196 protein-coding genes, 2 pseudogenes and 2 riboswitches (2 of these 200 running past the window's edge) are annotated in these 230686 nt (G+C 71.4%); of the genes and pseudogenes, 115 read left to right on the top strand and 83 right to left on the bottom strand.

Annotated elements, in window-relative coordinates:
* The 22 genes from thrC to ACSU6L_RS12065 all read left to right on the top strand — a co-directional run.
* Nucleotides 1-434, top strand: the end of a protein-coding gene (gene thrC / locus ACSU6L_RS12170) for a threonine synthase (protein WP_437056269.1). It extends 625 nt beyond the left edge of the window; 434 of the gene's 1059 nt are visible here — the last part of the coding sequence; its start codon lies off the left edge, out of view; its stop codon occupies nt 432-434.
* A 277-nt stretch (nt 435-711) separates the two neighbouring features.
* A complete protein-coding gene (gene thrB / locus ACSU6L_RS12165; protein WP_437056267.1) occupies nt 712-1650 on the top strand; it encodes a homoserine kinase in 939 nt (312 codons plus the stop codon).
* Between the two features lie 407 nt (nt 1651-2057).
* Entirely contained in the window at nt 2058-4043 is a 1986-nt protein-coding gene (gene rho / locus ACSU6L_RS12160; RefSeq protein ID WP_437056265.1) for a transcription termination factor Rho, read from the top strand.
* Between the two features lie 181 nt (nt 4044-4224).
* Complete coding sequence (locus ACSU6L_RS12155; RefSeq protein ID WP_437056263.1) at nt 4225-6039, top strand: trypsin-like serine protease; 1815 nt, start codon at nt 4225-4227, stop codon at nt 6037-6039.
* Between the two features lie 222 nt (nt 6040-6261).
* Nucleotides 6262-7395: an LCP family protein gene (locus tag ACSU6L_RS12150; RefSeq protein WP_437056261.1), complete on the top strand. Its 1134-nt coding sequence runs from the start codon at nt 6262-6264 to the stop codon at nt 7393-7395.
* A 163-nt stretch (nt 7396-7558) separates the two neighbouring features.
* The gene (rpmE, locus tag ACSU6L_RS12145; protein ID WP_030944953.1) at nt 7559-7783 is read left to right on the top strand and encodes a 50S ribosomal protein L31; all 225 of its coding nucleotides are present in this window, start codon (nt 7559-7561) and stop codon (nt 7781-7783) included.
* A gap of 108 nt (nt 7784-7891) precedes the next feature.
* Nucleotides 7892-8959: a peptide chain release factor 1 gene (gene prfA, locus ACSU6L_RS12140; protein WP_437056259.1), complete on the top strand. Its 1068-nt coding sequence runs from the start codon at nt 7892-7894 to the stop codon at nt 8957-8959.
* A 32-nt stretch (nt 8960-8991) separates the two neighbouring features.
* Complete coding sequence (gene prmC, locus ACSU6L_RS12135; RefSeq protein WP_365508272.1) at nt 8992-9837, top strand: peptide chain release factor N(5)-glutamine methyltransferase; 846 nt, start codon at nt 8992-8994, stop codon at nt 9835-9837.
* A 52-nt stretch (nt 9838-9889) separates the two neighbouring features.
* Nucleotides 9890-10537: an L-threonylcarbamoyladenylate synthase gene (locus ACSU6L_RS12130; protein ID WP_073940943.1), complete on the top strand. Its 648-nt coding sequence runs from the start codon at nt 9890-9892 to the stop codon at nt 10535-10537.
* 52 nt (nt 10538-10589) lie between these two features.
* The gene (locus ACSU6L_RS12125) at nt 10590-11237 is read left to right on the top strand and encodes a protein-tyrosine-phosphatase (protein WP_073940944.1); all 648 of its coding nucleotides are present in this window, start codon (nt 10590-10592) and stop codon (nt 11235-11237) included.
* Between the two features lie 131 nt (nt 11238-11368).
* A complete protein-coding gene (gene glyA, locus ACSU6L_RS12120) occupies nt 11369-12607 on the top strand; it encodes a serine hydroxymethyltransferase (protein WP_437056256.1) in 1239 nt (412 codons plus the stop codon).
* A gap of 129 nt (nt 12608-12736) precedes the next feature.
* Nucleotides 12737-14041, top strand: a complete 1305-nt coding sequence (locus ACSU6L_RS12115) for an MraY family glycosyltransferase (protein WP_437056254.1) — start codon at nt 12737-12739, stop codon at nt 14039-14041.
* 286 nt (nt 14042-14327) lie between these two features.
* A complete protein-coding gene (locus ACSU6L_RS12110; RefSeq protein WP_437056252.1) occupies nt 14328-14765 on the top strand; it encodes a hypothetical protein in 438 nt (145 codons plus the stop codon).
* A 225-nt stretch (nt 14766-14990) separates the two neighbouring features.
* On the top strand, nt 14991-15818 hold the full coding sequence (gene atpB, locus ACSU6L_RS12105) for a F0F1 ATP synthase subunit A (RefSeq protein ID WP_073940948.1): 828 nt from the start codon (nt 14991-14993) through the stop codon (nt 15816-15818).
* Nucleotides 15819-15893: 75 nt separating this feature from the next.
* Nucleotides 15894-16124: an ATP synthase F0 subunit C gene (gene atpE, locus ACSU6L_RS12100; RefSeq protein WP_009321656.1), complete on the top strand. Its 231-nt coding sequence runs from the start codon at nt 15894-15896 to the stop codon at nt 16122-16124.
* Between the two features lie 41 nt (nt 16125-16165).
* Nucleotides 16166-16708, top strand: coding sequence for a F0F1 ATP synthase subunit B (locus tag ACSU6L_RS12095; RefSeq protein ID WP_073940949.1), 543 nt, complete (start codon nt 16166-16168; stop codon nt 16706-16708).
* Nucleotides 16705-17520, top strand: a complete 816-nt coding sequence (locus ACSU6L_RS12090) for a F0F1 ATP synthase subunit delta (protein WP_437056249.1) — start codon at nt 16705-16707, stop codon at nt 17518-17520. Before ACSU6L_RS12095 ends, ACSU6L_RS12090 begins: the two co-directional genes overlap by 4 nt.
* A 138-nt stretch (nt 17521-17658) precedes the next feature.
* The gene (gene atpA, locus ACSU6L_RS12085; RefSeq protein ID WP_437056248.1) at nt 17659-19266 is read left to right on the top strand and encodes a F0F1 ATP synthase subunit alpha; all 1608 of its coding nucleotides are present in this window, start codon (nt 17659-17661) and stop codon (nt 19264-19266) included.
* Between the two features lie 21 nt (nt 19267-19287).
* Entirely contained in the window at nt 19288-20205 is a 918-nt protein-coding gene (locus tag ACSU6L_RS12080) for a F0F1 ATP synthase subunit gamma (protein ID WP_437056246.1), read from the top strand.
* Nucleotides 20205-21641, top strand: a complete 1437-nt coding sequence (gene atpD / locus ACSU6L_RS12075) for a F0F1 ATP synthase subunit beta (RefSeq protein ID WP_437056244.1) — start codon at nt 20205-20207, stop codon at nt 21639-21641. The genes ACSU6L_RS12080 and atpD overlap by 1 nt, the downstream gene beginning before the upstream one ends.
* 112 nt (nt 21642-21753) lie before the next feature.
* Complete coding sequence (locus tag ACSU6L_RS12070) at nt 21754-22128, top strand: F0F1 ATP synthase subunit epsilon (RefSeq protein ID WP_073940954.1); 375 nt, start codon at nt 21754-21756, stop codon at nt 22126-22128.
* Between the two features lie 162 nt (nt 22129-22290).
* Nucleotides 22291-22737 carry a DUF2550 domain-containing protein gene (locus tag ACSU6L_RS12065; RefSeq protein ID WP_437056242.1) on the top strand — a complete coding sequence of 149 codons (447 nt, stop codon included), beginning with the start codon at nt 22291-22293 and terminating at the stop codon, nt 22735-22737.
* An 80-nt stretch (nt 22738-22817) separates the two neighbouring features.
* On the opposite strand, the gene ACSU6L_RS12060 is transcribed toward ACSU6L_RS12065, so the two are convergent.
* The 3 genes from ACSU6L_RS12060 to ACSU6L_RS12050 all read right to left on the bottom strand — a co-directional run bounded on the left by ACSU6L_RS12060 (nt 22818) and on the right by ACSU6L_RS12050 (nt 26610).
* Nucleotides 22818-24650, bottom strand: coding sequence for a glycosyl hydrolase family 18 protein (locus ACSU6L_RS12060; RefSeq protein WP_437056240.1), 1833 nt, complete (start codon nt 24648-24650; stop codon nt 22818-22820).
* A gap of 131 nt (nt 24651-24781) precedes the next feature.
* Nucleotides 24782-25423 carry a response regulator gene (locus ACSU6L_RS12055; RefSeq protein ID WP_437056238.1) on the bottom strand — a complete coding sequence of 214 codons (642 nt, stop codon included), beginning with the start codon at nt 25421-25423 and terminating at the stop codon, nt 24782-24784.
* Nucleotides 25420-26610, bottom strand: coding sequence for a sensor histidine kinase (locus ACSU6L_RS12050; protein WP_437056236.1), 1191 nt, complete (start codon nt 26608-26610; stop codon nt 25420-25422). The genes ACSU6L_RS12055 and ACSU6L_RS12050 overlap by 4 nt, the downstream gene beginning before the upstream one ends.
* 152 nt (nt 26611-26762) lie before the next feature.
* Here ACSU6L_RS12050 and ACSU6L_RS12045 point away from each other — a divergent pair, with 152 nt between their 5' ends.
* Nucleotides 26763-27392 (top strand): hypothetical protein, encoded by a 630-nt coding sequence (locus ACSU6L_RS12045; RefSeq protein ID WP_437056234.1) that lies wholly within the window; start codon nt 26763-26765, stop codon nt 27390-27392.
* Here ACSU6L_RS12045 and ACSU6L_RS12040 read toward each other — a convergent pair.
* From ACSU6L_RS12040 to ACSU6L_RS12030, 3 genes are read right to left on the bottom strand one after another with little or no spacing between them, the layout of a single operon-like run.
* The gene (locus tag ACSU6L_RS12040; protein ID WP_073940960.1) at nt 27309-27881 is read right to left on the bottom strand and encodes a cob(I)yrinic acid a,c-diamide adenosyltransferase; all 573 of its coding nucleotides are present in this window, start codon (nt 27879-27881) and stop codon (nt 27309-27311) included. The two genes, ACSU6L_RS12045 and ACSU6L_RS12040, sit on opposite strands and share 84 nt — an antisense overlap.
* A 20-nt stretch (nt 27882-27901) precedes the next feature.
* The gene (locus tag ACSU6L_RS12035) at nt 27902-28651 is read right to left on the bottom strand and encodes an ABC transporter permease (protein WP_437056232.1); all 750 of its coding nucleotides are present in this window, start codon (nt 28649-28651) and stop codon (nt 27902-27904) included.
* Between the two features lie 10 nt (nt 28652-28661).
* Complete coding sequence (locus ACSU6L_RS12030) at nt 28662-29444, bottom strand: ABC transporter ATP-binding protein (RefSeq protein ID WP_437056230.1); 783 nt, start codon at nt 29442-29444, stop codon at nt 28662-28664.
* A gap of 82 nt (nt 29445-29526) precedes the next feature.
* Here ACSU6L_RS12030 and ACSU6L_RS12025 point away from each other — a divergent pair, with 82 nt between their 5' ends.
* The 4 genes from ACSU6L_RS12025 to ACSU6L_RS12010 all read left to right on the top strand — a co-directional run bounded on the left by ACSU6L_RS12025 (nt 29527) and on the right by ACSU6L_RS12010 (nt 34443).
* A complete protein-coding gene (locus ACSU6L_RS12025) occupies nt 29527-30168 on the top strand; it encodes a TetR/AcrR family transcriptional regulator (RefSeq protein ID WP_437056228.1) in 642 nt (213 codons plus the stop codon).
* 126 nt (nt 30169-30294) lie between these two features.
* Nucleotides 30295-31143, top strand: coding sequence for a 3-hydroxyacyl-CoA dehydrogenase family protein (locus ACSU6L_RS12020; RefSeq protein ID WP_073940964.1), 849 nt, complete (start codon nt 30295-30297; stop codon nt 31141-31143).
* A 168-nt stretch (nt 31144-31311) separates the two neighbouring features.
* On the top strand, nt 31312-31635 hold the full coding sequence (locus ACSU6L_RS12015) for an STAS domain-containing protein (RefSeq protein WP_437056226.1): 324 nt from the start codon (nt 31312-31314) through the stop codon (nt 31633-31635).
* Nucleotides 31636-31884: 249 nt separating this feature from the next.
* Complete coding sequence (locus ACSU6L_RS12010; RefSeq protein ID WP_437056224.1) at nt 31885-34443, top strand: ATP-binding protein; 2559 nt, start codon at nt 31885-31887, stop codon at nt 34441-34443.
* Between the two features lie 77 nt (nt 34444-34520).
* Here the strand turns inward: ACSU6L_RS12010 and nucS are convergent, their stop codons facing one another.
* Nucleotides 34521-35192: an endonuclease NucS gene (nucS, locus tag ACSU6L_RS12005; protein WP_073940967.1), complete on the bottom strand. Its 672-nt coding sequence runs from the start codon at nt 35190-35192 to the stop codon at nt 34521-34523.
* Between the two features lie 254 nt (nt 35193-35446).
* Here nucS and ACSU6L_RS12000 point away from each other — a divergent pair, with 254 nt between their 5' ends.
* The gene (locus ACSU6L_RS12000) at nt 35447-35839 is read left to right on the top strand and encodes an SCO5389 family protein (protein ID WP_073940968.1); all 393 of its coding nucleotides are present in this window, start codon (nt 35447-35449) and stop codon (nt 35837-35839) included.
* A 100-nt stretch (nt 35840-35939) separates the two neighbouring features.
* Here ACSU6L_RS12000 and ACSU6L_RS11995 read toward each other — a convergent pair whose 3' ends face one another.
* Entirely contained in the window at nt 35940-36968 is a 1029-nt protein-coding gene (locus tag ACSU6L_RS11995) for an LLM class flavin-dependent oxidoreductase (RefSeq protein WP_437056222.1), read from the bottom strand.
* 218 nt (nt 36969-37186) lie between these two features.
* Between ACSU6L_RS11995 and ACSU6L_RS11990 the strand changes: the two genes are divergently transcribed.
* Complete coding sequence (locus tag ACSU6L_RS11990) at nt 37187-37528, top strand: ATP/GTP-binding protein (RefSeq protein WP_437056220.1); 342 nt, start codon at nt 37187-37189, stop codon at nt 37526-37528.
* A gap of 17 nt (nt 37529-37545) precedes the next feature.
* On the opposite strand, the gene ACSU6L_RS11985 is transcribed toward ACSU6L_RS11990, so the two are convergent.
* From ACSU6L_RS11985 to mce, 7 genes are all read right to left on the bottom strand, one after another.
* Nucleotides 37546-38394 (bottom strand): ABC transporter permease, encoded by an 849-nt coding sequence (locus tag ACSU6L_RS11985; protein WP_437056218.1) that lies wholly within the window; start codon nt 38392-38394, stop codon nt 37546-37548.
* Entirely contained in the window at nt 38391-39758 is a 1368-nt protein-coding gene (locus ACSU6L_RS11980; protein ID WP_437056216.1) for an ABC transporter ATP-binding protein, read from the bottom strand. The genes ACSU6L_RS11985 and ACSU6L_RS11980 overlap by 4 nt, the downstream gene beginning before the upstream one ends.
* Before the next feature lie 112 nt (nt 39759-39870).
* Nucleotides 39871-40641 carry an ABC transporter permease gene (locus ACSU6L_RS11975; RefSeq protein WP_437056214.1) on the bottom strand — a complete coding sequence of 257 codons (771 nt, stop codon included), beginning with the start codon at nt 40639-40641 and terminating at the stop codon, nt 39871-39873.
* Nucleotides 40642-40646: 5 nt separating this feature from the next.
* Nucleotides 40647-41597: an ABC transporter ATP-binding protein gene (locus ACSU6L_RS11970; RefSeq protein WP_437056212.1), complete on the bottom strand. Its 951-nt coding sequence runs from the start codon at nt 41595-41597 to the stop codon at nt 40647-40649.
* An 85-nt stretch (nt 41598-41682) separates the two neighbouring features.
* A complete protein-coding gene (locus ACSU6L_RS11965; RefSeq protein ID WP_073940975.1) occupies nt 41683-42618 on the bottom strand; it encodes a cellulose-binding protein in 936 nt (311 codons plus the stop codon).
* Nucleotides 42619-42837: 219 nt separating this feature from the next.
* On the bottom strand, nt 42838-46818 hold the full coding sequence (scy, locus tag ACSU6L_RS11960; RefSeq protein WP_437056210.1) for a polarized growth protein Scy: 3981 nt from the start codon (nt 46816-46818) through the stop codon (nt 42838-42840).
* Between the two features lie 210 nt (nt 46819-47028).
* Entirely contained in the window at nt 47029-47469 is a 441-nt protein-coding gene (gene mce, locus ACSU6L_RS11955; protein ID WP_073940977.1) for a methylmalonyl-CoA epimerase, read from the bottom strand.
* A 147-nt stretch (nt 47470-47616) separates the two neighbouring features.
* Here mce and ACSU6L_RS11950 point away from each other — a divergent pair, with 147 nt between their 5' ends.
* A complete protein-coding gene (locus ACSU6L_RS11950; RefSeq protein WP_073940978.1) occupies nt 47617-48822 on the top strand; it encodes an acetyl-CoA C-acetyltransferase in 1206 nt (401 codons plus the stop codon).
* Nucleotides 48823-48860: 38 nt separating this feature from the next.
* Nucleotides 48861-49817: a methylmalonyl Co-A mutase-associated GTPase MeaB gene (gene meaB, locus ACSU6L_RS11945; protein WP_073940979.1), complete on the top strand. Its 957-nt coding sequence runs from the start codon at nt 48861-48863 to the stop codon at nt 49815-49817.
* A 197-nt stretch (nt 49818-50014) separates the two neighbouring features.
* Here meaB and ACSU6L_RS11940 read toward each other — a convergent pair whose 3' ends face one another.
* The gene (locus ACSU6L_RS11940) at nt 50015-50638 is read right to left on the bottom strand and encodes a PepSY domain-containing protein (protein ID WP_437056207.1); all 624 of its coding nucleotides are present in this window, start codon (nt 50636-50638) and stop codon (nt 50015-50017) included.
* Nucleotides 50639-50762: 124 nt separating this feature from the next.
* Here ACSU6L_RS11940 and ACSU6L_RS11935 point away from each other — a divergent pair, with 124 nt between their 5' ends.
* A complete protein-coding gene (locus tag ACSU6L_RS11935; protein ID WP_437056205.1) occupies nt 50763-51482 on the top strand; it encodes a response regulator transcription factor in 720 nt (239 codons plus the stop codon).
* Nucleotides 51479-52900 (top strand): sensor histidine kinase, encoded by a 1422-nt coding sequence (locus ACSU6L_RS11930; protein WP_437056203.1) that lies wholly within the window; start codon nt 51479-51481, stop codon nt 52898-52900. Before ACSU6L_RS11935 ends, ACSU6L_RS11930 begins: the two co-directional genes overlap by 4 nt.
* Nucleotides 52901-52918: 18 nt before the next feature.
* Here the strand turns inward: ACSU6L_RS11930 and ACSU6L_RS11925 are convergent, their stop codons facing one another.
* From ACSU6L_RS11925 to ACSU6L_RS11910, 4 genes are all read right to left on the bottom strand, one after another.
* Nucleotides 52919-53395 carry a MarR family winged helix-turn-helix transcriptional regulator gene (locus ACSU6L_RS11925; protein WP_073940983.1) on the bottom strand — a complete coding sequence of 159 codons (477 nt, stop codon included), beginning with the start codon at nt 53393-53395 and terminating at the stop codon, nt 52919-52921.
* Nucleotides 53396-53488: 93 nt separating this feature from the next.
* The gene (locus ACSU6L_RS11920) at nt 53489-54295 is read right to left on the bottom strand and encodes an AIM24 family protein (protein ID WP_437056200.1); all 807 of its coding nucleotides are present in this window, start codon (nt 54293-54295) and stop codon (nt 53489-53491) included.
* Nucleotides 54292-54942, bottom strand: coding sequence for an AIM24 family protein (locus ACSU6L_RS11915; protein ID WP_073940985.1), 651 nt, complete (start codon nt 54940-54942; stop codon nt 54292-54294). The genes ACSU6L_RS11920 and ACSU6L_RS11915 overlap by 4 nt, the downstream gene beginning before the upstream one ends.
* 1 nt (nt 54943) lies before the next feature.
* Nucleotides 54944-55576, bottom strand: a complete 633-nt coding sequence (locus ACSU6L_RS11910; RefSeq protein ID WP_437064854.1) for an AIM24 family protein — start codon at nt 55574-55576, stop codon at nt 54944-54946.
* Nucleotides 55577-55764: 188 nt separating this feature from the next.
* Here ACSU6L_RS11910 and ACSU6L_RS11905 point away from each other — a divergent pair, with 188 nt between their 5' ends.
* A complete protein-coding gene (locus ACSU6L_RS11905; RefSeq protein ID WP_437056198.1) occupies nt 55765-56109 on the top strand; it encodes a DUF3817 domain-containing protein in 345 nt (114 codons plus the stop codon).
* Nucleotides 56106-56396: an MTH1187 family thiamine-binding protein gene (locus ACSU6L_RS11900; protein ID WP_437056196.1), complete on the top strand. Its 291-nt coding sequence runs from the start codon at nt 56106-56108 to the stop codon at nt 56394-56396. Before ACSU6L_RS11905 ends, ACSU6L_RS11900 begins: the two co-directional genes overlap by 4 nt.
* Before the next feature lie 208 nt (nt 56397-56604).
* Here the strand turns inward: ACSU6L_RS11900 and ACSU6L_RS11895 are convergent, their stop codons facing one another.
* The 3 genes from ACSU6L_RS11895 to ACSU6L_RS11885 are packed head-to-tail and all read right to left on the bottom strand — an operon-like array spanning nt 56605 to nt 58690.
* Complete coding sequence (locus tag ACSU6L_RS11895) at nt 56605-57255, bottom strand: TetR/AcrR family transcriptional regulator (protein WP_437056194.1); 651 nt, start codon at nt 57253-57255, stop codon at nt 56605-56607.
* Nucleotides 57252-57932, bottom strand: a complete 681-nt coding sequence (locus ACSU6L_RS11890) for a DUF4166 domain-containing protein (protein ID WP_437056192.1) — start codon at nt 57930-57932, stop codon at nt 57252-57254. The genes ACSU6L_RS11895 and ACSU6L_RS11890 overlap by 4 nt, the downstream gene beginning before the upstream one ends.
* Complete coding sequence (locus ACSU6L_RS11885; RefSeq protein ID WP_437056190.1) at nt 57929-58690, bottom strand: hypothetical protein; 762 nt, start codon at nt 58688-58690, stop codon at nt 57929-57931. Before ACSU6L_RS11885 ends, ACSU6L_RS11890 begins: the two co-directional genes overlap by 4 nt.
* A gap of 188 nt (nt 58691-58878) precedes the next feature.
* Here ACSU6L_RS11885 and ACSU6L_RS11880 point away from each other — a divergent pair, with 188 nt between their 5' ends.
* Nucleotides 58879-59388: a MarR family winged helix-turn-helix transcriptional regulator gene (locus tag ACSU6L_RS11880; protein WP_073940991.1), complete on the top strand. Its 510-nt coding sequence runs from the start codon at nt 58879-58881 to the stop codon at nt 59386-59388.
* A gap of 159 nt (nt 59389-59547) precedes the next feature.
* Entirely contained in the window at nt 59548-60027 is a 480-nt protein-coding gene (locus ACSU6L_RS11875) for a hypothetical protein (RefSeq protein WP_437056188.1), read from the top strand.
* Between the two features lie 43 nt (nt 60028-60070).
* Here the strand turns inward: ACSU6L_RS11875 and ACSU6L_RS11870 are convergent, their stop codons facing one another.
* Nucleotides 60071-60412 (bottom strand): DUF3817 domain-containing protein, encoded by a 342-nt coding sequence (locus ACSU6L_RS11870; RefSeq protein ID WP_437056186.1) that lies wholly within the window; start codon nt 60410-60412, stop codon nt 60071-60073.
* A 138-nt stretch (nt 60413-60550) separates the two neighbouring features.
* Between ACSU6L_RS11870 and ACSU6L_RS11865 the strand changes: the two genes are divergently transcribed.
* Nucleotides 60551-62251, top strand: a complete 1701-nt coding sequence (locus ACSU6L_RS11865) for an acyl-CoA mutase large subunit family protein (protein ID WP_437056184.1) — start codon at nt 60551-60553, stop codon at nt 62249-62251.
* A gap of 28 nt (nt 62252-62279) precedes the next feature.
* Here the strand turns inward: ACSU6L_RS11865 and ACSU6L_RS11860 are convergent, their stop codons facing one another.
* Nucleotides 62280-62894 carry a TetR/AcrR family transcriptional regulator gene (locus ACSU6L_RS11860; protein WP_437056182.1) on the bottom strand — a complete coding sequence of 205 codons (615 nt, stop codon included), beginning with the start codon at nt 62892-62894 and terminating at the stop codon, nt 62280-62282.
* Nucleotides 62895-63123: 229 nt separating this feature from the next.
* Here ACSU6L_RS11860 and ACSU6L_RS11855 point away from each other — a divergent pair, with 229 nt between their 5' ends.
* The 4 genes from ACSU6L_RS11855 (at nt 63124) to ACSU6L_RS11840 (ending at nt 67360) form a co-directional block, all read left to right on the top strand.
* The gene (locus ACSU6L_RS11855; protein WP_437056180.1) at nt 63124-64095 is read left to right on the top strand and encodes a tetratricopeptide repeat protein; all 972 of its coding nucleotides are present in this window, start codon (nt 63124-63126) and stop codon (nt 64093-64095) included.
* A gap of 590 nt (nt 64096-64685) precedes the next feature.
* On the top strand, nt 64686-65321 hold the full coding sequence (locus ACSU6L_RS11850) for a DUF6230 family protein (RefSeq protein WP_073940995.1): 636 nt from the start codon (nt 64686-64688) through the stop codon (nt 65319-65321).
* A 109-nt stretch (nt 65322-65430) separates the two neighbouring features.
* Nucleotides 65431-66009: a DUF6114 domain-containing protein gene (locus ACSU6L_RS11845; RefSeq protein WP_437056178.1), complete on the top strand. Its 579-nt coding sequence runs from the start codon at nt 65431-65433 to the stop codon at nt 66007-66009.
* Entirely contained in the window at nt 65999-67360 is a 1362-nt protein-coding gene (locus ACSU6L_RS11840) for a hypothetical protein (protein ID WP_437056176.1), read from the top strand. Before ACSU6L_RS11845 ends, ACSU6L_RS11840 begins: the two co-directional genes overlap by 11 nt.
* Nucleotides 67361-67450: 90 nt before the next feature.
* Here the strand turns inward: ACSU6L_RS11840 and pyk are convergent, their stop codons facing one another.
* The 3 genes from pyk to pta form a co-directional block, all read right to left on the bottom strand.
* Complete coding sequence (gene pyk / locus ACSU6L_RS11835; RefSeq protein ID WP_437056174.1) at nt 67451-68881, bottom strand: pyruvate kinase; 1431 nt, start codon at nt 68879-68881, stop codon at nt 67451-67453.
* Between the two features lie 73 nt (nt 68882-68954).
* Nucleotides 68955-70175, bottom strand: a complete 1221-nt coding sequence (locus tag ACSU6L_RS11830; RefSeq protein WP_437056172.1) for an acetate kinase — start codon at nt 70173-70175, stop codon at nt 68955-68957.
* On the bottom strand, nt 70172-72262 hold the full coding sequence (pta, locus tag ACSU6L_RS11825) for a phosphate acetyltransferase (protein ID WP_437056170.1): 2091 nt from the start codon (nt 72260-72262) through the stop codon (nt 70172-70174). Before pta ends, ACSU6L_RS11830 begins: the two co-directional genes overlap by 4 nt.
* A gap of 203 nt (nt 72263-72465) precedes the next feature.
* Between pta and ACSU6L_RS11820 the strand changes: the two genes are divergently transcribed.
* Nucleotides 72466-73491, top strand: coding sequence for an ATP-dependent 6-phosphofructokinase (locus tag ACSU6L_RS11820; protein ID WP_073941001.1), 1026 nt, complete (start codon nt 72466-72468; stop codon nt 73489-73491).
* Between the two features lie 26 nt (nt 73492-73517).
* Here ACSU6L_RS11820 and ACSU6L_RS11815 read toward each other — a convergent pair whose 3' ends face one another.
* The 3 genes from ACSU6L_RS11815 to ACSU6L_RS11805 form a co-directional block, all read right to left on the bottom strand.
* Nucleotides 73518-74225, bottom strand: a complete 708-nt coding sequence (locus tag ACSU6L_RS11815) for an XRE family transcriptional regulator (RefSeq protein ID WP_437056168.1) — start codon at nt 74223-74225, stop codon at nt 73518-73520.
* A 301-nt stretch (nt 74226-74526) separates the two neighbouring features.
* The gene (locus ACSU6L_RS11810) at nt 74527-75219 is read right to left on the bottom strand and encodes a response regulator (protein WP_437056166.1); all 693 of its coding nucleotides are present in this window, start codon (nt 75217-75219) and stop codon (nt 74527-74529) included.
* A complete protein-coding gene (locus ACSU6L_RS11805) occupies nt 75216-76847 on the bottom strand; it encodes a sensor histidine kinase (protein ID WP_437056164.1) in 1632 nt (543 codons plus the stop codon). Before ACSU6L_RS11805 ends, ACSU6L_RS11810 begins: the two co-directional genes overlap by 4 nt.
* A gap of 189 nt (nt 76848-77036) precedes the next feature.
* On the opposite strand from ACSU6L_RS11805, the gene ACSU6L_RS11800 reads away from it, so the two are divergent.
* Nucleotides 77037-78425, top strand: coding sequence for a cation:dicarboxylate symporter family transporter (locus ACSU6L_RS11800; RefSeq protein WP_437056162.1), 1389 nt, complete (start codon nt 77037-77039; stop codon nt 78423-78425).
* A gap of 92 nt (nt 78426-78517) precedes the next feature.
* On the opposite strand, the gene ACSU6L_RS11795 is transcribed toward ACSU6L_RS11800, so the two are convergent.
* Nucleotides 78518-79396 (bottom strand): aldo/keto reductase, encoded by an 879-nt coding sequence (locus tag ACSU6L_RS11795; protein ID WP_437056160.1) that lies wholly within the window; start codon nt 79394-79396, stop codon nt 78518-78520.
* 1 nt (nt 79397) lies between these two features.
* Nucleotides 79398-80309: an NAD-dependent epimerase/dehydratase family protein gene (locus tag ACSU6L_RS11790; RefSeq protein WP_437056158.1), complete on the bottom strand. Its 912-nt coding sequence runs from the start codon at nt 80307-80309 to the stop codon at nt 79398-79400.
* Between the two features lie 45 nt (nt 80310-80354).
* On the opposite strand from ACSU6L_RS11790, the gene ACSU6L_RS11785 reads away from it, so the two are divergent.
* The 4 genes from ACSU6L_RS11785 to ACSU6L_RS11770 all read left to right on the top strand — a co-directional run bounded on the left by ACSU6L_RS11785 (nt 80355) and on the right by ACSU6L_RS11770 (nt 84033).
* Complete coding sequence (locus tag ACSU6L_RS11785) at nt 80355-80870, top strand: Lrp/AsnC family transcriptional regulator (RefSeq protein WP_437056156.1); 516 nt, start codon at nt 80355-80357, stop codon at nt 80868-80870.
* A 29-nt stretch (nt 80871-80899) separates the two neighbouring features.
* Nucleotides 80900-81280, top strand: a complete 381-nt coding sequence (locus ACSU6L_RS11780) for a MerR family transcriptional regulator (protein ID WP_073941011.1) — start codon at nt 80900-80902, stop codon at nt 81278-81280.
* Nucleotides 81277-81609 (top strand): thioredoxin family protein, encoded by a 333-nt coding sequence (locus ACSU6L_RS11775; protein WP_437056154.1) that lies wholly within the window; start codon nt 81277-81279, stop codon nt 81607-81609. The genes ACSU6L_RS11780 and ACSU6L_RS11775 overlap by 4 nt, the downstream gene beginning before the upstream one ends.
* Before the next feature lie 186 nt (nt 81610-81795).
* Nucleotides 81796-84033 carry a HelD family protein gene (locus tag ACSU6L_RS11770; RefSeq protein WP_437056152.1) on the top strand — a complete coding sequence of 746 codons (2238 nt, stop codon included), beginning with the start codon at nt 81796-81798 and terminating at the stop codon, nt 84031-84033.
* Here the strand turns inward: ACSU6L_RS11770 and glgB are convergent.
* The 5 genes from glgB to ACSU6L_RS11745 form a co-directional block, all read right to left on the bottom strand.
* Nucleotides 84008-86686: a 1,4-alpha-glucan branching enzyme gene (glgB, locus tag ACSU6L_RS11765; protein ID WP_437056150.1), complete on the bottom strand. Its 2679-nt coding sequence runs from the start codon at nt 86684-86686 to the stop codon at nt 84008-84010. The two genes, ACSU6L_RS11770 and glgB, sit on opposite strands and share 26 nt — an antisense overlap.
* Nucleotides 86687-86719: 33 nt before the next feature.
* Nucleotides 86720-88117: a maltokinase N-terminal cap-like domain-containing protein gene (locus tag ACSU6L_RS11760; protein WP_437056148.1), complete on the bottom strand. Its 1398-nt coding sequence runs from the start codon at nt 88115-88117 to the stop codon at nt 86720-86722.
* Between the two features lie 105 nt (nt 88118-88222).
* Nucleotides 88223-89926 (bottom strand): maltose alpha-D-glucosyltransferase, encoded by a 1704-nt coding sequence (gene treS, locus ACSU6L_RS11755; RefSeq protein ID WP_437056146.1) that lies wholly within the window; start codon nt 89924-89926, stop codon nt 88223-88225.
* Nucleotides 89923-92004 (bottom strand): alpha-1,4-glucan--maltose-1-phosphate maltosyltransferase, encoded by a 2082-nt coding sequence (locus ACSU6L_RS11750; RefSeq protein WP_437056144.1) that lies wholly within the window; start codon nt 92002-92004, stop codon nt 89923-89925. Before ACSU6L_RS11750 ends, treS begins: the two co-directional genes overlap by 4 nt.
* A 204-nt stretch (nt 92005-92208) precedes the next feature.
* Nucleotides 92209-93411, bottom strand: coding sequence for a S8 family peptidase (locus tag ACSU6L_RS11745; protein ID WP_437056142.1), 1203 nt, complete (start codon nt 93409-93411; stop codon nt 92209-92211).
* 281 nt (nt 93412-93692) lie between these two features.
* On the opposite strand from ACSU6L_RS11745, the gene ACSU6L_RS11740 reads away from it, so the two are divergent.
* The gene (locus tag ACSU6L_RS11740) at nt 93693-96311 is read left to right on the top strand and encodes a glycosyltransferase family 1 protein (protein WP_437056140.1); all 2619 of its coding nucleotides are present in this window, start codon (nt 93693-93695) and stop codon (nt 96309-96311) included.
* Between the two features lie 18 nt (nt 96312-96329).
* Here ACSU6L_RS11740 and ACSU6L_RS11735 read toward each other — a convergent pair whose 3' ends face one another.
* From ACSU6L_RS11735 to glgX, 10 genes and pseudogenes are all read right to left on the bottom strand, one after another.
* A complete protein-coding gene (locus tag ACSU6L_RS11735) occupies nt 96330-96842 on the bottom strand; it encodes a DUF1990 family protein (RefSeq protein ID WP_437056138.1) in 513 nt (170 codons plus the stop codon).
* 68 nt (nt 96843-96910) lie between these two features.
* Nucleotides 96911-98581, bottom strand: a complete 1671-nt coding sequence (locus ACSU6L_RS11730; RefSeq protein WP_437056136.1) for a M4 family metallopeptidase — start codon at nt 98579-98581, stop codon at nt 96911-96913.
* Between the two features lie 214 nt (nt 98582-98795).
* Nucleotides 98796-100841 (bottom strand): M4 family metallopeptidase, encoded by a 2046-nt coding sequence (locus tag ACSU6L_RS11725; protein WP_437056134.1) that lies wholly within the window; start codon nt 100839-100841, stop codon nt 98796-98798.
* Between the two features lie 436 nt (nt 100842-101277).
* A pseudogene (locus ACSU6L_RS11720) lies at nt 101278-101589 on the bottom strand (ABC transporter ATP-binding protein); the annotation flags it as partial.
* A gap of 52 nt (nt 101590-101641) precedes the next feature.
* Nucleotides 101642-104617 (bottom strand): carbohydrate binding domain-containing protein, encoded by a 2976-nt coding sequence (locus tag ACSU6L_RS11715; protein WP_437056132.1) that lies wholly within the window; start codon nt 104615-104617, stop codon nt 101642-101644.
* 172 nt (nt 104618-104789) lie between these two features.
* Nucleotides 104790-106643 carry an ABC transporter ATP-binding protein gene (locus ACSU6L_RS11710; protein WP_437056130.1) on the bottom strand — a complete coding sequence of 618 codons (1854 nt, stop codon included), beginning with the start codon at nt 106641-106643 and terminating at the stop codon, nt 104790-104792.
* Nucleotides 106640-108438: pseudogene (locus ACSU6L_RS11705) on the bottom strand (ABC transporter ATP-binding protein). Before ACSU6L_RS11705 ends, ACSU6L_RS11710 begins: the two are co-directional and overlap by 4 nt.
* 60 nt (nt 108439-108498) lie before the next feature.
* Nucleotides 108499-109899 (bottom strand): sulfatase family protein, encoded by a 1401-nt coding sequence (locus tag ACSU6L_RS11700; RefSeq protein WP_437056128.1) that lies wholly within the window; start codon nt 109897-109899, stop codon nt 108499-108501.
* Nucleotides 109900-109972: 73 nt separating this feature from the next.
* Complete coding sequence (locus tag ACSU6L_RS11695; protein WP_437056126.1) at nt 109973-110074, bottom strand: putative leader peptide; 102 nt, start codon at nt 110072-110074, stop codon at nt 109973-109975.
* A gap of 77 nt (nt 110075-110151) precedes the next feature.
* Nucleotides 110152-112386: a glycogen debranching protein GlgX gene (gene glgX, locus ACSU6L_RS11690; RefSeq protein ID WP_437056124.1), complete on the bottom strand. Its 2235-nt coding sequence runs from the start codon at nt 112384-112386 to the stop codon at nt 110152-110154.
* A gap of 153 nt (nt 112387-112539) precedes the next feature.
* Between glgX and ACSU6L_RS11685 the strand changes: the two genes are divergently transcribed.
* The 6 genes from ACSU6L_RS11685 (at nt 112540) to ACSU6L_RS11660 (ending at nt 118829) form a co-directional block, all read left to right on the top strand.
* Nucleotides 112540-113787 (top strand): Ig-like domain-containing protein, encoded by a 1248-nt coding sequence (locus tag ACSU6L_RS11685; protein WP_437056123.1) that lies wholly within the window; start codon nt 112540-112542, stop codon nt 113785-113787.
* 160 nt (nt 113788-113947) lie between these two features.
* Nucleotides 113948-115198, top strand: a complete 1251-nt coding sequence (locus ACSU6L_RS11680; RefSeq protein ID WP_437056121.1) for a L,D-transpeptidase — start codon at nt 113948-113950, stop codon at nt 115196-115198.
* Nucleotides 115199-115274: 76 nt separating this feature from the next.
* Complete coding sequence (locus tag ACSU6L_RS11675) at nt 115275-116042, top strand: enoyl-CoA hydratase/isomerase family protein (RefSeq protein ID WP_437056119.1); 768 nt, start codon at nt 115275-115277, stop codon at nt 116040-116042.
* Nucleotides 116043-116327: 285 nt separating this feature from the next.
* Nucleotides 116328-116831, top strand: a complete 504-nt coding sequence (locus ACSU6L_RS11670; RefSeq protein WP_437056117.1) for an ATP-binding protein — start codon at nt 116328-116330, stop codon at nt 116829-116831.
* A gap of 71 nt (nt 116832-116902) precedes the next feature.
* Nucleotides 116903-118120: a YncE family protein gene (locus tag ACSU6L_RS11665; RefSeq protein ID WP_437056115.1), complete on the top strand. Its 1218-nt coding sequence runs from the start codon at nt 116903-116905 to the stop codon at nt 118118-118120.
* Nucleotides 118121-118196: 76 nt separating this feature from the next.
* Nucleotides 118197-118829, top strand: a complete 633-nt coding sequence (locus tag ACSU6L_RS11660; RefSeq protein WP_437056113.1) for an ADP-ribosyltransferase — start codon at nt 118197-118199, stop codon at nt 118827-118829.
* Here ACSU6L_RS11660 and ACSU6L_RS11655 read toward each other — a convergent pair.
* Nucleotides 118783-119451, bottom strand: coding sequence for an N-acetyltransferase family protein (locus tag ACSU6L_RS11655; protein ID WP_437056111.1), 669 nt, complete (start codon nt 119449-119451; stop codon nt 118783-118785). The genes ACSU6L_RS11660 and ACSU6L_RS11655 overlap by 47 nt on opposite strands.
* 160 nt (nt 119452-119611) lie before the next feature.
* Here ACSU6L_RS11655 and ACSU6L_RS11650 point away from each other — a divergent pair, with 160 nt between their 5' ends.
* Nucleotides 119612-119824 (top strand): EF-hand domain-containing protein, encoded by a 213-nt coding sequence (locus ACSU6L_RS11650; RefSeq protein WP_073941035.1) that lies wholly within the window; start codon nt 119612-119614, stop codon nt 119822-119824.
* 207 nt (nt 119825-120031) lie between these two features.
* On the top strand, nt 120032-120478 hold the full coding sequence (locus tag ACSU6L_RS11645) for a hypothetical protein (RefSeq protein ID WP_437056109.1): 447 nt from the start codon (nt 120032-120034) through the stop codon (nt 120476-120478).
* A gap of 7 nt (nt 120479-120485) precedes the next feature.
* Here the strand turns inward: ACSU6L_RS11645 and ACSU6L_RS11640 are convergent, their stop codons facing one another.
* Nucleotides 120486-121415 carry an AraC family transcriptional regulator gene (locus ACSU6L_RS11640; RefSeq protein ID WP_437056107.1) on the bottom strand — a complete coding sequence of 310 codons (930 nt, stop codon included), beginning with the start codon at nt 121413-121415 and terminating at the stop codon, nt 120486-120488.
* Nucleotides 121416-121516: 101 nt separating this feature from the next.
* On the opposite strand from ACSU6L_RS11640, the gene ACSU6L_RS11635 reads away from it, so the two are divergent.
* Entirely contained in the window at nt 121517-122509 is a 993-nt protein-coding gene (locus tag ACSU6L_RS11635; protein WP_437056105.1) for a zinc-dependent alcohol dehydrogenase family protein, read from the top strand.
* A gap of 21 nt (nt 122510-122530) precedes the next feature.
* Here the strand turns inward: ACSU6L_RS11635 and ACSU6L_RS11630 are convergent, their stop codons facing one another.
* From ACSU6L_RS11630 to gcvT, 5 genes are all read right to left on the bottom strand, one after another.
* On the bottom strand, nt 122531-123073 hold the full coding sequence (locus ACSU6L_RS11630; RefSeq protein ID WP_437056103.1) for an MOSC domain-containing protein: 543 nt from the start codon (nt 123071-123073) through the stop codon (nt 122531-122533).
* A 20-nt stretch (nt 123074-123093) separates the two neighbouring features.
* A complete protein-coding gene (locus tag ACSU6L_RS11625; protein ID WP_437056101.1) occupies nt 123094-124461 on the bottom strand; it encodes an L-serine ammonia-lyase in 1368 nt (455 codons plus the stop codon).
* Nucleotides 124462-124524: 63 nt separating this feature from the next.
* On the bottom strand, nt 124525-125787 hold the full coding sequence (gene glyA / locus ACSU6L_RS11620; RefSeq protein ID WP_437056099.1) for a serine hydroxymethyltransferase: 1263 nt from the start codon (nt 125785-125787) through the stop codon (nt 124525-124527).
* 14 nt (nt 125788-125801) lie between these two features.
* Nucleotides 125802-126179, bottom strand: coding sequence for a glycine cleavage system protein GcvH (gene gcvH, locus ACSU6L_RS11615; protein ID WP_437056097.1), 378 nt, complete (start codon nt 126177-126179; stop codon nt 125802-125804).
* 109 nt (nt 126180-126288) lie between these two features.
* The gene (gcvT, locus tag ACSU6L_RS11610; protein ID WP_437056095.1) at nt 126289-127416 is read right to left on the bottom strand and encodes a glycine cleavage system aminomethyltransferase GcvT; all 1128 of its coding nucleotides are present in this window, start codon (nt 127414-127416) and stop codon (nt 126289-126291) included.
* 47 nt (nt 127417-127463) lie between these two features.
* Nucleotides 127464-127576, bottom strand: a riboswitch (glycine riboswitch).
* A riboswitch (glycine riboswitch) is annotated at nt 127577-127676 on the bottom strand.
* Nucleotides 127677-127855: 179 nt separating this feature from the next.
* Here gcvT and ACSU6L_RS11605 point away from each other — a divergent pair.
* The 11 genes from ACSU6L_RS11605 to ACSU6L_RS11555 all read left to right on the top strand — a co-directional run bounded on the left by ACSU6L_RS11605 (nt 127856) and on the right by ACSU6L_RS11555 (nt 139538).
* Nucleotides 127856-128527, top strand: coding sequence for an AAA family ATPase (locus tag ACSU6L_RS11605; protein ID WP_437056094.1), 672 nt, complete (start codon nt 127856-127858; stop codon nt 128525-128527).
* A 103-nt stretch (nt 128528-128630) separates the two neighbouring features.
* The gene (locus ACSU6L_RS11600; protein WP_437056092.1) at nt 128631-129425 is read left to right on the top strand and encodes an enhanced serine sensitivity protein SseB; all 795 of its coding nucleotides are present in this window, start codon (nt 128631-128633) and stop codon (nt 129423-129425) included.
* Between the two features lie 129 nt (nt 129426-129554).
* The gene (locus ACSU6L_RS11595) at nt 129555-130319 is read left to right on the top strand and encodes an enhanced serine sensitivity protein SseB C-terminal domain-containing protein (protein WP_437064853.1); all 765 of its coding nucleotides are present in this window, start codon (nt 129555-129557) and stop codon (nt 130317-130319) included.
* Nucleotides 130320-130679: 360 nt separating this feature from the next.
* Nucleotides 130680-131684 (top strand): ABC transporter permease, encoded by a 1005-nt coding sequence (locus tag ACSU6L_RS11590; protein WP_073941050.1) that lies wholly within the window; start codon nt 130680-130682, stop codon nt 131682-131684.
* A gap of 70 nt (nt 131685-131754) precedes the next feature.
* The gene (locus ACSU6L_RS11585) at nt 131755-133551 is read left to right on the top strand and encodes an ABC transporter substrate-binding protein (RefSeq protein WP_437056090.1); all 1797 of its coding nucleotides are present in this window, start codon (nt 131755-131757) and stop codon (nt 133549-133551) included.
* A gap of 108 nt (nt 133552-133659) precedes the next feature.
* The gene (locus ACSU6L_RS11580) at nt 133660-134658 is read left to right on the top strand and encodes an ABC transporter permease (protein ID WP_073941052.1); all 999 of its coding nucleotides are present in this window, start codon (nt 133660-133662) and stop codon (nt 134656-134658) included.
* Nucleotides 134655-135752 (top strand): ABC transporter ATP-binding protein, encoded by a 1098-nt coding sequence (locus ACSU6L_RS11575; protein ID WP_073941053.1) that lies wholly within the window; start codon nt 134655-134657, stop codon nt 135750-135752. The genes ACSU6L_RS11580 and ACSU6L_RS11575 overlap by 4 nt, the downstream gene beginning before the upstream one ends.
* Nucleotides 135749-136927 (top strand): ABC transporter ATP-binding protein, encoded by a 1179-nt coding sequence (locus tag ACSU6L_RS11570; protein ID WP_437056087.1) that lies wholly within the window; start codon nt 135749-135751, stop codon nt 136925-136927. Before ACSU6L_RS11575 ends, ACSU6L_RS11570 begins: the two co-directional genes overlap by 4 nt.
* Nucleotides 136928-137002: 75 nt before the next feature.
* A complete protein-coding gene (locus tag ACSU6L_RS11565) occupies nt 137003-137680 on the top strand; it encodes a trimeric intracellular cation channel family protein (RefSeq protein ID WP_437056085.1) in 678 nt (225 codons plus the stop codon).
* Between the two features lie 25 nt (nt 137681-137705).
* Nucleotides 137706-138548 carry a thioesterase family protein gene (locus ACSU6L_RS11560; protein ID WP_437056083.1) on the top strand — a complete coding sequence of 281 codons (843 nt, stop codon included), beginning with the start codon at nt 137706-137708 and terminating at the stop codon, nt 138546-138548.
* 21 nt (nt 138549-138569) lie between these two features.
* Nucleotides 138570-139538, top strand: coding sequence for a helix-turn-helix transcriptional regulator (locus ACSU6L_RS11555; protein WP_437056081.1), 969 nt, complete (start codon nt 138570-138572; stop codon nt 139536-139538).
* 21 nt (nt 139539-139559) lie between these two features.
* Here ACSU6L_RS11555 and ACSU6L_RS11550 read toward each other — a convergent pair whose 3' ends face one another.
* Nucleotides 139560-140186: a TetR family transcriptional regulator gene (locus tag ACSU6L_RS11550; protein ID WP_437056079.1), complete on the bottom strand. Its 627-nt coding sequence runs from the start codon at nt 140184-140186 to the stop codon at nt 139560-139562.
* Between the two features lie 111 nt (nt 140187-140297).
* Between ACSU6L_RS11550 and ACSU6L_RS11545 the strand changes: the two genes are divergently transcribed.
* The 3 genes from ACSU6L_RS11545 to ACSU6L_RS11535 all read left to right on the top strand — a co-directional run bounded on the left by ACSU6L_RS11545 (nt 140298) and on the right by ACSU6L_RS11535 (nt 142009).
* Nucleotides 140298-140465: a hypothetical protein gene (locus ACSU6L_RS11545; protein ID WP_107468613.1), complete on the top strand. Its 168-nt coding sequence runs from the start codon at nt 140298-140300 to the stop codon at nt 140463-140465.
* Between the two features lie 28 nt (nt 140466-140493).
* Nucleotides 140494-140760 (top strand): DUF4190 domain-containing protein, encoded by a 267-nt coding sequence (locus tag ACSU6L_RS11540; RefSeq protein ID WP_073941057.1) that lies wholly within the window; start codon nt 140494-140496, stop codon nt 140758-140760.
* An 85-nt stretch (nt 140761-140845) separates the two neighbouring features.
* The gene (locus tag ACSU6L_RS11535; RefSeq protein ID WP_437056077.1) at nt 140846-142009 is read left to right on the top strand and encodes a cysteine desulfurase family protein; all 1164 of its coding nucleotides are present in this window, start codon (nt 140846-140848) and stop codon (nt 142007-142009) included.
* 295 nt (nt 142010-142304) lie between these two features.
* On the opposite strand, the gene ACSU6L_RS11530 is transcribed toward ACSU6L_RS11535, so the two are convergent.
* Nucleotides 142305-142970, bottom strand: coding sequence for an N-acetylmuramoyl-L-alanine amidase (locus ACSU6L_RS11530; protein ID WP_437056075.1), 666 nt, complete (start codon nt 142968-142970; stop codon nt 142305-142307).
* A 60-nt stretch (nt 142971-143030) separates the two neighbouring features.
* Between ACSU6L_RS11530 and mnmA the strand changes: the two genes are divergently transcribed.
* Nucleotides 143031-144161 carry a tRNA 2-thiouridine(34) synthase MnmA gene (mnmA, locus tag ACSU6L_RS11525; protein ID WP_437056073.1) on the top strand — a complete coding sequence of 377 codons (1131 nt, stop codon included), beginning with the start codon at nt 143031-143033 and terminating at the stop codon, nt 144159-144161.
* Between the two features lie 27 nt (nt 144162-144188).
* Here the strand turns inward: mnmA and ACSU6L_RS11520 are convergent, their stop codons facing one another.
* Both ACSU6L_RS11520 and ACSU6L_RS11515 read right to left on the bottom strand, forming a co-directional pair.
* Nucleotides 144189-144971: an alpha/beta fold hydrolase gene (locus ACSU6L_RS11520; protein ID WP_437056071.1), complete on the bottom strand. Its 783-nt coding sequence runs from the start codon at nt 144969-144971 to the stop codon at nt 144189-144191.
* Nucleotides 144972-145009: 38 nt separating this feature from the next.
* Nucleotides 145010-145333, bottom strand: a complete 324-nt coding sequence (locus ACSU6L_RS11515; RefSeq protein WP_437056069.1) for a DUF427 domain-containing protein — start codon at nt 145331-145333, stop codon at nt 145010-145012.
* Nucleotides 145334-145384: 51 nt separating this feature from the next.
* On the opposite strand from ACSU6L_RS11515, the gene ACSU6L_RS11510 reads away from it, so the two are divergent.
* The 10 genes from ACSU6L_RS11510 (at nt 145385) to gatB (ending at nt 156797) form a co-directional block, all read left to right on the top strand.
* On the top strand, nt 145385-145924 hold the full coding sequence (locus ACSU6L_RS11510; RefSeq protein WP_437056067.1) for a TIGR00730 family Rossman fold protein: 540 nt from the start codon (nt 145385-145387) through the stop codon (nt 145922-145924).
* Between the two features lie 27 nt (nt 145925-145951).
* Complete coding sequence (locus ACSU6L_RS11505; RefSeq protein WP_437056065.1) at nt 145952-146641, top strand: SDR family oxidoreductase; 690 nt, start codon at nt 145952-145954, stop codon at nt 146639-146641.
* 56 nt (nt 146642-146697) lie between these two features.
* Nucleotides 146698-147705 (top strand): methionine synthase, encoded by a 1008-nt coding sequence (locus tag ACSU6L_RS11500; RefSeq protein ID WP_437056063.1) that lies wholly within the window; start codon nt 146698-146700, stop codon nt 147703-147705.
* Between the two features lie 15 nt (nt 147706-147720).
* Nucleotides 147721-149913, top strand: a complete 2193-nt coding sequence (gene ligA / locus ACSU6L_RS11495; RefSeq protein ID WP_437056061.1) for an NAD-dependent DNA ligase LigA — start codon at nt 147721-147723, stop codon at nt 149911-149913.
* Between the two features lie 259 nt (nt 149914-150172).
* Nucleotides 150173-152398: a putative bifunctional diguanylate cyclase/phosphodiesterase gene (locus ACSU6L_RS11490; protein ID WP_437056059.1), complete on the top strand. Its 2226-nt coding sequence runs from the start codon at nt 150173-150175 to the stop codon at nt 152396-152398.
* Nucleotides 152399-152466: 68 nt separating this feature from the next.
* Nucleotides 152467-152961 (top strand): cupin domain-containing protein, encoded by a 495-nt coding sequence (locus tag ACSU6L_RS11485; RefSeq protein WP_437056057.1) that lies wholly within the window; start codon nt 152467-152469, stop codon nt 152959-152961.
* A gap of 273 nt (nt 152962-153234) precedes the next feature.
* Complete coding sequence (gene gatC, locus ACSU6L_RS11480; protein ID WP_004925108.1) at nt 153235-153531, top strand: Asp-tRNA(Asn)/Glu-tRNA(Gln) amidotransferase subunit GatC; 297 nt, start codon at nt 153235-153237, stop codon at nt 153529-153531.
* A gap of 6 nt (nt 153532-153537) precedes the next feature.
* Complete coding sequence (gene gatA / locus ACSU6L_RS11475; protein ID WP_437056055.1) at nt 153538-155031, top strand: Asp-tRNA(Asn)/Glu-tRNA(Gln) amidotransferase subunit GatA; 1494 nt, start codon at nt 153538-153540, stop codon at nt 155029-155031.
* Nucleotides 155028-155267, top strand: a complete 240-nt coding sequence (locus tag ACSU6L_RS11470) for a hypothetical protein (protein WP_073941070.1) — start codon at nt 155028-155030, stop codon at nt 155265-155267. Before gatA ends, ACSU6L_RS11470 begins: the two co-directional genes overlap by 4 nt.
* A gap of 15 nt (nt 155268-155282) precedes the next feature.
* Entirely contained in the window at nt 155283-156797 is a 1515-nt protein-coding gene (gene gatB, locus ACSU6L_RS11465; RefSeq protein ID WP_437056053.1) for an Asp-tRNA(Asn)/Glu-tRNA(Gln) amidotransferase subunit GatB, read from the top strand.
* 68 nt (nt 156798-156865) lie between these two features.
* Here the strand turns inward: gatB and ACSU6L_RS11460 are convergent, their stop codons facing one another.
* Nucleotides 156866-157690, bottom strand: a complete 825-nt coding sequence (locus ACSU6L_RS11460) for an SAM-dependent methyltransferase (RefSeq protein WP_437056051.1) — start codon at nt 157688-157690, stop codon at nt 156866-156868.
* A gap of 189 nt (nt 157691-157879) precedes the next feature.
* On the opposite strand from ACSU6L_RS11460, the gene ACSU6L_RS11455 reads away from it, so the two are divergent.
* The 7 genes from ACSU6L_RS11455 to ACSU6L_RS11425 all read left to right on the top strand — a co-directional run bounded on the left by ACSU6L_RS11455 (nt 157880) and on the right by ACSU6L_RS11425 (nt 165582).
* A complete protein-coding gene (locus ACSU6L_RS11455; RefSeq protein ID WP_437056049.1) occupies nt 157880-158152 on the top strand; it encodes a hypothetical protein in 273 nt (90 codons plus the stop codon).
* A gap of 203 nt (nt 158153-158355) precedes the next feature.
* Entirely contained in the window at nt 158356-160614 is a 2259-nt protein-coding gene (locus ACSU6L_RS11450) for an MMPL family transporter (protein WP_437056047.1), read from the top strand.
* Nucleotides 160592-161167 carry a GNAT family N-acetyltransferase gene (locus ACSU6L_RS11445; protein WP_437056045.1) on the top strand — a complete coding sequence of 192 codons (576 nt, stop codon included), beginning with the start codon at nt 160592-160594 and terminating at the stop codon, nt 161165-161167. Before ACSU6L_RS11450 ends, ACSU6L_RS11445 begins: the two co-directional genes overlap by 23 nt.
* 35 nt (nt 161168-161202) lie before the next feature.
* A complete protein-coding gene (locus ACSU6L_RS11440; RefSeq protein ID WP_437056043.1) occupies nt 161203-161751 on the top strand; it encodes a hypothetical protein in 549 nt (182 codons plus the stop codon).
* A 184-nt stretch (nt 161752-161935) separates the two neighbouring features.
* Nucleotides 161936-162121, top strand: coding sequence for a hypothetical protein (locus ACSU6L_RS11435; RefSeq protein ID WP_365507986.1), 186 nt, complete (start codon nt 161936-161938; stop codon nt 162119-162121).
* A 176-nt stretch (nt 162122-162297) separates the two neighbouring features.
* The gene (locus ACSU6L_RS11430; protein ID WP_437056040.1) at nt 162298-165345 is read left to right on the top strand and encodes a helix-turn-helix transcriptional regulator; all 3048 of its coding nucleotides are present in this window, start codon (nt 162298-162300) and stop codon (nt 165343-165345) included.
* Nucleotides 165346-165381: 36 nt separating this feature from the next.
* Nucleotides 165382-165582, top strand: a complete 201-nt coding sequence (locus ACSU6L_RS11425) for a DUF6191 domain-containing protein (protein ID WP_437056039.1) — start codon at nt 165382-165384, stop codon at nt 165580-165582.
* A 33-nt stretch (nt 165583-165615) separates the two neighbouring features.
* Here ACSU6L_RS11425 and ACSU6L_RS11420 read toward each other — a convergent pair whose 3' ends face one another.
* Both ACSU6L_RS11420 and ACSU6L_RS11415 read right to left on the bottom strand, forming a co-directional pair.
* Entirely contained in the window at nt 165616-166830 is a 1215-nt protein-coding gene (locus ACSU6L_RS11420; RefSeq protein ID WP_437056037.1) for a PQQ-dependent sugar dehydrogenase, read from the bottom strand.
* Between the two features lie 57 nt (nt 166831-166887).
* The gene (locus ACSU6L_RS11415) at nt 166888-167886 is read right to left on the bottom strand and encodes an aldo/keto reductase (RefSeq protein WP_437056035.1); all 999 of its coding nucleotides are present in this window, start codon (nt 167884-167886) and stop codon (nt 166888-166890) included.
* Nucleotides 167887-167961: 75 nt separating this feature from the next.
* Between ACSU6L_RS11415 and ACSU6L_RS11410 the strand changes: the two genes are divergently transcribed.
* The 6 genes from ACSU6L_RS11410 (at nt 167962) to serA (ending at nt 177937) form a co-directional block, all read left to right on the top strand.
* Complete coding sequence (locus ACSU6L_RS11410) at nt 167962-168936, top strand: 2-hydroxyacid dehydrogenase (protein WP_437056033.1); 975 nt, start codon at nt 167962-167964, stop codon at nt 168934-168936.
* A 197-nt stretch (nt 168937-169133) separates the two neighbouring features.
* Nucleotides 169134-172328 (top strand): putative bifunctional diguanylate cyclase/phosphodiesterase, encoded by a 3195-nt coding sequence (locus ACSU6L_RS11405; RefSeq protein ID WP_437056031.1) that lies wholly within the window; start codon nt 169134-169136, stop codon nt 172326-172328.
* Nucleotides 172329-172564: 236 nt separating this feature from the next.
* On the top strand, nt 172565-174418 hold the full coding sequence (locus ACSU6L_RS11400) for an acetolactate synthase large subunit (protein ID WP_073941083.1): 1854 nt from the start codon (nt 172565-172567) through the stop codon (nt 174416-174418).
* Between the two features lie 25 nt (nt 174419-174443).
* Nucleotides 174444-174968, top strand: a complete 525-nt coding sequence (gene ilvN, locus ACSU6L_RS11395; RefSeq protein ID WP_003997672.1) for an acetolactate synthase small subunit — start codon at nt 174444-174446, stop codon at nt 174966-174968.
* Between the two features lie 112 nt (nt 174969-175080).
* The gene (ilvC, locus tag ACSU6L_RS11390; RefSeq protein ID WP_073941084.1) at nt 175081-176079 is read left to right on the top strand and encodes a ketol-acid reductoisomerase; all 999 of its coding nucleotides are present in this window, start codon (nt 175081-175083) and stop codon (nt 176077-176079) included.
* 268 nt (nt 176080-176347) lie between these two features.
* Nucleotides 176348-177937: a phosphoglycerate dehydrogenase gene (gene serA / locus ACSU6L_RS11385; RefSeq protein WP_073941085.1), complete on the top strand. Its 1590-nt coding sequence runs from the start codon at nt 176348-176350 to the stop codon at nt 177935-177937.
* A 76-nt stretch (nt 177938-178013) separates the two neighbouring features.
* Here serA and ACSU6L_RS11380 read toward each other — a convergent pair whose 3' ends face one another.
* Nucleotides 178014-179558: an MFS transporter gene (locus tag ACSU6L_RS11380; RefSeq protein WP_437056027.1), complete on the bottom strand. Its 1545-nt coding sequence runs from the start codon at nt 179556-179558 to the stop codon at nt 178014-178016.
* 71 nt (nt 179559-179629) lie between these two features.
* On the opposite strand from ACSU6L_RS11380, the gene ACSU6L_RS11375 reads away from it, so the two are divergent.
* Entirely contained in the window at nt 179630-180211 is a 582-nt protein-coding gene (locus tag ACSU6L_RS11375; RefSeq protein WP_437056025.1) for a TetR/AcrR family transcriptional regulator, read from the top strand.
* 7 nt (nt 180212-180218) lie between these two features.
* Here the strand turns inward: ACSU6L_RS11375 and ACSU6L_RS11370 are convergent, their stop codons facing one another.
* The 3 genes from ACSU6L_RS11370 to ACSU6L_RS11360 form a co-directional block, all read right to left on the bottom strand.
* Nucleotides 180219-181604 carry an esterase/lipase family protein gene (locus ACSU6L_RS11370; protein WP_437056023.1) on the bottom strand — a complete coding sequence of 462 codons (1386 nt, stop codon included), beginning with the start codon at nt 181602-181604 and terminating at the stop codon, nt 180219-180221.
* Nucleotides 181591-186423, bottom strand: a complete 4833-nt coding sequence (locus tag ACSU6L_RS11365; RefSeq protein WP_437056021.1) for a tetratricopeptide repeat protein — start codon at nt 186421-186423, stop codon at nt 181591-181593. The genes ACSU6L_RS11370 and ACSU6L_RS11365 overlap by 14 nt, the downstream gene beginning before the upstream one ends.
* A gap of 175 nt (nt 186424-186598) precedes the next feature.
* Complete coding sequence (locus tag ACSU6L_RS11360) at nt 186599-187801, bottom strand: PucR family transcriptional regulator (RefSeq protein WP_437056019.1); 1203 nt, start codon at nt 187799-187801, stop codon at nt 186599-186601.
* Nucleotides 187802-187943: 142 nt separating this feature from the next.
* Between ACSU6L_RS11360 and ACSU6L_RS11355 the strand changes: the two genes are divergently transcribed.
* Complete coding sequence (locus ACSU6L_RS11355; protein ID WP_437056017.1) at nt 187944-188870, top strand: proline dehydrogenase family protein; 927 nt, start codon at nt 187944-187946, stop codon at nt 188868-188870.
* Between the two features lie 38 nt (nt 188871-188908).
* Complete coding sequence (pruA, locus tag ACSU6L_RS11350) at nt 188909-190540, top strand: L-glutamate gamma-semialdehyde dehydrogenase (protein WP_437056015.1); 1632 nt, start codon at nt 188909-188911, stop codon at nt 190538-190540.
* A gap of 67 nt (nt 190541-190607) precedes the next feature.
* Here pruA and ACSU6L_RS11345 read toward each other — a convergent pair whose 3' ends face one another.
* The gene (locus ACSU6L_RS11345) at nt 190608-191138 is read right to left on the bottom strand and encodes a GNAT family N-acetyltransferase (protein WP_437056013.1); all 531 of its coding nucleotides are present in this window, start codon (nt 191136-191138) and stop codon (nt 190608-190610) included.
* Nucleotides 191139-191224: 86 nt separating this feature from the next.
* Here ACSU6L_RS11345 and ACSU6L_RS11340 point away from each other — a divergent pair, with 86 nt between their 5' ends.
* Together ACSU6L_RS11340 and ACSU6L_RS11335 are read left to right on the top strand one after the other, a co-directional pair.
* Nucleotides 191225-191761: a GNAT family N-acetyltransferase gene (locus tag ACSU6L_RS11340; RefSeq protein ID WP_437056011.1), complete on the top strand. Its 537-nt coding sequence runs from the start codon at nt 191225-191227 to the stop codon at nt 191759-191761.
* Between the two features lie 241 nt (nt 191762-192002).
* A complete protein-coding gene (locus tag ACSU6L_RS11335) occupies nt 192003-192134 on the top strand; it encodes a hypothetical protein (RefSeq protein WP_437056009.1) in 132 nt (43 codons plus the stop codon).
* Nucleotides 192135-192149: 15 nt separating this feature from the next.
* Here ACSU6L_RS11335 and ACSU6L_RS11330 read toward each other — a convergent pair whose 3' ends face one another.
* Complete coding sequence (locus ACSU6L_RS11330) at nt 192150-193712, bottom strand: purple acid phosphatase family protein (protein WP_437056007.1); 1563 nt, start codon at nt 193710-193712, stop codon at nt 192150-192152.
* Nucleotides 193713-193843: 131 nt separating this feature from the next.
* Between ACSU6L_RS11330 and ACSU6L_RS11325 the strand changes: the two genes are divergently transcribed.
* Entirely contained in the window at nt 193844-194887 is a 1044-nt protein-coding gene (locus tag ACSU6L_RS11325; RefSeq protein WP_437056005.1) for a 3-isopropylmalate dehydrogenase, read from the top strand.
* Between the two features lie 256 nt (nt 194888-195143).
* Complete coding sequence (locus ACSU6L_RS11320) at nt 195144-196232, top strand: branched-chain amino acid aminotransferase (protein ID WP_437056003.1); 1089 nt, start codon at nt 195144-195146, stop codon at nt 196230-196232.
* Here ACSU6L_RS11320 and ACSU6L_RS11315 read toward each other — a convergent pair.
* The gene (locus ACSU6L_RS11315) at nt 196229-197692 is read right to left on the bottom strand and encodes a cytosine permease (RefSeq protein WP_437056000.1); all 1464 of its coding nucleotides are present in this window, start codon (nt 197690-197692) and stop codon (nt 196229-196231) included. The two genes, ACSU6L_RS11320 and ACSU6L_RS11315, sit on opposite strands and share 4 nt — an antisense overlap.
* Before the next feature lie 145 nt (nt 197693-197837).
* On the opposite strand from ACSU6L_RS11315, the gene ureA reads away from it, so the two are divergent.
* From ureA to cimA, 6 genes are all read left to right on the top strand, one after another.
* Nucleotides 197838-198542: an urease subunit gamma gene (ureA, locus tag ACSU6L_RS11310; RefSeq protein WP_073941098.1), complete on the top strand. Its 705-nt coding sequence runs from the start codon at nt 197838-197840 to the stop codon at nt 198540-198542.
* Complete coding sequence (locus tag ACSU6L_RS11305) at nt 198539-200251, top strand: urease subunit alpha (RefSeq protein ID WP_437055998.1); 1713 nt, start codon at nt 198539-198541, stop codon at nt 200249-200251. The genes ureA and ACSU6L_RS11305 overlap by 4 nt, the downstream gene beginning before the upstream one ends.
* A gap of 62 nt (nt 200252-200313) precedes the next feature.
* The gene (locus ACSU6L_RS11300; protein WP_437055995.1) at nt 200314-201333 is read left to right on the top strand and encodes an agmatine deiminase family protein; all 1020 of its coding nucleotides are present in this window, start codon (nt 200314-200316) and stop codon (nt 201331-201333) included.
* An 11-nt stretch (nt 201334-201344) separates the two neighbouring features.
* On the top strand, nt 201345-201953 hold the full coding sequence (locus ACSU6L_RS11295; protein WP_437055993.1) for a TetR/AcrR family transcriptional regulator: 609 nt from the start codon (nt 201345-201347) through the stop codon (nt 201951-201953).
* A gap of 127 nt (nt 201954-202080) precedes the next feature.
* On the top strand, nt 202081-203331 hold the full coding sequence (locus tag ACSU6L_RS11290) for a TolB family protein (protein WP_437055991.1): 1251 nt from the start codon (nt 202081-202083) through the stop codon (nt 203329-203331).
* Between the two features lie 306 nt (nt 203332-203637).
* Nucleotides 203638-205242 (top strand): citramalate synthase, encoded by a 1605-nt coding sequence (gene cimA / locus ACSU6L_RS11285; RefSeq protein ID WP_437055989.1) that lies wholly within the window; start codon nt 203638-203640, stop codon nt 205240-205242.
* 54 nt (nt 205243-205296) lie between these two features.
* On the opposite strand, the gene ACSU6L_RS11280 is transcribed toward cimA, so the two are convergent.
* Nucleotides 205297-207180: a ricin-type beta-trefoil lectin domain protein gene (locus tag ACSU6L_RS11280; RefSeq protein WP_437055987.1), complete on the bottom strand. Its 1884-nt coding sequence runs from the start codon at nt 207178-207180 to the stop codon at nt 205297-205299.
* A 216-nt stretch (nt 207181-207396) separates the two neighbouring features.
* Here ACSU6L_RS11280 and ACSU6L_RS11275 point away from each other — a divergent pair, with 216 nt between their 5' ends.
* Nucleotides 207397-208755 carry a hypothetical protein gene (locus ACSU6L_RS11275; protein ID WP_437055985.1) on the top strand — a complete coding sequence of 453 codons (1359 nt, stop codon included), beginning with the start codon at nt 207397-207399 and terminating at the stop codon, nt 208753-208755.
* Nucleotides 208756-208788: 33 nt separating this feature from the next.
* Here the strand turns inward: ACSU6L_RS11275 and ACSU6L_RS11270 are convergent, their stop codons facing one another.
* The 3 genes from ACSU6L_RS11270 to ACSU6L_RS11260 all read right to left on the bottom strand — a co-directional run bounded on the left by ACSU6L_RS11270 (nt 208789) and on the right by ACSU6L_RS11260 (nt 210413).
* A complete protein-coding gene (locus ACSU6L_RS11270) occupies nt 208789-209289 on the bottom strand; it encodes a GNAT family N-acetyltransferase (protein WP_437055983.1) in 501 nt (166 codons plus the stop codon).
* A 54-nt stretch (nt 209290-209343) separates the two neighbouring features.
* Nucleotides 209344-209571 carry a hypothetical protein gene (locus ACSU6L_RS11265; RefSeq protein WP_437055982.1) on the bottom strand — a complete coding sequence of 76 codons (228 nt, stop codon included), beginning with the start codon at nt 209569-209571 and terminating at the stop codon, nt 209344-209346.
* Nucleotides 209572-209861: 290 nt separating this feature from the next.
* A complete protein-coding gene (locus tag ACSU6L_RS11260; RefSeq protein WP_437055980.1) occupies nt 209862-210413 on the bottom strand; it encodes a YceI family protein in 552 nt (183 codons plus the stop codon).
* Nucleotides 210414-210612: 199 nt separating this feature from the next.
* Between ACSU6L_RS11260 and ACSU6L_RS11255 the strand changes: the two genes are divergently transcribed.
* On the top strand, nt 210613-211893 hold the full coding sequence (locus ACSU6L_RS11255; RefSeq protein ID WP_437055978.1) for a glycosyltransferase: 1281 nt from the start codon (nt 210613-210615) through the stop codon (nt 211891-211893).
* Nucleotides 211894-211955: 62 nt separating this feature from the next.
* Here the strand turns inward: ACSU6L_RS11255 and ACSU6L_RS11250 are convergent, their stop codons facing one another.
* Nucleotides 211956-212834, bottom strand: coding sequence for a DMT family transporter (locus tag ACSU6L_RS11250; protein ID WP_437055976.1), 879 nt, complete (start codon nt 212832-212834; stop codon nt 211956-211958).
* A 29-nt stretch (nt 212835-212863) separates the two neighbouring features.
* Nucleotides 212864-214342 (bottom strand): hopanoid C-3 methylase HpnR, encoded by a 1479-nt coding sequence (gene hpnR / locus ACSU6L_RS11245; RefSeq protein WP_437064852.1) that lies wholly within the window; start codon nt 214340-214342, stop codon nt 212864-212866.
* A 231-nt stretch (nt 214343-214573) separates the two neighbouring features.
* Here hpnR and ACSU6L_RS11240 point away from each other — a divergent pair, with 231 nt between their 5' ends.
* The 4 genes from ACSU6L_RS11240 (at nt 214574) to ACSU6L_RS11225 (ending at nt 220628) form a co-directional block, all read left to right on the top strand.
* On the top strand, nt 214574-215404 hold the full coding sequence (locus ACSU6L_RS11240) for an SDR family NAD(P)-dependent oxidoreductase (protein ID WP_437055974.1): 831 nt from the start codon (nt 214574-214576) through the stop codon (nt 215402-215404).
* Nucleotides 215405-216322: 918 nt separating this feature from the next.
* Nucleotides 216323-218680 (top strand): polysaccharide lyase 8 family protein, encoded by a 2358-nt coding sequence (locus ACSU6L_RS11235; protein ID WP_437055972.1) that lies wholly within the window; start codon nt 216323-216325, stop codon nt 218678-218680.
* Nucleotides 218681-218834: 154 nt separating this feature from the next.
* Nucleotides 218835-220418, top strand: coding sequence for an acyl-CoA carboxylase subunit beta (locus ACSU6L_RS11230; RefSeq protein WP_365507910.1), 1584 nt, complete (start codon nt 218835-218837; stop codon nt 220416-220418).
* Between the two features lie 18 nt (nt 220419-220436).
* Complete coding sequence (locus ACSU6L_RS11225) at nt 220437-220628, top strand: acyl-CoA carboxylase epsilon subunit (RefSeq protein WP_437055969.1); 192 nt, start codon at nt 220437-220439, stop codon at nt 220626-220628.
* A gap of 165 nt (nt 220629-220793) precedes the next feature.
* On the opposite strand, the gene ACSU6L_RS11220 is transcribed toward ACSU6L_RS11225, so the two are convergent.
* The 8 genes from ACSU6L_RS11220 to ACSU6L_RS11185 form a co-directional block, all read right to left on the bottom strand.
* Complete coding sequence (locus ACSU6L_RS11220; protein WP_046729246.1) at nt 220794-221375, bottom strand: GTP-binding protein; 582 nt, start codon at nt 221373-221375, stop codon at nt 220794-220796.
* The gene (locus tag ACSU6L_RS11215) at nt 221356-221928 is read right to left on the bottom strand and encodes a DUF742 domain-containing protein (protein ID WP_437055967.1); all 573 of its coding nucleotides are present in this window, start codon (nt 221926-221928) and stop codon (nt 221356-221358) included. Before ACSU6L_RS11215 ends, ACSU6L_RS11220 begins: the two co-directional genes overlap by 20 nt.
* Before the next feature lie 94 nt (nt 221929-222022).
* Nucleotides 222023-222436, bottom strand: coding sequence for a roadblock/LC7 domain-containing protein (locus tag ACSU6L_RS11210; protein ID WP_004983065.1), 414 nt, complete (start codon nt 222434-222436; stop codon nt 222023-222025).
* Between the two features lie 10 nt (nt 222437-222446).
* Entirely contained in the window at nt 222447-225656 is a 3210-nt protein-coding gene (locus ACSU6L_RS11205; protein WP_437055965.1) for a nitrate- and nitrite sensing domain-containing protein, read from the bottom strand.
* A gap of 390 nt (nt 225657-226046) precedes the next feature.
* Complete coding sequence (locus tag ACSU6L_RS11200; protein WP_437055963.1) at nt 226047-226634, bottom strand: GTP-binding protein; 588 nt, start codon at nt 226632-226634, stop codon at nt 226047-226049.
* Nucleotides 226615-227013, bottom strand: coding sequence for a DUF742 domain-containing protein (locus ACSU6L_RS11195; RefSeq protein ID WP_073941118.1), 399 nt, complete (start codon nt 227011-227013; stop codon nt 226615-226617). The genes ACSU6L_RS11200 and ACSU6L_RS11195 overlap by 20 nt, the downstream gene beginning before the upstream one ends.
* A gap of 111 nt (nt 227014-227124) precedes the next feature.
* A complete protein-coding gene (locus ACSU6L_RS11190) occupies nt 227125-227538 on the bottom strand; it encodes a roadblock/LC7 domain-containing protein (protein ID WP_030752978.1) in 414 nt (137 codons plus the stop codon).
* Nucleotides 227539-227547: 9 nt separating this feature from the next.
* Nucleotides 227548-230686 carry the 3' portion of a nitrate- and nitrite sensing domain-containing protein gene (locus tag ACSU6L_RS11185; protein ID WP_437055961.1) on the bottom strand. 659 nt of this gene lie beyond the right edge of the window, so 3139 of the gene's 3798 nt are visible here — the last part of the coding sequence; its start codon lies beyond the right edge, outside the window; the stop codon is at nt 227548-227550.

The raw sequence follows: 230686 nt of genomic DNA, 5'->3' as shown, positions 1-230686 counted from the left end.
CCGCCAAGACGCCCCGCATGTGGGGCTTCCAGGCCTCCGGCTCCGCGCCCATCGTGCGCGGCGAGGTGGTCAAGGACCCGTCGACCATCGCCACCGCGATCCGGATCGGCAACCCCGCCTCCTGGCAGCACGCGCTGAACGCCCGCGACGAGTCCGGCGGTTTCATCGACGAGGTGACGGACCGTGAAATCCTGCGCGCCTACCGCCTGTTGGCCGCACAGGAGGGCGTCTTCGTGGAGCCCGCCTCCGCGGCGTCGGTGGCCGGTCTGCTGAAGGCCGCCGAGCTGGGCAAGGTCGACCCGGGCCAGCGGATCGTCTGCACCGTCACCGGCAACGGCCTGAAGGACCCGGACTGGGCCGTCGCCGGCGCCCCGCAGCCGGTCACCGTCCCGGTCGACGCGGTGACGGCGGCCGAGCGGCTCGGCCTGGTGTAACGAGCGCCACGTCAGGCGTAAGACGGCGCTTGCCTGGGGAACTTCCCTCACGGGGGTGCACAGGGGGCTTACGACACGCATCGTGCGCCTCCTGTGCGCCCTATGTCGCCACAGAACCTTCCTTCGATAGGCTGTACTGAACCCGCCCGCCGCATATGCCGCGGTGCCGCGCGGTCTTCGTGATCAGCGGCCCTCAGCGGCCCCTGGGTTCTCGTACGTCATCGAATGTCATCGAATGTCTTCGACAATCACGCAGCTCAAGGAGAGTCATCGAGCGATGGCCGGTCCAGCCTTCCGCGCCGCCGCCGTCCGGGTGCGCGTCCCCGCCACCAGCGCCAACCTCGGCCCGGGCTTCGACGCCCTCGGCCTCGCGCTGGGGCTGTACGACGACGTGGTCGTCCGGGTGGCCGACTCCGGGCTGCACATCGACATCGCGGGTGAGGGAAGCGAGACGCTTCCCCGCGACGAGAAGCACCTCCTCGTCCGCTCCCTGCGCACCGCCTTCGATCTGCTGGGCGGACAGCCGCGCGGCCTGGAGATCGTCTGCGCGAACCGGATTCCGCACGGCCGCGGCCTGGGCTCCTCCTCCGCCGCCATCTGCGCCGGCATCGTCGCGGCGCGCGCCGTGACCATAGGCGGCGAGGCCAGGCTCGACGACGCGGCCCTGCTGGAACTCGCCACCGAGATCGAGGGTCACCCGGACAACGTCGCGGCCTGCCTGCTGGGCGGCTTCACCCTCTCCTGGATGGAGAACGGCGCCGCGCGGGCGATCAGGATGGACCCCGCAGATTCCATCGTTCCGGTGGTTTTCGTGCCCGGAAAGCCGGTCCTGACCGAGACCGCGCGCGGCCTGCTCCCGCGCACCGTTCCGCACGTCGACGCCGCCGTCAACGCGGGCCGTGCCGCCCTGCTCGTCGAGGCCCTGACCAGGCGCCCCGAGCTGCTGCTGCCCGCCACCGAGGACCGCCTCCACCAGGAGTACCGCGCCCCCGCCATGCCGGAGAGCGCGGCGCTGGTGGAGCGGCTGCGCGCCGACGGGATCCCCGCGGTGATCTCCGGCGCGGGCCCCACGGTGATGGCCCTGGCCGACGCCGACACCGCCGACAAGGTGGAGGCGCTGGCCGGATCGGACTGGGCCGCGAACCGGCTGGCCCTGGACGCGCAGGGAGCGAGCGTTCTGCCGCTCGCGACCGGCGCCGCGCCCGGCGCGGACTAAAAGAGCGGGCGATTGCCGGATGTGGAGAGGGGGAATGTTTGTTGGATCCGGTAGTGTTAATCTCAAGTCTGCACCCGACCCCACCATGGCGAGGTGCCTCGTGTCCCCGTCCGGGACAGACATTCTTCCGGGAGCCCCCCAAGTCGCACTGTGTCTCGTACCTCGTATGCGGGCAGTACGTCGTACGCCGACACTGAGCGGCCCGCCGGGCACGCTCCGGAACCGGTGCGACCACGCCACGTGACACCAGGTGCCACGGCTCGAGGAAGCGCCATCACCAGATATCTCTCCCGCCGATTAGGCGGACCACCGCCCCGGCACGGTTCACACAGCAAGGACCGAAGCCGGACAGCACAACCGGTCGCCGAGCCAGACAGGCCGACGTCCGCTCCAGGGAAGGACCCTTCGTGAGCGACACCACCGATCTGATGGGCGCACGTGTCGAGGAGACCGCTGCCGCGCCCGCCACGGACGCCTCCGCGCCTGCCACCGGTGCCGGCTCCCGGCGGCGCCGCGGTACCGGCCTCGAGGGCATGGTGCTGGCCGAGCTGCAGCAGGTCGCATCCGGCCTCGGCATCAGGGGCACCGCGCGGATGCGCAAGAGCCAGCTGATCGAGGTCATCAAGGAGGCGCAGGCCGCCGGGGGAGCCCCCGCCAAGGCCGAGACCGCCACCGAGACCAAGCCCAAGCGCCGCGCCACCTCCAAGGCCCGTACGGGTGAGGAATCCGCCGCCGCGAAGAAGGCGGACAAGTCCGAGGCCCCGGCCGAGAAGGCCGTGGCCCAGCAGCAGATCGAGATTCCCGGTCAGCCTGCGAGCGAGGACGCTCCCGCCGAGCGCCGTCGCCGCCGTGCCACCGCCGAGGCCGGCGCGCCCGCGGCCGCCGCGCCCGAGACGGTCGCCGCCGAGGCGAAGAGCGAGCCGAAGGCCGAGACGCCCGCGCAGCAGCAGCCGCAGCAGGGCGAGGCCAAGGGTGACGCCGGTGACGGCGCCGAGGGCCGCCGTCGCGACCGCCGTGAGCGCGGCCGGGACCGTGACCGTGACCGCCGCAAGGGCGACGACCAGCAGGGCCAGGGCGGCCAGCGGCAGCAGCAGAGCCAGCAGCAGGGCCGCCAGGACCGCGACCGGCAGCAGCGGGCCGATGAGGACGGGGACGACTTCGACGGCGGCCGCCGTGGCCGTCGCGGCCGCTACCGCGACCGCCGTGGCCGTCGCGGGCGCGACGACGTGCAGGAGCCGCAGATCGCCGAGGACGACGTCCTGATCCCGGTCGCGGGCATCCTGGACATCCTCGACAACTACGCCTTCATCCGTACGTCGGGCTACCTGCCGGGTCCGAACGACGTGTACGTCTCCCTCGCCCAGGTCCGCAAGAACGGCCTGCGCAAGGGTGACCACATCACCGGCGCGGTCCGCCAGCCGAAGGAAGGCGAGCGGCGCGAGAAGTTCAACGCGCTGGTCCGCCTGGACTCCGTCAACGGCATGGCGCCCGAACACGGCCGTGGGCGGCCGGAGTTCAACAAGCTGACGCCGCTGTACCCGCAGGACCGGCTCCGTCTGGAGACCGACCCGGGCGTGCTGACCACGCGGATCATCGACCTCGTGTCGCCGATCGGCAAGGGCCAGCGCGGTCTGATCGTGGCCCCGCCGAAGACCGGCAAGACCATGATCATGCAGGCGATCGCCAACGCGATCACCCACAACAACCCCGAGTGCCACCTGATGGTCGTCCTCGTCGACGAGCGTCCGGAAGAGGTCACCGACATGCAGCGGTCGGTCAAGGGCGAGGTCATCTCCTCGACCTTCGACCGTCCGGCCGAGGACCACACCACGGTCGCCGAGCTGGCCATCGAGCGCGCCAAGCGCCTGGTGGAGCTGGGTCACGACGTGGTCGTGCTGCTCGACTCGATCACGCGTCTGGGCCGTGCGTACAACCTCGCCGCGCCCGCCTCCGGCCGCATCCTGTCCGGTGGTGTCGACTCGACCGCCCTGTACCCGCCGAAGCGCTTCTTCGGTGCGGCCCGCAACATCGAGGACGGCGGTTCGCTGACCATCCTCGCCACCGCCCTGGTGGACACCGGGTCCCGCATGGACGAGGTGATCTTCGAGGAGTTCAAGGGCACCGGCAACATGGAGCTCAAGCTCGACCGCAAGCTCGCGGACAAGCGGATCTTCCCGGCGGTGGACGTGGACGCGTCCGGTACCCGTAAGGAGGAGATCCTGCTCGGGGCCGAGGAGCTGGGCATCGTCTGGAAGCTGCGGCGGGTGCTGCACGCGCTCGACCAGCAGCAGGCGATCGAGCTGCTGCTCGACAAGATGAAGCAGACGAAGTCGAACGTCGAGTTCCTGATGCAGATCCAGAAGACGACGCCCGCGCCGGGGAACGGCGACTAGTCGCCGTTGACCGTACAGGTCGTTCTCGGCTGCGGGTGAGCTGTGGCTTGTCGCGCAGTTCCCCGCGCCCCTCAGAGGCCGGTCCTCGTCACGTCAGTGACGAGGACCGGCCTTTTGGCGCTGAGGAGAACGGGCGTATCCGCTCGCCCCTTCTCACTCCTGCACCTCTGGGGGGACTCTCTTGTCCACGACCTCGTCCCGGTCCGGCCGTCACAGACGCCGCATACGTATCGCCCTGCCCGTCTCCGCGGCCGGTGTCGCCGCCGCTGTCGCCGCGGCGCTGCTGACCGGGTCCGCGGACGCGGCCACGCCGTTGCCGCAGCCCGCCTTCAAGCCCGCCGTGAGTTCGGCTTCCGCCGCGGAGCTGGAGCGGCGGCTCGTCACCGCGATCGCCGGGGACGAAGCGGCCGGCGAGGCGCCGCGAAGGTCGTCGTACAGCGCCGGGACCGGTGAGGCGACCGTCGACGCGAAGATCATCGGCGGTACCACCACGACCATCACCTCGGCCCCGTGGATGGCCCAGCTCTGGTACGGCGACGACAAGGGCACCGCCGACAAGAGCGACGACGTCGGCTTCTTCTGCGGTGGCGCGGTCGTCGCGCCGACGAAGATCCTCACCGCCGCGCACTGCGTCGCCGGATACGACTGGAACGGCCACGGCTCGGTCATCACGGGCACCGCGCAGCTGCCGGCCGTCGACGACCAGGGCTACATCACCGACCTGCACGGCGGCAGCCTCAGCGGCGTCTGGCGGCAGTGGCACCTGCCGTCGTACGACTCGACGACCATCGACGGCGACATCGCGGTCCTGACCCTGCCCTACGCGGTCAAGGCGACGCCGATCCGGATGACGACGTCCGGGGACACCGCCTCGTACGCGGCCGGGACCAGCGCCAAGGTCTACGGCTGGGGCCGGACCAGCTCCACCAGCGACGACCTCTCCGAGACGCTGAAGACGGCCACGCTGCCCGTGCAGTCCGACACCACCTGCGCGGCCGCCTACGGCACGGACTTCGTCAAGGGCCACATGGTCTGCGCGGGCCAGCCCGCCTCCGGCAGCGACAGCGGCACCACCAGCGCCTGCAACGGCGACTCCGGCGGCCCGCTGGTCGTGAACAACCGGATCGTCGGCATCGTCTCGTGGGGCGTGCAGGACTGCGTCGCCCAGGGCGCGTACAGCGTCTTCACCAAGGTCAGCTCCTACGTCGGCGCCGCCTACCCGCGCCTCGACGACACCAACATCAGCGGCGACCACAAGGCCGACCTGTGGGTGCGCAACGCGTCCACCGCGACCGGCTACTCCAAGGACTCCAAGGGGAGTTCCTTCGCGGCCCGCGAGTCGTGGGGCGACTGGTCCGGTGTGAACCTCGTCCTGCAGACGGACCTGGACCGTGACGGCTACCAGGACCTCGTGTACCGCCGCAGCAGCGACGGCGACGTCTTCTGGTCCCACTACGTGCGCAGCAGCAACTCCTGGACGACCACGCGGCTCGCCGACAACTGGAAGACCCGCACCCGCATCGTCACCCCGGGCGACGTCACCGGCGACTACGTCCCCGATCTGCTCTCGGTCGACTCGGCCGGCGTGCTGTGGATCTACCCCGGCAAGGGCGACGGCTCCTTCGCGACCCGCGTGCAGGTCGGATCGGGCTGGAACCAGTACAACTCCGTGCGCGGCCACGGCGACTTCACCGGCGACGGCAAGACCGACCTGATCGCCCGCAGCAAGACCGGCAGCTACGTGTACCTCTACAAGGGCACCGGCAAGGCCGGCACCGGCGCCTTCGCCGGCCGGATCAAGGTGCGCACCTGGAGCGACTACAACGCCTTCGACGCGGTCGGCGACATCAGCGGCGACGGCAGGGCCGACTTCCTGGCCCGTACGCCCGGCGGCACGCTCTACCTCTACAAGGGCACCGGAAAGGCCACGAGCGAGATCTTCGCCACAAGGATCTCCGTCGGGACCGACTTCAAGCAGTACGACATCTTCGGCTGAGTCACCCCGAAACCGCAGGTGAGCGCGGTGACCCGCCGCTCACGACCGCTACGCACCGTGCCCGTCCGCGCCCCGGGCGGGCACAGTGCGTCATGCAACCCTGTGCCGACTTCCCCCGTCTGACCCCACGGGACGACGATGGAGCGGTGCCGGGACGTCGGGCACGACCGCGTCCGACCGCCACCGCAGGGGGTAACCGACCGGACGAGAGCCGAGGAGCCCATGTCTGCCGAGAGCACGCCGGAGCCCGGCATACCGGGCGAGCCCGGCACGAACGGCCCGAGCCGACGAGGCAAGGGCCGGCGCCGCAAGCCCCGGGCCGCACACCGCAAGGGGCTGATGATCACGGCCTGGACCGCGGCGGGCATCGTCGTCCTCGGCGGCACCGGCGTCGGGTACGTCTACTTCAAGCTCAACGGCGACCTCAAGAGCGTCGACATCGACCAGGCCCTCGGCACCGACCGCCCCGAGAAGGCCGACAACGGCTCGCAGAACATCCTGGTCCTCGGCTCGGACACCCGCTCCGGCAGCAACAAGGAGCTCGGCGGCGGCGCCGACGACGGCACCGCCCGCTCCGACACCGCGATGATCGTGCACGTCTACGAGGGCCATCGGAAGGCGAGCGTGGTCTCCGTCCCGCGCGACACCCTCATCGACCGCCCCGCCTGCACCGACACCGACGGCGGCAGCCACCCCGCCGCCTCCGGCGTGATGTTCAACTCCGCCTACTCCACCGGCGGCGCGGCCTGCGCGGTGAAGACCGTGGAATCGCTGACCGGCATCCGCATGGACCACTACCTGGAGGTCGACTTCAGCGGCTTCCAGGAGCTCATCGACGAGCTGGGCGGCGTCGAGGTCACCACCACCCAGGACATCGAGGACCCCGACAGCCACCTCGACCTGACGGCCGGCACCCACCGGCTCACCGGCGAGCAGGCCCTCGGCCTGGTCCGCACCCGGCACGGCGTCGGCGACGGCTCCGACCTCGGCCGCATCCAGCTCCAGCAGGCGTTCCTCAAGGCCCTGCTCGACCAGGTCAAGGACATCGACCTCTTCGGCAACCCGAAGAGGCTCTACGACCTCGCCGACACCGCGACCGACACCGTGACCACCGACTCCGACCTGGGCTCGGTGAACTCCCTGCTGTCCTTCGCGAACGGCCTCAAGGGCATCGGCGCCTCCGACATGACCATGATCACCATGCCGGTCGTCTACGACCCCGCCGATCCCAACCGGGTCCTGCTGGAGGAGGCCAAGGCCCAGCAGGTCTGGACGGCCCTGAAGAACGACAGACCGATCCCGAAGTCGGCCACGAAGGGCACGGCGACAGGCGAAGCCAAGGGCGTGGTGAGCTAGCCGGGGGGCGCGGCGACCCGCGGGCGGCCCGCGGGGAATAGACGACCGGTACCCCCGGTTTTGGGAGAAGGCGCCAGTCCTGGCAAACTGGTACGTCGGCCCCGGTTCACGCTTCCGCATCCCGCGGCGGCGACCCGGTGCCCTCCCGAAACTAGGAGACACCTTGAAGCGCGACATCCACCCCGAGTACGTCGAGACGCAGGTCAGCTGCACCTGCGGCGCGTCGTTCACCACCCGTAGCACCATCGCGTCCGGCACCATCCGGGCCGAGGTCTGCTCCGAGTGCCACCCGTTCTACACGGGCAAGCAGAAGATCCTCGACACCGGTGGCCGTGTGGCCCGCTTCGAGGCCCGCTTCGGCAAGGCTGCCGCCGGCTCCAAGAAGTAGCGAGCCCCTTTTCGCCGGTCCACGGTCACGCCCCTTCCCCGGGCGTGCCGGGACCGGCGTTTTTGGTCGCCGCCCACTTCACCCCCGTTCAGCACACAGGAGCCAGAGATGTTCGAGGCCGTCGAGGAGCTCGTCGTCGAGCACGCCGACCTGGAGAAGAAGCTCGCGGACCCGTCGGTCCACGCCGACCAGGCCAACGCGCGCAAGCTCAACAAGCGGTACGCCGAGCTGACCCCGATCGTCGCCACGTACCGCTCCTGGAAGCAGTCCGGCGACGACATCGAGACCGCCCGTGAGCTCGCCGCCGACGATCCCGACTTCGCCGCCGAGGTCAAGGAGCTGGAGCAGCAGCGCGAGGAGCTGACCGAGAAGCTCCGCTTCCTGCTCATCCCGCGCGACCCCAGCGACGACAAGGACGTGATCCTGGAGATCAAGGCGGGCGCGGGCGGCGACGAGTCCGCCCTGTTCGCCGGCGATCTGCTGCGCATGTACCTGCGCTACGCCGAGCGTGTCGGCTGGAAGACCGAGATCATCGACGCCACCGAGTCCGAGCTGGGCGGCTACAAGGACGTCCAGGTCGCCGTGAAGGCCCGTGGTCAGATCGAGCCCGGCCAGGGCGTCTGGGCCCGGCTGAAGTACGAGGGCGGCGTGCACCGCGTGCAGCGCGTGCCGGCGACCGAGTCGCAGGGCCGCATCCACACCTCCGCGGCCGGTGTGCTGGTCACGCCCGAGGCCGAGGAGGTCGACGTCGAGATCAACCCGAACGACCTGCGGATCGACGTCTACCGGTCCTCCGGCCCCGGCGGCCAGTCCGTCAACACCACCGACTCCGCGGTGCGCATCACGCACATTCCGACCGGAGTCGTCGCCTCCTGCCAGAACGAGAAGAGCCAGCTGCAGAACAAGGAGCAGGCACTGCGTATCCTGCGCTCCAGGCTGCTCGCCATGGCGCAGGAGGAGGCGGAGAGGGAGGCCGCCGACGCCCGCCGCAGCCAGGTCCGCACCGTCGACCGCTCCGAGAAGATCCGTACGTACAACTTCCCGGAGAATCGGATCTCGGACCACCGCGTCGGCTTCAAGGCGTACAACCTTGACCAGGTCCTGGACGGCGAACTGGACGCGGTGATCCAGGCCTGCGTCGACGCGGACTCGGCCGCCAAGCTCGCAGCCGCGTAAGGCACGTACGAGTACCCACACGGAGGACGAGCGTGAACCTGCTGCTCGCGGAGGTGGCCCAGGCCACCCAGCGGCTGGCCGACGCCGGCGTGCCCTCGCCGCGCACCGACGCGGAGGAACTCGCCGCGTTCGTGCACGGCGTGAAGCGGGGCGAGTTGCACTCCGTGAAGGACGCCGACTTCGACGCCCGCTACTGGGAGGTCGTCGCGCGCCGGGAACAGCGTGAGCCGCTCCAGCACATCACCGGCCGCGCCTTCTTCCGCTACCTGGAACTCCAGGTCGGGCCCGGCGTGTTCGTGCCGCGGCCCGAGACCGAGTCGGTCGTCGGGTGGGCCATAGACGCGGTGCGCGCCATGGACGTCGTGGAGCCCTGCATCGTCGACCTGTGCACCGGCTCCGGCGCGATCGCGCTCGCCCTCGCCCAGGAGGTGCCGCGCTCCAGGGTGCACGCCGTGGAGCTGTCCGAGGACGCCCTGGTGTGGACCCGCAAGAACATGGAGGGCTCCCGCGTCGACCTGCGGCAGGGCGACGCGCTGACCGCCTTCCCCGACCTGGACGGCCAGGTCGACCTGGTCATCTCCAACCCGCCGTACATCCCGCTCACCGAGTGGGAGTACGTCGCCCCGGAGGCCCGCGACTACGACCCGGAACTCGCCCTGTTCTCCGGCGAGGACGGCCTCGACCTGATCCGCGGCCTGGAACGCACCGCGCACCGGCTGCTGCGCCCCGGCGGTGTCGTCGTGATCGAGCACGCCGACACCCAGGGCGGCCAGGTGCCGTGGATCTTCACCGAGGAACGCGGGTGGGCCGACGCGGCCGACCACCCCGACCTCAACAAACGCCCACGCTTCGCCACCGCCCGCAAGGCGCTGCCGTGAGCACCACCCCCACTCTTTCTCTCAGGCACGTGTACGAGGAGGCCCGCTAGATATGGCACGGCGATACGACACCAACGACGCGACCGACCGCGTGACCGGTCTGCGTGAGGCCGCGTCCGCCGTCCGCCGTGGCGAGCTGGTGGTCCTCCCCACCGACACCGTGTACGGCATCGGCGCCGACGCCTTCGCCAAGGAGGCGGTCGGCGACCTGCTGGAGGCCAAGGGCCGGGGCCGCAACATGCCCACCCCCGTGCTCATCGGCTCCCCGAACACCCTGCACGGCCTCGTCACGGACTTCTCCGAGCTGGCCTGGGAGCTGGTCGACGCGTTCTGGCCGGGCGCGCTCACTCTGGTCGCCAAGCACCAGCCGTCCCTGCAGTGGGACCTGGGCGACACCCGCGGCACCGTCGCCGTGCGCATGCCGCTGCACCCGGTCGCCATCGAGCTGCTGACCGAGGTCGGCCCGATGGCCGTGTCGTCGGCGAACCTCACCGGCCACCCGGCGCCGGAGGACTGCGACGCCGCCCAGCAGATGCTCGGCGACTCCGTCTCCGTCTACCTGGACGGCGGTCCGACGCCCGGCAACGTGCCGTCCTCGATCGTCGACGTCACCCGCGAGGTGCCGCTGCTGCTGCGCGAGGGAGCGCTGTCGGCGGACGAGCTGCGGAAGGTCGTACCCGACCTCGAGGTGGCGAATTGACAGCCCCCGAATCCCCCGGGCTCCCGGCGGCGCTCGCGCAGGGGGGACCCCCATGCGTGGCATAGGCAGCGCGGAGGAGACGACGACCTTCGGCTTCCCGAGGGACACCTTCCGCATCCTCCACGTCAGCACCGGCAATGTCTGCCGCTCGCCGATCACCGAGCGGCTGACCCGGCATTTCGTGTCGCAGCGGCTCGGTGTGCTGGGCGGCGGGCTGATCGTGGAGAGCGCGGGCACCTGGGGCCACGAGGGCGCGCCGATGGAGGCGAACGCGGAGACCGTGCTGGCCGACTTCGGCGCGGACGCCTCCGGCTTCGTCGGCCGGGAGCTGCTGGACGAGCACGTCATCCGGGCCGACCTGGTGCTGACGGCCACCCGTGACCACCGCGCCCAGGTCATCTCCATGGGCCACTCGGCGGGTCTGCGCACCTTCACCCTCAAGGAGTTCACCCGCCTGGTCCGCGCCATAGACCCCGCGACCCTGCCGCCGCTGGAGGACGGTGTGGTCATGCGGGCCCGTGCCCTGGTCCGGGCGGCCGCCGCCCTGCGGGGCTGGCTGCTGGCGCCGACGGCGGAGGCGGACGAGGTGTACGACCCGTACGGGGCACCCCTGACGTTCTTCCGTTCGATCGGGGACGAGATACACGAGGCACTCGATCCGGTGGTGACGGCGCTGACCGGCGTACCCGCGCGGATGTAGTCGCGGGGCGGCGCAGGGGCCCCGGGCCTACATTGGACGTACGTCAGCACGGCGAGTGAGCCGAAGGGGCGCGCACCGGCTACGGCGCCCCGGAGGCGGACCGAGCCGAAATCGCGTCCCCGGAGCCCACCATGACGGTCGCCCACGCCCCCGAGACCGATGTCCTGCGCGCTCAGGACCCCGAGCTGGCCGAACTGCTGCTGGGGGAGCTGGAGAGGCAGTCGACGACCCTCCAGCTGATCGCCGCCGAGAACTTCACCTCGCCCGCCGTGCTGGCCGCCCTCGGCTCACCGCTCGCCAACAAGTACGCGGAGGGGTATCCGGGAGCCCGCCACCACGGCGGCTGCGAGATCGTCGACGTCGCCGAGCGGATCGCGGTGGACCGGGCCAAGGCCCTGTTCGGGGCCGAGCACGCCAACGTGCAGCCGCATTCCGGTTCCTCCGCCGTGCTCGCCGCGTACGCGGCCCTGCTGCGGCCCGGCGACACCGTGCTCGCCCTCGGCCTGCCGTACGGCGGCCACCTCACGCACGGCTCGCCCGCGAACTTCTCCGGCCGCTGGTTCGACTTCGTCGGGTACGGCGTCGACGGGGAGACAGGGCTCGTCGACTACGAGCAGGTGCGGGCACTGGCCCGCAGCCATCGCCCCAAGGCGATCGTGTGCGGCTCCATCGCGTACCCGCGCCACCTCGACTACGCGCTCTTCCGCGAGATCGCCGACGAGGTCGGCGCCTACCTCATCGCCGACGCCGCGCACCCCATCGGGCTGGTCGCCGGGGGAGCGGCGCCGAATCCGGTGCCGTACGCCGACGTCGTGTGCGCCACCACCCACAAGGTGCTGCGCGGTCCGCGCGGCGGGATGATCCTGTGCGGCGCCGAGCTGGCGGAGCGCGTCGACCGGGCCGTCTTCCCGTTCACCCAGGGCGGCGCCCAGATGCACACCATCGCCGCGAAGGCGGTCGCGTTCGGCGAGGCGGCAACCGACGCGTTCACCTTGTACGCCCATCAGGTGGTCGCCAACGCGAGGGTGCTCGCGGACGTGCTGGCCGCCGAGGGCCTGGCGGTCACCACCGGCGGCACCGACACCCATCTGATCACCGCCGACCCGTCCCCGCTCGGCGTCGACGGCCGCGCCGCCCGGGGCCTGCTCGCCGCCGCCGGGCTGATCCTGGACTGCTGCGCCCTGCCGCACGGCGATGTGCGCGGGCTGCGCCTGGGCACGGCCGCGGTGACCACGCAGGGGATGGGGCAGGCGGAGATGCGGCGGATCGGCGTCCTGCTCGCGACCGTGCTGCGGGAGCCGGCGCGGACGAAGGCGGTGCGTGCCGAGGTGCGGGAGCTGACCGGCGGATTTCCGCCGTATCCCGGCTGAGCGGGGGTAGGCGCACTTCGGTGCACAGCCACTCGTGCAACCATCGTCGCTACCCGTAAGTCCCCACACATATGCGTGCCTCGCTAGGGTGTGGGGCTGTGATGGCCAGCGAGACCTGTGGGGAAGCCCGTGCGTGAATACCTGCTGACGCTCTGCATCACGGCCGCGGTGACGTATCTGCTGACAGGGCCGGTACGCAAGTTCGCGATCGTGGCGGGGGCGATGCCGGAGATCCGGGCCCGGGACGTGCACCGGGAACCGACTCCGCGGCTCGGCGGTATCGCGATGTTCTTCGGGCTGTGCGCGGGTCTGCTGGTCGCCGACCACCTGACGAACCTCAACCAGGTCTTCGAGAAGTCCAACGAGCCCCGCGCGCTGCTCTCCGGCGCCGCGCTGATCTGGCTGATCGGCGTGCTCGACGACAAGTTCGAGATCGACGCCCTGATCAAGCTGGGCGGCCAGATGATCGCCGCCGGCGTGATGGTCATGCAGGGTCTGACCATCCTGTGGCTGCCGGTGCCGGGCGTCGGCACGGTCGCGCTCACCCAGTGGCAGGGCACGCTCCTGACCGTCGCCCTGGTCGTCATCACCATCAACGCGGTCAACTTCGTCGACGGTCTGGACGGCCTCGCGGCCGGCATGGTGTGCATCGCGTCCGCCGCGTTCTTCATGTACGCCTACCGCATCTGGTACTCGTACGGCATCGAGGCCGCCGCCCCGGCCACCCTGTTCTCGGCGATCCTGATGGGCATGTGCCTGGGCTTCCTGCCGCACAACATGCACCCCGCGCGGATCTTCATGGGCGACTCCGGCTCGATGCTGATCGGCCTGGTGCTGGCGGCCGGCGCGATCTCCGTCACCGGGCAGGTCGACCCGGACGTGATGAACCTGTTCTCCGGGTCCGAGCGCAACACCGTGCACCAGACGGTGCCCGTCTACATCCCGCTGCTGCTGCCGCTGACCATCATCGCGATCCCGGCCGCCGACCTGATCCTGGCGATCGTGCGCCGCACCTGGCGCGGCCAGTCGCCGTTCGCCGCGGACCGCGGGCATCTGCACCACCGGCTGCTGGAGATCGGGCACTCGCACAGCCGCGCGGTGCTGATCATGTACTTCTGGTCGGCGCTGATCGCCTTCGGCGCGCTGACGTACTCCGTGAACAGTGCGTCCATGTGGATCGTGCTGGGTGTCGTGGTACTGAGCGCGATCGGCCTCGTGCTGCTGTTGCTGCCGCGCTTCACGCCGCGTGCCCCGGTCTGGGCCGAGCGGTTCGTGCCGCCGCGCTACCGGCGCCGCAAGGCCGTGCCGGACGCCGCGCAGCCGGCCGTCGAGGAGGTCCCGGCGCACGAGGAGCCGCGCACTCCGGTGGCCGCCGGGGTGTCCGGTGTCAACGGGGCGACCGCCGTAGGCCCCCGTTCGCGGCTCTCAAGGTAAGAATCTGACTAAAGCATTGCCAAGCCGTGGGGGAACGAAGCACCCCAATACCAGACAAGTGGGCGCGGTTTTTGCACAGACGTGCAGCGTCACTCTCATGTGTGACAGCCAGCACACCCACCAGGTAAAGACCTCATCAAATAGTTTGTGATACCGTTCACGAGAACCCCGGATGGAGCCGAAGGACCGTAGTGCGACGGTTCATTGGCGTGAGGTTCTCTCTCACCCCGGGACTACGCTCGTCCATGACGACACCCCTGCCCCCTTTGAAAGCGGAGTTGCCGCCATGCCGTCCAACGACGTCCGGATCCTGGCCCAGGCCGCTGTGCCCACAGCCGCCGTCGGCGCTGCAGCCGCCGTCGTCAGCGGAGTGGTTGCCGGCGGCAAGGGGGCTGTCGGCTCCGTCGTGGCCGCCCTGGTGACGATCCTCTTCATGGGCCTCGGCCTGTACGTGCTCCAGCGCACTGCCAAATCGCTTCCGCACCTGTTCCAGGCGATGGGCCTGATGCTCTACGCGGCTCAAATTCTGCTGCTTTTCATCTTCCTCGCCGCATTCAGGCACACATCGCTGTTCCACCCGCGGGCATTCGCGTTCACGCTCATCGCGACCACCCTCGTGTGGATCGGCTCGCAGACGGTCGCGCACATGAAGTCCAAGATCCTTTACGTCGAACCCGAGTCCTCCGAGGGCGGCAAGCCCACGAAGACGGGCCCGTCGTCGTGAGGGGTAGGGCCGGGATAAAGACGCGTTCGACAAGCTGCTATCGTCCGGTGCCAACTGCGGCACTGCGGGCGCGGGCATCCGAGCTGACGCCTGTTCCATCGCGAGGCTCGAAGCCGAACCGCCGCCCCCACATCAGAAACACCAGTCCAGTGCCGAACAGCGGCTGCGCGCCGCGCCGACACAACGAGGTTGCCGTACCTATGCGCCACGCTGAAGGAGCCCGCGGTGAGTGCTGACCCGACGCAGGTGCTCGCTTTCGAGACCGACTGCCACATCTTCGACGGTTGTGGCTTCGCCGAGGTATCTCCCGGCCTGCACTCGTTCCTGTTCCAGCCTCTCTGGGGCGATGGCGACAGCAATCTGTACTTCAACAAGACGATGCTGCTCGCGCTGCTCGGCTCGGTCATCATCATCGGCTTCTTCTGGGCCGCATTCCGTCGCCCGAAGGTCGTCCCCGGCAAGCTCCAGATGGTCGCCGAGGCGGGCTACGACTTCATCCGGCGCGGCGTCGTCTACGAGACGATCGGCAAGAAGGAGGGCGAGAAGTACGTCCCGCTCGTCGTCTCGCTGTTCTTCTTCATCTGGATGATGAACCTCTGGTCGATCATCCCGGTCGCCCAGTTCCCGGTCACGTCGATCATCGCGTACCCGGCAGTGCTGGCGCTGATCGTCTACATCACGTGGGTGTCCCTCACCTTCAAGCGGCACGGCTTCGTCGGCTTCTTCAAGAACGTCACCGGCTACGACAAGTCGCTCGGCCCGGTGCTGCCGCTGTCGATGGCCATCGAGTTCTTCTCGAACATCCTGATCCGGCCGTTCACCCACGCGGTGCGACTCTTCGCGAACATGTTCGCCGGTCACACCCTGCTGCTGCTCTTCACGATCGCCAGCTGGTACCTGCTGAACGGCGTCGGCATCGCCTACGCGGGCGTCTCGTTCGTCATGGTCCTCGTCATGACCGCCTTCGAGCTGTTCGTCCAGGCCCTGCAGGCGTACGTCTTCGTCCTGCTGACCTGCACCTACATTCAGGGCGCTCTCGCCGAGCACCACTGATCAGACGCTTTCCCGACCCCCCAATTCGTCCGGTGGCCAACCCCCACCGGTCCGTAAAGAAAAGGAAGAACTGGCATGTCCCAGACCCTTGCTGCTGTCGAAGGCTCCCTCGGCTCCATCGGTTACGGCCTCGCCGCGATCGGCCCGGGCGTCGGCGTCGGCATCATCTTCGGTAACGGCACCCAGGCTCTCGCCCGCCAGCCCGAGGCGGCCGGCCTGATCCGCGCCAACCAGATCCTCGGCTTCGCCTTCTGTGAGGCGCTGGCCCTGATCGGTCTGGTCATGCCGTTCGTCTACGGCTACTGATCAGCGACACCAGTCCAGCCGACTAGACGAAAGGCACTCACATGAGCCAGCTGCTCATCGCGGCGAGCGAGGGAGAGAACCCCCTCGTCCCGCCGATCCCTGAGCTTGTCATCGGCCTGCTCGCCTTCGTCATCGTCTTCGGCTTCCTCGCCAAGAAGCTCCTCCCGAACATCAACAAGGTTCTGGAAGAGCGCCGCGAGGCCATCGAGGGCGGTATCGAGAAGGCCGAGGCCGCGCAGACCGAGGCCCAGAGCGTCCTCGAGCAGTACAAGGCCCAGCTCGCCGAGGCCCGGCACGAGGCCGCGCGCCTGCGCCAGGAGGCGCAGGAGCAGGGTGCCACGCTCATCGCCGAGATGCGGGCCGAGGGCCAGCGGCAGCGCGAGGAGATCGTCGCCGCCGGTCACGCCCAGATCGAGGCCGACCGCAAGGCCGCCGCGTCCGCGCTGCGCCAGGACGTCGGCAAGCTGGCCACCGAGCTGGCCGGCAAGCTCGTCGGCGAGTCCCTCGAGGACCACGCCCGCCAGAGCCGTGTCATCGACCGGTTCCTCGACGAGCTCGAGGAGAAGGCCGAGGCCGGGCGATGAACGGAGCGAGCCGCGAGGCCCTGGCAGCCACCCGAGAGCGTCTCGACGCGCTGACGGACGCCACGTCCGTCGACGCGGCGCGGCTCGCCGACGAGCTGGCCGCCGTCACCGCGCTGCTCGACCGCGAGGTGTCGCTGCGTCGGGTCTTCACCGACCCGGCGCAGGCCGGTGAGGCCAAGGCCGATCTGGTCCAGCGGCTGCTCGGCGGCCAGGTCGGCGGCGAGACCGCGGACCTGCTGTCCGGCATGGTGCGCTCCCGCTGGTCGCAGTCCCGCGACCTGGTGGACGCCCTGGAGGAGCTGGCGGACACCGCCGACCTCACCGCCGCTCAGAAGGCGGGCACGCTCGACAACGTCGAGGACGAGCTGTTCCGGTTCGCCCGGATCGTCTCCTCGAACACCGAGCTGCGCGCCGCGCTGACCGACCGCAAGGCCACCGTCTCGGCCAAGGGCGAGCTGCTGCGCAGCCTGCTCGGCGGCCGTGCCGACGCCACCACCGTGCGTCTGGTGACGCGCCTTGTGACCGCGCCGCGGGGACGTAGCCTGGAAGCGGGACTGGAGTCCCTGTCCAAGCTCGCCGCCGACCGCCGGGACCGCATGGTCGCCGTCGTCACCTCGGCGGTGCCGCTGAGCGACCCGCAGAAGCAGCGCCTGGGCGCCGCCCTCGCGAAGCTCTACGGCCGCAAGATGCACCTCAACCTCGACGTGGACCCCGAGGTCCTCGGCGGGATCCGGGTGCAGGTCGGCGACGAGGTCATCAACGGCTCCGTCGCGGACCGCATCGGCGACGCGGAGCGCCGGCTCGCCGGCTGACGCGACGCGACGGCCGCGGCAACTGAACACGCAGTACGTACTTACGGCCCTGGTTGGGCCGTGCAGAGGATTCCTGGGGGTCGCCCCCAGACCCCCAAAGTGAAACTTCGGGCCCAACAAGGAGAGCAGGGAACCCAGATGGCGGAGCTCACGATCCGGCCGGAGGAGATCCGGGACGCGCTGGAGAACTTCGTCCAGTCGTACAAGCCGGACGCGGCCTCGCGCGAGGAGGTCGGTACGGTCACCCTTGCCGGCGACGGCATCGCGAAGGTCGAGGGTCTGCCCTCGGCCATGGCCAACGAACTGCTGAAGTTCGAGGACGGCACCCTCGGCCTCGCCCTCAACCTCGAGGAGCGCGAGATCGGTGCCATCGTCCTCGGTGAGTTCAGCGGCATCGAGGAGGGTCAGCCGGTCACCCGCACCGGTGAGGTCCTCTCCGTCGCGGTGGGCGAGGGCTACCTCGGCCGCGTCGTCGACCCGCTCGGCAACCCGATCGACGGCCTCGGCGAGATCGAGACGTCCGGCCGCCGCGCCCTCGAGCTGCAGGCCCCCACGGTCATGCAGCGCAAGTCGGTGCACGAGCCGATGGAGACCGGCTACAAGGCCGTCGACGCCATGACCCCGATCGGCCGTGGTCAGCGTCAGCTGATCATCGGTGACCGTCAGACCGGCAAGACCGCCCTGGCCGTCGACACGATCATCAACCAGCGTGACAACTGGCGCTCCGGCGACCCGAAGAAGCAGGTCCGCTGCATCTACGTCGCCATCGGCCAGAAGGGCTCCACCATCGCGTCGGTCCGCCGCGCGCTGGAGGAGAACGGTGCGCTGGAGTACACGACCATCGTCGCCGCCCCGGCGTCCGACCCGGCCGGCTTCAAGTACCTCGCCCCCTACACCGGCTCGGCCATCGGCCAGCAGTGGATGTACGAGGGCAAGCACGTCCTGATCATCTTCGACGACCTGTCGAAGCAGGCCGACGCCTACCGCGCCGTGTCGCTGCTGCTGCGCCGCCCGCCGGGCCGTGAGGCCTACCCGGGTGACGTCTTCTACCTGCACTCCCGCCTGCTGGAGCGCTGCGCGAAGCTCTCCGACGACATGGGTGCCGGCTCGATGACCGGTCTGCCGATCGTCGAGACCAAGGCGAACGACGTCTCGGCGTTCATCCCGACCAACGTCATCTCCATCACCGACGGCCAGTGCTTCCTGGAGTCGGACCTGTTCAACGCCGGTCAGCGCCCCGCGCTGAACGTCGGTATCTCCGTCTCCCGAGTCGGTGGTTCCGCGCAGCACAAGGCGATGCGTCAGGTCTCCGGCCGTCTGCGCGTGGACCTCGCCCAGTTCCGTGAGCTGGAGGCGTTCGCCGCCTTCGGTTCCGACCTGGACGCCGCGTCCAAGGCGCAGCTGGAGCGCGGTCAGCGCATGGTCGAGCTGCTGAAGCAGAACCAGTACGAGCCGATGGCCACCGAGGACCAGGTCGTCTCGATCTGGGCCGGCACCACCGGTCGTATGGACGACGTCCCGGTCGCCGACATCCGCCGCTTCGAGAAGGAGCTCATCGACTACCTGCACCGCCAGGAGCAGGGCCTGATGACCTCCATCAAGGAGGGCGCCAAGATGTCCGACGACACGATCCAGGCGATCTCCGACGCCGTCGCGGCCTTCAAGAAGCAGTTCGAGACCTCGGACGGCAAGCTGCTCGGCGAGGAAGCTCCGGCCGCCCCGAAGGCGACCAGCGCCTCCAAGTGACGTAAGGAAGGGACCTGACTCATGGGAGCCCAGCTCCGGGTCTACAAGCGTCGCATCCGATCCGTCACCGCGACCAAGAAGATCACGAAGGCGATGGAGATGATCGCCGCCTCGCGCGTCGTCAAGGCGCAGCGCAAGGTGGCGGCCTCCACGCCGTACGCGCAGGAACTGACGCGCGCGGTCACCGCGGTCGGCACCGGCTCGAACACCAGGCACCCGCTGACCACGGCCGCCGAGACGGTCACCCGGTCCGCGGTGCTGCTGCTGACCAGCGACCGTGGTCTGGCCGGCGCGTTCAACTCCAACGCCATCAAGGCGGCGGAACAGCTGACCGCACGGCTGGAAGGCGAGGGCAAGCAGGTCGACGTGTACATCGTCGGCCGGCGCGGTGTCGCCCACTACAACTTCCGTGAGCGCACCATCGCGGAGTCGTGGACCGGATTCACCGACGAGCCGTCGTACGCGGACGCCAAGAAGATCGCGGCGCCGCTGATCGAGGCCATCGAGAAGGACACGGCGGACGGCGGCGTGGACGAGCTCCACATCGTCTACACCGAGTTCGTGTCGATGATGACGCAGACCGCGCTCGACGCGCGCATGCTGCCGCTCAGCCTCGACGAGGTCGCGCAGGAGACCGCCACCAAGGGCGAGATCCTCCCGCTGTACGACTTCGAGCCGTCGGCCGAGGACGTCCTCGACGCGCTGCTGCCGCGGTACGTCGAGAGCCGGATCTACAACGCGCTGCTCCAGTCGGCCGCTTCGAAGCACGCCGCCACGCGGCGCGCGATGAAGTCGGCCACCGACAACGCGGGCGAGCTGATCAACACGCTCTCCCGTCTTGCCAACGCGGCCCGCCAGGCCGAAATCACCCAGGAAATCAGCGAGATCGTCGGTGGCGCGAGCGCCCTGGCCGACGCGACCGCGGGGAGTGACAAGTAATGACCACCACTGCTCAGACGGCCACGGCGACGGGCCGCGTCGCGCGGGTCATCGGCCCGGTCGTCGACGTGGAGTTCCCCGTCGACGCGATGCCGGACATCTACAACGCCCTTCACGTCGAGGTGGCCGACCCGGCCAACGCCGGCGAGAAGAAGACGCTGACCCTGGAGGTCGCCCAGCACCTGGGTGACGGCCTGGTCCGCACCATCTCCATGCAGCCGACCGACGGTCTGGTCCGCCAGGCCCCGGTCACCGACACCGGCGACGGCATCACCGTCCCGGTCGGCGACTTCACCAAGGGCAAGGTGTTCAACACCCTGGGTGAGGTCCTGAACGTCGACGAGCAGTACTCGGGCGAGCGCTGGTCCATCCACCGCAAGGCCCCGAACTTCGACGAGCTCGAGTCGAAGACCGAGATGTTCGAGACCGGCGTCAAGGTCATCGACCTTCTCACCCCGTACGTCAAGGGTGGAAAGATCGGTCTGTTCGGTGGTGCCGGCGTCGGCAAGACGGTGCTCATCCAGGAGATGATCTACCGCGTCGCCAACAACCACGACGGTGTGTCGGTGTTCGCCGGTGTCGGTGAGCGCACCCGTGAGGGCAACGACCTCATCGACGAGATGAGCGACTCGGGCGTCATCGACAAGACCGCGCTGGTCTTCGGCCAGATGGACGAGCCCCCGGGCACCCGTCTGCGCGTGGCCCTGGCCGGTCTGACCATGGCGGAGTACTTCCGCGATGTGCAGAAGCAGGACGTGCTGTTCTTCATCGACAACATCTTCCGCTTCACCCAGGCCGGTTCCGAGGTTTCGACCCTGCTCGGCCGTATGCCCTCCGCGGTGGGTTACCAGCCGAACCTGGCCGACGAGATGGGTCTCCTCCAGGAGCGCATCACCTCGACCCGTGGTCACTCGATCACCTCGATGCAGGCGATCTACGTCCCCGCGGACGACCTGACCGACCCGGCCCCGGCCACCACCTTCGCCCACCTCGACGCGACGACGGTTCTCTCCCGTCCGATCTCCGAGAAGGGCATCTACCCGGCCGTGGACCCGCTGGACTCGACGTCCCGCATCCTGGACCCGCGGTACATCGCGCAGGACCACTACAACGCGGCCATGCGCGTGAAGAACATCCTGCAGAAGTACAAGGACCTCCAGGACATCATCGCGATCCTCGGTATCGACGAGCTGGGCGAGGAGGACAAGCTCGTCGTCCACCGTGCCCGTCGCGTGGAGCGCTTCCTGTCCCAGAACACCCACGTCGCCAAGCAGTTCACCGGCGTGGACGGTTCGGACGTGCCGCTGGACGAGTCGATCGTCGCGTTCAACGCGATCTGCGACGGTGAGTTCGACCACTTCCCGGAGCAGGCGTTCTTCATGTGCGGTGGTCTCGAGGACCTGAAGAACAACGCCAAGGAGCTGGGCGTCTCCTGAGCCTCGTGCTCTGGCCGGAGGGGGCGGGTCCGTCCCGCCCCCTCCGGCACGCCTACTAGACTTGTAACCAACACCCGGCAGAACCGCCGGGTGGTGACCCGAGGAGCCAACCTTGGCTGCTGAGCTGCACGTCGCGCTGGTCGCGGCCGACCGAGAGGTCTGGTCCGGCGAGGCCACCCTGGTCGTCGCGCGCACCACGTCCGGCGACATCGGCGTCATGCCCGGTCACCAGCCGCTGCTCGGTGTGCTGGAGTCGGGCCCGGTGACCATCCGTACGAGTGATGGTGGAACGGTCGTCGCCGCGGTGCACGGCGGTTTCGTCTCGTTCGCGGACAACAAGCTGTCGCTGCTGGCCGAGATCGCCGAGCTGTCGGACGAGATCGACGTCCAGCGCGCGGAGCGGGAGCTCGAGCGCGCGAAGGCGGAGGGCGACGCCACCGCCGAGCGCCGCGCGGACGTCCGACTGCGTGCGGCGGCGGCGCGCTGACCCCGAGGGTCCCTCCCGGGCCGATTAGGCTCTGGGGGAGCGCCGAGTACTGACGTCACTCAGCCGCGGTCGGCACCGGAGCAATCCGGAGCCGGCCGCGGCTGAGGCAGATATAGAGGTTTTTTCCGTTCCGTTACCTAGGAGACGAGGAGGTCGGTGTCGATGGTCCTCGCTCTGACTGTGTGCGGAATCGTCGTCGCCCTCGTGGTGCTGGGGCTGTTCGTCTTCGGTCTGCGCCGCAGACTCATCCAGCGTTCCGGCGGCACCTTCGACTGTTCCCTGCGTTGGGACGCCCCGGAGCAGGACGACACCAGCGGCAAGGGCTGGGCCTACGGAGTGGCCCGTTACAACGGCGACCGCGTCGAGTGGTTCCGGGTCTTCTCCTACGCCCCGCGCCCGCGCCGGGTCCTGGAGCGCTCGGCGATCGAGGTGGCCGGCCGGCGTCTGCCCGAGGGCGAGGAGGAGCTGGCGCTGCTCTCCGACGCGGTGATCCTCGCCTGTCTGCACCGGGGCACGCGGCTGGAGCTCGCCATGAGCGAAGACGCGCTGACCGGTTTCCTCGCGTGGCTTGAGGCAGCCCCGCCCGGACAGCGGGTGAACGTGGCGTAGCCTCGTTCACCCGCTGGGTGGGGGTGTCCCCGGACGAAGTCTGGGGGAGCGTCAATGTCGCCTGGGGGATTTCCCCGGGTTTACTTCAGGCCGTTGGCCATGGCGTTCACCAGCTCACCGTTGCCGGTGTCGCCGCTGAACTCCCAGAAGAAGGCACCGCCCAGGCCCTGGTTCTTGGCCCAGGTCATCTTGCTGCCGATGGTCGCCGGGGTGTCGTACGACCACCAGTTGGTGCCGCAGTGCGCGTACGCGGTGCCGGCGATGGTGCCGGTGGCCGGGCAGCTGTTCTTCAGGACCTTGTAGTCCTCGATGCCGGCCTCGTAGGTGCCGGCCGCCGGGCCGGTCGCGGTGCCGCCCGGGGTGGACTGGGTGACGCCGGTCCAGCCGCGCCCGTAGAAGCCGATGCCCAGCAGCAGCTTGGTCGCGGGCACGCCGGTGGCCTTGAACTTGGCGATGGCCTCCGCGGAGTTGAAGCCCTGCTGCGGGATGCCGGAGTACGAGGTCAGCGGCGAGTGCGGGGCGGTGGGCCCGTTCTTCGCCCAGGCGCCGAAGAAGTCGTACGTCATCACGTTGTACCAGTCGATGTACTGGGCGGCGGTGCCGTAGTCGGCGGCCTCGATCTTGCCGCCGGCGCTGGCGTCGGCGGTGACGGCCGCGGTGACCAGGGCGTCGTTGCCGAACTCGGCGCGCATGGCCTTCATCATGCTGCTGAAGGCGTTCTTGGCGCTGGTGGTGTCGCAGCTGAGGCCGCAGGCGTTCGGGTACTCCCAGTCCAGGTCGATGCCGTCGAAGACGTCGGCCCAGCGCGGGTCCTCGACCAGGTCGTGGCAGGACTTGGCGAAGGCGGCCGGGTTCTTCACGGCGTCGGGGAAGCCGCCGGACCAGGTCCAGCCGCCGAACGACCACAGCACCTTGATGTGCGGGTACTTGGCCTTCAGCTTGCGCAGCTGGTTGAAGTTGCCGCGCAGCGGCTGGTCCCAGGTGTCGGCGACGCCGTCGACGGACTGGTCGGCGGTGTAGGCCTTGTCGTAGTCGGCGTAGGCGTCACCGATGGTGCACTTGCCGCCCTGGACGTTGCCGAAGGCGTAGTTGATGTGCGTGATCTTCTCCGCGGAGCCGGAGGTGACCAGGTTCTTCACGTGGTAGTTGCGCCCGTAGACGCCCCAGTTGGTGAAGTAGCCGAGGTTCACCTTGGCACCGGGCTGCGGGCCGGGGCCGCCGTCGTCGCCGGTGGTGCGGACCGCGACCGCGCCGCTGACCGGGCCGGTCTGGTCGGCGGTGTCCCGGGCCTGGACGGTGTACGAGTAGTCGGTGCCCTTGGTCAGGCCGGTGTCCGTGTAGCTCGTTCCGGCGACGGTGGCGACCTTGGCGCCGCCGCGCAGGACGTCGTAGTTCTTGACGCCCTTGTCGTCGGTGGCCGCGCTCCAGCTGAGCTTCACCGAGGTGTCGGTGATGCCGGAGGCGGTCGGGGTGCCGGGGGCGCTCGGCGGGTTGTCGCCGGGGACGGTCGGGCCGCCGTCACAACTGCCGCCGTTGAGCTTGCAGTTGGCGGGAGCGCCGGTGCCGGTGCCGTTGAAGCCGAAGGTGACCGAGGCGCCGGGGGCGAGTGAGCCGTTCCAGGACTTGTTCTTGGCGGTCCAGTGGTTGCCGGAGGAGGTGATGTCGGCGTCCCAGCCGGAGGTGACGGACGTTCCGGAGGGGAAGTCCCACTCGACCGTCCAGGAGCTGATGGCCGTGGTGCCGGTGTTCTTGACGGTCCACTTGCCCTCGAAGCCGTTGCCCCAGTCCTGGGACTTGACGTAGGTGGCGGTGGCCTCGGTGGCGGCCTGCGCGGGGCTGGCGAGTCCGACCAGTCCGGCGAAGGGGAGCAACAGGGTCGCGAACCCTGCCGCGGCTCTGTGTCTGAAGCGCATTCCGCGCCTCCTTATGGGGATGTTGGGGGCGTGACTGAGCCTTCACGCCCACGGTGCCGCGAGAATAGAAAGGTCTGGACCATAGGTCAATAGGTCTGGACCACTCCCCAGGTCGCCGCGGGTGACCCCCCTCAGATCCCCAACTCCTGTGCCAGCACGGCCGCTTGCACCCGGCTGCGCAGCCCGAGCTTCCCCAGCAGCCGGCTGACGTGCGTCTTCACCGTCGCCTCCGCCATGTCCAGCCGCCCCGCGATCTCCGCGTTCGACAGCCCCTCCCCGAGACACGACAGCACCTCGCGCTCGCGCCGCGTCAACTGCTCCAGCACCGCCGGCTCCGCCTTCGGCTCCCGCGCCGGCCCGGCCGCGAACTCGGCGATGAGCCGCCGCGTCACGGCTGGCGCGATCAGTCCCTCCCCGCCCGCCACCGTCCGCACCGCCGCCAGCAGATCCCTCGCCTCGGTGTTCTTCAGCAGGAACCCGGACGCGCCCGCGCGCAGCGCTCCGAACACGTACTCGTCGAGGTCGAACGTGGTCAGCACCAGCACGTCCGCGAGCCCCTCCGCGACCACCTGCCCGGTCGCCGACACCCCGTCGAGCCGGGGCATCTGAACGTCCATCAGCACCAGGTCCGGCCGCAGCTCGCGGGCCAGCGCCACCGCCTGCTCGCCGTCCGCCGCCTCGCCGACCACCTCGATGTCGGGCGCGCTGCCGAGGATGAGCACCAGCCCGGCGCGGACGGCGGACTGGTCCTCGGCGACGAGGACGCGGATCATGCGGGGTCTCCTTCGACGGTGGGAAGTGTCGCGCGTACGGCCCAGATCTTGCCGTCCGCCGAGTCCTCGGGCCCGGCCTCCAGGGTGCCGTGCAGCAGGGTGGCCCGCTCCCGCATCCCGACCAGTCCCGCCCCGGAGCCGGGCGCGCGCGGGGCGTCCCGGTCGCCGTACGGGCTGGTCACGGCGATGGTGAGGGAGCCGTCGAGCTGGGCGAGGGTCACGCCGACGGGGCCGGGCCCGGCGTGCTTGAGGGCGTTGGTCAGGCACTCCTGGACGATCCGGTAGGCGGCCAGTTCCACCGGCGCGGGCAGGCCGCGGTCGTACTCGGCGCGCAGGGTGACGTCGAGGCCGTTGGCGCGGGCGGTGTCGACCAGCGTGCCCAGGCCGTCGAGGGTGGGTGCGGCGGACGGCTCGGTGCCGGCGCCCGCGTCCCGGAGGATGCCGATGAGGCGGCGCATCTCGGCCAGGCCCTCCACGCTGTTCTCCCGGATGACGCCGAGGGCCCTGCGGGTGGTGTCCGGGTCGTCGAGGGACAGCGCGGCCGTGGAGTGGATGGCGATCGCCGAGAGGTGGTTGGCGACCAGGTCGTGCAACTCCCGTGCCATCCGCGCCCGCTCGGCCCCGACCGCCTGCACCCGGTCCATCTCGGCCAGCAGGGCGGTCTGCTCGGCACGCAGCCGCGCGGCCTCGGCGGCCTCGCGGTGGTTGCGCACGATCAGGCCGGTGGAGGCGGGCGCGAACGCGACGATGGCGACGCCCGCGCCGATCAGCAGCGCCTCGGGGACGCGCCACGCCGCGAACGACACCCCTGTCGCCGCCACCGACATCAGACCGGTGATCCAGGGGATGCGCCGGGCCGAGGCCGGGGTGCCGTACAGCACGGCCGCGTACATCACGTCGGTGAACATCACCAGGGTGGCCAGGTTGCCCTGGGTCATGGTGTCCAGGGTCAGCGCGGCCGTGGCCGTCAGCAGGGCGGTGCGCGGGGCGGCCCGGCGCATCAGCTCGCAGCCCGCCATCACCACCAGCGGGACCAGCAGCGGCCAGGGCCCCGGGAAGAGCACGATGGGCTCACCGGCCGGGCGGGTGGCCAGGCCGATGCCCCACAGCAGCAGCCCGCCGAGCAGTCCGGCCAGCGCGACGTACGCGTCGAAGCGGTGCGGGCGGGGGAGTCGCGGAGCGGCCATGAACCCATCCAACACGGCGCGCGCCGCGCTCGCCTGATCCCCGCGGACGGTCCTCGACTGCATCTTTCGATGTACCGCGAGTTCGTCACCGCCGACGACGATCTCCGCCGCTTTCGCCGGGAGCCTGGAAGGGTGACCGAAGGGAGCATGTCGTGATCGTCACGTTGATCATCGCCTGCGAGGTCGGCTTCTGGGTGCTGCTGGCGCTGGGCCTCGCCGTCCGCTATCTGCTGAAGTGGCGCCGCACCAGCGTCGTCGTGCTGTTGTGCGAGCCGGTCCTGGAGCTGGTGCTGTTCGTGGCGACGGCGATCGACCTGAAGAACGGGGCCGAGCCGAGCTGGGAGCACGGCGTCGCGGCGCTGTACATCGGCTACACGGTGGCGTTCGGCCACTACACCATCCGCTGGCTCGACGGCCACGCCGCGCACCGCCTGGCCGGCGCCCCGCCCCCGCCGAAGCCCCCGCGCTACGGCCGCGGCCGCGCCGTGCACGAGGCGAAACTGTGGCTGCGCGCGGTGTTCGGCGGCGCGGTCGCGCTGGGGCTGCTCCAGCTGGCGGTCTGGTACGTCGGCGACTCCGGGGACGTCAGTTCGCTGCGTTCGTTCCAGTGGGTGGCGCTGCGGGTGGTCGGCATCTACGGCCTGATCGCGCTGTCGTACACCGTCTGGCCGCGCAAGGCGCCGCCGGGGGAGACGGACTCAGCGCTCGCCGCCCGGGACCCAGAGCACGTCCCCGACGTCCTTGTTCGCGATCCGCGCAAGGATGAAGAGCAGGTCCGATAGGCGGTTGAGGTAGGTGGCCGTCAGGGGGTTCATGGTCTCGCCGTGAACCTCCATCGCCGCCCACGTGGACCGCTCCGCCCGGCGGACGACCGTGCAGGCCTGGTGCAGCAGGGCCGCGCCGGGGGTGCCGCCGGGCAGGATGAAGGAGCGCAGCTTCTCCAGCAGCTCGTTGAAGCGGTCGCAGTCCTCCTCCAGCCGGTCGATGTAGAACTGCTCCACCCGCAGCGGCGGGTACTCGGGGTTCTCCACGACCGGCGTCGACAGGTCCGCGCCCACGTCGAACAGGTCGTTCTGCACGCGGGTGAGGACCTTGACGACCTCCTCGTCCAGACCGCCCAGCGCGATCGCCGTGCCGATCACCGCGTTGGCCTCGTTGGCGTCGGCGTAGGCGGAGATCCGCAGGTCCGTCTTGGCGACCCGGCTCATGTCGCCGAGGGCGGTGGTGCCCTGGTCACCGGTCCTGGTGTAGATGCGCGTCAGATTGACCATGTGGCCAGCGTAGTGACCGGCTAGGCCCCGGCGGTACGGAAGACCCGTGTGCCCGCCGTCACGGAGAGCACGGCGAGGCCGACGGCGACCAGGGTGCCGTAGAGCATGTCCGCGGTCGTGTAGTGGCCGACGTACGCGTCCCGCATGGCGTCCACCAGGTAGCGGAACGGCACGCAGTGGGAGAGGACGTCCAGCCAGGCCGGTCCGAGGCTCATCGGCAGCATGAGGCCGGACAGCAGCATCGACGGCATGCTGACGGCGTTGATCAGCGGCCCGAACTCCTGCGGAGCGCGCATCCGCATCGCCAGCGCGTACGACAGCGAGGCGAGCGAGACGGTCAGCAGGGCGACGAAGCCGAAGCCGATCAGCACGCCGGCCAGCGGTGCCCGCAGCCCCATCAGCAGCGCGGCCAGCACCAGCAGCACCGCCTGGAAGACGAACACGGTGGCGTCCCGCAGCACCCGGCCCAGCAGCAGCGCCAGCCGGTTGACGGGGGTCACGCGCATCCGCTCGACGACGCCCTCGCCCTTCTCGACGAGGATCATGAACCCGGCGAACAGGGCTCCGAAGAGTCCGAGTTGCATCAGCAGCCCCGGCACCAGCACCTGCCAGGAACTGCCCTGCCCGCCCAGTGGCAGACCGGTGAGCAGCGGACCGAAGAACAGCAGATACAGCAGCGGCATGAAGGCGCCGAAGAGCATCGCGAAGCGGGAGCGCAGGGTCTGGCGGGCGTACCGCCCGTAGATCAGCGCGGTGTCGTGCAGCAGCATCCGGTGGCTCCTATACGGCGACGGGGGCGGCGTCGGCCGGGACCGTCCCGCGGCCGGTGATGGCGAGGAACGTCTCCTGGAGGGTCGCGTCGACGGAGCCGCCGTACCGGAGCTTCAGCGCGGTCGGGGTGCCCTCGGCCGCGACCGTCCCCCGGTCGACGACGACCAGGCGGTCGGAGAGGGCGTCGGCCTCGTCGAGGTAGTGGGTGGTCAGGAGGACGGTCGTGCCGTGCTCGTCGCGCAGCCGGCGGACCAGGTCCCACAGGTCGGCGCGGGCGGCGGGGTCGAGGCCGGTCGTCGGCTCGTCGAGGAAGAGCACCCGGGGGCGGTGGGTGAGCGCCATCGCGATGTCGAGGCGGCGGCGCTGGCCGCCGGACAGCTCCGCGGTCCTGCGGTCGAGGAGGCCGGTGAGGTCCAGCTCGTGCGCCAGCTCCTCGGCGCGCTCGCGGGCCCGGGCCTTCGGCAGGCGGTACATGCGGCCCTGGGTGACCAGTTCCTCGCGCACCCCGATCTGTCCGTCGACGCCGCCCGACTGGGCCACGTAACCGCACGCGCGGCGCACTCCGACGGGGTCGGTCGCCAGGTCGCAGCCCGCGACGGTGGCGGCTCCGCCGGTGGGTTTGAGCAGTGTGGTGAGCATCCGCAGGGTGGTGGTCTTGCCCGCCCCGTTCGGGCCGAGGAGGCCGAGGATCTCGCCCGGCTGGACGGTGAGGTCGATGCCGCGGACGGCCTCCACGGGGCCCTGCTTCGTCTGGAAGGTACGGGCCAGTCCGGCCGTACTGATGATTGCCATGGCACGAGAAAAACAGAGTCTCTGAAATTTTGCAATGACCCCAAGTTTTCACCGGCTCCAGTGAAGCCGGTAGCATGCGGGCATGGCCGAGGGACTCAGAGAGCGGAAGAAGCGGCAGACCCGGCAGTACATCTCCGATGTCGCCACGGGCCTGTTCCTGGAGCGCGGCTTCGACGCCGTCACCGTCGCGGAGATCGCCGAGGCCTCGAACGTCTCCGTCAACACGGTCTACAACTACTTCCCGGCCAAGGAGGACCTGTTCCTCGACCGCTCCAGGGAGGTCGTCGACCGGCTCTCGCGCTGGGTGCGCGGCCGGCGCGACGGCGAGTCGGCCGCCGCGGCGGTGCTGCGCGAACTGCGCGACGAGGTCGAGGCGGTATCACCCCGCATGGGGCTGATGGACGGCTATGCCCGGTTCATGACGGTGATTCACGACTCGCCCGCCCTGCGCTCCCGGCTCTGGGCCATCAGCCAGGAAGTCGTCGACGACCTCGAACGCACCCTCGCCGAGGAGACCGGCGCCGAGCCCGGCGACCCCATGCCGGCCCTGATCGCCGGTCAGGTCAACTGGCTCCACCAGACGGTGATGGCGGTCATCGGCCGGCGCATGATGGAGGGCGGCCGGCCCGCCGAGGTCTCCCGCGAGGCACTGGTGCTGCTCGAGGAGATGGAGGGGCTGTTGAGCGAGAGGGTGCTCAACTACGCCGTACGTGGCGCGGAATGACCCCTGGCGGTGTGATGTCCGTCATGTGAGACGTGACGCGCATTACTTACCGGTCACACAGCCCCTCACGAGCGCTAGTGTCCGCCCGAGAGGAACAACGACAGCGCGTATCAGGGGAGTCGCACAGTGGCACGGAAGCTCGCCGTCATCGGGGCCGGTCTCATGGGATCCGGTATCGCCCAGGTCTCCGCCCAGGCGGGCTGGGACGTCGTCCTGCGCGACGTCACCGACGAGGCGCTCAAGCGCGGCACCGACGGCATCAAGGCGTCGTACGACAAGTTCGTGAGCAAGGGCAAGCTGGACGCCGCCGACGCCGAGGCCGCGCTCGGCCGCATCACCGCGACCACCGACCTGGACGCCGCCGGCGACGCCGACGTCGTCGTCGAGGCCGTCTTCGAGAAGCTGGAGGTCAAGCACGAGATCTTCCGCGCGCTCGACAAGATCGTGCGTCCGGAGACCGTGCTCGCCTCCAACACCTCGGCCATTCCGATCACCAAGATCGCGGCCGCCACCGAGCGCCCCGAGCGCGTCGTCGGCGTGCACTTCTTCTCGCCGGTGCCGATGATGCAGCTCGTCGAGCTGGTACGCGGCTACAAGACCAGCGACGAGGCCCTCGCCACCGCGCGGGAGTTCGCCGAGTCCGTCGGCAAGACCTGCATCGTCGTGAACCGGGACGTGGCCGGCTTCGTCACCACCCGGCTCATCTCCGCCCTCGTCGTCGAGGCGACCAAGCTCTACGAGTCGGGCGTCGCCAGCGCCGAGGACATCGACCTCGCCTGCAAGCTGGGCTTCGGTCACGCCATGGGCCCGCTCGCCACCGCCGACCTGACGGGCGTCGACATCCTGCTGCACGCCACGAGCAACATCTACACCGAGACCCAGGACGAGAAGTTCGCCCCGCCGGAGCTGATGCGCCGGATGGTTGACGCCGGTGACATCGGCCGCAAGAGCGGGCAGGGCTTCTACAAGCACTGAAACAGCACTCGCCCCAGAGACATCACACCTCGGGGTGAATTCGGTATCGGTTCGCTTACAAGCAGCAACCGCACCGCCACGGAAGCAGTCAGACGGTGCAAGCCACCGTCCTACCGACGTTGCTAGCCACCGTCATGGAGTACGCACCGACACGCACGGGGAGCGCATATGCACATCAGGGGCGACCACGCCGAGGTGGTCGTCGAGGGCCGCCTCGACGTCCGCACCGCGGCGGACGCCCGTGCGGTTCTGCACTCGGCCGTCGACGACGGAGTCGGCGATCTCGTCCTCGACCTGTCCGGACTGGCCTCCTGGGACGCCACCGGGCTCGGGGTGATCATGGGTGCCCACCGGCGGGCCGGCCGCTGCGGCCGCCGGCTGGTGCTGCGCGGCGTACCACTGCAGATGCAGCGCCTGCTGGTGGCCACCCGGCTGCACCGGATCCTGGCGATCGAGGGCGGTATCGGCGTGGAGTCCCTGCCGCGCGTGTGACGCCGGCCCGGACGTCCGGAGTCGGGCGTTCCGGTATCGAAGCGCACGTCGCAGGCAATCCTCATGAGACTGTGACGTCTCGGACGGCGCGGCACCCCGGGCTGTCGTAGATACTGAGCGAAGGTTTAGGGTTCGGTCGCCCGCTGTCCGATCCACCCTTGAGCGGGCCCGGACCAGAAGCGACAGCGCGGTGTGCGACACGGCCGGGAGGGGCCGCACGCACTCGACGCTTTTGGGGGGCTTGAACCTATGGACCCGAACAACCGGGGACCCGAGGAGCACGGCCATGACGGCGACGCTCACGCGCCGCGGCAGCGTCCGCCCAGGGACCCGCTCACACCGGATTTCGGCCAGCACACACCGGCACTCGCCCGCACGGTCCAGCTCGTCTCCGGCGACCACCTGCTCACCGTCAACCCCGTCGACGGCAGCGAGATCGAACTCTGCCCGCCGGCCGAGCGGCCCGGACGGCCGCGGAAGCTGACCGCGGCCGAACGCGCCGAGGTCGCCCGCGCCGCCCGCCCGCCCGCGCCGCCCGGCCCCGCCCGGCCCGAACTGCCCCTGCTCGGCCGCCAGGAAGACCGCGAACGCCTCGTCCGGCTGCTCGCCCGCGGTCGCTCGGTACGCCTCACCGGCCCCGGCGGCTCCGGCCGCACCGCCCTGCTCGACATCGTCGCCCAGGACTGCGCGGACCTGGCCCCCGACGGCGTCATCCGCCTCAGCGGCTTCCACCGCACCGCCGACGAGCTGCTGCACGACCTGTTCTACGCCGTCCACAACGCACCCTTGCACCGGCCGGAACGGGACGAACTGCGCGAAGCGGTCCGAGAGATCGGTGCCGTCGTCGTCCTCGACGACATCGAGTTCGGCGGCGCCGCCCTCGACGAGCTGCTGGACGCCACCCCCGAGTGCGCCTTCCTGATCAGCGCCACCCCCGACGTGCCCGCGCCGTCCGCCGAGTCCGCCCTGGAAGAGGTCTCCCTCGAAGGCCTCGACCGGGCCGGCGGCCTGGAGCTGCTCGGACACGCCGTCGGCCGCCCCCTCACCGAGGACGAGTCCAACTGGGCCGGCGACCTGTGGTTCGAGTCCGAGGGCCTGCCGCTGCGGTTCGTCCAGGCCGGCGCCCTGCTCAGGCAGCGCGACCGGCTGCGCGCCGGGGCGGACGCCTTCGACGAGTTCGGCGTCTTCCAGGAGCCGCCCGTCGACGCCCCCGTCCCCGCCGCCCTCGGCGACGACACACCGCTGCCCTCCCTCGCCGAGGGAGCCGCGCCCGTCGCCCTGCTCGCCTCCCGGCTGAGCGAGTCGGCGCGCGCCACCCTGCGGTTCGCCGTCGCCCTCGGCGGCGAGGTGCCGCACCAGGCCCACCTGCCCGCCCTGGTCGGCGACACCCATGCGGACGCCGCCCTCGGCGAACTGGTCGACTGCGCCCTGGTCACCCCGGTCGGCGCCCGCTACCGGCTCGCCGCCGGAGTGCGGACCCAGCTGGAGGCCGCCGGATACGCCGACGACCTCCAGGACCACGCCCACACCGCCGCCCGGCACTACGCCTGGTGGGCCGGGCACCCCTCGGTCACTCCCGAGCGGGTCAGCGCCGAGGCCGACGCGCTGCTCGCCGCGCTCGCCGTCCTCGTCCCGGTCACCACGCCGCCCGCCGAGGACGAGGAGAGCGCCGCCGTCCAGCTGGCCCGCACCGCGGCGCCCGCCTTCGCCGCCGGGCTGCACTGGGGCGCCTGGGAGCGCACCCTGCGGGCCGGAGCGGAGGCATCCCGGCTCGCCGGCGCGGTCGCCGACCAGGCCTACTTCCACCACGAACTCGGCATCCACGCCCTGTGCGAGGGCCGCCTGGAGCGGGCCCGCGCCGAATTGGAGGCCTCCATCGGCCTGCGCGGCGCCCTCGCCGACAAGCGCGGCACCGTCGCGGGCCGCCGCGCCCTGGCCCTGGTCGACGACCGCTCCGGGAACACCCCAGGCGTCGGCGCGGTGAGCGCCGGGCCCGTGCTCGGCGCCGCCGTCGGCGACGAGGTGCCCGCCGCCCGGCACGAGGAGTCCGCGTCCCCGCCCGGCGGTGTCCCGGCGTCCCGCCCGGAGTTCCCGCACCTGGCCCGCCCCGCCGACGTCCCCGCCACGCTCGTCACCCACCATTCGACGCCGGGCGGTACGCCGTCCAGGGCCGCCCGGGGCGGTCTGCGCGGCCTCGCCCGGCGCAACCTGGCCGCGGCCGGCGCGGGCGCGCTGCTCGTGGCCGTGCTCGGCACGGTGGTGACGCTCGGCGCCACCTCCGGCAACGACGCCGACAGCCCCTCCGACCGGGTCGGCGTCAACCCGTCGGCCAGCCAGGACGGCGGCGACGGCAGCCTGGGCGCCGACGAGGCGGACAGCGGCGAGGACAGCGGCACCGGCAGCGCGACCAGCCGCCCGACCGACCCGGGCCCCGACGGCACGTTCGGCACGTCCGACGACCCGACGCCGACGGGCTCCGCCACCGAGCCGGAGGAGCCCTCGGACGACCCCAGCGGCACCCGCGACCCCGATGACGACGACGACCCGTCCGGCTCGCCGTCCCAGTCCCCGCCGAAGCCGCCGACGTCTCCCAGGCCCTCGACGTCTCCCAAGCCCCCGACGGAGACCCCCACCGAGTCGCCGACCGACACGCCCACGCAGACTCCGACGGAGACGCCGACCAACAGCCCGACGGACACCCCGTCCACCTCGGACTCCGCCAGCGCCCCGACCGAGACCAGCAGCTCGGCGAGCGCCCCGGAGACCGGCGACGCCGGCTCGCCCGGCAGCACCGAGTCGGTTATCTGAGGCCGTGAACGCGAGAGGGCCGGATCCTCGTCCAGGACCCGGCCCTCACCGTCGTACGGCACCCTGTGGGGCGTACCTCAGAACAGCCGCAGCTTGTCGTCCTCGATGCCCCGCAGCGCGTCGTAGTCCAGCACCTGGCAGCCGATGCCCCGGTCCGTGGCGAGGACGCGGGCCTGCGGCTTGATCTCCTGTGCGGCGAAGATGCCCCGCACCGGCGCCAGATGGGGATCGCGGTTCAACAGCTCCAGATAGCGCGTCAGTTGCTCCACGCCGTCGATCTCGCCGCGCCGCTTGATCTCGACCGCGACGGTCTGCCCGTCGGCGTCCCGGCAGAGGATGTCGACCGGGCCGATCGCCGTCATGTACTCGCGGCGGATCAGCGTGTAGCCCTCGCCGAGGGTCTCGATGCGGTCGGCGAGGAGTTCCTGGAGGTGCGCTTCCACGCCGTCCTTGATCAGGCCGGGGTCGACGCCCAGCTCGTGCGAGGAGTCGTGGAGGACTTCCTCCATGGTGATGATGAGCTTCTCGCCCGCCTTGTTGACGACGGTCCAGACGCCCTCCTCCTCGCCGGTGCCCTCCTTCAGCGTGCAGGGCGGCGACATCCAGTTGAGGGGCTTGTAGGCGCGGTCGTCCGCGTGGATGGAGACACTGCCGTCCGCCTTCACCAGGATCAGACGGGGTGCCGAGGGGAGATGGGCGGTGAGCCGGCCGGCGTAGTCGACCGAGCATCGGGCAATGACGAGACGCATGGTCGGCAACGCTACTCGACACCCCGGGCCGTACGCGATTCGCGTCCTGTTTATCCAGAAGGCGCCTGTTCGGTCGTGGCCGATTGTGTGCTCACCGGGATCCGCCTGTATCCGCATTCTCCTGGTGCGGTCACGGCCTGTTGCCTACCGTAGTAAACGGGAGGTCGCGACGCGTGTACTCAGGGTGTCCGGTATCGCGAGCTCCCACATCTGTCCGGCAACCCCTGCTGTTCGGGGGTGCGAGAGGAGTACCCATGTCGCTCGACGTCTCACCGGCCCTACTCGAACAGGCCGAGCGAGGCGAGGTCGACGAAGCTGAATTCGTCGACTGCGTCCGGACCTCCCTGCCCTACGCGTGGGAGATGATCAGCTCCCTGGTGGCCCAGCTGAAGGTGGACGGCGGCCAGTTCGCCGACAACCAGACGCCCCCGCCGGACGAGCAGGCACGCGGTCAGCTCCTGCGCGCGCTCGCGAGTGACGCCATCCGCGGTGCGCTGCAGCGGCACTTCGGTGTACGGCTGGCCTTCCAGAACTGCCACCGGGTGGCGGTGTTCCCGCTGGACGCTTCGGTGGACGACACGCTGGCCCGCTTCACGTCGGTGCGCAGCCAGCTGCTCAACCAGTCCCCGGAACTCCGGGACTGCTGACGCAGCGAGCCGCACGCTTGCCGCTCCCGTACACGGGAGGTGCGATGTCTGTACCGGGGCGGCAAGCACCCCGCACCACCGGGCCGCCCGGGGCCGGGAGTCAGCGCAGCTGAGGCAGTACGTCCGCGCCCAGCCGCCGTACGTTCTCCTCCGTCGCCGCGAGGTCTCCCGAGCCCTCGACCAGCAGGGCGAAACGGCTGACCCCGGTCCGCTCGCTGGTCGCCGCGAGCCGGTCGGCGCACAGCCGCGGCGTGCCCACCGGGTGCAGCCCGCAGAGCAGTTCGGTGTAGGCCATCGGGTCGCGCATCCGGCGCTCCCGGCCGTCCACGGTGACATGCGCGTCGAGTCCCTGTTTCAGCCAGCCCGGCATCGCCTTGGTCAGGGTCTCGGCCGCGTCGACCCGCCGGTCCGCGATCTGGCACACGCCGGCCGACACATGGCCCGGGTCGGCGATCCGCTCGGCAGGCCGCCCGGCGGCCCGCGCACAGCTCCGCCACAGGGAGACCATCTCGGCCTTTTCCTCGTCCCCGATGTGCATGCCGAGGAGCATCGGCAGGCCGCGTTCGGCTGCCATCCGCACACTGTCCGGGGAGGTGCAGGCGACCAGCACCTCCGGACCCTCGGTCTCCGTCAGGGACTCCGACGGCCGGGGGACGACGGGCACCTCGCGGAAGCTGTACCGCTCCCCGGTGGCCGCGACCCGGGGTTCGCGCAGCCAGCGCACCAGCAGATCGAGTGATTCCGGGAACCCCTTCTCGTACGCCTCCAGGCCCGCCCCGAACACCTCCAGGTCCACCCAGGGGCCGCCCCGGCCCACGCCCACGGAGAGGCGGCCGCCGCTGGTCACATGGAGCAGCGCGGCCTGTTCGCCGAGGGTCACCGGGTGGGCGGTGGGCAGCACGCTGACCGCTGTGCCGACCCGGATGCGGTGGGTGCGGCCGAGCAGGTAGGCGGCCAGGGTGATCGCCGACGGGCAGGTGCCGTACGGCACGAAGTGGTGCTCGGCCAGCCAGACCGAGTCCAGACCCGCCTCCTCGGACACCTGCGCCGAGCGGACCGCGCGGTGCAGCGCCTCCCCCTGGCCCTGACCCGGGAACTGGGCCGCCAACACAAAACTTCCTACGCGCATCGCTCTTCCTGCTTCCTTGGCCCCGACACGGAGCTCCCCCACCCGGCATAACCGTCTGACACGTGCCGAGGACACGGCCTGGCGGACGAATTTGCCGATTGTCTGCAGAATGGCCGGTCCGGAGGGGGACTTGTGACGTTCGCCGCTTCCGCGTACCCCCCACGACGGCGCGTAGGCTGGACACGACCCGCTTCCTGTATAGCCCCGTGAGGTGTTCCGTGTCCCCGCGTCATAACCGACCCAAGGGCCCGAAGGATGCCGTCTCCTCCGGCCGGAGTGCCGAGGACGACCGGCCGGGCCGCTACGGCGGATGGCAGTCCAGCGAGGACTGGCAGGGCGAGGAGTGGAACGTGCGCCATGTCGCGGGGGCGAGCGCGCAGGGCAAGGCCTATCGCTGTCCCGGCTGCGACCAGTTGATCCCCGACGGCGTCCCGCACGTCGTCGCCTGGCCCGAGCACGCGGGCGTCGACGACCGCCGGCACTGGCACAAGTCCTGCTGGAACGCGCGAGACCGCCGCACCACGCGGGTGCAGCGGTCCCGTAACGCGCCCAGATTCTGAGCGATCCGCCCGCGGTCCTACACGTCCCGCCGCTCCAGCAGCGCGTAGGCGCCGGCGAAGGCGACGGCGGTGATGCCCAGCATGATCCACAGCGGGTCCCAGCCCGAAGGGCCGGTGTCGCTGAGGGAGTTGGCGTAGAAGACGCCGAGCTGGTTCGGGATCGAGTACTCCAGCAGGAAGGTCCGCACGTCCTCCAGTGACGAGGAGAACATGAACAGCGCGATCACCAGCGGGGCGAGCACCGCGCCGATCATGATGGTGATGGCGCCCGCGGAGTGCCGGATGATCGAGCCGATGACCAGCGACAGCAGGCCGAGCAGCGCGATGTAGAGCGAGATGCCGACCGTGGCCTTCAGCCACTCGCCGCCGGAGGGGTCCCGGGCGTCCACCATGCCGACCTGGGCGACGGCGACGAGGCCGGACGACACCAGCGTCACGGTGAAGGCGACCGCGAAGAAGACGATCGCCTTCGCCGTCAGCACCCGGCCCCGCGACGGGCAGGCCGTCATCGTCGTACGGATCATCCCGGTGCCGTACTCCGAGGCCGTGGTCAGCACGCCGAGCGTGATGACGCACATGGTGCCGAGCAGCAGCCCGAAGAAGCCGAGGGCCAGCGCGCTCTCACCGCCGAGATCCTCCTCCGTGGCGTTGCCGCCCACCACCGTGCCGGTCAGCAGGCCGATGCCGACGACGAGCGCGACGAACACGCCCAGCGTCCACATCGTCGACCGCACCGACCTCATCTTCGTCCACTCCGAGGCGATCGCGTGCCCGAGGTGGGTGCGGACGACGGGGATCGGCGAGGTGTAACCGTGGTACGGCATGCCGGGCGCGGCCGGCGACATCGGGGTCTGGGGCGTGCTCATCGGGCGTCCTCGGACTGGGTCGGGTCGGAGACGGGGGCGGAGGGCTGCGGCGCGGCCGCCGGAGCGGCGGGCGCGGCCGGGGGCTGCGCGGGCGCCGGGGGCTGGTCCTGCGGCGCGGGCGACTCGGCCGCCGGGGCAGGGGCTGCGGCAGGGGGCTGAGCCGGGGCCGCCGGGGCGGGGGCCTGGCCGGGCTGCGGGGCCGCCGCGCCGGGCGTACCGGCCTGCGGCGCCGGCTGGGCGTACGGGTTCGGCTGACCGGCGCCGGGCGCCGCCGCGGGCGCGCCGGGCTGGACGCCGTACGGGCCCGGCGCCTGCGGCATCGCGAACGGCTGCCCGCCCTGCTGGGGCGGCGGCGGGGCGTACCAGCCGGGCTGGCCCTGGCCGGGCACCGGCACGGGCGGCTGCGCGCCCGGCGGCAGCGGCTGCTGGAGGCCCGCCTTCTGGTCGGCGGTCGAGCGGTAGTCGACGGCGGCCTGCGTCATCCGCATGTACGCCTCCTCCAGGGAGGCCTGGTGCGGCGACAGCTCCCACAGCCGTACGTCCGTCTCGTGGGCGATGTCGCTGATGCGGGGGAGCGGCAGCCCGGTGATCCGCAGCGCCCCGTCCTGTTCGGGCAGCACCTGTCCGCCCGCCTCGGTGAGCGCGGCCGACAGCTTCTCGCGCAACTGCGGCTCGGTGTCCGGGGTGCGCACCCGCGCGAAGCCTGCCGAGTTCGCGGCGATGAAGTCCCGCACGCTCATGTCGGCGAGCAGCTGCCCGCGCCCGATCACGATGAGGTGGTCGGCGGTCAGCGCCATCTCGCTCATCAGGTGGGAGGAGACGAAGACGGTACGGCCCTCGGCCGCGAGCGACTTCATCAGGTTGCGGACCCAGAGGATGCCCTCGGGGTCGAGGCCGTTGACCGGCTCGTCGAACAGCAGCACCTGCGGGTCGCCGAGCAGCGCGGCGGCGATGCCGAGCCGCTGGCCCATGCCCAGCGAGAAGCCCTTGGAACGCCGCTTGGCCACATCCTGGAGGCCCACCACGCCGAGCACCTCGTCCACCCGGCGGGCCGGGATGCCGGACAGCTGGGCCAGGGACAGCAGATGGTTGCGGGCCGAGCGGCCGCCGTGCACCGCCTTGGCGTCGAGCAGCGCGCCCACCTGGCGGGGCGCGTTCGGCAGCTTGCGGTAAGGAAAGCCGCCGATCGTCACCTGGCCCGAGGTGGGGTTGTCCAGGCCGAGGATCATCCGCATCGTCGTCGACTTGCCGGACCCGTTGGGGCCCAGGAAGCCGGTGACGGCACCGGGCCGCACCTGGAAGGAAAGGTTGTACACAGCGGTCTTGTCGCCGTAGCGCTTGGTCAGGCCGACTGCCTCGATCATGCTCCGCACCCATCGAAAGGTTCAGGACAGCGGGGCACACGCCCCCGTAAGGGTTAGGAGGATATCGGGGAGCTGACGGTTCCACCCAAGGGCGAGTAAAGAGAGACCGCTACTAGGCGTCCCTACGCTTGAGCAGCACGTAACCGCCGACCAGGGCGGCCGCCACCCACAGCGCCATGATGCCGAGCCCGCCCCAGGGGCCGTACGGGGTGTCTTCGTCGATCGGGGGGACCACCTGCATGATCCTGCTGCCGGCCTGGTCGGGCAGGAAGCGGCCGAGCTTCTTCGTCGCGTCGACGTTGCCCAGGATGTTGGAGATCAGGAAGAAGAACGGCATCAGGATGCCCAGCGACAGCATCGGCGAGCGCAGCATCGCGGCGACGCCCATCGAGAACATCGCGATGAGGGTCATGTAGAGCCCGCCGCCGATCACCGCCCGCAGCACGCCCGGGTCGCCGATCGACGCCTTGAGGTCGCCGAGCATCGCCTGCCCCAGGAAGAACGTGGCGAAGCTGGTGGCCATGCCGACGACCAGCGCGAGCCCGGTGGCGACGGCGAGCTTGCCGAACAGGAAGGTGCCGCGCTGCGGGACCGCGGCCAGCGAGGTGCGGATCATGCCGGTGCTGTACTCGTTGGAGACCACGAGCACCCCGAACACGATCATCGCCAGCTGGCCGAGGCTCATGCCCGCGAAACTGATGAACGTCGGGTCGAAGGCGAGCTGGTCCCGGGCGTCCAAGCGGTCGAACTCGTTCTTCGACAGCGCGGAAATGAGAATGCCGAGCGCGATCGTGACCGTCACGGCGAGCGAAAGAGTCCACACCGTGGACGCGACAGAGCGGATCTTCGTCCATTCGGACCGGATGACCTGGGCGGCCGCCATACCCGTCAGCCCTTCTTCCAGCCGGCGCCCCACTGCGGCTGCGCGGGCGCGTCGGAGTGTGCGTGGTACTCGACCGACTCCGCGGTCAGCCGCATGAACGCCTCCTCCAGGGAGGCCTGCTGCGGGCTCAGCTCATGCAGCACCACCAGGTGCTGCGCGGCCAGCTCACCGATTCGCTCCGGCTTCTCGCCGTCCACCTCGAAGGCCCCGCCTGCCGTCTCCACGGCCGTGATCCCGGCGCCGTGCAGCACGTCGAGCAGCCGCTCGCGCTGCGGGGAGCGGATCCTGACGTACGACCGCGAGTTCTGCGAGATGAAGTCCGCCATGGAGGTGTCGGCGAGCAGCCGGCCCTGCCCGATCACCACCAGATGGTCGGCGGTCAGCGCCATCTCGCTCATCAGATGACTCGACACGAACACCGTCCGGCCCTGCGCGGCCAGCGACTTCATCAGATTGCGGATCCAGTGGATGCCCTCGGGGTCCAGCCCGTTGACCGGCTCGTCGAACATCAGGATCCGCGGATCGCCCAGCAGCGCGCCGGCGATGCCCAGCCGCTGGCCCATGCCCAGCGAGAACCCCTTGGCCTTCTTGCGGGCGACCGCGGTGAGGCCCACGGTGTCCAGCACCTCGTGCACCCGGCTCTTCGGGATGCCGTTGCTCTGCGCCAGGCACAGCAGATGGTTGTAGGCGCTGCGCCCGCCGTGCACGGCCTTCGCGTCGAGGAGCGCGCCGATGTATTTCAGGGGATCCTTGAGCCGGTCGTAGTGCGTGCCGTCGAGCCGGACGTCCCCGGCCGTCGGCCGGTCCAGGCCCAGCATCATCCGCATCGTCGTGGACTTGCCCGCCCCGTTCGGACCGAGGAACCCCGTGACGATGCCCGGTCTGACCGTGAACGTGAGGTTGTTGACCGCCACCTTCTCGCCGTACCGCTTCGTCAGCCCCTCGAGCTCGATCATGCGGCCACGCTAGAACGGGACAAAGCCCTCTGCCACCGGAGCGGCAGAGGGCTTCGCGGGTGTTCAGCGGATGTACGCCCGCCGGTTACCGGGACTGCTGAGCGGGCACCCCACGCGAGATCGGCTCGTCCTCGGCCGGCGTGCCGGCGGCGGCCACCGCGGCGCCCGTGAGCGTGGCGAGCATCTCGCGCACGTTCGTCAGCTGGGCGTTGATGGAGTCGCGGCGGTTGGTGAGGGCGGCCAGCTCGCGCTCGGATTCCGAACGGATGCGGTCGGCCTTGGCATTGGCGTCGGCCACGATGTCCTCGGCCTGGCGCTGGGCGGTCTCCACCGTCTGGCGGGCGCGGCGCTCGGCGTCCGTGCGCAGCTTCTCGGCCTCCAGGCGCAGCTGCTCGGCGCGGTGCTCGATCTCGGCGAGGCGCTTCTCGGCCTTGGCCTGACGGGACGCCAGGTCGCGCTCGGACTGCTCGCGGCGCTTGGCCAGGTTCGTCTCGAAGTCCGCGGCGGCCTGGGCGGCCTTGGCGCGGGTCTCCTCGAACAGCGCGTCGGCCTCCTCGCGCTTGGACTGCGCGTCCTTCTGCGCCTCGGCGCGCAGCTGGGAGGCGTCGCTCTTGGCCTTCTCGACGATCCGGACGCCCTCGTCCTCGGCCTTCGCCTTGCGCTCGGCCGCGAACGCCTCGGCGTCGTTGCGCACCTGCTGGGCCGCCGACTCGGCCAGCTCACGGTGCTGCTCGGCCGCGCGGCGGGCCTCCTCGCGCAGGTCCTTGGCCTCTTCCTCGGCGAGCCGCAGGATCTTCTCGACGCGGGCACCGAGACCGGCGTACGACGGCTCGGCGTCGCTTACCTGGGCCTGGGCGTTCTGCGTTTCGAGGTGGAGCTCCTCGATGCGCTTTTCCAGAGCGGTGATGCGGGCGAGAGCGCTGTCACGGTCGGAGACGAGCTTGGAGATACGTTCGTCCACCTGAGCGCGGTCGTATCCACGCCGCACAAGCTCGAAGCCGTAGGGGGAAGTGTCGCTCATGGGGTTCCTGTCGAATGAGACCGGTGAGGTGATAGGTGGAATCCTAGGGGCCAGAACGGTGTGTCATCGAGCGGATGCGTGTTTGATCTGGAGAATGACACCCCTTTTGAGTGGCTAACCGTCGGACTGCTTGCCAAACCCGCCGTCAAAGGCTTGGCCAAAGGCCTCGTCGAGGAGTTGGCCAAAGGCTCCAGCAAACACCGGAGCCCCGCCTCCTGACTACCCGTCCGACGATTTGCCACCCGATCGGGGCGCACCCACCGTCGCACCGGCCTTGACGCCGCCGTCCTTGCCGGCCGACGGGGCCTCGAAGGACTCCAACGCCTCCAGCACGTCCTGGACACGGGAGATCTCCGCGTTGATGTCCTCGCGGCGACGCACCAGGATCTCCAGCTCGCGCTTGCCCTCCTCGACCGTGCGCTTGGCCTCGCGGATCGCCTCGGCCTTCAGCTCCTCGGCCTCCTTGACCAGCGTGGCCTTCTTCTGCTCGGCCTCCTTCAGCAGCCCCTCGGCCTTCTTCACCGCGGCGATCCGCACCTTGCCGGCCTCGGAGCTCGCCTGCGACACCAGCTCCTTCGCCTTCGCCTCGGCCTTGGCCAGCTGCTCCTCGGCCGCCTTGATCAGCGCGTCGCAGCGGTCGCCGGTCGACTTCATCGTCTCGGCGGCCTCACGGCGGGCCCGCTCGTGCAGCTCCTCGATCTCGGTGGTGACCCGGTCGCGCAGCTCCTCCGCGCGCTCCCTGATCGCCGTCGCGTCCCGGCGCGCGCCGACCAGCAGCTCGTCCGCGTCCGTACGGGCCTTCTCCACCAGCGCGTTGCCCTCGACCGTCGCCTCGGCGACGATCCGCTCGGCCTCCTTGCGGGCCGCGCCCACCATCGTGTCGGCCTGCGACTCGGCGTCCGCGGTGGTCTTCAGGGCCTGCGTCTGCGCCTCGGTGAGCAGCTTGTCGGCCTCGGCGGTGGTCTCCGTGATGAGCTTGTCGACCTGCTCGGCCGCCTCCGAACGCCGCTTGTTGGCGTCCTTGCGGGCCTCGTCGAGGGTCCGCTCGGCCTCCTCGCGCGCCGCCGTGGTCAGCCGCTCGGCCTCCTCGGCCGCCTCGGACTTGACCCGCTCCGACTCCGCGCGGATCCGCTCCGCGTGCGCCTGCGCCGAACCGACCGTCTCCGCGGCCTCGGCCCGCAGCCGCTCCGCCTCGCCGGTGGCGTCCCCGACCAGCTGATCGGCGTGCGCGACCGCCTCGGTGCGCACCCGCTCGGCCTCCAGGGCCGCCTCCGCCGTCAGCCGCTCCGCCTCGGCGCGGGCCTCGCCGCGCACCCGCTCGGCCTCCGCCGCGGTCTCCGTGGTCAGCCGCTCCGCCTCGGTCAGCGCCTCGGTACGGACCCGGTCGGCCTCGGCGGCCGTCTCGGTGGTGAGCCGCTCCGCCTCGGAACGCGCCTTTGTGATCAGGGTGTCGGCCTGCGTCGCCGCGTCCGACCGGATCCGGTTGGCGTCCTCCCGGGCGTCCGCCCGGGTGCGCGCGGCGGCCTGGTCGGCCTCCGCCAGGTTGTCCGACGCCTCCGTGCGCACCCGCTGGGCGTACTCGGACGCGTCCGACCGCAGCCGCTCCGACTCGGCCAGCGCCTCCGCCATCGTCCGCTCGGCGAGCGCCTTGGCGGCCTCCGCCTCCTCGTGCGCCTCGTGCCGGACGCGGGCCGCGTCCTCGCCGGCCCGCTCCCGCTCCGCGTAGGCGTCGGTGCGGACCCGGTCCGCCTCCTCCTCGGCCTCCCGGCGGGTACGGTCCGCCGCGTGCTCGGCGGCCGACCGCAGCCCGGCGATCTCCTCCTGCGCCTGCTCGTGCAGCCCGGCGACCGAGTCCCGCACCTGCTGGGCGTGCTGCTCCGCGGCCGACACCATCTCGGTGGCGCGCCGGTCGGCCTCCTCGATCAGGCGGATCGCCTCGGCCTGCGCCTCCTCGACACGCTTGCGCGCCGACGCCAGCAGCTCCTCGCTCTGCTCGCGGGCCCGCTCGCGCTCCTGGTCGGCCTCCTGCCGGGCCGCGCCCAGCGTCTCCTCGGCCGCGCGGCGCCGCCGGTCGGCCTCCTCCTGCGCGGCGGCCAGCGTCTCCGACGCCTGCGCGGCCAGCCGCTCGGCGGCGGCCTGCGCCTCGGCCCGCATCCGGTCGGCGCTCTCCTGCGCCTCCGTCCGCAGCCGCTCGGCCTCGGCGGCGGCCTCCGACCGCAGCCGTACGGCGACGGCCTCGCCCTCCGCGCGGGACGCGGACGCGTCGGCGGCGGCCTCGTCGCGCAGCCGCTCGGCCTCCGTCTCGGCCTGCTGCTGGAGCGTACGGATCCGTTCGGCGGACTCGGCGCGCAGCCGGTCGGTCTCCTCGGCGGCCTCCCGGCGCATCCGGGCGGCCTCCTCACGGGCCTCCGTCAGCGCCTGCTCGGCGGCGGCCAGCCGCGCTTCCGCCTCGGCCTGGAGGCGGGCCAGCTCCTCGGCGGCCTCCGCCTGCCGGGCCGCGACCGCCCGCTCGGTGTCCTCACGCAGCTCGCGCGCGGCCCGCTCGGCCTCCGCCCTGATGCCCTCGGCCTGCTCGACGACCTCGTCGCGATGGCGTTCGGCCTCCGCGCGGGTGCGCTCCAGGGTCTCCTCGGCCTGCCGGCGCAGTGAGGTCGCCCGCTCGATGGCCTCGGTGCGGACCTTCTCGCTGTCCGCGGTGGCGGTACGGCGCAGCTCGTCCGCGTCGGCCTTCGCCTTGGCCAGCAGTTCCTCGGCGGACTTCGCCGCCTCCTCGATCTGCGCCACGGCCTCCCTGCGGGCCTCGGCGCGGATCTTCTCGCCCTCCTCGACGGCGTCGGAGCGCAGCTGCTCGGCCTCGCCGCGCAGCCGGCGGGCCTCCTCCTGCAGCTCGACCGTCTTGGCGCGGTACTCCTTGGTGTCGTCCTTCGCCGCGCCCTTGAGCTGCTCGGCGATGTCGTGCGCCTCGGCGCGCAGCCGGTCCGCCTCGGCCTCGGCCTCCTTGCGGATCCGCTCCGCCTCCTCGGCGGCGGCCTTGGTGGTCTTCTTGGCGTCCTCGGACGCCTTGGTGAGGACTTCCTCGGCGGTCCGCGCCGCCTTCGACAGCTGGGTGGCGGTCTCCTCGGCGGTGATCGAGCGGGCCTTCTCGGCGGCCTCGGCGAGGATCTTCTCGGCCTCCGCGCGGGCGTCCGCGACCTGCTGCTCGGCCTCCGCCCTGGTGGTCTCGGCCTCCTTGGTGGCCTCGCTGACCAGCCGGGCGACCTGCTCCTTCGCCGTACGGGTGCGCGTCTCGTTGGCGGCCTCGGCGCTGCTGAGGGTCTTGGCCGCGGCCTCCTTGGCCTCGGTGACCAGCTTCTCCGCCTCGGACTGCGCCTTGCGCAGCGCCTCCTCCGCCTCGGCCATCCGCTGCTCGGCGGCCCGGCTCAGCTCGGCGGACTGCCGGCGGGCGGCCTCCGACTCGGTGGCGGTGGAGCTGCGCAGCTGCTCGGCGTGGTCGGTGGCCTCCTGGGCCTGCGTGGAGGCGGCGTTCAGCAGCCGCTCGGCGTCCGCGCGGGCGCGGCGCAGCAGCTGCTCGGCCTCCGCGCGGGCGGCCTCGGCCTCGCTCTGCAGGCGCTGGCGGGCCTCGGCGGTGAGCCGTTCGGCCTCCGCGCGGGCCGCGGCCATCGCCTGGTCGGCCTCCGCGCGGGACTCCTCCAGCAGGCGACGGGCCTGCTGCTCGGTGCGGGCGCGCAGCTGCTCGGCCCACGCCACGTTCTCGTTGACGTGCGACTCGACGGTCTGCCGGCGTTCGGCCAGCTCCTGGTCGAGCTGCTGGCGCCGGGTAACGGCCTCCTGGTGCAGCTCGGCCTGGAGCCGCGCGGCCTGCTCGGCGTGCTCCTGCAGGATGCGCTGGGTCTGCGCCCGGGCCTGGCTCAGCTCGCGCTCGGCGTCGGCGCGGATCTGGTCGGCCTGCATCTGCGCGTTGCGCAGCAACTGTTCGGCCTGGTAGCCGATGTCGGCGCTGTCATAGGCGGGCCGGGTCATGAGGGTACGGCGCGCCTCGTGCAGCTTGGCCCGCAGCACCTCGACCTGGTAGCCGAGGTCCTCGGCGTGCTGGATGGCCTTTTCCCGCTCGGTCCTCAGCCGCTTCATCTCGGCCTCGAACCGAGAGAGGTGGTCGACGTCAGCCGCCGGCTCTCGCTCCTGGCTCTCGTAGCCCCGCACTGCGCGGTCCCATCCGTCCCCTGGTCGCAAGTCTCTCCAAACGAGCTCCGTCCATCCGCCGAACGGGGCCCCCGGGGAATGGTGTCAGATCAACGACGGAGCATGGGCTGATGCCCCGACGCTCGTCCCCCGAAACCCGGACCCCGGCACGGGTCGCCCCGGTGGAGCAGGGCGACCGCCCCCAACCCTACCGGCCCCTATGTACGGGGGTCAGTGCTCAGGTGACTCAACAGGTGCGGAAGTGACCAGTTCTGTCAGAACGCCATGACAATCCTTGGGGTGCAGGAAGGTGATACGTGACCCCATGGAGCCGCGTCGCGGCTCTTCGTACAGAACGCGCACGCCCTTGTCCTTGATGGCGGCCGCGTCCCCGTCGACGTCCGCCGTACCGAAGGCGATGTGGTGGACGCCCTCGCCGTTCTTGGCGAGCCACTTGGCGACGGTGGAGTCCTCCCGGGTCGGTTCCAGGAGCTGCAGGTACGAAGCCCCGCCGTCGGACGTATCGTTGATCTTGAGCATGGCCTCGCGCACGCCCTGCTCTTCGTTGACCTCGGAGTGGAACACCTCGAAGCCGTAGGTGGCCCGGTAGAACTCGACGGTCTTGTCGAGGTCGAAACAGGCGATCCCGATGTGGTCGATTCGCGTCAGCATGGACTCAGTGCAGCGCTCCGGAGGTGGTTACGCAACGTGCGCGCGATCACACCGACAGCCCGATGACGGGCGGGATACCGCTCAGTACATTCGAGTAAACCCTCGTTCACTCCTCGGTCGTGCAGGCCGGTAAGGGGATCGCAGCTCATGTCTTCTGCTACGAACGGCACGACGTCCGTCATCGTCGCGGGCGCCCGCACCCCGATGGGGCGGCTGCTCGGCTCGCTGAAGTCCTTCTCCGGGGCCGACCTCGGCGGCTTCGCGATCAAGGCCGCCATCGACCGTGCGGGGATCGGCGGCGACCAGGTGCAGTACGTGATCATGGGCCAGGTGCTCCAGGCCGGGGCGGGCCAGATCCCGGCGCGCCAGGCCGCGGTCAAGGCCGGCATCCCGATGAACGTCCCGGCGCTCACCATCAACAAGGTGTGTCTGTCCGGCCTCGACGCCATCGCCCTCGCGGACCAGCTGATCCGTGCCGGCGAGTTCGACATCGTCGTCGCCGGCGGCCAGGAGTCCATGACCAACGCGCCCCACCTGCTGCCGAAGTCCCGCGAGGGCTTCAAGTACGGCGCGGTGCAGATGCTCGACGCCATGGCGTACGACGGTCTCACCGACTCCTTCGAGGGCGTCGCCATGGGCGAGTCGACGGAGAAGCACAACACGCGCCTCGGCATCAACCGCCCCGAGCAGGACGAGATCGCCGCGCTGTCCCACCAGCGTGCCGCCGCCGCGCAGAAGAACGGCATCTTCGAGGCCGAGATCACCCCGGTCGAGATCCCGCAGCGCAAGGGCGACCCGGTCCTGTTCAGCAAGGACGAGGGCATCCGCGGCGACACCACCGCCGAGTCGCTGGGCAAGCTGCGCCCGGCGTTCAGCAAGGACGGCACGATCACCGCGGGCTCCTCCTCGCAGATCTCCGACGGCGCCGCCGCCGTCGTGGTCATGAGCAAGGCCAAGGCGCAGGAGCTGGGCCTGGACTGGATCGCCGAGATCGGCGCGCACGGCAACGTCGCGGGCCCGGACAACTCGCTGCAGTCCCAGCCGTCGAACGCGATCCTGCACGCCCTGAAGAAGGAGGGCCTGGAGGTCTCCGACCTCGACCTGATCGAGATCAACGAGGCCTTCGCCGCCGTCGCCGTGCAGTCAATGAAGGACCTCGGCGTGTCCACCGAAAAGGTGAACGTCAACGGTGGTGCCATCGCTCTGGGGCACCCGATCGGCATGTCCGGCGCCCGCCTCGTCCTGCACCTCGCGCTGGAGCTGAAGCGGCGCGGCGGCGGTGTCGGCGCGGCCGCGCTGTGCGGCGGCGGCGGCCAGGGCGACGCGCTGATCGTGCGGGTGCCCAAGGCCTGAGCCTTTGCGATAGCGGACATCTAGTGAACGGAGCTGTGATGCAGGACGTCTCCTCGCTGGTCGCCCAGGCCAGGGAAGGCCGGCCGCGGGCCGTGGCCCGGCTGATCTCCCTGGTGGAGGGGGCGTCCCCGCAGCTCAGGGAGGTCATGGCGGCGCTCGCCCCGCTGACCGGGAACGCCTACGTCGTCGGCCTGACCGGCTCGCCCGGCGTCGGCAAGTCCACGTCCACGTCGGCGCTCGTCACGGCCTATCGCAAACAGGGCAAACGGGTCGGCGTGCTCGCCGTCGACCCGTCGTCCCCCTTCTCGGGCGGCGCCCTGCTCGGCGACCGCGTGCGCATGTCGGACCACGCCTCCGACCCCGGCGTCTACATCCGCTCCATGGCGACCCGCGGCCACCTCGGCGGCCTCGCCTGGGCCGCCCCGCAGGCGATCCGCGTCCTGGACGCGGCGGGCTGCGACGTGATCCTGGTCGAGACGGTCGGCGTCGGCCAGTCCGAGGTCGAGATCGCCTCCCAGGCGGACACCTCCGTCGTCCTCCTGGCGCCCGGCATGGGCGACGGCATCCAGGCGGCGAAGGCCGGAATCCTGGAGATCGGCGACGTCTACGTCGTCAACAAGGCCGACCGGGACGGCGCCGACGCCACCGCCCGCGAACTGAACCACATGCTGGGCCTCGGCGAGGCCCGCGGCCCCGGCGACTGGCGGCCCCCGATCGTCAAGACGGTCGCCGCCCGCGCCGAGGGCGTCGACGAGGTCGTCGAGGCCCTGGAGAAGCACCGGGCGTGGATGGAGGAGCGCGGCGTCCTCGCCGAGCGCCGCCGCGCCCGCGCCGCCCGCGAGGTGGAGACCATCGCGGTCACCGCCCTGCGCGAACGCATCGGCGATTTGCACGGCGACCGCCGCCTGTCCGCTCTCGCGGAGAGGATCGTCGCAGGTGAGCTGGACCCGTATCGCGCGGCGGACGAGCTGGTGGCGGGGCTCACGGAGGCCTGAGGCGCTGACGCAGCGAGGCCGCGCCGCGTCGCCGGGTGCGGGTCGTGGGGAGGGTGCCCGCGCAGTTCCCCGCGCCCCTTTCGGCGCTGACGCGCCTGACGCGGCGGAGCCGCGTTCAGGGGCGCGGGGAACTGCGCGACCAGCCACCTGCTGCCCGCACCCGGCGACGCAGCCGAGCCCGGCAGGACCCACGCCGCTCAGTCCTCTTCGGAGACCGAGTCGTCGTCCCGGTCCGCCGTGACCTTGCCCGTCTTCAGGTCGACGTGCCAGTCCCGGTCGGAGCCGGCGGTCTCCGCGCTCCAGCCCTCGCCGCGGTCGTCGTCCAGCTCGACCGAGGTCACCACACCCTTCGCCTCGGCGGCCTCGGCGGCCTCGGCGGCCTCCCGGGCGTCGATGTCCGCGCCCTTCAAAAGGCGGCGGGCCTCGGTGGCGTCGTCCTCGTCCCGGTCGGTGCCGGTGCCGAGGACCTTGCCGGTCGCCGGGTCGACGTGGACGGTGTAGGAGGTGCTGCCGGAGCCCAGGATGCCGATTTCCCAGCCGCGGTCGTCGCCGTCGTCGTCGCCGTCCCGGTCGTCGTCGAGGTCGGCGGAGTAGACCGTGCCCGGCTGGGCCTTCAGCGCGGCCTCGATCGCCTGGGTGGCGGTGAGCTTGCCCGCGGGCGCCCGGTCGGTGTCGTCGGCGCCGACACCCGCCGCGGTGCCGACGACCGTCGTGCGCTGTGCGGACTTCGCCTCGTCGCCACCGTCCGCGAAGGCGACCGCGGCCCCGCCACCGATCAGGGCGGTCGCGGTGACGGCGGCGATGACGATGTTGCGCTTCATGAAGACCCTCCAAGGTCGACGTCGGATCGCTTGGTTCGACGTGACCCACCCTGCCGATCCGAACCTGAAGCCACGCTGAAGCCACCTGAAGATCGCTTCAGCTTCCGTTTGCGACCCTGTCCCCATGCGCCCGCCCGTCACCCACCACCGCCCTACTCGAGGCGCTGCGCGCCGCCCCTTCCATCTCTTGATCGTCGAGGACGAGAAACGCCTCGCCCTGTCCCTGGCCAGGGGCCTCACCGCCGAGGGCTACGCCGTGGACGTCGTACACGACGGACGGGAGGGACTGCACCGGGCGAGCGAGTCGCCGTACGACCTGGTCGTGCTCGACATCATGCTGCCCGGCATGAACGGCTACCGCGTCTGCGCCGCCCTGCGCGCCGCCGGCAACGACGTGCCGATCCTGATGCTCACCGCCAAGGACGGCGAGTACGACGAGGCGGAGGGCCTGGACACCGGTGCCGACGACTACCTGACCAAGCCGTTCTCGTACGTCGTCCTGGTGGCCCGGATCAAGGCGCTGCTGCGCCGCCGGAACACGGGCGGCGGCACCCCGGTGCTCACCGTGGGCGAGCTGCGGCTGGACACCGGGGCCCGCCGGGTCCTGCGCGACGGCGCGGAGGTGCCGCTCACGGCGAAGGAGTTCGCGGTGCTGGAGCAGCTGGCGCTGCGGGCGGGCGAGGTGGTGTCCAAGGCGGAGATCCTCGAACACGTCTGGGACTTCGCCTACGAGGGTGACCCGAACATCGTCGAGGTGTATGTCAGCGCCCTGCGCCGCAAACTGGGCGCCGGGCTCATCCGCACCGTGCGGGGCGCGGGCTACCGGCTGGAGGCGCCGCGATGAGACGCGTGTTCGGGTCGGTGCGGGCGCGGGCCACGCTGGCCGCGACGCTCGTGGTGGCGGTGGCCCTGGTCGCCGCCGGGGTGGCGGTCCTGCTGTCGCTGCGCGGCAACCTGGAGAGCCGCGCGGACTCCGAGGCGGACGGCGCCGCCCGCCAGGTCACCTCCCAGATCGCGGCCGGCACGCCGTACGCCGACCTCGACCTGCCGGACGCCGACGACAACCCGGTCCAGGTCGTCGACGAGGACGGCCGGGTGCTCGCGGTGAGCGAGGGCCTGGAGGCCATCACGGGCACCGGGGTGTCCGCCGTCACCCCGGCCGGCGGCCCGTCGCCCGGGCGGGACGACGACGAGGAGGACCGGGACGACGAGAGCGACAGCCGGCGCGGCGAGCTCGGCGAGGTCGACGGCCACGCGAACGGCACCGCCACCGTGGACGGCGAACGCGCCGAGTACCGCTTCGCCGAGGCGGAGGCGACCGACAGCCGCGGCGAGACCGTCGTCGTCCACGCCGGTGCCTCGCTGGAGGCCCAGCAGGACGCGGTGCGCACCGCGGCCACCGTGCTGCTGATCGGCTTCCCGGTGCTGCTCGGCGTCGTCGCGGGCGTGACCTGGCTGGTCACCCGGCGCGCCCTGCGCCCGGTCGAGGGCATCCGCCGCGAGATGGCGGAGATCACCGCCTCCGAGGACCTGTCCCGCCGGGTGCCCGAACCCGGCACCCACGACGAGGTGGCCCGGCTGGCCCGCACCACCAACGAGACACTGGCCGCGCTGGAGACCTCGGTGGAACGCCAGCGCCGGTTCGTCGCCGACGCCTCCCACGAGCTGCGCAGCCCCATCGCCTCGCTGCGCACCCAGCTGGAGGTGGCCGCCGCCCATCCCGGGCTGCTGGACCTGGACGGGGCGGTCGAGGACACCGTACGGCTGCAGCGGCTCGCCGCCGACCTGCTGCTGCTCGCGCGGCTGGACGCGGGGGAGCGGCCCGCCGGGACACGGGTCGACCTGGTCGCGCTGGCCCGGGAGGAGGCGGCGGGGCGGGACCGGGTGACGGTCGAGGCCGACGGGGGCGGTGGTCCGGAAGTGGCCGGATCACGCGGTCAGCTGGGGCGGGTGCTCGCCAATCTGCTGGACAACGCCGAGCGGCACGCGCGGTCCTCGGTCACCGTGACCGTGGGCCGGGACGGGGACCGGGCGGCGGTGGTGCGGGTCGCCGACGACGGGGCGGGCGTGCCGGAGGCCGACCGGGAGCGGATCTTCGAACGGTTCGTACGACTGGACGACGCCCGCAGCCGGGACGAGGGCGGCGCCGGGCTGGGCCTGGCCATCGCCCGGGATGTCGCCGTACGCCACGGCGGCACGCTCACGGCTCACGCGGCGCCGACGGGCGGAGCCCTGTTCGAGCTCCGCCTGCCATTGGCCTAGTCCTCTGGCATTAACTGGTCATGGGCGTCCCCGGTGCCCCCGCAGGTGCTCGGCGATGGGCTTGAGGGCCTTGTCCAGCTCGGTCAGGGCCTCGGGGGAGAGGAGGTCGATGAAGTGCCTGCGGACGGATGCCACATGGTGCGGGGCGACCTTCTGCATGGTCGCCATGCCGTGGTCGGTGAGGACCGCGTAGAGGCCGCGCCGGTCGGACTCGCAGTTCTCGCGGCGTACCAGGTCGGCGTTCTCCATGCGGGTGATCTGGTGGGAGAGCCGGCTCTTGGACTGCAGGGTGGCGGAGGCGAGGTCGCTCATCCGCATCCGCAGATCCTCCGACTCGGAGAGATTCACCAGGATCTCGTAGTCGTTCATCGTCAGGCCGAACGGCTGCAGGTCCTTTTCGAGCTGGTACGTCAACAGTCGGTTGACCTCCAGGTGGGTGCGCCAGGCACACTGCTCCGCATCGGTCAGCCAGCGCGTGGCCGTCTCGGTCTCCATGAATGAAGTCTACCTAAGAAAGTTGAATGGTGAACTAGTCTAGGTGGTGTGACAGTGCGCACGCGTTCGATGTCACACTCCGCAGACTACCGCTCACAGCCCGAAGCGACGCTGGAGGTCTCCCAGCTGTCCGGGAAGGCGCGGTGTCCCGGCCGATCCCCCATGCCCTCCGGCCATCGCGCCACCGGGCACGCCCGCGCCGGGTGGGATCGCTCCCGTCTCCTGCTCGGGCATGAGGGTCTCGGTCGACTGGAGCAGGACGGTGCCCGCCCCCACGAACTCGAACTGGTGCTCCTCTCCGGAAGCCCCGCCGAGGCCCGTCAGCGCACGTAGACCGCCCAGCACGCCCGCCATGTACCCGTGGTCGTAGTGATGGCACGGGGACGGGCAGTCGGCCCAGCCGACGAGCGCCTGCGGGTCCACCCGGATCGGGGGTTCCATGAACACCACCGGACCGTTAGATGCGGCCACGAACTTCCCGGTTCCGATCAATGTCAGGAACCCCGGCACGATCGACTGCTTGAGGGCGAGACTTGGCTGAAAAGCGAGCAGATTGCCCGCGCGGATCGTCAGATTGCCGTCTTCCAGGTCGAACGAGTTCACATCGAAGGCCCGGTCGGCGAGCAGCATCTTCCCCGAACCCTCCGCCACCACCCAGTCGGAGGCGTGCAGCGGGGAGTGGAACGCCGTGCGGACCAGCCGCTCCAGCCGCCCGTGCCCGACCCCGTCGAAGTCGATCGAGCCGTAGTAGGCGATCATCTTCCCCTTCTGCAGGAACCACCGGGTCCCCTTCAGCTCCACGCAGAAGGTGTACGGGTTCACGTTGTCGTCGGCCGGGAGCGCGGCCGGGTCGTGCACCGTCGGGCCCGGGGCGCCGCCCGGCGTCACATACGTGGTCACAGCTTCTCCTCCGAGGCCTGGACGAACACCGCGCCGCTGCCGCTCAGCTCCAGCTGGAACGCCTCGCCGGAACCCCGGCCCACCATGTCCCGCCAGCTCAGCGCCGTCGACAGCTTGTTGCGCACATCGCCGTGGTGGGCGACATACGCCTGCGGGTCGACGTGCACCGGGCGCTGCGGCGTGATCGGGATCTCGAAGACGCCGCCATGGGCCATCACGGCGACGGCGCCGTGCCCCTTCAGGGTCGTGGTGAACAGGCCCTGGCCCGTGACCTGCCCGCGGACCATGCCCATGACGCCGCCCTGCGACCCCATGAACATCGTCCCCTGCTGGAGGGTGCCCTCGAAGGCGAGGAGACGGTCCGCCTCCACGTACAGCGTGTCGCCGGTGAGGCCGATCACGTGCACGTGGTGGCCGCCGTGCCCGAACAGCACGGTGCCGTCGCCCTCCACGGTCATCAGGGGGGTGTCCTCGTCGGCGAGCCGGCGGCCGATCATCGACATGACCCCGCCCCGGCCGCCGGCGACGTTGGGCGTGAAGGACACCTCGCCCCGGTACGCCAGCATCGCGCCGCGCTGACTGAACAGCCGCCGGCCCGGCACGACCGTCGCCTCGACCATCTTCGGATTGATCTCCCGGAAGGTCATCTCACACGTCCCCCGCGATCGTGTTCCGCTCGCTGGGCTGGACGTACACCAGCCCGTCGCCCTCGAACCGGATCTGGAACGCCTCGCCGCCGCCCTCACCCATGAACGTGCGGAACGTCACACCGGACTGGAAGGACTGCCGTACGTTCCCCTGGTGCGCGATGTACGCCCCCGGGTCCACCGTGAGCGGGTACTGCGGGCTGACCCGGAGCACCACCGCCGGGCCGTCCGAGGTGATCGCCGCCTGCCCGTGCCCCTCCACGGTGGTCGTGAACAGCCCGTTGCCCTGCGAGGCGCCGCGCAGCCCCGTGAAGCTCGTACCGGTCCGCAGGCCGCCGTCGGTCGCGAGCAGATTGCTCGACTCCACGTACAGCTTGTCGCCGCTCAGAGCCACCAGGTTGATCTCGGCCGCCCGGTCCGCGAACCAGCACGTCCCGTGCCCCCTCACCTCCATCACGGTCATCTGCTCCCCGGTGATCCGCCGGGTCACCATGCCCCGGATCCCCTCACCGCCGCCGCTCAGCTTCTTGAAGGCCATCTGCCCGTCGTACGCGACCATCGAGCCGTTCTTCGCCCGCACGGCATCCCCGGTCATGTCGACGGCGAGCACCTTGCCGCCCTGAAGTCGGAACATCGCCACGATTGCGACGGTAACGGGCGGCGGGGCTCGCCGACAGAGCCTTTGGGGGGAGGCGACCCCTGAACGGACCCCGGGGCGGACCCCCTCTCGGGACTCCGGGGCGCGTTTGCCAGAATGGAGCGACGCTTGTGCATCCGTTCACAAAGCGCCGATCCTCCTGACTCTCCCACCGAAGGTGACCCGTGGACATCAAGACCGCCAGTGCCCTGCGCCGCCTCCGCCTGGTCTCGGCCCCCGAGGCGATCTCGTTCCTGATCCTGCTCGTCTGCTCCGTACTGAAGCGGACCACGGACTTCAACGCGGTGCCCGTCATGGGCGCGGTGCACGGCGTCCTGTTCGTCCTGTACGTGATCTTCTGGGCGGACGCCTGGAACCGGACCAAGTGGTCGTCGAAGACCGCGGCCCTCTACTTCGTCCTCTCGGTGCTGCCCACCGGCGGCTTCTTCGCCGAGCGCAGGCTCAAGCGTGAGGCCGAGGACGCGGTGATCGCCTCCCGCGCCCGCAAGGAAGGGGTCGTCAACGCATGATCGTCGCCTTCTCCGTGACGCCGCTGGGCGTCGGCGAGGACGTGGGGGAGTACGTCGCCGACGCCGTCCGGGTGGTGCGGGAGTCCGGGCTGCCCAACCGCACCGACGCGATGTTCACCTCCGTCGAGGGCGAGTGGGATGAGGTCATGGACGTCGTCAAGCGCGCTGTCGCCGCCGTCGAGGCGCGGGCGCCCCGGGTGTCGCTGGTGCTCAAGGCGGACATCCGGCCCGGGGTGACGGACGGGCTCACCTCCAAGGTGGAGACCGTCGAGCGGCACCTCGCCTAGGCCCTGTCGTCTGAATCAGGCCGGTTGTGAGGTGCGGTGCCCCTCGGCCGACCTGAGCGGGGTCTGGTGCGTGCAGCTGCAAGGCGGAGGGGGGAGCCGATGCGGCGCATCGGGGACCGACGACAACGCGGCAGATGCGCGTGCCAGACCCCGCGACGCCGGCGTGATCCAAACGGCAGGGCCTAGTAGCCCGCGGCGTTCCGCCCGCTCAGCGCCTGGCCGTGCGCCGCAGATGGTGGCGTACGGCCCGCTGGGCCACCGGGCCCAGTTCCTCCAGCGCGGCGACCAGCACGCCGAGCTGTTCCAGCGCGTCCAGCGCCGAGGCCGCGCCGGTCGCGTCCACCCCTTCGTACAGCTCGATGCCCACGAAAGCCGCGGCGACCGCGCGTGCCAGGCCCGCCGGGTCGGTGAACTCGCCGAACGGGGTGGCGGCCAGGACCCGTATGAGGACCTGCTCTATCTCGTCGATCCACAGCTGCAGGCCGCCGGCCGTGGCGGGGCCGAGAGCGGCGTGGGTCTGGGCTCCGGCGAGGAGCTGGCCGAGGAGGGCGACGTGGCCGCCGGCCCGCTCCTCCTCGTGGATGGCGCGGCCCACCGCCAGCAGCTCGGACAGCGACGTGACCGCGGCGAGGCGGGCGCGGTAGCGGGCGACCGCCTGTTCCGCGCCGTACCGGCAGGCGGCGGCGAGCAACTCGTCGACCGAACCGAAGTGGTAGAAGACGAGCGCCTGGTTCACACCGGCCGCCGCGGCGACCGTGCGGGCCGAGGTCTTGGCGATCCCCTGTTCGGTGAGCGTGCGCAGCGCGCCCTCCAGGAGCCGGTTCTTCGTCTCCAGCGACTTGGCCGTCTCCGGGCTCATGCGCGCGACTCCTCACGTACCGGACGCAGACCGGGCCGTACCCCGCAGCCGCGGATGTCGGTGTATGTCGCCTCGAAGGTGCCCTCGTAGCCGAAGAGCGGGCCGAAGTAGCGGTTCACGACTTGGACCTGGATGCGGAAACGGCCGGCGGTGTCGTCGTACGACTCGCGGACCTCCGCCGTCGCGCCGACGAGTTCGGGGACGCGCACGTCCACCACCCCCTCGCGGAAGCGGTGCTCGCCGGAGCGGATCAGCAGGGAGCCGTCGGGTTCGGCGGCGAAGTGCAGTTCGCTGGCGAGGTGCTGGTGGGTGCCGAGGTAGTCGAGGACGCGGTCCCCCTTCGGGCTCAGCACCATCTGGGCGTCGAAGCGGCGGGGTCGGCCGGGCAGTCGGAAGGTGCGCACGAAGCTCACCGTCTCACGGCCGAAGGTGTCGGTGTACGGCACGTTCTCGATGGTGAAGGGGACGTTGCGGCCGGTGCTCGGGACGAGGATGTTGCGGGTGGTGCCGAGCGCCAGGAACGGCTTGACGAAGGCCCCGCCGTGCCAGATCCGGGTCATGACGCCCCGGCCCGTGCAGGCCTCCCCGCTCGCCAGGCCCACCGAGAAGCGGCGCCGCAGCTGCGGGTGCAGGCGGTCGAAGTCGCGGCCCATCACCGTACGGAAGATCGACGTCATCGGGGGTTCTCCAGGGTGTGCAGCAACCGGGGCGCGCGTACGCGCGTGGAGGGGGCGCGCAGGCAGCGGCGAGCGGCCGGGGTGTGGGCCAGGGGCGCCTTGAACAGGGCCAGGCAGATGGCGACGGCCAGCAGCAGCGGGCACAGGTAGGCGGCGGACGCGGCGAACGGGCCGAGGAGGCGGAGCGCGGAGTCCAGGCCGAGGCCGGTGCAGGCGAAGGCGATCACCAGCGCGCGCACGGTCAGCTCCGCGAGCCAGTTCAGCAGCGCGCGCTCCGGGGTGATCCCGCGTTCCAGCCACAGCCGGAGCCGGTCGAAGGACCAGGCCGTCGCCCAGCCCATGAGAGGGCGGAAGGCGAGCCGGTCGGCGAGCGCGCCGAAGGCGCCCCAGCGGGGCCGGTAGTCGTAGCCGGTGAGGAAACGGACGCCGTCGCCGTCGGGGACGTAGCGCCAGTAGCCGCTGCCTTCGGCGAGCAGGGAGAGCGGGTGCGGGGAGGCGAAGCGCAGCGCGGAGGTGCGGGTGCCGTCGGGGCGTTCCCGCTCGCCGGCGAAGACGCCGGTGCCGGCGACGGTGAGGAAGGGCAGCACGCGGGTGGCGTACCGGAAGCGCTGCGGTTCGCCCTCCCCGTGCGGGAGGTAGTCGATCTCGGTGAAGCGGAGGTCCCAGCGCTGGTGCTGGGACGGCTCCTGGGTGCGGGCCCACAGTTCGTCGAGGTCGGCCCTGATCCGTGTCTCTATGTAGAGCCCCTTGAGGCCCATGGCGAATCCCCCGTTCCGCGAAAGATTTGAGCGACCGCTCAAACTCCTGGGACGAGACCGTACACGCATTTGAGCGATCGCTCAAAGGGGGTGGGCCGGGGAGTGGTGGCGGTGTTCCGGGACCGTCTGCGGACCGAAAGGCGAGACAGGGCTGACCGGCATATGACTGGCCGGTAAGGTCTGATGACGTGCCGAAGCCGCTCAGCCTTCCTTTCGACCCCATCGCCCGCGCCGACGAGCTCTGGAAGCAGCGCTGGGGGAACGTGCCGTCCATGGCCGCCATCACCTCGATCATGCGGGCGCACCAGATCCTGCTCGCCGAGGTCGACGCGGTGGTCAAGCCGTACGGACTGACGTTCGCGCGCTACGAGGCGCTGGTGCTGCTCACCTTCTCCAAGGCCGGCGAACTGCCGATGTCCAAGATCGGCGAGCGCCTGATGGTCCACCCGACGTCCGTCACCAACACCGTCGACCGCCTGGTGAAGTCCGGCCTGGTCGACAAACGCCCCAACCCCAACGACGGCCGCGGCACCCTCGCCACCATCACCGACAAGGGCCGCGAGGTCGTCGACGCCGCCACGCGCGACCTGATGGCCATGGACTTCGGCCTGGGCGCGTACGACGCCGAGGAGTGCGGGGAACTCTTCGCGATGCTGCGGCCGCTGCGGGTGGCGGCGGGGGATTTCGAGGAGGAGTGAGGGCCGTCAGCGCGGGGCGACGCAGGTACCGCCTTGCGGTGATTCGCCACCTGATGTAACGGTTCCGTTGCTCGCTGCTTTCGTGTGCCCTGGCAGTCTTCGGTCGACCGGGATTCGGATGATCGGCATCCGGGTTCACCGACACAGGGAGAAGGCGCCTTGTCACGCATTCGGAACTTCGCTCGTGCTGTGCTGTCCGCCGGAAGCACCGTGGTGTTCGCCGGTGTCATGACGCTGGGCGCGGCAGGACCTGCTCAGGCCGGCGCCACCGGGAGCGCTGTCATCGGCAGCTTCAGTTACGAACTGAACGGGGTGGGTGTGAAGGTCCCCGTCGGCTGCTTCCTGACGCACACGATCAAGGGCTCGGGGAAGCGGATCACCAGCCAGTTCGCGGGGGTGGACTGTGCCGGGCTGGCGGCCACCTTCTCGCAGTTCTGCAACTGGAGGATCGACTTCTCCTATGCGGACACCGACAACAGGACGTACCGGACGTCCCGCGGGGCGACGCATGCCGAGTGCAAGGGCAACCCTCTGCGACATGCCCGCCCGCAGACACTGCCGAGGTACGGCAAGGCGTGCGCCAAATTCCACGTGAACGGCAAGCTGCGGGCCGTGCAGTGTCACTACATCACCAAATAGGCTCCGCCGCCGGAGCCGGTCGTCCGGCTGTCCGGCCGCGGTGTCAGGCGGCCGCGGGGCTCGGTTCGGCGTCCTTGGCGATCAGCGGCTGGACTTCTCGCGTGAGCTTGCGCTCGACGAAGAAGGCGGCAGTCGGGATGGTGCCGGCCAGCAGCACCCAGAGCAGACGCCCCACCGGCATCTTCGCCTTCGATCCGAGGTCGAAGGCGAAGATCAGGTACAGCACGTACAGCCAGCCGTGGGCGATGCCGACGACCGTGACGAAGCCGCCGAACCCGTCCAGGCCCAGCAGTCGCTTCCCGATCGTCCCGATCGTCAAAGCGATCAGCAGGACGGCGGTGACGTAGGCCATCACCCGGTAGCGGGTCAAGACGCTCTTTTTCATGGCGTCGAGCGTAGCCGGTGCGTTCTCGCCGGTGGCTCAGGGCTCCGGGTGGTCGTGGACACAGTCGGCCCCGTCCGTGACGTGGCCGAGCTCGTCAGCCATCGACATTTACTTGGACGTCCTAGTAAATTCGAAGGTATGGACGCTCACGCCATCGAGGAGGGCCGCCGACGCTGGCAGGCCCGGTACGACGCCGCGCGCAAGCGCGACGCGGACTTCACCACGCTCTCCGGCGATCCCGTGGAGCCGGTGTACGGACCGCGGCCCGGGGACCGCTATGAGGGGTTCGAGCGGATCGGGTGGCCGGGGGAGTTCCCGTTCACCCGGGGGCTGTATCCGACGGGCTACCGGGGGCGGACCTGGACGATCCGGCAGTTCGCCGGGTTCGGGAACGCCGAGCAGACCAATGAGCGGTACAAGATGATCCTCGCCGCCGGCGGCGGGGGCCTGTCCGTCGCCTTCGACATGCCGACGCTCATGGGCCGCGACTCCGACGACCCGCGCTCGCTGGGCGAGGTCGGGCACTGCGGGGTGGCGATCGACTCGGCGGCCGACATGGACGTCCTGTTCAAGGACATCCCGCTCGGCGACGTCACCACCTCGATGACCATCAGCGGGCCCGCCGTGCCGGTGTTCTGCATGTACCTGGTCGCCGCCGAACGGCAGGGCGTCGACCCGGGCGTGCTCAACGGCACCCTGCAGACGGACATCTTCAAGGAGTACATCGCGCAGAAGGAGTGGCTGTTCCAGCCGGAACCCCATCTGCGGCTGATCGGCGACCTCATGGAGTACTGCGCCGAGCGCATCCCCGCCTACAAGCCGCTCTCCGTCTCCGGCTACCACATCCGCGAGGCCGGCGCGACGGCCGCGCAGGAGCTGGCGTACACGCTGGCCGACGGGTTCGGGTACGTCGAGCTGGGGCTCAGCCGCGGGCTCGACGTGGACGTCTTCGCGCCCGGCCTGTCCTTCTTCTTCGACGCGCACGTCGACTTCTTCGAGGAGATCGCCAAGTTCCGGGCCGCGCGCAGGATCTGGGCGCGCTGGATGCGGGACGTGTACGGGGCGAAGAGCGAGAAGGCGCAGTGGCTGCGCTTCCACACGCAGACCGCCGGTGTCTCGCTGACCGCCCAGCAGCCCTACAACAACGTGGTGCGTACGGCGGTGGAGGCGCTGGCGGCGGTGCTGGGCGGGACCAACTCGCTGCACACCAACGCGCTGGACGAGACGCTGGCGCTGCCGTCGGAGCAGGCGGCCGAGATCGCGCTGCGCACGCAGCAGGTGCTGATGGAGGAGACCGGCGTCGCCAACGTCGCCGACCCGCTGGGCGGTTCGTGGTACGTCGAGCAGCTGACGGACCGGATCGAGGCGGACGCGGAGAAGATCTTCGAGCAGATCAAGGAGCGCGGGCTGCGGGCGCACCCGGACGGCCGGCACCCGATCGGGCCGATCACGTCCGGCATCCTGCGGGGCATCGAGGACGGCTGGTTCACCGGCGAGATCGCCGAGTCCGCCTTCCGCTACCAGCAGGCTTTGGAGAAGGGTGACAAGAGGGTGGTGGGCGTCAACGCCCACACCGGGTCGGTCACCGGGGACCTGGAGATCCTGCGGGTCAGCCACGAGGTGGAGCGCGAGCAGGTCCGGGTGCTGGGCGCGCGGCGCGGCGAGCGGGACGAGGCGGCGGTGCGCGCCGCGCTCGACGGCATGCTGGCCGCGGCGCGGGACGGCTCCAACATGATCGAGCCGATGCTTCAGGCCGTGCGGGCCGAGGCGACGCTCGGCGAGATCTGCGGTGTGCTGCGCGACGAGTGGGGGGTGTACACCGAGCCGGCCGGGTTCTGAGCGCCCGCGGCTGTACCGCGGGACACCTCTAGGCCGCCGTGAGGCCCAGCAGCAGTATCCGCGTGAAGCTGTGGACCCACTCCTCGTCCACCGGTTCCGCGCTGACCAGTTCGCGGTGGACCACCGCGCCCGCCACCACGTCGAAGATGAGGTCGGCCGTACGAGCTGCCTCTCCGGGATCCGTCTCGGGGGGCAGCTCGCCGCGTTCCTGGGCTCGGGCGCGGCCCTCCAGGACCAGGCGCTTCTGCCGGTCGACGATGGAGGTGCGGATGCGTTCTCGCAGGGCGTCGTCGCGGGTGGACTCGGCCAGGACCGCCATCAGGCCGCTCTTCGCCTCGGGCCGTGCCAGGATCGCGGCGAACTGGAAGACCACGCCCTCGATGTCGGCGGCGAGGGTGCCGCGGTCGGGGAGGCGGAGTTCGTCGAAGAGTTCCGCCACCGCGTCGACGACGAGTTCGTTCTTGCCCGCCCAGCGCCGGTAGAGCGTCGTCTTGGCGACCCCGGCGCGTGACGCCACGTCCCCCAGGGTGAGCTTCGACCAGCCGAGGTCGACCAGGGCCGCCCGGGTCGCGGCCAGGATGGCGGCGTCGGCGGTGGTGCTGCGCGGGCGTCCCGCGCGGCCGGCGTGGGTGCGGCTGTGCATGCCGTCGACCATATCCGGCGCCTTCCGGGCCGGCCCGTTCGCGCGCGCAGTGAGGCAGATCACCGCTCGGGGCTGCCGCGCGGGCCTCGTGTGCCATTACGCTACGACTCGTAGCGAAAGCTCGTGAGCGGCACACGCGGGCGACGACCACAGGGCGTGGGGTGGGGACCCGGCGCCCGGCTTCCACATCGTTTTTCACACACGCGCGGGAACGGGGGAGGATAGACGCATGCAGCCACGGAACATGTCCATGAGCGGCGTCGTCGACCTCGCCGCGGTCAAGGCGGCCCAAGAGGCCAAGGCCAAGGCCGAGCAGGCGCGCGCCGAAGCGGCCCGCCAGGGCGGGGGCGGCGCCGTCTCCCCGGCCGATCTCGTCATCGACGTCGACGAGGCCACCTTCGAGCGTGACGTCCTCCAGCGCTCCACCGAAGTCCCGGTCGTCATCGACTTCTGGGCCGAGTGGTGCCAGCCCTGCAAGCAGCTGAGCCCGGTCCTGGAGCGGCTGGCCGTCGAGTACAACGGGCGTTTCCTCCTCGCCAAGATCGACGTCGACGCCAACCAGATGCTGATGCAGCAGTTCGGGATCCAGGGCATCCCGGCCGTCTTCGCGGTCGTCGCGGGGCAGGCGCTGCCGCTCTTCCAGGGCGCGGCCGGTGAGGCCCAGATCCGGGAGACCCTCGACCAGTTGGTGGCCGTCGCCGAGCAGCGCTTCGGTCTGACCGGTCTCACCGTCGACCCGGAGGCGGAGCCGGGCGCGGCCCAGCCGCCGGCCCAGCCGGCCGGTCCGCACGAGGCCGCTCTGAACGCGGCGGCGCAGGCGCTGGACGCGGGCGACCTGGGCGGCGCGGTGCGGGCGTACAAGAACGTACTGTCCGACGACCCGGCCAACCCGGAGGCGAAACTGGGTCTGGCGCAGGCCGAGTTGCTCCAGCGGGTGCAGGGCCTCGACCCGCAGCGGGTGCGCAAGGACGCCGCCGAGAAACCGGCCGACCCCCAGGCGCAGATCGCCGCCGCCGACCTCGATCTGGTCGGCGGGCATGTCGAGGACGCGTTCGGGCGGCTCATCGACACCGTGGCGCGCACGGCCGGCGACGACCGGGATGCCGTACGGCTGCGGCTGCTCGAACTGTTCGAGGTCGTCGGGGCCGACGATCCGCGGGTGACCGCGGCCCGACGGGCGCTGGCGCGCGCCCTGTTCTAGGAGTGACACGGCTGCCGTCGCAGCGCAGGTGCGGCCGCGCTTTGCCAAATCTTGGTAATCGCGGCCGCTGTTACTGCCAGTAAGTCGGGGTCGCTGTTCTGTCGGGTTCCGTCCCGGCATTCCTTCTTTGTCACCCCCTTCGATGCCACCCTGCGTCGCCGAGCGAGATCAAGGGGTCGTGCTTCGGTTATCCGGCCGTTACTAGCGAGTAACGAACCCCCTTGTGCGGGCGGCGAGAATGCACCACGATCGGCGACGCTCGGTCCATTCCCGCACCCCGACAGCCAATCGGGTCGCGAGGTTTCCTGGGTCCCCACCGAGCAGAGCCGACGGCGGTGCCGCCGGCTCTTGGACAGGGGGGTCTTCGCCAGCGGGCGAAGCCTGTCCGGCAGGGTTGTGCGTGATGCGTGTCAGGCGCGACCAGTGGTTGTCGCTCGGGGGTGATCGCCGGTGATTCGGGCGCGTTACGCGCCGCCGAGCGCGGGCGCTCTCCTTCCCGAGGACGTAGCACTTCTCCCATCCCTGCCCGGCTGAGCCGCCGAACGGGGGCCAGTCAGGGTCAGGAGATGTACGTCCGAGAAGGAGGAAATATGGAGTCCCAGGTGCGTGGTGGGACCAGATGGAAGCGGTTCGCCGTGGTCATGGTGCCCAGCGTGGCCGCCACGGCGGCGATAGGCGTCGCGCTCGCGCAGGGTGCTCTCGCCGCGTCGTTCAGCGTTTCCGGACAGTCTTTCAAGGTTACGACCGAGCAGCTCGACGGCACGGGCTTCGCGCAGTACGGCGCTCTTGACGAGGGCTACACGCTCGACGGCAAGAAGACGGTTCACCCCGTCGCCGTCTCGGCGTTCAAGTCCGCGACCATCAAGAACATGTGTCAGTCGGTCGTCACGCCGAACATCCCGGTGCTCGGCAATGTCAGCCTGATCCTGCGGGCCGGCCAGGGTGACACCCCGGTCAAGGCCGAGAACCTGTACATCGACGTCGCCGAGCTGGAAGGTGACGCCACCTTCCGCGGCATCGACATCGGTGTGGCCGCCAAGGACGCCTCCAAGGGTCCCGGCATGAAGGGCGGCAAGGAGCAGGCCAACCCCTTCGGGTTCGCTCAGCAGGCCGATTCGGTCACCCTCAAGGACGTGAAGCAGACGGCGTGGGCGACCACCGCCGGAACCTTCAAGCTCAGCGGCCTGAAGATGTCGCTGTCGACGGGTGTCAAGGAGTGCTACTAAGCACTCGCTGACGGGCGGGGGCGCCGGTGGCCCCCCGCCCGTCCACTCTCCAACTCTGCATTCGCAGTACCACTCACCACGGCAACGCCGTTCCAGGGAGCTGTTTTCCATGAGCGCCGAGACTCCTGCCGCGCCCGGCAACGACGAGCACTACCTCCGGGTCTTTCGGCGGAACTTCCGCGCCTGGCGGGGCACCCGGCCGTTCTGGGCCGGCCTGTTCGTCATGCTCGGCGGACTCCCCATCGCCTACTTCCCGTACGCAAACCTCCGGCTCGGCCATCTGACGCTGGCGATGGCCACCACCGCGGGTGCCGGGTCCCTGATCATCGGCGTACTGCTCGTCGTCCTCGGCTTGAGCCTCTGGTTCCAGAAGCACGTCCGGGTCTTCGCGGGCGTGGCGGCGATCCTGCTGGCGCTGGTGTCCATCCCCGTCTCCAACCTCGGCGGCTTCCTCATCGGCTTCCTGTTCGCCCTCATCGGCGGCGCGATGGCGGTGTCCTGGGCCGAGGGCGCGCCGCCCGCTCCGGCGCCGGCGGACGTCGAGGGAACGGGCACGGCCCCCGGGGACACCGGCCTCGGCAAGGCCCCGCAGGCCCCGGTCACGGACACGGACACGGTGGGTGCATCCGACGATCTGTCAGGAACGAGCCCCGGCAACGAGGCGAACGGGAGGCACAGTGCCGGCTGACGAGGTGACCCACGGGGCTGATGTGGACGAGTCCCGTGTGAGAACCGGGCCGCGCCACGCGGCACCCAAGAAGCCGCTGTTCACCAGGTTCCACATGCCGGCCGGCAAGGCGATAGCCCTGGCGGCGATGCCGACCGCGGTCCTGATGGGGATGGGGTTCACTCCGAAACTCGCCCTCGCCGAGGACCAGCCGGCGTCACGGAGCCTGACGGCCGACGAGTACAAGGCGTGCGTCGCGGCCCTGGAGGACGCCGAGAAGGGCGACACCGCCACGGCCACGCCGTCGCCGTCCGCCTCGGCGAGCGAGAGCCCGTCGGGCGGCGGCGCCGAGCCGACCCCGTCGGCCACGTCCGGCTCGGGCTCCGGCTCCGGCGACTCGGGCTCCGGCACGGGCGGTTCCGGCTCGGGTGAGGGTTCTTCGGCGGATTCAGGTTCCGCCGACGAGGCCGAGCCCACGCCGTCCGCCTCCGCCGAGGCACCGGAGACGAAGGAGCCGCAGGCCGCGCCCTCGCCGTCCGAGACGCAGCAGGGCGTGCTGGAGACCATCGGCGACACGGTCACCGGTGTGGTCGGCGGCGTCGTCGACGGCGTCACCGGCGGCGGCGCCGAGGAGAGCCCCAGCGCCACTCCGGCCCCGTCCGCCTCGGCGACCCCGAGCCCGGCCGAGAGCCAGGGCGCGGACTCCGGGAGCGGCGACGCCGGGGACCCGGTGAAGGAGACCACCGACAAGGTCACCGACGCGGTGGAGGACACCGCCGAGGGCGCCGGCGACACGGCGTCGGAGGAGGCGGCCGGCGAACCGACCGCGGAGCCGACCGAGGACCCCGAGGCGACGGCCACCCCGTCCCCCTCGGCGAGCCCGAGCACCGACGTGGACGACTGCCCGGTCGCCACCGACGCTGAGGGCGGTGTCGACAACCCGGTGCCGCTGCCCGACGACCCCTGGTACCTGAACGCCAGCTCGCTGACGCTGAAGGGCGCCTCCTACAAGGGCATCGTCGAGGTGCGCACCGCCAACGGCACCACCAAGAAGGTGCTGAAGTACGTCATATCGAACGGCACCGACATCGGCGACCTGCACCAGACGGTGAAGGACGAGCAGTCCGGCAAGACGTACCACGTCGAGGCGGCCAAGGGCTCGACGTCGACCATCCGGGACGGCGACACGGTGATGTACACGGAGAGCATCTCGGGCAATCTGCTCGGGCTGATCCCGATCACCTTCGACCCGGAGAACCCGCCGCCGCTGGACATCCCGCTGATCTACTTCACGAAGGTGAAGGTGGTCCAGGCCGGCCAGTTCGGCGGCACCCTGCACGTCCCCGGGCTGCATCAGTACGTCACCGACTGACCGCCCGCACAGGCCCGTTCGGGAGCCGCGAAAGCACTGAGGGCGCCCCCTGCCGCAGGGGGCGCCCTCAGTGTCGTACGGGAGGCGGCGTCAGTCGCGGTCGCCCTCGCCCAGGTGGTGCACCCGGACCATGTTGGTGGTGCCGGGGACGCCGGGGGGCGAACCGGCGGTGATGACCATGATGTCGCCCGGGTTGAAGCGGTTGAGCTTGATGACCTCCTGGTCCACCAGGTCGACCATCTCGTCGGTGCTGTTCACGAACGGCACGACGTTGGGCTCCACGCCCCAGCTGAGCGCCAGCTGGTTGCGGGTGGACTCGTCGGTGGTGAAGGCCAGGATCGGCTGGGTCGCGCGGTAGCGGGACAGCCGGCGGGCGGTGTCACCGGACTTGGTGAAGGCCACCAGGCCCTTGCCGCCGAGGAAGTCGGCGATCTCGCAGGCGGCACGGGCCACCGAACCGCCCTGCGTACGCGGCTTCTTGCCCGGAACCAGCGGCTGCAGGCCCTTGGCCAGCAGCTCCTCCTCGGCCGCCTGGACGATCTTCGACATCGTCTTGACGGTCTCGATCGGGTACGCGCCCACGCTGGACTCGGCGGAGAGCATGACCGCGTCGGCGCCGTCCAGGATCGCGTTGGCCACGTCGGAGGCCTCGGCGCGGGTCGGCCGCGAGTTGGTGATCATCGACTCCATCATCTGGGTCGCCACGATCACCGGCTTGGCGTTGCGGCGGCACAGCTCGATGAGCCGCTTCTGCACCATCGGGACCTTCTCGAGCGGGTACTCGACGGCCAGGTCGCCGCGCGCGACCATCACACCGTCGAACGCCATCACGACGTCCTCCATGTTGGCCACCGCCTGCGGCTTCTCCACCTTGGCGATGACCGGGACCCGGCGGCCCTCCTCCTCCATGATCTTCCGGACGTCGTGCACGTCGTTGGCGTCCCGGACGAAGGAGAGGGCGACCATGTCGCAGCCCATGCGCAGCGCGAACCGCAGGTCCTCGACGTCCTTCTCGGACAGCGCGGGCACGTTGACGGCCGCGCCGGGCAGGTTGATGCCCTTGTGGTCGGAGATGACGCCGCCCTCGATGACGATCGTCTTCACCCGCGAGCCCTCGACGTCCAGGACCTTCAGCTCGACGTTGCCGTCGTTGATGAGGATCTGGTCGCCGCGCGAGACGTCGCCGGTCAGACCCTTGTAGGTCGTGCCGCAGATCGTCTTGTCGCCCGGGACGTCGTCGGTGGTGATGGTGAACTCGTCACCGCGCACCAGCTCCACCGGGCCTTCGGCGAAGGTCGCGAGCCGGATCTTCGGGCCCTGGAGGTCGGCGAGGACACCGATGGCCCTGCCGGTCTCCTTGGCGGCGGCCCGGACGCGGTCGTACCGCCCCTGGTGCTCCTCGTGGGTGCCGTGGCTGAAGTTGAAGCGGGCCACGTTCATGCCGGCTTCGATCAGCGCGACCAGTTGCTCATGGGAGTCGACCGCTGGGCCGAGAGTACAGACGATTTTCGAACGGCGCATGGGGCGATCCTATCGGTTTGTTTCGCTGCGGAATATTCCGGCTGGCGGAAAATACAAAAGGGCGGGATGCCGCTCAGGTGAGATTCGCTGAGTCATTAACCAGCGCGTAGGTCTGCGTGGCAATCTCCAGTTCCTCGTCGGTCGGGACCACGGCGACCGCGACCCGCGCGTGCTCGGGCGAGATCAGTCGCGGTTCGCCGCCGCGTACGGCGTTCAGCTCGCCGTCGACGGCCAGGCCCAGCTCCTCCAGGCCCGCCACGGCGGCCTCCCGCACCGCGGCCGCGTTCTCGCCGACGCCGGCGGTGAAGGCGACCGCGTCCACCTTGCCGAGCACGGCGTAATAAGCGCCGATGTACTTCTTCAAGCGGTGAATGTAGATGTCGAAGGCGAGTTGCGCCTGTTCGTCGCCCTCGTCCACCCGCCGGCGGATCTCGCGCATGTCGTTGTCACCGCACAGACCGATCAGTCCGCTCTTCTTGTTGAGAAGAGTGTCGATCTCGTCCGTGGACATTCCGCCAACACGCATCAAATGGAAGATGACGGCCGGGTCCATGTCGCCGGAGCGGGTACCCATCACCAGCCCCTCCAAAGGCGTCAGCCCCATGGAGGTGTCCACGCAGCGACCGCCCCGCACCGCCGTGGCCGACGCCCCGTTGCCCAGGTGCAGCACGATCACGTTCACCTCCTCCGGCGCCTTGCCCAGCAGCTTCGCCGTCGCCCGGGACACATACGCGTGCGAGGTGCCGTGGAAGCCGTAGCGGCGGATGCGGTGCTGGTCGGCGGTCTTCACGTCGATCGCGTACCGGGCCGCCGACTCCGGCATCGTGGTGTGGAACGCGGTGTCGAAGACGGCGACCTGCGGCAGGTCCGGCCGCAGCGCCTGCGCGGTGCGGATACCGGTGAGGTTCGCCGGGTTGTGCAGCGGGGCGACCGGGATCAGCCGCTCGATCTCGGCGAGCACGGTCTCGTCGATGACCGTCGGCTGCGTGAAGTACTTGCCGCCGTGCACCACCCGGTGGCCTATCGCGGCCAGCTCCGGCGAGTCCAGACCGAGGCCGTCCTTGGCCAGCTCGGCGGAGACCGCCTTCAGGGCGGCGTCGTGGTCGGCGATCGGCCCCGTCCACTCGCGGCTCTCGCCGCCGCCGTGCAGCGGGGTGTGCTTCAGCCGGGAGGTCTGCTCACCGATGCGCTCGACGAGGCCCGCCGCCAGCCGGCTGCTGTCCCGCATGTCGAGCAGCTGGTACTTCAGCGAGGACGAGCCGGAGTTGAGGACGAGGACGCGGGTCGGACTCACTGGTCGGAAGCCTTCTCGATCGGGGACTGGGCCTGGATGGCCGTGATGGCGACGGTGTTGACGATGTCCTGGACGAGCGCGCCCCGGGACAGGTCGTTGACGGGCTTGCGCAGACCCTGCAGCACCGGGCCGACGGCGATCGCGCCGGCCGAGCGCTGCACGGCCTTGTAGGTGTTGTTACCCGTATTGAGGTCCGGGAAGATCAGAACCGTTGCCTGCCCGGCGACCTCGGATCCCGGCAGCTTGGTCGCGGCGACCGACGGCTCGACGGCGGCGTCGTACTGGATCGGGCCCTCGATCTTCAGATCGGGGCGCCGCGCACGCACCAGCTCCGTGGCCGCGCGCACCTTGTCGACGTCGGCGCCGGAGCCGGACGTGCCGGTGGAGTACGACAGCATCGCGATCCGCGGCTCCACGCCGAACCGGGCGGCGGTGGCCGCCGACTGGACGGCGATGTCGGCCAGCTGCTCGGCGTCCGGGTCCGGGTTGACCGCGCAGTCGCCGTAGACGAGCACCTTGTCGGCGAGACACATGAAGAAGACCGAGGAGACGATCGAGGCGTCCGGGTTGGTCTTGATGATCTCGAAGGCCGGGCGGATGGTGGCCGCCGTGGAGTGCACCGAGCCCGACACCATGCCGTCGGCCAGGCCCTCCTGCACCATCAGGGTGCCGAAGTAGTTCACGTCGGAGACGACGTCGTAGGCCAGCTCCACGGTGACGCCCTTGTGGGCGCGCAGCGCCGCGTACTTCTCGGCGAACGCGTCGCGCAGCTCCGAGGTCGCCGGGTCGATCAGCCGGCATTCGCCGAGGTCGATGCCGAGATCGGCGGCCTTCTTGCGGATACGGTCCTCCGGGCCCAGCAGCGTCAGATCGCACACGCCGCGGCGCAGCAGCACCTCGGCGGCGTGCAGCACCCGCTCCTCGTCGCCCTCCGGCAGCACCACCCGGCGCCGGTTCGCGCGGGCCTGCTCCAGCAGTTTGTGCTCGAACATCATCGGGGTGACGCGGTCGCTGCTCGGCGCGGAGACCCGCTTGTTCAGGTCGGCGGTGTCGACGTACCGCTCGAACAGGCCGAGGGCGGTCTCCGCCTTGCGCGGAGTGGCCGCGTTCAGCTTGCCCTCCAGCGAGAACAGCTGCTCGGCGGTGGGGAAGCTGTTGCCGGACACCGAGAGCACCGGGGTGCCGGGGGCGAGGCGCGCGGCGAGGGTGAGGACCTCGTCGCTCGGCACCTCGTCGAGGGTGAGGAGCATGCCGGCTATCGGCGGGGTGCCGGCGCTGTGCGCGGCCAGCGCGCCGACCACCAGATCGGCGCGGTCGCCGGGGGTGACCACCAGGCAGCCCGGGGTCAGAGCGCCCAGGAAGTTCGGCAGCATGGCCCCGCCGAAGACGAAGCCCAGCGCGTCCCGGGCGAGCCCGGAGTCGTCGCCGAGCAGCACCTTCGCGCCCAGGGCGTGGCCGATCTGGGAGACGGTCGGCGCGGACAGCGCGGGCTCGTCGGGCACCACGTAGCAGGGCACCGGGAGCCGGCCGGCCAGCCGCTCGGCGATCTCGTCGCGGTCCTCGCGGGCCACCCGGTTGGTGACCATGGCGAGGACGTCGCAGCCCAGGCCGTCGTAGGCGCGGTAGGCGTTGCGGGTCTCGGCGAGCACGGACTCGGCGGGCTGCTTGCGGCCGCCGACGACGGGGATCACGGACGCGCCGAACTCGTTGGCGAGCCGGGCGTTCAGGGACAGCTCGTCGGGGAGCTGGGTGTCGGCGAAGTCGGTGCCGAGGACGAGGACCACGTCGTAGTCACGGGTGACCAGGTGGAAGCGGTCGACGAGGGAGGCGACCAGCTCGTCCGTGCCGCGTTCGGCCTGGAGCGCGGACGCCTCGTGGTAGTCCATGCCGTAGACGGTCGCCGGGTCCTGCGACAGCCGGTAGCGGGAACGCAGCAGCTCGAACAGGCGGTCGGGCCCGTCATGGACGAGGGGACGGAAGACACCCACCCGGTCGACCTGCCGGGTCAGGAGCTCCATGACCCCCAGCTCCACGACCTGGCGGCCGTCGCCGCGGTCGATGCCGGTCACGTACACGCTGCGCGTCACGTGTGCTCTCCGTTTCGTCTCGAGTGGGTTTCGTCTCGGATGGGGTACAAAAATCGCCCACCGAGGTGAGCAGAACCCTCTTGACAATACCCCCGCCACTGGATAAGGCGCCCGTCAAGAGTGGTGAGCAGCAACGGGGTGAGGGACGTGAAACAATCGGTAGTGGCTCACCGGTATCAACAGCGAGCAGGAGACACAGCACGATGCGTATCGGAGTTCTCACCGCAGGCGGCGACTGCCCCGGCCTGAACGCAGTGATCCGGTCGGTCGTGCACCGAGCGGTCGACAACTACGGCGACGAGGTCATCGGCTTCGAGGACGGGTACGCGGGCCTGCTCGACGGCCGCTACCGCACCCTCGACCTGAACGCCGTCAGCGGCATCCTCGCCCGCGGCGGCACCATCCTCGGCTCCTCGCGCCTGGAGCGCGACCGCCTGCGTGAGGCCTGCGACAACGCGGCCGACATCGTCAGCGACTTCGGCATCGACGCGCTGATCCCGATCGGCGGCGAGGGCACGCTGACGGCCGCGCGCATGCTGTCCGACGCGGGCCTGCCGGTGGTCGGCGTCCCGAAGACGATCGACAACGACATCTCGTCGACGGACCGGACGTTCGGCTTCGACACGGCGGTAGGCGTCGCGACGGAGGCGATGGACCGCCTGAAGACGACCGCGGAGTCCCACCAGCGCGTGATGGTGGTGGAGGTCATGGGCCGCCACGCCGGCTGGATCGCGCTGGAGTCCGGCATGGCGGCGGGCGCGCACGGCATCTGCCTGCCGGAGCGCCCCTTCGACCCCGCCGACCTGGTGAAGATGGTCGAGGAGCGGTTCGCCCGCGGCAAGAAGTTCGCCGTCGTCTGCGTCGCCGAGGGCGCCCACCCCGCCGACGGCACCATGGACTACGGCAAGGGCGCGATCGACCAGTACGGCCACGAGCGCTTCCAGGGCATCGGCACCGCCCTCGCCCACGAGCTGGAGCGCCGCCTCGGCAAGGAGGCCAAGCCGGTCATCCTCGGCCACGTCCAGCGCGGCGGCGTCCCCACCGCGTACGACCGCGTCCTCGCCACCCGCTTCGGCTGGCACGCGGTGGAGGCCGCCCACCGCGGCGAGTTCGGCAACATGACCGCCCTGCGGGGCACCGACATCGTGATGGTGCCGCTGGCGCAGGCGGTCACGGAACTGAAGACGGTTCCGAAGGACCGGATGGACGAGGCGGAGTCGGTCTTCTAGACCGCGCACACCGGCGCTTTCGACACTCAGGCCGTGTACCGCTGCACGGTCGTCCAGAAATACTCCACGATCCGGTCCAGGAAGTCCTCGCCGGACGCGCTGGAGTCCTTGCCGCCGCCGCCCCAGCTGAGGGTGGCCGTCATGTGCCCCTGGTAGTCCTGGTGCAGTTCCTGGAGGGTGCCCTCCAGGACGCGCCGGTCCAGGGGCACGATCTTGCCCACCGGGCGGACGTACGCCTGCCAGCGCGTGGTCACGGCACTGCGCAGCATTTCGGCCAGCTTTCCCTCCCGCCCGGTGATGGTGACGAAGGCCGCCAGATCGAGGTCGAGCAGCTCGGCGAGCGCCGCCGACTGCCGGTCCGTGCCGCGCCACTCGTCGCGTTCCTCCATCCGCTGATACGCGAGCAGCTCCAGGCCGACCGCGCGGGCCACGTCCTCCGGGGCGAGCCCCCGCGCGATCCGGTGTTCCTTGAGCGTCCGCGGGCTGCCTATCAGCTCCGCCGGGGAGCACCACAGCACCCCCGCTAGCGCGGTCAGCTCCGGGCTGGTGGGGCTGGCAACCCCGCGTTCCCAGGCGATCACGAGATCAGGGGTCACGTACGGCATCCCGTACGACGCCCGCATGCCGTAGGCGACATGCTCGGGCCCCATCCCGAGGGCGGCCCTGAGCCGACGGGCGGCGAGGGCGTTGAAGGGCGGGGCGGGCTGGTTCGACTGAGCTGAGGGTCGGCGCACGGTGCACCAACGTAGGGGTGGGGAAGGGGTGGTGACTACAGTCTGTTCGGCCACAATTACAGATCGTAGGAACGTACGGTTTTGGCCATGGCCGACGACTACTCGTCGGTCACCCCTTGACGACTCCCCGTGATTTGTTTGCGGGCTGAGCGGCGGGCGGAGCGGGGTTGTCAGAGGAGGTGATCGGCTATCCCGGCCTTGATGTCGCGGATGAGGGAGCGGAGGGCTTCGCGGGTTGTCGGTGAGGTAGTCGCCCTCGCGGCCGGCTATGGCTAGGTAGGCGTTGAAAGAGCCCTCGCCCTCACCGACGCTCGCCCCGTCCCCACCGATAAACCAGCTCCGGCCTCCCCACCTGCCCGTACAACGGACTCCGCCCAGCCCTCCCCGCATCCACCAGATGCTCCAGGTACCGCCGGGCCGTGATCCGGGAGATGCCCACCGCCTCGGCCACCCCCGCCGCCGTCAGGCCTCCCTCCGCATCCCGCAGCGCGGCGGTCACCCGTTCCAGTGTGGGTGCGCTCAGACCCTTCGGCAGCTCTGCCGGGCCAGGGGCCCGTAGCGTCGCCAGGGCGCGGTCGACCTCGTCCTGGCCGCTCGCCTCCCCGGCCGCGCCGCGGAATTCCGCGTAGCGCACGAGCCGGTCCCGCAAGGTCGCGAAGGTGAACGGTTTCAGGACGTACTGCACGACTCCCAGCGACACACCCTCCCGGACCACCGTCAGGTCCCGCGCCGACGTCACCGCGATCACGTCCGCGTGATGGCCGGCCGCGCGCAGCGAGCGGGCCAGTTGCAGGCCGTGTACGTCCGGCAGGTGCAGGTCCAGCAGGAGCAGGTCCACCGGTGTGCGCTCCAGCGCGCGCCGTGCCTCCGCGCCGGTGTGGGCCGTGCCCACCGCGACGAAGCCGGGGACGCGGCCCACGTACATGACGTGCGCGTCCGCGGCGACCGGGTCGTCCTCCACGACCAGGACGCGGATCGGATCGCCGGTCGTCATGCGTCACCTCCGGGTACCGCCGCCGTGCGCAGCGGCAGCTGTACCTCGAAGCGCGCGCCGCCCCCCGGCGCCTTCGTCACCGTCAGACCCCCGCCGTGCCGGTGCACAGCCTGGCGGACCAGGGCCAGGCCCAGCCCCCGGCCTCCGGGACCGGCCGCCGGCTTGGTCGAGAAGCCGCGCTGGAAGACCAGGTCCGCGTGGGACTCGTCCACCCCCGCGCCGGTGTCCGACACCCGCAGCACCAGCTCGCCCCCCTCCGTGTACGCCGCGACCGTGACCCGCGCCGGCACTCCGCCCTGCGCCGCGTCCACCGCGTTGTCGATCAGGTTGCCGAGGATGGTAACCAGGTCGCGGGAGGGCAGATCGGCCGGCAGCAGTCCGTCGTCCAGGCGGCTGTCCTTGGACACCTCCAGTTCCACGCCCCGCTCGTTCGCCTGTGCCGTCTTGCCCAGGAGCAGCGCGGCCAGCACGGGCTCGCTCACCGCCGCCACCACCTGGTCGGTCAGCGCCTGGGCCAGCTCCAGCTCGGCGGTGGCGAAGGCCACGGCCTCCTCCGCGCGGCCGAGCTCGATCAGGGAGACCACCGTGTGCAGGCGGTTCGCCGCCTCGTGCGCCTGGGAGCGCAGGGCCTGGGTGAAGCCGCGCTCGGAGTCCAGCTCGCCCATCAGGGACTGCAGCTCCGTCACGTCGCGGAGGGTGACGACCGTGCCGCGGCGCTCGCCGCCGGAGACGGGGGAGGTGTTCACCACCAGGACGCGGTCCCGGGTCAGGTGCACCTCGTCCACCCGGGGTTCCGACGCGAGCAGCGCGCCCGTCAGCGGCGCGGGCAGGTCCAGCTCCGCCACCGAGCGGCCGACGACGTCGTCGGAGACGCCCAGCAGCTCCCGGCCGCCGTCGTTGATCAGCGCCACCCTGTACTGCCCGTCGAGCATGAGCAGGCCCTCGCGTACGGCGTGCAGCGCGGCCTGGTGGTAGTCGTGCATGCGGCTCAGCTCGGCGGCGTTCATGCCGTGGGTGTGCCGGCGGAGGCGGGCGTTGATCACGTACGTGCCGACCGCGCCCAGCACCAGCGCGCCCGCCGCGACCCCGAGCAGCGCGGTCAGCTGGCCCTGGACCCGTCGGCTGATCGCCTCCACCCGGATGCCGGCGCTGACCAGGCCCACGATCCGCCCGTCCTCGTCCCCGTTCCCGTCCTCGACCGGTGTGACCGCGCGGACCGACGGGCCCAGCGTGCCCGTGTACGTCTCGGTGAAGGTCTCGCCCCGCAGCGCCCGCTCCGTGTGGCCGAGGAAGCGTTCCCCTATCTCGTCCTCGTTCGGGTGGGTCCAGCGGATCCCCTCCGGGTTCATGATCGTGACGAAGTCGACCTCCGTGTCCCGCATGACCCGCAGCGCGTACGGCTGGAGCGCGGACGTCGGGTCGGGGGTGCGGATCGCCTCCCGTACGGACGGGGAGTCCGCGACCGAGCGGGCCACCGCCGCGGCCTGGCGGCCCGCCGCCTCCTCGGCCTGCCGGCGGTCGCTGACGTAGGTGAAGAGCGCGTACCCGGCGACGACCACCGCGATCAGCACCGCCTGCATGGCGAAGAGCTGGCCGGCCAGGCTGCGGGGGAGGGACGGGACGCGCATGGCCTCAGTCTGCCTCTCCGGCTGAGCGTGAACTAAATGAACGGAAGGGTGACCGCCCTCACAAGGCAGGAGATAGTCACGGCATTCCCCGGAGATTCGACGGTGCTTCCCCCCCGAAGAATCCCCGGTCTTCCCCCGGACGTGAGCCGCACGCCGGTGATGCCGACGACGTCGTCAAGGAGGGCAGCCGTGACCAGCACACCCGGAACGGCACCTGCCGCAGCCCCCGCCAAGCGGGACAAGCGGGACCGCACCCACTATCTCTACATCGCGGTGATCATCGCGGTCGCCCTCGGTATCACCGTGGGTCTGGTCGCTCCCGATTTCGCGGTGGAGCTGAAGCCCATCGGTACCGGCTTCGTGAACCTGATCAAGATGATGATCTCGCCGATCATCTTCTGCACGATCGTGCTCGGTATCGGGTCCGTCCGGAAGGCCGCCAAGGTCGGTGCCGTCGGTGGCATCGCGCTCGTCTACTTCACGGCGATGTCCCTGGTCGCGCTGGCCATCGGCCTGGTCGTCGGCAACATCCTGGAGCCCGGCACCGGGCTCGCCGTCACCGACGCCGTGAAGGACGCCGGGCACGCCCAGATCGACGGTGAGGCCAAGGACACCACCGAGTTCCTGCTCGGCATCATCCCGACCACGATCGTCTCCGCGTTCACCGGCGGCGAGGTGCTGCAGACCCTGCTGATCGCCCTGCTCGCCGGGTTCGCCCTGCAGGCCATGGGCCCGGCCGGCACGCCGATCCTGCGCGGTGTCGAGCACATCCAGCGGCTCGTCTTCCGCATCCTCGCCATGGTGATGTGGGCCGCCCCGATCGGTGCGTTCGGCGCGATCGCCGCCGTCACCGGGTCCGCCGGACTGGACGCGCTGAAGAGCCTCGCCGTGCTGATGCTCGGCTTCTACGTGACCTGCTTCCTGTTCGTCTTCATCGTCCTCGGCGCGCTGCTGCGGGTCGTCTCCGGGCTGAACATCTTCTCGCTGTTCAAGTACCTCGGCCGGGAGTTCCTGCTGATCCTGTCCACGTCCTCCTCCGAGTCCGCGCTGCCGCGGCTCATCGCCAAGATGGAGCACCTGGGCGTCAGCAAGCCGGTCGTCGGCATCACCGTCCCGACCGGCTACTCCTTCAACCTCGACGGCACCATGATCTACATGACCATGGCGTCCCTGTTCATCGCCGACGCGATGGGCACGCCGATGACGGTCGGCGAGCAGATCCCGCTGCTGCTGTTCCTGCTGGTCGCGTCCAAGGGCGCGGCGGGTGTCACCGGCGCGGGTCTCGCCACCCTCGCGGGCGGTCTCCAGTCGCACAAGCCGGCGCTGGTGGACGGTATCGGGCTCATCGTCGGTATCGACCGGTTCATGAGCGAGGCGCGGGCGCTGACGAACTTCGCGGGCAACGCGGTCGCGACCGTCCTGATCGGTACCTGGACGAAGGAGATCGACAAGGAGCGGGTCGCGGAGGTGCTCGGGGGGCGGGCGCCGTTCGACGAGAAGACGCTGCTCGACGACCACTCTTCGGCCCCGGCTGAGGTGGACGTGCCCGAGCAGCAGGTGGAGCTGGTGAAGGCCTAGTCGCCCCGCCCCACGGGGTCGGGGAGCTGTTGTCGGGCGGCTGCGGGTTCGTCGTGGCTCGTCGCGCAGTTCCCCGTGCCCCTGTCGGTACTTCACTTCCCCGTGTTCAGGAAGCTCAGCTCCTCTTCCGTCAGGGACAAGTCCGCTGCCGCCGCCGATGCTGTGATCGTCTCCGGGCGGCTCGCGCCCGGGATCGGGATGACCGTCGGGGACTGTGCCAGGTGCCAGGCCAGGCAGATCTGCTGTGGGGTGACCCCTCGCTCCCTGGCCACCTCGTGGAACGCCGGGAAGCCGGTCTCCAGCCGTGCCGGGCCGTCCAGGGAGCTGCGGGTGATGCCGCCCAGAGGACTCCACGGGAGGAAGGCCAGGCCCAGCTCCGCGCAGAGGCGCAGTTCGGGCTCGCTGTCGCGGACCTGGGGGGAGTAGCGGTTCTGGACGGACACCAGACGGTCGCCGAGGATCGCGTGGGCGCGACGGATCTGGTCCGGGTCCGTGTTGGAGAGGCCGGCCAGGCGGATCTTTCCCTCGTCGAGCAGGTCGCGCAGCGCGCCGACCGAGTCCTCGAAGGGGATCGCCGGGTCGGGCTTGTGCAGTTGGTAGAGGCCGATCGCCTCGACGCCGAGTCGTTTGAGGGAGGCCTCCGCGGCGGCCTTGAGGCGGTGTGGGCCGGCGTCGACGGTCCAGCCGCCGTCGGGGGTGCGGCCCCGGCCGCCCTTCGTCGCCACCAGGACGTCGGAGGTGTCGCCGCCGTAGGCGGCGAGGGCGCGGGCGACGAGCAGTTCGTTGTGGCCGGGTGCGGCACCGGGCAGGGTGTAGGAGTCCGCGGTGTCCAGGAGGGTCACACCGGCGTCCAGGGCCGCGTGCACGGTGGCCAGGGCGCGGGCCTCGTCCGGGCGGCCCTCGATGGACAGCGGCATCGCGCCGAGTCCGACGGCGCTCACGGTCAGCTCGCCGAGTCTGCGGTGGCGCATGTCAGGCGTCCTCTCCCAGGGTCTCGGCGACGGCGCGCGGCAGCCACTGCCGTACGTCGCCGAAGGCGAATCCGAGCCGGGTGGCGCGGGAGTTGTCCATGCCGTAGAAGCGGGTGAAGGCGTACGGCGAGACCTCGCCGGTCTCCACGTGCCGGAACACCGTCTTGCCGCCGGGGACGTGCGCCGCCACCGCCGCGCACAGTTCCTCCGTGGTCAGCAGGCCGTCGGAGGCCGCGTTGACCGGGCCGGTGAACTCCTCGCCGGCCGCCCAGAAGACGACGTCGGCGGCCTCTTCGACGTACAGGTAGCCGGCCGGGTGGTTCTCGACCGGCACGGTGATCGGCTCGGCGGCCCGGATGCGGTCGGCGTAGTGGGCGAGGCGGCCGGTGAAGTCGTCGGCGCCGCCCAGCACATGGGCGAGGCGTACGGCCGTGTACGGGAAGGCGGGGGCGGCCGCGAACACCGCCTCGGCCTGCCGCTTGCCCTCGCCGTAGTGGGCCTCGGTGAACTCCGGGTCGTGCCAGGGAAGTCCGAGGTCGACGGTGACGGTGTGCGGGTCCACGGCGTCCTCGTGGACGGGCGCCGGGTAGTTCTCGGATTCGTACACCTCGACCGTCGACGTCATCACATAGCGCCGGGTGCGTCCGGCGAAGACGCGGCGGGCGATCGCCGCCTGGCGCGGGGTGTAGCAGACCTGGTCGACGACCACGTCGAAGGCGCGGCCGGCCAGCGCCGTGGTGAGCGACTGCTCGTCGTCCCGGTCCGCCACCAGGTGCGCGGTGCCCGGCGGCGCGGCGGACGAGCCGCGGTTGAGGACCGTGACCCGGTCCCCGGCGGCCAGCAGACGGGCGATCAGCCGCTTGCCGATATAGCGGTTTCCGCCGATGACCAGGACTTCCCGTGCCTTTTCCATGACCATAATTCTCCCGGCGTACATCCACGTCATGAAGGGGGAAGCATGGGAGTTGCGGCCACGACGCCGAAAGAACCACGGCATCTGCGCACCGCCGCCAACGAAACCTCGGTGGCCTTCGACGCGCTGGACCGGCAGATCCTCGAACTGCTCCAGGGCGACGGCCGGATCAAGCTCAGCGAGCTGGGGCGCCGGGTGCGGCTCAGCCCGGCGGCGGTCACCGAGCGGGTGCGGCGGCTGGAGGCGGCCGGCGCGATCACCGGCTACGGCGCCCGGGTCGCGCCGGCCCGGCTCGGGTACGGCATCCAGGCGTTCGTACGGGTCGATCCGCACGGCGGCTACACGCTCAAGCATCCGAGGACGCTGGAGCTGATCGAGCGGCCGGAGGTCACGGAGGTGCACCACGTGGTGGGTGAGGACTGCTGGATCCTCAAGGTCGCCGTCGCGGACACCGGTCATCTGGAGGAGGTCCTGGAGCAGGTCTCGGCGCTGGGCCGGACCACGACCTCGATCGTGCTGTCGTCCCCGGTGGAGCGGAAGCCGCTGCTGCCGTTGCCTTGACGTCGGCGTCAAGGCTTACGTTCGTACGCATGCGAATCGGCGAGCTGGCCGCACGGGCCGGGACAACGACGCGGACGCTTCGGTACTACGAGTCGCGGGGGCTGCTGCCCGCGCGGCGTGACGGACACGGCCACCGGACCTACGACGAGGCCGACCTGAGGCTGCTGCGGCAGATCAGGACGCTGCAGGACTTCGGCTTCGACCTGGAGGAGACGCGGCCGTTCGTGGAGTGCCTGCGGGCGGGGCATCCGGAGGGCGATGTGTGCCCGGCCTCGCTCGCGGTCTACCGGCGCAAGCTGGACGAGCTCGACGCGCTGATCGGCGAGTTGCAGGCGGTGCGGGCGAAGATCGGCGTGCGGCTGGCGCTGGCCGAGGACCCGATGTGCGAACTGGGAGGGCAGGGGTTGTGATCAGGGCTGCGGGTGTGGCCGAGGTGACCGACGCGGACTTCGCGGCGGAGGTGATCGGGGCGGAGCTGCCGGTGCTGGTGGAGTTCACCGCGGACTGGTGCCCGCCGTGCCGGCAGATGGGGCCGGTGCTCAGCGCGCTGGCCGCCGAGGAGGGCGAGCGGCTGAAGGTGGTGCAGCTGGACGTGGACACCAATCCGGAGACCACCGACGCGTACAAGGTGCTCTCCATGCCGACGTTCATGGTGTTCCGGGACGGGGAGCCGGTGCGGTCGATGGTGGGCGCGCGGCCGAAGCGGCGGTTGCTGGAGGAGATCTCCGAAGTGATCTGAGAGGACCTGAGCGGTCCGTCCGGAACCGTGCCATGAGAAATCCCCCGGGTAATTGCGCCCGGGGGATTTCTCTATGTATATTCAATGGTTCGCGACTTCGATAAAGCGAGTCGCGGAGAAGTTCAGTGAGCACAGTATATCCGGGCGGGAGTGGAATTGTCAAACTCCGAATTTCCAGACGATGAAATGCGTCGGGAGCAGGAATTCATCGACGGGCTCTACGCGCGCGTGGACGTACTGCGCGGCGACGCCGAGTCCTCCGTCACGGACGCCCTCGCCCAGGGCGACAAGCCCATGCAGGCCCGGCTGGAGCGGGACATCCTGGTCGCCGAGCGGTCCGGGCTGCTCGCCGCGCTGAACGCGGTCGACGGCTCGCTCTGCTTCGGCCGGATCGACCTCACCTCCGGCGTCCGCCACCACATCGGCCGTATCGGCCTGCGCGCCGACGACACCGAGCGCACTCCCGTCCTCATCGACTGGCGGGCCGAGGTCGCCCGGCCCTTCTACCTGGCCACCGGCCACACCCCGATGGGCCTGCGCCGCCGCCGGCACATCTCCACCGAGGGCCGCACGGTCACCGCGCTGCACGACGAGTTCCTCGACGTGGGCGACCGGGAGCGGACCGGCCACGAGGACCCCAGCGGCGACGCCGTGCTGCTGGCCGCGCTGAATTCCGCCCGCACCGGCCGGATGAACGACATCGTCCAGACCATCCAGGCCGAGCAGGACGAGATCATCCGGGCCCCGCACCGCGGCGTGCTGGTCGTCGAGGGCGGTCCGGGCACCGGGAAGACGGCCGTCGCGCTGCACCGCGCCGCCTTCCTGCTCTACGAACACCGCGAACTGCTCGCCAAGCGGGCCGTGCTGATCGTCGGCCCCAACCCGGCCTTCCTCGGCTACATCGGCGAGGTGCTGCCCTCCCTCGGTGAGACCGGCGTGCTGCTGGCCACCGTCGGCGAGCTGTACCCTGGCGTGAAGGCGACCGCCGCGGACACGCCGGAGGCGGCGGCGGTGAAGGGCCGCGCGGACATGGCCGACGTGCTCGCCGCCGTCGTACGCGACCGGCAGGCGCTGCCCGACCCGGTGCTCGCCATCGAGCACGACCGGGAGGTTCTGATGCTCGACGACGGCCTGGTGAGCGTCGCCCGGGAGCGGACCCGGGCCGCCAAGCTGCCGCACAACGCGGCCCGCGAGCACTTCGAGGGGCACATCCTCAACACCCTCACCGAGCTGTACGCCGAACGCATCGGCACCGACCCCTACGACGGCTCCAGCCTGCTCGACCCGTCCGACATCACCCAGATCCGCGACGACCTCGCCGAGAACCCCGAGGTGTGGTCCGCGATCGACCAGCTGTGGCCGGTGCTCACCCCGCAGCGGCTGGTCGCCGACTTCCTCGCCGACCCGGAGGGCTACGTCTGCGACGCGGACGCCGCCGCGATCCGGCGCCCGGTCACCCGGGGCTGGACGGTCGCCGACGTCCCGCTGCTCGACGAGGCCGCGGAGCTGCTGGGCGAGGACGACCGGGCGGCCCGCGCGCGTGCCGAGCGGGAGCGGGCCACGCAGGTCGCGTACGCGCAGGGCGTGCTGGACGTGTCGTACGCGTCCCGGACCTACGAGTTCGAGGACAAGGAGGAGGGCGACCCCGAGAGCTCGGAGGTGCTGTCCGCGCACGACATCATCGACGCCGAACGGTTCGCCGAGCGGCACGAGGAGGACGACCACCGCAGCGCCGCCGAGCGGGCGGCGGCCGACCGGACCTGGGCGTTCGGGCACATCATCGTCGACGAGGCGCAGGAGCTGTCGCCGATGGCGTGGCGGCTGCTGATGCGGCGCAGCCCGACCCGCTCGATGACCCTGGTCGGCGACCCGGCGCAGACCGCGGAGGCCGCCGGCGTCGGTTCCTGGGAGCGGATCCTGGAGCCCTACGTGGAGGACCGCTGGGAGCACACCCGGCTCGGCGTGAACTACCGCACCCCAGCCGAGATCATGGACCTCGCGGCGGCCGTCGTACGCGCCGAGAACCCCGGCTTCCAGCCGCCCAGTTCGGTGCGCTCGACGGGCGTACGGCCCTGGGTGCGCGCCACCGACGACCTGCCCGGCGCGGTCGCCAAGGCCGTCGGCGAACTCACCCCGGCCGAGGGCCGCCTCGCCGTCATCGCCCCGCGCGACCTGCACCGGCGGCTCGCGGCCCGGCTGGACGGGGTGACCGCGGGCGCCGAACCCGACCTGACGCGGACCGTCGTACTGCTCGATCCGCGCCAGGCCAAGGGCCTGGAGTTCGACTCCGTGCTGGTCGTCGAACCCGGCCGGTACGGCACCAGCGACCTCTACGTCGCACTGACCCGCGCCACCCAGCGGCTCGGCGTCCTGCACACCGGGGCGCTGCCCGAAGGGCTCAGGCAGGCCGTAGCCACACCGTAGCCAGCGGTGGCAGCGTCAGCCGGATGCTCGCCGGGCGGCCGTGCCGGCCCTGGGCCTCCGGCTTGACGGGGTCCGGGTTGGTGACGTCGCCGCCGCCGTAGCGGGCGGCGTCGGTGTTGAGGACCTCGTGCCAGGCGGGGGTGTCGTCGGGGACGCCGAGGCGGTAGTCGTGACGGACGACGGGGGAGAAGTTGCTGACCGCCAGCAGCGGCGAGCCCTCCGCGTCCAGGCGCAGGAACGCCAGGACGTTGTCGTCGGCGGCGTCCCCGACGATCCACTGGAAGCCGTCGGGGTGGATGTCCCGCTCCCACAGCGACGGCGTCGCCCGGTAGACGGTGTTGAGGTCGCGGACCAGGTCGCGGACGCCGCGGTGGTCCGCCGCCGCGCCGTACCCGGGATCCAGCAGCCACCAGTCCGGGCCGCGCGCCTCCGACCACTCGGCGCCCTGGGCGAACTCCTGCCCCATGAAGAGGAGCTGCTTGCCCGGGTGGGCCCACATGAAGCCGAGGTAGGCGCGGTGGTTGGCGCGCTGCTGCCACCAGTCGCCGGGCATCTTGGAGACCAGGGCCCGCTTGCCGTGCACCACCTCGTCGTGCGAGATGGGCAGCACGTAGTTCTCGCTGTACGCGTACACCATCGAGAAGGTCATCTCGTGGTGGTGGTACTTGCGGTGCACGGGCTCCTTGCTCATGTACTGGAGCGAGTCGTGCATCCAGCCCATGTTCCACTTCAGCCCGAAGCCCAGCCCGCCGAAGCCGCTCGGGCCCTTGTGGTGGGTGGCGCGGGTGACGCCGTCCCAGGCGGTGGACTCCTCGGCGATGGTCACGACCCCCGGCACTCTGCGGTACACGGTCGCGTTCATCTCCTGCAGGAACGCCACCGCGTCCAGGTTCTCCCGCCCGCCGTGCACGTTCGGCGTCCACTGGCCCGAGTCGCGCGAGTAGTCCAGGTAGAGCATCGAGGCGACCGCGTCCACCCGCAGCCCGTCGATGTGGAACTCCTCGCACCAGTACACGGCGTTGGCGACCAGGAAGTTGCGCACCTCGTTGCGCCCGTAGTCGAACTCCAGCGTGCCCCAGTCGGGGTGCGCGGCCCGCAGTGGATCGGCGTGCTCGTACAGCGGCCGCCCGTCGAACTCGGCCAGCGCCCAGTCGTCGCGCGGGAAGTGCGCCGGCACCCAGTCCATGAGGACGCCGATGCCCGCCCGGTGCAGGGCGTCGACCAGGTACTTGAAGTCGTCCGGCGTGCCGAGCCTGGCGGTCGGCGCGTAGAAGCCGGTGACCTGGTAGCCCCAGGAGCCGCCGAAGGGGTGCTCGGCGACCGGCATCAGTTCCACGTGCGTGAAGCCGAGGTCCTTGACGTAGGCGGGCAGCTCCTCGGCGAGCTGCCGGTACGACAGCCCCGGCCGCCAGGACGGCAGGTGCACCTCGTACACGGAGAACGGCGCCTCGTGCGCGGGCCGCTCGGCGCGGCGGGCCAGCCACTCCTCGTCGCCCCACTCGTGGTGCGAGGCGTGGACGATCGACGAGGTGTTCGGCGGGGCCTCGGTGCGGCGGGCCATCGGGTCCGCGCGCAGTGTCCGGGAGCCGTCGGGACGGGTGATCTCGAACTTGTACAGCTCGCCCTCGCCGATCCCCGGCACGAACAGCTCCCACACGCCGGAGGAGCCCAGCGAGCGCAGCGGGTGGCCGGCGCCGTCCCAGTAGTTGAAGGTGCCGGCCAGCCGCACACCCCGCGCGTTCGGCGCCCACACCGTGAACCGGGTGCCGGTCACCCCCTGGTGGGTCATCGGCTCGGCGCCCAGCGCCTTCCACAGCTGCTCGTGCCGGCCCTCGCCGATCAGGTGGAGGTCCAGCTCGCCGAGGGTGGGCAGGAAGCGGTAGGCGTCCTCGGTGTCGACGACGGTCTCCTCGTACGCCACCAGCAGCCGGTACCCGGGCATGTCCCGGAGCGGCAGCAGAGCGGAGAAGAAGCCCTGCCCGTCGTCGTGCAGCTCGGCCCGCAGCTCCCCGGAGACGACGGTCACGGACCGGGCGTACGGCCGGAACGCCCGGAACACCACCCCGCCGGGCACCGGGTGGGCGCCGAGCACGGAGTGCGGGTCGTGATGCGTGCCGGAGAGCAGCCGTTCGCGGTCGGCGGCGTCGAGGGCGGGGGTGGGGGCGGGCGCGACCGGGGGCGCGGCGACGGCCTTCCTGGCGGGAGCCTTCCTCGCCGGCGCCTTCTTGGCGGGTGCCTTCTTCGCCGGGGCCTTCTTGGCCGTGGCTTTGGCGGCCGTGGCCTTGGTGCTCGTGGCCTTGGCGGCCGAGGCTTTGGCGGTCGTGGCCTTGGCGGCCTTCTTCGCGGGCGCCTTGGCGGTCTTCTTGGCCACCGCCTTCTTCGCCGGCGCCTTGGCGGTCTTCCCGGCCGCGGCCTCGGCGGTCGTGGCGCTCACGGCCGTCTGCTCACCGGCGGCCTGCTTGACCACCGTCTTCTTGGCGGCCGCCTTCCTGGCCGGCGTCTTCGCGGCGGTCTTCTTGCCGGTCGCCTGCCGGGGCACCGTCTTCTTGGCGGCGGCCTTCTTCGCGGTGCTTGTCTCCTCGGCCGTGTCCTCGGCCGTGTCCTCGGCCGTGTGCTTCGGATCCGAACCGCTGGACGGGGTGCGCGGAGTCACGGGGGGAGCCTCCTGGGAGGGATCAGGGGAGGGTCAGGTGGGTTGGCCGGAGGCGAGACGGCGTATCGCCGACAGCGGCACCGGGAGCCAGTCGGGGCGGTGCCGGGCCTCGTAGACCACTTCGTACACCGCTTTGTCCGTCTCGTAGGCGCGCAACAGCACCGGGTCGTGCCGCGGGTCGCGGCCACCGGCCTCGGCGTACCCGGAGCAGTACGCGGCCCGGCAGGTCTCGGCCCAGCCCGGCACCCCGGGCCGTACCGAGTGCGCGGCGTAGTCGAAGGAGCGCAGCATCCCGGCGACGTCCCGCACGGTCGGCTGCGGCATCCGCCGCTCGGCCAGCGGCTTGGCCGGTTCGCCCTCGAAGTCGATCAGCGTCCACTCCCCGGCCGGGGAGCGCAGGCACTGCCCGAGGTGGAGGTCGCCGTGGATGCGCTGGGCGGTCCAGGTGCTGCCCTCCGTGCCGAGCTGGGCGACCGCCTCGAAGGCGCTGCGCAGGTCCGGCGCGTACGGGCGCAGCGCCGGCACCGCCTGAACGGCGGCGTCCAGGCGTTCGACCATGGCGTCGACCAGCGGCTGGAGCTGGGCCGGGCCGAGCGTGACCGTCGGCAGGGCACGGGCCAGCACGGTGTGCACCTCGGCGGTGGCCCGCCCGAGCGCCCGTGCCTCGGCGCCGAAGTCCTCGCCCTTGGCCAGTTCGCGCAGGGCCAGTTCCCAGCCGTCGGTCGCGCCCTGCACGTAGGGCTGGAGCACGCCCAGGACGTACGGCTCCCCGCCCAGCTCGGCCCGCAGCCACGCGGTCGGCGCGGGCACCCGGGGGCAGCCTTCGCGGGCCAGCGCGAGGGGCAGCTCCAGGTCGGGGTTGACGCCGGGGACGATCCGGCGGAGCAGCTTCAGGATGAACGTATCTCCGTAGACGACGGACGAGTTGGACTGCTCGGCGGTCACCGCGCGCGGGACGAGACCGGTCCGGATCCGCCGGCCGGGGTCGCGCTCGAAGCGCAGCCCGCCGACGCGGGCCCCGGTGCGCAGCGCCTCCAGGAGGAGGTCCGCGGGCCGGGGGTCGTACAGGGCCTCGTAGACCGTGCGTCCGGTGAGCGGGCCCTCGGTGACATGGCCGATCAGCGCGGGCGCCAGCCGGGGCGGCAGCGCCTCGCGCACACCTATCAGGAGCTGGTAGCAGTCACCGGGGGCGGAGGCCGCGCCCTGCAGCGGCGTCAGCGGCTGGTGGACCTGGACCAGCAGGTGGTACAGGCCCAGCTTGCCGCCGGGCGGCAGCAGTTCGGTGGCCGCCACCAGGGTGAACCCGGTCACCGGGCGCCCCTTGCCCGCGAACCACCGCTGGCGCGGCAGCCACTCTCTCAGCAGGGGCTCCAGTGACGCGAGGAGGCCGGGGCCGGCCGAGACGACGGGGCGGGTGACGGCTTCCGACATGGGGTGCGTCCTTTCCCCGGAATGGTCGGGGGTTCCCGAGAGTAGTCGGGGTGTTACGGCATGCGTGCCCCGGGCGGGACGGTGAAAACCGCCCCGCCGCGAGTTCTAGACGACGGCTTCCTTGCGGAGCCGGAACCAGTAGAAGCCGTGGCCCGCCAGGGTCAGCAGGTACGGCAGGTCACCGATCGCGGGGAAGCGGACCCCTCCGATCAGCTCGACCGGGTGGCACCCGGCGAAGGACCGCAGGTCCAGCTCGGTCGGCTGCGGGAACCGGGAGAAGTTGTGCACGCACAGCACCAGGTCGTCGCCGTGCTCCCGCAGGAACGCCAGGACCGCCGGGTTGGAGGACTGGAGTTCGGTGTAGGAGCCGAGGCCGAAGGCCGGGTTCTGCTTGCGGATCTCGATCATCCGCCGGGTCCAGTGCAGCAGCGACGACGGCGACGACATCGCCGCCTCCACGTTGGTGACCTGGTAGCCGTAGACCGGGTCCATGATCGTCGGCAGGAACAGCCGTCCCGGGTCGCACGACGAGAAGCCCGCGTTGCGGTCGGGCGTCCACTGCATGGGGGTGCGCACGGCGTCGCGGTCGCCGAGCCAGATGTTGTCGCCCATGCCGATCTCGTCGCCGTAGTAGAGGATCGGCGAGCCCGGCAGGGACAGCAGAAGCGCGGTGAACAGCTCGATCTGGTTGCGGTCGTTGTCCAGGAGCGGGGCCAGTCGGCGGCGGATGCCGATGTTGGCGCGCATCCGCGGGTCCTTGGCGTACTCGGCCCACATGTAGTCGCGTTCTTCGTCGGTGACCATCTCGAGCGTCAGCTCGTCGTGGTTGCGCAGGAAGATGCCCCACTGGCAGCTGGACGGGATGGCCGGGGTCTTGGCCAGGATCTCCGACACCGGATACCGGGACTCCCGCCTGACCGCCATGAAGATGCGCGGCATCACCGGGAAGTGGAACGCCATGTGGCACTCGTCGCCGCCGCTGGCGTAGTCGCCGAAGTAGTCGACGACGTCCTCCGGCCACTGGTTGGCCTCGGCCAGCAGCACGGTGTCCGGGTAGTGGGCGTCGATCTCCTTGCGCACCCGCTTCAGGAACTCGTGCGTCGCGGGCAGGTTCTCGCAGTTGGTGCCCTCCTGCGCGTACAGGTAGGGGACGGCGTCGAGGCGGAAGCCGTCGATGCCGAGGTCCAGCCAGAACCTCAGCGCGGAGATCATCTCCTCCTGCACGGCCGGGTTCTCGTAGTTGAGGTCCGGCTGGTGGGAGAAGAACCGGTGGAAGTAGTACTGCCCGCGCACCGGGTCGAAGGTCCAGTTGGAGACCTCGGTGTCGACGAAGATGATCCGGGCGTCCTGGTACTGCTTGTCGTCGTCGGCCCACATGTAGTAGTCCCCGTAGGGGCCGTCGGGGTCGCGGCGGGACTCCTGGAACCACGGGTGCTGGTCACTCGTGTGGTTCATGACGAAGTCGATGATGACCCGCATGCCGCGCTGGTGGGCCGCGTCGACGAACTCCACGAAGTCGGCCAGGTCACCGAACTCGGGCAGCACGGCCGTGTAGTCGGAGACGTCGTAACCACCGTCCCTGAGCGGGGACTGGAAGAACGGCGGCAGCCAGAGGCAGTCCACGCCGAGCCACTGGAGGTAGTCCAGTTTGGCGGTCAGGCCCTTGAGGTCGCCGACGCCGTCGCCGTTGCTGTCCTGGAAGGAGCGGACGAGGACCTCGTAGAAGACGGCACGCTTGAACCAGTCCGGGTCCCGGTCCTGGGCGGGTGTGTCCTCGAAGGTGTCCGGGACGGGCTCGTTGACGATCATTGTGTGGGTGACCCTCCGATCTGCGGGTTGGACGGTCGCAGGACGGTGAGGACGTGCGCCGGCCGGTGGCCGGGTTCCAGGCGCACGTAGTTGGCCCTGCCCCAGTGATAGGTCTCGCCGGTGAGCTCGTCGCGCACCGGCACCGACTCGTGCCATTCCAGGCCGAGTTGCGGCATGTCCAACGAGACCGTGGCCTCCTGGGTGTGGTGCGGGTCGAGGTTCGCGACCACCAGAACCGTGTTCGAACCCTGCCGCTTCGAGTACGCGATCACCTCGTCCCTGTCCGCGTGGTGGAAGTGCAGGTCGCGCAGCTGCCGCAGCGCCGGGCTGCCCCGCCTGATCTCGTTGAGCCGGGTGATGAGGGGGGCGATGCTGTCCGGGCTGTCCCAGTCGCGGGGGCGCAGCTGGTACTTCTCCGAGTCGAGGTACTCCTCGCTGCCCTCCCGCAGCGGGGTGTTCTCGCACAGTTCGTAGCCGGAGTAGACGCCCCAGGCGGGGGAGAGGGTGGCGGCGAGGACGGCGCGGACCTCGAAGGCGGGGCGGCCGCCGTGCTGGAGGTAGGCGTGCAGGATGTCGGGGGTGTTGACGAAGAAGTTCGGCCGCATGTAGGCCGCCGCCCGCCCGGACAGCTCGGTCAGGTACTCGGTCAGCTCCTGCTTGGTGTTGCGCCAGGTGAAGTACGTGTACGACTGCTGGAAGCCGATCTGGGCCAGGGTGTGCATCATCGCCGGGCGGGTGAACGCCTCCGCCAGGAAGATCACGTCCGGGTCGGTGCTGTTGATCCGCCCGATCACCCGCTCCCAGAACACCACCGGCTTGGTGTGCGGGTTGTCCACCCGGAAGATCCGCACCCCGTGCTCCATCCAGTGCCGCAGGATCCGCACGGTCTCGGCGACCAGGCCGTCCATGTCCCGGTCGAACGCGATCGGGTAGATGTCCTGGTACTTCTTCGGCGGGTTCTCCGCGTAGGCGATCGACCCGTCGGGGCGGTGGTGGAACCACTCGGGATGCTTGTGCACCCACGGATGGTCCGGGGAGCACTGCAACGCGAAGTCCAGCGCGATCTCCAGGCCCAGCTCACCGGCCCGCGCGACGAACCGGTCGAAGTCCTCGATGGTCCCCAGGTCCGGGTGCACCGCGTCGTGCCCGCCCTCCGGCGAGCCGATCGCCCACGGCACCCCCACGTCCTGCGGACCGGCGGACAGGGTGTTGTTGGGGCCCTTGCGGAACGTCGTGCCGATCGGGTGGATGGGCGGCAGGTAGACGACGTCGAACCCCATCTCCGCGATCGCGGGCAACCGGCGCGCGGCCGTGCGGAACGTGCCGTGCGGACGCTCCGCCGTCCCCTCCGAACGCGGGAAGAACTCGTACCAGGAACCGAACAGCGCCCGCTCCCGCTCCACCAGCAGAGGCAGCGGCTCGGACGCGGTGACCAGCTCCCGCAGCGGATACCGGCCGAGCACGGACTCCACCTCCGGAGTCAGCGCCGCCGCCAACCGGACGGCGGCGGGCCGGTGTTCGTCCCGGAGGGCGTCGACGGCGGCGAGGACCGGCGCGCGTCCCGGTTCGGGCATGCCGGCCGCCGCCCGTTCGTACAGCCGGGCGCCCTCCTCCAGGACGAGGCCGGTGTCGATCCCGGCGGGGATCTTGATGCGGGCGTGGTGCCGCCAGGTGGCGAGCGGGTCGCTCCACGCCTCGACCGTGTAGGTCCAGCGGCCGGGCGTGCCCGCGGTGACGGTGGCGCCCCAGCGGTCGGTGCCAGGGGCGAGTTCGCGCATCGGCGTCCACGGGCCGGGCCGGCCCTCGGGATCCCGCAGGACGACGTTGGCGGCGACCGCGTCGTGGCCCTCGCGGAACACGGTGGCCGAGATCTCGAAGGACTCGCCGGTCACCGCCTTCGCGGGCCGGCGGCCGTGCTGGACGACCGGGTGGACGTCGAGAACCGGTATGCGCCCCACGGCGGTGACGTCGCCCGCGGAGGATGGCTCCGGGGCCGGCGGCCCGGCGTCGGAGGGGCGTACGGGGGGTGATTCGGTACGGGGTGTCGGGGGTGCTGACGAGTGGTGCGTGGCGGGCATCACCGCTCCTGTCCGCGTCAACGTGGGTGGGCGGATTGCTGTGGGGAGGTGGGTTCTGCGTGAGGTGCCTGTGAGGTGTACCGCTGGAGCCTTCCCACACTGTTCGGGTGGGCAATCCGGCACTTTGTTAACTACTCACGCGTATGTCTACACACAAGTCCGGCCCCGTCCGGGACGAACGGGGCCGGTGGCCGAACCGTGCCGCTAGGACCGTGGCACCTGGAGAAGCCGGTCCGGTGAACCGGCCCCCCGGCCGGACACCTTGCCGGGTGCCGCAGCCGCCGCCAACGCCCGGAAGACCTGCGCGGGCGAGGCCTTCGGACGGTCCGCGAGATACAGCGCCGCAGCGCCCGCGACGTGCGGAGACGCCATGGACGTACCGGAGTACGTGGCCTTCGCGGAGTCGCTCGCGCGGGACGCCGAGGTGATCGCGACACCGGGGGCGAAAAGGTCCAGCGCGGCCCCGTGGTTGGAGAAGGACGCGCGGGCGTCCCGCTGTCCGGTGGCGCCGACGGTGATGGCCTGACGGACCCCGGCGGGCGAGTAAAGACTGGCCGGAAGTCCATCGTTGCCCGCCGCCACGGTGTACGTGACCCCGGCGGCGATGGAGTCGCGTACGGCGGCGTCCAGTTGGGCGTTGCGCCGGCCGCCGAGGCTCACATTGGCGACGGCCGGCTTGCGGGCGTGCCGGGTCACCCAGTCGATGCCCGCGATGACCTGGGCGGTGGTGCCGGCGCCCGCGTCGTCCAGCACCCGGACGGCGACGACCTTCGCCTTCTTGGCGACGCCGTGGGTCCTGCCGGCGACGGTGGCCGCCACATGGGTGCCGTGGCCGTTGCCGTCGGAGGCGGTGGCGTCGCCGCCGACGAAGTCCCAGCCGTGGCGCGCCCGGCCGCCGAAGTCCTCGTGGGTGACGCGGATGCCGGTGTCGATCACGTACACGGTGACGCCCGCGCCCGCCGACTCCGGCCAGGTGTAGGAGCGGTCCAGCGGCAGGTCCGGCTGGTCCAGCCGGTCGAGGCCCCACGACGGCGGGTTCCTCTGGGTGCGGTCGACGACCACACGGGTGTCCTGGGCGACCGAGGCGACCCGGGGATCGGCCGCGAGCCGGCGCGCCTGTCTCTCGTTCGCCCGTACGGCGTACCCGTTGAGGACCGTGCCGTAGGTGTGGCTGACACGGGCTCCGTAACGTGCGGCGACGTCCCGTCCCGCAGCCGACGCAGCGCCCGTTCCCCCCTTCAGCGTCACCAGGTAACTGCCGTTGACGGAGCCGGGTTCACCGGCGCCGGCTATGTGCCCCTCCGGTGCCGCCTGCGCGGGCAGGGTCGTGGCCGAAAACGCCGCGGCGCACAGCACCGCGAGCAGACCCCCCGCCCGGCGCAGAGGCGATGGTCGCGTCCGTGCCATGGCTTCGAGTTCCCCTCCCTCGAGTCGGGCGTACGGCCTGCCGGCCGTGCGCCCCCCGGCAGCCTCTCGTGTGGTGTGAAGCCCCACAAGGTGGCCTGAGGGGGCGGAATCGGCCATATCGGCCGGGGCGCCGGGGGAGCGGTGCACCGGGGCGTTCGGGTGCGGCGGGCCCCGAGTCGCCCACGGCGGCACCGGGTAGCCACTACCGTCGATACGGACAACACCGTCGAGAAGGACAACAACGCACACCGCGTCCGTAAGCGCAGCGACAAGGTGGAACCGTGAAGGCGATCCGTCGATTCACCGTCCGTCCCGTTCTCCCCGAACCCCTCCGGCCGCTGAGCGACCTGGCGCGCAACCTGCGCTGGTCCTGGCACGCGGAGACACGCGACCTGTTCCAGTCCGTGGACCCCGACTGCTGGGCCGCCTCCGGTGGCGACCCGGTGCGGCTGCTGGGCAGTGTGCCGCCCGCCCGGCTGGCCGAGCTGGCCGAGGACCGCCGCTTCCTGCGCCGCCTCGCCACGGTCGCCGACGACCTGCACGACTACGTCACCGGCGACCGCTGGTACCAGGCCCGGCCCGGCGAACTCCCGGCCGCCGTCGCCTACTTCTCCCCCGAGTTCGGCATCACCGCCGCCCTGCCGCAGTACTCCGGCGGACTCGGCATCCTCGCCGGCGACCACCTCAAGGCGGCCAGCGACCTCGGCGCCCCGCTGATCGGCGTCGGCCTGCTCTACCGGCACGGCTACTTCCGCCAGACCCTCTCCCGGGACGGCTGGCAGCAGGAGCACTACCCCGTGCTCGACCCCAACGAGCTGCCGCTGGCCCTGCTCAAGGAGCCCGACGGCACCCCCGCCCAGGTGACGATCGCGCTGCCCGGCGGCCGTTCGCTGCGTGCCCGTGTCTGGCTGGCCCAGGTGGGCCGGGTGCCGCTGCTGCTGCTCGACTCGGACATCGAGGAGAACGACCTCGGCGAGCGAGGTGTCACCGACCGGCTCTACGGCGGCGGCAGCGAGCACCGGCTGCTCCAGGAGATGCTGCTCGGCATAGGAGGAGTGCGGGCGGTGCGGACGTACTGCCGGCTCACCGGCCATCCCGAGCCCGAGGTGTTCCACACCAACGAGGGCCACGCGGGCTTCCTCGGACTGGAGCGGATCGCCGAACTCTGCTCGGCGGGGCTGGAGTTCGACGCGGCGCTGGAGGCGGTCCGGGCGGGCACCGTGTTCACCACCCACACGCCCGTCCCGGCCGGCATCGACCGCTTCGACCGGGAGCTGGTCGCCCGCCACTTCGGCCCCGGCGCCGAGCTGCCCGCCATCGACGTGCACCGGATTCTCCAGCTCGGCATGGAGACCTACCCCGGCGGCGAGCCCAACCTGTTCAACATGGCCGTGATGGGCCTGCGCCTGGCCCAGCGCGCCAACGGCGTGTCCCTGCTGCACGGCAGGGTGAGCCGGGAGATGTTCTCCGGGCTGTGGCCGGGGTTCGACCCCGAGGAGGTGCCGATCACCTCCGTCACCAACGGGGTGCACGCCCCGACCTGGGTGGCGCCGGAGGTGTTCCGGCTCGGCGCCCGGCAGATCGGCGCCCAGCGCACCGAGGACGCGCTGACGATCGGCGGCTCGGACCGCTGGGACGCGGTCGCCGACATCCCCGACCAGGACATCTGGGAGCTGCGCCGCGGTCTGCGCGAGCAGCTGGTGACGGAGGTCCGGGAGCGGCTGCGGGTGGCCTGGCGGCAGCGTGGGGCCGGCACGGCGGAGCTGGGCTGGATCGACGGGGTGCTCGACCCGGACGTGCTGACCATCGGGTTCGCGCGGCGCGTCCCCTCGTACAAGCGGCTGACGCTGATGCTGCGCGACCGGGACCGGCTGATGGAGCTGCTGCTGCACCCGGAGCGGCCGGTGCAGATCGTGGTGGCGGGCAAGGCGCACCCGGCGGACGACGGCGGCAAGCGGCTGATCCAGGAGCTGGTGCGGTTCGCCGACGACCCGCGCGTCCGGCACCGGATCGTCTTCCTCCCCGACTACGGCATGGCGATGGCGCAGAAGCTGTACCCCGGCTGCGACATCTGGCTGAACAACCCGCTGCGCCCGCTGGAGGCGTGCGGCACCAGCGGGATGAAGGCCGCGCTCAACGGCTGTCTCAACCTCTCCGTGCTGGACGGCTGGTGGGACGAGTGGTTCCAGCCGGACTTCGGCTGGGCGATCCCCACCGCCGACGGCTCCGCCACCGACGTGGACCGCCGCGACGACATCGAGGCGGCCGCCCTGTACGACCTGCTGGAGCGGCGGATCACCCCGCGCTTCTACGAACGAGGCCAGGGCGGGCTGCCCGACCGCTGGATCGAGATGGTCCGGCAGACGCTCACCCTGCTCGGCCCGAAGGTGCTGGCGGGCCGGATGGTGGGCGAGTACGTCGACCGGCTGTACGCGCCCGCCGCGCGCGCCCATCGCGCCATGGACCCGGACTCCGCGCGGGAACTCGCCGAGTGGAAGGCCCGCGTCCGCGCCGCCTGGCACGGGGTGACGGTCGACCACGTCGAGACCTCCGCGACGGCGGCCACCGCGGAACTGGGCACCACCCTCACCCTGCGGGTCCGCGTCGGCCTCGGTGAACTGGCCCCCGACGACGTCGAGGTGCAGGCGGTCTCCGGCCGGGTCGACCCCGAGGACCGGATCGCCGATGTCTCCGCCGTCCCCCTGAAACCGGCGGGCGGCCCCGACCTGGAAGGCGGGTGGGTGTACGAGGGCCCGCTCTCCCTGGACCGCACCGGGCCCTTCGGATACACGGTCCGCATCCTCCCGGCCCACCGGCTGCTGGCCTCGGGGACGGAACTCGGCCTGGTCGCGGTGCCGTCGGACGAGCTGGGGGAGGGGGCGGGCGTACTGATGAGGTGAGGCCGGCGAGATCCAGCCTCACACCTCCCCGGTGCTCAGCTGCCGCAGCACCTTCCCGCAGCGCCGCGCGTACGCGTGCTGGAGCCCCCGCGTGGCCGGTCCGCCGGCCTTGGCGTACCAGCTGGCCGGGCGGCTGAAGGCGGAGATGGTGAGCCATACCGTGCCGTCCCCGGTGCGGTCGACGACGAAGGACTCCTCGCCGCACTCGGGGTGGCCGGGCAGGGTGCCGTACGCCCAGCCGGCGCGGCGGGGTTCGTCCACCGTCCACACCACCCGGCAGGGGGCCTTCACCACCCCGGCGAGGGTGACGGTGACGTCGACGCCGGGGGCGGCGCGCCCGGCGCTCGTGTCGATGCCGACGCCCATCGCCCGGTGCATCCCCCAGGTGCACACCGCCTCGGCGGCGCGGCGGAAGACGTCCTCGCCCTCGCCGAGGCGGGTGCGGACGTGGAGGGGACGGAAGCCGGGCGGGCAGAACCCCGGCTCGCGGGTGCCGCCGACGTCCTCGTACGTGAACTCCCCTTGAGACATGCGCCCCAGACTAGGACGGCACCCGGCGTCGCCTTCCCGCCGGGTGCCGTCCGTTCGATCAGGCGGGCTCAGCTGACGTTGACCGCCGTCCAGGCCGCCGCGACCGCCTTGTACTCGGTGCTGGAGGCCCCGTACAGCGCCGACGCCGCGTTCAGGGTCGCCGTGCGGGCGCCCTTGTAGTTGGTGGTCGACGTCATGTACTCGGTGAGCGCCTTGTACCAGATCGCCGCGGCCTTGGTGCGGCCGATGCCGGTGACCGCGGACCCGTCGTAGGTCGGCGAGTTGTAGCTGACGCCGTTGACGGTCTTGGCGCCGCTGCCCTCGCTGAGCAGGTAGAAGAAGTGGTTCGCCGGGCCGGAGGAGTAGTGGACGTCCAGGCCGCCCAGCGACGACGACCAGTAGTCCTTCGACGCGCCGTCCTTGCTCGGCTTGTCCATGTAGCGCAGCGGGGTGCCGTCGCCGTTGATGTCGATCTTCTCGCCGATGAGGTAGTCACCGGGGTCGGAGGCGTTGTTCGCGAAGAACTCCACCGCCGCGCCGAAGATGTCGGAGGTGGCCTCGTTCAGGCCGCCGGACTCGCCGCTGTAGTTCAGGCCGGCCGTGTTCGAGGTGACGCCGTGGGTCATCTCGTGGGCCGCCACATCCAGCGAGGTGAGCGGGTTGGTGTTGCCCTCACCGTCGCCGTACGTCATGCAGAAGCAGCTGTCGGACCAGAAGGCGTTGACGTACGCGTTGCCGTAGTGGACGCGCGAGTACGCGGCCTTGCCGTCGTTCTTGATGCCGTTGCGGCCGAAGGTGTTCTTGTAGTAGTCCCAGGTCACCTGTGCGCCGTAGGCCGCGTCGACGGCGGCCGTCTGGTCGCTGGAGGAGCTGGAGGCGGTGCCGGTGCCCCAGGTGTCGTCGGCGTCGGTGAACAGCGTGCCGGCCGAGCCGCTGGTGGAGCGGGCCTTGTTGTACGTCTTGTGGCCGCCGCGCGTGGTGTCGTGGAGCTGGTACGTCGAGCCCGACAGGGAGGTGCCGAGGGTGACGGTGCCGGAGTAGAGGCCCTTGCCGGTGCCGGTCTCGATGCCCTGGTACTCGTAGAGCTTCTTGCCGGTCGCCGCGTCGGTGATGACGTGCAGCTCGTTCGGGGTGCCGTCCTCCTGGAGGCCGCCGACGACCGTCTCGTAGGCGAGGGCGGGCTTGCCGGTGGCCGCCCAGATCACCTTGCGCGGGGTCCGGGAGGCGTCCGACTCGGTGCCGCCGAGGGCCTTGGCGCGCTTGACGGCCTGGGTCTCGGCCGCCGCCTGGGAGACGTCCGGGGTGAGGTCGGAGACGGCTATCTTCGCCTTCGTCGCTCTGGTGACGCCCTCGCTCTTCCCGGTCGGGCTCTCGTGGACGACGAGGTCGCCGCCGAGGACGGGCAGGCCGTCGTAGGTGCGCTCGTAGCGGGTGTGGAGGCTGCCGTCGGCGTCCTTGACGACGTCGCGGACGACGAGCTCTTCCTTGGCGCCGAGGCCTATCTCGTCGGCGGTCCGCTCGGTGGCCGCGTCGGCCTGGCGGATCAGGGCCGTGCGGGTGGCGGGGGAGAGCGCCAGCGGGGTGGCGGCGCGGGCGGCCGTGGTGCCCGAGGAGTCCTGGGCGGTGGCGGAGCCGGTGGTGAGGCCGCTGGTGAGGAGGGCTCCGGCGGCGACGGCGGTGGCCAGCGCCAGGGTGGTGCGCTTGTGACGCGCGTAGAGGGGGCGGGACGTGGGGGTCACACAAACTCCTTGAGTGGGGGGTTGGCGGGAAGTTGTGCGGCGGGTGGGGGGAAGCGTCGCATCAGTGGTGCGTACATGTCAGGACCCCCAAGTGATGTTGGCCGAAAATCAACTCCCAAGAAAACGTTTCGGGAATGTAAAGCGACGGCAGTGAAAAAGGCGCCGCCTCGGGGTGGTTGACCCCGGAGCGGCGCCGTGTGCCGTGCGACCCGGTTTACGGGAAGGTCAGCTTCCAGCTGTTGATGTAGCCGGTGTCGACCGCCGCGTTGTCCTGGACCCGCAGCAGCCAGGTGCCGTTCGCGGCCTCGGAGGAGGCGTTCACGGTGTACGTGGTGTTGAGGTTGTCCGCGCTGCCGCCGGTGCCATAGCCCTTCAGCGTGTAGGCCGTGCCGTCGGGCGCGACCAGCTGCACCTGGAGGTCACCGATGTAGGTGTGCACGATGTCCACCGCGACCTGGAGGTTGCTCGGCGCGTTGCCGGTGCGGCCGCTCACGGTGATCGGCGAGGTGACCGCGGCGCCCCGGTCCGGGATCGCCACGTCGGCGGTGTTCTCGAAGGACGTGCCGCCGCCACCGCCGCCGGAGCGGGACCCGACCGCGACGCCGGCCCACGCGTCCTGCACCGCCTTGTACTCGGCGCTGGTGGTGCCGTACAGCTCACCGGCGACCGCGAGGGTGCCGGTGCGGGCGCCCGCGTAGTTGGTCGTCGAGGTGAACTTGGTGGTGAGCGCCTTGAACCAGATCTGCTCCGCCTTGGCCCGGCCGATGCCGGTGACCGGCAGCCCGTCCGCGGTCGGCGAGTCGTAGTTGACGCCGTTGACGGTCTTGGCGCCGCTGCCCTCGCTCAGCAGGTAGAAGAAGTGGTTCGCGGGGCCGGACGAGTAGTGCACGTCGATCGAGCCGATACCGGAGTACCAGTTGTCCTTCGACGCGCCGTCCTTGCTCGGCTTGTCCATGTAGCGCAGCGGCGTGCCGTCGCCGTTGATGTCGATCTCCTCGCCGATGAGGTAGTCACCGACGTCGGAGGCGTTGTTCGCGTTGAACTCGACGGCCGCGCCGAGGATGTCCGAGGTCGCCTCGTTCAGGCCGCCGGACTCGCCGCTGTAGACCAGCTTCGCGGTGGCCGACGTCAGACCGTGCGTCATCTCGTGCGCGGCCACGTCGATCGACGTGAGCGGGTTGACGTTGCCGGAGCCGTCGCCGTACGTCATGCAGAAGCAGCTGTCCGACCAGAACGCGTTGACGTAGTTGTTGCCGTAGTGGACCCGCGAGTAGGCGCCGACACCGTCGCCGCGGATGCCGCTGCGGCCGTGCACGTTCTTGTAGTAGTCCCAGGTCAGCGCGGCCCCGTAGTGGGCGTCGGCGCCGGCCGACTCCAGGTTGGACGGGGTGCCGTTGCCCCACACGTCGTCGGGGCCGGAGAACAGCGTGCCGGTGCCCGAGGTGCCGCGGTTCAGGTTGTACGTCTTGTGGCCGCCGCGGGCGCCGTCGGTGAGGTTGAACGTCGACCCGGACTGGGTGGTGGTCAGCGGGACCGTGCCGCTGTACACCGTGTGCCCGGTGCCGGTCTGGATCGCCTCCCACTCGAAGAGCTTCTCCCCGGTGGCGGCGTCGGTGACGACGTGCAGCTCCTGCGGGGTGCCGTCGTGCTGGAGCCCGCCGACCACGGTCTCCCACGCGAGGGTCGGAGTGCCCTTCGCGGCCCAGATCACCTTGCGCGGCGCCTTGTCGACGTCCGGGCTCTTGGCGTCCTCCGCCTCCGCGGCGGACAGCGCCTGCCGCTCGGCACGCGCGGCGCCGACCGCCGGGGTGAGGGTGGCCGGCTTGATCGCGGCGCGGGTGGCCCGCGCGACGCCCTCCGTCGAGCCGTCCTTCGCCGTCTCGACGACCAGGTCGCCGCCGAGGACGGGCAGGCCGCCGTAGGTGCGCTCGTAGCGGGTGTGCACGGTGCCGTCACGGTCCTGGACGACGTCCCGGACCACCAGCTTCTCCTTGGCGCCGAGGCCGAGCTCCTTGGCCGTCTCCGCCTTGGCCGCGTCGGCCTCGCGCATCAGCTCGGCGCGCTGGGCGGGGGTGAGCTTCTTCGGCAGGGCGCCCGGGTCCGCCTTGGCCGACGCCGCCGGCGCCCGCTCCGGGGCGGCGGTCGCGGCACCGGACTGCACGGCGGCGGCGACGAGCGCGGCGACGCCGACCAGCGCCACTGCCGCTGCCCGGTGACGTGGAGTGTGGGAGGTGCGTCTGTGAGAGGGGCTGCTGCTCAACACTGACTCCTTCTGCGCGGCCGCGGGTCGCGCGGCCAGGGGAGACCGGGCGGCGGGTGGGCCGACCGGGCGTGCGTGGAGCTGCGCCGCGTCACAGCGCGGGACCGAGCTGTGGGGTTGCTGTGAGCGGCCGTGGGAAGAGTGGCAGGCCCGCGCCGCTCCTGTCAGGAGCGCGTCAGAAAGTTGGCCGGAAATCGTTCGTTGTCCGGGAGTTCACGTTCGATATACGGACTCGCTGCCGTTCCGGCGCTGCCGCTCCTTTCCGGCCCCGCCGCTTCTCGCGGTTCCGCTCAGGAGCGGGTCTCCCCGTGCCAGGTCCGCCACAGCCGCGCGTACGCCCCGTCCGCCGCCACCAGCTGCTCGTGCGTGCCGAGTTCGGTGATCCGTCCGCCCTCCATCACCGCCACCCGGTCCGCGTCGTGCGCGGTGTGCAGCCGGTGCGCGATCGCGATGCCAGGCCGGTGTGCAGCCCTTCCGGCAGACCCCGCACGATGTCGTCGGCCGCCGCCGCGCGCACCGCCCGCCCGATCGCCGCCTCGTCCCGCTCCCGGCGCCCGCACACCACCTCGCGCAGGGTGCCCGCGAACAGGTCGGCCTCGTGGTCGGCGACCAGGATCCGCTCCCGCACCTGTTCCGTCGGGATGCCGTCGAGCGGCACCCCGCCCCAGGTCGCCGCCGACGGCTCGTACCTGCCGAGCCGGTCCACGACGGCCGCCGCGCCGGCGGGCCGGGCCGCGACCAGCGCCGTGGCCGGATTCCAGCAGGTACGCCACCGGCACCACCAGCACCGCCGGTGCGCTCTACTTCAGGTACGGACCGTCGGCGCCGATCTTGCCGGTGCCGTCCAGCACGTACACCCGCAGGTTGCCCTTCCCGGGCGCGGCGACGCTGAGGGTGCCGTTCGTGACGGTCCTGCGGTCACCGGTGACGGCGTCCACGTAGGTGCCGTTCCGGATGCCCGTGTAGGAGGCGCCCCCGGAGACGGTGACCAGCGCGAAGCTGTCCGTGCCGCCCTCGGTGTAGCGGCGCTTGAACGCCATGCCGCCGCTGATGCCCTCCGTGGAGTACTGGCCCATCTGCAGGGCGGGGATCGCCCGCCGGATCTGGTTGAGCCGCTGGACGTGCTTGACCAGGGGCTTCTGCAGGGTCGTTGCGACCGCCCCGGTGGCCGAGTCCACCTTGGAGAAGTCGGACGCGGTCACCGTGCCGGCCACGTGGTCGCCGTAGTAGGCGCGGCCGGTGGTCGCCAGCGGACACGACGGGCCGCAGTCGATCTTCTTGCCGGCCTGGAACTCGATCTCCGAGCCGTAGTACAGGGTCGGGATGCCGCGGAAGGTCCACATCAGCGACATGTTCTCGGCCCAGGCGTCGGTGCCGCCCGCGTACCGCTCGCTGCTCTTGTTGGGGCCGTAGTCGTGGCTGTCGACGTAGACGACGTTGTAGGTGGCGTCGTTGACGCTGTCGTCGGAGTCCTTGCCGTTGGAGAAGGCGTTCTGCGCGTCCCCGAAGTTCATGTGCATCCGCATGTCGATGATGTTCATGCCGGAGAACCTCGAGTGGTCCGGGGTGTGGTAGCCGTTCCCGTTCAGGAACGCGTTGGTGCTGGTGGGCTGGTTGCCGGTGCCCTGCTGCTGCTCGTACTCGTACATCTCCAGGGCTGCCTTGGCGTCGTCCGCCGAGTACTCCTTGCGCTCCTTCCACGTGTAGAACTGCGCGGAGTGGTTGACCGAGCCGCGGTTCCACTTGTCGTTCACGAAGGCCGCGACCTCGCCGAAGACGAAGAAGTTCCGCGCCGCCTCGGCGCCGTGCCGCTGGGTGACGCGCTCGGTGATGGCGGGCAGGAAGCGGCGGTTCCAGGTGGTGCGCGGGATGTGCACGACGGTGTCCACGCGGAAGCCGTCGACGCCCATGTCGATGTACTTGTTGTAGGCGCCGATCAGGTAGTTCTGCACCGCCGGGCTCTCGGTGTCGAAGTCCGCGAGGTCCTCGTGCAGCCAGCAGGACCGGGAGTCCTCGCCCTCCCAGTTGCCGATCCAGCACTGGTGGTAGTACGCCTTCGGGAACATGCCGGAGGTCGGGTTCGGCCACTGGCAGTTGTAGATGCGGTAGCCCTCCGGTGAGGTCTGGCCGGTGGGCGTTCCCCAGTTGACGCAGGTGTTGCCGGTCGGCTCCGCCGTGGACCACAGGTCGCCGTTGTAGTACGACTTGCCGCTCTTCGGGTCGACGGTCAGGCCGTCGTACTCGAAGCCGGGCTGCTTCTCGTCGTAGTACCAGCTCCACTGGGAGTCGCGCACCCCGTACACGGTGGGCGTGAACAGGCCCTTGGCGCCCCAGCGGGAGGAGTGGTTGTAGACCACGTCCTGGTAGATCTTCATGCCCTTGGCGTGGGCGGCGTCGATCAGGTCCTGGTAGGAGGCGCCGGCCGACTCCAGGCGCGGGTCGACCTTGTAGAAGTCCCAGCCGTGGTAGCCGTGGTAGTCGTAGTCCGAGCGGTTGAGGACCACCGGGGTGATCCACACGGCGGAGAAACCGAGGCCCTTGATGTAGTCCAGCTTGTCGACCAGGCCGCGGAAGTCGCCGCGGAACATCGGGTCGTCGTTCGCCGCGTTGCCGGACTTCACATGCTGGCTGCCGCCCCGGTTGTCGGAGCTGTCGCCGTCGTTAAAGCGGGCGGTGAGGACGAAGTAGATCGGGTCCTTGCGCGGGTCGGTGCCGAGCGGCTTGCCGGTGGCCGGAGTGGCGGGCTTCTCGCCGGTGGTGGCCGTGGCCGCGGCCGAGGCGGGGGAGACGTTCCCGGCCGCGTCGACGGCCTTCACCGTGTACGTGTAGGCGGTCCTCTCCGCCAGGCCGCCGTCCGTGAACACCGTCGAGCCGACGTCGGTGACGACCGTGCCGCCGGTGCCGCCGGTGCGGGTCACCTGGTACTTGACCACGCCCGTGTCGTCGGTGGCCGGCTGCCAGGTCAGCACCACGGAGACGCCGGTGGCCTGCGCCGTCACCCCGGTCGGGGCGGTGGGCGCCTGGGTGTCGGGCTCCGTGGCCGCGCAGGGGTCCTTCGCGTTCTGGGTGACGACGTTGTTCTTCACCGTGCTGGTGCCGGCCGGGACCGTGTAGTCGGCGCCGTTGTTGTTGTCCCAGACGCCGTTGCCGTTGTTGAACGCGGCCTTCATGGAGCCGGCCGTGCCCAGGTCGACGGTCTGCTTCCACCACCCCGTGCAGGCGGTCCGCATGCCGACGCCGGGGACCGCCGTCCAGGAGCCGCCGGCGGGCTGGTAGTGGATGTTGGCGGTGGACCAGCCGAGCGCCTGGGTGGAGTAGTACACCGTGGCCTTGTCGCCCTCGACCGGCCCGGTGCCCGCGCACGGGTCGGAGTGGGAGACCACCCCGTCCTTGACGGTGATGGTGCCGGTACCCAGCTGGTAGTTGGCGCCGCCGTTGTTGTCCCAGGTGCCGCTGCCGTTGTTGAAGGTGGCCTGGAGGCCGCTCGCGGCACCCAGGTCCACCGTCTTCTTCACCCAGTCCGTGCAGGCCGCCTCCATCGCCACGCCCGGCACGGTCGTCCAGGCGCCGCCGTCGGGGGCGTAGTGGAGGTTGTACCGGGACCAGTTCCTGGTCTTCGTGTAGTAGAAGACCGTCGTGGTGTTGACGGTGTCCGCGACGGGCGCGGTGCGCGGGCTGTCCGTCCTCGGCACGGCGTGCAGCAGGCTCAGCAGCGAGCCGGCGACGAGCGCGGCCGCCAGCGGCCGTCTCGGTCGCCAGGGGGTACGGCGTTCCATGGCACTCCCTCGTCAGCGGGCCCTGGCAGGACGCTCACGCCGCACGCCTGACGCAAGAGCCGTCGGAAAATTGCTGAAAGAGCTTTCGACGGCTGGAAGTTACTCCCGCGTGAGGAGCGCGTAAAGAGATCGCGCATTGAACTTTCCGGCCCCGCACCGGACTTGAGCGGACTTATGCCAGGCTGTCCCGCCAGGCGCGATGCAGATCGGCGAACCGGCCCGTGCCGGCGATCAGTTCGGCCGGACTGCCGTCCTCCACGATCCGGCCGTGCTCCATCACCAGCACCCGGTCCGCGATCTCCACGGTGGACAGCCGGTGCGCGATCACCACCGCCGTACGGCCCTTCAGCACCGTCGCCATCGCCCGCTGCACCGCCCGCTCCCCGGGGATGTCCAGCGAGCTGGTCGCCTCGTCGAGGATCAGCACCCCGGGGTCGGCGAGCAACGCCCGCGCGAACGCGACGAGCTGCCGCTGGCCGGCCGAGATACGGCCACCCCGCTTGCGGACGTCCGTGTCGTAGCCGTCGGGCAGGGCGCTGATGAAATCGTGCGCGCCGATCGCCTTCGCCGCCCGCTCGATCTCCTCGCGGCTCGCGTCCGGGCGGCCGATGGCGATGTTGTCGGCGACCGTGCCGGAGAACAGGAACGCCTCCTGCGTCACCATCACGACCCCGCGCCGCAGCTCCGCCACCGACAGCTCCCGCAGGTCGACCCCGTCGAGCAGCACCCGCCCGTCGGACGGGTCGTAGAACCGGGCGAGGAGCTTGGCGAGGGTGGACTTGCCGGCGCCGGTGGAGCCGACCACCGCGACCGTCTGCCCGGCCGGCAGCGTCAGGTCGAAGCGGGGCAGGACCTCGCCGCCGGTGCGGTACGCGAACCGCACCTGCTCGAAGACGGCCTCGCGGCCGGGCTGGTCCGCGGTCCGCAGCGGCGGGAGCGGCGTGGGCGTCGACGGCTCGGGCACCGAGGGCGTCTGGGCCAGCAGTCCGGCGATCTTCTCCAGCGAGGCCGCCGCCGACTGGTACGAGTTGAGGAACATGCCGAACCGGTCGATCGGGTCGTACATCCGCCGCAGGTACAGCACCGCCGCCGCCAGCACACCCAGCGCCAGCGTGCCGTCCGCCACCCGGTAGGCGCCCCACAGCACGATCAGCGCGACCGCCGTGTTGCCGACGATCCGGGAGCCGACCACATAGCGGGCCATCTCCAGCAGCGCGTCGCCGTTGGTCCGCTCGTGCCGCCGGTTCAGCACCCGGAACTCGGCGTCGTTGGCCGCCTCCCGGCGGAACGCGCGGACCGGGCGGATGCCGTTCATCGTCTCCACGAATTTCACGATCACCGCGGCGATCGCGCTGGACCGCTGGAGGTACACCCGCTGCACCCGCCGCCGGTACAGCCGCACCAGCCACCACAGCGGCCCGAACGAGGCCACCGCGACCCCACCGAGACCGAGATCCAGCCAGAGCAGCAGCACCGCCGTGTACACACAGGAAAGGATCACCATCACCAGCTCCTGGAGACCGTCCTCCAGCAGCTCGCGCAGGGACTCCACATCGCTGGTGGAGCGGGAGATCAGCCGGCCCGAGGTGTAGCGCTCGTGGAAGTCGACGCTGAGCGCCTGGGCGTGCCGGAAGATCCGGCCGCGCAGGTCCAGCAGCACGTCCTGGCTGACCCGCGCGGAGCCCCGGACGAACGCGTACTGCAGCGCGCCCGCCGCCAGCGCGCACAGCAGATAGCCGACGGCCACCGCGATCAGCGGCCCGCGGTCGTCGGCGCGCAGCGCGGGCACGGCGTGATCGATTGCGTACGCCACCAGCAGCGGACCCGCCTGCACGGCCGCCTGCTGGAGCAGCAGCAACAGCGTGGTCAGCGCGACCCGCGCCTTCATGGGGGCGAGGAGGGAACGCAGCAGCGCGGCGGTGGCGCCCGGCGGGGTGGGCAGGACGTCCTGGTCGAAGGGGTCCCCGCCGGGGGAGGGGTGGTCCTCGGGCTCCTCCTTGGGCGGCGCGGTGGTGATGGCCGTCATCGGCCGTCCTCCTCTTCCCCCGACATCAGATGGGCGTACTCGGCGTTGCCGCGCAGCAGTTCGTGATGGGTGCCGACGGCGGTGATCCGGCCGCCGGAGAGCAGGGCGACCCGGTCGGCGAGCAGCACCGTGGACGGGCGGTGCGCCACGATCAGCGCCGTGGTGTCCGCGAGCACCTGCCGCAGCGCCGCCTCCACCGCGGCCTCCGTGTGCACGTCCAGTGCCGACAGCGGGTCGTCCAGCACCAGGAACCTGGGCCGTCCCACGACCGCGCGCGCCAGCGCCAGCCGCTGCCGCTGCCCGCCGGACAGGCTCAGGCCCTGCTCGCCGACCTGGGTGTCCACACCCTGCGGGAGCGCGCCGACGAAGTCCGCCTGGGCGACCGCGAGCGCGCGGTCCAGCTCGGCGTCCCCGGCCCCGTCGGCTGCGCCCATCAGGACGTTCTCCCCGACCGTCGCCGAGAACAGCGTGGGCTCCTCGAAGGCGACGGCGACCCGGCCGCGCAGCTCCTCGCGGGACATCGCCGTGATGTCCACCCCGTCCAGGGTGATCCGCCCGGACGTCACCTCGTGCAGCCGGGGCACCAGCGCCGTCAGTGTGGTCTTCCCGCTGCCGGTCGCCCCGACCAGCGCCATCGACTCGCCGGGCCGCACATGCAGGTCGACCCGGTCGAGCACGGGCGGGGAGCCGGGCGGGGCGTCGGGGTAACGGAAGGTGACGCCGTGGAACCGCAGCCCGCTGTCGTCGCCGTCCGCCGATCCGCTGAGGGCGGTCGACTCCGGCTTGGCGTCCATGACCTCGAAGTACCGCTCGGTCGCCGTCGCGGCCTCCTGGCTGAGGGCCAGCAGGAAGCCGATCGAGTCCACCGGCCAGCGCAGCGCGAGCGCCGTGGACAGGAACGCGACCAGTGTGCCCGCCGACAGGTCCCCGTCGGCGACCCGCACCGCGCCCAGCACCAGCGCCGCCCCGATCGCGACCTCGGGCAGCGTCATCATCGCGGCCCAGATGGTCGCCAGCAGCCGCGCCTTGTGCAGCTCCGTGCCGCGCAGCGTCCGCGACAGCTCGCGGAACGCCCGGGCCTGGCTGCGGTGGCGGCCGAAGCCCTTGATGATCCGGATGCCGAGGACGCTCTCCTCGACGACCGTCGTCAGGTCGCCGACCTGGTCCTGAGCCCGCCGCGCGGCGTGCGCGTACCGCTTCTCGAAGACCACGCAGACCACCAGCACCGGCACGGCCGGGCCCAGGATCACCAGGCCCAGCGTCCAGTCCTGCACCAGCATGATGATCACGCCGACGAGGATCGTGACCGCGTTGACCAGCAGGAAGGTCAGCGGGAAGGCGAGGAACATGCGCAGCAGCATCAGATCGCCGGTCCCCGGGACAGCAGCTGTCCCGAGGGCCAGCGGTCGTGGAACGCCACCGGCAGCCGCTGCAGCCGCCGGTACAGATCCGCCCGCATCGCCGCCTCGACGCCCGCCAGCGGCCGGGCCACCAGCCACCGCCGCAGCCCGAACAGCAGCGCCTCGGCGAGCCCGAGCAGCAGCAGATACAGCGCCCCGAGCCACACCCCCGCCGGGTCACGCTCGGCGACCGGCCCGTCCACCAGCCACTTCAGCACCAGCGGGATGACCAGGCCGACGCACGAGGCGACGACCGCGACGAACGCGGCGCTGAACAGCCGCGCCCGCACGGGACGGACGTACGGCCACAGGCGCAGCAGGGAACGGACGGCGGAGCGGTTCCCGGAGGGTTTCCCCGGGCGGTCCTCTTCGGTGGTGGCACGTGTCGTCGGCATCACTGTGAGATTACGGACAGCCACTGACAACGCCCACCGAGTTTCGGTCCGGTCGGCGCGTCAGGGGGCCGGGTAGGGCAGCAACCCCTCGGCGATCGCCTCCCACGCCCCCCTCAGTTCGGCCAGCAGCTCGGGCCGGGCGGCGGCCAGGTCGGCCTGTTCGCGGGCGTCCTCGGACAGGTCGAACAGGTGATCCCGGCCGGACGAGTCCTGGTAGTACTTGAAGTCCCCGCGCCGCAGCGCGCGGTTGCCCCGCACCCGCCAGAACAGGTCCCGTTCGGGGATCTCCTCGCCGCGCAGCAGATAGCCGGCCAGGCTGTGCCCGTCGAGCGGGTAGGCCGGGTCGGGGCGGGCGCCGGCCACTTCCAGCAGGGTCGCCGTCCAGTCGGGGGAGTAGACCGGCTCGTGGCTGACCTGGCGGCCGTCGATCCGGGCCGGCCAGCGCAGGATGGTCGGCACCCGGATGCCGCCCTCCAGCAGCTGCGACTTCTCGCCGCTCAGCGGCCACTGGTAGGAGAACCGCTCGCCGCCGTTGTCGCTGGCGAAGACGACGACGGTGTTCTGCTCCTGGCCGGAACGGCGCAGCGCGGCGAGCACCTCGCCGACGGCGGCGTCCAGGCTCTCCACCATCTCCCGGTACTTCTCCACCGAGCCGCCGTCGTTGTGCAGCAGCCCCGGCAGCACCTGCCCGGCACGGATCTTCGCCGCGATCTCCGCGCCGGCCTCCTCGTCGCCCTCCGCGAGCCACGGCCAGTGCGGGGTGGTGAAGTTCAGGTTGAGCAGCCAGGGCCGCTCGTGCTCCCGGCGGACGTAGTCGACGGCCCGCTCGGTCAGCACGGTCGTGTAGTAGCGCAGGTCCTTGTAGGCCGCGTCGCCCTCGTACAGGTCGTACTCGCCGAGCTGGCCCAGCTTGGAGAAGTACTCCAGGGCGCCGCCGAAGTTCCCGAAGAACTCGTCCCAGCCGGACCGGGTGGGGCTGTGGTCGGGCAGGAAGCCGCAGTGCCACTTGCCGATCAGGGCGGTGTCGTAGCCGGCCTTCTTCAGCAGGGACGCCAGGGTGGGGTGGTTCGGGTCGAGGCCCTGCGTGCGGTTGCCGATCGGCTCGGCCAGCCCGCCCTTCGTACGGCCGGGGTAACGCCCGGTGTAGAGGCTGAACCGGGTGGGGGAGCAGGTCGCCGAGCCCGAGTAGCCGTCGGTGAACCGCACGCCCTGCGCGGCGAGCCGGTCCAGGTTCGGGGTGCGGATGTGCGGCGCCCCGTACACCGACAGGTCGGCCCAGCCGAGGTCGTCGGCGAGGATGAACAGGATGTTGGGCCGGCGGTGCCCGCCGGTGGCGGGGCGGGCCCGGAAGGGGCGTTCGGCGGGAGTGGCGGCCTCGGCGGTGGTCGTCCCCGCGAGCGTCGCGGTCACGGCACCGCCGCCGACGAGTCCGCCGAAGGCACGGCGGGATATTTCGGGCATGCGGAATCCTCGGAGACAGGGGTGTCCCAGAGCTGGGACATACAGACCAGGGGGAAGGGAGAAGGGCCGCGGCTCAGCGGCGGCGACAGATCGCGCCGGCCTGCCGGCACAGGTCGACGTGACGCCGCTCCACGAGCGCGGCGTACGCGCACCGGTGATCAGCGGACGGCCTCATGACCATGGAAGGTGCCAGCCGGACGGGGCCGTGGTCAACGGCCCGGCCGGCAAGTTCACGGACTGGCAACAGTCGCCTCAGCCGACGACCTTCAGCAGCAGCACCGACCGCCCCGGCACCGTGATCGCCGCCCCCGCCGGGTGGGTCACCCCGGGTGCCGTCGCCTGCTCCTCCTCCGACGTGTCGACGACCACCTCGTAGCGCTCCGCCCACGGCGGCCCCGGCAGGACGAAGCTCACCGGCCGTTCCCCGGCGTGCAGCACGGCGAGGAAGCTGTCGTCGAGGATCGGCGCGCCCCGCTCGTCGCGGCCCGGGATGTCCCGCCCGGAGAGGTACATGCCGAGCGTGGCGGCGGGCGCGTACCAGTCCCGTTCCGTCATCTCGGTGCCCCGCGCGGTGAACCACGCCAGGTCCCGCAGCCCGTCCGCGGAGTGCGCCCGCCCGGAGAAGAAGGCCCGGCGGCGCAGCACGGGATGCCGGTGCCGCAGCGCTATCAGCCGCGCGGTCAGCTCCGTCAGCGCCCGCCAGCCGGGGTCCTCCAGGAGGCTCCAGTCCAGCCAGCTGATCTCGTTGTCCTGGCAGTAGGCGTTGTTGTTGCCGCCCTGGGTGCGGCCCAGCTCGTCGCCGGCGACCAGCATCGGCACGCCCGTGGACAGCAGCAGTGTGGTGAGCAGGTTGCGCAGCTGGCGGCGCCGCAGCGCCCGCACCCGCTCGTCGTCGGTGTCGCCCTCGGCGCCGCAGTTCCAGGCCCGGTTGTCGTTCGAGCCGTCCCGGTTGCCCTCGCCGTTGGCCTCGTTGTGCTTGCGCTCGTACGACACGAGGTCCCGGAGCGTGAAGCCGTCGTGCGCGGTGATGAAGTTGACCGACGCGTACGGCCGCCGCCCGCCCCAGGCGTACAGGTCGCTGGAGCCGGACAACCGGTACCCCATCTCGCGCACGTCGGGCAGGGCGTGTCGCCAGAAGTCCCGTACGGCGTCGCGGTACCGGTCGTTCCACTCCGTCCACAGCGGCGGGAACGCGCCCACCTGGTAGCCGCCGGAGCCCACGTCCCACGGCTCGGCGATGAGCTTGACCCGCCGCAGCACCGGGTCCTGGGCGATGACGGCGAGGAACGGGGAGAGCATGTCGACGTCGTGCATGGAGCGGGCCAGCGCCGCCGCCAGGTCGAAGCGGAAGCCGTCGACGCCCATCTCGGTCACCCAGTAGCGCAGCGAGTCCGTGATCAGCCGCAGCACGTGCGGCTGGACGACGTGCAGGGTGTTGCCGCAGCCGGTGTAGTCGGCGTACCTGCGCGCGTCCGGCTGGAGGCGGTAGTAGCCCCGGTTGTCTATGCCCTTCAGGGACAGCGTCGGGCCCAGTTCGCCCGCTTCGGCGGTGTGGTTGTAGACCACGTCGAGGATGACCTCGATCCCGGCCGCGTGCAGGGCGCGCACCATGCGCTTGAACTCGCCGACCTGCTGGCCGCGGGTGCCGGAGGCGGCGTAGGCGGCGTGCGGGGCGAAGTAGCCGATGGAGTTGTAGCCCCAGTAGTTCCTCAGACCGCGTTTGAGCAGGTGGTCCTCGTGCGCGAACTGGTGGACCGGCAGCAGCTCGACGGCCGTGACGCCGAGCCGTGTCAGGTGCTCGATCGCCGCCGGGTGGGCCAGTCCGGCGTACGTGCCGCGCAGGTCCTCGGGGATGTCCGGGTGCAGTCTGGTGAAGCCCTTCACGTGCAGCTCGTAGATGACCGAGTCCGCCCACGGGGTCTTCGGTCGGCGGTCGTCGGCCCAGTCGTCGTCATCGTGGACGACGACGCCCTTCGGGACGTGCGGCGCCGAGTCCCGGTCGTCGCGCACGGTGTCGGCGACCTGCTGCTGCGGCCAGTCCCGGACGTGCCCGTACACCTCCGGCGGCAGCGCGAACTCGCCGTCCACCGCGCGGGCGTAAGGGTCGAGCAGCAGCTTCGCCGGGTTCCAGCGGCCCCCGGTCCACGGGTCCCAGCGGCCGTGCACCCGATAGCCGTACCGCCGGCCGGGCATCACTCCCGGCACGAAGCCGTGCCAGATCTCGTGCGTCAGTTCGGTCAGCCGGAGCCGCCGTTCGCCGCCGTCGTCGTCGAACAGGCACAGCTCGACGGCCTCCGCCCCGCCCGCCCAGAGCGCGAAGTTGGTGCCCGCCACCCCGTCCGGGCCGACCCGGAACCGCGCGCCCAGCGGCATCGGCGCCCCCGGCCACACGGGTGTCGTCGCCGGCGCCTCCCGCGCGGCGCCGTTCACGCCGGCGGCAGGGCGCCCTTCCCCGACACGCGTCTCCTGCTCGGCAGCGCTGGACACCAGTACGCCTCCCACGGCTCGCGGAACGACGTGCCCACGAAGGCCCACGGCGTCCCGGCCCCGGCTCCCCGTCGTCGTCCTCCCCACTGTTCTGCCCAGAGCTTGGGTCGCACTCACGTTTCCCCAGGGCGGGCGCCGTCGTTGGGCACGTTTGTGAGGCACGTAAACGGGCGCGCGCGGCGCGCGAGGGCCGCACTGGCCGCAGCACTGACATGGGCAGGACTACTGGCCGGAGTCGTCGGCTGCACCGGCGACGGCACCGGCACAATGGGCTTCGGCGGGCCGGAGAAGCCACCGGGCCCCGAGGACGTCATCCGGGTGACCCCGGACGACGGCAGCAAGGGGGTCAGCCCCGGCACGGACCTCTCCGTCCGCGTACCGAGCGGGCGTCTGGAATCGGTGAAGGTGACCAGGTCCCAGGACGCGCAGACGACCCGGGTGCCGGGCCGGATCTCCGCGGACGGACGGCGGTGGGAGCCGGACAGCCACAAGCTCGCGCTGGCCGCCGAGTACACGGTCGACGCGGTCGCCGTCGACGGCGAGGGCCGCCGCTCGGCCCGGCACACCACCTTCACCACGCACGTGCCGGAGGAACGCTTCATCGGGTACGTCACCCCCGAGAACCGCTCCACCGTCGGCACCGGCATGATCGTCTCCCTGGAGTTCAACCGGGAGATCCAGCACCGCGCGGCCATCGAACGCGCCATCCGGGTCACCGCGAAGCCCGCCGTCGAGATCCGCCCCCACTGGTTCGGCGACACCCGCCTGGACTTCCGCCCCGAGCGCTACTGGAAGCCCGGCACCGAGGTCACCGTCGACCTCCGCCTTCGCGACGTCGAGGCCGCGCCCGGCGTCTACGGCCTCCAGCACAAGACGTTCACCTTCACCGTCGGCCGCAGCCAGGCCTCCCTCGTCGACGTCGCCCGGCGCAGCATGGAGGTCCGGCGCGACGGCCGGCTGCTCGGCACGGTGCCCGTCACCGCGGGCGCCCCCAAGACCACCACCTACAACGGCAAGATGGTGGTCACCGAGATGCTCGAGGTGACCCGGATGAACGGCGCCACGGTCGGCTTCCGCAAGAAGAACGGCAAGAGCGAGTACGACATCCCGGACGTCCCGCACGCCATGCGGCTCACCTACTCCGGCACCTTCCTGCACGGCAACTACTGGGCCCCCACATCGGTCTTCGGCCGCACCAACGTCAGCCACGGCTGTGTCGGCCTGCGCGACGTGAAGGGCGGCGGCGCGGACACCCCGGCCGGCTGGTTCTTCGACCGCAGCCTCGTCGGGGACGTCGTCGAGGTCGTCAACAGCAATGACAAAAAGGTCGCTCCCGACAACGGGCTCGGAGGCTGGAACATGGGATGGAACGAGTGGAAAGCGGGCACCGCGACGGAGTGACCCGACGGGGGGAACGGTTGGGACCGAACAGTGACATTTCCCGGGCGTCCGGCGCGCTGACCTTGTGGTTAATATGCGCCGAGCGCGCGGGACGCGCTGGGGAGGGGGCCCGACGGGGCCCGGTGAGGGTCCGGTCCCGGACCCGTTGAGGGGAGACAACTTGAACGTGCGGCCGATATCGGGGGCGTCGGTTGACGCGCGCGGGGGGCGCGGGAGCGGCAGGGGGCCGCTCGCGCTGATACTCGGGGCGCTGCTGCTGGCCGTCACCGCGTGCGGCGGAGGCTCGGACTCCGGGTCGTCCGGTGACGGCAAGGGCAAGGCCGGCGGCGAACCCACCGCCGTGAGCGGGCAGTCGGAGGCGGTCGTCTCCATAGCCCCCAAGGACGGCGCGAAGTCCGTCGACACCAGCGGCGACCTCAAGGTGACCGCCGCCAAGGGCAAGCTCACCGAGGTCGTCGTCAAGGACGCCAAGGGCGCGAAGATAGCCGGGGAGATATCCAAGGACGGCGCCACCTGGACGCCGTCCAGCCACCTGGCCGCTGCCACCGAGTACCAGGTCCACGCGGTCGCCAAGGACTCCGAAGGGCGCACCGCCGCCGAGGACTCCGGCTTCACCACCCTGACGCCGCAGAACACGTTCGTCGGACACTTCACCCCGGAGGACGGCTCCACGGTCGGCGTCGGAATGCCGTTCTCACTCCGCTTCACCCGGGGCATCACCAACCCCGAGGACGTCGAGAAGGCCATCGAGATCAAGACCGAGCCGGCCGTCGATGTCGAGGGCCACTGGTTCGGCAACGACCGCCTCGACTTCCGGCCCGAGAAGTACTGGAAGGCCGGCACCAAGGTCACCGTCCGCCTCAACCTCGACGGCGTCGAGGGCCGCCCCGGCGTCTACGGCGAGCAGGCCAAGACCGTCTCCTTCACCATCGGCCGCAACCAGGTCTCCGTCGTCGACGCCAAGAAGCTCACGATGAAGGTCACGCGGGACGGAAAGGTCGTCAAGACTATACCGGTCACCACCGGTGCCCCCGGCTACGAGACCTGGAACGGCCAGATGGTCATCAGCGAGAAGCTGACGGTCACCCGCATGAACGGCGACACGGTCGGCTACGGCGGCGAGTACGACATCAAGGACGTCCCGCACGCCATGCGGCTGAGCACCTCCGGCACCTTCCTGCACGGCAACTACTGGGGCGGCGACGCCTTCGGCAACCGCAACGCCAGCCACGGCTGCGTCGGTCTGCGCGACGTGCGCGGCGGCTGGGACAAGGACGCGCCGGCCGCCTGGTTCTTCAACCAGTCGATGATCGGCGACGTGGTGGTCGTGAAGAACTCGAACGACCGGATCATCGACCCGGACAACGGCCTCAACGGCTGGAACATGTCCTGGGACGAGTGGAAGGCGTGACGCGCTGAGCGCGCGCGGGCCCGGTGTGAGCTACCGCACCGGGCCCGCTGTCGTTAGTCCCCGTTAACCTGCGTGCATGACCGTATCTCTCGAAGTCGCGGACGGCGTCGGCACCCTGCGCCTGGACCGCCCGCCGATGAACGCGCTGGACGTGGCCATCCAGGACCGGCTCAAGGAGCTCGCCGAGGAGGCCACCCGCCGCGAGGACGTGCGCGCCGTGGTGATCTACGGCGGCGAGAAGGTGTTCGCGGCCGGCGCGGACATCAAGGAGATGCAGGACATGGACCACACGGCGATGGTCCTGCGCGCCCGCGCCCTGCAGGACTCCTTCACCGCGGTGGCCCGCATCCCCAAGCCGGTGGTGGCGGCGGTGACCGGCTACGCGCTGGGCGGCGGCTGCGAGCTGGCGCTGTGCGCGGACTACCGGATCGCCGGGGAGAACGCCAAGCTGGGCCAGCCGGAGATCCTGCTGGGCCTCATCCCCGGCGCGGGCGGCACCCAGCGGCTGTCCCGGCTGATCGGCCCGTCCAGGGCCAAGGACCTGATCTTCACCGGCCGCCAGGTGAAGGCCGACGAGGCGCTGACGCTCGGTCTGGTGGACCGGGTGGTCCCGGCCGCCGAGGTGTACGCGGAGGCGCACGCCTGGGCCGCACGGCTCGCCCAGGGCCCGGCGCTCGCGCTGCGCGCCGCGAAGGAGTCGGTCGACGTGGGCCTGGAGACCGACATCGAGACGGGCCTCGCCGTGGAGCGCAACTGGTTCGCGGGGCTGTTCGCCACCGAGGACCGGGCGATCGGGATGCGCAGCTTCGTGGAGGAGGGGCCGGGCAAGGCCAAGTTCCGCTGAACGGTCCGCGGAAAGTCCCCCTAGGGGCTTGCCGTTGACGCGATGTCTGATCCGGGTCCCTCGAAGGGGCGGTTTGTGGAAGCCTTGGGGCAACCTTGAGCCTGCCTTGTCGAGGGAGCCCGTCCATTGCCGTCGAACGATCCGTCCCCGCAGGTCAGCGGGGCTGTGTTCGAGTCCGCACCGCCTCCGGCATATGCCGGCCGGAACGCGCGGGACGGGGGCCGCCGGGGGGCGTATTCCTTCGGAACGGCCCCCAACGGCGCGCCGGGCGGCCATGATGGGGGCATGGCGGGGCTGGAGGGCATCGAACAGCCGCGGGGACGCGGCCGTGCGACCGCGGCGCGCTGGTCGCCGGCGGTCGAGGACGAACAGGCGCTGAGGGCGCTGGAGTTGTTCGGCAACCCGACGGAGGCCGAGGTCTCGCTGCCGTCCCTTCCCGAGTCCGCGGCGACGGCCCGGCGGCTGGCCCAGGTGGTGGTCCTCCGTCAGTGGGGCCTGTCCCCGAAGATGACCGAGGACGTCGTCCTGCTCGTCTCCGAACTCGTCGGCAACGCGGTACGGCACACCGGCGCCCGGGTCTTCCACCTCCGTATGCGCCGCCCCCGCGGCCGGATCCGCATCGAGGTCCGCGACCCCTCGCGCGGTCTGCCCTGTCTGATGCCCGTGCAGGAGATGGACGTCAGCGGCCGGGGCCTGTTCCTCGTCGACAAGCTCTCCGACCGCTGGGGTGTCGACCTGCTGCCGCGCGGCAAGACCACCTGGTTCGAGATGCGGGTCGCGGACCGCTGAGTCCGCGCCGGCGATCCGGCCGCACCACCGATCGGGCCAATCGCCCGGTTTCGCCCGCGGTCCCCCTATAAATGGTCCGCGTGACCACGACCGACCGCCGCGCGGCGCCGCTGCCTCGCGTCCTCCACACCCGCGCCCTGCTCGCCGGCGCCGGACTCGTCGCCCTCGCCGCCTGCGGCAGCCAGGGCGGGCACCGCGCGGCCGAGACGCCCGGCACCGAAGCGGCCGTGCCCGCCCCGACGAACAGGGAGCGGGTCGACGGGCTGCCGGGGATGCCGCCGGTCCTCGACCCGGCGGACGTCTACGCCGCCGACCGCCCGGGCAGGCTGTCGCCGGTGGTGAGGGACTTCCCGTCCCGGGTGTACGTGCCCAACACCGAGTCGGACACGGTCTCCGTCATCGACCCGGCCACGTACGAGACCGTCGACACCATCCGCGTCGGACGGCAGCCGCAGCACGTCGTGCCCTCCTGGGACCTGAAGACCCTCTGGGTCAACAACAACCGGGGCCACACCCTCACCCCGATCGACCCGAGAACCGGCAAGGCGGGCGAGCCCGTCGAGGTCCACGACCCCTACAACCTGTACTTCACGCCGAACGGCAGATACGCCGTCGTGATGGCCTCCCTCGACCGTGAACTGGTCTTCCGCGACCCGCACACCATGAAGCCGGTCAAGACCGTGCCGGTCAGCTGCTACGGCGTCAACCACGCCGACTTCTCCATGGACGGCCGCTACTTCGTCGTCTCCTGCGAGTTCAGCGGCGAACTGCTGAAGGTCGACACCGAGAAGATGGAGGTGATCGGCCAACAGAAGCTGCCGTTCCAGGGCGCCATGCCGCAGGACGTGAAGATCTCCCCGGACGGCGAACGCTTCTACGTCGCCGACATGAAGGCCGACGGCATGTGGGTCCTCGACGGCGACACCTTCGACCAGCCGGCGCTGCTGCCCACCGGCAAGGGCTGCCACGGTCTCTACGTCAGCCGCGACTCCCGCGAGATGTACGTCTCCAACCGCGGCGAGGGCACGGTCTCCGTCTTCGACTTCGCCCAGGACCGGCTGACCAGGAAGTGGCGGCTGCCCGACGGCGGCAGCCCCGACATGGGCGGCGTCTCCGCCGACGGCAAGGTGCTGTGGCTGTCCGGGCGGTACGACGCCGAGGTGTACGCCATCGACACCCGCACCGGCACCCAGCTCGCCCGGATCCCCGTCGGCAGCGGCCCGCACGGTCTCGCCGTCTACCCCCAGCCGGGCCGCTACTCGCTCGGCCACACCGGCATCTTCCGTTGACGCGGGGAAGGCTGACACGCCGCCGTACGGGTGAGAATTCACGGCGCGCCGCGCCGGACGCGCCATCGTGCTCCGCATGATCACAACTCGTCTGCGGCGGCGTGCCGCCGCCGTCGTCATGTCTCTCTCCGCCGTCCTCGCCACGACGGCCGCCACCACCACCCCCGAGAGCGCCCGGTCCGCCGCTCCGGCCTTCGTGAAGGCCGCCGCCGCCGAACCCAAGGACTGCCCGGTCCAGTTCGAGGACAAGATCAAGGCCGCCGCCGACCGCCGCGTCCAGGTCGAGCGGATCACCCCCGAGCCGGCCTGGCGCAAGAGCTGCGGCACGCTCTACCGCGCCGACGGCCGCGGCCCCACGGTCGTCTTCGAGGAGGGCTTCAAGCCCCGGGACGTGGAGAGCGGCCAGTACGACCTGGAGCAGTACGTCCTGGTCAACCAGCCCTCGCCGTTCGTGTCCACGACGTACGACCACGACCTGTACAAGAAGTGGTGGAAGTCCGGCTGGAACTACTACATCGACGCGCCCGGCGGCATCGACGTCAACAAGACCATCGGCGACACCCACAAGTGGGCCGACCAGGTCGAGGTGGCCTTCCCCGGCGGCATCGACCGGAAGTACATCATCGGCGTCTGCCCGGTGAACAAGACCACCAAGGTCGAGATCATGAGCGGCTGCGAGAGCAACCCGCACTACGAGGCCTGGCACTGAGCAGCGCCTCCGACCCCACCGGTCGGTAGCCGGCCGCCTGGAACGCCCGCAGACTGCGGGCGTTCCCCGCCGACACCTGCGCCCACACCGGCTCCCCGGCGAGCTGCCGCGCCGCCGTCACCAGCGCCCGCCCCAGCCCCCGGTGCCGTACGTCCTCCGTCACCTCGACCGCCACCTCCAGCCGCCCGGCGACCCCGCGGCCCAGCACGAGCACCCCGCCGTCGGCCGCCCACACCCGGACGTCGTCGCGCCGCCGCAGCGAACTCACCACCCGGGGATGGCCGGGATCGTGGATCTCCCGCAGCGCGAGCGACGGCTCGCCCGGCAGCGGGTCGCCCACCGACAAGACATCGATGGTGTCCGTCCCGCGTCCCGTGCGCTCCATGAGGGCGCTGAGGAACCGCGCGTTCATGGTCGCGGCGAGCGGGTCGCAGTCGAGCGCGTCCAGGGTGTCGAGCACCCACTTCGGATCCTCGTCCGTGAAGACCACCGAGTGCGCCGTGAAGGCGAGCACACCGGCGTCGCGGGAGGACGGCTGCGGCACGACGGTCGTACGGCCGTCCGGGGGCGGGAAAAGGCCCCGCGCCGCCGCGTCGAGAATGTCCCGCAGGCTGTTCGCCACCGCCGCTCCTCGCGTCTCCGCACACCGGAAGGCCCAGACTGCCAGCCGCGAGGAGTCCGCGTGGGTGGTCGCCGCACTGCGCGCTCGGGCGGGCGGTTAATCTGACCTGCGTCAGTACGACAGCAACGTGTAGCAAAGTATGACAAAGAGGGGCGGATCGGTGGCCGACATCGAGGAAGCACGCAAGCAGTTCGAGCGGATCGACACGGACGGGGACGGCCGGATCACCGCTGCCGAGTTCAAGACCGCCCTGGCTCAGGGTGGCGACTGGAACGTCACGGAGGCGGTCGCCGAGGCGATCATCGCCAGCCGCGACCTGAACGGCGACAAGGTGCTGTCGTTCGACGAGTTCTGGGCCCACCTGAACAAGTGACGCGTGCCACGCGGGGGCGCCCGCATCCCGGACCCGGGATGCGGGCGCCCCTTCGTCATGCCCGGACCCCAACGGGCCATCGAGGACGGGGACGCGGACACGGCGGCGGACGTGCTGCGGCGGGAGCTGGAGCAGACGCTTCAGCTGCTGGCGGCAGGCGCCGGTAAATGACTGGCCGAGAACCGGCCCCGTCGGGAGGATCCCGCCATGGGATGTGACATACACGGCCGGGTGGAGTGCCGCTCCGGCAGCGGCGCATGGGAGTACGACGAGGACGAGTGGGACTGCGCGATCAACCTCGATCTGCTCTACATGGGCCGCGGCTACGCCTCCTTCGGCTGCCTCTTCGGCGTCCGCAACGGCTGGGACTTCCGTCCGCTCGCCGCCGACCGCGGCCTCCCGGAGGACGCGTCCACCCCGACCCGCAGGGAACACGGTGAATGGGGTCCGGACGCCCACAGCGCGTCCTGGATCACCTGGGCCGAGCTGGAGGCCGCCGACTGGGACGAGCGGGGCCGGGGCGACGAGGCGCCGACCCGCCGCGAGGTGGCGTGGGAGGACGAACGCTGGGCGCCGGTGTGGTCGGTGATGCGCACCCTCGCCGGTCTCTACGGGGGTGACGACGTCCGGCTCGTGGTCTGGTTCGACAACTGACCGGCGCTCAGGAGACCCGGCGCCGGAACTGCCCCGGCGCCACCCCGAACTCCCGCTTGAACGCCTTGGCGAAGGCGAACTCCGAGGTGTAGCCGGCGCGTTGGGCGACCAGCCGGAGCGGGGTCTCGTCGGCGCGCAGCAGCCGCCCGGCCGTGGTCATCCGCCACCACGTCAGATACGTCAGCGGCGGCTCGCCCACCAGCGCGGTGAACCGGCGGGCGAACGCCGCCCGCGACAGGCCGCCGCGCGCGCCCAGCTCCTCCACCGTCCAGGGGTGCGCCGGATCACCGTGGATGGCGTGCAGCGCCGCGCCGACCGCCGGATCGGCGAGCGCCGCCGCCCAGCCCGTCGGGCGCCCCCTCGCGCTCCGGTGCCCGTCCTGCCACCAGGCCCGCAGGATGTACAGCAGCAGGGTGTCCAGCAGCGAGGTGACGATCGTCGCCGAGCCCGGACGGGACTCCTGGAGCTCCTCGCCGAGCAGTTCCACCGCCGCCCGCAGCGAGCGGTGCGCGCCGACGCGGGCCGGCAGATGCACCACCTCCGGCAGCTCGGTCAGCAGCGGATGAGCGCGCGAGCGGTCCAGGGTGTACGCCCCGCACAGCATGACCGTGTCCGGCTCCGGCCCCCCTGCGGGAGAGGGGGGTTCGGGTTCCGGCCAGCGGCCGTCCGCGTCCAGCCGTACCTCCTCCAGCGGTACGTCCAGGCCGCTGGCCAGCGCGTGCCCGCGCCCGTGCGCCAGGAACGCCACGTCGCCGGGGCCCAGGGCGACCGGCTCGCCCTCCGCTGGGATCAGCCAGGCCGACCCGCGCAGCACCACGTGGAACCCGGCCCCGTTGGACGCCTCGAAGCGCATGCCCCAGGGCGCGTGCTTGTCGTTGCGCGTGGAATGCGGATGCCCGGTGCGCATGGCGGCGACGGCGTCACTGAGTACGTCCATGTCCGTACCGTAGCCGTCACTCCGTACCCGAAGACGAACGGACAGGAAATCGAGACAGGCGGACATGGATCGTCTCGTACGGCGGCCATAGCGTCGACGGCATGTCAACCACCGCACGCACTGTGCTCTTTCACGAGATCGGCGGCCCCGAGGTCCTGCGCGTCGAGGAGACCCGGCTGCCCGACCCCGGCCCCGGCGAGGTGCTGATCGACGTCGCCGCGATCGCCCTCAACCGCGCCGAGGCGCTCTTCCGCGCGGGCCGCTACTTCTACCAGCCCACCCTGCCCGCCTCCCGCAACGGTTACGAGGCCGCCGGGACGGTCGCCGCGGTCGGCCCCGGCGTGACCGCGTTCGCGCCGGGCGACCCCGTGATGGCGGCCGGTGACATCGAACTCGGCTCCCAGGGCGTCCACGCCGACCGGATCCTGCTGCCCGAGGACCGCGTCGTGGCCCGCCCGGCCGACGTCGACCCGGTCGTCGCGGCCGCCGTCTGGGTCGGTTATTCCACGGCGTACGGCGCGCTGGTCCGCACGGCGGGACTCGCCGCCGGGGACCACGTGCTGATCACCGGCGCATCCAGCGGCACAGGCACCGCCGCGATCCAGGTCGCCCGCCGGGCCGGCGCCGTCCCCATCGCCACCACCCGCACCGAGGACAAGCGGCGGCAGCTGCTCGACCTGGGTGCCGAGCACGTGATCGTCACCGGCGGCGAGGACATCGCCAAGGAGACCCGGCGGGTCACCGGCGGGCGCGGCGCCGAGGTGGTCTTCGACGCGATCGGCGGCGCCACCTTCCGCGAGCTGGGCGACGCGGTCGTCGAGGGCGGCACCCTGGTCAGCTACGGCTGGCTCGACCGGCTGCCCATCGAACTGCCGATGAACTGGCCGCTGACCGTGCACGGTTACAACAACCTCGTCATGAGCGGCAGCGCCGACGGCCGCCGCCGCACCAGCCGCTACCTGGCCTCCGGCCTCGCCGACGGCACTCTGCGTCCGGTCGTCGCCGAGGTCTTCGACGGCCTGGACCGCATCCAGGACGCCCACCGTCTGATGGAGTCCAACCGGCACACGGGGAAGATCGTGGTCACGGTCTGACCGGAGGGCCGTACCGGCGGCTCAGACGACGCTCAGCGGTACGTGCGGCCCGTCCGGCAGCTCGACCCGCACCGGGTCACCGGGCCGCACCACGCCGCCGCTGAGCACGACACTCATGATCCCGGCCTTGAAGCGCGCCGAGCCGTCGGCGTTCCGTCCGACGACCTGTTTCATCAGGCCCTTGCGGAACCCGTCGATCTGCGCGCACGGGTTGCGCAGCCCGGTCACCTCGACCACCGCCTCGTCGCCGAGGCGGAGCCGCGTCCCGGTGGGCAGGCCGAGCAGATCGATCCCCCGCGTGGTCACGTTCTCCCCGAGCTGTCCGGCGGCGACCTCGAAACCGGCGGCCCGGACCTCCGCGAACAGCTCCTCGTGGATGAGGTGCACCTGGCGCAGGTTCGGCTGCGAGGGGTCCCGCTTCATCCGGAACCGGTGCTTCACCGTAGTGCCCGCGTGCACGTCGCCCGCCACGCCGAGACCGGCGACGAGCGTGATGCCCGGGCGGTTCGGCTTGGAGAAGGAGTACGTCTCGTTGCTGCTGACCGCAGCGATCATCCCGCCCATACGGACAGGGTATCCGCGCGTCAGCACTCGATGATGTTGACCGCCAGCCCGCCCCGGGCCGTCTCCTTGTACTTGACCGACATGTCCGCGCCGGTGTCCTTCATCGTCTTGATGACCTTGTCGAGGGACACCTTGTGGGAGCCGTCGCCGCGCATCGCCATGCGGGCCGCCGTGACCGCCTTCACCGCGGCCATGCCGTTGCGCTCGATGCACGGGATCTGGACCAGGCCGCCGACCGGGTCGCAGGTCAGGCCCAGGTTGTGCTCCATGCCGATCTCGGCGGCGTTCTCCACCTGCTCCGGGCTGCCGCCCAGCACCTCCGCGAGCGCGCCCGCCGCCATGGAGCAGGCGGAGCCGACCTCGCCCTGGCAGCCGACCTCGGCGCCGGAGATGGAGGCGTTCTCCTTGAAGAGCATGCCGATGGCGCCGGCGGCGAGCAGGAAGCGCACCACGCCCTCCTCGTCGGCGCCGGGCACGAAGTTGATGTAGTAGTGCAGGACCGCCGGGATGATGCCGGCCGCGCCGTTGGTCGGGGCGGTCACGACCCGGCCGCCCGCCGCGTTCTCCTCGTTCACGGCCATCGCGTAGAGCGTGATCCACTCCATCGCGAGGGCCTGCGGGTCGCCCTCGGAGCGCAGCTTGCGCGCGGTGTTCGCGGCCCGCCGCTTCACCCGCAGCCCGCCCGGCAGGATGCCCTCGCGGGACATGCCGCGCTCCACGCACTCCCGCATGACCCGCCAGATCTCCAGCAGGCCCGCGCGGATCTCCTCCTCGGTCCGCCAGGCCCGCTCGTTCTCCAGCATCAGCGCGGAGATCGACAGGCCGGTTTCCTTGGTCAGACGCAGCAGCTCGTCGCCGGTGCGGAAGGGATACTTCAGGACCGTGTCGTCGAGCTTGATCCGGTCCGCGCCGACCGCGTCCTCGTCGACGACGAAGCCGCCGCCCACCGAGTAGTACGTCTTGCTCAGCAGCTCGGTGCCGGCCGCGTCGTACGCCCACAGCGTCATGCCGTTGGCGTGGTAGGGGAGGGCCTTGCGGCGGTGCAGGACCAGGTCGTCGTCGAAGGAGAACGCGATCTCGTGCTCGCCGAGGAGACGGATACGGCCCGACTCCTTGATCCGCTCCACCCGCTCGTCGGCGGTCTCCACGTCCACTGTGCGCGGCGAGTCGCCCTCCAGGCCGAGCAGCACCGCCTTGGGCGTGCCGTGGCCGTGGCCGGTGGCGCCCAGGGAGCCGTACAGCTCGGTGCGGACCGAGGCGACCGAGCCCAGCAGCTCCTCGTTGCGCAGCCGGCGGGCGAACATGCGCGCGGCGCGCATCGGGCCGACCGTGTGGGAGCTGGACGGGCCGATGCCGATCGAGAACAGGTCGAAGACCGAGATGGCCACGTCAGACTCCTCAATGCGGGTGGTGGCGGGGCACCCGGTGGGGTGCCCCGCACGGGGTGGTGCTTACTTGCCGACGCTCGGGTAGAGCGGGTGCTTGTCCGCCAGGGCGGTGACCCTGGACTTGAGCGCCTCGACGTCGCAGGACGGCTTCAGCGCTTCCGCGATCACGTCCGCGACCTCACGGAAGTCCTCGGCCGTGAAGCCGCGGGTGGCGAGGGCGGGCGTGCCGATCCGCAGACCGGACGTCACCATCGGCGGCCGCGGGTCGTTGGGGACGGCGTTGCGGTTGACGGTGATGCCGACCTCGTGGAGCCGGTCCTCCGCCTGCCGGCCGTCCAGCTCCGAGTCGCGCAGGTCGACCAGGATGAGGTGGACGTCGGTGCCGCCGGTCAGGACGTTGATCCCGGCCTCGCGGGCGTCCGGCGCGGTCAGCCGCTCGGCGAGGATCTGCGCGCCTTCCACTGTACGGCGCTGGCGTTCCTTGAAGTCCTCCGAGGCGGCGATCTTGAAGGAGACCGCCTTGGCCGCGATCACGTGCTCCAGGGGGCCGCCCTGGAAGCCCGGGAAGACGGAGGAGTTCAGCTTCTTGGCGAAGTCCTGCTTCGCCAGGATGATGCCGCCGCGCGGGCCGCCCAGCGTCTTGTGCGTGGTGGACGTCACCACGTCCGCGTACTCCACCGGGTTCGGGTGGAGACCGGCCGCGACCAGGCCCGCGAAGTGCGCCATGTCCACCCACAGGTAGGCCCCGACCTCGTCGGCGATCCGGCGGAACTCGGCGAAGTCCAGCTGCCGCGGGTACGCCGACCAGCCGGCGATGATCACCTTCGGGCGGTGCTCCTTGGCGAGCCGCTCGACCTCGGCCATGTCGACCAGGCCGGAGTCGTCCACGTGGTAGGCGACCACGTCGAACTGCTTGCCGGAGAAGTTCAGCCGCATGCCGTGCGTGAGGTGGCCGCCGTGCGCCAGGTCCAGGCCCAGGATCGTGTCGCCGGGCCGGGCGAGGGCGAAGAGCGCCGCCTGGTTGGCGGAGGCGCCCGAGTGCGGCTGCACATTGGCGTACTCGGCGCCGAACAGCTCCTTGATCCGGTCGATCGCGATCTGCTCGGCGACGTCGACGTGCTCACAGCCGCCGTAGTAGCGGCGGCCCGGGTAGCCCTCGGCGTACTTGTTGGTGAGGACCGAGCCCTGCGCCTCCATGACCGCCAGCGGGGCGAAGTTCTCGGAGGCGATCATCTCCAGCGTGGACTGCTGGCGGCGCAGCTCGGCGTCGACCGCGGCGGCGATGTCCGGGTCGAGTTCGTGCAGGGACGTGTTCAGGACAGTCATCGGGGGCGGGCTCCTCAGCCGGCGGTGTGGGCGGCGTACTCGTCGGCGGAGAGCAGGTCGGCCGGCTCCTCTGCGATCCGCACCTTGAACAGCCAGCCGCCCTCGAAGGGCGCGGAGTTCACCAGCGACGGGTCGTTGACGACGTCCTCGTTGATCTCGGTGATCTCACCGGTGACGGGGGAGTACAGGTCGCTGACGGACTTGGTCGACTCCAGCTCGCCGCAGGTCTCGCCCGCGGTCACCTGGGAGCCCACGTCCGGGAGCTGGGCGTAGACGACATCGCCGAGCGCGTTGGCCGCGAACTCGGTGATGCCGACCGTCGCGACGCCGTCCTCGGCGGCCGACAGCCACTCGTGCTCCTTGCTGTAGCGCAGCTGCTGGGGGTTGCTCATGGCCTGAATTCTCCTGTACGCGGGGGAGTGCTGATGAATGGGGGACTGCCGAAACCATGCGTGAGCAGCCCGAATGTGCGCGGGGTCACGTGTGTCGCCCCGCCGGGGGCTACTTCTGGCGCTTGTAGAAGGGGAGCGCGACGACCTCGTACGGCTCTTGACTGCCCCGGATGTCCACGCCGACTCCCGGCGTGCCCGGCGCCGCGTGCGCGGCGTCGACGTAGGCCATGGCGATCGGCTTGCCCAGCGTCGGGGAGGGCGCGCCGGAGGTGACCTCGCCGATCACCTCGCCGCCGGCGACCACCGGGTAGCCGGCACGCGGCACGCGGCGGCCCTCGGCGACCAGGCCGACGAGGACGCGCGGCGGGTTCTGCTCGGCGCGCGCGGCGGCCTCGGCGAGCGCCTCGCGGCCCACGAAGTCACCCTCCTTGTCGAACTTGACCACCCGGCCGAGCCCGGCGTCGAAGGGGGTCAGGGAGGTCGACAGCTCATGCCCGTACAGCGGCATGCCCGCCTCCAGGCGCAGGGTGTCCCGGCAGGACAGCCCGCACGGGACCAGGCCGGCGCCCTCGCCCGCCTCGGTCAGCGCCTGCCACAGCCGCACGGCGTGCTCCGGCTTCACGAACAGCTCGAAGCCGTCCTCGCCGGTGTAGCCCGTGCGGGCGATCAGCGCCGGGACGCCGGCGACGGTGCCGGGCAGCCCCGCGTAGTACTTCAGGCCGTCCAGGTCGGCGTCGGTGAGGCCCTTGAGGATTCCCGGGGACTCCGGGCCCTGCACGGCGATCAGCGCGTACGCGTCCCGGTCGTCGCGCACCTCGGCGTCGAAGCCGGCCGCCCGTTCGGTCAGCGCGTCCAGCACCACCTGGGCGTTGGAGGCGTTCGCGACGACCATGTACTCGGTCTCGGCCAGGCGGTAGACGATCAGGTCGTCCAGGATGCCGCCGTCCTCCTGGCAGATCATGGTGTAGCGGGCCCGGCCCACGCCGACGGAGGCGATGTTGCCGACCAGGGCGTGGTTCAGCAGCCGCGCGGCCTGCGGGCCGGTGACGGTGATCTCGCCCATGTGCGAGAGGTCGAAGAGCCCGGCCTTGGTGCGCACGGCGTTGTGCTCGTCACGCTCGGAGCCGTAGCGCAGCGGCATGTCCCAGCCGGCGAAGTCGGTCATCGTCGCGCCCAGCGACCGATGCAGGGCATCGAGCGCGGTGCGGCGCTTCTCTGAGGGGGCGGTACTGCTCATCGGTCGGTCGTCTCCCAGGGCATGAACGCATGACGGGCGAGGAAAGGTCCTCCCCATCTGTCATCGGAACCTGAGAGGTTCGCCGAGACCCCCACGCGGGGTAGTCACGGCTTGCACCTTGGGTGGAGCCACCAGCCGGCGGCCCGCTTTTCAGATGTGCCTCGCCCGCGCGGTAACGGGGCCTGAGAGATTCAAGGGAGGGACTTGCTCCTTCGGCGCCCCGGCGACACGACTGCCGGGGACTCTCCCGCGCGGATTCAAACGGCCGGTATGCAGTTGGCGGCCACATCATTGCACGCCGTGCCGGATCGTGGCAGGGCCGCATCTGTAACCGGGCTGTGGCGCTACGAGTACGAAAACGCAGACATGGAGCATTACCTTCTCTTTACACTCGGCGGGGATGGAAGCTCGTGAACCGCCCCCAGGGAGGACGATCACGGTGAACAGGACCAGGGCGTACGCGACCACCACCGGCATCGCGATGCCCCGGCAGCCGGCCGTCCCGGCCGGACCGGCGTGCGCCCCGCTGCCGTCCCCCGTCGTCCGCGACCTGCGGGAGCGCGCCGGCCGCAGCCCGCGCGCCCTGCTCTTCGGCCCCAAGGACCTCGCCGTGGTCACCGGCCTGCCCGGCAGCGGCAAGTCGACCTTGATGCGGCGCACGGTGCGCGACGCCCGGCGCGTCGACTCCCAGGACACCCGCGACCGCTGGGACCACCGCGCGCCCCGCTTCCTGCCGTACGCGGTCTACCGACCCCTGGTCCGCCTCGCCCACTACGCCGGGCTGCGCCGCGTCCTGCGCGCCGGCGAGGGAGTCGTCGTCCACGACTGCGGTACGCAGGCCTGGGTGCGCCGCTGGCTGGCCCGGGAGGCCCGCCGCCGCGGCGGCACCCTGCACCTGCTGGTGCTCGACGTCACCGCCGAGCAGGCCCTGGCCGGCCAGCGCGCCCGCGGCCGCGGCGTCTCGCGGTACGCGTTCCTGCGCCACCGCCGCGCCGCCGCCCGCCTGCTGCGCGCGGTGGAGCGGGGCCGGCTGCCCGGCGGCTGCGGCTCGGCGGTGCTGCTCGACCGGGACGCGGCGGACGCCCTGAGACGGATCGGCTTCTCCGGCTGACGGCACACACGGCACACACGGCAGGCACACGCACGCGGACGGCCGAAGGGGAAGCCGATAACCTGTGCGGTCACAGCAGTGGTACGAAGCAGGCGGTAGGCAGATGGACTTCCCGGCGGACTTCTCCGCGGACTTCCCGGCACAGACCCACCCCCAGCCGCACGGCGGCTGGCCCGGCAACGAGCTGGAGGAGGTGCTGTCCGCCTCCCTCGGCGCGGGCCCGGCGGCCGGCGGCCGCATCGTCGAGGTCCTCGGCCGCAGCTTCCTCTGGATACCGCTGCCCAACGGCGGCGGCCCGGACAGCGGCCCCCTCGACCTGCCCGGCATGGAGATCGACGGCCAGGCCTACGTCCCGGTGTTCAGCTCCGAGGAACAGCTCCGCCAGATCGCCGGCGCCCACATGTCGTACACCATCGCCCCCGCCGTCGAGTTCGCCCGCGGCCTGCCCCCGCAGGCCGGCATCGCCGTGAACCCCGGCGGCGTGGTCGGCATCCCGCTGCCCCCGCCCGCCGTCGCGGAACTCTGCCGCACCGGCCGCACCCCGCTCGACGGCCCCGCGAGCGGCGGCCGGGTCCGCCTCTACGAGCCGGACTGGCAGGACGACCCGGTCGACTTCCTCTCCGCCGCCTCCGCCGAGTTCGACGGCACCGGCGTCGTCCTGACGGCCCGCCGCTGCCTCGCCGCCATCGAGACCGCCGACCCCGTCATGTTCGTCGGCGTCGAACTCTCCCACTGGGAGGGCGACGCCCGCACCCTCCCCCTCGACGCCCTGGGCCGGGCCCTCGGCCGGACCCCGGCCCCATGGCCCGTCAACCTGATCCTCCTGGACGTGGCGGAGGACCCGGTGGGCCACTGGATGCGGGAGAAGGTACGGCCCTTCTACACGCGGGGTGGATGAGCCGACCCGAGGCAAGGCCGGACCCCCTGGACACCCTTAAGCTAGGGTCACGGCTCAAAAAGAGGGCGTTGTACGAAGGGGCGTTGAAAAGTGAGCGCTGGCACGGCCGCCACAGGCCAGGTCGAGCACATGCTGCGCCAGGTCACGCCCGGACGCTACGACGCCTACGAGGCACTGCTGCGCGCCCTCGCCACCCCCTCCTCCGGCCAGGTCTGGATGCTGCTGTGGCACGGCCAGGCCGGCAGCCCCGACGCCCAGTACGGGAACATGGAGGTCGGCGGCCACGGCTACGCCCCCTGCGTGACCTCCGCCCAGGAGCTGTCCGCGAGCGGCTGGAACCGCAGTTACGAAGTGGTCGACGGCCTCGACGTGGCCCGCACCCTCTACCCCGACCACTACGGCCTCTGGCTGAACCCGCACGCCCCCGGCGGCGGCGTCGGCATCCCCTGGCTCGATCTGCGCCGTATCGCGACCGGCCTGGACCGCCAGCCCGCCGGCCCGCTGCGGCTCGCCGAGCCGACCATCGAGATCCCCGCGTTCTACGCCCTGCTCACCCAGAACGCCCACCGCACCCCGGCCGTCCGCTCGCTGCGCCGCGCCTGGGTGCAGCCCGCGCTGGGGGCGCCGTATCTCGCCATCGGCCTGGATGTGTACGACACCTCGCCGGCCGCTGTGGACTCGGTACGCGCGATGATGCAGCAGTCCATCGGCGCCGTACCGGACGGGCTGCCGGTGTCGACGGTCGCCATGTCCGACGGGTACGACCCGGTCGCGATGTGGATGCGCGCCAACGCCCGCCCGTTCTACGACCGCGAGGCGCACGCCGCCCCCGCGCAGGCCCCGGTCGCCGGCTACGGCTATCCGCCGGTGCCGCCGGTGCAGGGCCGTTACTGACCGTCGTCCTGAGCCTGTCCGGATGGCCCTCCGGGGCTCGTCCGGATGCCGGTCAGGTTCCGGCCAGGGCCGTCTCTGCGCGCGTAGACGTGGGGCAGAAGCAGTCACTCTGTCCCCATTGTCCCAACTGGTCCCCGTCCGGCCCGCGTTACGAAGTGTTCGGATAACGGAACCCGGCAGACAGCATCACGGTTACGCATCCATTCACCGCCAAGTCTGGCAACAGATCGCCAAAGCGTTGAAGACTCCCGCACCAAGGGGTGTTCGCCCGGGTGTTCGCCCTGTGTAAGACGGACTGATCACGCCGCTACAGCGGCAAGTGCGGGCCGGCTACCGCCGGTTGAGAGGGGTCCCTGCCAGATGACGGCACCATTGCACGAGCCGACCGCGGAAGCGGCTCCGAGTGCGGCCGAGGAAGCGACGCCGGCGGGCGGCGCGAAGGCCGTACAGGGGCGCTCCCTGGGGCGGATCGCCTGGGAGCGGCTCAAGCGCGACAAACTGGCCCTCGCGGGCGGCATCGTGGTGCTGTTCCTGATCCTGGTCGCCGTGCTCGCGCCGGTGATCACCAGCCTGGTCGGACAGGACCCCGAGGCCCACCACGAGGACCTCATCGACCCGCTGTTCGGCACGCCGGTCGGCTCGCTCGGCGGCATCAGCGGCGAGCACTGGCTGGGCGTCGAACCGGTCAACGGCCGCGACATCTTCGCCCGGATCGTCTACGGCGCCCGGATCTCCCTGCTCGTCGGCTTCCTGTCGGCGATCGTCGCCGTCGTCCTCGGCACCGTCCTCGGCATCCTCGCCGGCTTCTTCGGCGGCTGGGTCGACACCGTCATCAGCCGGGTGATGGACGGTCTGCTGGCGTTCCCCCAGCTGCTGTTCATCATCGCGCTGGTCTCCGTCATGCCGAACGAGATGCTGGGGCTGACCGGCACCGGCGTGCGCCTGTTCGTGATGATCCTGGTCATCGGGTTCTTCGGCTGGCCCTACATCGGACGCGTGGTGCGCGGCCAGACGCTCTCGCTGCGTGAGCGCGAGTACGTCGAGGCGGCCCGGTCGCTGGGCGCCGGGCGGTTCTACATCCTGTTCAAGGAGCTGCTGCCCAACCTGGTCGCGCCCATCATCGTGTACACGACGATGATGATTCCCACCAACATCCTCACCGAGGCGGCACTCAGCTTCCTGGGCGTGGGCGTCAAGCCGCCCACGGCCTCCTGGGGGCAGATGCTTTCGAGCGCGCTCGACTACTACGAGTCGGATCCCATGTACATGGTGATCCCGGGCGTGGCGATCTTCATCACCGTTCTTGCCTTCAACCTCTTCGGCGACGGCGTGCGCGACGCGCTGGACCCGAAGGGCTCCCGCTGAACTGCCGTACCCCAAGCGACCCGTGGCGCAAGGCACGGGGTCTCTCATCAATTCCGGAGGATCCGAGATCGTGACTACCCAACGCACCTCAGGGCGGCGCAAGCAGGCCATGGCCGCTGCCGTCGTGGTCGCCGGGCTGCTGACCACGGCGGCGTGCGGCGGCGGCGGTGACAACGGCGACAAGGGCGGGAAGAACGGCGCGGCCGGCTTCGACGCCGCGAACAACAAGGTCGCCCAGGCCGACCTGGCCAAGAAGGGCGGCACGCTGAAGTTCGCGAGCGCCCAGGACGCCGACTCGTGGGACACCACGCGCGGCTACTACGGCTTCATGTGGAACTTCTCGCGCTACTACAGCCGCCAGCTCGTCACGAACAAGACGGAGCCCGGCAAGGCCGGCGCCGAGCTGACCCCGGACCTCGCCACCGGTCTCGCCAAGATCAGCGACGACGGCAAGACCTACACGTACACCCTGCGTGACGGCATCACCTGGGAGGACGGCAAGCCGATCACCTCCAAGGACGTCAAGTACGGCATCGAGCGTGTCTGGGCGCAGGACGTGCTCTCCGGCGGTCCGACGTACCTCAAGGAGGTGCTCGACCCCAAGGGTGAGTACAAGGGCCCGTACAAGGACAAGTCCGCGGACAAGCTGGGCCTGAAGGCGATCGAGACGCCGAACGACAAGACCGTCGTCTTCAAGCTCCCGAAGGCCAACTCGGACTTCGAGGAGATGCTGGCGCTGATCTCCGCGTCCCCGGTCCGCCAGGACAAGGACACCAAGTCCAAGTACGGTCTGCGCCCGTTCTCGTCCGGCCCGTACAAGTTCGAGTCCTACAACCCGGGCAAGGACCTGACGCTGGTCCGCAACGCCGAGTGGAAGCAGGACTCGGACCCGATCCGCAAGGCGTACCCGGACAAGATCACGATCAAGTTCTTCTCCAACGCCAACGACCTGGACGCCCGGCTCATCGCCGGTGACTACGACCTGGACCTCGCCCAGACCAGCCTGTCCCCGCAGGGCCGTTCCACCGCCCTGAAGGAGCACAAGGACAACCTGGACAACCCGGTCTCCGGCTACATCCGTTACGCGGCCCTCGCGCAGAACGTGAAGCCGTTCGACAACATCCACTGCCGCAAGGCGGTCCTCTACGGCGCCGACCACGTCTCGCTGCAGACCGCGCGCGGCGGCCCCGTCGCCGGCGGCGACATCGGCACCAACATGCTGCCGCCCGGCATCCCCGGCGGTGAGGGCCAGAAGTACGACCCGTACGAGATGGCCGGTGCCAACAAGAGCGGCAACGTCGCCAAGGCCAAGGAAGAGCTGAAGGCCTGCGGCAAGCCCAACGGCTTCAAGACCACCATCGCGGTCCGCAACAACAAGCCGGTCGAGGTGGCCACCGCCGAGTCGCTCCAGGCGTCGCTGAAGAAGGTCGGCATCGAGGTCGAGATCGACCAGTACGACGGTGCCCAGAACTCCAGCGTCGTCGGCAGCCCCTCCAACGTGGAGAAGAAGGGCTACGGCATCATCATCATGGGCTGGGGCGCTGACTTCCCGTCCGTCCAGGGCTACGGCCTGCCGCTGTGGCACAGCAAGTACATCCTGGAGAGCGCCAACAACAACTACGCGCTCATCAACGACAAGGCCATCGACGGCCTGTTCGACGAGTACGTGAAGACGCTGGACGACGCCGGCAAGACGAAGATCGCCACGGAGATCAACCACAAGGTGATGGACGGCGCGTACTACCTGCCCTTCGTCTTCGAGCGGTTCCTCAACTGGCGCTCGGACCGGCTGGCGAACGTCTACACCACTGACGCGTACAGCGGTATGTACGACTTCGTCAACCTCGGCCTGAAGAACACGAAGTAACCGGCACACCCGCCGTACGGCACGAAAGGCAGGTGAAGGCCGGCGCGGCGTGACCGCGGGCCACCGGAAGACCTCCGGCGGCCCGCGGTCCGCGGCGGGCCGTTAGCTGTGCTCGCTTACCTCATCAGGCGGTTGTTCGCCGCCGCAGTGATGCTCGTGGTCATCGTCATGGTGGTCTTCAGCATCTTCTTCCTCATCCCCAAGTGGGCCGGCGTCGACGTCGCACTGAGCTTCGTGGGCAAGCAGGCCGACCCCGCCGCCGTCGAGGCCGTGCGGGTGAAGCTGGGGCTCGGCGACCCGATCTACTCGCAGGTCTGGGAGTTCTTCAAGGGCATCTTCGCGGGCCGCACCTACGCGGCCGGCGGTGACGTCACGCACTGCTCCGCGCCGTGCTTCGGCTACTCCTTCCGCAGTGAACAGGCCATCTGGCCGGTGCTGACCGACCGCTTCCCGGTGACCCTGGGGCTGGCGCTCGGCGCGGCCGTGCTGTGGCTGATCTTCGGCCTCGCCGCGGGTGTGCTCTCCGCGCTCAAGCGGGGCACCTTCTGGGACCGCGGCGCGATGATCGTCGCCCTGGCGGGTGTCTCCCTCCCCATCTACTTCACCGGTCTGCTCAGCCTCGCGGTCTTCTCCTACGGCCTCGGCTGGATCAATGGTGAGTACGTGCCCCTGGAGGACAGCCTCACCGGCTGGCTGGGCGGCATGATCCTGCCCTGGGTCACCCTCGCCTTCCTCTACGCGGCGATGTACGCCCGCATCACCCGCGCCACCATGCTGGAGATCCTCGGCGAGGACTACATCCGCACCGCCCGCGCCAAGGGCCTGCGGGAGCCGGTCGTCATCCGCAAGCACGCCATGCGCTCGACGATGACGCCCATCCTCACCATGCTCGGCATGGACCTCGGCGCCCTGATCGGCGGAGCGATCCTGACCGAGACCACGTTCTCCCTGCCCGGCCTCGGCCAGGCGGTGCTGAACGCGATCAAGAACCAGGACCTGCCCGTCATCCTCGGTGTCACCCTGATCACTTCTCTCGCGGTGCTCATCGCCAACCTCGTGGTGGACGTCCTGTACGCCGTGATCGACCCCCGAGTGAGGCTCGCATGACCGAACTCAGCAAGACCGGCGCGGCCGTGGGCGAGCCCACCACCTCCGGCGCCGCGCCGACCGCCTTCCTGGAAGTGCGCGACCTGAAGGTGCACTTCCCCACCGACGACGGCCTGGTGAAGTCCGTCGACGGGCTCAGCTTCCAGCTGGAGAAGGGCAAGACCCTCGGCATCGTGGGCGAGTCCGGCTCCGGCAAGTCGGTGACCTCGCTCGGCATCATGGGCCTGCACACGGCCGGGCAGTACGGCAAGCGCAAGCCGCAGATCTCCGGCGAGATCTGGCTCAACGGCACCGAGCTGCTGTCCGCCCCGGCCGACGAGGTGCGCAAGCTGCGCGGCCGCGAGATGGCGATGATCTTCCAGGACCCGCTGTCCGCGCTGCACCCGTACTACACGATCGGCCAGCAGATCGTGGAGGCGTACCGGATCCACCACGACGTCGACAAGAAGACCGCCAGGCGCCGTGCGGTGGAGATGCTCGACCGGGTGGGCATCCCGCAGCCCGACAAGCGCGTCGACAACTACCCGCACGAGTTCTCCGGCGGTATGCGCCAGCGCGCGATGATCGCGATGTCGCTGGTCAACAACCCGGAGCTGCTCATCGCGGACGAGCCGACCACCGCCCTGGACGTCACCGTCCAGGCGCAGATCCTCGACCTGATCCGGGATCTGCAGAAGGAGTTCGGCTCGGCGGTCATCATCATCACCCACGACCTGGGCGTCGTCGCCGAGCTCGCCGACGACCTGCTGGTGATGTACGGCGGCCGGTGCGTCGAGCGCGGCCCGGCCGAGAAGGTGTTCTACGAGCCCCGCCACCCCTACACCTGGGGTCTGCTCGGCTCGATGCCGCGCCTCGACCGCGACCAGCAGGAGCGGCTGATCCCGGTCAAGGGCTCCCCGCCCTCCCTCATCAACGTCCCGTCCGGCTGCGCCTTCAACCCGCGCTGCCCGTACGCGGACCTGCCGAAGGACAACGTCACCCGCACGGTCCGTCCGGAGCTGACCGAGGTCGGCAGCCGGCACTGGGCCGCCTGCCACATGGGGCAGGAGCAGCGGGAGCGTATCTGGACCGAAGAGATTGCGCCGAAGCTGTGAGTGACGAGAAAGCGGTGACGATTCCCGCGCAGAGCGACGGCACCCGTGCCGAGCGCGAGGTGCTGCTGAAGGTCACCGGCCTGCAGAAGCACTTCCCGATCAAGAAGGGCCTGCTCAAGCGGCAGGTCGGCGCGGTGCACGCGGTCGACGGCCTCGACTTCGAGGTCCGGTCCGGCGAGACGCTGGGCGTCGTCGGCGAGTCCGGCTGCGGCAAGTCGACGATGGGCCGGCTGATCACCCGCCTGCTGGAACCGACCGGCGGCAAGGTGGAGTTCGAGGGCCAGGACATCACGCACCTCGGGGTGGCGGGTATGCGTCCGCTGCGCCGCGATGTGCAGATGATCTTCCAGGACCCGTACTCGTCGCTGAACCCGCGCCACACCATCGGCACGATCATCGGCGCTCCCTTCAAGCTCCAGGGCGTGACGCCCGAGGGCGGCATCAAGAAGGAAGTGCAGCGGCTGCTGTCGGTCGTGGGTCTCAACCCCGAGCACTACAACCGCTACCCGCACGAGTTCTCCGGCGGTCAGCGCCAGCGCATCGGCATCGCCCGCGCGCTCGCGCTGAACCCGAAGCTGGTGGTGGCCGACGAGCCGGTCTCCGCGCTGGACGTGTCGATCCAGGCGCAGGTGGTGAACCTGCTGGACGACCTCCAGGACGAGCTGGGCCTGACGTACGTGATCATCGCGCACGACCTGTCGGTGGTCCGGCACGTCTCGGACCGGATCGCGGTGATGTACCTCGGCAAGATCGTGGAGCTGGCCGACCGGGACCTGCTCTACAAGACGCCGATGCACCCGTACACCAAGGCGCTGATGTCGGCGGTGCCGATCCCGGACCCGAAGCGGAAGAACGCCAAGAGCGAGCGCATCCTGCTCAAGGGCGACGTGCCCTCGCCGATCTCCCCGCCGAGCGGCTGCCGGTTCCACACCCGGTGCTGGAAGGCGACGGAGATCTGCAAGACGACCGAGCCGCCGCTGCTGGAGCTGCGCCCCGGTCAGCAGGTCGCGTGCCACCACCCGGAGAACTTCGAGGACCAGGCGCCGCAGGACACCGTCCTGCTGACCGCCGCCAAGGAGGCGGGCGAGCTGGTGCCGGACGCGGTGCTCGAGGAGTCGGCGGAGACGTCGACGGCGGTTAAGAAGGCCGTCGAGAAGACCTCCGGCGACGACTAGAGGGCCAGTGCGCGATCGGGAGGGGTGCATCCGGGACTGCCGGATGCACCCCTCTTGACACGTCAGAATGTTCGGGTGCTCCAGCAACTGTTCACCCCGTCCGTCCAGCACACCCTCGATCTGATCGGCATCTTCGTCTTCGCGATCTCGGGTGCGCTGCTGGCCGTCCGCAAGAACTTCGACGTCTTCGGCATCGCCGTCCTCGCCGAGGTCACCGCGCTCGGCGGCGGACTCTTCCGTGACCTGGTCATCGGCGCCGTACCGCCGGCCGCGTTCACGGACCTGGGGTACTTCATCACCCCCCTGCTCGCCGCGCTCCTCGTCGTCTTCCTCCATCCGCAGGTGGAGCGCATCCAGGCCGGGGTGAACGTGTTCGACGCCGCCGGGCTCGGCCTGTTCTGCGTCTCGGGGACCATAAAGGCGTACGAGTACGGCCTGGGCCTGACCGCCTCCGCGGCCCTGGGCCTGGCCACGGCGGTCGGCGGCGGTGTGCTGCGGGACGTGCTGGCCAACGAGGTGCCGTCGCTGCTGCGCTGGGACCGCGACCTGTACGCGGTGCCCGCGATGGTGGGCGCCGCGATGGTGGTGCTGTGCATCCGCTTCGACGCGCTGACCACGGTCACCTCCGGGGTCGCGGTCGTCACGGCCTTCGTCCTGCGGCTGCTGGCGATGCGCTACCACTGGCGGGCGCCGCGGGCGTGGAACCGGCGGTCGACGGTCCGTGAGGAGGACCCCTCCAAAGCTACCGCTTAGTAATTTTCTGTTGTACGGTACCGCCATGGCTCAGGCATCCCAGGCGACGATCGGCAACAGCGAGTTCGACCGCGACACGGCCGTCACGCGCCGCACGGAGGGCGTCTACGACATCGACCTCTCCGCCGGCTGGACCATCATCAACGCCGTCAACGGCGGCTACCTGCTCGCCGTCCTGGGCCGGGCCCTCGCGGACGCCCTGCCGCACCCCGACCCGTTCACCATCTCCGCGCACTACCTGACCGCCTCCCAGCCGGGTCCCGCGGTCGTCCGCACGGACGTGGTGCGCACCGGCCGCACCCTCTCCACCGGCCAGGCCTCCCTTCTCCAGTACGACGACCACGGCAACGAGGTCGAGCGCATCCGCGTCCTCGCCTCCTACGGCGACCTGGGCGCCCTGCCCGACGACGTCCGTACGACGGCCGAGCCGCCCGCCATCCCGCCGATCGACCAGTGCTTCGGCCCCGACGACAGCCCCGCGCCCGTCCCCGGCAGCTCCGCGATCACCGACCGGCTGATGCTCAAGCTCGACCCCGCCACCCTCGGCTGGGCGCTCGGCGCGCCCTCCGGCAAGGGCGAGATGCGGGCCTGGTTCGGCCTCAAGGACGGCCGCGACGCCGACCCCCTCTCCCTGCTGCTCGCGGTGGACGCGCTGCCGCCCACCGCCTTCGAACTCGGCATCTCCGGCTGGGTGCCCACGGTCGAACTCACCGTGCACGTCCGCCGCCGCCCGGCCCCCGGCCCGCTGCGCGTGTCCATCACCACCCGCAACCTGGCCGGCGGCTTCCTGGAGGAGGACGCCGAGGTGTGGGACAGCGAGGACCGGCTGGTCGCCCAGTCCCGGCAGCTGGCACGGGCCCGGCTGTAACCCGTACGGGATCCTGGGGCGGTGAAGTCCGACCGCCTGCTGTCGATCCTGCTGCTCCTCCAGACGCGTGGCCGCGTTCCCGCGCACGAACTCGCCGAGCGGCTGGAGGTGTCCGTCCGCACGATCTACCGGGACGTCGAGGCCCTGTCCGCCGCCGGCGTCCCGGTGTACGCCGAACGCGGCCGGCACGGCGGCATCGAACTCCTCGCGGGCTTCCGCACGGACGTCACCGGACTGACCGCCGACGAGTCCCGGGCCCTGTTCGTGCTGGCCGCGCAGGGCGCCCACGCCGCCCTCGGCCTGGACACCGCGCTCGGCTCCGCCCTGCGCAAGGTGATGGCGGCGCTGCCGGCGCCGCACCGCCCGGCCGCCGACGCCGTCTCCCGGCGCGTCCTGGTCGACGCCACCCGCTGGAAGGGCGGCCCGCAGCCCGCGGCCGACCTGGAGACCCTCCAGGCGGCGGTCTTCGCCGACCGCAGGCTGCGGCTGCGCTACCGGCACGGCGGCGCCGACACGCCGCGCACCTACACCGTCGACCCGTACGGCCTCGTCGCCAAGGCCGGCGTCTGGTACCTGGTCGCCGACCGGCGGGCGACGCCACGGCTGTTCCGCGCGGACCGGGTGCGCTCCGCGCGGGTGCTCGAAGAACCCGTGCGGCGCCGCCCCGGCGTGGAGCTCGCCGACGTCTGGGAGGCGCTGCGCCGCGGGGTGGAGGAGCGCCCCGGCGGCCTCGACGTCACCGCCCGCGTCCGGCGCGACCGCCTCGACCTGTTCCTGCGCATCAACAGGCCCTGGCTGGCGGCGGATCCGGACGACGCCGACGGCGACGGCGAGTGGGTCACCGTACGGCTGTCGTACGGCGTGCTGGGCGAGGCCCGCGGGCTGCTCCAGTTCGCCGGCCACGTGGAGGTCGTGTCACCGCCCGAGGTGCGCGCCGAACTGGCGCGGGCGGCGGCGGCCGTGACCGAGCTGTACGCGGGGGAGGGGTGAGCGGGGTGGCCGCTCGGTGGTTCAGTCCCGCCAGTGCGCGCGGCCGACGCTGATCAGCCGGAGCTGGCGGGTGGCGGTCCGGGAGACGCGCAGGCGCTCCTCCCCGGGGGCGTCCAGGGTCTCCAGGAAGAGCGAGGCGGTGATCAGCATCTGGTCGACGTAGAGACCGGCGAGCATCAGCAGGTCGTCGTCGCTCCAGCCCTCGGAGACCCGGTCCTTGGCCAGCTCGGCCTTCACCTCCTCGGTGAACCGGGCGAGTTGCTCCCGGATGGCCTCGCGCACCGGCTGGACTCCGCCATGTCGTTCCCGGGCGATGAAACGGACGTGTGCGGGGTACGCGTCCACATGACGGGCGATCAGCTCGACGGCGCGCGTGATGCGTTCCTCGTGATCGTCCACCGCGGACACCGTCGTCCGGATCATCGGGTGCAGGCTGCCCAGCGCCTCCTCGACCAGGGCCACGCCGAGATCCGCCGTGGAGCGGAAGTGCCGGTAGAAGGCGGTCGGGGCGACACCGACGGCGCGGGTGACCTCACGCAGGCCCAGGCTGCTCAGGCTCTGCTCCTCCAGTAGACGCAACGCCGCGTCCAGGAGCGCCTGCCGGGTCTTCTGCTTCTGGGCCTGCCGGATACCGAGGGTGTGACTCATGCCATGCAGTTAACAACTGTTCTCCGGAATTGGAAAGGTGTGAGGGGCGTTAGACTGGCAAGTCAGTGAACAAGTGTTACCGCAATCGTTCACGGAGGGGGATTCCGTCCCGTGCTCTTCCTAGTCGCAGCCCTGCTCCTGCTGGGCATGGTGCTGGGCACCGTCGCCCACGCGCCGCTCGGCTTCTCCGTCGTGGCGGGCGCGGTGATCGCCGCCTGGCTCGCCGTCTTCGCCGCGCGCGAGCGGCACGCCCGCCGTCGCCACACGTCCACCCACTGACACCACCGACCGCAGGAAGCCGACCGACATGCATCTCACCGCACCGGCCACGCGCCGCACCGGCATCCGCGACACCGACGGCATGGCCGTCGCGTCCTTCGTCCTCGGCCTGCTCGGCCTGCTCGTGCTCAACGTCTTCCTCGGGCCGATCGCCATCACCCTGGCGGCCGTCGCCCTCTGGCGCGGCACCCGCCGCCGCGGGCGCGCCTACCTCGGCCTCGGCCTGGGCGTCGCCGACCTGGTGGTGCTGGCCGCGTTCATGCAGGCGGACAACACCATCTCCTGGAGCCTCTGAGCCGGCCCGCACCCGGCGCCGGACGTCCGGGGCGGCCGGGCGTCCGGAGTTCCTTGGGGGAGCGCGCCGTAGAATCGGCGTCACCATGGCATACCTCGACCACGCCGCGACCACCCCGATGCTCCCGGAGGCGGCAGAGGCACTGACCGCCCACCTCGGGATCACGGGCAACGCCTCCTCCCTGCACGCGTCCGGCCGGCAGGCCCGTCGCACGGTCGAGGAAGCCCGGGAGACCCTGGCCGAAGCCCTGGGCGCCCGCCCCAGCGAGGTGGTCTTCACCTCCGGCGGCACCGAGGCCGACAACCTCGCCGTCAAGGGCCTGTTCTGGTCCCGGCGCGCCGCCGACCCCGCCCGCACCCGCGTCCTCGCCAGCCCCGTCGAACACCACGCGGTCCTCGACGCCGTCCACTGGCTCGGCGAACAGGAGGGCGCCACCGTCGAGTACCTGCCGGTCGACGCCCACGGCCGCGTCCACCCGGACGCGCTGCGCGAGGCGATCGCCCGCAACCCCGACGACGTCGCCCTCGCCACCGTCATGTGGGCCAACAACGAGATCGGCACCGTCATGCCGGTCCGCGAACTCGCCGACACCGCAGCCGAGTTCGGTGTCCCGCTGCACGCCGACGCGGTCCAGGCGGTCGGTCAGCTCCCGGTCGACTTCGCCGCCTCCGGCCTCGCCGCGATGACCGTCTCCGGCCACAAGATCGGCGGCCCGTACGGCATCGGCGCGCTGCTCCTCGGCCGTGAGCACGCCCCCGTCCCCGTGCTGCACGGCGGCGGCCAGGAACGCCACGTCCGCTCCGGCACCCTCGACGTGCCCGCGATCGCCTCCTTCGCGGTCGCGGGGCGGCACGCCGCCGACCACCGCGAGCGCTTCGCGCGTGAGATCGGCGCCCTGCGCGACGAGCTGGTCACGGCGGTCCGCACGGCCGTCCCGGACGCGATCCTCGGCGGCGACCCCGTCGACCGGCTCCCGGCCAACGCCCACTTCACCTTCCCCGGCTGCGAGGGCGACTCCCTGCTGCTGCTCCTGGACGCCCAGGGCATCGAGTGCTCCACCGGCTCCGCGTGCACCGCGGGCGTGGCCCAGCCCAGTCATGTGCTGCTGGCCACCGGCACCGACCCCGACCTGGCCCGCGGCACCCTGCGCTTCTCCCTCGGCCACACCTCCACCGCGGCCGACGTGGAGGCGGTCGCCAAGGCGATCGGCCCGGCGGTGGAGCGCGCGCGGGCGGCGGGGCTGACGTAGGAGTCGCGCCGGGTGGTCGCCGCGCGCAGCGAAACGACCTATGAGACGGGTTCCCTTCGCCGGTATGACCCGGATCAGGTGGCTAGGGGTCGCCTTCCGGTCCTGTCCTAGCGACCTTCCGGCCTCTCAGCGCGACCGTCGACGTCGGCCCCAGCGGAAGCCGCAGCTTCTCGCCAAAGTCGGCTACTCCGGTCGAGCTCCCTCACTCGTCCCATAGGCCTATAAACAGGATAGGACAGTCGGGAGGAAATGGAAGTGGGTAATTCGCACTTTTTCTGGCGATCTGCCGTCCCGGCTAGGTCGCCGACGCCGTACCCGCCTGCCGGACCAGCCGCAGGTACCGGCCCCAGTCCCAGTGCGGCCCCGGATCGGTGTGGTCGGTGCCCGGCACCTCCACATGCCCGATGATGTGCTCGCGGTCGACCGGGATGCCGTACCGCCGGCAGATACCCGCCGTCAGCCGGGCCGACGCGGTGTACATGGCGTCCGTGAAGTCCTGCGGGCGGTCGACGAAACCCGCGTGCTCGATGCCGATGCTGCGCTCGTTGTAGTCCCGGTTGCCCGCGTGGTACGCCACGTCCAGCTCGCGGATCATCTGGGCGACCCGGCCGTCCTGCCCGACGATGTAGTGCGACGCCGCGCCGTGCTCCGGGTCCTGGAAGACCTTCACCGCGCTGTCGAAGCTGCCCTGCGTGACATGGACGATGACCATGTCTATCTCGTAGTCGTCCGGCCGGTCCGCCCAGCGGAAGTTGGCCGAGGAGGCCTCCACCCAGCGCGCGCCCCGGTAGTCGACCGCGCCCTTCACCCGGGGCTTCTCCACCCCCGGCACCTGCCACCACAGCCGCGACAGCTCGTCGCGCGCCAGCACGGCGCCCGTGCCGACCACGGCCGCCGCACCGCCGATGATCAGCGAACGCCGCCCGATCCGCCGGCGCGAGCCGTCCTTCGTCTCTCCCATGTGACCGAGAACGGATACTCGCGGGCCCCGGTTCCCGCGCCCCCGTACCCTGGAAGGGTTATGACTGACACCCCGCAGCGCTCCCGCCCGCTCCGCGTCCTCGCCGCCATGTCCGGCGGTGTCGACTCCGCCGTCGCCGCCGCCCGCGCGGCCGAGGCAGGCCACGACGTGACCGGCGTCCACCTCGCGCTCTCCGCGAACCCGCAGTCCTTCCGTACGGGCGCGCGGGGCTGTTGCACCATCGAGGACTCCCGGGACGCCCGCCGCGCGGCGGACGTCATCGGCATCCCGTTCTACGTCTGGGACCTCGCCGACCGCTTCCGCGAGGACGTCGTCGAGGACTTCGTCGCCGAGTACGAGGCGGGCCGCACCCCCAACCCGTGCCTGCGCTGCAACGAGAAGATCAAGTTCGCCGCGCTGCTCGACAAGGCGCTCGCCCTCGGCTTCGACGCCGTGTGCACCGGCCACTACGCCAAGGTGATCGTCCGCGAGGACGGCTCCCGCGAGCTGCACCGCGCCTCCGACATGGCCAAGGACCAGTCGTACGTGCTCGGCGTCCTGGACGACAAGCAGCTCGCGCACGCGATGTTCCCGCTCGGCGACACCGTCACCACCAAGGACGAGATCCGCGCGGAGGCCGAGCGGCGCGGCCTCGCCGTCGCCAAGAAGCCCGACTCGCACGACATCTGTTTCATCGCCGACGGCGACACCCAGGGATTCCTGGCGAGCAGGCTCGGCAAGGCCGAGGGCGCCATCGTCGACGAGTCCGGCAACAAGCTGGGCACCCACGAGGGCGCCTACGGCTTCACCATCGGCCAGCGCAAGGGCCTCAGGATCGGCACCCCCGCGGCCGACGGCAAGCCGCGCTACGTCCTCGACATCTCGCCGGTGAACAACACCGTCACCGTGGGCCCGGCGGAGGCCCTGGACGTCTCCGCGCTCACCGCGATCAAGCCCCGCTGGTGCGGCACGGCCCCCGCCGGCCCCGGCACCTACACCGCCCAGCTGCGCGCCCACGGCGGCGAGACCGAGGTCACCGCCGAGGTCGTCGACGGCGAGCTGCGCGTGGACTTCACCGAGCCGGTCCGCGGCGTCGCCCCCGGCCAGGCGATCGTGCTGTACGACGGCACGCGCGTGGTGGGCTCGGCGACCATCGCGTCGACGGTGCGGGCGACGGCCGGGGTGGCCTGAACCCGAGAAAGGGCGCCTGAGGCTCGGTCAGCCCATGAGGAACTCGGCGAGCACCGGGCCCAGCACCTGGGGCTCGACCATGTGGTTCTGGTCCTCCAAGGCCCGGTAGGTGCCCTGGGGCACTCCCTCCGCGACGGCCCGTGCCGCCTCGCGCAGCCAGGCGGGGCTCATCGCGCCCGCGAGGGCCAGCACGGGCACGGGGACCTCGCGCAGCCGCTCACGCGGCACCAGCCCGTCGCCCATCACGGCGTCGTCGTAGGCGAGGCTCGGCGCGATCGCCTCCATGTCCGCCCACATGGGGGACTGCCGCGCGCCCGCGATCATCTCCGGGGCCAGACCGGTGAGCCGCAGGAACAGCTCCACGGCGTCCCCGCGCCGCCCCTCGGCGAGCGCCCACGCCAGGTTCTGCGTGTAGGCAGCGCGTTCCTCCGCGCCGCCCGCCGAGAAGTCGGCGAACGGCGGCTCGTAGACCGCGACCCGGCGCACCGGCAGTCCGCTCGCCGCCGCCTCCAGGGCCAGCGCGCCGCCCGACGACATGCCGTAAAGCGCCGCCTCGCCGCCCACCGCCTCGATCAGCGCCGCCAGGTCCTCGACCTCGCGGGCCACGGCGTACGGCGGTGTGTCACCGCTCGCGCCACGCCCCCGGCGGTCGTACACCACGACCTCGAAGCGGTCCCTCAGGGTGGCGGCCAGCGGCGCCGTCGTGGCGCCCGTCGACATGGCCCCGCTGATCAGGACGATCGCGGGGCCCCGGCCGGTGCGCTGGTACGCGATGGGTGTGCCGTCGCGCGAGATGGTCTCGTTGTCCATGCCCCCGCAGACTGCCACGGGACACGGAACTCATCGGGTCACAACACTTCGACGTCGTAGAAACAGAGGTGATCCTTGATCGCCGCGACGTCCGGTTTCGGGTCCGGGTACGCCCAGACGAGGTCGGCCGCGCCCGGCAGCGACCAGTAGGACGCGGTCCCCTTGAAGGGGCAGTCGGTGTGGGTGCCGGACGGGGTCAGGAGGTCGAGCCGTACGTCCTCGGCGGGGATGTAGTACCGCACGGGACAGCCGGTCTCCTTCAGCACCAGGGGCCGGTCGCTCTCGGCCAGCACCTGTCCGTCGTGGACGACCCGGACGCGCCGGGTGCCCTGCTCGATGGTGATCGTGTGTCCATGGGCCATACCAGGACAGCGTGTACGGGGCGGTGGTTGTTCCCGCGTACGGTGGAGGCCATGAACATCTGCGTCTTCCTCTCCGCCGCCGACCTCGACGACCGTTACACCCGACCCGCGCGGGAGTTCGCGAAGCTCCTGGGCAAGGGCGGGCACACGCTCGTCTGGGGCGGCTCCGACGTCGGCCTGATGAAGGTCGTCGCGGACGGAGTGCAGGAGGCGGGCGGGCGGCTCGTGGGGGTCTCCGTGGACTTCCTCGCCGCGAAGGCGCGCGCCGGCGCCGACGAGATGGTCATCGCGCGGGACCTCGCCGAGCGCAAGCGGCTGCTGCTGGAGAAGTCCGACGCCGTGGTGATCATGGTGGGCGGCACCGGGACGCTGGACGAGGCCACCGAGATCCTGGAGCTGAAGAAGCACGGCAAGACGGAGAAGCCGGTGGTGCTGCTGAACACTGAAGGCTTCTACGACGGCCTCAAGGAGCAGTTCCGGCGCATGGAGGACGAGGGCTTCCTGCCCCGCCCCCTGACCGACCTGGTGTTCTTCGCCGAGGAGCCGGTGGGCGCGCTGGCCTACCTGGAGGAGAGCCAGGGCGTGGTCTGACCGCGCGGTGATGCGAGCATGGCGGGCATGGCTACACATGTGATCACCGGAGCGGGCTCCGGCATCGGCGCGGCCGTCGCCCGCCGCCTCCACGCGCGCGGGGACGACCTCGTCCTGCACGCGCGCGACGCGGGCCGCGCGAAGGAACTGGCGGCCGAGTTCCCCGGCGCGAGGACCCTGGTCGGGGACCTGTCCGACCCCGACAAACTGAGCTGGGCCTTCTCCCACCAGACGCTCCCGGACCGGGTGGACTCGCTGCTGCACATCGCCGGCGTGGTGGAGCTGGGCCCGGTCGGCGACCTCACCCCCAAGTCCTGGCGCCACCAGCTCAACGTGAACCTGATCGCGCCCGCCGAGCTGACCCGGCACTTCCTGCCCCAACTGCGCGCCGCCCGCGGCCATGTGGTCTTCGTGAACTCCGGCGCCGGCCTCAACGCCCACGCCGACTGGTCCGCGTACGCCGCCTCCAAGCACGGTCTGAAGGCCCTCGCCGACTCCCTGCGCCACGAGGAGCACGCCAACGGGGTCCGGGTCACCTCCGTCTACCCGGGCCGCACGGCCAGCCCCATGCAGGCCAAGGTCCACCAGCAGGAGGGCAAGGAGTACGACCCCTCGCGGTGGATCGACCCCGAGTCGGTCGCCACGACCGTCCTGATGGCGCTGGACCTGCCCAGGGACGCGGAGGTCAACGATCTGACGGTGCGGCCCGGGCGCTGAGCCGGCCGGGCACGGGGGCGGGATCCGCGCCGCCGCCGGAGGCATAGGCTTCCCGCGTGAGTGAAAACAGCCTGTTCACCCTCGCCCCCGCCACCGGCGTCGGGTCGCTGCCCGGCGGCGACGCCCGGGAGGCCGCCAAGACCGTCACCGGGTCCTTCGAGGACTTCCCCTTCCTGGCCGAGCTGCCCGCTCGCGGGCCCGGCGCGGACATGATCGGGCGCACCGCCGGGATGCTCGTCGAGCTGTACGCGCGTGTGGAGCCCAGCGGCTGGCGGATCGGGGACCGGCCGGGGCGCGACACCAAGCGGGCGCGGTCGTGGCTCGGGGAGGACCTGGACGCGCTGGAGGAGTTCACCCAGGCCTACGAGGGCCCGCTGAAGGTGCAGGCCGTCGGCCCGTGGACGCTGGCCGCCGCGCTGGAGCTGAGGAACGGCGAGGCCGCCCTCTCCGACCCCGGCGCCTGCCGCGACCTCGCCGCCTCGCTCGCCGAGGGCCTGCGCCTGCACCTCGACGAGGTGCGCCGCCGCGTCCCCGGCGCCCGGCTCGTGCTCCAGCTCGACGAGCCGTCCCTCACCGCCGTACTGCGCGGCCAGGTGAAGACCGCCAGCGGCTACCGCACCCACCGCGCCGTCGACCGGCAGCTCGTCGAGGCGACCCTGCGCGACGTGATCGGCGTGCACGACGGCGGCCCGGTCGTCGTCCACTCCTGCGCCCCGGACGTCCCGTTCGCCTTGCTGCGCCGGGCCGGCGCGGCGGCGCTCTCCTTCGACTTCACGCTGCTCACCGAACGTGACGACGACGCGATCGGGGAAGCCGTGGAGAGCGGTACCCGGCTGTTCGCCGGTGTCGTCCCGAGCACCGACGGCCGATTGTCAGACCCTGCCGGTAGCGTCATGGGTGTCAGGACGCTGTGGCGCAGGCTGGGGCTGTCACCGGCGCTTCTCGCGGAGGCGGTCACGGTCACGCCGACATGCGGACTCGCGGGCGCTTCCCCCGAGTACGCGCGCAAGGCCCTCGCCCACTGCGTCCGGGCGGCGAGATCCCTCGCGGACGACCCTGAGTAACGGGAGGACAACACGGTGGCCGGCGACAGGCAAGCGGAGAGCACGGTGCCCACCGAGGCACGGGAGAAGCACGCGCAGCTCGCTGAGCAGATCGAGGAGCACCGCTTCCGGTACTACGTGAAGGACGCCCCCGTCATCAGCGACGCGGAGTTCGACAAGCTGCTGCGCTCGCTGGAGGCCCTGGAGGAGGAGCACCCGGAGCTGCGCACCCCGGACTCCCCGACCCAGAAGGTCGCGGGTGCCTACGAGACGGAGTTCACCTCCGTCGAGCACCGCCAGCGCATGCTGTCGCTGGACAACGCCTTCGACGACCTGGAGCTGGCCGCCTGGGCCGAGCGCGTCCACAAGGACGTCGGCAGCTCCCCGCACCACTTCCTGTGCGAGCTGAAGGTCGACGGCCTGGCCGTCAACCTCACCTACGAGCGCGGCCGCCTCACCCGCGCGGCGACCCGCGGCGACGGCCGCACCGGCGAGGACATCACGCCGAACGTGCGGACGATCGCGGAGATCCCGGACCGCCTCACCGGCGACCGCGTCCCCGACCTCGTGGAGATCCGCGGCGAGGTCTACTTCCCGATGGAGAAGTTCGAGGAACTGAACGCCCGGCTGGTGAAGGCCGGCGACAAGCCCTTCGCCAACCCGCGCAACGCCGCCGCCGGTTCGCTGCGCCAGAAGGACCCCCGCGTCACCGCCACCCGCCCGCTGCACATGGTGGTGCACGGCATCGGCGCGCTGGAGGGCTTCACCGGCCTGACCCGCCTGTCCGAGGCCTACGACCTGCTGCGCACCTGGGGCCTGCCCACCTCCCGGCACAACAAGGTGGTCGACGACCTCGACGGCGTACGGGAGTTCATCGCGTACTACGGCGAGAACCGCCACTCCGTGGAGCACGAGATCGACGGCGTGGTCGTCAAGCTCGACGAGATCCCGCTCCAAGGGCGGCTCGGCTCCACCTCCCGGGCGCCCCGCTGGGCGATCGCCTACAAGTACGCGCCGGAGGAGGTCAACACCAAGCTGGTCAACATCCGCGTCGGCGTGGGCCGCACCGGCCGCGTCACGCCGTACGCGCAGGTCGAGCCGGTCACGGTCGCGGGCTCCGAGGTCGAGTTCGCCACCCTGCACAACCAGGACGTGGTCAAGGCCAAGGGCGTCCTCATCGGGGACACGGTGGTGCTGCGCAAGGCCGGGGACGTCATCCCGGAGATCCTGGGACCGGTCGTCGACCTGCGCGACGGCAGCGAGCGCGAGTTCGTGATGCCGGCCGAGTGCCCCGAGTGCGGCACGCCGCTCAGGCCGATGAAGGAGGGCGACGTCGACCTGCGCTGCCCGAACTCCCGTACCTGCCCGGCACAGTTGCGCGAGCGCCTGTTCTATCTGGCCGGGCGCAAGGCGCTGGACATCGAGCACTTCGGCTATGTCGCCGCGGCGGCCCTCACCAAGCCGCTGGAGCCTGCGGAGCCGCCGCTGAAGGACGAGGGCGACCTGTTCGACCTCACCGTCGAGCAGCTGCTGCCCATCAAGGCGTACGTCCTCGACCAGGACAGCGGCCTGCCCAAGCGCGACCCGAAGACGGGCGAGGAGAAGATCGCCACGGTCTTCGCCAACCAGCAGGGCGAGCCGAAGAAGAACGCGCTGGCGATGCTGGAGAACATCGCGGCCGCCAAGCAGCGCCCGCTCGCCCGGATCCTCACCGGCCTGTCGATCCGCCATGTCGGCCCGGTCGCCGCCGAGGCGCTGGCCCGGGAGTTCGGCTCCATCGAGCGCATCGAGCAGGCGACCGAGGAGGAGCTTGCGGGCACCGAGGGGGTCGGGCCGATCATCGCCGCCTCCCTCAAGGAGTGGTTCGCCGAGGAGTGGCACCAGGAGATCATCCGCAAGTGGCGGGCGGCCGGCGTGCGCATGGAGGACGAGCGCTCCGGCGAGGACCAGGGCCCGCGTCCGCTGGAAGGCCTTACCGTCGTCGTCACGGGCACGCTGGAGGACTTCACACGCGACGGCGCCAAGGACGCGCTGCAGAGCCAGGGCGCCAAGGTGACCGGTTCGGTTTCGAAGAAGACGTCGTTCGTCATTGTGGGTGACAACCCGGGATCGAAATACGACAAGGCGATGCAGCTGAAGGTGCCGGTTCTGAACGAGGACGGCTTCAAGGTCCTGCTGGGCCAAGGGCCTGAGGCGGCGTCGGAGGCCGCGCTTCCGGCCGAGGGGTAGCGGTTGAAGACCACCCGATCGGCGCATATCAGATGCATACGGGCGGGCAGGGCGCATTCGGGCAACCGTCGACGACCGCTGCCCGTGGAAGCCTTCTGCGGCCTACTGTTGAGATGTGCGCCTGCCGTGCCCAGCTGCGGTCGGGGCATCCCCTGGTCTCGAAAGGCACGGGGAAGGGTTTTCCAACGCGGCCGCCGCTGAGGGTTGTCGGGCATCGGGCCGCGTGGCGTGGGCACCGCCGGCTGTGAGAGGGACGGGAATGGAACCGACCGAGAGCGCCGCCCCGGATTCGCGGCTGCGCCGGTTGGCCGGCGTCTGGCGAGGGAGCCGCCGGCCGGCTCGGGGCGCTGGCACGCAGGAGCGTGCCCCGGGAGCCTCCGCCGCGGCGGACGGCCCCGACACCGCGTCCCTGGCCGCCGGACGCGGCACCGGACTGCCGGACAACGACACCGAGCGCCACCTGTCCTGGCCCGCGCTGCCCGCGGGCATCGTCGCGGCCGCCGGGTTCGCGCTCGGCGCCGGCTTCCTGCGGGCCTTCACCGGCCACCACGCGCTCTTCCCGGCGGGCACGGCCGGCTGGTCGCTGGCCGTGCTGACCGGGATCATCGTCGGCCATCTGGTCCTGCTCGGCCGGGCCCGCTGGTGGGGCGGCACCGGCTCCGGCGCCGCCCTCACCCTCGCCGTGCTGCTGCTGTACGGCTGGGTGCCGGCCGGCATGGTCAGCCTCACCGTCGTCGTGCTGGTCGGCATAGCCCGGCGCCACCGCTGGCGGCAGGGCGTCCTGCAGGGCGCGGTGGACATCCTCGGCATCGGCGCCGGCGCCCTGGTCCTCGCCGCCTTCGGCCGGGTGCCGTCCGTCGAGCACCCGTGGGACCCCGACTCCTGGACGCTCACCACGGCCCCCGAGGTGGTGCTCGCCGCGGCCGGCTACCTCCTGGTGACCCGCATCCTGCTGTGGTACCTGCACGCGCCCCGCTCCGGCGGCCTGCCCACCGTCGCCCGCACCGCCCTGGTCAGACAGGGTCTGGTCGCGGTCGCGCTGCTCGGCATCGCCCCGCTGGTCTGCGTCGTCGCGGTCGCCAAGCCGATCCTGCTGCCGCTGTTCTCCATCCCGCTCATCGCCCTCGACTCCACGCTGTGGATAGCCCGGGCGCGGGCGGAGGAGCAGCTGCGCGACCCGCTGACCGGGCTGCCCAACCGCCAGTGGCTGCTGGAACGCATCTGGACCGCCCTCGACGAGGCCGAACGCCTCGGCGCCCGGGCCGCCCTGATGCTGATCGACCTCGACCGGTTCCGATCGGTCAACGACACCCTGGGGCATCTCGCCGGTGACCGGCTGCTGCTGCAGACCGCCGACCGGCTGCGGCTGGCCCTGCCGCGCGGCGCGGAGGTCGCCCGGCTAGGCGGTGACGAGTTCGCCGTCTTACTCCCGGTGGCCGACTCCACCACCTCCGCCACCCGGATCGCCCGCGGCCTGGTGGCCGCGCTGAGCTCCCCGCTCGACCTCGACGGGCTCACCCTCGTCCTGGAGGCCAGCGCCGGAGTCGCCGTCTTCCCCGACCACGCCCTCGACGCGGAGGGCATGCTGCGCCGCGCGGACGTGGCGATGTACCAGGCGAAGCGGGACCGCACCGGCGTCGAGGTCTACGAGTCCAAGCGCGACTCGAACACCCCCGACCGCCTCGGCCTCCTCGCCGATCTGCGCCGGGCGCTCGACGCTCACGAGGTGCAGCTGCACTACCAGCCGAAGGTCCGCTTCGACGGCCAGGTGGCCGGCCTGGAGGCACTGGTCCGCTGGGTGCACCCGGAGCGCGGCAAGGTCCCGCCGGACGAGTTCATAGCGATCGCCGAATCCTCCGGGCTGATGCCCGTCCTCACCGAGTACGTGCTGGAGACGGCGCTCGGCCAGGTCGCCCGGTGGCGCTCCCAGGGCCTCTACGTCCCGGTCGCCGTCAACGTCTCCCCGCGCGACGTCCACACCCCCGGCTTCGCCGGCTCCGTCGCCGCCCGCCTCGCCCGGCACGGCGTCCCGGCGGGCGCCCTCCAGCTGGAGATCACCGAACACGTCCTGCTGGAGGACCCGCAGCGCGCCGCCGACACCCTCGCAGGCCTCACCGGCCACGGCGTGAAGATGTCCCTGGACGACTTCGGCACGGGCTACTCCTCCCTCGTCCATCTGCGCCGGCTCCCGGTGAGCGAGCTGAAGATCGACCGCTCCTTCGTCGCCCGCCTCGCCGTCGACACGGAGGACGCCGAGATCGTCCGCTGCACGGTCGACCTGGCCCACTCCCTGGGCCTGCTGGTGGTCGCCGAGGGCGTCGAGGACGACGAGACCTGGGAGCGCCTGCGCGACCTGGGCTGCGACGCCGTACAGGGCTGGCTGGTGGCCGCGGCGATGCCGCCCGAGGAGACCACGGCCTGGCTCCGCGCCCGCGGCTCCCGCGGCTGGCAGCGCCCGAAGGCGGCGCTTCCGGCGGCCGAGTGACCGACACCCCGGCAGCGCGCCGCCGTCAGCCGGCGGTCGCTGCGGGGCCGGAATCAGGGGATCGGAAAATGTCGCTCTTCGTACCCGGCTTCGACGAGCCGGTGATCGTCCGGGACGCCGACGCCGAGACGCTCGGCGGCGCCCCGGTCGCCGTGCGGCTGCTGGCCGACAGCAGCGCCTCGGGCGGGGCGCTGTCCACGGTGCGGGTCACGCTGACCGACGGCGCCGACGGGGCCCGCCCGCATCTGCACAAGGGCTCGGCGGAGATGTTCTTCCTGCTCGACGGCGAGGCCAGGCTGCTGGCCGGCGACGACGTGGTCACCGCCGGGCGCGGCGACCTGGTGATCGTCCCGCCGGGCATGCCCCACGCCTTCGCCGCCGCGCCCGGCACCGACGCGGACCTGCTGATCGTCATCACACCCGGCGTCGAACGCTTCGAGTACTTCCGCCACCTCCAGCGCGTCCGCCTCGGCGAGGCCACCCCGGAGAGCCTCCTCCAGGTGCAGGAGCTGTACGACAACCACTTCCTGCACAGCGAGGCCTGGGAGGCGCGCCGAAGGTGACGTGGCAGGGCCCCGCGGGAAACCGTTTCACGGGCACGGCTTCCCGCCCCATAGGATTAGGACCTGTCGTCACATTCCCGTCTGCCCCGCGACGCCTGGCACGCACGCTCGCCGCGTTGCCGAATCGTCCACGTGGCTCCGCCACGAGGACGCTCCGGCGCCTTGCGATCGCACGCACCAGACGCCGCGAGGCCCGCCCTTCGGGCGGACGACGGGAATGTGACGACAGGCCCTAGGCCCAAACCACACACACTCACCCCAGAGGATCGCTGCATGCCTGGCATCACGCGCGAGGAGGTCGCCCACCTCGCCCGGCTGGCGCGTCTGGAGCTGAAGCCCGAAGAGCTCGACCACTTCGCGGGACAGCTGGACGACATCATCGGCGCGGTCGCCCGCGTCAGCGAGGTCGCCGACCAAGACGTACCGCCGACCTCGCACCCGCTCCCGCTGACGAACGTCATGCGCCCGGACGAGGTCCGCCCGTCGCTCACCCCCGAGCAGGCGCTCTCCGGCGCCCCGGCCCAGGAGCAGCAGCGTTTCAAGGTGCCGCAGATCCTGGGGGAGGAGTAATCCGCCATGACGGACATCATCAAGCTGACCGCGGCCGAGATCGCCGCGAAGATCGCTTCCGGCGAGCTGACCGCCGTCGAGGTCACCGAGGCGCACCTGGCCCGGATCGAGGCCGTCGACGAGAAGGTGCACGCCTTCCTGCACATCGACCGTGAGGGCGCCCTCGCCCAGGCCCGCGCCGTGGACGAGAAGCGCGAGCGCGGCGAGAAGCTGGGCCCGCTGGCCGGCGTGCCGCTGGCGCTGAAGGACATCTTCACCACCGAGGGCGTGCCCACGACCGTCGGTTCGAAGATCCTCGAGGGCTGGATCCCGCCGTACGACGCGACACTCACCAAGAAGCTGAAGGCCGCCGACGTCGTCATCCTCGGCAAGACCAACATGGACGAGTTCGCCATGGGGTCCTCCACCGAGAACAGCGCCTACGGCCCGACCGGCAACCCGTGGGACCTCACCCGCATCCCGGGCGGCTCCGGCGGCGGCTCCTCCGCGGCGCTCGCCTCCTTCCAGGCGCCGCTCGCCATCGGCACCGACACCGGCGGCTCCATCCGCCAGCCGGCCGCCGTCACCGGCACGGTCGGCGTGAAGCCGACGTACGGCGCCGTGTCCCGCTACGGCATGGTGGCGTTCTCCTCCTCCCTCGACCAGGGCGGCCCCTGCGCCCGTACGGTCCTGGACGCGGCGCTGCTGCACGAGGTGATCGCCGGTCACGACCCGCTCGACTCCACCTCCATCGACGCCCCGGTCCCGCCGGTCGTCGAGGCCGCCCGCAACGGCAGCGTCGAGGGCATGCGCGTCGGCGTCGTCAAGCAGTTCCGCGGCGAGGGCTACCAGGCCGGCGTCATCCAGCGCTTCGACGAGTCCGTCGAGCTGCTGAAGGAGCTGGGCGCCGAGATCGTCGAGCTGGACTGCCCGTCCTTCGACCTCGCCCTGTCGGCGTACTACCTGATCGCCCCGTCCGAGTGCTCCTCCAACCTCGCCCGCTTCGACGGCCTGCGCTACGGCCTGCGGACCGGCGACGACGGCACGAACTCCGCCGAGGCGGTCACCTCTCTCACCCGTGCGGCCGGCTTCGGCGCCGAGGTGAAGCGCCGCATCATGCTCGGCACGTACGCGCTCAGCTCCGGCTACTACGACGCGTACTACGGCAGCGCCCAGAAGGTCCGCACCCTCATCACGCGGGACTTCGAGAAGGCGTTCGAGCAGGTCGACGTGATCGTCTCCCCGACGACCCCGACCACCGCCTTCCCGATCGGCGAGCGCGCCGACGACCCGATGGCGATGTACCTCGCGGACCTGTGCACCATCCCAACCAACCTGGCGGGCAACGCGGCCATGTCGCTGCCCTGCGGTCTCGCCCCGGAGGACAACCTCCCGGTGGGCCTGCAGATCATCGCCCCGGCCCTGAAGGACGACCGGCTCTACAAGGTGGGTGCGGCCGTCGAGGCCGCCTACGTGGAAAAGTGGGGCCACCCGCTCCTCGAGGAGGCTCCGTCGCTGTGAGTGCACTGTCCAAGGCCAAGGGCTTCAAGAAGTCCCGTTCCGGTCTGTACATCTCGATGGCCACGTCGGCGTTCGGCGCCGTCGGGGTCTACAAGCAGATCAAGAAGGCCCGTGGCGAGAACGACACGCTGCGGCTGCTCGACGCCGTGGTGACCGGCGCCGCGGTCGTCACCAACCTCGCCATTCTCTACCGCGAGCTGAAGCGGCTGGGCGACGACGACGTCCTGCTGGGCTGAGAGGGAAGTTTCACCGTGACCACCACGACCGACCTGGTGTCGTACGAGGACGCGCTGGCGTCGTACGACCCCGTCATGGGCCTCGAGGTCCATGTCGAACTCGGCACCAAGACCAAGATGTTCTGCGGTTGCTCGACCGCGCTCGGTCAGGACGCCAACACCCAGACCTGCCCGGTCTGCCTCGGCCTGCCCGGCGCGCTCCCGGTCGTCAACGCGACCGGCGTCGAGTCCGCCATCAAGATCGGTCTCGCGCTGAACTGCGAGATCGCCGAGTGGTGCCGCTTCGCCCGGAAGAACTACTTCTATCCGGACATGCCGAAGAACTTCCAGACCTCCCAGTACGACGAGCCGATCGCCTTCAACGGCTACCTCGACGTGCAGCTGGAGGACGGCGAGACCTTCCGCGTGGAGATCGAGCGCGCCCACATGGAGGAGGACACCGGCAAGTCGACCCACGTCGGCGGTGCCACCGGCCGTATCCACGGCGCGTCCCACTCGCTGCTCGACTACAACCGCGCGGGCATCCCGCTCATCGAGATCGTCACCAAGCCGATCGTCGGTGCCGGGGAGCGCGCTCCCGAGGTCGCCCGCGCGTACGTGCGTGAGCTGCGCGAGGTCATCCGCGCGCTCGGCGTCTCCGAGGCCCGTATGGAGATGGGCCAGATGCGCTGCGACGTGAACCTGTCGCTGATGCCGAAGGGCGCCGAGAAGTTCGGCACCCGGTCGGAGACGAAGAACGTGAACTCGCTGCGGTCCGTGGAGCGCGCGGCCCGCTTCGAGATCCAGCGCCACGCGGCCGTGCTGTCCTCCGGCGGCACGATCATCCAGGAGACCCGCCACTTCCACGAGGACACCGGGTCGACGACCTCGGGCCGCGTGAAGGAGGAGGCCGAGGACTACCGGTACTTCCCGGAGCCCGACCTGGTGCCGGTCGCCCCGTCGCGCGAGTGGGTCGAGGAGATCCGCGCCGGTCTGCCCGAGCTGCCGCTGGTCCGCCGCAACCGGCTCCGCGAGGAGTGGGGGATCTCCGGCACCGACATGCAGGCGATCCTCAACGCCGGTGCCCTGGAGCCGATCGTCGCCACGATCGACGCCGGCGCCGACGCCGCGTCCGCCCGCAAGTGGTGGATGGGTGAACTGGCCCGCAGCGCCAACGAGTCAGGCAAGGCGCTGGACGAGCTGGCCATCACGCCGGAGCAGGTCGCGCGGGTCACCGAGCTGGTGACCAAGGGCGACCTGAACGACAAGCTGGCCCGCCAGGTCATCGAGGGCGTCCTCGCGGGCGAGGGCACGCCGGACGAGGTCGTCGAGAAGCGCGGTCTGAAGGTCGTCTCCGACGAGGGCGCGCTCACCGCCGCCGTCGACGAGGCGATCGCCGGCAACCCGGGCGTCGCCGACAAGATCCGCGGCGGCAAGGTGGCCGCGGCCGGTGCCCTGGTCGGCGCGGTCATGAAGGCCACCCGCGGCCAGGCGGACGCGGCGCGCGTCAAGGAGCTGATCCTGGAGAAGCTGGGCGTCAGCGAGGGCTGATTCACCGAGCCCGTTGTCACGGCCCCAGGGGGATGCATCGGTTGCGATGCATCCCCCTGGGTGTGTCATCAGCCGTGTTCCGGCAGGCGGCGGCCCACCACGCGCGCGAAGCCCAGCGCCCGGCCCCGGTCCACGCGCAGCATCTCGGCGCACCGGCCGGCCATCCGCACATGCCACTCGTCACGGCTCTCGTCGGCGACCACCTCGCACCACAGCAGCCACTCGCGCCAGCCGCCGGTCAGCCAGTCGGCCGTCTCCACCGCCACCGTCCCGCTGCGGGTCCAGTGGCGGCGCCACCAGGCGGGGGAGTGGAAGCACCAGAAGTCCGGCTCCCACCACGGCGTGAGGTGCCCGGGCGGCTGAACCCCCTCCGGCTCCTCCCGCAGCGACGGTACGACGACCCCGATCCGCCCGCCCGGCTTCAGCAGCCGGGTCAGCGACGGCAGGTACAGGTCGTCGGTGCCGAAGTACTGGTACGCGTCGACGGAGACGATCGCGTCGAAGCTCCCGTCGCCGAACGGCAGGTCGTGCGCCTCGGCGTGCACCGGGAGCACCAGGTCGGCGACGCCCGCCTCGGCGATCCGCGCGGCGTTGTCCTCCGGCCTGATCCACAGGTCGGCGGCGGTGACCTGGACGCCGTACTCCTTGGCGAGGAACACGGACGTCATGGCACGCCCGCAGCCGAGGTCGAGCACGCGGGCGCCGGGCGGCAGGGCGTCGAGGCCGAGGGCCGGGGCCAGCCACTCCAGCAGCCACAGCGCGTTCGGGCCCATCTGGTTCTCGACGGTCCAGCGGGCGTCGTAGCCGTTGCTGCGCGGGTACCGGGGGAGGGTGACCCGCTCAGTCAGCGGGGTGTTCGAGGTCTTCGAGGTCCTGGAAGCGGTGTCGGACATCGGTGAACGGGCTCCTTGAGTCCTGGAGAGCGAACAGGGTCGCGTCGAAGCTCGTCCGGACCATCAAACAATGCACCCGCTTCGGCAGGGCGGCGCGCGGGCCGCGGTGTGCTGGACCGGCGGACGCTACCAGCCGGTGGACCGGCCCCGCACCCGGTTTCCCAGCCGTACGCGCTACGCTGCCGCGGCATGAGTGGACGCGCTGATTCCGAGATGACCGAGGCGCGGCGGGCCCGCTGGACCGCCGCCGGAACCGGAGCGGTGCTGACGCTCGCCGGGCTCGCCGCGTCCGGACTGCGCCTCGCCGATGGCGCCCCGGCGCTCGTCCCGGCCGCCTACGCCCTCGGCGCCGCCGTGTGCGCCGTCGGGGCCGTGCTGGGGTCCAGGGGCCGCACCCGGCGGGCCCTGTGGCTGCTCATAGCCGGGGTGATGGTGATGGCGTTGGGCGACCAGTTCGACTGACCTCCCAGGGCCCGATGCCGGGCCTGAGATCCCGGTGTCAGGTCCCCGTAAAGACGTGTGAACAAGCGCACGAAACGGCCAAAGGATCATCTCTGCCTGCAAGAGTGGCCTCGCAGTTGCTCATATGTTCTTTGCGGGCCTTCAGTACACGCACGACTGTTCCCGGCCAAAGATCCACATGTCACCATTCCGGGAGCACGTTCGTGGCAGCCCTCGCACGCTGGTGTGTCCGGCACCGTCTGATCGCTGTCCTGCTGTGGCTCCTCGCCCTGGGCGGGGTGGGCGCGGGCGCGGTCGTCGCCGGTACCGCGTACTCCAACGACTACCGGGTGCCAGGCACCGAGTCGGAGCGGGCCGCGGAGCTGCTGAAGGAAGGCTTCCCCGCGCTCGGCGGGGACAGCGACACGGTCGTCTGGCACACCGGCGGGGGCGGTGTCCGCGCCGCCGACGTCGAACAGACCATGACCCGGACGCTCGACAGGATCGGCGACCTGCCCGGCGTCGCGTCGGTGACCGGCCCGTACGACGGCCAGGGCGCCGGCCGGATCAGCGAGGACGGCCGTACCGCCTACGCCACGGTCACCTTCGACGACCAGGCCGACGACATCGACACCGCCGAGGCGCAGGCCGTCGTCGACACCGCGAAGGCGGCCGAGGGCGACGGGCTCCAGGTCGAGCTGGGCGGCGGCGCGGTCGCGCTCACCGAGTCCTCCGGCGGGCACCTCGCCGAGGTGGTCGGCGTGGTCGTCGCCGCCGTCGTGCTGTTCCTCGCCTTCGGTTCGCTCGCCGCCTCCCTGCTGCCCATCGCCACCGCGCTGGTGAGCGTCGGCACCGCGTACGCCGGGACCGTGCTGCTCGGCCACCTCATGACGGTCGCCGACTTCGCGCCCATGCTCGGCATGCTGATCGGCCTCGGCGTCGGCATCGACTACGCGCTGTTCATCGTCACCCGGCACCGGCGCGGGCTGAAACGCGGGCTCGGCGTCACCGAGGCGGTCACCGGCGCCGTCGCGACCACCGGACGCGCGGTCGTGTTCGCCGGCGCCACCGTGTGCATCGCCCTGCTGGGCATGCTGATCCTGCGGCTCGGCTTCCTCAACGGCGTCGCCATCGCCGCCTCGCTGACCGTCGTCCTCACCGTCGCGGCCTCCGTGACCCTGCTGCCCGCCCTGCTCTCCCTCATCGGCATGCGGGCCCTCAGCCGCCGCGAACGCCGCCGGCTCGCCGAGCACGGGCCCGAACCGGAGCTGCCCACCGGGTTCGCCGCCCGCTGGTCCGCGTTCGTCGAACGGCACCCCAGGAAGCTCGGCGCGCTCGCCCTCGCCGCGATGACCCTGCTCGCCCTGCCCACCCTCTCCCTCCACCTGGGCACCTCCGACCAGGGCAACGGCCCGAGCACCGCCACCACGCGGCAGGCCTACGACCTCCTCGCCGGCGGCTTCGGGCCCGGCGTGAACGGCCCCCTCACCCTCGTCACCGAGGTGCACGGCGCCGAGGACCGGCTCGCCCTGGACAACCTCGACGGCACCCTGCGCGGCACCGAGGGCGTCGCCTTCGCGAGCCCCGTGACGTTCGACGCGGGCGGCGACACCGCGTACCTCACCGTCGTACCGGAGACCTCCCCGCAGTCCCGGGAGACCAGCGACCTCGTGGACCGGCTGCGCACCGAGGTGCTGCCCCGCGCGGAGGCGGGCACCTCGCTCGACCTGCACGTCGGCGGCGTCACCGCCGGCTACGACGACTTCGCGGACGTCATCGTCGGCAAGCTGCCGCTGTTCGTCGGCGTCGTCATCGGACTGGGCTGTGTGCTGCTCCTGCTCGCGTTCCGGTCCATAGGCATCCCGGTGAAGGCCGCCGCGATGAACGTCGCCGCCGTCGCGGGCGCGTTCGGCGTGGTCGTCGCCGTCTTCCAGTGGGGCTGGGGCAGCGAACCGCTCGGTCTCGGGCGCGCGGGCCCCATCGAGCCCTTCCTGCCCGTGATCATGGTGTCGGTCCTCTTCGGCCTCTCCATGGACTACCAGGTCTTCCTGGTAAGCCGGATGTACGAGGAGTGGCTGGAGACCGGCGACAACCGGCGGGCCGTGCGGGTCGGCCTCGCCGAGACCAGCCGGGTGATCAACTCGGCCGCGGTGATCATGATCTCGGTGTTCCTCGCCTTCGTGCTCAGCGGCGACCGGGTGATCGCGATGTTCGGCATCGCGCTCGCCGCCGCCGTCGCCCTGGACGCCTTCGTGCTCCGTACGCTCCTGGTGCCCGCGCTGATGCATCTGCTCGGCGGCGCCAACTGGTGGCTGCCGCGCTGGCTGGACCGGCGGCTGCCGCGCATCAGCATCGAACCGCCCGAGCACCGGACCGCGCCGGAAAACCTCGCGGAGGCCGACGCCGGACGTGAAAGGCTCACGGACGTCGTTGACGTACTGCACAAGGAGCGGCAACCCGATGTACGCGATATCCCTGGGTGACGACGGCGCCGAACTGCGCCCCCTGGAGCCCTGGCACGCCGAGGAGTTCCTGGCCCACCTGGACCGGGGCAGGGAGTTCATCAACCAGTACGTGCCGTTCGGGGAGAACGCCACCGACGTGGCCGGCGCGCGGGAACTGCTCCAGCGGTACGCCGACGGGCGCGCCGCAGACAACCGCTCCCTGCACGGCATCTGGCTTGACGGCAAGCTCGTCGGCGGGGTGCTGTTCCTGAACTTCGACGCCGCGCAGGGCAACTGCGAGGTCGGCTGCTGGCTGGAACCCGACGGCAGCGGGCGGGGCCTGGTCACCCGCGCGATGCGGGTGCTGATCGACTGGGCCGTCGGGGAACGCGGCATCCACCGCGTGGAGTGGCACGCCGCCGCGGGCAACGGGCCGAGCCTCGCCGTCGCCCGCCGGCTGGGGATGACCCGGGACGGCGTACACCGCGAGAGCTACCCCCACCACGGCGTACGGCACGACATCGAGGTGTGGTCGGTGCTCGCCCCCGAGTGGCGCGCGGCACGCGTGGATACCGGTCACAAGGATCGTTAAGGAACCTCTCAGACTCCGTCCGTACGGTGCGGGGCATGGGTACGAAGACTGTGGACGAGGCCCGGACGACGACCGCCGACGAGACGGCGACCGCAGAGGCCGAGGGGACGGAAGCCGAGGGAGCGGAGGCCGGGGCCGCCGTCGAGGAGGAGACCGGGCACGAGGCGGAGGCGGCCTCCGGGACGGCCGGGCCCTCCGGGGTCGGGCAGGGCGCCGCGGCCGTCGTCTCCGCCGCCCTCGGTGTCGTCTCGCTGACCGGCAGCTGGATCGGCACGGTGGCCTCCGCGCGGCAGTCGCTGATCGGCCAGCTGGAGGCCTCGACGTCCTCCAGCGTCGCCTCCATGGTCGAGGCGGGCTACGGCGACGCCTGGCAGGCCAACGCGCTGTGGTCCGGGATCTTCGCACTGACCGCGCTGATCGTCGGCGTCGTGGTCCTCGCCCGGCCCGCGTTCGGCGCGCCCGGCACGCCGCAGGCCCCCTGGATCAAGTCGGTCTCCTGGGCGGGCGTCGCGCTCGGCGCCATCGGCCTGCTGCTGGCCGTCCTCAAGTACACCGGCGTCCTGCTGGGCCTGCCGACGGCTTAGCCGCCCACGAGGGGCCTAAGACCCGCCCGGTAGGGGGTCTTAGGCCCCTCAGACCTGTCTAAGGCACCGCCCCGCCCCCCAAGATGCGGAACTCTCCCGATGTGGCGGACCCCCCTGGGAGACGAAGGTGGAGGCATCGCGGCAAGCGATACCGAAACCGCCGTCGGACCAGGAGAGAACCACCATGAACACTTACGAGCTCCAGCAGCTGCGCACCGCCGAGCTGATCCGCCAGGCCGAGCAGGCCCGACTGGTCCGCGAGGTCACCCGCGGCAACCGCGCCGCCCGCCGGCAAGCGGAGCAGCGCACCACCGAGGCCGAGTCCCATAGCCGTCGCCCCCGCCGGCACCGCTTCCTGCGGACCGCGTGAACACGCCGGCCGGGGGAGCGGCCCGACGAGAGCCGGCGGCCTTCGCCGCCGGCCGCGACACCGGCACATCCGACCGGCCCGGCGCCCTGCCGACAGGCGCCGGGCCGGTCGCGTCGTACGCCCTCCCGTCCTCTGCTCTCCGCAAAACCGGTGCCGCGCTGTCGGACCCCCGTGCGATGCTCTGGCCCGTGCAGACCAAGTCCGTCAGTCCCGTGTTCGTCGGCCGCACCGCGGAGTTGGCCACCCTGACCGGCGCACTCGCCCGGGCCGCCGCGGGCGAGCCGCAGGCGCTGCTGCTGGGCGGCGAGGCCGGAGTCGGCAAGACCCGCCTCGTCGAGGAGTTCGCGGCCGTCGCCGACCGGGAGGGCGCCGTCGTCGCCCTGGGCGGCTGTGTCGAGATCGGCGCCGACGGGCTGCCCTTCGCCCCGTTCTCCACCGCGCTGCGCACCCTGCGCCGCGAACTGCCGGACGCCCTCGCCGCCGCGGCCGCCGGCCAGGAGGAGGAACTGGCCCGGCTGCTGCCCGAACTGGGCGAGTTCGGCGCCGGACGCCACGACGACGAGGAGGGCGTGGCCCGCCTCTTCGAACTCACCGCCCGCCTGCTGGAACGCGTCGCCGCCGACCGCACGGTCGTCCTCGCCCTGGAGGACCTGCACTGGGCCGACGCCTCCACCCGGCACCTCCTCTCCTACCTGCTGCGCACCCTGCGCACCGGCCGTCTCGTCGTCCTCGCCACCTACCGGTCCGACGACATCCACCGCCGCCACCCGATGCGCCCGCTGCTCGCCGAACTCGACCGGCTGCGCACCGTCCACCGCATCGAACTCGCCCGCTTCAGCCGCGAGGAGGTCGGCCGCCAGATCGCCGGCATCCTGGCCACCGAGCCCGACCCCGCCCAGGTCGACGACATCTTCGAACGCTCCGACGGCAACGCCTTCTTCGTCGAGGAACTGGCCGTGGCCGCCCACGACGGCTCCTGCGCCGGCCTCACCGACTCGCTGCGCGACCTCCTCCTCGTCCGGGTGGAGGCGCTGCCCGAGACCGCCCAGCGGGTCGCCCGGATCGTCGCCGAGGGCGGCTCCACCGTCGAGTACCCGCTGCTCGCCGCCGTCGCCGGACTCGCCGAGGACGACCTCATCGAGGCGCTGCGCGTCGCCGTCAACGCCCACCTGCTGCTCGCCACCCCCACCGGCGACGGCTACCGCTTCCGCCACTCCCTGGTCCGCGAGGCCGTCGGCGACGACCTGCTGCCCGGCGAACGCTTCCGCATCAACCGCCGCTACGCCGAGGCCCTGGAGGCCGACCCGGGCCTCGTCCCCGCCGACGAACGCGTCACCCGGCTGGCCAGTTACTGGTACCACGCCCACGATCCCGCCAAGGCCCTCCCCGCTGTCCTGGACGCCGCAGCCGTCGTCCGCCGCCGCCACGCCCACTCCGAACAACTCCGTCTGCTGGAACGCGCGATGGAACTCTGGGACGCCGCCCCCGAGGAGACCCGCGCCACGCTGCGCCCCGTCGACCACACCGAGGCCTACCCGCCGTGCGGCTGCGACCCGGCGACCGCCCCGCTGCGTTACCTCGACCTCATGGCCGAGGCCGCCGTCGCCGGCCGGCTCTGCGGGGAGCGGGAACGCGCCCTGAAGATCACCAAGCGGGCCCTGAGGCTGCTGGAGGAGGAACCCGACCCGCTGCGCGCCGCCTGGTTCTGGAACCAGCGCGCCCAGCTCGTGCAGAGCCAGGCCCGCGGCGACGGCTGGAAGGAACTGGCCACCGCCCAGGAACTGGTCCGCGGCCTGCCCCCGTCCCAGGTGCACGCCGATGTCCTGGTGGCCGTCGCCGGCTGGCTGATGCTGCGCGCCCCCGGCCCGGAGGCCTTCTCCGCGGCCGAACGGGCGGTGGAGTACGCCCGCATGGTCGGCGCCCGGGAGACCGAGATGAACGCCCGGCTGACCCTCGGCGGCCTCATGGTCGACGCCGGCGACACCGAGGCCGGGCTCGCGGTGATGTACGACGTCAAGGACCGCACCCTCGCCGAGGGCATGCCCCTCGTCGCGGGCCGCGCCTACATCAACCTCCCCTCGGAACTGGAGTCCGTGGGCCGCTCCCGGGAAGCCGTCCCCCTGCTGGAACAGGGCGTCGAGCACTGCCGGCGCTTCGGCCTGCTCAACACGGAGGCCTGGGTCTGGGCCAATCTCTCCGACTCGCTGTACTCCCTGGGCCGTTGGGACGAGGCTGCCGAGGCCGCGGAGAGCACCCGGCGGCGCGGCCAGAACGCCCGCCCCCAGGGACTTGGCACCATGTGCCTGGCCCGAGTCGCCCTCGGCCGAGGCGAAGTCGCCGGGACGGCCCGGCAACTGGCCGCCGCCAAGGGCTACTTCGGCACACACGACTCCATGCCCCAGCAGTCACTGCCCCTCCTCGCCATCAGCCTCGGGATCGCCGCGGCCGAGGGCCGCATCCTCGACCTGCGCGCCGAACTCCGAGGCGCCCTGGACGCCGGTTTCCCGCCCGGCACCCACCGCTACGCCTGGCCCCTGCTCCTGGCCGGCGCCACCGCCGAGGCCGACCACCGCGACCTGCCCGCCGCGCGACCGGGCCGCGCCGAGGCGATCGACCGCCTGCGCGACTCCGCCAAGCGCCTCACCACCGACGCCCCCGTCTGGCTCGCCCACGAGCGGTGGGTCCGCGCCGAGCTGCGCCGCGCCGAGGGCACCGCCGACGCGGACACCTGGTCCGACGTGGTCACCGCCTTCGAACAGCTGGAGCGCCCCTACGACCTGGCCCGCGTCCGCCACCGACTGGCGGAGGCGCTGCTCGCGTCCGGCGGCGAGGACGAGCGGGAGCGGGCCGCCGAGCTGCTGCGCCTCGCCCACGCCGTCGCCGACCACCTCGGCGCCCGCCCGCTCGCCGACGCCGTCACCTTGCTCGCCCAGCGCGCCCGCCTCTCCCTGACCCGCACCTCGCCGCACGCCCTCGCCACCGCCGACCCGGCCGAGGCACTGGGCCTGACCAGCCGGGAGCGGGACGTGCTGCGCCTGGTCTCGGCCGGCCGCACCAACCGGCAGATAGCCGGGGAACTGTTCATCTCGCCGAAGACGGCCAGCGTCCACGTGTCGAACATCCTGGCCAAGCTCGGGGTCTCCGGCCGGGGCGAGGCGGCGGCGGTCGCCCACCGGCTGGGCCTGTTCCCCCCGGAACCGCTCCCGGCCGGACCGGACGGGTGAGCCTTACGCTGGAGGGACGCCGGCCAAGGAGGTTCCGTGTTCAACCCCTTCGAGGAACTGTTCGCCCCGGGCCGCAAGCACACCCGTGACGAGCAGAACCGGCTGGAGCTGACCCGTGAGGACGTCGGGGACGCGGATCCGGGGCGCGGGCCGATAGACCTCGCCTCCGGGAAGGTCGTCGTACGGCGATCCGGGCCGCAGAAGCCCGGCTCGCACGAGGACACCGAGGGGGAGTGAGGAGGCCGGGGCACAGGCGGCCCCGGGCCGGGATCAGCTCACCTTCAGCTCGAGGATCCGGTCGTCACCGTCCCCGGGGGAGCCGCGGCCGTCCGTCTCGCTGGTGACGAGCCAGAGCCTGTCGCCGCCCGCGGAGACCACCGTGCGCAGCCGCCCGTAGTCCCCTTCGAGGAAGGCCTGCGGGTCGGCCGAGGTCTCGGTGCCCTTCAGCGGGACGCGCCACAGACGCTGGCCGCGCAGGCCCGCCATCCATATCGATCCCTCGGCGTACGCGATGCCGCTGGGGGATGCCTCGTCGGTGGTCCACTGGGCCGTCGGGTCGTGGAAGGCGTCGTCGTCGGACCTGCCCTCCGCCTCCGGCCAGCCGTAGTTGCCGCCCGGCTTGATCGCGTTCAGCTCGTCCCAGGTGTCCTGGCCGAACTCGGCGGCGAACAGCCGCTGTCTGCCGTCCCAGGCGAGACCCTGCACATTGCGGTGCCCGTACGAGTACACGGGGGAGTCGGGGAACGGGTTGCCCGGGGCTGGTTCGCCTTCCGGGGTCAGCCGGAGGATCTTGCCGCCCAGGGAGTCCTTGTCCTGGGACAGGCCCTCCTCGCCGCTCTCGCCCGTGCCGACGTAGAGCATCCTGTCCGGCCCGAAGGCGATGCGGCCGCCGTTGTGCACGAAGCCCTTGGGGATGCCCCGGAAGACCGTGTCGGGGGCGCCGAGCTGTTCGCCCTCGGGCTTCTCCTCGTCGAGGAGCATCCGCACGACGCGGTTGTCCGAGGCGGAGGTGAAGTAGGCGTAGACCATGTGGTCCGAGGCGTAGTCGGGGGAGAGGGCGAGGCCGAGCAGGCCGCCCTCGCCGGCCGCGGAGACGCCGGGCACCTCGCCCAACTCGGTCTTCTTGCCGGTCTTGCCGTCGACGCGGACGATCGTTCCGTCGTCGCGGGAGGAGACGAGCAGGTCGCCGTCCGGCAGCGGGGCGAGGCCCCAGGGGCTGTCCAGGCCCTCGGCGACGGTGCGGACGACCTTCACGGTGCCGGTCGCGTGCGGGGTCTTCTCGGCGGCGGGTCCGGAGGGCGACCGCGCGGCCGTACGGCTCGGGGTGGCGCGTTCACCGGCGCCCGGTTCTCCTCCGTCGTCACCGGAGGAGCAGCCGGCCGTCAGCACGAGGGCGGCCGCGGCCAACACGGCCGTCACAGCTCGACGTTGCACGATCTTGGTCCCTTCGACGCGGCGGTCTCCAGCGCAGCTTCTACCTGTCATACACCGCTCGCGCCCCTCAGGTTCCCGTTCACCGGGACCCGAACCGACCGCCCGCCCTCAGTCCCAGGAACCCTGGGCCCTCGGCAGTCCCGCGATCTCCGCCAGGTCCTGCGCGGACAGCCGCAGCTCCGCGGCGGCCGCGTTCTCGCCGGCCCAGCGCTCCCGCTTGGTGCCGGGCACCGGGACGACGTGGCGGCCCTGGGCGAGGATCCAGGCCAGGGCGACCTGGGCGGGGGTGACCTCGGCGCCGTGCCGGGCGGCGACGCGGCGCAGGCCGACCACTATGGGCTGGTTGGCGGCCATCATCTCGGCGGTGAAGCGGGGGTGGCGGGCGCGCATGTCGTCCGGTTCGAAGCCCTCGCCGGGGGGCAGCGTGCCGGTGAGGAAACCGTTGCCGAGCGGCATCGCCGCCAGGAAGCCGAGGCCGCGCGTCTCGCACCAGGGGAGCAGGGTGTCCAGGGCCTCCGGCGACCACACCGACAGCTCCGCCTCCACGGCGCTGACCGGGAACACCTGCTGGATCCGTTGGAGCTGGCGGATGGTCGTGTCGTACAGGCGGTTGCCGGACCGGCGTCCGCCCCGCGCCCCCACCGCGCAGAAGCCCAACGCCCGTACCTTTCCGGCCTGGACGAGTTCCGCCATCGCGCCCCAGGTCTCCTCGACCGGCACCTCGGGGTCGGCGCGGTGCAGCTGGTAGAGGTCGATCACGTCCGTCTGGAGCCGCCGCAGCGACGCGTCGCACGCCCGCTTCACATAGCCGGGGCGGCCGTTGGCCACGATGTGCTGCTCGCCCACCAGCAGCCCCACCTTGGTCGAGACGAAGGCGTCGGCCCGCCGCTCCTTGAGCACCCGGCCCACCAGCAGCTCGTTGGTGAAGGGCCCGTACATGTCGGCGGTGTCCAGCAGTGTCGCGCCCAGATCCAACGCCCGGTGCACCGCCCTGACCGATTCGTCGCCCCGCTGCCTGGACGTGCTGTACGCCCAGCTCATCGGCATGCACCCGAGTCCGACGGCCCCCACCGCGAGTGCCGCCGCGCCGATCGTCCTGCGCTCCACCTGGTCGTGACCCTCCCTCTCCCGGCCCCCAACCTAACCTCTGCGCCCACGGGCTCCTGACATAGCCTCCTGACCATGACTGCTGACGTGTGGCTGCCCATCCCGCCGGAGGAGATCGAGGGGCTTCCGGAGGGCCCGGCGTACCGCTTCTGGAACGGCGCCGAAACCTTTCCCTCGGACCCCGCGGACTGCGTCTTCTACGTCGTCCCCTACATGAAGCCAGCAGAACTGGGGCAGCGTCCCCTGCCCGGGATGACCTCCCTGGAGGTGGTGCAGACGCTGTCCGCCGGCATCGACCACGTGGAGCCGGCGCTGGACCGGATCCGTGCGGGGGTGCGGCTCTGCAACGCGCGCGGGGTGCACGAGGCGAGCACCGCCGAGCTGACCCTGACGCTGATCCTGGCCTCCCTGCGGGGCGTTCCCGACTTCGTACGGGCCCAGGACCGGGGTGAGTGGCGTGGCGGATTCCGGCCCGCGCTGGCCGACAAGAACGTCCTCATCGTGGGCTACGGCTCGATCGGATCAGCCATCGAGGACCGGCTCGAACCCTTCGAGGTGGCGCGGGTGGCGCGCGTCGCGCGCTCAGGGCGCACCACGGCGCGCGGGCCCGTGCATCCGCTCACCGACCTGCCCTCCCTGCTCCCGGACGCGGACGTCGTCGTGCTGTCCACCCCGCTGACCGACGCCACACGGGGCCTCGTCGACGCCGAGTTTCTCGCGCGGATGAAGGACGGAGCGCTGCTGGTGAACGTGGCCCGCGGCCCCGTCGTCGACACCAAGGCGCTGCTCGGCGAGCTGGAGGGCGGCCGGATCACCGCGGCCCTCGACGTCACGGACCCCGAGCCGCTGCCGCCGCACCACCCCCTGTGGCGGGCGCCGGGCGTGCTGATCAGCCCGCATGTCGGCGGCCCCACGTCCGCGTTCCTGCCCCGCGCCAAGCGGCTCCTGGTGGACCAGTTGAGCCGTTTCGTGAACCGGCGGCCGCTGCGCAACGTGATCCTTACGACGGGCGCCGACGGGACCGGTGATCCGGGGACGGCAGTCGTGTAATCCGCTTCGGGCACCCTCCGTGATCTCACGGATGCGGTCCGTACCCGCGTTCCCGCTGGTGGTCACGGAGCGTAGAGAACCTATGTCCCTGAGTGACGATACTGGTGTATCGTCCCGACAGGGGTTGCGCCGCCACCGTTCGGCGCCGGGGATGGACATTTCAGACTGCGAGGGGGGCGACGGGCGATGCACGGCCTATGGACCAACGATCCGACTCGGCGGGGCCGCCGGCGGCGACCCTGGCGCACGGCCACGCGCAGACGCGGCCACCACGCCGGTCATGGCGGCCACCACGGCAGCCACAACCACAGTCATCACCACCGCCGGTACGGCAGCCGCAGGCGGCACGCCCATCCGGCCCAGCGGGACCCGCGGGACGCGGGCTCGGCGCCGCGGACCGGGAGGGACCGGTGAACGCGCCCTCGGCCCCCACCACCCTCGACAGGCGTCTGCGGGCCCAGCGCGTCCCGGGTGCGCTGCGGCCGGGGCCGCCCGCCGCGCGCCGCGGACCGAGGCCGGTCCACCAGCTGCTGCTGGCGCTGCTGTGCGCGGCCTACGCCGTCGGCTCCGCGTTCGGCTGGGGCTCGGCACAACTCGCCCTGATCATGGGGGACTTCGGGTTGGCCGCGGCGGCCGGCGCCGCAGCGGTGTCCTGCCTCGCCTACGCCCGCAGCCGCCGGGTCCGCTTCCGGCCCGCCTGGCTGCTGTTCGCGCTGTCCTCCGCGATGGCGGCGATGGGCAACCTGGTCTGGGGCTGGTACGAGGTCGTCCTGGGGCGGCCCGTGCCCAGCCCCTCCTACGCCGATCTGTTCTTCCTGTGCTTCGCGCCGCCCGCCATCGTGGGCCTGCTGGTCCTCGCCAAGCGGCCGGTGACGAAGGCGGGCTGGGTCTGCCTGGCGCTGGACGCCTGGCTGATCGGCGGCTCGCTGCTCACCCTGTCGTGGAGCCTGGCGCTGGCGCAGGCGGCCAAGGGCGGCGGACCCGGCGTGGCCCACACCGCGCTGTCGCTCGCCTACCCGCTGCTCGACATCGCCCTGGTCAGCATGGTGCTCGCGCTGCACTTCCGGCGCACCGGCGCGCACCGCTCCGCCGTCAACACCGCCATCGGGGCGCTCGCCCTGACGGTGATGTGCGACGCGCTGTTCACCTCGCCGCTGCTGCACCACAGCTACCGCTCGGGCCAGCTGCTGGACGCGGGCTGGTTCGCCGGCTCCCTGCTCCTGGCGTACGCCCCCTGGGTGGCGCCCCGGCAGGGCGAGGAGCAGCACACGCGCGTGGTGCACGAGCACGTGCCCGGCCACCGCGGCCCGGCCCCCCACCCGAACGGACCGGTGCCGCCGGGCGAGCACAGCCGCTACGCGGCCACCCGTCCGCTCACCGGCTCGCTGGCCGCCCTCACGCCGTACCTCGCCGCCGCCGTGTGCACGCTGGGGATCCTCTACAACGTGCTCAACGGCCGCAGCGTCGACCGCGTGGTGCTGCTCACCGGCGGCACCGTGGTGCTCGCGCTGGTGGTGCGCCAGGGGATCATGCTGCTCGACAACATCACCCTCACCCAGGAGCTGGCGCAGAAGGAGAACCACTTCCGCTCCCTGGTGCAGGGCTCCAGCGACGTCATCATGATCGCCGCGCCCAACGGCATCCTGCGGTACGTCTCCCCGGCCGCCGCCGGGGTCTACGGACGCCCCGCCGAGGACCTGGTGGGCTCCGAACTGGCCGATCTCATCCATCCGGAGGACCTGGGCTGTGTGGTGCACGAGGTGCGCCGGTTCCTCGCCGCCAGTCCCCTGGAGGAACCCACGACCCGCATCGAGTGCCGTTTCCGGTCCGGGGAAGGCGGCTGGCTGAACGTCGAGTCGACCGTCAACCGGCACCACGGCGGCCTGATCTTCAACAGCCGGGACGTGACCGAGCGCGTGCGCCTGCAGGCGCAGTTGCAGCACAACGCCGAGCACGACCCGCTCACCGACCTGCCCAACCGCGCGCTGTTCACCAAGCGCGTCCAGCAGGCACTGTCCGGTCGCCGCGCCTCCGACCGGGGCGCCCTGCGGGGCACGGCCGTGCTCTTCATCGACCTGGACGGCTTCAAGGCCGTCAACGACACCATCGGGCACCAGGCCGGGGACGAACTCCTCGTGCAGGCCGCCCGCAGACTCCAGGAGGCCGTCCGGCAGGGCGACACCGCCTCCCGGCTGGGCGGCGACGAGTTCGCGGCCCTGATCGTCGGCGACGGCACCCGTGACCGCGCCGCCCGTGAACGCAACATCCTGGAGCTCGCCGACCGCCTCAGGGTGAAGCTTTCGCAGCCGTACGTCATCGACGGCAACGACGTCCGGGTCGCCGCCTCCATCGGGGTCGCCTTCGCCGAGCCCGGCCTCGGCGCGGGCGAGCTGCTGCGCAACGCCGACCTGGCGATGTACCGGGCCAAGTCGGCCGGCAAGGGCCGGGTCGAGCTGTACAAGCCGCAGATGCAGCAGGACGTCGTACGCAAGGCGGAGCTGGCCACCCGGCTGCGGGCCGCGCTGCACGACGGCGAGTTCACGCTGCTGCACCAGCCGGTGGTGCGGCTGGCGGACGGCCGGATCTCGTCGGTCACCGCACAGGCGCGCTGGCGGTCCTCGCAGGGTGTGCTGTTCACGCCCGCCGAGTTCCTGCGGGTGGCCGAGGACAGCGACAAGACCGCCGAGCTGGACCGCTGGATGATCCAGGAGGCCGTCGAGCAGGCCGCCGAGCGCGCCGCGAGCGGGCTCACCGTGCCGGTTTCGGTGCGGATGACCGCCCGCAGGCTGCTGGACCGCTCGATGCCCGTGGGCTCGGTGGAGGCGCTGCTCACCCGCCACGGACTGCCGTCGGGCTCACTGGTCATCGAGCTGTCGGACATCGATCAGCGGATCCCGCTGGACGAGCTGGAGCGCCGGCTGAGCGGTCTGAGGCGGCTCGGCGTGCGGATCGCGCTGGACGGCTTCGGTACCGGCTGCCCGGCCGTCACCGCGCTTCGGCGGCTCCCGCTGGACGTGCTGAAGCTCGACCGGGGCCTGGTCGAGGGCGTCGTCGAGTCCGCGCGGCTGCACAAGATCACCAGTGGGCTGCTGCGGATCGCCGGGGACCTCGGGCTGAAGTCGGTGGCCGAGGGCGTGGATCTGCCGGAGCAGGTGGTGGCACTGCGCTCGATGGGCTGCACACACGGGCAGGGCATGGCCTTCGCCGGTCCGCTGGACGAGTACCGGCTGCGCCGGGCGCTCGGATCCGGCCACTTTCCGGTGCCGCACGGACCGGCCGAACCCGCTCTGGCGGGCGGCGGTGCGGGGGTGTACACGGGTGGCGTGACCGCCGTCTTCGGAGGCGGGACGGCCCTCCGCTCACATAATGAGACTCCCGTCCCACCTACTTGACAGTGGGTGCGTGCCGGGGGGAGGGTCAGTGCCATGCGCACCCGAATTCTCGTACTTGGACAGCGCGTCGGCTGAGCTGGGACCCACCGGAGGAGATCCGGAACCCCCAGCGACCTCACCGGCGCGCTCCCCTCGCTTGCCTTTCGGCACGAGGGGTTTTTTGTTGCACAGGCACCTGTCGTACAGCAGTCGTACACCGCACAAAACTCGCAAAAACCCTCAGCATCGAGAAGAGAATGCCGATGACCGAGCAGGCCACCGGGGCCCATCCGCAGCCGCGGCCCCGATCCGGAGGACAGCAGTCCGCCCCCGAGCACGTCACGGGTGCGCAGTCCCTCATCCGCTCTCTCGAGGAGGTCGGCGCCGACACGGTATTCGGTATTCCCGGCGGCGCCATCCTTCCGGCGTACGACCCGCTGATGGACTCCACCAAGGTGCGGCACGTCCTGGTCCGCCACGAGCAGGGCGCCGGCCACGCCGCCACCGGTTACGCCCAGGCCACCGGCCGCGTCGGCGTCTGCATGGCGACCTCCGGCCCCGGCGCCACCAACCTGGTCACCCCGATCGCCGACGCGCACATGGACTCCGTGCCGCTGGTCGCGATCACCGGCCAGGTCGCCTCCTCGGCGATCGGTACGGACGCCTTCCAGGAGGCGGACATCGTCGGCATCACCATGCCGATCACCAAGCACAACTTCCTGGTCACCAAGGCCGAGGACATCCCGCGGGTGATCGCCCAGGCGTTCCACATCGCCTCCACCGGCCGCCCCGGCCCGGTCCTGGTCGACATCTCCAAGGACGCGCTCCAGGCGAAGACCACCTTCTCCTGGCCGCCCACCATGGACCTGCCCGGCTACCGGCCCGTCACCAAGCCGCACGCCAAGCAGATCCGCGAGGCCGCCAAGCTGATCACCGCCGCCAAGCGGCCGGTGCTCTACGTCGGCGGCGGCGTCCTCAAGGCGAAGGCCACCGCCGAGCTGAAGGTCCTCGCCGAACTCACCGGAGCGCCCGTCACCACCACCCTGATGGCGCTCGGCGCGTTCCCCGACAGCCACCCGCTGCACGTGGGAATGCCGGGCATGCACGGTGCGGTCACCGCCGTCACCGCGCTGCAGAAGGCCGACCTGATCGTCGCCCTCGGTGCCCGCTTCGACGACCGCGTCACCGGCAAGCTGGACAGCTTCGCCCCGTACGCCAAGATCGTCCACGCAGACATCGACCCCGCCGAGATCGGCAAGAACCGCGCCGCCGACGTGCCGATCGTCGGTGACGCCCGCGAGGTCATCGCCGACCTCATCCAGGCCGTCCAGAAGGAGCACAGCGAGGGCCACCAGGGCGACTACTCCGCCTGGTGGAAGGACCTGAGCCGCTGGCGCGACACCTACCCGCTCGGCTACGACCAGCCCGAGGACGGCTCGCTCTCCCCGCAGCAGGTCATCGAGCGCATCGGCCGGCTCGCCCCGGAGGGCACGATCTTCGCGGCGGGCGTCGGCCAGCACCAGATGTGGGCCGCGCACTTCATCCAGTACGAGAAGCCCGCCACCTGGCTGAACTCCGGCGGCGCCGGAACCATGGGCTACGCGGTCCCGGCCGCCATGGGCGCCAAGGCCGGAGCGCCCGACAAGGCGGTCTGGGCGATCGACGGCGACGGCTGCTTCCAGATGACCAATCAGGAGCTCACCACCTGCGCCCTGAACAACATCCCGATCAAGGTCGCCATCATCAACAACGGCGCCCTCGGGATGGTCCGCCAGTGGCAGACCCTCTTCTACAACCAGCGGTACTCCAACACCGTCCTGCACTCCGGCCCGGACCACGACGGCAAGGCACCCGGCCAGGGCACCCGCATCCCCGACTTCGTGAAGCTGTCGGAGGCCATGGGCTGCTACGCGATCCGCTGCGAGGACCCGGCCGACCTCGACAAGGTCATCGAGGAGGCGAACTCGATCAACGACCGTCCGGTCGTCATCGACTTCATCGTCCACGAGGACGCGATGGTGTGGCCGATGGTCGCCGCCGGCACCTCCAACGACGAGATCATGGCCGCCCGGGACGTCCGCCCCGACTTCGGCGACAACGAAGACGACTGAGAGCCGTAGGTAAAGGAAGCAGACCATGTCCAAGCACACGCTCTCCGTCCTGGTGGAGAACACGCCCGGCATCCTGGCCAGGATCGCCGCCCTGTTCTCCCGCCGCGGCTTCAACATCGACTCGCTCGCCGTCGGTGTCACCGAGCACCCCGACATCTCCCGCATCACCATCGTGGTGAACGTCGAGGACCTGCCGCTGGAGCAGGTGACCAAGCAGCTCAACAAGCTGGTCAACGTGCTCAAGATCGTCGAGCTGGAGCCCGGTTCGGCCGTTCAGCGGGAACTCGTTCTGGTGAAGGTGCGCGCCGACAACGAGACGCGCTCCCAGATCGTCGAGATCGTTCAGCTGTTCCGCGCCAAGACGGTCGACGTCTCCCCGGAGGCCGTCACCATCGAGGCCACCGGCTCCAGCGACAAGCTGGAGGCCATGCTGAAGATGCTGGAGCCGTTCGGCATCAAGGAACTGGTCCAGTCCGGCACCATCGCGATCGGCCGCGGCGCGCGCTCCATCACGGACCGCTCGCTGCGCGCCCTCGACCGAAGCGCCTGATCCGCTCTACGGGCGGTCGAGCGACCGCCCGTATACCGAGACCCCCGAACTTCCCTTCCCCCCGCCGTCATACGGTGGGACGCAACACCTGCACACAAGGAGAGAACCCAAAGTGGCCGAGCTGTTCTACGACGCCGACGCCGACCTGTCCATCATCCAGGGCCGCAAGGTCGCGGTCATCGGTTACGGCAGCCAGGGCCACGCCCACGCCCTGTCGCTGCGTGACTCGGGTGTCGACGTCCGCGTCGGTCTGCACGAGGGCTCCAAGTCCAAGGCCAAGGCCGAGGAGCAGGGTCTGCGCGTGGTGACGCCGTCCGAGGCCGCCGCCGAGGCCGACGTCATCATGATCCTCGTCCCGGACCCGATCCAGGCCCAGGTCTACGAGGAGCACATCGCCCCGAACCTGAAGGACGGCGACGCGCTGTTCTTCGGCCACGGCTTCAACATCCGCTTCGGCTTCATCAAGCCCCCGGCCGGCGTCGACGTCTGCATGGTCGCCCCGAAGGGCCCGGGCCACCTGGTCCGCCGCCAGTACGAGGAGGGCCGCGGCGTTCCCTGCATCGCCGCCGTCGAGCAGGACGCCACCGGCAACGCCTTCGCGCTCGCCCTGTCGTACGCCAAGGGCATCGGCGGCACCCGCGCCGGCGTCATCAAGACGACCTTCACCGAGGAGACCGAGACCGACCTGTTCGGCGAGCAGGCCGTCCTCTGCGGTGGCACCGCCGCCCTGGTGAAGGCCGGCTTCGAGACGCTGACCGAGGCGGGCTACCAGCCGGAGATCGCGTACTTCGAGTGCCTGCACGAGCTGAAGCTGATCGTGGACCTCATGTACGAGGGCGGCTTGGAGAAGATGCGCTGGTCGATCTCCGAGACCGCCGAGTGGGGCGACTACGTCACCGGCCCGCGGATCATCACCGACGCCACCAAGGCCGAGATGAAGAAGGTCCTCGCCGAGATCCAGGACGGCACCTTCGCCCAGACCTGGATGGACGAGTACCACGGCGGTCTGAAGAAGTACAACGAGTACAAGCAGCAGGACGCCGAGCACCTGCTGGAGACCACCGGCAAGGAGCTGCGCAAGCTCATGAGCTGGGTGAACGAGGAGGCGTAAGCCTCATCCGAGGGGCTGTCGTCGTCGACGACAGCCCCTTCGGCGAACCAGGGGTAACGTCGAAGAAGAAGGCGTTGTCCATCCCGTCCAGCCACGGACGGGTGATCCTTCCGCAGAGGCGCAAGACGCCCTCCGCCACGCCACTACACTTCTGCACAACATACGCGTCAGGCCCACAGCGTCGTGCGTCTTCCACGCGGCTAAGCCCCTCCTCCGCCTGCGGCCGTCGGGACGGCCGTCCGCACGCATTGGACTTGTGAGGACTCACGTGAGCTCGAAACCTGTCGTACTCATCGCTGAAGAGCTGTCGCCCGCCACCGTGGACGCGCTCGGTCCGGACTTCGAGATCCGGCACTGCAACGGCGCGGACCGGGCAGAGCTGCTGCCGGCCATCGCCGACGTCGACGCCATCCTGATCCGCTCCGCCACCAAGGTGGACGCCGAGGCGATCGCCGCCGCGAACAAGCTGAAGGTCGTCGCGCGAGCCGGCGTCGGCCTGGACAACGTGGACGTCTCCGCCGCCACCAAGGCCGGCGTGATGGTCGTCAACGCCCCCACGTCCAACATCGTGACCGCCGCCGAGCTGGCCTGCGGTCTGATCCTCGCCACCGCCCGCAACATCCCGCAGGCCAACGCCGCGCTGAAGAACGGCGAGTGGAAGCGCAGCAAGTACACCGGTGTCGAGCTGGCCGAGAAGACCCTCGGCGTCGTCGGCCTCGGCCGGATCGGCGCGCTCGTCGCGCAGCGCATGTCCGCCTTCGGCATGAAGGTCGTCGCCTACGACCCCTACGTGCAGCCCGCGCGGGCCGCCCAGATGGGCGTGAAGGTGCTGTCGCTGGACGAGCTGCTCGAGGTCTCCGACTTCATCACCGTCCACCTGCCCAAGACGCCGGAGACGGTCGGTCTGATCGGTGACGAGGCGCTGCGCAAGGTCAAGCCGAGCGTGCGGATCGTCAACGCCGCGCGCGGCGGGATCGTCGACGAGGAGGCGCTGTACTCCGCCCTCAAGGAGGGCCGGGTCGCCGGTGCCGGTCTGGACGTGTACGCGAAGGAGCCCTGCACGGACTCCCCGCTGTTCGAGTTCGACCAGGTCGTCGCCACCCCGCACCTGGGCGCCTCCACCGACGAGGCGCAGGAGAAGGCCGGTATCGCCGTCGCCAAGTCCGTCCGTCTCGCGCTCGCCGGTGAGCTGGTCCCGGACGCGGTGAACGTCCAGGGCGGCGTCATCGCCGAGGACGTCAAGCCGGGTCTGCCGCTCGCCGAGCGCCTGGGCCGGATCTTCACCGCGCTCGCCGGCGAGGTCGCGGTCCGCCTCGACGTCGAGGTGTACGGCGAGATCACCCAGCACGACGTGAAGGTGCTGGAGCTGTCCGCGCTCAAGGGCGTCTTCGAGGACGTCGTCGACGAGACGGTTTCCTACGTCAACGCCCCGCTGTTCGCGCAGGAGCGCGGCGTCGAGGTGCGGCTGACCACCAGCTCCGAGTCGCCGGACCACCGCAACGTGGTCACCGTGCGCGGCACCCTGTCGGGCGGCGAGGAGGTGTCGGTGTCCGGCACGCTGGCCGGCCCGAAGCACCTCCAGAAGATCGTCGCCGTCGGCGACTACGACGTGGACCTCGCGCTCGCCGACCACATGGTCGTGCTGAAGTACGAGGACCGTCCGGGTGTCGTCGGCACCGTCGGCCGGGTCATCGGCGAGGCGGGCATCAACATCGCGGGCATGCAGGTGGCCCGGGCCGCCGTGGGCGGCGAGGCGCTGGCCGTGCTGACCGTCGACGACACCGTGCCGGCCGCGGTGCTGGCCGAGGTGGCGGCGGAGATCGGCGCGACGTCGGCGCGGTCGGTCAACCTGGTCTGAGGTGACCGTCCCCCGGGGGCTGCCGCCCCCGGGCCCCCGCTTCGGCCCTGAACGGGCCTCGTCCTCAAACGCTTCCTCAAGCGCCGGACGGGCTGATCGCGCCCGTCCGGCGCTTTTCTGTGCCGAGGGTGCCCGGCCGCAGCGTCACAGCCGCCAGGACCGCCCCCGCGACCAGCAGGACCGTCCCCGCGATCCCCGCCGCCCGCATGCCGTCGGTGAACGCCTCGCGAGCGGCGACCGCCAGGGCGTCTCCCGCGCGCCCCGGCAGCCGCCCGGCGACCGCCAGCGCCCCGCCCAGCGTCTCTTGGGCCGCGTCCGGGGCCGACGACGGGATGCCACGCCGGTACACCGCCGTGCCGATCGAGCCGAGCACCGCCATCCCCAGGGCGCCGCCGAACTCCGTGCCGGTCTCCAGCAGGGACGAGGCGGAACCGGCGCGTTCGACCGGGGCGGCGCCGAGGGCCAGGTCCGTCATCTGCGACATCACCATCACGATCCCGCAGGCCAGCACCCCGCACGCGGTCAGCACCAGCACCAGCGCGTCCGTGTCGGCGAGGGCCAGCAGCGCGTACCCGCTCGCGGCGACCGCGAAGCCCGCCGTGACCACCCGGCCACGCGGCACGCCCCGCTGGACGAGCCCCGTCGCGAAGGGCGCCGCGAAACCGATCGGGACCGAGGGGAGCAGCGCCCACAGGGCGGCCTCCATCGCGCTCTTGCCGAGCACCGACTGCAGATACTGCGTGGTGAAGAACGCCGAGCCCATCATCCCGAAGGCGGAGAGCATGTTGAGGGCCACGGCGGGGCCGAAGCCGTGGCCGCGGAACAGCGCCGGGGGGATCATCGGGTGCGCGGCGGTGCGCTGCCGGTGCACGAACAGGGCCGCGAAGAGCAGACCGACGGTGATCGCGACGACGTAGCGGACGTTCCAGCCCTCCGAGGGGATCTCCTTCAGGCCGTAGATCACGGGGAGGACGGCGGCCAGCGACAGCGGCACGCTCGGCCAGTCGTAGCGGCCGGGCTCCGGGTCGCGGGCCTCCGGGAGCAGGACCGGGCCCAGCACCAGCAGCAGTGCCATCGCGGGCAGGTTGATCAGGAACACGGAGCCCCACCAGAAGAACTCCACCAGCACGCCGCTCAGCACCGAGCCGAGGGCGACGCCGGCCGTCATCACGCCCGACCACAGAGCGATCGCCTTCGCCCGCTGGCCGGCGTCGGTGAACATCGTGCGGATCAGGCCGAGCGTCGACGGCATCAGGGTCGCCCCGCCGAGGCCGAGCACCGCGCGGGCCGCGATCAGCATCTCGGCGCTGTCCGCGTACGCCGCCGCGAGCGAGGCGGCGCCGAAGGCGGCGGCACCGATCAGCAGCAGCCTGCGCCGCCCGATGCGGTCGCCGAGCGAGCCCATCGTCATCAGCAGCCCCGCCAGCACGAACGCGTAGATGTCGAAGATCCACAGCTGCTGGGTGCCGGTCGGGGCGAGGTCGGCGCTGATCGCCGGCACCGCGAAGTACAGGACGGAGACGTCCATCGAGACCAGCAGCAGCGGGAGCATCAGCACGCCGAGGGCGGTCCATTCACGACGGCCGGCGCGGGGTGGGGCGGGCTGGGGGTTCGTTGTCATGGCGGCGACTGTACGGATGTCTAATACGCTTGTCTAGTACGACCGTATAGATCGGGCGCTACGCTGACCGCATGGGACACCGCGAAGATCTGCTCGAAGGCGCCAAGCGCTGCCTGCTCGCCAAGGGGTTCGCGCGCACGACGGCGCGGGACATCGTCAAGGAGTCGGGGACGAACCTGGCGTCCATCGGCTACCACTACGGCTCGAAGGACGCGCTCCTCGCGCAGGCGTACGTCTCGCTCGTCGAGGGGATGGGCGACGCCTTCGACGGCGGGGGAGAGCTGCGGGGCGAGCCCGGCTCCCTCGAACGGTTCCGGGACGTGTGGGCCAACATCATCGCGACCATGCGGGAGCCCGGTTCGATCTGGCACCTGAGCATGGAGATCGTCGTGATGGGCGATCAGATGCCCGAGGCGCGCGACCTCCTGGCGCAGGCGCAGCGGGAGGCCGGGCGCGGCCTCGTCCCGCTGCTGACGGGCGGCGCGGAGGAGGACGTCAGCGACGAGACCGCGGACACCCTCGGCCAGTTCCTCGTCACCCTGATGACCGGCATCATCGCCCAGTGGACGTTCGACCCGAACACCGCCCCCGACGCGGACCGGCTGACGGAAGGCCTGCGCCGGCTGATCGAGGGCACCGCCAAGGCGGGCTGAGGCGCGGCTACGCCCAGACCAGGGTGTCCGCGCTCACCGGGGAGAGCCGCGCACCGGGCACGGCGCTCACGGCGGTCACGGCGTGGGCCCCCGGGGGCAGGTCCTCGAAGACCGCCTCGACGGCCTCGGAACCGGCCGTGACCACCCGCGCCTGCTCCGGCCGGCGCAAGTCGCCGACGACCAGGCGCACCGTGGCCCGTGAACCGTCGGCCGTGGCCAGCCGTACGGTCAGTTTCTCCCCGCCGATGACGAGTTCGGGCACGTCGAGCCGCAAGCCGCTGGTCTCGGGGGCCCGTACGACGACGGGGCTGGCGGTGAGGATGCCCTCCAACTCGTCGAGCGCGGCCGCGTTGCGGTGGATGTTGCCGTGCCGGTCGGGGACGCGGCGCAGGAGGTTGCTGTCCATGGGGACGTCGGCACGGCAGGCCCCGACGATCGGGACGGTGCCGTCGCCGAAGAGGTTCTCGGTGCTGTAGACGGGGTGGAGGGTGACACCGCCGCCGAAGGTGAGGGTGGCGGTGGTCGGGGTGTTCTGCTGGGTGCCGATGATCGCGTAGGTCGTGGTGAGCGAGGCGGGGCGGGTGGCCTCGGCCTCGCGCAGCCGGTTGTGGAAGCGCATGGCGTCGGCGGCCTGCTTCCGGTCCAGGCCCGGTACGTCGATCTCCGTGGTCTTGGCGAGGGTGCCGGCGTGCTCGATGCAGGCGTACTCCGGCAGCAGCTGATGCAGCGACGGCATGCTCCGGGCGAACTCGGTCAGGTCCACGGACAGCGGGCCGATCCCCTTGCGCACTCCGTTGAGGAGCTGGCCCAGCGCCTGGACCGCACCGCGGTACGGGGTGCCGAATGTGATGAGCTTGCGGGTGTGCTCCGCGCCGCCGCAGTGCTCGACGTACCAGCGGGCCACCAGGCCGCCCATCGAGTGGCAGACGAAGACGAGCCGGGCGTCGGCGTACCGACTGCCCTGGGCGCGCCAGCGGGCGAGGGCCGGTTCCACGATTCCGGCGAGGCGACGGCCGTTGTAGCGGTTGGACAGGCGCCAGTCGTAGGGGACAGGGAGGAGGTTGCCCGGGGGCGCCTCAGGGTCGGGCTCGGTGGTGCAGTCGCGGTAGCCGAGAGCGCGGAGGCGGTCCAGGAGGATGTCGTAGCCCTTGACCGGGGTCCAGACGCCGGGGATCACATGCACGTCCTGGGCCAGGTCGACGGGTTCCACACCGTCACCCGGATGCTCGTCGCCCAGGCCCTCCGGGAGCCGGAGGCGGGTGAGGGAGGCGCCCAGCGTCTTGATCGCGGTGAGGACCGCGCCTGCGGTGGGGGACCAGACGAGGCCGTCGGGGCTGCGAAGGGTGCTGCCGGTGATGCCGGGAAGGACGACGATCAGGTCAGTCGGTGGCATCTGATTCGTCCTCCGTGTCCTTCGGCGTGGTCATGAGGGTGGTGAGGGTGGGGATGAGGGGGAGTACGGCCTGGTGGCGGCGGGCGATTTCGGCGAGGTCGTTGATCCAGGCGGGGGCGGAGGCGGGAGTCAGGGCGTGGGCTGAGGCGAGGAGGGCTGAGGCGGATTCGGGGTCGTCGTCGATGGCTGCCGCGACAGCCTGGTGGAAATCGGCCATGGCCGCCTGGTCGGCGTTCGTCGCGCTGAGACGCGCCAGGTAGGCCGTAGCTCCCAGGGCGGACGGATCGGGGTCTCGGGCCAGAGCGACGAGCAGAGCGGGGAATCGATGCCAGTCGGCCAGGGCGTCCAGGGCCGGCCCGTGGGCGTTGAGAGAGGCGAGGTACAGGAGGTTGGCCGCTTGCCTGTACTCGATCGACGGTGTCTGCGAGTCGTTGGCTTCGAACAGCTCGGACAGTGCCTGCCGGACGGTGTCTCCCAGCAGGTCGTCGCGGCGCTCGGTGAGCAGGATGCGCTGCGTGGCCAAGTCGGCGTTGGCGAACTCGTGCAGCAGGATGACGTGGAGGAGGGGACGATATGCGGCCTCGACGCCGTGAGTGCGGGCGTCCAAGCGTAGGCCCCGGAAGCGTTGTGCCTCCTCCTCGATGATGCCGAGCAGTGCCTCGTCCACGGCTGCGTCGGCCTCCGGCGCGAGAATCTCGGAGTGTGCGGCGAGATGGTCTCGCTCAGCTTCGTAGGTTTCCGTCTCGATCCATGCCGTGACCTGGTTCAGCAGCTCGCCTTCGAGTCTGGACCAGTGGGGCGGCTTCGCGCCCGTCAGTCGCGACCAGGCGTCGTCGAATGCCGTGGGGGCGGCGGCTCGGTGTCTGCGGACTTCCGCGTGCAGGGCGGCGAGCCGAGGCCGGGGGAGTGAGGCGTTCAGGGAGTCGCAGGCCACGAGCCACTCGATCGCTCGGGGATCACCGGCCTGCGTGGTTGCCGACCGGGACAGCAGCAGAGTTGCGGTATGGCGCGGAGGGGCTCCGTCGAGTATGTCCGCCCAGACGGCACCGGCTGATCGTCCGAGTGCGGTGCAGACGTCATCGAGGTTGTTGAGCACCTTCGCGAGGTGGTCGAGGTAGATGGGGTCTTCGTCGGCGAGGGTGCGGTAGAGGGTGACGGCTTCTTCGATGGGCGGCAGGGCTTTGGTGTACTGCCCGAGGCGGCTGTAACCGAGGCCCAGGTTGCCGAGGGTGCCGGCGAGGTCGGGGAGGTGGGCGGGGTTCTCGTCGACGAGGGCGCGGCGTAGGCGTACGGCTTCTTCGGCGGGTGGAGTGGCTTTGGCGTGTTGCCCGAGGTCGCTGTAGCGGACGCCGAGGTTGTTGAGGGATCTGGCGAGGTCGGGGAAATAGGCGGGGTTCTGGTCGGCGAGCGCGCGCTGGAGGTCGATGGCTTCTTCGGTGGGCGGGAGTGCCTCGGCGTACCGGCCGAGGTCGGTGTACCGGTTGCCGAGGTTGTTGAGGATGCTCGCGAGGTCGGGGAGGTGGGCGGGGTTCTCGTCGGCGAGCGCGCGCTGGAGGTGGACGGCTTCCTCGGTGGGTGGGAGTGCCTCGGCGTACCGGCCGAGGTTGCTGTAGCAGATGCCGAGGCTGCTGAGGGCGTTGGCGAGCTTGGGCAGGTGGGCGGGGTTCTCGTCGGCGAGCGCGCGCTGGAGGTGGACGGCTTCTTCGGTGGGCGGGAGTGCCTCGGCGTACCGGCCGAGGTTGCTGTAGCAGATGCCGAGGTTCCTGAGGGCGTTGGCGAGCCTGGGGAGGTGGGCGGGGTTCTCGTCGGCGAGGGTGCGGCGCAGGCGTACGGCTTCCTCGGCGAGTGGGAGCGCTTCGCTGTGTTGTCCGAGGTCGCTGAAGCAGACGCTGAGGTTGCTGAGGACACTGGCGAGATCCGGAACGTAGGCAGGGTTCTCCTCGCTGACTGGCCGGAGCAGGGCGATGGCTTCTTGGGTCGGCCCGATCGCCTTCATGGGTTGCCCGAGGTCGCTGTAGCGGATGCCGAGGTTGTTGAGGGCGTTGGCGAGGCTGGGGAGGTGGGCGGGGTTGTCGTCGGCGAGGGTGCGGCGCAGGCGTACGGCTTCCTCTGTGGGGGCGAGCGCTTTGGCGTGTTGCCCGAGGTCGCTGTAGCGGATGCCGAGGTTGTTGAGGGCGCTGGCGAGGTTGGAAAGGTAGTTGGGGCTTTCGTCGGCGAGGGTGCGGCGCAGGCGTACGGCTTCCTCTGTCGACGCGAGTGCTTCCGTGTGGCGTCCGAGGTTGCTGTAGCGGTTGCCGAGGTTGTTGAGGGCGTTGGCGAGGTCGGGGAGGTGGGCCGGGTTCTCCTCGGCGAGAGCCCGGTAGAGGGTGGTGGCCTCTTCGGCGGGTGTCAGCGCTTTGGTGTGTAGTCCGAGGTTGCTGTAGCGGTTGCCGAGGTTGTTGAGGGCGTTGGCGAGATCGGGGAGGTGGGCGGGGCTTTCCTCGGCGAGGGTGCGGTAGAGGGCGGCGGCTTCGTTGCCGGACGAGAGAGCCTCGGTGTGCCGTCCGAGGCCGCCGTAGCAGGTCGCCAAGGTGTCGAGGGCATCGGCGAGGTCCGAGATGTAGAAGTCGTGTTCGGCCAGGGTGCGATAAAGCTCGACCGCACGCTGCGCGACCGGCAGGGCGTCCTGCCACCGCCCCCAGTACCCGAACCGATCGCTGACCAGCGAGTCCGCCAGCCCCAGATCCGGCAGCAGCTCGACGCTCTCCTCCACCAGCGACGACAAGAGTTCGACCCCTGCCGGCCCCGCCTCCGCCGCATGCCGCCAGGCGTACAGCCACAGATAGTGCGGCTCGTCAGCGGGAATTCCCGCCTCCAGCAGCGTCCGATACCGCCCCGCCATCGCCTCGGCGACCTTCGACGCCTCCGGGTTGAACGGCTCCTCCGCCGACCCCCGGTACGGCGGGCGCAAGTGGTCGGCCAGGCTCTGGTGCGCCATCCGGTAGACGGCGACGTTCGCCTCCCCGTCCTGGATGATGTGCCGCCCCAACTGGTCCAGCACCCAGCCGATGTCCTCCCGGGTGACCTCGACCCCCTCGGGCGCCTCGGCGTTCGCGACCGCGAGCCACTCCGCTTCCGGGAAGCCGGCTCCGTACCCCCAGGTCAGCGCGCGCAGAACGCTGCGCGCGAGGGCGACCGGCGACACCTCACCGTCCGCTGCGCGATGCCCCGGCACGGACACCGTCGCCAGATCGATGTCCAGGGCCTCCTCCACCGAGTGGCTGACCTCCTCCGTCCACCGCTCCGCCGACGTGTCCACAGGAGCGGCGACCAACTGGTCGGACACCAGCCTGGCCAGCAGGAAGGTGTGCTGAGTGGTGTCGTCGGCGTCCGCGCCGAAGAGGTGCGCGGCGATGGCACCGGCGTCCATCCGGCCGTCGATGCCCCGCAGCCGTAACCGCACGTACTCCGCGAGGTCCTCCTGGCCCTGTCGCCGTACGGCCTCCTCGTCCAGGTCGATGCCCGGGCCCTCCGGCGTCAGGGTCGCGACCAACGGGAGCTGTCCCTCGCCCCGTTGCATCTCCCGCGTGGACACGATCACCGTGGCGTACCGGGACAACCGTGTCAGCAGGTCGTCGGCGATGGTGAATGCCTCGCCGCGTGCCTCGTCCAGGCCGTCCACGACGAGGACGGGCCGCAGGGACCCCTCCTCGACGGCCCGCTGCACTTCGCCCACCAGCTCGCTCGCGTTGCGTCGGGCTTCCTGCGGGGTCAGCAGTCCGCACTGCACCAGTTGCCCGGCGAGCACGTCCGCCGCCAGGTCAGCCGTCAGTCCGCGGGCATGGACGTGTGCCGAGACCGACCGCTCCTCCGGCAGCTCATGGCTCCACGTGTGCCCGTCCGCGAGCAGCCGCCCACGCTCGTCGGGGTTGGACAGGCTGACGACCCGGCCCACGATCGCCGACTTCCCGGTTCCGGCCGACCCGGTGACGACATACAGTCCGGGTTGCCGGTCGCGCACCCAGGCGACGACCTGGTTCACCTCCGCCGTACGGCCCGTGAACCACGTTCGCTCGTTCAGCGGTGCCCCGCTGCGTGCCGCCCGCAGCAGGTGCTCGACCACTTGCTCGGGGGCGCCGGGCCGGTAGAGCGGGTTGGCGAACATCCACCAGGCGTTGCCCCTGGACTGAAAGTCCGGTGACTGCGCCGCGCTGTCCCATTCCTTGAGCACGGCGTCGCAGACGTCGTCGCCGCGGACGTACTTGTTGTGGACGGACCAGCGCACCCGCAGTTCGGGAAGATCCGGGCCGGAGCGCAGGATCTTTCGCAGCCGCTTGCCGAACAGCCCGTCTCGGGCGGTCTCCAGTGTCAGGCACGAGGTGACGACCCCCACCCAGACCTGTCGTGCGTCCTGGGTGGCCCGCATGATCTGCGTGGCCAGGTCGCCCGCGGGGATGGCCTCACCCGCGAAGCAGGTGTCGAACACGAACAGCAACTGGTTCGCGCCGGACAGGGCGCACGGGCCGACGACGTCGGCGACGCCCAGTCCGTCGTCGGCGTCCGCGCCGCTGTCGGTCGCGGGCAGCCGCAGTCCGGCGGCGGAGGGAACGCCGTGGCCGTTCCAGACGACGACCAGGGGGCCACCGTCCAGTGAGCGTTTGAGGGACTTCAAGAAGGTCCGCAGGTGCGTTTCGGTGGGGTTCTTGAGTATCTGCCCCTCGAAGGTCTCGTTCAGCAGTTCGGAGAGGGCTTCGACATCGCTCACCGCGTGGGCGAGCGGCCGGTGGGCCTTTGTGGTGTACTCGGCGATCCCGATGCCGGCCAGCCGTCCGTCGGACACGGCTCATCCCCCGGTTTCGTGCCTCAGCGCGGGCCTGCCGCCACGCTGTGCGAGCAAGTATCGGGCCAGGCACAACGGGACGCACCGGAAACGCTGCGGAAAATCCGTCCCACCTGGGTCAGCTCAGCACCCGTATTCGGCAGCACGGTCAGGCGCCGCCCCCCCCCCCGGCGCCCTACAGCCGCGCCCCCTTCAACGCCATGTGCAGCAGCAGCCGGTCCTCCCCATCGTCCAGGTCGAGGCCCGTCAGCTGTTCCACGCGTGACAGGCGGTAGTAGAGCGTCTGCCGGTGGATGCCCAGTTCGGCGGCGGTGCGGCCGGCCTGGCCCGCGCGGTCCAGGTAGACCTCGGCGGTGCGGGCCAGCTCCTGGTGGGCGGGGGAGAGCAGTACGGCGACCGCCGGGTCGTGGACGGCCTCCGGCGGGAGTGCGGTGAGCAGCCGGTACGGACCGATGGACGTCCACTCCGCGACCGGGCCGAGCCGGGGCTCCGCCAGGGCGGCGCGGGCCGCCGCCGAGGCCTCCTGCCAGGAGGTGCCCAGCTCGGCGAGACCGGCGCGCGGCTCGCTCACCCCGGCCGCGCGGGCGCCCTCGCGCAGCAGCCGGGACGCCGTGCTCAGCGCCGGGGCGGTGGCGTCCGCGGCGCGCAGCCGGACCAGCGCGGCGAGGCTCTGCCCCGTGACGCCCCACGGCACCGTGCACAGGGCGGTCGTGTGCGGGATCGCCCGCGCCGAAGGGGCGTCGTCCGGGTCCGCCGACGGCCAGGGCGCCACGCACACCACGGCGTGCGGGCCGTCGCCGCGCGGGCCCAGCGCGGTGCGCAGGGCGGCCACCGCCATGTCGCGCTGCCAGCCGCGTTCGGCGGTCAGCACCGCGCGCAGCTCCCGGGTGAGGTCGGCGCCGTGCTGCGCCTCGTCGGCGAGCAGCGCCCCGATCCGCCCGGTGACCTCCATGGCGGCCGTCAGCTGCGGCTCGGTCGGGCCCGGCTCGTCCTCCAGCAGCCACACGTAGCCGAGGACGACACCCCGATGGCGTACCGGCAGGCAGATCCGCCCCCGGTACACCCCGGCCTCCGGTGTCGGCGGGATGCGGACCGGGCCGGTCGCCCGGGTGATGCCGAAGCCCTCGAACCAGGCGCGGACGGCGGCCGTGGAGCGCCGGGTGAGGATCGAGCGGGTGCGCACCGGGTCCAGCGCCGAGGCGTCCAGCTCGCCCTCACTGTCGTAGGCCCCGAAGGCGATCAGCTCGAAGTCGCGGTTCTCCAGCGTCGCCGGGGCGCCCAGGAACTCCGAGATCTCGTCGACCAGCTCCTGGTAGTCACCCTTGTAATCCGACGCCACCGGGGCATTGTCCCGCATTTCCGCGCCGCCTTCATACATCTGTCTGAGATCTCCGGCACGGATGCGTGACAGCTGTCGATGGAAGACGATCGGAGTAATCCTTAGGTTTCACGGTGGTTCTCCGTGCCGTACCTGATTCGCCAGGTTTCGGCCGATGGTTGGTTGTATGTGGAGGTTCCCCGTGCTGGGTCCCGTGATTCTCGCCGCGTCGCGCAGCGACCGGATGCGACGCCTGATCTCGGCGGCCCCGGTGACCAAGCAGGTCGTCGACCGCTTCATCCCCGGGGAGACCGTCGGCGACATCGTGCCGATCATCAAGGACCTCACGGCCAAGGGCCTGGAGCTGACGATGGACGTCGTCGGCGAGGACATCACCACCCCCGAGCAGGCCACCGCCGCCCGCGACGCCTACCTGGAGCTGATCGACCAGCTCAAGGACCTGGGCCTCGGCGAGCGCGTCGAGATGTCGGTCAAGCTGTCGATGTTCGGCCAGGCACTGGAGGGCGGCCACGAGCTGGCCCTCGCCAACGTCCGGCCGGTCGTCGAGGCCGCCGCCGCGATCGGCACCACGGTCACGCTCGATGCCGAGGACCACACCACCCTCGACTCGATGTTCGCCATCCATGACGAGCTGCGGAAGGACTTCCCGCAGACCGGCTGCGTCATCCAGGCCTACCTGTTCCGCACCGAGGCCGACGCCCGCCGCCTCGCCGCGAACGGCAGTCGGGTGCGGATCGTGAAGGGCGCGTACAAGGAGCCCGCCGAGGTCGCCTACCAGCAGAAGCCGGAGATCGACAAGGCGTACGTGCGCGTCCTGAAGATCCTGATGGAGGGCGAGGGGTACCCGATGATCGGGTCCCACGACCCGCGCCTGATCTCCATCGCCCAGGAGCTGGCCCGGCGCGCCGGGCGCAAGCTCGACGAGTACGAGTTCCAGATGCTGTACGGCATCCGCAGCGACGAGCACCTGCGGCTGGCCGCGGAGGGCCACCGCATGCGCGTGTACACCGCCTACGGCACCGACTGGTACGGCTACTTCATGCGCCGCCTGGCGGAGAAGCCGGCCAACCTCCAGTTCTTCCTGCGCTCGATGGTCAGCAAGGGCTGAGCCCCAACACACCCGCTCAGTAAGGAGTTACGGAACCCATGGACGCTGTGACCCAGGTCCCCACCCCCGTCAACGAGCCGGTGAACGGCTACGCCCCCGGCTCGCCCGAGCGCGCCCGCCTGGAGGTCAAGCTCAAGGAGCTGGCCGAGAACCCGATCGACCTGCCGATGACCATCGGCGGCGAGAAGCGGATGGGCGGCGGTGAGGCCTTCCAGGTCGTGCAGCCGCACAACCACAAGGCCGTCCTCGGCACCTACCGCAACGCCACCAGGCAGGACGCCCAGGACGCCATCGACGCCGCCCTGGCCGCTGCCCCGGCCTGGCGCGCCATGTCCTTCGACGACCGCGCCGCGATCATCCTGCGCGCCGCCGAGCTGCTGGCCGGCCCGTGGCGCGAGACCCTGGCCGCGTCCACCATGCTGGGCCAGTCCAAGACCGCCCAGCAGGCCGAGATCGACACCCCCTGCGAGCTGGTCGACTTCTGGCGCTTCAACGTCCACTACGCCCGCCAGATCCTGGCCGAGCAGCCCCCGGCCAACTCGCCGGGCGTGTGGAACCGCCTGGACCACCGCCCGCTGGAGGGCTTCGTCTACGCGATCACCCCGTTCAACTTCACGGCGATCGCGGGCAACCTGCCGACGGCCCCGGCCCTGATGGGCAACGTCGTCGTGTGGAAGCCGTCCCCGACGCAGACCCACGCCGCCGTGCTGCTGATGCAGCTGCTGGAGGAGGCCGGTCTGCCCAAGGGCGTCATCAACCTCGTCACCGGTGACGGCCTCGAGGTCTCCGAGGTGGCCCTGAACCACCGCGACCTGGCCGGCATCCACTTCACCGGCTCGACCAAGACCTTCCAGTACCTGTGGAAGACGGTCGGCGCCAACATCGAGAAGTACCGCGCGTACCCGCGTCTGGTCGGCGAGACCGGCGGCAAGGACTTCGTCGTCGCCCACCCGAGCGCCGACCGCGCCGTCCTGAAGACCGCCCTGACCCGCGGTGCCTTCGAGTACCAGGGCCAGAAGTGCTCCGCGACCTCCCGCGCGTACATCCCGGCGTCCATCTGGAACGACGGCTTCAAGGAGGAGTTCGCCGCCGAGGTCGACTACATCACCATGGGTGACGTCACCGACCTGTCGAACTTCATCGGCGCCGTCATCGACGAGCGCGCCTTCGCCAAGAACAAGGCCGCCATCGACCGCGCCAAGAACGACCCGTCCTGCACGATCGTCGCCGGCGGCTCCTACGACGACTCGGTGGGATACTTCGTCCGCCCGACCGTCATCGAGTGCACCGACCCGGAGAACGAGGTGTTCACCACCGAGTACTTCGGCCCGATCCTCGCCGTGCACGTCTACGAGGACGACGAGTACGACGAGATGCTGACCCAGATGGAGTCGGTGTCCGACTACGCCCTCACCGGCTCGGTCATCGCGGGTGACCGCGCGGCCGCCGCGTACACGATGGAGAAGCTGCGCTACGCCGCGGGCAACTTCTACATCAACGACAAGTCGACCGGCGCCGTCGTCGGCCAGCAGCCCTTCGGCGGCGGCCGCGCCTCCGGCACCAACGACAAGGCCGGTGCCCCGCAGAACCTGCAGCGCTGGACCCTGACCCGCGCCATCAAGGAGACGCTGGTCCCGCCGACCGACTACGCCTACCCGCACATGGGCTGAGCCCTCACCGGGCACTGAGACGGGCCGGGTCCTGCACGGGACCCGGCCCGTCCGCGCAGCCGGGGCACTACCGAGCCGTAAGGCGGTACAGGACGCTGCGGCGCAGCGGCCCCTCGGGGACGTTCGGGTCGTCGAAGTCGTCCGCCGGGTCGCAGGTCATGCCCAGGCGCTCCATGACGGCCCGCGAGCGCCGGTTGGCGGGCACGGTGACGGCGAGGATCTCCGGCAGGTCCAGCTCGGCGAAGCCGAAGTCGAGCACCGCGCGGGCGGCCTCCGTGGCGTAGCCGTGGCCCCAGGCGGAGCGGGCCAGCCGCCAGCCCGCCTCCACACCCGTGAAGGGCTGGCCCTCCTCCACCGGGTCCAGGCCGGTGAAGCCGATGAACTCGCCGGTGCCGCGCACCTCGACCGCCCAGAACCCCCAGCCCCGCGCGTCGAGGTCGGCCCGGAAGCGGGCGGCACCGGCGTCGGTCCGCTCTCGGCTGGGGATGCCGGGCAGGTACCGGCGCACCTCCGGATCGGTGTTCAGCGCGAACCACGGGTCGAGGTCGGAGTCGCGCCAGGAGCGGAGCAGCAGGCGTTCGGTGCGAAGTTCGGTCATGGGGGCACCGTAGGGGCGCCGGATCGCGCCGGACGACCGAAATTAACCGGGGGAAAGCGGGCGGCGGGCCTCGCGATACTGGCGCCATGACGACCACGCGCACCGTCCACACCGCCGGCCTCGACCCCGCCGAACTCACCGAGATCCGCTCCCTGTTGCACAACGCCTTCGACGGCGACTTCGCCGACGAGGACTGGGAGCACACCCTGGGCGGCATGCACGCCCTGGTCCACGACGGGCGGGGACTGGCCGCGCACGGCGCGGTCGTGATGCGGCGGGTGCGGTTCGGCGAGCGGTGGCTGCGCGCCGGATACGTGGAGGGAGTCGCCGTACGGGCCGACGTACGGCGGCAGGGGCTCGGCGGCACGGTGATGACCGCCCTGGAGGGGATCATCACCCGCGCCTACGACCTCGGCGCCCTCTCCGCGAGCGACGACGGCGCCCTGCTGTACACCGCCCGCGGCTGGCGGGCGTGGAGCGGGCCGATCCGCGCGCTCGGCCCGAAGGGCGTCGTCCGTCTCCGCGACGAGGAGGGCTCCACGTACGTCTGGCCCGCGCCGGTCCGGGCCGCGGACCCGGACGCCGAGCTGGTCTTCGACTGGCGGGACGGAGACGTGCTCTGACCTGGCACATCCGCGGCCCGGCCGCCGCCCGTCTCAGATAGTAGGAAGTCCGAGTAATTGTGGAGACAGACGCTCCGTCCTCCCGTAGCTTTGTAGGAGCCGAACGTCTCGCTCGACCCAGCGAAGGGCGCTCGTGAGCCGGGCCCGTGCAGGCAACCCCTGCGGCACCGCAGCTCCCGCCCGACCGGCGTCTCGCAACCCCCTTTCCGTACTCCACGTTTGCCGAAGGAGTCGATGCCCCATGGCCGAGACGACCGTCCGCCGCCGAGTCCGCCACAGCTCCCGTACGAGCGACGCCGACCGCAAGAACGCCGCCGCCGCCCTCCAGCGCGCCCTCGACCGACGGGACAACGGCGGTTCGACGGGCCACTGAGGGACCGGCGCCGGCTCAGCCGCCCCGGCGCACCTCGAAGTGGTCGATCCGCTCCCCGTTCCCGGCGAGCGCCGACACGGTGAGCCGAGGGGCCGCCCCGCCGACCGCCTCCACGGACAGGATCGAGAACCCCCGGTAGCGCACCCGCGACCACTCCACGGTCTCCGGCTCCGCGCGCCGCGACCTCGTCCACCGGAAGGCCGGCACGGCCTCACGCTCGGCCGTCTTCCCCTCGTAGCTCTCGGCGACCCCCGCCGGGAAGCCGTACAGCTCCTTCCCGCCGCCGCCCGCGGTGACGTACACGGTGCCGTCGCGCATCGGGTCCGTGGAGCCGCCGACCGGAACCGGCCGGCCCACCCCGCCGTCGCGGATGGCGTCGGTCCGCTCGTAGACGTGGTTGTGCCCGTTGATCACCAGGTCCACCTGGTGCTCGGCGAACAGCGGCACCCACTCGGCGCGCACTCCGCCGTCGGAGGCGTGCGAGGACGTGGAGTAGGCGCAGTGGTGGAAGAAGACGACGACGAAGTCGACTCCCCGGTCCGCGCGCAGCTCGCGCAGCTTCTTGTCCAGCCAGGCCGTCTGACGCCCGTCGCTGTGTCCGAGGTTGGCGGGGATCTCGTACGACACGTCGTTGGCGTCCAGCGCGATCACGCCGACGTTGCCGTAGGTGAACGTGTAGGCGCCGGGCGTCCGGCGCGGGTCGAAGCCGCTGTCCGGCAGGGACCAGCGGGCCCACTGGCCGCCGTAGCCGTCCGGCGAGTACCAGGCCTCCATGTCGTGGTTGCCGGTCGTCACCATCCACGGCACCGACCGCGCCACCGGCTCGGTCTGCTTCAGATACAGGTCCCAGTGGGTCGCGTCGTAGGCGTCCGACTCCTTGCCCCTGCCGGTCGGGTTCGCGTAGCAGATGTCGCCCGCGTGGAGGTGGAAGGCTGGCTTCCGGCCGAGCAGCAGCGCGTTGTTGGCGGCGGCCGCCTCGCCGACGCCCTGATCGCCGAAGGCCGTGAAGGTGAACCGCTCGGGCTTCGCGGGCGCGGTGCGGAAGCTGCCGAGGGACGCGCGGTGCCCGGGCGCGGCCGGGTCCCGGCCCTCGTGGCCGACGCCGTAGTAGTACGTCGTACCGGGCAGCAGGCCGTCCAGGGCGGCGTGCACGTAGTACTGCTCGACCGCCGCGCGCACCCCGCGCACCTCGGGGGTGTGCAGCGCGCGGATCTCGGCGTCGATCCGGCCGCCCAGGTCGTCGGGGCGGGTGCCGATCCGCACGTACGGCCGTCTCACCGCGGCCGGCACCTGCCAGGAGATCCGCATCCCCGTGCGCGGATCGGCGCCGAAGGCGAGATGGCGGCCGAACGGGACGACGGCGGAGCCTGGGGCCCTGGAGGTCGCGGGGGAGGGGGCCGCGGCGGAGCGGGTGGTGCCCGGCGCGCCGGAGCAGCCCGTGAGCGCGCCCGCCGCCACCGCCCCGGCCGTCACCAGCGTCCGGCGCCGGGTGAGCGTCGTGCGCAGGTACTCGTGCTGCTCGGCCATGCTCATCCGGTCGGCGAGCCGGGCCGGTATGCCGAAGTCGGGGATCTCCATGCCGGTGAACTTCCCAGCGCGGCCCGACACCCGTGCCACGTACGGGTGAACGCTGGACGACGACGATGGGCGGCGCGTCCGTATCTCGGACAGTGCGTGTCATCCCATGGGACGAGGAGTAGGGTGCCCGCATGTCTCGCAGCATCAATCTCGCAGTGATCCCCGGTGACGGCATCGGCCAGGAGGTCGTGGCCGAAGGCCTGAAGGTCCTCTCCGCCGTCCTTCCGCAGGATGTGAAGCTGGAGACCAAGGAGTACGACTTCGGCGCCAAGCGGTACCACGCCACCGGTGAGACCCTCACCGACGCCGACCTCGACGACCTGAAGAAGCACGACGCCATCCTGCTCGGCGCCATCGGCGACCCCTCGGTCCCGTCCGGCGTCCTGGAGCGCGGCTTCCTGCTCAAGCTCCGCTTCGCCTTCGACCACCACGTCAACCTGCGGCCGTCCAAGCTGCTGCCCGGCGTCGCCACCCCGCTCGCCGGCGAGCCGCAGATCGACTTCGTCGTCGTCCGCGAGGGCACCGAGGGCCCGTACACCGGCAACGGCGGCACCATCCGCAAGGGCACCGAGCACGAGGTCGCCACCGAGGTGTCCGTGAACACCGCCTACGGTGTCGAGCGCGTCGTCCGGGACGCCTTCGCCCGCGCCCAGGCCCGCCCGCGCAAGAAGCTCACCCTCGTCCACAAGAACAACGTGCTGACCTTCGCCGGTCACCTGTGGACGAACATCTTCAACAAGGTGGCCGAGGAGTACCCCGAGGTCACCACCGAGTACATCCACGTCGACGCGGCGACCATCTTCCTGGTCACCCAGCCCGAGCGGTTCGACGTGATCGTCACCGACAACCTGTTCGGCGACATCATCACCGACCTCGCCGCGGCCGTCTCCGGCGGCATCGGCGTCGCCGCCAGCGGGAACATCAACCCGGGCGGCGAGTTCCCGTCCATGTTCGAGCCCGTGCACGGCTCGGCCCCGGACATCGCCGGCCAGGGCAAGGCCGACCCCACCGCCACGGTCCTGTCCGTCGCGCTCCTGCTGCGCCACCTCGGCTACGAGGCCGAGGCCGACCGCATCGACGAGGCCGTCGCCGCCGACCTCACCGAGCGCGCCGGCAACCCCGCCCGCTCCACCTCGGAGATCGGCGACGCGCTCGCCGGACGAGTAGCCGGCTGACCCGGCCGCGCTACTCGAACCTCTCGAAGCCGTCGGGTCCCCCTCAGGGCGCCCGGCGGCTTCCCCGTGTCCCCGCCGGGTGCCACCATCGACCCCTGGGCCGCCTTCACCCCGTTTCTTCGGCCGACAGCCGCGCGCGATAATCGAACGCGGAGCCGCGGAATGAGGGAAAGCTCGGACGTCCTAACACTGGCCGGAAACGGCGGGTGGGGCGTGAAAGCGGCCCGTCACTACAACCGGTGAAGGACAACCACTCATGACGACGCCCACGATCGAGCTGAAGCCCTCGGCCAACCCGCTCTCCGACGCGGAGCGCGAGGCGATCCTCGCCAACCCCGGATTCGGCCGCCACTTCACCGACCACATGGTGACGATCAAGTGGACGGAAGGCCGCGGCTGGCACGACGGCCAGCTCGTGCCGTACGCGCCGATCCCCCTCGACCCGGCCACCACGGTCCTGCACTACGCGCAGGAGATCTTCGAGGGCCTCAAGGCCTACCGCCGGCCCGACGGCTCCGTCGCCACCTTCCGCCCGGACCAGAACGCCCTGCGCTTCCAGCGCTCCGCGCGCCGCCTCGCCATGCCCGAGCTGCCGGTCGAGACCTTCATCGAGGCCTGTGACGTCCTGGTCCAGCAGGACAAGGCGTGGGTGCCGGCCCACGGCGGCGAGGAGTCCCTCTACCTGCGCCCGTTCATGATCGCCACCGAGGTCGGGCTCGGCGTGAAGCCGGCCAACGAGTACCTGTTCCTCGTCATCGCCTCCCCGGCCGGCGCGTACTTCCCGGGCGGCGTCAAGCCGGTCTCCATCTGGGTCTCCGAGGACCGCGTCCGCGCGGTCCCCGGCGGCATGGGCGACGCCAAGACCGGCGGCAACTACGCCGCGTCGCTGCTCGCGCAGGCGGAGGCGGCGGCGAAGGGCTGCGACCAGGTCTGCTACCTCGATGCCGTCGAGCACAAGTGGGTCGAGGAACTGGGCGGTATGAACCTGTACTTCGTGTACGGCGACAAGATCGTCACCCCGACCCTCACCGGCTCCATCCTGGAGGGCGTCACCCGCGACTCCCTGCTCACCGTCGCCCGCGACCTCGGCTACGAGGCCGAGGAGGGCCGCGTCTCCGTCGAGCAGTGGCAGCGGGACTCCGAGGACGGCACCCTCACCGAGGTGTTCGCCTGCGGCACGGCCGCGGTGATCACCCCGGTCGGCACGGTCAAGCGCGCGGGCGCCGAGTGGAAGCAGGGCGGCGGAGAGCCCGGCGAGGTCACCCTCAAGCTGCGCCAGGCCCTCCTCGACATCCAGCGCGGTACGGCCACGGACAAGCACGGCTGGATGCACAAGCTGGGCTAGGACGTGCCCTGGGGCGTGTCCTGGGCCTCGGCCGGCGTCGACACGGCCGCCGCGGACTCCGTCTCCGCGGCGGCCGTTTCCTTCGTACGGCCGGTCGGCAGCACATACGCCAGTCCGCCCACCGCAGCCGACAGCAGGAAGCTGCAGTCCACCCCGCCCGTCAGCGCGAGCAGCGGCCCCTCGTACGACGGGAGGGCGACCGCGAGGACGCCGACGGCCGCGCCCAGGGCCCACGAGACGGTGGCCGGGACGTTCCAGCCCGCCGTGTACCAGTACGCCCCGCCCCAGGCGCGGCGGTTGTAGACCTGGAGGGCGTCCGGGTCGTACACCCCGCCGCAGCGGACGAAGCCGATGAGGGTGATGACCGCCCAGGGCGTGCCGATCGCGGTCAGCAGCAGGACGAACGACGTCATCGCCGTCTGCGCCTCGATCGCGAAGTGACCGGCGAACACGCAGGCCGTCGCCACGACGGCGACCGCGCAGGTGGCGCGGGCCCGCGACAGGCGGGGCAGGATGGCGTCCAGGTCGAGGCCCATCGAGTAGAGCATCAGGCCCGCGTTGCCGACCGACCCGGCCGAGGCGGCGAGCAGCAGCGGCAGCAGGTACCAGGCGGGGGCGGCCTCGGCGAGCGGGCCCGCGTAGTCCAGGGCGGCGCGGGCGGCGTACGAGGTGAAGGTGCCGAAGAGCTGGGGGAGCAGGAGCCCGAGGAGCAGGCCGAGCCAGGTGGCGCGCAGCACCGTGCGCGAGGAGTGGCGGGCGGGGGAGATGTACCGGGTGTAGTCGCCGAGCAGGGTGATGAAGGCGACCGGACCGGACAGGCCCGCGGCCACCGCCGCCAGCAGCCAGGTCGGCCAGAACCCGCCCAGCAGATAGCCGCCGGCCTCGGGGAGCGCGCCCGTGGTGAAGTCCGGGGCGTAGGCGATCACGCCGAGGACGAGCAGGGCCGTCATGCCGATCGCGAGGAGACGGGACATCGTCAGCAGCACCCGGTAGCCGTAGACGGCGCCCGCGACGGTCGCCGCGGCCAGCAGCCCGTAGACCAGGACGTACGCGGTCTCGTTCGCGGGCAGGCCGAACATCCGGTGCAGCACGCCGACGGTCACGTCGCCGCCGATCCACACCGTCAGCGCGGTGTAGCCGAGGGCCAGCAGCAGGCCGACGACCGAACCGACCAGCCGGCCGCGCACCCCGAACTGGGCGCCGGAGGAGGTGGAGAGGTTGGTGGCGGTGCGCAGGGAGATCAGCGCCAGCGGAGCGGTGAAGGCGATGCCGACCAGGGTGCCGGCCACGATCGCGCCGACCGACGCCCACCAGCCGAGCCCGAACGACGGCGGCAGCCAACCGAAGACGATCACCCCCAGGCAGAGGTTGGAGCCGAGCAGGATCGTCACCAGGTCCCGGGGTGTGCTGGTGCGTTCCTCCTCGGGGATGGTGTCGACTCCGCGCTGTTCCATCGGCATGGCTGGTCTCCTTCGACGCCGCCAGACAATTTGAGTGGCGCTCAATGTGATGTGTTCCTGGCTGGCCTGTCAATGTTCCGGTTGCTTGAATCCGAGGTTTAGAGTGATGCTCTAACCCAGGGGAAGGCAAGGAGGTGCCCGCGTCATGAGACTGACCCCGACGGAACGTGACCGGCTGCTGCTCTTCGGAGCCGCCGAACTGGCCCGCGCCCGCCGCGCCCGCGGCCTTCGGCTGAACGTGCCGGAGGCCACCGCGCTGATCGCGGACACCGTCTGCGAGGCGGCCCGCGACGGAAAGCGGCTCGCCGAGGCCATCGAGGCGGCCCGGTCCGTGCTCGGCCCGGACGATGTGCTGCCCGGCGTCGCGGACGTGGTCACCGAGGTGCACGTCGAGGCCGTCTTCGACGACGGGTCCCGGCTCGCCGTCGTCTCCGACCCCATCGGCGGCGGGCTGGGCGAACAGGCGCCGGGCGCGCTGCTGCCGGGGCCGGAGCACGCCGACCCCGAGGCCGTGGTGCGGCTGACGGTCACCAACACCGCCACCGTGCCGGTCTCCGTCACCTCGCACTTCCACTTCTTCGAGGCCAACCCCCGCCTGGACTTCGCACGCGAGCGGGCCTACGGCATGCGGCTCGCCGTCCCCGCCGGGTCGTCGGTGCGCTTCGGCCCCGGTGAGAGCGCCGAGGTGGGCCTCGTGCCGATCGGCGGCGACCGGATCGCGATCGGCTTCGCCGGTCTGGTCGACGGCGCGCTGGACGCGCCCGGCGCCCGCGAGGAGGCGCTGCGCCGCGCCGCCGCCTGCGGCTACCTCGGCGTACCGGAAACCACTGAGCAGGAGGTCGAACGATGAGCCGCCCCGGAGGCCACCCCGCCGAAGCCCGGCGCCTCACCCCGTACGAGTACGCCGCCACCCACGGCCCGCGCGCCGGCGACCGGATCCGGCTGGGCGACTCCGGGCTGACCGTCCAGGTCGAGTCCGACTCGCAGCGCTACGGCGACGAGTTCCTGGCCGGATTCGGCAAGACCGCCCGCGACGGACTGCACCTGAAGGCCGCCGCCGTCCGCGAGACCTGTGACGTCGTCATCAGCAACGTCGTCGTGATCGACGCGGTGCAGGGCATCCGGAAGGTGTCCATCGGCATCCGTGAGGGCCGCATCCACGCGATCGGCCGGGCCGGGAACCCCGACACCCTCGACGGGGTCGACGTCGTCGTCGGCACCGGTACCTCGATCGTCTCCGGCGAGGGCCTGATCGCCACCGCAGGGGCCGTCGACACACACGTCCACCTGCTGTCGCCGCGCATCATGGAGGCCTCGCTCGCCTCCGGCGTCACCACGATCATCGGGCAGGAGTTCGGCCCGGTGTGGGGTGTCGGCGTCAACTCGCCCTGGGCGCTCAGGCACGCGTTCGACGCGTTCGACGCCTGGCCCGTCAACATCGGCTTCCTCGGCCGCGGTTCGTCCTCCCACGACGCGCCGCTGATCGAGGCGCTGGCCGATGGCGGCGCCTCCGGCTTCAAGGTGCACGAGGACATGGGCGCCCACACCCGGGCCCTGGACACCGCGCTGCGCGTCGCCGAGGAGCACGACGTCCAGGTGGCCCTGCACAGCGACGGGCTGAACGAGTGCCTGTCCGTCGAGGACACCCTGCGCGTCCTCGAAGGCCGCACCATCCACGCCTTCCACATCGAGGGCTGCGGCGGCGGACACGTGCCCAACGTGCTGAAGATGGCGGGCGTGCCGAACGTCATCGGCTCCTCCACCAACCCCACGCTGCCCTTCGGCCGGGACGCGGTCGCCGAGCACTACGGCATGATCGTCTCCGTCCACGACCTCAAGCCCGACCTGCCCGGCGATGCCGCCATGGCCCGCGACCGCATCCGCGCCGGGACCATGGGCGCCGAGGACGTGCTGCACGACCTGGGCGCGATCGGCATCACCTCGTCCGACGCGCAGGGCATGGGCCGTGCCGGCGAGACGGTCCGCCGTACGTTCGCCATGGCCGGGAAGATGAAGGCCGAACTCGGCGACCCCGGCGTCGGCCACGACAACGAGCGCGTCCTGCGCTACATGGCCAAGCTGACCATCAACCCCGCCATCGCGCACGGCCTCGCCCACGAGGTCGGCTCGATCGAGGCCGGCAAGCTCGCCGACATCGTGCTGTGGCGGCCGGAGTACTTCGGCGCCAAGCCGCAACTCGTCCTCAAGGCGGGCTTCCCGGCCTACGGCGTGGTCGGCGACCCCAACGCGGCCACCGACACCTGCGAACCCCTCGTGCTGGGCCCGCAGTTCGGCGCGTTCGGGGCCACGCCCGCCGACATCTCCGTCGCCTTCGTCGCCCAGGCCGCCGTCGACCAGGGCCACGACACCATGCCGACCCGCCGCCGCCGGGTCGCCGTGCGCGGCACGCGCGGCATCGGACCGGCCGACCTGCGGCTGAACTCCCGCACCGGCCAGGTCGACGTCGACCAGCGCACCGGACTCGTCACCCTCGACGGGGAACCGCTGCGCTCGGACCCCGCCGACTCCGTCTCGCTGAACCGCCTCTACTTCCTCTAGTACCTCCAGCTCCCCTAGCTCCCCTAGCTCCCCTAGCTCCTCTAGCTCCCTAGGACCTCCCCATGACCTACCGCATGCCCCCCGAGTGGGCCCCGCACGAGCGCACCTGGATGGCCTGGCCCGGACCCAACCCGACCTTCACCAACGACGAGGAGCTGGCCGAGGCCCGCGCCGCCTGGGCGTCCGTGGCCCGCGCGGTGCGCCGCTTCGAGCCGGTGACGGTGGTGCACGGCCCCGGCCAGGGCGAGGCCGCGCGCGAGCTGCTCGGCCCGGACGTCGACCTTGTGGAGCGCGAGCTCGACGACGCGTGGATGCGGGACATCGGCCCGACCTTCGTCACCGATGAACAGGGCCGGCTCGCCGCCGTGGACTGGGTGTTCAACGGCTGGGGCGCCCAGGACTGGGCCCGCTGGGAGCACGACTCCAAGATCGCCCGCCATGTCGCGGACCTGGCCGGGGCACCGGTGCTGAGCAGCACCCTCGTCAACGAGGGCGGCGCGATCCACGTCGACGGCGAGGGCACGGTCCTGCTAACCGACACCGTCCAGCTCGGCGCCGGCCGCAACCCCGGCTGGACCCGCGAGCAGGTCGAGGCGGAGATCCACGCCAAGCTCGGCACCACCAAGGCGATCTGGCTCCCGCACGGCCTGGCCGGCGACTACGGCATGTACGGCACGCAGGGCCATGTCGACATCGTGGCGGCCTTCGCGCGGCCGGGCACCGTGCTCGTGCACAGCCAGCAGGACCCGGCCCACCCGGACCACGTCCGCTCGCGGATGTACCTGGAGATCCTGCGCGGCGCGACCGACGCGCAGGGCCGGCCCCTGGAGGTCGTGGAGGTCCCCGCCCCCACCGTCCTGAAGGACGAGGAGGGCGACTGGGTCGACTACTCCTACATCAACCACTACCTCTGCAACGGCGGCGTCGTGCTCTGCGCCTTCGACGACCCGAACGACGAGGTCGCGGCGGGCATCTTCCGCCGGCTGTTCCCCGCGCGGGAGGTGACGTCGGTGGACGCACGTACGATCTTCGCGGGTGGCGGAGGCATCCACTGCATCACCCAGCAGCAGCCGAAGATCTAGAGGAGTCAGGGATGGCCGGTGCGCCTCGGGCACGGAAGAACGCACCGCCGCGCGAGGACGTCCTCGCCGCCGCCATGGAGATGATCGCCGAGCGCGGCCTGGAGAAGCTGACCATGGCCGCGCTCGGCCGTGAGGTCGGCATGAGCAGCGGCCACCTCCTTTACTACTTCCGCACCAAGGACGAGCTGCTGCTGCAGGCCCTGGAGTGGAGCGAGGGCCGCCTCGGCGCCGAGCGCCGCCGCCGGCTGGCGCGCCCGGCACCGGCCCGCGAACGCCTCGACGCCTATGTCGACCTGTACGTCCCCGACGGTCACCGCGACCCGCACTGGACGCTCTGGCTGGAGGTCTGGAACCGATCGCAGAACGCCGACGACGACGCCCGCGAGCGGCAGGCCGCCATCGAGGGCGCCTGGCACCGCGACCTCGTCGCCCTGCTCGCCGAGGGTGTCTCCCGCGGTGAGTTCCGGCCCGTCGACCCCGACCGCTTCGCCGCCCGGCTGCGGGCCCTGCTCGACGGCTTCTCCATCCATGTCGCCATCGGCCTGCGCGGCACGGACCGGGGGCAGATTCTCGGCCACGTACGGGAGTTCCTGGAGCAGGGACTGCTCGCGGACACCTGAACACCTGTCCGGGTTGTACGCAATCCGACCGATTGACCCCGACCGTGGTGATGCGCTTCGCTTCTCGAAGCCCTCGGCGCGGGGCCGGGGGAGAAGCGTCACACGGGGGGATTTCGTGCTCAGAAGCATGCGGGGGACGTCCGTCGCGGTGCTCGCGGGGGCGATGGTCGCGCTCTCGGCGACCTCGGCGGGCGCGGCACCGGAACCGCGGACCGAGCGGGTCACCGTGTCGGCGACCGGGGAACAGCTGGACGGCGGGTCGGACGGGCCGCGGCTGAGCGCCGACGGACGTTACGCCGCCTTCGGTTCCTACGCCTCGAACGTGGTGCCCGGCGACGGCAACGGGCGGCCCGACGCGTTCGTCCGGGACCTGCGCCGGGGGACCGTCGAACGGGTCAGCGTGGCATCGGACGGCACACCGGCGGACGAGGCCAGCCACTACGTCAGGATCAGCGGCGACGGCCGGTACGTGGCCTATCGGTCCCGGGCGACGAACCTGGTCGCCTGGCCGCAGCCGCAGGCCTACTACAGCGACGTGTACGTCCACGACCGGCGCACCGGCGAGACCGAACGGGTCAGCGTCGCCGCCGACGGCGGATCCGGCTGGGTGCGCGACAGCGTCGACATCTCCGGCGACGGCCGCGTGGTGGCCTTCACCGCCTCGGCGTCCCGGATCGAGGGCGGGGACGCGCCCAACCAGACCCGCGCCTACGTCCACGACCGCCGCACCGGCGAGACCCGCCACATCAGCGGCCACCTGCCGTCGGACTGGGACGTGCAGAACCTCCGCCTCAGCGCCGACGGCGAGCACCTGGCCTACGAGCAGCGCCACCCGCGCGGCGGCCGGGGCGAGTTGTGGCTGGCCGACCTGCGCACCGGCGAGCAGAAGCACCTGAACGTCGCCCCGGACGGCGCCCCGACCAACGGCGTGCCGGGGGGCCTGTCGATCTCCGCGGACGGCGGCCTCGTCGCGTACGGCTCCTTCGGCGAAGGCGTCGCCGGCGACGTCCCGCCGTACACCTGGGAGCTGTACCTGTACGACGCCCGGACCGGCGGTACCCGGTGGATCACCCACGAGGGCGCGGGCGAGCTGGGCGCGGGCACGCTCAGCGCGGACGGCCGCAAGCTGGCGTACCGGCAGGAGACGGCCCTGCCGGGCGGTGAGACGGCCGACAACGTGTACGTCCGCGATCTGCGCACCGGCCGGACCACGCTCGTCACCGAATCTGTCGACGGGGGGCCGCTGACCGAGGGGTACAGCGCGCCGTCGGACTTCGCCCGCCACGGCCGGCTGCTCGGCCTGTTCTCGACCTCCGGCCGGCTGGTGCCGGATGACACGAACGGGGAAGGGGACGGCTTCGTCCGCCGTGTGCGGTGAGTGATCTCGGGCTCGCATACTGAGACAGCCGTGAGCGCGGGGGCGGGGCTGTGCCAGACTGCCTCCGTGCTCTCGTTCGCCATGATTATTGGCAGCAGGCGCGCCGGTCCGCAGTGACCGCCTCGTACGACCCGGTACGGGCGGACACCGTCGTCCTCGACCCGCGCGCAGACCTCTCGCACCCGCGAGAGGTTTTTCGTTTTCCTGGCCCACCCGCAGCCGGGAGAAGAGCGCGAGGGATCATAGAAGGACGGTGGAGCCGGTCATTCCGGTAGACCGAGATCCCAAACAGGAGCCTTGACGACCATGACGGAAACCAGCGAGCTCGACGACTCGTTCCACGTCTTCGACACCACCCTGCGCGACGGCGCCCAGCGCGAGGGCATCAACCTCACGGTCGCGGACAAGCTGGCCATCGCACGTCACCTGGACGACTTCGGGGTCGGGTTCATCGAGGGCGGCTGGCCCGGCGCGAACCCGCGCGACACCGAGTTCTTCGCCCGGGCCCAGAAGGAGATCGACTTCAAGCACGCCCAGCTGGTCGCCTTCGGCTCCACCCGCCGAGCCGGCGCCAGCGCCGCCGACGACCAGCAGGTCAAGGCCCTCCTGGACTCCGGCGCCCCAGTGATCACCCTGGTGGCGAAGTCCCACGACCGGCATGTCGAGCTGGCCCTGCGCACCACCCTCGACGAGAACCTGGAGATGGTCCGCGACACCGTCGCCCACCTCACGTCCCAGGGCCGCCGCGTCTTCGTCGACTGCGAGCACTTCTTCGACGGCTACCGCGCGAACCCCGAGTACGCCAAGGCCGTCGTCCGTACGGCGGCCGAGGCCGGCGCCGACGTGGTGATCCTCTGCGACACCAACGGCGGCATGCTGCCCGCGCAGGTCCAGGCCGTCGTCTCCACCGTCCTCGCCGACACCGGCGCCCGGCTCGGCATCCACGCCCAGGACGACACCGGCTGCGCGGTCGCCAACACCCTCGCCGCCGTCGACGCGGGCGCCACCCACGTCCAGTGCACCGCCAACGGCTACGGCGAGCGGGTCGGCAACGCCAACCTCTTCCCGGTGGTGGCCGCGCTGGAGCTGAAGTACGGCAAGAAGGTGCTGCCCGAGGGCAGGCTGCGCGAGATGACCCGGATCTCGCACGCCATCGCCGAGGTCGTCAACCTCACCCCGTCCACCCATCAGCCGTACGTGGGCCTGTCCGCCTTCGCCCACAAGGCCGGCCTGCACGCGTCCGCGATCAAGGTCGACCCGGACCTCTACCAGCACATCGACCCCGAGCAGGTCGGCAACACCATGCGGATGCTGGTCTCCGACATGGCGGGCCGGGCGTCGGTGGAGCTGAAGGGCAAGGAGCTGGGCGTCGACCTCGGCGGCGACCGGGAACTGGTCGGCCGGGTCGTCGAGCGGGTCAAGGAGCGGGAACTCGAGGGCTACACGTACGAGGCCGCCGACGCGAGCTTCGAACTGCTGCTGCGCTCCGAGGTACAGGGCGGGCCGCTGCGCTACTTCGAGGTCGAGTCCTGGCGGGCCATCGTCGAGGACCGCCCCGACGGCACCCACGCCAACGAGGCCACCGTCAAGCTGTGGGCCAAGGGTGAGCGGATCGTCGCCACCGCGGAGGGCAACGGCCCGGTCAACGCGCTCGACCGGGCCCTGCGCGTCGCCCTCGAGAAGATCTACCCGCAGCTCGCCAAGCTCGACCTCGTCGACTACAAGGTCCGCATCCTGGAGGGCAAGCACGGCACCCAGTCCACGACCCGCGTCCTGATCTCCACCTCGGACGGCGCCGGCGAGTGGTCCACGGTCGGTGTGGCGGAGAACGTCATCGCCGCGTCCTGGCAGGCACTGGAGGACGCGTACACCTACGGACTCCTGCGGGCCGGGGTGACCCCCGCCGAGTAGACCGGACGGACCGCGCCTCCCCTCCACTCCCCGGCCGGCCCTACGCCTGGGCCGTCACCGCAGGCTCCACTTCTGGTTGGCGGCGCCCGTGCAGCTCCAGATCTGCGCGCGGGCGCCGTTCGCCGAGGACTGGTCCGTCACGTCCAGGCACCTGTCGGCGGCGAGGTTCACCACGTCGCCGGTCGCCGCGTTGTACGACCAGCGCTGGGCGCCCGTGCCGTTGCAGTCGTAGAGCTGTACCTTCGCCCCGTCCGCGGTCGAGCCGGAGGTCACGTCCAGGCACTTGCCGAGCGCCTGGACGGAGCCGTCGGCGCGGACCGTCCACTGCTGCGCGGCGGTGCCGTTGCAGTCGTGGAGCTGCACCGGCGTGCCGTCGGCGGCCGAACCGCCGGCCACGTCCAGGCACTTGCCCGCGAGACCGACGAACGCGCCCGACCGGTCGCCGCCGCCGGACTGCGTGCCGGACCAGGTGAAGGTCGCGGAGGTCCTGCCCGGCAGGGAGTAAGTGGCGTGCTGTGAGCCCCAGTTGACGGTGACCGTGCGGGCCGACGAGGACGGGTTGTAGGCGATCAGGGCCTTGGAGCCGTCCGGGTTGCGCCACGCCACGTTGGGGACGGCCGCCGACGCCGTCGAGGCGATCCGGTGGGCGCCGGGCCGGACGAACTTCGTCAGGTGGCCCATCGTGTAGTACTCGATCGTGAAGTCGACCTGGCCGTGCCGCGCGTCCCCGTTGTGCACGGTGATCAGCCCGTCGCAGATCCCGCAGCCGCCGTTGTGCGGGCCCCGGTTCTGGTCCACGGCCAGGGACCACTTCGTCACCGACTTCGCCCAGTTGCGGGTGTAGTCGATGATGTTCATCATGTCCTCGCGCTGCTGGTCGGCGATCCAGGTGCCGCCCGAGTGCTCGGTGCCGAACGCGTCCAGCTGCGGATGGCGGTCGTGCACGGCCGTCTGCTTGGCGACGTCCCCGCCGTAGCCGTGCCAGGCGATGCCGCCGAAGTTGGGGTGCGAACGCACCGCCGGGTCGTCGACGGTCTGGGCCGCGTAGGCGTCGTAGGTGTCCCAGTTCCAGTCGTGCGCCAGCACCTTCGTCGGCAGGCCCGCCGCCTGGAGCTTGGGCAGCAGCTCGTTCTTGGTGAAGTAGGCCAGCCCGCTCGCGTTCCAGCTCATCGAGGGGTAGCCCGCGCAGCACGTCGGCTCGTTCTGCGCGGTCACGTAGGCGACGGGGACGCCCTGGTCCCGGTAGGCCTGGAGGTACTTCACGAAGTACGAGGCGTACGTTCCGTAGTGCTCCGCCTTCAGCCAGCCGCCGTTCAGCTGTCCGCTGTCCTTCATCCAGGCGGGCGCGGTCCACGGCGAGGCCATCACGGTGAGCGCCGGGTTGAGCTGACGCGCCTGCCTTGTCAGCGGCACGACGTCCTGGAGGTCGTGGGCGATCGAGAACTCGGACAGGTCCGGGTCGGTCTGCCCGGCGGGCACGTCGTCGTAGGTGTAGCCGAACCGGGCGAGGTCCGAGCCGCCCATCGGGTTGCGCAGGAACGACAGACCGATGCCCTCCGTGGGGGAGAACAGCTTGCGCATCGTCGCGTCCCGGGTGGCCTGCGACAGCGCCCCGCTGCCGTCCATCAGCCAGGCCGCGGTGTCGGTGAAGGAGGCGCCGCCGCCGGTGAAGGTCTGGTAGCGGGTGTTCTCGTCGACGGAGATGTTCTCACCGCCGCCGCCGGTCCCGGCCTGGAAGGCGAACGGGGTCTGCGCCTGGAGGCCGCGCACGACATGCCGGCCGGCGGTGTCGTCGGTGGTGGTCAGCCAGACGTTCACCTGCTCGCCGGCCGCGTGCGCGGCGGGGGCCGCCGCGGTGAGACCGGCGGCGGTGAGGCCGACCGCGGAGAGCAGCGCGGCCGGCAGCAGCCGGAGCGCGCGGGTGGGGGATCTCCTCATGGTGCGTCGTCCTTCCGTGAAGACAACGGGCCCTCGGATAAATCACGCCGTGATCTAAGGCGTGATTGAACGGTGGGAGTGAGTGAACCACGAGAGCTGTGGAAAGGTCCATGCCAAGTGCCGCCCCGACCGGGCACCGCCTCCAGGAAGGCCCGCCTCGGGGTCCGCCTCCCGGGCCGATGTCAATATGTGCCGGTTTCGGGTAGCTTCGAACATATGAGGGCCGCGATGATGCGTACCTTCGTACGCCTGCTGATCGTGCCGGTCACCGCCGCGCTGGCGGTGCTGTCGGCCGGTGCGCCCGGCGCGCACGCGGCCACCGACATCTCCGAGGTCGCCCAAGCCCTGCGGGAGAGCCCCGTCTACGTCGACCCGGCCGCCTCCGACGTGCTGTCCGAGGCGGACGCCGAAGCGCTCGCGGACAAGATCGAGGACGCGGACAAACCCGTCCTCATAGCGGTCCTGCCCGCCGACCAGCCGACGGACAACCTGTTCCGCAACCTCCGCACCGAGACCGGCATCACCGGTCTGTACGGAGTCCGGCTCGGCGACCGCTTCGACGCGCGCGCCGACAGCAGCGTGCTGAGCCGGCAGGGCGTGTCCAACCTGGTCGCCGCCGTGCAGGACAGCGGCGACGCCAAGGCCCAGCTGAACGACTTCGTCGACGACGCCCTGCGCGGCGGCCTCGGCGGCTCCGCCCCCGCCTCCTGGGGGTCCACCGGCACCGACGGCGTCTCCACCGCCGCGCTGATCACCACCGGCGCCGTCCTGGCGGCCGGCGGCGTCGGCGCGTACACCCTCGTCCGCCGCAACCGGCGCCGCCACGAGGAGGAGCAACGGGCCGCGCTGGACAAGCTGCGCGTGGTGGTCGACGAGGACATCACCGCCTTCGGCGAGGAACTCGACCGCCTCGACTTCCGGCCCGCCGAACCCGGCGCCGACGACGCGATGCGCGCCGACTTCGAACGCGCCCTGGACGCCTACGACCGGGCGAAAGCCCAGATGGAGGCGGCCCGCAGACCGGAGGACGTGCGCCCGGTCACCGAGTCCCTGGAGGACGGCCGGTTCGCGCTCGCCCGGCTCGCCGCCCGCCGTGAGGGCCGGCCGCTGCCCGAACGCCGCCCGCCCTGCTTCTTCGACCCCCGCCACGGCCCGTCCGTCGCCGACGCCACCTGGACGCCGGAGGCCGGCGCCACCCGCGAGGTTCCGGTGTGCGCCGCCGACGAAGCCCGGCTGGCCGACGGGCGCGACCCCGCGATCCGCGAGGTCGACACCGACTACGGCCGCCGTCCGTACTGGGACGCGGGCCCCGCCTACGGCCCCTGGGCGGGCGGCTACTTCGGCGGCGGCATCCTCCCCGGCCTGCTGGTCGGCACCCTGCTCGGCAGCATGATGGCCACCCCGTCCTACGCGGCCGACTACGGCACGGGTTACGGCGACTTCAACGGTTACGAGGGCGGCGACGTCTCCGGCGCCGACTTCAACACCGACGACTTCAGCGGCGGCTGGGGCGGCGGCGACTTCGGAGGCGGCGGCGACTTCGGCGGGGGAGGCGACTTCGGCGGCGGCTTCTGAACGCGTCGGGCTCCGGGCCCGGGAGGGCGCCGCTCACCCGTGGTCGGGCAGTCGCAGCCACTCCTCCCACGTCAGGTCCCGGCCGATGAACCGGGGCGCCTCGAACGGCCAGTCCTCGGCGATCCAGCGCGGCACGAACGCGTTCAGCGCGCGCTCCAGCGCACCCCCGACCTCGTCGTCCACCACCCACCAGGAGATCTCCGCGTCGGCGCCGCGCTTCTCCGGCGGATCGATGTAGACGCAGCCGCGCAGGGCGGTGCGGTCCGCGTTCTCGACGGTGTAGTTGAACGACTCGTGGGCCTCGATCTCGGCGGCGTGCCGTTCCAGGTCCGCGCGGTTCGCCTCGTACGACATCGTGGCCGGCGGCCAGCCCCAGGCCGGCCCGAAGACCGTCCACAGCCGCTCCCGGGAGCCCATCACGGCCGGGTAGTCGAGCGGCGCGTCCGCCCCGCTGATCGGACGCAGCCGATGGCCCCCGCCGTCCGGTATCTCGACGTGGACGGGGTGGACGAAGTCATGCGGCAGCCAGGTCATGGCCGGAGCCAACCACGCCGCCGCGTACCGCGCACCGCATTTACCCGCGCCCCGCTACCTGCCGTTCCAGCGTCCGGCCCCGCGCACGTACCGCTCGCCCGCGGCATGCCACCAGCGGGGCGGCGACGGCCCGTCCACCGCCGCCGTCGGCTGTTCGGGATGGAGTCCGAGCCGCCACAGTGCCGACGCCGCCACGGTGACGGTGACCCAGGCCCGCCACCGGCCGTCGGCCCCGGGCGCACAGACGCGGTCCCAGCGGACGTCGTCGGGCGGGAACGGCATCCAGTCGATGCCGCGCTCCCGCAGTCAGGCGTGGACGGCGGTCAGGGGGTGGGGACGGCCGTAGTGGATCTCGTAGGTGGCCACGACGACCCACGCGGGGCGGCCCGGCCGGGAGTCTGCGGTCATCCGGCCATGATGCCGCGACAACCGGGCCGCCCACCAGGTCGAATCCCGTCCTGTGCGCGGCCTGCCGTGCCCGTATGACCTCGGATGAGAACAGGCGAGCGCCCGCCCTCCCCGCGGGGGCAGGGGAGGGCGGGCGCTCTCGGGGGGACGGCGGAGCCGTCGGCTCAGGCGTTCTTGATCGCCGAGATGTCGAAGTTCAGCTTGATCTTGTCCGACACCAGGAAGCCGCCGGTCTCCAGCGCGGCGTTCCAGGTCAGGCCCCACTCGGAGCGCAGGATCGTCGTCTTGCCCTCGAAGCCGACGCGCTCGTTGCCGAACGGGTCCTTCGCGGCGCCGTTGAACTCCAGGTCGATGGTGATCGGCTTGGTGACGCCGAGGATCGACAGGTCGCCGGTGATGCGGTAGTCGTCGCCGCCCAGGGACTCCGCCTTGGTGGAGCGGAAGGTCATGGCGGGGAACTCGTCGGTCTTGAAGAAGTCGGCGCTCTTCAGGTGACCGTCGCGGTCGGCGTTGCCGGTGTCGATGCTGTCCATCCTGACGTCGATGGTCGCGGTGGAGTTGGACGGCTCGGAGCCGTCGAGGTGCAGCGAGCCGGTGAAGTCGAGGAACTTGCCCTTGACGTTCGTGACCATGGCGTGGCGGGCGACGAAGCCGATGGTCGTGTGGGCGGGGTCGATGGTGTAGTCGCCGGTCAGGGTGGCCAGGTCCAGGGTCATGGCGTTCTCACTCCTTGGGGACGGAATGTTTAATGTTCAACGAGCTGAACGAAACCCACCGTAGACCTATTCCGTTCAAGTTTCAACATCATCGGGAACATGTCGTGGGCGTGTCGCGGACGTACCGAGATCGGGCCGGTGATCGGACCGGCGATCGGGCCGGCGGTTGGGCCGCCCCCGCGAGTGGTACCCGCCCACCGTGCTGTCGGTCGCGGTACTGGTCGAACTGGTGCGGAGCGGCACCTCGGGCGGCCACGTCAAGTGCTGGGAACGCTTCGCGGAGAGCGCGGCCCGGCTTCCGGACGCCGCGCCCCACCTCGACCTCACCGTCTACTTCCTGGGCTCCCGCGAACACGTCGAGCCCCTGTCCCCGCGGGTCCGCCTGATCACGCTCCGGCCGGTGCTCGCCTCCACCACGCTGGTCTCGGCGCGCGGCGCGGAGGACGTGACCGACCTCGCCCCGCACCACCCGCGGCTCGCCGCGCTGCTGCCCCGCCACGACGTCTGGCACCTCACCCACGGCTTCGCCTATGCCACCACCGCCGTCCGGCTCGCCCACCGTGCCGCCCGCGGCGGCGGGCCCGCGCCCCGCCTGGTGGCCTCCGTGCACACCGACGTCCCCGCCCTCGCCGCGGTCTACGCCCGCTACCTCGCCGACCGCCGGCTGCCCGCTGCGGGCACCCTGCTCGCGCGCGGCGCCGAACGCCGGCTACGGCGGCGCCGGGACCGCCTGCTCGACGCCTGCGAACGCGTCCTCGCCGCCACCCCGGCGGGCTGCGCCGAACTGGCCCCCGTCGTCGGCGCGGACCGCGTCGCCCTGCTGCGCCGGGGCGTCGACCACGCCCGCTTCCACCCCGACCCCACCGCCCGGACCCGGCTGGCCCGCGCGTACGGCGTCCCGGCGGACCGCCCGCTGGTCCTGTTCGCCGGCCGGCTGGACGCGACCAAGGGACTGCCGCTGCTGGCCGAGAGCGTGCGCCGGGTGCGGGCGGCGGGGCGGCCCGTTCACCTGGTGCTGGCGGGCGCGGGCGTGGACGCCGCACCGGTACGGCGGTCCCTCGGCGCCGACGCCACCCTGCTCGGCCCCCTCCCGCAGGACCGCCTGGCGGCCGTCTACGCCGCCTGCGACGTCTTCGCCTTCCCCTCCCGCACCGAGACCTGCGGCAACGCCGTCGCCGAAGCCATGGCCGGCGGCCTCGCCGTCGTCCTCCCCGAGGGCGCCGCCACCACCCAGTGGCTGACCGCACCCGGCGAGGACGGCATCGTCGTCCACGACGACACTCCCGAAGCATGGGCCGCCGCCCTGACCGGCCTCCTCGACGACCCGGCCCGCCTCACCGCCGTACGCCACCGCGCGGCGACCACGGCCCGCGAGACCCACCCGTCCTGGGACCGCGTCCTGACAGAGGACCTGCTCCCCGCCTGGCTCCACCCCCACGCCCGCACCCACCGGGCCACCCCCGCACCCGACCGGCAGTGACCGGCCGTCGTCCCCGCCAAAACGCACCCGCGCCCACCGCCCCGATCACCGACCCCCTGCCCTTACGGCGCCGCCCTCCCCTTTCGCTCGTGCAGTGCCGCCACCACCGGTGACGAGTCCAGGCCCGCGATGCCCGCGCACACCAGCAGCAGCGCGGTCACGGTGACGGCGCTGACCGGCCAGCCGGTGGTGATCGTCTCGCCGAAGACGACCGTGCCGACGGTCACCGCGACCACCGGCTCCGTCGCGTCGAGGACCGTCATGCTCGCGGCGAGCGGACCCTGCTGGAAGGCGGTCTGGATGAGGAGCAGACCGCAGAGGGAGGCCACCACCAGCGCGTACGTCTGCCAGGCGGTCAGCGCCGCGCCGAGGCCGTGGCGCAGACGGTCCACGGTCGCGGCGAGCAGGACCGACTGCGTGCCCATGACCACCCCGGCGGCGAGGGCCGTGGCGGAGGCCCGCCAGGGCCCCGTCAGCCGGCGGGCGGCGGCCGGCGCGGCGCAGACGACGGCGGCCGTGGCGCCGAGGAGCAGCAGCCACTGCTGCACGCTCGCCGCCGCCGGCCGGCCCCCGTGCGGCCGGGCCGACGCCAGCGCCACCGCGAGCCCGACCGCCACCGCGGCCGTGCCCAGCCACTCCCGGCGCCCCAGCCGCATCCGGTGCAGCCGCGCCGACAGCGGCACCGCGAACACCAACTCGGCGACGATCAGCGGCTGGACGAGACTGAGCGGCCCGAACGCCAGCGCCAGCGACTGGAATCCGTACGCCAGCACCGCCAGCCCGATGCCGCACAGCCACCAGGGGTCACGCACCAGCCCGCCCAGCAGCCGCAGCCGCAACGCCTCGGTGTCCGGGCGGGCACCCGCGGCCCACTGCTGCAGCAGCCCCGCCGCGGCGAAGCACGCGCCGGCGGCGAGCGCGGCGAGCACGGCGATCGGCATCGTTCGAACAGCCCCTCCCGGCGGCGGTGCTACTCGGTGGTCTCCCGGCTCCGCGTGTGCACGTACAGCTTGCGCCGGTCGCCGACGTCGATGCGCTGCGGCAGCGGCAGCTCGTACCGCACCGGCATGGCGTGGTCGGCGAGCTGCCGCCGCGGGTTGTACACCTGGTTGAACTTCCACAGCATGCGGGCGAAGTTGGTCTGCCCGTGCAGCAGGTTGCGGCCGAGCACGCGGGCCGCGCCGAACGCGGTGCGCAGCCCCAGGTGCTTGCGGTTGATCACGGCCTGGGTGCGCACCAGCTCCTCGTAGAACCGCTCCAGCGGCAGCGTCGTCGGCACGACGGCGTGCTGGATGTCGAACAGCCGGTAGTCGCGCGTGGTGAGGCGGCGCGACTCGGTGTGCCAGATCTCGGTGCCGGGGTACGGCGTCATCACGGTGAAGTGCACGATCTCCGGCACGGCCAGCGCGAACTCCCGCACCACCCGGAACCGTTCCTCGTCCCACGCCGGGTCGACGATCAGGTTGATGGCGACCGCGATGCCCATCCGCCGCGCGGTCCGCAGCGCCTTGATGTTCTCGTCCGGGCTGATCCGCTTGCGGAACAGGTCCAGGCCCTCCGCGTCGATCGCCTCCATGCCGAGGAACATGTACTTCAGCCCGAGCCGCGCCCACCGCTCGAACACCTCGGGGTGGCGCAGCAGCACATCGGCGCGGGTCTCCAGGTAGTACCGCTTGCGGATCCGCCGCCGCTCCACCGCCGCGGCGATCGCGTCGCCGTGTTCCGGCCGGATGAAGGCCACGTCGTCGACGATGAACACGTTCGGCTCGCGGATCGCCGCGAGTTCGGCGGCCGCCGCCTCGGGGGAGGCCCTGCGGTAACTGCGGCCGTAGAACGTCCACGCGGAGCAGAACGAACAGTCCCAGGGACAGCCGCGGGTGAACTCGATGGAGGCGCACGGGTCGAGTTCGCCGATGAAGTAGCGGCGTCGGCTGCGCATCAGGTCGCGGGCCGGCAGCGGCGCGTCGATGCTGTGCAGCATCAGTGGCGCGGGGCCGCGTCCCGCCGAGGTGACGATCCCCGGCACACCGTCGAGGCCGCCGTGGCGCACCGCCTCCAGCAGCGGGCCGACCGCCGGTTCCCCCTCGCCGCGCACCACCGCGTCGACCGCGCCCTCCGCCTGCTCCAGCACCTCCTCGGCGACGAACGACACGCTGTGCCCGCCGAGGAAGACGAAACAGCCCGGTACGGCCCGCTTGACGTGCGCGGCCAGTTCGATGGCCTCGGGGATGTTGGCGAGGTAGTTCAGCGAGATGCCCAGCGCCTCGGGCCGGAAGGACCGCACCTCGGCGCGCAGCCGGTCCCGGCCGAGGACCTGGAGGTCCACGACTCGTACGTCGTGACCGGCGTCGCGTGCCGCGGCCGCCACCCGTTCCAGGCCCAGGGGCTCCAGGCGCAGGAAGATCTCCGAGTACATCAGGGCGCTGGGGTGGACGAGCAGCAGACGCATGGTCACCTCCGGGGGCTCTCCCTTCGTATCCCGGCCCGGCCGCGCGGCGCACCGCCCGTACCGCCGCCTGGCGGCACCGCGCGGCCCTCAGGGGTGGTTCCGCCGGGCGGGGTACCGGTTCGGGTGAGCCGGGGCGGCGCACGGCGGCGGAAGTGGCGGCGGGCACCCCTTCGGCGGTGTCCTGGGGACGAGTCCGGAAAACCGGACCGATCTGCGCAGGGAGACCGACCCTTGACCCATACCGGCTCCACCTCCGAACACCGGGCGAGTGCCGTACCCGCCCCGTCCGTGGCGCGGAAACCCCAGCCGCCGCGTCCCGACACGCCCGTGGCCCTCGTCACCGGGGCGTCCTCGGGTATCGGCGCCGCCACGGCACGCCGCTTCGCCGACGGCGGCTGGCAGCTGCTGCTGAGCGGGCGGGACCGGGAGGGGCTGGCGCGGACGGCCGCGGGCACGTCCGCCCACGTCCTGCCCGGCGACCTCACCGCTCCGGGCGGTCCGCGGCTGCTCGCCCGGTCGGCCCTGGAGACGGCCGGGCGGATCGACGTACTGGTCGCCGGGGCGGGCATCGGCTGGGCGGGCCCGTTCACGGCCATGCCGCACGACGTGATCGACGGTGTCCTCGCCGTGGATCTCGTGGCCACGCTGCATCTGGTACGGGAGGTGCTGCCGGCGATGGTGGCGCGCGGCCGGGGACGGGTGGTGCTGATCGGGTCGGTGGCGGGTTGTGTGGGGGTGCGCGAGGAGGCCGTGTACTCGGCGGCGAAGGCCGGGCTGGCCGCGTTCGCCGAGGCACTGCGGCAGGAGCTGCGCGGCACCGGGGTCGGGGTCACCCTGGTGGTGCCGGGCCCGGTGGACACCGAGTTCTTCGCCCGCCGCGGCACCCCGTACCGCCGCGACCGCCCACGCCCCATCCCCCCGGCCACCGTCGCCCGCACTGTCTGGGATGCGGTGGCCCGAAAGCGCGACGAGGTCTACGTACCGGGCTGGCTGACGCTGCCGGGCCGAGTCCGCGGCCTCACACCGTGGCTGTACCGCCGCCTACTGAACCGCTTCGGCTGAACGAAGCCCCGGCCCGAGCCGACATGAGCCCCGCCCGGCACCACGCTTCCAAGCCGCCCGCCCGAGTGGAGTCGGCGAATTGCCCCGCCGGCCCGGGCCTGCCGGCCGCCCGGGTCGGGCCCCGTCCGTGAGCCGCCCCCGGCCCGAGCCGTGCCTGCGGTCACCCGGCCCGAGCCTGCAAGCCGCCCGGTTCAGGCCCGCCTGCGAGTCGCCCCTTGTCCTGCGCCGCGTTCGCGAGTCGCCTGGCTCAGGCCGCGAGTCCGCGTCTGGCCCGCCCCGAGCTTGCGAGTCGCCCGGCGCGAGCCGTGTTTGCGGGTGCCCCGCCCGAGCGGAGCCCGCGAGCCGCCCGGTTCAGGCCCGCCTGCGAGTCGCCCTGGCCCGCCGCCGCGCATGCGGGTCATCCCGCCCGAGCCGAGCCTGCGAGCTGCCCCGCTCCGAGCCGTGCCCGCAGGTCACCCCGCTCCGAGCCGTGCCCGCGAGCCGCCCTGCTCAGTCCGGTCGCGAGCCGCCGCGCTTCCCGCCCGAGCCGTGCCCCGAAGCAACCCTGCCTCAGCCGTGCCCGCGAGCCACCCCGCTCGGGCCTCGCCCGCAAGTCGTCCCGACCGGAGTCGTGCCGGCAAGTCACCCACCCCGCTCTGCGAGCCCGCCCCGCTCAAGGCCTGCCAGGGCCCGGCCCGAGCCCCGCTCAAGCCCGGCCCGATCCCTGCTCAAGCCTGCCCGGCAGCCGACCCCCGCCCGAGCGCCACCCGATCCCTGCTCAAGCCTCGCCGGATCCCCGCTCAAGCCCGCCTAGCAGCCGACCCCCGCCCGAGCCCTACCCAAGCCCACCCGACAGCCGACAGCCGACCCCCGCCCCACCCCCTGCCCCCGGCACCTCTCCGCCCCGCTTCCCCCACCCCCGCTCTCCTGCTAGAGGCCATGAGCATGACGTTTTCACGCCGGGCTCTCCCGAGCCGTAGAGCCGTCCTTCTGGGGGCCGCCGCCACTGCCACCGCCGGCCTCGCCCCGGCCGCCGCCGCGCAGCCCCGCGCACACGCCGTCGCCGACGATCCGTACGACGCGCTCCGCCGTCGCTGGCTGGAGCTCGCGCTCGGTGCCGGGTACGACCCGGGCGCCGAACCCTACGCCGGCCGCCTCGCCGAGACCGGTGAGCTCGCCCGCCGTTTCCGGGCCGCCCTGCCCGCGGTGCCGGCGGCCGGCTCGCTGTGGCCGGACGCCCCTTTCGACCCACCCGCCGGCATCACCCGAAGCTACGGCCGCCTGTGGACCATGACCCAGGCGTACGTCCAGCCGGGGACCGGCGTCACCGGCGATCCCGGCCTGCTCGCGGCCGTCCTGCACGGCCTCGACCATCTCGCCGCCACCGTCTACCACCCCGGCACCACCCGCTACGGCAACTGGTGGGAGTGGCAGATCGGCAGCCCCCGCCTGCTGATGGACATCACGGCGGCGCTGTACGACCACCTGGGCGCCGCCCGGATCGCCACCGCCTGCGCCGCCGTCGACCACTTCGTCCCGGACTCGGTCTTCGCCGACTACTCCGGCACCTCCACCGGCGCCAACCGCGTCGACCTGTGCCGCTCCGTCGCGCTGCGCGGCATCCTGGGCCGCGCCCCGGACCGCCTCGCGCTCGCCCGGGACGCGCTCTCCCCGGTCTTCCCGTACGTCACCCGCGGCGACGGCCTGTACGCCGACGGGTCGTTCGTCCAGCACACCTGGGTCGCCTACTCCGGCACCTACGGCCAGGTGATGCTCGACGGCCTCGGCCGCCTGTTCGCCCTGCTCGCGGGCTCCGAGTGGGAGGTCACCGACCCGAACCGGCAGATCGTCCTCGACAGCGTCGAACGCGCCTACGCCCCGCTGATCCACGACGGGCTGGTGATGGACATGGTCAACGGGCGGGCCATCAGCCGCGGCCACCTGGCCGCCGACGAACGCCGGGTGCTGCGCAGCGACCACTTCCACGGGCAGGGCATCATCGCGGCGATCGCCCTGCTCGCCCTCGGCGCGAGCCCCGCCGAGCGGGAGCGCTGGTACGGGGCGGTGAAGGGCTGGATCGAACGGGACGAGGTGAGTCCCATCCTGACGGCACGCCAGTTCGACGTGGCCGACCTGACCCGGCTGCACTCCGTCGCCGCCGCGCCCGTCCCGGCCGCCCCCGAACCCGTCGGGCACCGCCTCTTCCCGGCCATGGACCGTGCCGTCCACCGCCGCCCCGCCTTCACCGCCGGCCTCGCGATGGCCGACGACCGCATCGCGTACTACGAGTGCGGCAACGGCGAGAACCCGCGCGGCTGGCACACCGGCGCCGGAATGCTCTCCTGGTGGGCGCCCGGCCTCGGCGACCAGTACACCGACTGGTACTGGCCGACCGTCGACTGGTACCGCCTGCCCGGCACCACGGTCTCCACCAAGCGGCTGCCGGACCGCGCGGGCGGCGAGTGGGGCGCGCCCAGACCGGACGTCCGCTGGGTGGGCGGCACCACCGACGGCGAGTACGCGGCCGTCGGCCAGCATCTGAAAGGCCTGGAGTCGACGCTGGAGGCCCGCAAGTCGTGGTTCTTCCTCGCGGACGCCGTGGTCTGCCTGGGCGCCGGCATCAGCTGCGCGGACGGCGTCCCGGTCGAGACCGTCGTCGACAACCGCAACCTGGGGGAGGGCGGCACCCAGACCTTCCTCCGCGGCCCCGGCTGGGCGCACCTGGAGGGCCACGGCGGCTGGCTCGTCCCCGACGGCGCGCTCCGCGCACTGCGCGAGTACCGCACCGGCGCCTGGTCCGACATCAACACCACCAGCACGACCGAGCGGCGCACCCGGCGCTGGCAGACCCTCTGGCTCGACCACGGCACGGACCCCGCCGACGCCGGCTACCTGTACGTCCTCATGCCGGGCGCGTCCCGCCGTACGGTCGCCGCCCGCGCCGCCGACCGCCGCTGGCTGAGGGTCCTCGCCAACGACGCCGTACGCCAGGCGGTGACGGTGCCGTCCCTGGGGCTGACGGCCGCGAACTTCTGGCAGGCCGGGGCGGCCGGTCCGCTCACCGCGTCGGGCGGCGCGAGCGTGCTGCTGCGCCGTCACGGCCGTACGGCCCGCCTCTGCGTGAGCGAACCACCCCGCACCGGTGCCCCGCTGGAGGTCGTCTGGGATCATCCGGTGGGCGGGGTGATCCGGGCCGACGACAGCGTCGAGATCCTCGCCACGGGCCGCCGGCTGAGCCTGCGCATCACTCCAGGGATGGCATGTGCCACCCATGAATGTGAGGTGTCTTTCGGCTGACGACTTTGTGTGACCTCTACAACGCTCAGGCCCCCTGAACAGTTGGAAAGCCTGCACAGGGCCGTGGTTCTGTTCAGGGGTACCAGGAAAACGAGCCGGAGACTGTACGGAGTCGACGGCTCGCTTTCCTTGGTCTCCTTCGTAAGGTCGCTACATGACCGTTTTGGATGAGGCGACGGGTGAGCCGACGGACGCGCGCGGCCGGGTGGCCGAGCTGCACGAGATCCGTGCGCAGGCACTGGCGGGCCCGAGCGAGAAGGCGACCGAGGCGCAGCACGCCAAGGGCAAGCTGACCGCCCGGGAGCGCATCGAACTGCTCCTCGACCCGGGGTCCTTCCGTGAGGTCGAGCAGCTGCGCAGGCACCGGGCGACCGGCTTCGGCCTGGAGGCCAAGAAGCCGTTCACCGACGGTGTCATCACCGGCTGGGGCACGGTCGAGGGCCGCACGGTCTTCGTCTACGCCCATGACTTCCGGATCTTCGGCGGCGCGCTGGGCGAGGCCCACGCGACGAAGATCCACAAGATCATGGACATGGCCATCGCGGCCGGCGCGCCCCTGGTCTCCCTGAACGACGGCGCGGGCGCCCGTATCCAGGAGGGCGTCTCCGCCCTCGCCGGCTACGGCGGCATCTTCCAGCGCAACACCAAGGCGTCCGGTGTCATCCCGCAGATCAGCGTGATGCTCGGCCCGTGCGCGGGCGGCGCGGCGTACAGCCCGGCCCTGACGGACTTCGTCTTCATGGTCCGCGACACGTCGCAGATGTTCATCACCGGCCCGGACGTGGTCAAGGCGGTGACGGGCGAGGAGATCACCCAGAACGGCCTGGGCGGCGCGGACGTGCACGCCGAGACCTCCGGCGTCTGCCACTTCGCGTACGACGACGAGGAGACCTGCATCGCGGAGGTCCGCTACCTCCTCTCGCTCCTCCCGCAGAACAACCGCGAGAACCCCCCGAGGGTGGAGAGCGCGGACCCGGCCGAGCGCCGCAGCGACGTGCTCCTGGACCTGGTCCCGGCGGACGGCAACCGGCCGTACGACATGGCCAAGGTCATCGAGGAGATCGTCGACGACGGCGAGTACCTGGAGGTCCACGAGCGCTGGGCGCGGAACATCATCTGCGCGCTGGCCCGGCTGGACGGCCAGGTGGTCGGCATCGTCGCCAACCAGCCGCAGACGCTCGCGGGCGTCCTGGACATCGAGGCGTCGGAAAAAGCTGCGCGCTTTGTCCAGATGTGTGACGCTTTTAACATCCCGATCGTGACCTTCCTCGACGTCCCCGGGTTCCTCCCCGGCGTCGACCAGGAGCACGGAGGGATCATCCGGCACGGCGCGAAGCTGCTCTACGCCTACTGCAACGCCACCGTGCCCCGGATCTCCCTGATCCTGCGGAAGGCGTACGGAGGTGCCTACATCGTGATGGACAGCCAGTCCATCGGCGCCGACCTCACCTACGCCTGGCCCACGAACGAGATCGCGGTGATGGGCGCGGAGGGCGCGGCCAACGTCATCTTCCGCCGTCAGATCGCCGAGGCCGACGACCCCGACGCGATGCGCGCGCGGATGGTCAAGGAGTACAAGTCCGAGCTGATGCACCCGTACTACGCGGCCGAGCGCGGTCTGGTCGACGACGTCATCGACCCCGCCGAGACCCGCGAGGTGCTGATCAAGTCCCTGGCGATGCTGCACACCAAGCACGCCGACCTGCCTTCGCGCAAGCACGGCAACCCCCCGCAGTGACCCTGAGGAGTCTGTCGTATGTCCATGCCTGACATCCGTGTTGAGAAGGGCCACGCCGAGCCCGAGGAAGTCGCCGCTCTCACGGCGATCCTCCTGGCCCGCGCGGCCGCCCGCCCGGACGAGATCGCCCCGGCCCACGGCCGCGTCCGCGCCGGCTGGCGCCGACTGGAGCGCGAGTCCGGCTTCCGCGCCCCGCACAGCTGGCGCTGACCGCAACGCGAAGGGCCCCTCCGCAAGGAGGGGCCCTTCGCGTTTTCCAGGGGGCGCGGGGCTGTGTCGGTGTGCGGCTCCGCCGCGTGGGCGCGAACGACCACGGGCTGCCTCGGACGGCATACAACCGTCCGAGGCAGCCCGGTGGCCGCAAGAACCGTTCAGCTAGCGCAGGCGCGCCATCAGCGCGTGCTCGACCAGGGTGATCAGAGCGGACTTCGCGTCCGCCCGGTGCCGCGCGTCGGTGGTGATGATCGGGGTGTCCGGCCCGATCTGCAGCGCCTCACGCACCTCTTCGGGGTTGTACGGCTGGTTGCCGTCGAAGCCGTTGAGGGCGATGACGAACGGCAGTCCGCTGTTCTCGAAGTAGTCGACAGCCGGGAAGCAGTCGGCGAGCCTCCGGGTGTCGACGAGAACGATGGCGCCGATGGCGCCGCGCACCAGGTCGTCCCACATGAACCAGAAGCGGTCCTGGCCGGGCGTACCGAACAGGTACAGGATCAGGTCCTGGTCGAGGGTGATACGGCCGAAGTCCATCGCGACCGTGGTGGTCGTCTTGTCCCCGGTGTGGGTGAGGTCGTCGATGCCTGCCGAAGCAGACGTCATGACGGCTTCCGTGCGCAGCGGGTTGATCTCCGAGACGGCGCCGACGAACGTGGTCTTGCCCACGCCGAAGCCGCCCGCCACCACGATCTTCGCGGAGGTGGTGGAGCGGGAAGGACCGCCGCTAGAGCTTGCGAAGTCCACTGAGCACCCTTTCGAGCAGTGTCACGTCTGGCTGGCCACCGGCGTTCTCGTCGCCGCCGGGCTGATGGATGGCGACCAGTCCCGCCTCCGCCAAGTCGGCGACGAGGATCCTGGCCACGCCGAGAGGGATCGTGAGCAGAGCCGAGATCTCGGCTACCGACTTGATCTCACGGCAGAGGTTGCAGATCCGCTGATGCTCGGGCAACTGGCCCTGCATCTGATGCGGAGCCGCGGTGGTGTGCACCAGCGCCTCGATGGCGAGCTGGTACCGCGGCCTGGTGCGACCGCCCGTCATCGCGTACGGGCGCACCAGGGGGTTGTTCGACGCCCCGGCGGGCGCCGGCTCATGGGTGCGGCGCTGCGGCTGCACGGGCTGGACACGCGGTGCCTGCGGCTGGTCGTACTGGCCCGGGCCGGGACCCTGTGGCGCGTACGGCTGCCGGTGGCTCGGGGTGGAGGGGAAGTTGTACCGGTTCTGGGAACCGTCGTTCTGGCCCTGGGCAGGGCCGTACGACCAATTGCCCGAAGACGAACCGCCTGGGGGTGTTGCCACTTTCTCCTCCTCCGACTGCGCCGGGCACCCATCCCTGTGGAGCCGCGTCCCGAAACCTTACGGCCCCGGGACGCGAAAACGCACCGTCTGTCTGTTAGTTGAGAAGGCTGCCCTGGAGCTCCGCACGGAGATCCGGGGTCAGAACCGTGCCCGCGCGGTCCACGAGAAGTGCCATCTCGTACCCAATGAGACCGATGTCCGCTTCCGGGTGGGCCAGAACCGCGAGGGACGACCCGTCCGAGATGGACATGATGAAGAGGAATCCTCGCTCCATCTCCACAACCGTCTGGTTCACGCTGCCGCCCTCGAAGATGCGTGAGGCGCCGGCGGTCAGTGAGGTCAGACCGGAGGCGACGGCCGCGAGCTGGTCGGCGCGGTCGCGGGGAAAGCCTTCGGACATCGCCAGAAGGAGTCCGTCGGCGGAGACCACCACGGTGTGGGACACCCCGGGGGTGTTGTCCACGAAGTTGGTGATCAACCAGTTCAGGTTCTGTGCCGCCTGGCTCATCGGGCTCACACTAACGCTCCTGGTTGTAGGTGCTGTCAGGACCGAAGCCCTGGCCGTTCGTTTCACTTCCTGCGGTGCGTCCCCGCTGCACTCCCCGGCGCAGGTTGCTCAGCCTGCCCCGGACGTCCTCGGGGGCGCGGGAGACCTGTGGGCCTCCCTGCGGAGTCGACTCCGCTGCGCCTTCGACCAGATTGGCCTTGGGCACCCGCCGCGGCAGACCGGAGGAGGTCACTCCGCCCGCCTTGGGCTTCCGGAGCTGCGAGGCCTGCTGCCACCGCTCGTCGTTCGCCGAGCGCCAGCCGTTGTCGCCGTTGCTCTCCGGGGAGGGGGCCGGCGATTCCTGGTGCACGCGCTGCGCGCCGCCCGTGGCGCCGCTCGCGGTGGATCCGCGGCGGGGAAGCCCGGCGTCGGTCAGCTGGTGGCCGGCGGAGGAGGCCGGTCCCGGACTGTCGAAGCCTACGCGGTCCCGCTCACTTGCGTCAGGGGCCTGCACAGATTCCGCTTCTGGAGCGTACTGGTCCGGGTAGCCGTTCTGGTAGCCGCCCTGCTGCTGCCAGTCGCCCTGGTAGGACTGCTCTTCGAAGCCCGAGTAGCTCTCCGGGGCGGTGTTCGCCACTCCGGAGTGCTCGTTCTGGCCGGACTCCGCATACGCGGGCTCCGGGTAGCCGCCGGCGGCCTGGAAACCGTCGTTCTGCGGCAGCCCGCCGTCCTGCGGGAAGTAGGGCTCCTCGTACGACGCCTGCTGCTGCTCCTCGTACGCCTGCTGCTGACCGTAGCCGGTCTGCTCGGCGTAGCCGCCCTGGCCGTTGTCGTAGGCGTGCTGGCCGGTCTGCTGGTCGAAGGAGTCGGCGTAGGCCGCCTCACCGCCGGGCTCCTGGCCGGGCTGGCCGTGGGCCTGCGCCTCCAGGGCCGCGCGGCGCCCCTCACGCAGCAGGGAGCGGCCCACCGGGTCCAGTTCGCGGATGTCGTCCGGGACCTCGGTGTAGCGGGTGTCGTCGAAGCCGAGCTCCGCGGCGGTGCGCATCGGCTGGCCGAAGTCCTCACCCCGGAACTGCTGCTCGGGGATGATCTGCGAGACCGTGAACTCCTCGCGGTCCATGGTGCCTTCGCCACCACCACCGTGGGTGATCGCGTCCGGCAGCATGACCAGCGAGGTGGTGCCGGCCTGCTCGCCGGAGGGGCGCAGCTGGACCCGGATGCCGTGCCGGTCGGACAGCCGGCCGACCACGAACAGACCCATGCGCTGCGAGATCGCGGCGTCCACGGTCGGCGGGTTGGCCAGCTTGTGGTTGATGTCCGCGAAGTCCTCGGCCGTCAGGCCGATGCCCTTGTCGTGGATCTCGACCATCACGCGGCCGTCGGGGAGACGGGTCGCGGTGACGCGGACCTTGGTCTGCGGGGAGGAGAACGTGGTGGCGTTCTCCAGCAGCTCGGCCAGCAGGTGCACGAGGTCGGTCACGGCACGGCCGTGGATGTCGGCCTCCGGCACACCGGAGATCTCGATGCGCTCGTACTGCTCCACCTCGGAGGAGGCGGCGCGCAGCACGTCGACCAGCGGGACCGGCTGGTCCCAGCGGCGGCCGGGCTCCTCGCCGGCGAGGACCAGCAGGTTCTCGCCGTTGCGGCGCATACGGGTCGCCAGGTGGTCCAGCTTGAAGAGGTTCTCCAGCTGGTCCGGGTCGGCCTCGTTGTTCTCCAGGTCGGTGATCAGGGTCAGCTGGCCCTCGATCAGCGACTGGTTGCGGCGCGACAGGTTGGTGAAGATCGCGTTGATGTTGCCCCGCAGCAGAGCCTGCTCGGAGGCGAGCCGGACCGCCTCGCGGTGGACCTGGTCGAAGGCGCGGGCGACCTCGCCGATCTCGTCGGTGGAGGTGATCGGGATCGCCGCGACCCGGGTGTCGACCCGGCCGGGGTCGGTACGGGACAGCTGGTCGACCAGCATCGGCAGACGCTGCTCGGCGATACCGAAGGCGGCGTTGCGCAGCTGGCGCATCGACCGGCTCATCTGGCGGGCCACCATGCCGGCCAGGATGAACGCGGCGAGCAGCGCGATCACGACCGCCGCACCGGTGATGACCGCCTCGGTCTTGGCGTCGGCGGCGATGCCGTCGGCCTCGTTCACCGCGGTGTCCGCGAGGTCCGACTCGATCGTCCGGTAGGCGTTGTACTTGAGGGTGTTGACCGCGAACCAGTTCGACGGCGTGATGCCCTGGGCGGCCAGCAGCGCACGGTCGGACTCCGCGGTCGACTTCATGCCCGCGACGGCCGCGACCATCTTCGTCGGGTCGGACGGCGGCGCCTTGTAGTTCGGGTCCTGGGCCAGGGCCTCCTTGGCCGCGGCCTGGGCGTCGGCCGTGATCTGCTTCCTGGCCTCCTCCAGCTTGTCCGCGTCGGCCTGGGTGCCACCGCCCTTGTACTCCTCGATGGCGATGCGCTCGAGGTAGGCGTACGAGGCGAGGGAGGTGCGCTGGGTGGCGAAGTCGCCGTTGCCGGGGCCCGGCTTCACCAGGAGCTGCATACCGATGGACCGCTCCAGCGAGAGCGCGGCCTTGGTCAGCGAGATGGCGTAGACGGTACGGCCGTAGCTGGTGATGTTGCCCGTGCCCAGACCGAGCTCGTTGGCGAACTCCATCAGCGGGTGGGCGATCGCGACGTAGCCCTCCTGCGTCTGCACACCCTTGAGGCGGGACGTGTAGGCGTTCTGGCGCACCGCGGCCAGGCTGGGCTCGACCTTGTGGAACAGGTCCAGGCGACGCTCCAGGCCGGCCTTGGCCGGCATGTTCTGCGCGGCCTCGTCGAAGGCGTCGGCGGCCTCGTCGGTCTGCTTGCGGGCGGCGACCACGGTGGGGTCGTCCTCGCCCTTGCCCTGCAGCAGCGGAGCGGCGGTGGTGTCACGCTCGTTGTAGAGGGCGTCGGCGTAGGTGAGGGAGGCCCGCACCAGACGCGCGGTGTTCGCCGCGTCCTCGGCCTCCTGCCAGGTGTCGATCGAGCTCTTCACCTGGAAGCCGCCCATGACGAGGCCGACCACCACGGGTATGAGCAGGATCGCGTTCAGCCGGGTCGTCACACGCCAGTTGCGCGGCGAGAAACGGCCGCCGCCCGGAGCGGGCGCGGCCGTCGGCTCGGAGCCGGGCACAACAGGGGCGGGCGCCGCTCCGCGCGGCGGCGGGGTGAAGTTGCCCCGGGCGGGCGGCTCGGGACCGTTCTTGCTTCGCCTCACTCGACCAACAACCTCTCGGCGGCGGGCACCTACGTCGTGCCGCAGTGTCTCAGAGCCCAGATCGCCATCGACCACTGAGTACGTCTTTGACTATTGGGCAGTTCAGGCATTCCAGCACGTGGACCAGTGCTCTTCCAAACATGCGAAAGCCAGGATTCCGCGTGATGTAAGCCGTAGATAAAACGGTCATAAAGAGCGAGCCCCGTCAAAAGACGGGGCTTTTGTGCGCGCAGCGACACCGGGCGACCGCGACGCGTGGTGGCATCACCCGATTCCTCTGCCGAAACGTTATGAACACCGGAGCCGGCCGTGTCAAAGGCCACAGCCGGCTCCGGTGTACAGGTGAGGAGGCCTACGGCAACTGCCGTGACGCCCGCACTGTTTCGGGTACTACTTCAGACGCGCCATCAGGGCGTGCTCGACCAGCGTGATCAGCGCGGACTTGGCGTCCGCGCGGTGCCGGGCGTCGGTCGTGATGATCGGGGTGTCCGGCCCGATCTGCAGCGCCTCACGCACCTCTTCGGGGTTGTACGGCTGATGACCGTCGAAGCCGTTGAGGGCCACGACGAACGGCAGTCCGCTGTTCTCGAAGTAGTCCACCGCGGGGAAGCAGTCCGCCAGCCGCCGGGTGTCCACCAGGACCACCGCGCCGATGGCGCCGCGCACCAGGTCGTCCCACATGAACCAGAAGCGGTCCTGGCCCGGCGTACCGAACAGGTACAGGATCAGGTCCTGGTCGAGGGTGATGCGACCGAAGTCCATCGCGACCGTGGTGGTCGTCTTGCCCCCGGTGTGGGTGAGGTCGTCGATGCCCGCGCTCGCGGACGTCATGACCGCTTCCGTGCGCAGCGGGTTGATCTCCGAGACGGCCCCGACGAACGTGGTCTTGCCCACGCCGAAGCCGCCCGCCACCACGATCTTCGCGGAAGTGGTGGAACGCCCCGAGGCGACGGCGCCGCTAGAGCTTGCGAAGTCCACTGAGCACCCTTTCGAGCAGTGTCACGTCCGGAGCACCGCCGTTGTTCTCGTCGCCACCCGGCTGGTGGACGGCGACCAGTCCGGCCTCGGCGAGGTCCGCGACCAGGATCCGGGCCACACCGAGCGGCATGGCCAGCAGCGCCGAGACCTCGGCGACCGACTTCACTTCACGGCACAGGTGGCAGATGCGCTGGTGCTCGGGGAGCAGCCCCATGAGCGCTGCCGGGTCGGCCGTGGTGCTGATCAGCGCCTCGAGGGCGAGCTGGTAGCGCGGCCGGGTCCGGCCGCCGGTCATCGCGTACGGACGGACCAGCGGCTGGTCGCCCTCGTCCCCGTACGGATCTGTGTACGGATCATGAGAGGCGGTGGGCGGGGTCATGAATCCTCCGGGCGGGACAGCAAGCGGTCAGTCAAGCCGTCTGAGCGGGGCCGGTGGGGGGATTGTGTCGGCCGGACGGTGATTTGGTGAGGCGGGTGGATCTGGGTCGGGTCAGTGGAGCAGACTGCCTTGCAGTTCGGCGCGCAGATCCGGCGTGAGCACCGCGCCCGCACGGTCCACGAGCAGTGCCATCTCGTAGCCGACGAGGCCGATGTCCGCCTCCGGGTGCGCCAGGACGGCCAGGGACGAGCCGTCCGAGATGGACATGAGGAAGAGGAATCCCCGCTCCATCTCGACGACGGTCTGCGCCACGTTGCCGCCCTCGAAGATCCGGGAGGCCCCGGCCGTCAGCGAGGTCAGCCCCGACGCGACGGCCGCCAGCTGGTCGGCACGGTCGCGCGGGAATCCCTCGGACATCGCCAGCAGGAGGCCGTCGGCCGACACGACGACGGTGTGGGACACCCCGGGGGTGTTGTCCACGAAGTTGGTGATCAACCAGTTCAGGTTCTGTGCCGCCTGGCTCATCGGACTCAACTAGCGCTCCTGCGGGTGAGTGGGGCTCGGGTAACTGCCCGTCTGGCCCGAACCGGCCTGACGGCCCTGTGCGATACCCCGACGGAGATTGGTCAGCCGGCCGCGCACGTCCTGGGGAGCACGCGAGACCTGCGGACCGCTCTGGTGCGGTTGCTGCTGGGCCGTGCCCGGGACGAGGTTCGCCCGGGGCACCCGGCGCGGCAGGCCGGAGGTGGTGATCCCGCCGGCGGCGGGCTGGCGGACGCGCTCGGCCTGCTTCACGAGGTCGTCGTTGGGCGAGCTGCGCCAGGCCGCCGTGGCGGCGCGCTGAGGCCCGGTCGGGGCCTGCGACTGCTGCTGGGGGGCACGGTCGGGCCGCTGCTGCGGAGCCTGACGGCCCTGCGGAGCCTGGCCCTGCGGCGCCTGGGACTGCGGAGCCGGCTGGCCCTGCTGGCCCTGCTGACCGTGGAACCAGTTGGTCTCCAGCGTGTCGTACAGCGGCGTACGCCCGTCACCGGGGCCGGCCGCCGGGGGCAGTGCCTCCGGTTCCGGACGTCCGGGCCGGGCCTGCGGACGCTGCCGGCCGCCGAGGTCGCCCTGCGGCTGGTCGAAGCGGGCCTGGGCGTCCTGCCGGCCGCCGGGCAGCGCGTGCCGGCCGGTGGCCGAGGCGTCCTGCGCGGCCACCGGGAACTGGCCGGTGGAGCCGTTGTCGTAACCCTGCTGCTGCGGTGCCTGGAACTGGCCCGTCGAGCCGTTGTCGTAACCCTGGGCGCCGTAAGCCTGCGGGGCGGCGAACTGGCCGGTGGAGCCGTTGTCGTAACCCTGCTGCTGCGGTGCCTCGAACTGGCCCGTGCTCGACGGGTCGCCCGCACCGGCGGACGTGCCGTAGACGTCCGGGCGGACGAACTGGCCGGTCTGCTGCGGGGCGTTCGCGCCCTGGTGGCCGAAGTCGGCGGAGGCCTGCGGGTTCTGGCGCTCGTCGAGCCGCGGCACCACCGGCATCTCCGCCGTGGAGCCGGGCCCCTGACGGTCGTCGATCCGCGGCATCCGGGACGTCTGCGCGACGTCCGGCTCCTCGTGACCGCGCGGCGTGTCCAGCGAGGCACGCGGCACCGGCGGCTGGGCGCTCTCGTCGCTCCAGCTCGGCACGCGGGGCTGCGGGTTGCCGCCCGGCAGCTCGGCCCGCGGGCCGCCGCGCGGCGGCAGCTGCGGCTGCTTGCCGCGCCGGCCGCGCTCGCCGCCCTTGTTCTGGTTCGCGTCGCCGCGCGCCGGCACGGAGCCACGGGCGTCCTGGCCCTGCGGCGCACCGCCCGGACCGGCGGACTGAAGACCCTGCGGGGCACCCGCGCCGGCCGGAGCCGGACGGCCCTGCTGCGGCGCCGGAGCCTGCGGTCCGCGCGGACCGCCGGGCCCACCGGCACCGGGACCGCCGTTGCTGAGGCCACCGGCACCCGGGGCTCCCGGACGGCCGCCCGCGTCCCGGCCCGGCAGCGCGGCGCGCGGACCCGGACCGGACCCGAGCAGCCCACCACCGGCGCCACCGGCACCCAGCGCGTTGCCGCCGTTCTGGCGCCGCGCGGCGGCGGCACCGGCCGCGGCCTGCGCGGCGGCCGGACCACCGGAGACACCGGCGCCGCCCTGACCCTGCTTCGGCTGCGGCTTCTTGCCGCCCTGGGCGACATCGACGGGCAGCATGACCAGCGCGGTCGTACCGCCGGAGTCCGACGGGCGCAGCTGGATGCGGATGCCGTGCCGCTGGGACAGCCGGCCGACCACGAACAGACCCATGCGGCGGGAGACCGACACGTCCACGGTGGGCGGCGAGGCCAGGCGCTCGTTGATCTGTGCCAGGTCCTCGGGGGACAGACCGATACCGGTGTCGTGGATCTCGATCAGCACCCGGCCGTCGGGCAGGGCGTGACCGGTGACCTTGACCTTGGTCTGCGGCGAGGAGAACGAGGTGGCGTTCTCCAGCAGCTCGGCGAGCAGGTGCACGAGGTCGTTGACGACCCGGCCGGCGACCTGCGTGGTCGGCACGGCGGCCAGCTCGATGCGCTCGTACTGCTCCACCTCGGACGCGGCGGCACGCAGCACGTCGACCAGCGGAACCGGGCGGGTCCAGCGCCGGCCGGGCTCCTCACCCGCGAGGACGAGGAGGTTCTCACCGTTACGGCGCATACGCGTGGCGAGGTGGTCCAGCTTGAACAGGGAGGCCAGCTGGTCCGGGTCGGCCTCGCGGGACTCAAGTTCGGAGATCAGCGACAGCTGGCGCTGGATCAGACCCTGGGAGCGGCGCGAGAGGTTGGTGAACATCGCGTTGACGTTGCCCCGCAGCAGGGCCTGCTCGGCGGCGAGGCGGACCGCCTCGCGGTGCACGTCGTCGAAGGCCGCGGCCACTCGGCCGATCTCGTCGCGGGAGTGCACACCGACCGACTCCACGGACGTGTCGACGTCCTGCGGGTCGGACTCGGACAGCTGCTTGACCAGCTCGGGCAGGCGCTCGGAGGCGACCTTGGTCGCGGTGTCCTCCAGGCGGCGCAGCGAGCGGATCATGGAGCGGGCCACGACGAAGGCGCCGACCAGCGACACGCCGAGCACGAGCAGGATCAGCGCACCGGAGATGATCGCTTCCTGCTCCGACTCGCTGCGCAGCTCGCGGGCCTTCTGCTCCATCTCCTCGAGCAGCGTGCGCTCGATCTTCTTCATCTGCTCGATCTTGGTCGAGCTGTCGTCCACCCAGTCCTGGTACGAGCGCTTGTCCAGGCCGTCCAGACCCTCGGGCCGGCCGAACGCGCGGGACGCGTACAGGTCGGTGGCCTCGATGGTGGCGTTGTTCTCCTCGATCGGCTTCAGCAGCTCCGCGGCGTTCTCGTCGCCGTAGATGCTCCGGAAGCTGTTGATGTCCGACCGCTGGCTCTGCAGCGCCGACTCGCCGTAGAGGCGGTCGTTCGCGGAGAGGTTGCCGTACGTCGTGTTGCTCGCGGGCAGGGCCGCGGCGAGGACCGCGCGCTGGACGGACGCGTACTCCTTGGCGGAGGAGAAGGCCGCCAGGGCACGCGTGCGCTGGATCATGTCCGGGTTGCTGGTCGCCTCGGCCATGTCCTGCGAGAGGTCGAGCAGGTGCTCGATCAGGCGGTGGTAGGCCTCGACGGTCTGCATG

Origin of the sequence: Streptomyces sp. enrichment culture, assembly GCF_964272855.1 — a bacterium.
GTDB lineage: Bacteria > Actinomycetota > Actinomycetes > Streptomycetales > Streptomycetaceae > Streptomyces.
This window is presented reverse-complemented; position numbering and strand designations above follow the sequence as displayed.

Coding starts and splice junctions, on each gene's coding strand:
- glyA (WP_437056256.1), top strand. CDS start 11,369: ATGACGGTCGCCCACGCCCCCGAGACCGATGTCCTGCGCGCTCAGGAC.
- ACSU6L_RS11325 (WP_437056005.1), top strand. CDS start 193,844: ATGTCTCGCAGCATCAATCTCGCAGTGATCCCCGGTGACGGCATCGGC.
- gatC (WP_004925108.1), top strand. CDS start 153,235: ATGCCTGGCATCACGCGCGAGGAGGTCGCCCACCTCGCCCGGCTGGCG.
- ACSU6L_RS11360 (WP_437056019.1), bottom strand. CDS start 187,801: ATGTATGAAGGCGGCGCGGAAATGCGGGACAATGCCCCGGTGGCGTCG.
- ACSU6L_RS11270 (WP_437055983.1), bottom strand. CDS start 209,289: ATGACCTGGCTGCCGCATGACTTCGTCCACCCCGTCCACGTCGAGATA.
- ACSU6L_RS11925 (WP_073940983.1), bottom strand. CDS start 53,395: ATGGAGACCGAGACGGCCACGCGCTGGCTGACCGATGCGGAGCAGTGT.
- ACSU6L_RS11515 (WP_437056069.1), bottom strand. CDS start 145,333: ATGGCCCATGGACACACGATCACCATCGAGCAGGGCACCCGGCGCGTC.
- ACSU6L_RS11420 (WP_437056037.1), bottom strand. CDS start 166,830: ATGACAGGTAGAAGCTGCGCTGGAGACCGCCGCGTCGAAGGGACCAAG.
- ACSU6L_RS11440 (WP_437056043.1), top strand. CDS start 161,203: ATGGGTACGAAGACTGTGGACGAGGCCCGGACGACGACCGCCGACGAG.
- ACSU6L_RS11410 (WP_437056033.1), top strand. CDS start 167,962: ATGACTGCTGACGTGTGGCTGCCCATCCCGCCGGAGGAGATCGAGGGG.
- ACSU6L_RS11810 (WP_437056166.1), bottom strand. CDS start 75,219: ATGACGACCGGCGATCCGATCCGCGTCCTGGTCGTGGAGGACGACCCG.
- ACSU6L_RS11190 (WP_030752978.1), bottom strand. CDS start 227,538: ATGAGCCAGGCGGCACAGAACCTGAACTGGTTGATCACCAACTTCGTG.
- ACSU6L_RS11980 (WP_437056216.1), bottom strand. CDS start 39,758: ATGATCGAGGCAGTCGGCCTGACCAAGCGCTACGGCGACAAGACCGCT.
- pyk (WP_437056174.1), bottom strand. CDS start 68,881: ATGCGCCGTTCGAAAATCGTCTGTACTCTCGGCCCAGCGGTCGACTCC.
- ACSU6L_RS11400 (WP_073941083.1), top strand. CDS start 172,565: ATGCCGATGACCGAGCAGGCCACCGGGGCCCATCCGCAGCCGCGGCCC.
- ACSU6L_RS11505 (WP_437056065.1), top strand. CDS start 145,952: ATGGCTACACATGTGATCACCGGAGCGGGCTCCGGCATCGGCGCGGCC.
- ACSU6L_RS11550 (WP_437056079.1), bottom strand. CDS start 140,186: ATGAGTCACACCCTCGGTATCCGGCAGGCCCAGAAGCAGAAGACCCGG.
- ACSU6L_RS11770 (WP_437056152.1), top strand. CDS start 81,796: ATGCGTCGGGAGCAGGAATTCATCGACGGGCTCTACGCGCGCGTGGAC.
- ACSU6L_RS11695 (WP_437056126.1), bottom strand. CDS start 110,074: ATGAGGCCGTCCGCTGATCACCGGTGCGCGTACGCCGCGCTCGTGGAG.
- ACSU6L_RS11635 (WP_437056105.1), top strand. CDS start 121,517: ATGTCAACCACCGCACGCACTGTGCTCTTTCACGAGATCGGCGGCCCC.
- ACSU6L_RS11235 (WP_437055972.1), top strand. CDS start 216,323: ATGAGCATGACGTTTTCACGCCGGGCTCTCCCGAGCCGTAGAGCCGTC.
- ACSU6L_RS11595 (WP_437064853.1), top strand. CDS start 129,555: ATGCTGCGCCAGGTCACGCCCGGACGCTACGACGCCTACGAGGCACTG.
- ACSU6L_RS11985 (WP_437056218.1), bottom strand. CDS start 38,394: ATGAGCACGCCCCAGACCCCGATGTCGCCGGCCGCGCCCGGCATGCCG.
- ACSU6L_RS11745 (WP_437056142.1), bottom strand. CDS start 93,411: ATGGCACGGACGCGACCATCGCCTCTGCGCCGGGCGGGGGGTCTGCTC.
- ACSU6L_RS12025 (WP_437056228.1), top strand. CDS start 29,527: ATGGCCGAGGGACTCAGAGAGCGGAAGAAGCGGCAGACCCGGCAGTAC.
- ACSU6L_RS11290 (WP_437055991.1), top strand. CDS start 202,081: ATGCGGGGGACGTCCGTCGCGGTGCTCGCGGGGGCGATGGTCGCGCTC.
- ACSU6L_RS11340 (WP_437056011.1), top strand. CDS start 191,225: ATGACGACCACGCGCACCGTCCACACCGCCGGCCTCGACCCCGCCGAA.
- ACSU6L_RS11850 (WP_073940995.1), top strand. CDS start 64,686: ATGGAGTCCCAGGTGCGTGGTGGGACCAGATGGAAGCGGTTCGCCGTG.
- ACSU6L_RS12150 (WP_437056261.1), top strand. CDS start 6,262: ATGTCTGCCGAGAGCACGCCGGAGCCCGGCATACCGGGCGAGCCCGGC.
- gcvH (WP_437056097.1), bottom strand. CDS start 126,179: ATGAGCAACCCCCAGCAGCTGCGCTACAGCAAGGAGCACGAGTGGCTG.
- ACSU6L_RS12050 (WP_437056236.1), bottom strand. CDS start 26,610: ATGGCCGCTCCGCGACTCCCCCGCCCGCACCGCTTCGACGCGTACGTC.
- ACSU6L_RS11750 (WP_437056144.1), bottom strand. CDS start 92,004: ATGCCCGCCACGCACCACTCGTCAGCACCCCCGACACCCCGTACCGAA.
- gcvT (WP_437056095.1), bottom strand. CDS start 127,416: ATGAGCAGTACCGCCCCCTCAGAGAAGCGCCGCACCGCGCTCGATGCC.
- ACSU6L_RS11895 (WP_437056194.1), bottom strand. CDS start 57,255: ATGAGCCCGGAGACGGCCAAGTCGCTGGAGACGAAGAACCGGCTCCTG.
- ACSU6L_RS11975 (WP_437056214.1), bottom strand. CDS start 40,641: ATGGCGGCCGCCCAGGTCATCCGGTCCGAATGGACGAAGATCCGCTCT.
- ACSU6L_RS11700 (WP_437056128.1), bottom strand. CDS start 109,899: ATGCCCGAAATATCCCGCCGTGCCTTCGGCGGACTCGTCGGCGGCGGT.
- ACSU6L_RS11665 (WP_437056115.1), top strand. CDS start 116,903: ATGGTCCGCGTGACCACGACCGACCGCCGCGCGGCGCCGCTGCCTCGC.
- ACSU6L_RS11460 (WP_437056051.1), bottom strand. CDS start 157,690: ATGTCCGACACCGCTTCCAGGACCTCGAAGACCTCGAACACCCCGCTG.
- ACSU6L_RS11965 (WP_073940975.1), bottom strand. CDS start 42,618: ATGAGCGACACTTCCCCCTACGGCTTCGAGCTTGTGCGGCGTGGATAC.
- ACSU6L_RS11940 (WP_437056207.1), bottom strand. CDS start 50,638: ATGAAGCGCAACATCGTCATCGCCGCCGTCACCGCGACCGCCCTGATC.
- ACSU6L_RS11780 (WP_073941011.1), top strand. CDS start 80,900: ATGCGAATCGGCGAGCTGGCCGCACGGGCCGGGACAACGACGCGGACG.
- ACSU6L_RS11345 (WP_437056013.1), bottom strand. CDS start 191,138: ATGACCGAACTTCGCACCGAACGCCTGCTGCTCCGCTCCTGGCGCGAC.
- ACSU6L_RS11885 (WP_437056190.1), bottom strand. CDS start 58,690: ATGGGCCTCAAGGGGCTCTACATAGAGACACGGATCAGGGCCGACCTC.
- ACSU6L_RS11510 (WP_437056067.1), top strand. CDS start 145,385: ATGAACATCTGCGTCTTCCTCTCCGCCGCCGACCTCGACGACCGTTAC.
- mce (WP_073940977.1), bottom strand. CDS start 47,469: ATGCTGACGCGAATCGACCACATCGGGATCGCCTGTTTCGACCTCGAC.
- ACSU6L_RS11335 (WP_437056009.1), top strand. CDS start 192,003: ATGGCCGAGACGACCGTCCGCCGCCGAGTCCGCCACAGCTCCCGTACG.
- ACSU6L_RS11260 (WP_437055980.1), bottom strand. CDS start 210,413: ATGACCCTGGACCTGGCCACCCTGACCGGCGACTACACCATCGACCCC.
- ACSU6L_RS12065 (WP_437056242.1), top strand. CDS start 22,291: ATGGTCCTCGCTCTGACTGTGTGCGGAATCGTCGTCGCCCTCGTGGTG.
- ACSU6L_RS11455 (WP_437056049.1), top strand. CDS start 157,880: ATGAGTGGACGCGCTGATTCCGAGATGACCGAGGCGCGGCGGGCCCGC.
- ACSU6L_RS11520 (WP_437056071.1), bottom strand. CDS start 144,971: ATGGACAACGAGACCATCTCGCGCGACGGCACACCCATCGCGTACCAG.
- ACSU6L_RS11645 (WP_437056109.1), top strand. CDS start 120,032: ATGGGATGTGACATACACGGCCGGGTGGAGTGCCGCTCCGGCAGCGGC.
- prfA (WP_437056259.1), top strand. CDS start 7,892: ATGTTCGAGGCCGTCGAGGAGCTCGTCGTCGAGCACGCCGACCTGGAG.
- ACSU6L_RS11795 (WP_437056160.1), bottom strand. CDS start 79,396: ATGCGCCACCGCAGACTCGGCGAGCTGACCGTGAGCGCCGTCGGACTC.
- ACSU6L_RS11710 (WP_437056130.1), bottom strand. CDS start 106,643: ATGACGGCCATCACCACCGCGCCGCCCAAGGAGGAGCCCGAGGACCAC.
- ACSU6L_RS11305 (WP_437055998.1), top strand. CDS start 198,539: ATGAGCCGCCCCGGAGGCCACCCCGCCGAAGCCCGGCGCCTCACCCCG.
- ACSU6L_RS12055 (WP_437056238.1), bottom strand. CDS start 25,423: ATGATCCGCGTCCTCGTCGCCGAGGACCAGTCCGCCGTCCGCGCCGGG.
- mnmA (WP_437056073.1), top strand. CDS start 143,031: ATGACTGACACCCCGCAGCGCTCCCGCCCGCTCCGCGTCCTCGCCGCC.
- ACSU6L_RS11805 (WP_437056164.1), bottom strand. CDS start 76,847: ATGCGCGTCCCGTCCCTCCCCCGCAGCCTGGCCGGCCAGCTCTTCGCC.
- ACSU6L_RS11230 (WP_365507910.1), top strand. CDS start 218,835: ATGACCGTTTTGGATGAGGCGACGGGTGAGCCGACGGACGCGCGCGGC.
- ACSU6L_RS12095 (WP_073940949.1), top strand. CDS start 16,166: ATGAGCCAGCTGCTCATCGCGGCGAGCGAGGGAGAGAACCCCCTCGTC.
- ACSU6L_RS11845 (WP_437056178.1), top strand. CDS start 65,431: ATGAGCGCCGAGACTCCTGCCGCGCCCGGCAACGACGAGCACTACCTC.
- atpE (WP_009321656.1), top strand. CDS start 15,894: ATGTCCCAGACCCTTGCTGCTGTCGAAGGCTCCCTCGGCTCCATCGGT.
- ACSU6L_RS11380 (WP_437056027.1), bottom strand. CDS start 179,558: ATGACAACGAACCCCCAGCCCGCCCCACCCCGCGCCGGCCGTCGTGAA.
- ACSU6L_RS12130 (WP_073940943.1), top strand. CDS start 9,890: ATGGCACGGCGATACGACACCAACGACGCGACCGACCGCGTGACCGGT.
- ACSU6L_RS11300 (WP_437055995.1), top strand. CDS start 200,314: ATGACCTACCGCATGCCCCCCGAGTGGGCCCCGCACGAGCGCACCTGG.
- atpA (WP_437056248.1), top strand. CDS start 17,659: ATGGCGGAGCTCACGATCCGGCCGGAGGAGATCCGGGACGCGCTGGAG.
- ACSU6L_RS12060 (WP_437056240.1), bottom strand. CDS start 24,650: ATGCGCTTCAGACACAGAGCCGCGGCAGGGTTCGCGACCCTGTTGCTC.
- ACSU6L_RS11660 (WP_437056113.1), top strand. CDS start 118,197: ATGATCACAACTCGTCTGCGGCGGCGTGCCGCCGCCGTCGTCATGTCT.
- ACSU6L_RS11995 (WP_437056222.1), bottom strand. CDS start 36,968: ATGCGCGTAGGAAGTTTTGTGTTGGCGGCCCAGTTCCCGGGTCAGGGC.
- ACSU6L_RS11225 (WP_437055969.1), top strand. CDS start 220,437: ATGTCCATGCCTGACATCCGTGTTGAGAAGGGCCACGCCGAGCCCGAG.
- ACSU6L_RS11265 (WP_437055982.1), bottom strand. CDS start 209,571: ATGCCGTTCCCGCCCGACGACGTCCGCTGGGACCGCGTCTGTGCGCCC.
- atpD (WP_437056244.1), top strand. CDS start 20,205: ATGACCACCACTGCTCAGACGGCCACGGCGACGGGCCGCGTCGCGCGG.
- ACSU6L_RS11630 (WP_437056103.1), bottom strand. CDS start 123,073: ATGGGCGGGATGATCGCTGCGGTCAGCAGCAACGAGACGTACTCCTTC.
- cimA (WP_437055989.1), top strand. CDS start 203,638: ATGACGGAAACCAGCGAGCTCGACGACTCGTTCCACGTCTTCGACACC.
- ilvN (WP_003997672.1), top strand. CDS start 174,444: ATGTCCAAGCACACGCTCTCCGTCCTGGTGGAGAACACGCCCGGCATC.
- nucS (WP_073940967.1), bottom strand. CDS start 35,192: ATGCGTCTCGTCATTGCCCGATGCTCGGTCGACTACGCCGGCCGGCTC.
- glyA (WP_437056099.1), bottom strand. CDS start 125,787: ATGACTGTCCTGAACACGTCCCTGCACGAACTCGACCCGGACATCGCC.
- ACSU6L_RS11490 (WP_437056059.1), top strand. CDS start 150,173: ATGGAACCGACCGAGAGCGCCGCCCCGGATTCGCGGCTGCGCCGGTTG.
- ACSU6L_RS11870 (WP_437056186.1), bottom strand. CDS start 60,412: ATGAAAAAGAGCGTCTTGACCCGCTACCGGGTGATGGCCTACGTCACC.
- ACSU6L_RS11900 (WP_437056196.1), top strand. CDS start 56,106: ATGATCGTCGCCTTCTCCGTGACGCCGCTGGGCGTCGGCGAGGACGTG.
- ACSU6L_RS11675 (WP_437056119.1), top strand. CDS start 115,275: ATGACCGTATCTCTCGAAGTCGCGGACGGCGTCGGCACCCTGCGCCTG.
- ACSU6L_RS12080 (WP_437056246.1), top strand. CDS start 19,288: ATGGGAGCCCAGCTCCGGGTCTACAAGCGTCGCATCCGATCCGTCACC.
- ACSU6L_RS11280 (WP_437055987.1), bottom strand. CDS start 207,180: ATGAGGAGATCCCCCACCCGCGCGCTCCGGCTGCTGCCGGCCGCGCTG.
- ACSU6L_RS11930 (WP_437056203.1), top strand. CDS start 51,479: ATGAGACGCGTGTTCGGGTCGGTGCGGGCGCGGGCCACGCTGGCCGCG.
- ACSU6L_RS11590 (WP_073941050.1), top strand. CDS start 130,680: ATGACGGCACCATTGCACGAGCCGACCGCGGAAGCGGCTCCGAGTGCG.
- ACSU6L_RS11540 (WP_073941057.1), top strand. CDS start 140,494: ATGCATCTCACCGCACCGGCCACGCGCCGCACCGGCATCCGCGACACC.
- ACSU6L_RS11640 (WP_437056107.1), bottom strand. CDS start 121,415: ATGGACGTACTCAGTGACGCCGTCGCCGCCATGCGCACCGGGCATCCG.
- ACSU6L_RS12035 (WP_437056232.1), bottom strand. CDS start 28,651: ATGCTGCTGCACGACACCGCGCTGATCTACGGGCGGTACGCCCGCCAG.
- ACSU6L_RS11445 (WP_437056045.1), top strand. CDS start 160,592: ATGTACGCGATATCCCTGGGTGACGACGGCGCCGAACTGCGCCCCCTG.
- hpnR (WP_437064852.1), bottom strand. CDS start 214,342: ATGCGTCTGCTGCTCGTCCACCCCAGCGCCCTGATGTACTCGGAGATC.
- ACSU6L_RS11890 (WP_437056192.1), bottom strand. CDS start 57,932: ATGACGTCGATCTTCCGTACGGTGATGGGCCGCGACTTCGACCGCCTG.
- meaB (WP_073940979.1), top strand. CDS start 48,861: ATGCAGGACGTCTCCTCGCTGGTCGCCCAGGCCAGGGAAGGCCGGCCG.
- ACSU6L_RS11670 (WP_437056117.1), top strand. CDS start 116,328: ATGGCGGGGCTGGAGGGCATCGAACAGCCGCGGGGACGCGGCCGTGCG.
- ACSU6L_RS11405 (WP_437056031.1), top strand. CDS start 169,134: ATGGACCAACGATCCGACTCGGCGGGGCCGCCGGCGGCGACCCTGGCG.
- ACSU6L_RS12015 (WP_437056226.1), top strand. CDS start 31,312: ATGCACATCAGGGGCGACCACGCCGAGGTGGTCGTCGAGGGCCGCCTC.
- ACSU6L_RS12110 (WP_437056252.1), top strand. CDS start 14,328: ATGCCGTCCAACGACGTCCGGATCCTGGCCCAGGCCGCTGTGCCCACA.
- ACSU6L_RS11375 (WP_437056025.1), top strand. CDS start 179,630: ATGGGACACCGCGAAGATCTGCTCGAAGGCGCCAAGCGCTGCCTGCTC.
- ACSU6L_RS11330 (WP_437056007.1), bottom strand. CDS start 193,712: ATGGAGATCCCCGACTTCGGCATACCGGCCCGGCTCGCCGACCGGATG.
- ACSU6L_RS11370 (WP_437056023.1), bottom strand. CDS start 181,604: ATGCCACCGACTGACCTGATCGTCGTCCTTCCCGGCATCACCGGCAGC.
- treS (WP_437056146.1), bottom strand. CDS start 89,926: ATGATCGTCAACGAGCCCGTCCCGGACACCTTCGAGGACACACCCGCC.
- ACSU6L_RS12010 (WP_437056224.1), top strand. CDS start 31,885: ATGGACCCGAACAACCGGGGACCCGAGGAGCACGGCCATGACGGCGAC.
- ACSU6L_RS11735 (WP_437056138.1), bottom strand. CDS start 96,842: ATGTCTCAAGGGGAGTTCACGTACGAGGACGTCGGCGGCACCCGCGAG.
- ACSU6L_RS11535 (WP_437056077.1), top strand. CDS start 140,846: ATGGCATACCTCGACCACGCCGCGACCACCCCGATGCTCCCGGAGGCG.
- ACSU6L_RS11760 (WP_437056148.1), bottom strand. CDS start 88,117: ATGTCGGAAGCCGTCACCCGCCCCGTCGTCTCGGCCGGCCCCGGCCTC.
- pruA (WP_437056015.1), top strand. CDS start 188,909: ATGGACGCTGTGACCCAGGTCCCCACCCCCGTCAACGAGCCGGTGAAC.
- ACSU6L_RS11970 (WP_437056212.1), bottom strand. CDS start 41,597: ATGATCGAGCTCGAGGGGCTGACGAAGCGGTACGGCGAGAAGGTGGCG.
- ACSU6L_RS11715 (WP_437056132.1), bottom strand. CDS start 104,617: ATGGAACGCCGTACCCCCTGGCGACCGAGACGGCCGCTGGCGGCCGCG.
- thrB (WP_437056267.1), top strand. CDS start 712: ATGGCCGGTCCAGCCTTCCGCGCCGCCGCCGTCCGGGTGCGCGTCCCC.
- ACSU6L_RS11530 (WP_437056075.1), bottom strand. CDS start 142,970: ATGGGAGAGACGAAGGACGGCTCGCGCCGGCGGATCGGGCGGCGTTCG.
- ACSU6L_RS11430 (WP_437056040.1), top strand. CDS start 162,298: ATGCTCTGGCCCGTGCAGACCAAGTCCGTCAGTCCCGTGTTCGTCGGC.
- ACSU6L_RS11820 (WP_073941001.1), top strand. CDS start 72,466: ATGCGTATCGGAGTTCTCACCGCAGGCGGCGACTGCCCCGGCCTGAAC.
- ACSU6L_RS11860 (WP_437056182.1), bottom strand. CDS start 62,894: ATGCACAGCCGCACCCACGCCGGCCGCGCGGGACGCCCGCGCAGCACC.
- ACSU6L_RS11560 (WP_437056083.1), top strand. CDS start 137,706: ATGGCTCAGGCATCCCAGGCGACGATCGGCAACAGCGAGTTCGACCGC.
- ACSU6L_RS12000 (WP_073940968.1), top strand. CDS start 35,447: ATGTCGCTCGACGTCTCACCGGCCCTACTCGAACAGGCCGAGCGAGGC.
- ACSU6L_RS11275 (WP_437055985.1), top strand. CDS start 207,397: ATGAGGGCCGCGATGATGCGTACCTTCGTACGCCTGCTGATCGTGCCG.
- ureA (WP_073941098.1), top strand. CDS start 197,838: ATGAGACTGACCCCGACGGAACGTGACCGGCTGCTGCTCTTCGGAGCC.
- ACSU6L_RS12040 (WP_073940960.1), bottom strand. CDS start 27,881: ATGGTCAATCTGACGCGCATCTACACCAGGACCGGTGACCAGGGCACC.
- ACSU6L_RS11485 (WP_437056057.1), top strand. CDS start 152,467: ATGTCGCTCTTCGTACCCGGCTTCGACGAGCCGGTGATCGTCCGGGAC.
- ACSU6L_RS11195 (WP_073941118.1), bottom strand. CDS start 227,013: ATGACCCCGCCCACCGCCTCTCATGATCCGTACACAGATCCGTACGGG.
- gatA (WP_437056055.1), top strand. CDS start 153,538: ATGACGGACATCATCAAGCTGACCGCGGCCGAGATCGCCGCGAAGATC.
- ACSU6L_RS11575 (WP_073941053.1), top strand. CDS start 134,655: ATGACCGAACTCAGCAAGACCGGCGCGGCCGTGGGCGAGCCCACCACC.
- ACSU6L_RS11210 (WP_004983065.1), bottom strand. CDS start 222,436: ATGAGCCAGGCGGCACAGAACCTGAACTGGTTGATCACCAACTTCGTG.
- ACSU6L_RS11950 (WP_073940978.1), top strand. CDS start 47,617: ATGTCTTCTGCTACGAACGGCACGACGTCCGTCATCGTCGCGGGCGCC.
- ACSU6L_RS11315 (WP_437056000.1), bottom strand. CDS start 197,692: ATGCCGATGGAACAGCGCGGAGTCGACACCATCCCCGAGGAGGAACGC.
- ACSU6L_RS11435 (WP_365507986.1), top strand. CDS start 161,936: ATGAACACTTACGAGCTCCAGCAGCTGCGCACCGCCGAGCTGATCCGC.
- ACSU6L_RS11600 (WP_437056092.1), top strand. CDS start 128,631: ATGGACTTCCCGGCGGACTTCTCCGCGGACTTCCCGGCACAGACCCAC.
- ACSU6L_RS11250 (WP_437055976.1), bottom strand. CDS start 212,834: ATGCCGATCGCCGTGCTCGCCGCGCTCGCCGCCGGCGCGTGCTTCGCC.
- ACSU6L_RS11915 (WP_073940985.1), bottom strand. CDS start 54,942: ATGACCTTCCGGGAGATCAATCCGAAGATGGTCGAGGCGACGGTCGTG.
- ACSU6L_RS11910 (WP_437064854.1), bottom strand. CDS start 55,576: ATGTTCCGACTTCAGGGCGGCAAGGTGCTCGCCGTCGACATGACCGGG.
- ACSU6L_RS11295 (WP_437055993.1), top strand. CDS start 201,345: ATGGCCGGTGCGCCTCGGGCACGGAAGAACGCACCGCCGCGCGAGGAC.
- ACSU6L_RS11935 (WP_437056205.1), top strand. CDS start 50,763: ATGCGCCCGCCCGTCACCCACCACCGCCCTACTCGAGGCGCTGCGCGC.
- ACSU6L_RS11855 (WP_437056180.1), top strand. CDS start 63,124: ATGCAGCCACGGAACATGTCCATGAGCGGCGTCGTCGACCTCGCCGCG.
- ACSU6L_RS11785 (WP_437056156.1), top strand. CDS start 80,355: ATGGGAGTTGCGGCCACGACGCCGAAAGAACCACGGCATCTGCGCACC.
- ACSU6L_RS12125 (WP_073940944.1), top strand. CDS start 10,590: ATGCGTGGCATAGGCAGCGCGGAGGAGACGACGACCTTCGGCTTCCCG.
- ACSU6L_RS11865 (WP_437056184.1), top strand. CDS start 60,551: ATGGACGCTCACGCCATCGAGGAGGGCCGCCGACGCTGGCAGGCCCGG.
- ACSU6L_RS11790 (WP_437056158.1), bottom strand. CDS start 80,309: ATGGAAAAGGCACGGGAAGTCCTGGTCATCGGCGGAAACCGCTATATC.
- ACSU6L_RS11320 (WP_437056003.1), top strand. CDS start 195,144: ATGACGACGCCCACGATCGAGCTGAAGCCCTCGGCCAACCCGCTCTCC.
- ACSU6L_RS12090 (WP_437056249.1), top strand. CDS start 16,705: ATGAACGGAGCGAGCCGCGAGGCCCTGGCAGCCACCCGAGAGCGTCTC.
- ACSU6L_RS12030 (WP_437056230.1), bottom strand. CDS start 29,444: ATGGCAATCATCAGTACGGCCGGACTGGCCCGTACCTTCCAGACGAAG.